The sequence below is a fragment of the Aeromicrobium sp. Leaf245 genome, assembly GCF_942548115.1.
Taxonomy (GTDB): domain Bacteria; phylum Actinomycetota; class Actinomycetes; order Propionibacteriales; family Nocardioidaceae; genus Aeromicrobium.
In genome coordinates this window covers 1,233,043-1,458,777 of sequence record NZ_OW824151.1, presented here as the reverse complement: position 1 = coordinate 1,458,777, position 225,735 = coordinate 1,233,043, and the positions used below count along the sequence as shown (strand labels likewise).

The following is a 225,735-nucleotide window of genomic DNA, read 5'->3' as shown; positions in this document are numbered from 1 at the left end:
TCGGAGGTCGACCAGCATGGCCTCGCCCAGCGGACCGGGAAGTCCGCTCCGCCGACGTCGCGCCTCCCACAGCTGGATGCCGGCCACGACGGTCATCATCACGAGCGAGCTCACCCGGTTGGTCGTCATGCCCGTCTCGAGCGACTCGACGGTGACCGTGACGGCCACGAACAGCGCGATCGTGCCCACCAGCACGAGCAACGGCTTGAAGCGCAGGGTGATGCTGCCGAGCAGCAGCGGGATCACGAAGGTGAAGGCCGGGAACACCGGGTACGACACGATGGAGAGGGCGAGGATCACCGCGCTGAGGACCGCCAGCACCCCGAGGACCGCGACCTGACCCTCCTGGGTGCCGGTCTGCCAGCGCACGACCCGGTCGTCGACGTAGCGCCCCACGGTGTGCCGGGCGCGGCGAAGACGTGATCTCACCGGCCGAGCGTACCCGCGGCCTGGCACGTGGGGCACCAGAACAGGTTCCTTGCCGCGAGGACCTGGGTGCGCACCTCGTCGCCGCAGACGTAGCACTCCCGCCCGTCGCGACGGTAGACGTAGACCTCGCCGCCGTGGTCGTCGCGTCGCGGGAGCCGACCCATGACGGCCGGGCCGTGCGCCACGTGGACGGTGTCGATCCGACCCTTGCGCACGCCCTCTCGCATCAGGGCGACGAGGTCGGCCCAGAGGGCGTCCCAGATCGGCTCGGGCAGGTCCCGGCCGGGCAGGAACGGGTCGATGCGGTGCCGGAACAGTGCCTCCGCCCGGTACACGTTGCCGATGCCGGCGACGACCGACTGGTCCATGAGCAAGGTCGCGATCGGCGCCCTCGAGCGGTGGATCCGCTGCCAGGCGCGGTCGGGCTCGGCGTCCGCCCGCAACGGGTCGGGACCGAGCCGCGCGACGAGCGCCTCCACCTCTCCGGGCAGCAGCAGCTCGCACGCCGTGGGACCCCGCAGGTCCGCCGTGCGCGTGGGCCACTCCGCCGGGCCCTCGAGACGCCAGCGCACCTGGCCCTTCACCTCGGGGACCTCGCCCTCGGCGTGCTTCGAGATCCGGAACGCCCCGTAGAGGCCGAGGTGGACGTGCACCTGCTCGTCGAGGCCCTCGAACCGCACCAGCAGGTGCTTGCCCCACGCGTCGGCACCGGCGAGCACCAGCCCGTCGAGCCGGCCGGCTCCGTCGACGAAACGGCCCTGCGGACTGCTCGAGCGCACCCGGTCGCCGGCGAAGGTCTTCGTGAGGCGCCCGGCCAGGCGGTGGAGGGTGTGCCCCTCAGGCACGACGGTTCCGAGGGTCGGGGACGCCGCGGGAGAGAGCCACCAGGCGAGCGTAGCCATGCGGGTCGGACGCGCCAGTCGACCGTCCTGGAAGGTGCGGGCCGATGGCGGGGTCGGGCCGTGACTCCTGTGCCGCCTCCTGTCATGATGAGGGATACGTGTCAGACGTGCGACCCTCCTGGGACGTGACGCGGCGGGTGAGGAGTCTCCGATGGAGCTCGGCAACAGTCGGCACGCACTGGTGCGGTTCGCCTCGCTCCTCGCGTCGTTCGACGAGTCCAGCTACGTCGCTCCGCGCCTGTGCGAGGCCGCCCGCATCGTCGTCGGCGCCGACGGGGCATCGATCTCCGCCGCACTCCTGAACACCAAGCACGAGCTCCTGTGCGCGACCGACGACGTGACCCAGCGATACGAGGAGCTCCAGGAGGTCGCCGGAGAAGGCCCCGCCTTCACGGCCAGCCGTACCGGCGAGCTGGTCACGGTCCGCCTCGGCGACGTCTCCGCCGACCACTGGCCCGCCCTCGCCGTGATGAGCAACGACCTCGAGGGCACCATCTGGTCCGTCCCGATGCGTCCCGGTCGCCTCGTCGTCGGCGTCCTGACGCTGCACCGCGCCCACGGGCCGCTCGAGGAGGAGCTCGAGACCGTGCAGGAGGTTGCCGACGCCGTCGGCACCGCACTGCTCCAGGACTCGAGCGTCCTCGCTCCGGTCACCAGCGACACGGAGGCGTGGTCGGTACGATCACAGCTGCACCAGGCGAGCGGCATGGTGATCGCCCAGCTCGGAGTCAGCCCGGAGGATGCCGTCGCCCTGATCCGGGCGCACGCGTACGCTCACGACAAGGACGTCAGCGTGGTGGCGGCCGACGTCATCGCGCGTCGAATCGACTACACGGACTTTCGCATCGGAGGCGACTGATGAGCGACATGGCACGCGCACTCTCCACGGTGTCGGCCTCACTCGTCATCCCCCACGACGTCGCAGGAACGTTGACCGCGCTGCTCGAGGAGGTCACGCAGGCCTTCGGCGCCGTGGCGTGCTCGGTGGCCGTCGCCGACCGGCACGACCGCCTCGAGGTCCTGACGTCGTCGTCCCACCGCGAGGACCTGCTCACGCTGCACGACGTCCAGGCCGCCGAGGGTCCGCTCTTCGAGGCGTGGACGCACGGCAGGCCCGTCACGATGCCCGACATCTCGAGCACGACCCATCCGTGGCCCGACCTCACGGCCGCGATGGAGACTGTGGGGGTCTGCTCCGCCCTGGCCGTGCCGCTGCGCTGGGGCGGCCAGCCGCTCGGTGCCGTGGGCCTCGTGCGCACCGTGCCGGGCGACTTCGACGCCGCCCAGGCCGTCCACCTGCAGGCGTTCGCCGACCTCGCCATGCTCGTCATCGTCCACGCGGACCCCGTCTCGGTGCGGACCGCCGTCCAGCGGATCGACGACGCACTGACCGGCCGGATCGCCGTCGAGCAGGCCAAGGGTGCGCTCGCGTACCTGCACGACTCCACGACCGCCGACGCGTACGACCTCCTGCGCAGGCGAGCCGAGGAGGCCGAGGTCACCTTGAGCGAGGCGGCCCACATCGTGCTGCGCGAGGCCGTGCAGGGCCGAGACGACGACTAGGGCCAGAGACGTCGGCAGCGCGGCCGGCATCGCGGTGCGACCAGCCGTCGACGCATGACGGCGCCCGTCGGTGGCACCTCGTCCGTCCGCCGGAGACCCATCCGCCGCAGCGCGCCCTCCGGAGACCCACCGTCGATCAACCCGACCTCGCCGCCCGACCGATCCTCGGCCGGCGGACCCGTCGGGCCCCCGGGGTCTCGGCGATCCGAGCGATCATCTCGTCCAAGGTGGTCGTGGGCGCGTACCCGACGAGGCGCCGGACCGCGGTGTTGTCCGGGACGTGCCGGTGCTGGTCCTCCCTGCCGGACCCCTGCCTGTCCGCCTGCGGGACGTGGACGATCCGGCTGTGGCTCCGCGTCACCCGCGCGACGCGGCGCGCGAGGTGGTTGACGCTGAACGCCTCGGTGCCCCCGATGTTGTAGGCCCGGCCGATCGAGCCCTTCGACTCTTGCACGGCGACCATCGCGGGCACCACGTCGCCGACGTAGGCGAAGCACCGGGTCTGCTCGCCGTCCCCGAACACGGTCATGGGCTCGCCGGCCATGGCCTCGGCGACCAGGTGCGGCACGACCATGCCGTACTGGCCCACCTGACGCGGACCGATGGTGTCGAACAGCCGGACGATGCGGACCGGCAGAACGCGCTCGGTCCAGTAGGCGTGGCCGTAGGCCTCGTTGATGCCCCTGGCCGCGGCATAGGTCCACCGCGAGCGAAGCGGCGTGCCCAGGACCCGGTCGCTGTCCTCGGACAGGGTGTCGATCGCGTTCTTGCCGAACACCTCCGCCGTGGACACCAGCAGGACCTCGGCACTGGAGTCCAACGCGGAGTCGAGGACGTTCTCGGTGCCGTGGATGTTGATCCGCATGCCCGCGAGAGGCGAGCCGAGGGCCGCGTGCGCCCCGACGGCAGCTGCGAGGTGGAAGATGCGATCCGCACCCCTGACCGCGGACCGCACCTCCGACTTCTCCATGACCGAGCCCGATCTCAGGTGGAACCGTGGGTGGTCGAGCACCGTCGCGAGGTTCCTGATGTCGCCCGTCGAGAGGTCGTCCAGGACCACCACCTCGTCGCCCCGCTCGAGGAGCAGCTCGACCAGGTGACTTCCGACGAACCCCGCGCCGCCGGTGACGACGGACCGGTTCGTCCCGCTGGTCACGCGGTGTCCCCGGCCGTCGTCGACGTCGATCCACGCACGGTGTCGACGCCGGGCGCGATGCGATCGAACTCGTCGTCGAGGGCCACGCCGACGGCACGGTAGGTGTCGTCCAGGAGCTTGGTCAGCTCGGCGGTACCCAGCGTGCGCACCACGTGGACCTCCTGCTCGCACCGACCGACGAGCTGGGCGGCACGCTGCGCTGAGGCCGACGTCCATCCGGCGACCACGCGGGGGCCTGCTTCCTTCGCCGTCGCGCCGCGTCCCCCGATCCGGCGTCGGGCGCTGAAGGCGACGTGCACGGACGATCCCGGCTCGAGCCCGCGGTCGCGCAGCGGCTTCACCAGGAGGTCCTCCGTGCACCCCACGTACGCCGTGGAGGTGAGGAGGATGAGCTGGCCGGGGACCGCCTGGTCCACCACCACGGCGCACAGGGCTCGCAGGAGCTCGACGTCGGGGGCGTCGTCGTCGTCGGGTGTCGGCCCGCACACCACCACGGCTCGCGCGTCGCCGGCGCGGGCTAGGTCGGGCGAGACCGTGAACGTGTCCAGACCGAGGGTCGTGGCGAGACGCAGGAGGTCCTGGCCGGCAGGTCCGACGTCGTCCGGCGCCCGGCTCGGCGCCGGGACGTCCAGCGCGAGGACCCGCGATCCTGCCCTGTGGTGGGCGAGCGCCGTCAGCAGTCCGACCCGGCCGAGCCCGACGACGGCGACGTCGAAGGGGAACAGGTGCTTCAGCACGCTGCGCCGGGACGCCCGGGACGTGACGACCGAGGTCGGAGGACGGCGGCGTGCCGTGGCCAGCTGGGTCTGGGGGGAGTCGGCGAGCGTCATGGGGTGCTCCTTCTCGTCGGCGCCCCGTGCGCCGTCCTGGACGCCACTCTGGCCCCGACGCCCACAGGCTGAGAAGCCGAATCGCTCAGGCGTGCGGGGCGCAGCCGGACACCCGCACGTGGCCCGCCGCGGCCCGCATCCAGGTGTGCGGGACACCGCCGACGGCGGAGCGGAGCGCGACCGACGGCTCGGGTCTAGCCGCCCTCGCGCAGCATCTCCGCGACGAGCTCCGAGCGCGACGCCACCCCGATCCTCCGGTAGATCGCCGTGAGCCTCAGCTCCACCGTGCGGACCGACATGAACATCGCCGCGGCGATGTCGCGGGTGCGCAGGCCGTCCTTCACGTGAGTGGCGACGACCCACTCCTCGTCGCTGAGCTGGTCCCTGACGGGAGTGGCTTCGATGCCGTGCTCGGACGCTCCGCGGACCGCCCACCCCGTGGCCCCCGCGATGTCGAACGCGGCGACGGCCAGGGTCCGGGCCCGGGCACCCTCGTGCGCGTGGCCGAGCGCGGTGAGCCGGGTGGCCATCACCGCGAGCGTGCGGCCCTGCTCGTACGGGGACTCGCCCGGCTCGAACAGGCCGGCCGCGGCGGTGAAGAGCGGCAGGGACGCCTCACCCTCGGCGGTGAGCGCCCGCATGCGCGCGATCGCGAGGGCCGCCCACCGACTCGGATGGGCCGCCTGCCGGGCCTCGAGGGAGGAGAGGAGCCGGGTCGCCTCCCGGTGCCGACCCGTCGCGACGCACGCCTCCGCGTAGTCGGCCCACTGACGCAGGAGGGTGGGGTTGCGGAACCGGGCGGCGTAGCCGGTGACCTGGCGCAGCAGGGTGACCGAGGTGTCCGCGTCACCCCGGAGGAGGGCGATCGTCCCCCTCAGGGCGAGCGCCCGGGCCATGGTGGCGGGTGCACCCTCCAGCGAGGCCAGCTCACTGGACCGCTGCAGGACCTCGTCGGCGTCGTCGGTGCGTCCGACCGAGTACTGGATCCAGGCGCGCACGTACAGCTGCCCGGAGGACCGCAGCCCTGCCCACGGGGAGTCGGGGTCCCACGCGGTCGCGCACTCGCGGGCCCGTCGGAACTGACCGGCCGCCACCTCGTTCCCGACGGCGCCGAGCCGGGCCAGGTCGGTCCACACCGGGTCCAGGGCGGTCGGGTAGTGCAGCACGATGTTGAAGAGGTCGCGCGCCTCCCCGTGTCGCTCGGCCAGGGAGTGCGCCCGCGCCTGCATCAGCAGGGGCGCCGGCTCGCTGCCGTCCAGCGACCCGAGGCCGGTCACGGTGGCCCCCTCGGTCGACTCCACGCCGTCGATGGCGTCGAGGGCCGCGATGGTGATCCCGAGCTGGTCGACGGTCTCGTCCGAGAGCCGTCCCTCCGTGGCGGCGGTGGACGGGAGCAGCGCCCGCGCCTCCGCCGTCTCCCAGCGCTCGGCGCGGAACCATGCGGCTGCGAGCTGGAGGCCGGCCGCCGTGTCGGGGGCGGTCCCGGCGTGCAGCTCGGCCAGGGCCCGCACCTGGTCGTCGACGAGCTGCTGCGACGTGACCATCTCGTGCACCAGCTCGAAGAAGGCCAGGCGCAGCGCCTGGGTGGCCGTGATGTCGACGACCTGCGGGTGGTGGCTGTAGCGCGCGGCCAGCACCACCTCGCCGTGGCGCAGGAGCTGGGAGCAGAGGCCGATGATGGTGTCGAGGTGCCGGTCGACGTGCTCCACCCGCTGCAGCGCCCGCTCGGCCAGCTCGACCGCGGCCGCGACGTCGCCCGACGCGACGAGCCCGACCGCGCTGCGCAGGAGCGCCTCCACCCCGACGGGCTCGCCGTCGAAGCTCCCGTGCCACGCCTCGAGGTGCTCGCTGCGTCCCCGGGCCGCAGCGGCGAGACGCGCGTGCCCCTCACGGCGCGATGCCGATGACTGGGACCAGTAGATCCGGGAGCGCAGGCGGGCGTCCCGGAACGCGACGTGTTGGCCCCTACGGCTCAGGACACCCTCGTCCACCAGCTCGTCGACCGCGCCGGGCAGTCCGGAGTCGACGAGCCCGAGGACCAGGGGGTGCGCGAGGGACGAGAGGGCCACGACGTCGAGGGCGGTCCGCTGCCTCGCGTCCAGGCCGTCGAGGATCGGAGCGGTCAGCACGGCGGACCACGAGCCACCGCGCGGCGGGAGCTGGAGCCAGGCGTCACCTCGCGCCTGGTCCGGGTCGAGACGTTCCAGGTGCTCGCGCAGCAGGCTCGGGTTGCCGCGGCAGTAGGTCGAGAGCACGCGCACGGTCGACTCCGACGGTTCGTGTCCCGGGTCGCGGACCTCGTCGGCGAGGACGTCGGGCGGCAGCGGGCGCAGCTCTCGGCGGGGGATCCCACCCAGCGGCGCGCTCGCCGACATCGTCCGAGCCGTCACCACGAGCCGGAGCCCCGTGTGCAACAGGCGACCGGCCACGAGGCCTAGCACGGCCTGGCTGTGCGCGTCCATCCGGTCGACGTCGTCGACCAGCAGCAGCGTCGCGGGCAGTCGCATCGCCTGGATCACGTCGAGCACGTGGTGGGCCGCGTCGAGCTCCTGGCCGGGTCCCTCCGCCATCGACGCGGCCCGACGCTCGAGGTCGGGCGCCAGGTGCATCGAAAGCGCCACCAGCACCGACTCCAGGCCGGACATGGCGTACGCGGCCTCGTGCGGGTTGGTGCGCACCATGGTGGAGGGGACGGGCGTGCCGTCGACCGCCTCGCTCAGCAACCGGGTCTTGCCGATCCCCGGCTCTCCCACGACCAGCAGTGCACCCTCACGAGGTCCTTCGGCGAGGTCGATGATCGACCTCAGCGTGTGGTGGTGCGGGGTGGCGGTCACACGGCCTCCTGGTCCCCGACGCGAGGCACCGAGAGGTGTCTACATCGTCATGGTCGCCCAGGCGGGCCTGCAGCACCAGGGCCGGAGGTCCACGCCCGACCCGCCGACCTCAGTCGAAGCGACCGGTGGACTCGTACGTGGCGAGCAGGTCGATCCGGCGCTGGTGACGCTCGGCTCCGCTGAACGGCGTGGTCAGGAAGGTCTCGACGATCTCGACGGCCTGCTCGAACGTGTGCATGCGCCCGCCGATGGCCATCACCTGGGCGTCGTTGTGCTCACGGGCGAGTGCGGCCGTCTCCGTGCTCCAGGCGAGCGCCGCTCGAGCGCCGCGCACCTTGTTGGCGGCGATCTGCTCACCGTTGCCCGACCCGCCGATCACGATCGCCAGCGACCCCGGCTCGTCGACCGCGGCCTGGGCCGCCGCGACGCAGAACGGCGGGTAGTCGTCGTCGGCGTCGTACTCGTGCGCGCCGTGGTCGACGGGCTCGTACCCGTGGTCGGTGAGCCACGCCGCGAGGGCGTCCTTGAGCTCGAGGCCGGCATGGTCGGTTCCGAGGTGCACGCGCATGCGCACAGTGTCCCAGAGCGGGCGGTTGCCGGTTCAGCGGCCTTCGCGCACCACGCGCCGCACGAACCCCGCGAAGGCGTCGGCGGACTCCTCGCCCCGGAACTCCCCCAGCACGTAGCGCTTGCGAGCCGACCGGGCCTCGGCCAGCGGGTCGTCCACGAGCAGGTCGTCGAGGACCTCGTCGAGGTTCTCGAGATCACCGCGCAGCACGTACGCGGTCTGGGCGATGGGGTACTCGTCGCGGAACTCCTCGACGCTCGACCGCATCGCCGTCATGCTGTACGGCTTCTCGGACTGCAGCCAGTCGGACACGACGCTGGACACGTCGGAGATGAGGGCGTCGGAGGCGTTCGTGCAGTCGGCCACGCTCCACTCGACGTCGGCGCGCCGTCCCCACACGTGCGCGGGACCGCCGGCGGCCCGGTCGGCCTCGAGCAGCCCGTGGATCTCGTGCACCACCGCCCGTCGGATGCGCCAGCGGTAGCTGAGCGGGTGCGGTCGGAAGACCACGCGCACCCCGCGTCGCAGGAGGGCGGCGACGATCTTCGGTCCCTGCTCGAGAGAGGAGAAGTTGACCGCGGGATCGAGGCCGTGCCACGTCGGCGCGTAGAGCACGGTCGGCTGCTCGAGGGACCCGATGGCACCGCGAGCGGGCTCGATGTCCCACGCCTGGGGGCGGCCGAGCACCTCGAACTTGTCGGCATCCACGTGGATGCCGTGGTTGGCGTACCGGTCGATGCCCGCCTGGCCGCACACGACGAGGACGTCGTAGTCCGCGTGCCGGGGGTTGTAGTTGGCCGGCTTGTCGGAGTCGCCGTGGTTGAGCCACACGTGCGTGATGTCCCGGCGCGCCATGAACCGGGCGTTGGTCTGGGCGTTCTGCACGTAGAAGAAGGCGCGGAGGCTGGGGACCAGCGCGTCGTCGAGGTCCTTCATCCCCCGTGACCCCAGCTGCACGAAGGGCGATCGCAGCGGGGCGTCGCCCTCGGTCAGGATCCGCTCGACGTACTTGGCGTGCAGGTTGATGATGACGTTCGGCTCACCGGAGCGCAGCAGGTAGGGCTCCCACATGCGCAGCTGCCACGGACCGCCCGACCTGCCGGCGTAGGCCATCGCCGTGGTCGGGGCGTGGCGGACCAGGGCGCGACGCAGACGTCTGCGGTGCCGCCAGTGCCGCAGCGTCCCCTCCGACGCGCCGACCGCGAGCGCGACGGCCACCACGACCCCGGGCACCGCCACGAGGGGCGTCGGGCGGGTGAGGGCGAGCACCACCAGGACGGCGAAGGCCGCACCCAGCAGCGCGGTGCGCAGCAGCGGCACCAGGCGGTGCGGGGCCGGAGGTCCGTCCGCGACGCCTCGCAGGCCGTAGGCGTGGGTGGGGACGACCACCAGGGGCTCACGGCTGAGCTGCCGGTCGAGAAAGCGGCGCCAGGCTGGGCGCTCGGTCTGCCCCGGCTCGGCCTGCTCCACCACGCGCGACAGTATGCCAGCCGCGATCACGCCTCCCGTGCCGCGGACCGCGCCGTGTCGAGCCACCCGCCGACCGCGACCACGAGGGCCCGTGACGCGTCGAAGACGGCCGGCTGCCGCCAGAAGGAGTGGATCATCCCGAGGGCCCGGTGCGCGGTGACCTGCACGCCGGCGTCGGCGAGCGCTGCCGCATACGCCTCGCCCTGGTCACGGAGCACGTCGTGCTCGCACGTGACGACGACGGCAGGCGGGTGCTCGGCCAGGTCGGCTGCGCGGAGCACGCTCACCTCGGGCTCGTCGGCTCGGTCCCCCGGCGCGTACGCCTCCCACATCCACGTCATGTCGTCGATGCCGAGGGCGGCGTTCTCGAGCGACGGGTCGAGGTCGGCCCGGCGGTCGGTGACGGGGTACAGCAGGACCTGGTGGTCGAGGAGTGCCGGGTCGCGCACGCACAGGCCCGCGACGAGGTTGGCGCCGGCGGAGTCGCCGATCGCGGGGACCCAGTCGGTGTCGACCCGGTGGCCGCGGCCGTTCGCGCGGAGCCACCGGGCGGCCCGCTCCACGTCGTCGAGGCCCGCCGGGAACGGGTGCTCCGGAGCCAGTCGGTAGTCGACCGACAGCAGGGCCCAGCCGGTGACGTGCGCGAGGTACCGGCAGAAGACGTCGTGCGTCTCGACGTCGTGCATGACCCAGCCGCCCCCGTGGACGTAGAGGGCCACGGGTGCGCCGAGCCTCGGACGGTAGAGCCGGCACGGCACGCCGTCGGCGTCCACGTCGGCCACGTGGTCGAGGCCGATGCGGTCCTGCTCCATGGCGACCGCCCGCGACTGGGCGCGGATGTCCCTGACGGCCTCGAGGTCCAGCGGCGGCCCGCCGTCGTCGGATCCAAGGGCCTCCAGGTAGGCCCGGGCCTGGGGGTGCAGCGTCATGGGGTCAGCCTAGGACTCGGGGGTCCCGTCGTCGGGCTCCGCGAGCGACACCGGGAAGCGTCGCCCACGGAGTCCACCCGCGCTCAGTCGAAGATCGGGTCGCGGTCGCGGGTGCGCTTCAGCTCGTAGAAACCGTCGTACCCGGCGAGCAGCCGCGCGCCGTCGAACACCCTGCCGGCGTCCTCGCCCTTGGGAGCGGGCGACAGCACGGGGCCGAAGAAGGCGGTGCCGGCGACGGAGATGACGGGGGTGCCGACCTCTTGGCCGACCCGGTCGATGCCGTCCGCGTGCGAGGCGCGGACGGCGTCGTCGAGCGACGTGTCCTCCGCGGCGTCGGCGAGCTCGGTGGGCAGGCCGACCTCGGCCAGGACCTCCTCGTAGAGCTCACGGGTGAAGTCGCGTCCGCCGGGGTGACGGGCGGTACCGATGGCGGTGTAGAAGGCGCGCAGCTTCTCCTGCCCGTGCTGCTGCTCGATCGCGATGGCGAGCCGGACCGGACCCCATCCGGCCTGGATCATCTCCTTGTACTCGTCGGGGACGTCCTTGTCCTCGTTGAGCACCGACAGGCTCATCACGTGGAACACGGTGTGCACGTCGCGCACCTGCTCCACCTCGAGCATCCAGCGCGAGGTCATCCACGCCCACGGGCAGAGCGGGTCGAACCAGAAGTCGACGGTCTCGGTGGTGGCGGTGGCGTCGGTCGAAGTCATGTCCCGATCCTTCCACGCGAGCCCCAGCGCGCTCGGCGACCCGGCGATCTCACAGTGCCACCCACGACCGTGTGCGGACAGTGTTACCGAGCCCTGACGTCGGGCGGTGCGCCGCGAAACACGTCGTCCCTAGCGTTCGAGACGTCCTGGGGCCCCTCGGCCCCTCCCGGATCGAACGAGGAAGCCCATGACGATCGAGCTCGACACGCCCCGCTCCGCTCCGTCAGCACCGACCCGGGCCGCGACCCCGCCACCGCAGCGTCGCACCGGCCGGTGGATCGACCACTGGGACCCGGAGGACCCCGCCTTCTGGGAGTCGCAGGGACGTCGGGTCGCGCGGCGCAACCTCGCCTGGTCGATCTTCGCCGAGCACCTCGGCTTCTCCGTCTGGCTGCTGTGGAGCGTCACGGCCACCTTCCTCGCCTCGGCCGGCTTCGCGTTCACCCCCCAGCAGCTGTTCTGGCTGGTCGCGGCCCCCAACCTCGTCGGCGCCCTCATCCGGCTGCCCTACACGTTCGCCGTGCCCCGGTTCGGCGCCCGCAACTGGACGGTCGTGAGCGCCCTGCTCCTGCTCGTGCCGACCGGGCTCTTCGCCTGGTTCGTGCAACGGCCGGACACGCCGTACTGGGTCTTCATCGTCATCGCGGCGACGGCCGGCGTCGGAGGCGGGAACTTCGCCTCCTCGATGGCCAGCATCAACTTCTTCTACCCGGCGAGCCGCAAGGGCGCGGCACTCGGTCTCAACGCCGCCGGCGGCAACCTCGGTGTCTCCCTGGTCCAGCTGTTCCTGCCCGTCGTGGTCGGCGGCGCCGGTCTCTTCGGACTCGTGCAGGCCAGCGGCTCCGGGATCGCGCTGGAGCGGGCGGCCTACGTGTGGGGAGGTCTGGCCGTCCTGGCCGCGGCCGGCGCGTTCTTCTTCATGAACAACCTGTCGGTGGCGGCGTCACGACCCCGCGAGCAGCTGCGCGTGGTGACCTACCGGCACACCTGGATCATGGCGCTGCTCTACATCGGCACCTTCGGCTCCTTCATCGGCTTCTCCGCGGCGATGCCCCTGCTCATCAAGATCAACTTCTGGAACCAGCCCGTGCCCGACGTCGTCGGCATCGGCGTCAACGTGGCCTCCTTCGCCTTCCTCGGCGCCCTCGTCGGCTCGATCACCCGACCGTTCGGCGGCTGGCTGGCCGACCGGTTCGGCGGAGCACGGATCACCGTCGTGTCCTTCGCCCTCATGACCGTGGGCACGCTCGCGGTGCTGCTCACCCTCACCCGGCTGACCCCCGTGCCCAAGATCGACCCGACCACCGTCGACCCGGAGACCTTCACCTACCCGACCGCCGTGACGAGCGCGGTGGAGGCCAACGAGCAGGTGTTCTGGTTCTTCCTGGCCGCCTTCCTCTTCGTCTTCGCGGCCTCCGGCGTCGGCAACGGGTCGACCTACCGGATGATCCCCATCATCTGGAAGGTGCAGGCCGAGCAGGCGGGGCCGGAGGGCTCGCCCGAGCGTCGCGCCGCCCTCCTGCGCTCCACGCGCGAGGCATCGGCCGTGCTGGGCATCGTCGGAGCCATCGGTGCGATCGGTGGCTTCCTCATCCCGATGACGTTCGGTGCACCGTGGATCACGGACCCGGTCTCCGCGGTGAAGACGGCCTTCGCCCTGTTCGCGGCGTTCTACGTGGTCTGCCTGGTGGTCACCTGGGCCGTCTACCTGCGGCCGCGGTCCGCTATGGCCCGCGCGAAGGTCTGACGTGCACGACACCTCCAGCCCCATCACCGACACCGACACGCACTGCCCCTACTGCGCCCTGCAGTGCGCGCAGCGGCTCGGCGGCCACCCTCTTGCCGCCGAGCCCCGCGACTTCCCGACGAACCGCGGCGGCATGTGCCAGAAGGGGTGGACGTCGGCGGAGCTGCTGCGCACCCCCGACCGGCTGGTGGAGCCGCTGCGGCGCACGCCCCGGGGGCTTCGACCGGTGAGCTGGGAGGAGGCCCTCGACGACATCGCCGACCGTTCACTCAGCCTCGCCGAGCAGCACGGACCCGATGCGCTGGCGGTGTTCGGCGGGGGCGGTCTCACCAACGAGAAGGCCTACCAGCTCGGCAAGTTCGCACGGCTGGCGCTCCGCACGCGGATGGTCGACTACAACGGGCGGTTCTGCATGTCGTCCGCCGCGGCGGCGGCCAACCGGTCGCTGGGCGTCGACCGCGGTCTGCCGTTCCCGCTCACCGACCTCCGGGACGCCGACGCCGTGCTCCTGCTCGGCAGCAACCTCGCCGACACCATGCCACCGGCCGTCCAGCACCTCACCGGCGCTCGGGAGCAGGGCGGGCTGGTGGTCGTCGACCCGCGGAGGTCCGCCACGGCTCGCCTGTGCGACGACGGCGCGGGGACCCACCTGCAGCTCGTTCCCGGCACCGACCTGGTGCTCCTGCTCGGTCTGCTGCACGTCGTCCTCGGTGAGGGCCTGGCCGACACCGCCTACCTGCACGAACGCGTGGACGGGGTGGAGGAGGTCCGCCGTTCCGTGGCCTTCTGGTGGCCCGAGCGCGTGGCCTCCGTGACCGGCGTCCCGGAGCCGCAGCTCCGCGCCGTCGCCCGGCGGCTGGCCGACGCCTCCCCGCACCGCGGCGGGCGGGGCGCCTTCGTGCTCACCGGCCGCGGCGCGGAGCAGCACACCGACGGCACCGCGACGGTGTCGGCCGCGATCTCCCTGGCACTGGCCCTCGGGCTGCCCGGCGCCGAGCGTGGTGGCTACGGCGCCCTCACCGGCCAGGGCAACGGGCAGGGTGGCCGCGAGCACGGGCAGAAGGCGGACCAGCTCCCCGGCTACCGGTCGATCGAGGACCCCGCCGCCCGGGCCCACGTCGCGGGGGTGTGGGGTGTCGACCCCCACGTCATCCCCCGGTCCGGGGTCCCCGCCATCGAGCTGTTGGCCCGGCTGGGCACCGCGGACGGTCCGCGCGGACTCTTCGTGCACGGGAGCAACCTGGTGGTGAGCGCTCCCCGCGCCGGTGCCGTGCGCGAGCGGCTCGCCTCGCTCGACCTGCTCGTCGTGTGCGACGTGGTGCCCTCCGAGACGGCACTGATGGCCGACTACGTCCTGCCGGTCACGCAGTGGGCCGAGGAGGAGGGGACGATGACCAGCCTCGAGGGTCGCGTGCTGCGGCGCCGACGCGCGGTCACGGCACCGCCCCAGGTCCGCGACGAGCTCTGGATCTGGGCCGAGCTGGCCCAGCGGCTCGACGCGCCGGGCACGTGGTCCACCGAGTCCCGGGAGGTCTTCGACGAGCTCGCCCGTGCCAGTGCCGGTGGACGGGCCGACTACGCGGGCATCACCCACGACCGGCTGGACACGGGCGAGTCCCTGTACTGGCCGTGCCCGGACCCGTCGCACCCCGGGACCCCCCGCCTGTTCACCGAGCGCTTCGCCACGGCGTCGGGACGGGCCACGATGGTGCCGGTCTCCTCCGACGGCCCCGACGATGCCGTCCGCGAGGACGCACCCATCCACCTGGTCACCGGTCGCCTGCTGCAGCACTATCAGTCCGGGGCCCAGACCCGGCGGGTCCCGGCGCTGCGGGAGGCCGCCGGCGAGGCCCACGTCGAGATGCATCCGGCGCTCGCGGCGCGGCTCGGCGTGGACGCCGCGGAGCTGGTCCGGGTGACCTCGACCCGCGGCTCGATGGTCGCCCCGGCACGCCTGACCCGCGACATCCGCCCCGACACCGTCTTCGCACCCTTCCACTTCGCCGGCGACGGACTCGTGAACGCCGTCACCAACGACGCCACCGACCCGGTCTCGGGGATGCCGGAGTTCAAGGTCTGCGCCGTGACCGTCGAACGGGTCGAGCCGGGGGCGGGCCTCCGCCGACCGACCGACGCACCCGCCACGCTGCTGGAGGTCGAGTCATGAGGATCGTCGTGGTGGGTGCCGGGATGGTGGGCCACCGGTTCGCCTCCGAGGCGGTACGCCTGCGCCCGGACGCCGACGTGGTCCTCGTCGGCGAGGAGCCCTACGAGCCGTACAACCGTGTGCTGCTGTCGGAGCTGGTGGCGGGTCGGACCGACCTGGCCGGCCTCACCCTCCCGGCCACCCCCGGCGTCGAGGCGCTGCGGGGCGTGCGTGCGGTCGGTCTCGACCGCGCCGCTCGACGCCTCGCCCTCGACGACGGCACCAGGCTGGCGTGGGACCACCTCGTGCTGGCCACCGGCGCACGGGCGCGCACGCTCCCCCTGCCGGGCCTGGACACCACCGACGGGCAGCCGGTCCCCGGCGTGCACGTGCTGCGGAGCATCGACGACGCCCGCGCCGTCGTCGCGGGTGCCCTGAACGCCGACCGCGCCTGCGTCGTGGGAGCCGGCGCCATCGGGACCGAGGTGGCCTGCGGCCTGCGTCGTCGCGGGCTCGAGGTGACGGTGCTCGCCTCGCGCGACGGCATCCTCGACCGCGACCTCGACGAGCACGTCGCGCAGGTGGCCGGGCGCACGCTCGCCGACCTCGGGGTGCGGCTCGTGCCGCGCGCCGGGATCCGCGGCATCGAGGTGCAGGACGGGCACGTGGCCGCGGCGGTCCTCGGCGACGGCACCCACGTCGGCACCGACCTGCTGGTGCTGGCCACCGGGTCCGTCCCCCGCACCGAGCTCGCGGCACAGGCCGGCCTCACCGTCCGTCACGGCATCGTCGTGGACGAGGACCTGCGCACGAGCGACCCGAACGTGAGCGCGATCGGTGACTGTGCCGAGACTGCGGACGGGGTCAGCGGCCTGGTTGCTCCCGGCTGGGCCCAGGCCGACGCCCTGGCGGCCCACCTCGTGAGGTCGACGCCAGTGCCCATGCTCGCGGTGACCGGGGCGGCGATGCGGCTCAAGGCCGTCGGCCTGGACGTGGTGACGGCCGGCGTTCGGGCCTCGACCGCCCGGCCCACCGACCGCGTGGTGACGCTTGACGACGGCGGTGCTCGACGGTTCGTGGAGGTGGTCGTGCGCCAGGGGACGCTCGTCGGCATGACGTGCGTGGGCGCGCCCGACCTCGCCGCTCGACTCTCCGTGCAGCTCGACCGACCGGGCATCGCCCCGCCCGACCCGCTGCAGCTGCTCGTGGGCGCACCGGAGGAGCAGGCGGGCTCCCCCACGGCGATGCCGTCGAGCACGACGGTGTGCCGGTGCAACGGCGTGACCAAGGCCGACGTCGTGTCGTCGTGGGACGACGGCTGCTGCACCCTCGACGAGGTCGTCGCGGCCACACGTGCCACGACCGGGTGCGGAGGATGCCGCAGCCTCGTGTGCGGCCTGGTCGACTGGCTGCGGGACGTCGACCCTCCCGCGCGACCCGCACCGGCACCCACCCCGACGGCGATCTCACGCCCCGCACCTCACGAGCGTGAGACAGGTGTTGCAGCCCGGTAACCGTGGACGTCGGACCTCGACACACGGGCTTCGTAGCGTCGACGACATGGAACGCAGCACCGTGGTCGTGGCCGGAGCAGGCATGGTGGCCCGCCGCCTCGTGGAAGCCCTCGTGGAACGAGGTGCCACCGAGACGTGGGACGTGGCGGTGTTCGGCGACGAGCCGCACGCACCTTACGACCGGGTCGCGCTCACCAGCTACTTCGACCTCGAGCGACCCGAGGACCTGCTGCTCGGGGACCAGGCCCTCTGGAGCACTCCGGGCGTCACCCTGCACACCGGCGCCCCGGTGCAGTCCGTCGACACCGCGACCCGGACCGTCGTGGCCGGTGGCGAACGGCGTCGCTACGACGCCCTGGTGCTGGCGACCGGGTCGTACGCCGCGGTCCCCCCGGTCGAGGGAGCCGACCTGGCCGGCTGCTTCGTCTACCGCACGATCGAGGACCTCGACTCCCTGCGGACGTGGATCGACGAGCGGTCGTCCGCGCTCGGGCGACCGGTGCGAGGCGCCGTGGTCGGTGGTGGCCTGCTGGGGCTCGAGGCCGCGGGCGCCCTCACGTCGCTCGGCGCCGAGACCACGGTCGTGGAGTTCGCGGACCGCCTCATGCCGGTGCAGGTCGACCCCGGTGGCGGCGAGGCGCTGCGCCGGCTGATCGAGGGTCTCGGCGTCCACGTGCGCACCTCGACCGCGACCTCCCGCGTGGAGGCCGACGACGAGGGTCGTGTCCGCGGCATGGAGTTCGCGTCGGGCGACCGGCTCGACGTCGACGTCGTGGTGTTCGCCACCGGCGTGCGGCCCCGTGACGAGCTCGCCCGGGGGGCCGGCCTCGACGTGCACCCACGCGGTGGTGTGCTCGCCGACGCCGGCTGCCGCACCAGCGATCCCGCCGTGTTCGCGATCGGCGAGGTCGCCTGCGTCGCCGACCGCGTGTGGGGCCTCGTCGGGCCCGGCTACACCATGGCCGAGGTGGTCGCCGACCGGCTGCTCGGCGGCGAGGCCGCCTTCACCGACGCCGACCTCTCCACCAAGCTCAAGCTGCTCGGGGTCGACGTGGCCAGCTTCGGCGACGCGTTCGGCACGACCCCCGGCAGCCTGGAGGTCGTCTACGCCGACCCCGTCCAGGGCCTCTACAAGAAGCTCGTGCTGAGTGACGACGCGTCCACGCTGCTCGGCGGGGTCCTGGTGGGCGACGCCTCGGCCTACGGCAGCCTGCGGCCACTCGTGGGGCACGCCCTCGGCACCGACCCCACGGGCTGGCTGCTGCCCGAGTCCGCCGAGCGACCCACGGGCGGCGCGCTGCCCGACGAGGCGACCGTGTGCTCGTGCAACAACGTGACGGCCGGTGCCGTGCGCTGCGCCGTCACCGAGCAGGGGTGCACCGACCTGGCCGGGGTGAAGGCCTGCACCAAGGCCGGCACCAGCTGCGGCTCGTGCGTGCCGATGGTCAAGCAGCTGTTCCAGGCCCAGCTGGCCGAGGCCGGGATGGAGGTCAGCGACGACCTCTGCGAGCACTTCTCCCTCAGCCGTGCGCAGCTGTTCGACGTCGTGCGCGTCAGCGGGATCCGTACCTTCAGCGAGCTGGTGGCCCGCCACGGCCGTGGTCGCGGCTGCGACGTGTGCCGGCCGGTCGCGGCCTCGATCCTGGCCTCGCTCTACCAGGAGCACGTCCTCGACGGCGAGGGTGCGGCGCTGCAGGACACGAACGACCACGTGATGGCCAACATGCAGAAGGACGGCACCTACTCGGTGGTCCCGCGCATCCCCGGCGGCGAGGTGACCCCCGAGGGACTGATCGTCATCGGCGAGGTCGCGAAGGACTTCGGCCTGTACACCAAGATCACCGGCGGCCAGCGGATCGACCTGTTCGGGGCGCGGATCGAGCAGCTGCCCGCCATCTGGTCGCGTCTGGTCGACGCCGGGTTCGAGTCCGGGCACGCCTACGGCAAGTCGCTGCGCACCGTGAAGTCCTGCGTCGGGTCCACGTGGTGCCGCTTCGGCGTGCAGGACTCCGTCGGCCTCGCGATCGCCCTCGAGCTGCGGTACCGCGGGCTCCGCTCACCCCACAAGATCAAGCTCGGCGTGTCCGGCTGCGCGCGCGAGTGCGCCGAGGCGCGCGGCAAGGACGTCGGCGTGATCGCCACCGACCAGGGCTGGAACATGTACGTCGGCGGCAACGGCGGGTTCACGCCCCGGCACGCCCGGCTCTTCGCCGAGGACCTCACGACCGAGCAGCTGGTCCGTGCCATCGACCGGTTCCTCATGTACTACGTGCGCACGGCCGACCGGCTCCAGCGCACCGCACCCTGGGTCGAGTCGGTCGAGGGCGGCCTCGACGCCGTGCGTGCCGTCGTGATGGACGACGCCCTCGGCATCGCCGCCGACCTCGACGCGGCCATGGACGCCCACGTCGGGGGCTACCGCGACGAGTGGGCGGCCACGCTCGAGGACCCGGAGAAGCTCCGCAAGTTCGCCTCGTTCGTCAACGCCCCCGACGTCGCCGACCCCGACCTGGCCTACGTGCCCGAGCGCGGCCAGAAGCGACCGGCGTCGCCGGCCGAGCGCGGCGTCGTCATCGCCGGCGACACCTTGCCCGTCCGCACCGCAGGAGGCCCTCTGTGACCACGTCCCTCGTCCCGACGCAGACCACGACGGCCCACGCCGTGTGCCGCGTCGACGACCTGCACCCCGACCGCGGGGCCGCCGCGCTGGTCGACGGCCACCAGGTCGCGCTCTTCCTGCTCGCCGACACCGGTGAGGTGCTGGCGGTCTCCCACCGCGACCCGTTCACCGGCGCGAACGTGATGGCCCGTGGGCTCGTCGGGTCGCGGGGTGAGGCCGCCACCGTCGCCTCGCCCCTGCACAAGCAGACCTTCGACCTGCGCACCGGCCGGTGCCTCGACGACCCCGACGTGTCCATCGCCACCTGGCCCGTCTCGGTCGTGGAGGGCGTCGTGCACGTGCTGATCGACCAGACTGGGTGACCGTGAACGTCCTTCGACCCGTCCTCGCCGGCACCGCGGTGCTCGTCACCGCCCAGCGCCGGGCCGAGGAGCTCGCCGGCGCCCTGCAACGACGGGGGGCCGAGGTCACGACGGCGTCGTCGCTCGGCGTGGAGTCACACATCGACGAGGCCGGTCTGCTCGCCGAGACCCGCCGACTGCTCGCGGACCCGCCGGACGTCCTGGTCGTCACGACCGGCATCGGCTTCCGTGGCTGGCTGGACACCGCAGAAGCCTCGGGCGTGGGGCACGACCTGGTCGAGGCGCTGGGCCAGACCCGCATCGTGGCCCGGGGGCCGAAGGCCCGGGGTGCCCTCCAGGCCGCGGGACTCACCCCGGACTGGGTCGCGGAGTCCGAGACGTCCGCCGAGATCGTCACCCTGCTCCTCACCGAGGGCGTGTCGGGTCTCCACGTGGCGGTGCAGCACCACGGGGCCGGTGACGACGGCATCGAGTCGGCGTTGCAGGACGCGGGCGCGACCACCACCACGCTCGTCGTCTACCGGTGGGGCCCACCCCCCGACCCCGAGGCCGTCGAGCGCTCCGTCCGCATCGCCACCTGCGGCGGGTTCGACGCCGTCGTCTTCACCTCGGCGCCGGGCGCCTCGGCGTGGTTCGAGGTGGTCGAGCGGCAGGACGGTCTCGACGCGTTGCAGCACCTGGTCGCGGCGCGGCGGCTGACGCTCGCCGCGGTCGGACCCGTGACGGCCGACCCCCTGGTGACGCGCGGCTTCCGCCCGCTCGTGCCGGAGCGCTCGCGCCTCGGCGCCCTCGTCCGTGAGCTGATCGTGCACCTAGGTGAGGACGCCGCCGCGATCGAGGTGCCGGACGGACAGCTCCGCCTGCACGCCACGACCGCCACCCTGGACCACACGATCCTGCCCGTCTCGCCGAGCGGGCTCGCCGTGCTGCGGCTCCTGGCCGAGAAGCCCGGCAGCGTCTGCACGCGCGAGCAGCTGCTCGACGTGCTGCCCGGGGACTCGCGCGACCCCCACACCGCCGAGATGGCCGTGGCCCGGCTTCGCGACGCGGTCGGCCGGTCGACCATCCGCACCGTCGTCAAGCGCGGCTACCGCCTCGCGGTCGAGGAGGAGACATGAGACCTGCGCTCGTCGCCACGTCCCACGGGACGTCGAGCCCCGAGGGCCGCAGGGCGGTGGCCGCCCTCGTCGAGGCGGTCCGGCAGCGGCTGCCGCACGTGGAGGTCCTCGACGCCTTCGTCGACGTGCAGGAACCGTCCCCGGACGCGGTGATGGCGCGGCTTCGAGGTCCGGCCGTGGTCGTGCCGCTGCTCCTCGCGCCGGGGTTCCACGTTCGGGTGGACATCGCCCGTGCGGCGAGCGTTCCCGGCGCGTCGGCGGCCCCCACCTTGGCCCCGGACAGCCGTGTCGTCACCGTGCTCGTCCGACGACTCCTCGAGGCCGGGACGTGCGACGACGACGTCGTCGTCATGGCGTCGGCCGGCTCGAGCGACGACCACGCCAGGGCCTGCTTCGAGGAGGTGGCCCGCGACCTCAGCGCCGCCATCGGCCAGATCGTGCCGGTCGGCTACGTCGGCGGCACCGGACGACCGCTCGACGACGTGGTCGCCGACGCACGCGCCGGCGGGGTCGACCGACGCGTCGTCGTCTCCTCGTTGCTCATGGCACCGGGCTTCTTCCACGACCGCATCGCCCACGCCGACGTCGACGTGGTGACCCGGCCGCTGCTCGACGACGGTCCGGTCGACACCCGCCTCGTGGACCTGGTGCTGGAGCGGTACTCCGATGCCGCGGCTCAGGGGGCGTGGAGCGGCACGGGCTGACCGGCGCGCATCTCCTCCACGAGCGACGCGACGACCGCGTCGAGGCGACCCTCGTGCGCGGCGGCGACCCTGCGCTGGCGCTCGTACGACGGCCCGCGTCGGACGATCTCGTCGATGCCGGCCAGCTCGTCGGTGCAGCCGAGCCGCTCGGCGACGGGCTCGAGCGTGACGAGCAGCCGGGCGAGGTCGGCCGTGACGAGGTCCTCGTGGGCGTGCTGGTCGAGGATGAGCCAGGAGTCCATGCCGTACCGCGCGGACCGCCACTTGTTCTCCTGGGCGAACCACGGCGGCAGGTCGGGCAGGTCGTGACCGGCGTCGAGCTCGCTCGAGAAGTGCTCGACCAGGCAGTGGGTGAGCGCGGAGATGCTCATCAGCTCGCTCATCGTGGGGATGCCGTCGCACACGCGGACCTCGAGCGTCCCGAACTTCGGGGACGGACGCAGGTCCCAGCGGATCTCGTCGAAGACGTCGATCACGCCGGTCGTGGTCAGGTCCTGCGCGTAGTGCTCCAGCTCGGACCACTCCTGGAAGTGGAACGGCAGCCCCGCCGTCGGGAGCTGCTGGAACATGAGGGCCCGGTTGGAGGCGTATCCCGTGGCCTTGCCGCCCCAGAACGGCGAGGACGCGCTGAGTGCCTGCAGGTGTCCGTAGTACGCGAGCATCGCGTTGCTGATCGGCAGCACCTTGTCGCGGTCCTCGATGCCCACGTGCACGTGCACGCCGTAGATCAGCATCTGGCGGCCCCACCACTGCGTGCGGTCGATGAGCGTCGCGTAGCGCTCCTGGTCGGTGACCTTCTGGTTGTCCCAGCGGGCGAACGGGTGGGTGCCGGCGCACATCAGCTCGACCCGGAGGGGGTCGGTCACGGTGCGGATCTCGTCGATCGCCTCCTGCAGGTCGGCACCGGCCTCGGCCACGGTCCGTCGCGGCCTGGACACCACCTCGACCGTGTTGAGGAGCAGCTCCTGACGGATGAGCGGGTGCTGACCCCCTCCCGCTGGGGCGACGGCGTCGAGCACCGTCTGCGCGACCTGGCGCAGGTCGCCGGAGTCGGCGTCGACGAGGGCGAGCTCCCACTCGATCCCGACGGACGAGCGCTCGGAGCGCGCGAAGGGAAGATCCACCCCCTCATCCTGCCCCAGGACGACGGCCGAGGCCTTATCGTCCCAGCATGCGCGACGTGAGCGGGGCCTGGCGGTCCGACCACCCGTGGGCGGTCGTGTACGACAAGGTCAGCGGTGACCCGCGGCTCGGTGCGCTCCTGTGGCGCGTGGGCGTCGGCTCGAGCGTCGACGAGCTGCACCGGCGGGCCCGCCGCGAGCTGACCGCTCTCCCGCCCGGGTCGACGGTCCTCGACGTGCCTTGCGGCGGGGGCGTGGCCCTGCGCGACGTCCCACCGGACGCGGCGCTGCAGTACGTCGCCGCCGACATCTCCCCCGCCATGCTCGCCCGCACGCGACGCGAGGCCGAGCGACTCGGCCTGCCCGACGCGGGCCCGCTCGCCGTGCGGACCCGCGAGGCCGACGTGCAGGACCTCGACGACGCCGACGACACCTACGACCTCGTGCTCGCCTTCACGAGCCTGCACTGCTTCCCCGACCCGGAGGCCGCCGTGCACGAGCTGGCCCGGGTGCTCAAGCCCGGCGGACGCATCGTCGTGAGCGTGTTCTGCTCCGACGCCGGCCTGCGGTTCGTCCCGGTCCACCTCGCCGGTCGCGCGGTCGGGGTGCTCGGCCCCGGGGTCCGGCGCGGCGACGTCCGACGGTGGCTCGTGGAGGCCGGCTTCGTGGACCTGCGGCTGGACCAGGCCGGTGGACTCACGTACGCCGACGCCACCCTCGCCTGATCCCGGACGGCCGGCCGCCGACCGCGCACCACGGTGTCCTCCGCGGTGCATAGAGTGGGCGGCATGCCCGGAACCAACCTGACCCGTGAAGAAGCGACCGAGCGCGCAGGCCTCGTCTCCACCGACCACTACGTCGTCGAGCTCGACCTCACCACGGGCGAGGAGCGCTTCGGCTCCACCACGACCCTGCGGTTCGGCGCGGTCCCGGGCTCGTCGACCTTCGTCGACCTGGTCGGCGCCGAGATCGGCGCCATCACGCTCAACGGCACCTCGCTCGATCCGGCCACCTACGCGGACAGCCGCATCCCGCTGCCCGACCTGAAGGCCGAGAACGAGCTGGTCGTCGAGGCGACGTGCGCCTACTCCCACTCCGGCGAGGGCCTGCACCGCTTCGTCGACCCCGTCGACGACCGCGTGTACCTGTACACCCAGTTCGAGGTCCCGGACGCGCGCCGGGTCTTCGCGACCTTCGAGCAGCCCGACCTCAAGGCCACCTTCGACTTCCGCGTCACGGCCCCGTCGCACTGGGCGGTCGTGTCCAACTCCCCCGTCGCCGAGACCATCGAGGTCTCCGAGGGCGCCAGCACCCGGGTGTTCGAGACCACCAAGACCATGTCGACCTACATCACCGCCCTCGTGGCCGGCGAGTACCACGGCGTCGAGGACGTCTACGTCGGCGAGTACGGCGAGATCCCGCTGGGCGTCTGGTGCCGCCAGTCCCTCGTCGAGCACCTCGACGCCGACGACATCCTGCTCGTCACCAAGCAGGGCTTCGCGTTCTTCGAGGACGCGTTCCAGATGGCGTACCCCTTCGGCAAGTACGACCAGCTCTTCGTGCCGGAGTACAACATGGGCGCGATGGAGAACGCGGGATGCGTGACCTTCCGCGACGAGATGATCTTCCGCAGCCGGCAGACCGTCGCCGCCTACGAGCAGCGGGCCAACACGATCCTGCACGAGATGGCGCACATGTGGTTCGGCGACCTCGTGACCATGAAGTGGTGGGACGACCTCTGGCTGAACGAGTCGTTCGCCGAGTTCGCCGCGCACCACTCGTCGGTCGAGGCCACCCGCTTCACCGACGCGTGGACCGGCTTCACCAACAACCGCAAGAACTGGGCCTACCGCCAGGACCAGCTGCCGTCGACGCACCCCATCGCCGCCGACAACTACGACCTGCACGCGGTCGAGGCCAACTTCGACGGCATCACCTACGCGAAGGGCGCCTCGAGCCTCAAGCAGCTCGTGGCCTGGGTGGGGGTCGACGACTTCTTCGCCGGCCTGCGCTCGTACTTCACCAAGCACGCCTACGGCAACACCACGCTGCAGGACCTCCTCGTCGAGCTGCAGGAGGCCTCGGGCCGCGAGCTCGACTCGTGGGCGGCGGAGTGGCTGCAGACGTCGGGCGTCAACACGCTGCGCGCACGCTTCGAGACCGGCGACGACGGCACGTTCACCTCCTTCGCCGTCGAGCAGACCGCGATCGAGGAGTACCCCACGCTGCGTCGCCACCGCATCGCCATCGGCCTCTACGACGTCGTCGACGGCCGGTTCGTGCGCACCGAGCGCATCGAGACCGACGTGCGGGGCGAGCTCACCGAGGTCCCCGAGCTCGTCGGCCTGCGTCGGCCCGCCCTGGTGCTCCTCAACGACGACGACCTCACCTACGCCAAGATCCGCCTCGACGAGCAGTCGTTCGCCCAGCTGGTCGAGCACGACATGGCCTTCACCGAATCGCTGCCACGGGCCCTCTGCTGGGGCTCGGCGTGGGACATGACGCGCGACGCAGAGCTGCCCTCGGCCGACTTCGTGTCGCTCGTGCTGGCCGGCGTCGGCTCCGAGACCGACCTCACGGCCGTCGCCTCGCTGCTGCGCCAGGGCCAGTCCGCGGTCAACCTGTACACCTCCGACGAGGACCGACCGCCGCTCGCCGAGCGCTGGGAGGCCGGCGTGCGTGCCCTCCTCGAGGCGGCGGAGCCGGGCAGCGACCACCAGCTGGCGTTCGTGCGCGGCTACGCCGCCGCGACCACGTCGGCCGAGCAGGTGCGTGCCCTGCTGGACGAGGGACTGCCGGGGCTCGACGTCGACACCGACCTGCGCTGGACGTTCGTGACCGCCCTCGCCCGTCTGGGCGCTGCCGACGAGGCCGACATCGCTGCCGAGCTGGAGCGCGACAACACCATCTCCGGCCGTGAGCGCGCCGCCGCCGCGCGCGCCATCCGTCCCACGGCCGAGGCCAAGGAGGCGGCCTGGCAGGCCGCGGTGGTCGACGAGTCGACCCCCAACGAGACCCGTCGCCAGACGGCGTCGGCGTTCCAGGTCTCGGGGCAGGGCGACGTGCTGGAGCCCTACGTGCAGCGCTACCTCGAGATGGCCGAGTCGGTCATCGAGGACAAGGGCGTCTGGATCGGGCAGGTGGCGCTGGTCTACCTGTTCCCGCTCGCCAACCCCGCGCCGTCCACCCTCGACGCGGTCGACGCGTGGCTCGGCTCCACCGAGGCCTCGGCCGCGGCCAAGCGCTACGTGAGCGAGGGTCGCGACGACCTCGCCCGCGCCCTGCGCGCCCGCGCCCCCCGCTGACCGCGGCCGGGAGATTCCCAGGTCGACCTGGGAATCTCCCACCACGCACGGAGAGCTCAGCCGCGCACGGGAAGCAAGCCGTGCGTCCCTGCGATTCCCAGGACGACCTGGGAATCTCCCATCACGCACGGAGAGCTCAGCCGCGCACGGGAAGCAAGCCGTGCGTCCCTACGATTCCCAGGTCGACCTGGGAATCTGCGCGACGGGTCGGAGCGGGTGCCCCCGCTCCGCGATTCCCATCAGGTGATGGGAACGCCGCACTTCCCATGGCGGGTACGCCATGGGGAGTGGGTGAGAACGCAGGTGGGTTCGTGATTCCCATCGGCTGATGGGAATCACCGAGCCGGCTGGGCTCAGTGGTGGGCGGCCTCGTTGCCCGGAGCCACCTCGAGGTCGGTGGACGGCGCCGGGGGCACGTAGTTGTTGCGCGCCGTGAGCAGACCGAAGAGCGACACGACCACGAAGAGGCCGACGGTGCCGCCACCGAAGAGCAGCAGCCACTCGAGCGTGCTGCGCTCGGGAGCCGCAGGCCAGGCCTCGGAGGCCGGCGAGTCGGCCCAGGCGGTGGCAGAGGTCGTGCCGAGCACCACGAGCGTGGAGACGACGACGGCGAGGATGCGCGCGGGAGCCTTCATGGCCACCATCGTATCGCCCGTAGGCTGGAGGCATGCTCGGCCTCGACGTGAACCTTCCCCAGTCCTGGACGTGGGAGTCCCTCACCACCAGCGGGACCCGCATCGTCGCGATCATCGCCCTGGCGCTGCTGCTGCGCTGGGTCGCCCGCCGGGCCATCGGTCGCATCGTCAAGAAGACCGGCGAGGGCCAGGTCCCCGGCGCCATCGCGAACACCCGCGCCGGCGCCATCCTGTCGGACATGCGCCCCGGCGCGGGCGAGCGACGCAAGCAGCGGGCCCAGGCGATGGGAGACCTGCTCGGCTCCATCGTCGGCCTGGTCATCGCCGGTGTCGCGTTCGTCATGATCCTCGACGTCGTGGGCGTCCCCATCGCGCCGCTGCTCACCAGCGCCGGCATCGTGGGCATCGCGCTCGGCTTCGGCGCCCAGACGTTGGTGAAGGACTACCTCGCCGGCGTCTCGATGATCCTGGAGGACCAGTACGGCGTGGGCGACTCCGTCGACCTCGGCGAGGCCAGCGGGATCGTCGAGGCGGTGGGCCTGCGCATCACGCGGCTGCGCGACGTCAACGGCACCGTCTGGTACGTCCGCAACGGCGAGATCCTGCGGGTCGGCAACCAGAGCCAGAACTGGGCCCGCACGGTCCTCGACGTGACCGTCGCCTACGACTCCGACCTCGACGTCGTGCAGGCGATCCTGGCCGAGGAGGCGGAGGCGATGTACCACGAGGAGCGCTTCGCCGGGGTGATCATCGAGGAGCCCGAGGTGTGGGGCGTCGAGCGCTTCGACAAGGACGGCGTGGTCGTCCGCGTCGTGCTCAAGACCGCGCCGCTGCAGCAGTGGCTGGTGGCCCGCACCCTGCGCCAGCGCGTGAAGCGGCGCTTCGACCAGTCCGGCATCCGCATCCCGTCCACGGCGGCGGTCCCGTTCGAGAGGACCACCGAGTGAGCTCGTTCTACGACGAGATCGGCGGCCACGCCACGATCGAACGCATCGTCGACGTGTTCTACGCGGGCGTGGCCACCGACGAGCTGCTGCGCCCGATGTACCCCGAGGAGGACCTCGGTCCCGCGGCGGAGCGGTTCACGCTGTTCCTCGAGCAGTACTGGGGCGGGCCCACCACCTACAGCAACACCCGCGGACACCCACGACTGCGGATGCGGCACGCCCCGTTCGCCGTCACCGTGGCCGCGCGCGACCGGTGGCTGCACCACTTCCGGGCCGGGCTCGACGCCGTGCAGCTCACGCCCGAGCAGGACGCCCAGTTCTGGGCCTACGTGCAGCACGCGGCGACGTTCATGGTCAACACCGCCGACGAGCCCTCCCCCGACCAGGCCTCACCCGGACTCACGCCCACCGTTCGACGCGGCGCAGGACCGGTCAGCGAGGGCTGAGCTGCTCGGTCAGCACGGCGCGCTCGTCGTCGTCGAGGACGCGTGAGCGCTGCGCCTGGAGGTCGAAGCCGACCAGCACGGCCTCGGCCCGTCCGCGCCGCCCCTCGTCGAAGAGCGTCGTGACCGTGAAGGACGAGCGGCCCACCCGCGTGACGACTGTCCGGGCCGGGTACGGCTCGCGCTGCCACGCGAAGGGCTCACCGAGCGTGAGGTCGACCTGGGCGACCACGAAGCGTGCGGCGCCACCGGCGCCACCGGCGCCCCGCACCCGTGCCACCGAGGCGATGCGCGCCTCCTGGGCGTACTCGAACACCGCGATCGGCGTGGCGACGTCACCCGTCCCGACGTCACTGCGCCGGACCGCCACGTCGTAGCCCTCTCCCCCACCCGGCACGTCGCCGTCGGGCGCCGGGGCGTCCGACCACGTGACCCGCGCGAAGGGCGCTGCGCTGGTGGCAGGAGCGATCTCCTGCACCAGCCGACTGCCGTCGTCGGTGGACGTCACCCGCAGCGGCGTCCGGCTGAGCAGCAGGGGGCGCAGGAACTCCACGGAGATCGAGCGGGCCGTACGGTCGGCCAGCTCACCGGCGGCCACGTGCACGGCGCGCGCCTCGGGGGCGTAGTCGAGGTACACGACGTTGTTGACGTGGCTCAGCTCGTCGAGATCGGCCCAGCGCATGGGCAGCTCGTGCTCGAGCCGGGTCGGGTCATGAAGCGGGTTCGACACCCGTCGATGCTCTCAGACCGGGGTGGGGACACCCTGGTCGGTCGTCTCGATGACGACGAGGGTGTCGCCCTCCTGGACGATCTGGCCCTCGGTCACGAGCACCTCGGAGACCGTGCCGGTGGCCGGCGCGTGCACCGGCAGCTCCATCTTCATGGACTCCAGGACCGCCAGCACGTCGCCCTCGACCACCTGCGCTCCCACCTCGGTGACGAGCTTCCAGACGTTGGAGACGATGTCGGCCTTCGCGGCCGACGTGCCGGGGGCGCTCACGCCTGAGCCCCCTGGGCGCGCGGTGCCAGGACGCCGAGCGCCTGGACCATGCGGTCGCGGGTCTCCTCGGCGACGATCACGTCGTCGAGGATGCCGGCCTCGGCCGCGAGGTAGGGCCGGGCGACGTTCTCGCGGTACTCGGCGGCGAGCTCGTCGCGGAGGGCGTCGGGGTCCTCGGCGTCCTTGAGGGCGCGACGGTGCAGCAGCGCCACGGCGCCACCAGGGCCCATGACGGCGATCTCCGAGCCCGACCACGCCCAGGTGAAGTCGGCGCCGAGCGACCGCGAGCCCATGGCGATGTAGGCGCCGCCGTAGGCCTTGCGCACCACCACGGTGAGCACGGGCGACTGCGCCTCGACGTAGGCGCGCAGCATCGTGGCGCCCTGGGTGATCACGCCGCGACCCTCCTCGACCGTGCCGGGCAGGAAGCCGGGGACGTCGACGAAGGTCAGGACGGGCAGGCCGTAGCGGGCGCAGAAGTCGACGAAGCGCGACGCCTTGACCGACGCCTTCGCGTCGAGGATGCCGCCGCGGGCCTTCGGCTGGTTGGCGATGATGCCGACCGGGCGTCCGTCGAGGTGGGCCAGCACGGTGAGCACGCTCGGGGCGTGCTCCGGGCTGAGCTCGAGCCGGGGACGGTCGTCGAGGACGCCGTCGAGCACCTCGTGCATGTCGAAGACGATGCTCGACTTGTCCGGCACCACGTGCGGCAGACGCGCGACGGCCTCGGGCCGAGCGGGCGCCGGCTCGACGAGGGCCTGGGGACCGCCGACGTGCGACGGCAGGAACGAGAGGATGCCGCGGGCCGCGTCGAGCGCAGCCTGCTCGTCGTCGACCTCGAGGTGGGCGACACCGCTGGTCCGGGTGTGCATGCCGGAGCCACCGATCTCGTCGGCGGTGGCGTCCTCACCCGTCGCGGCCCGGACGATCTCCGGCCCGGTGAGGAACATCTGGCCCTGCTCCTTGACCATGATGGTCCAGTCGGTGAGCGCCGGGGAGTAGGCCGCGGCGCCCGCGCAGGGGCCGAGGATGAGCGAGATCTGCGGGATCTTGCGGCTGGCCTCGACGTTGTTGGCGAAGATGCCGCCGCAGCCGTGGAGGGCGTGGATGCCGTCGTGGATCCGCGCTCCGCCGGAGTCGTTGATGTAGACGATCGGGTGGCCACGGTCGATCGCGATGCGCTGGGCGCGCTGGACCGTCTCGGCGAACACCGCTCCGATGGCCCCGGAGGCGACCGCCGCGTCGTGGCTCGCGACGACGACGGGTCGACCGCCGACGAGCCCCCACCCGATGACGACACCGCTGCCGCTGGAAGGTCCCGCCGTGCGCAACGGCGAGATCTCCACGAACGTGCCCTCGTCGACCAGGAGGTGCGCGCGTTCGCGCGCGGTGTTCACACGTCGGCCACGGGGCTCGACGCGGGCGGTCCGCTCCTGACGTCGCTGCGCGAGGACGTCACGGTGGTGCGGTCGGCCGGCGTCCAGCCCGCTGTCGACTGCTGCGTCGGCTCCCGCGTCGAGGGCGGTGGGCACGTCGAGCTGCGTCATGCGATCTCCTGAAAACGTGAGGGTTTCCTCAACTGTACCGCAAAGCCGAGGAATCCCTCATCTTTGTGACCCACCTCGCCCCGCCGGTCGCGAGCGCGCCGAGGGGTCTGGCCGCGACTGCACCCGTGCGCTACCGTGAGCCCAGACCTAAGCAAGCGCTTACCTCAGGAGAATCTGCATGAGCGAGAACCGCCGCACCGCCCTCGTCACCGGAGCCGCCCAGGGCATCGGTGCCGCCGTGGCCCAGCGCCTGGCCGCCGACGGCCTCGCCGTCGCCGTCGTCGACCTCGACGAGGGAGCCTGCGCCGGCACCGTCGACGCCATCACCGCCGCGGGCGGGTCCGCCATCGCCGTCGGCGCCGACGTCTCCGACGCCGGTGCCGTGGACGCCGCGGTCGAGCGCATCGCCGCCGAGCTCGGCGGACCGACGGTGGTCGTCAACAACGCCGGCATCATCCGCGACAACCTGCTGTTCAAGATGACCGTCGACGACTGGGACGCCGTCATGGCGGTGCACCTGCGCGGCTCCTTCAACACGGTCAAGGCCGCCCAGAAGCACATGGTCGAGGCGAAGTTCGGCCGCATCGTGAACCTCTCGAGCACCTCGGCGCTCGGCAACCGCGGCCAGGCCAACTACTCCGCCGCCAAGGCCGGCCTCCAGGGCTACACCAAGACCCTCGCCATCGAGCTGGGCAAGTTCGGCGTCACCGCCAACGCGATCGCCCCCGGCTTCATCCAGACCGACATGACCGCGGCCACCGCCGAGCGCATCGGCGTCCCGTTCGACGACTTCATCAAGTTCAGCGCCGAGCAGATCCCCGTCCAGCGCGTGGGCCAGCCCGACGACATCGCCCACACCGCGTCGTTCCTCGTGAGCGAGGGTGCCGGGTTCGTCTCGGGCCAGGTCATCTACGTCGCCGGCGGACCGAAGGACTGATCGCACGTGACCGGACCCGAGGGGCTCGACCTCGACGCGCTCCGACGCTGGCTCGACGACCAGGCCCCCGGCCTGCTCGCCGGGCCGCTCGAGGCGACGCTCATCACCGGCGGCAAGTCGAACCTGACCTACGCCGTCTCCGACGGTGAGCGCGACGTCGTCGTGCGTCGCCCGCCCCTCGGGCACGTGCTCGCCACGGCGCACGACATGACGCGGGAGCACCGGGTCATCGACGCGCTGGCGGGCACCGCCGTGCCGGTCCCCGCGACCTACGGCCTCTGCCAGGACGACACGGTCATCGGAGCGCCCTTCTACGTGATGGAGCGGGTCGTCGGCACGCCCTTCGCCCGCGCCGCCCAGCTGGTCGAGATCGGCGAGGAGCGCACCCGCACCATCACCGGGCGGATGGTCGACGTCCTCGCCGACCTGCACGCCGTCTCCCCCGACGACGTCGGACTCGGCGACTTCGGTCGCCCCGACGGCTACCTGGAGCGGCAGGTCCGTCGCTGGAAGAAGCAGCTCGACGCCTCCCGCAGTCGCGACCTGCCCGGCATGGACGACCTCATCGCCCGGCTCGACTCGTCGATCCCGCAGACCAGCGAGGGCACGATCGTGCACGGCGACTACCGCCTCGACAACGTGCTCGTCGACACCGGCCCCGAGGGTGGCGACCGCCTGACGGCCGTCCTCGACTGGGAGATGAGCACGCTGGGCGACCCGCTCACCGACGTCGCGATCCTGCTGGCCTACCAGCAGCTCGCCGAGAGCGCGGCCGACGGCCCGGGTGCCGCCATGGTCACCGATGCCGCGAAGGCGCCGGGCTACCTCCCACGCGAGGAGGTGCTGCGCCGGTACGCCGAACGGTCCGGACGCGACGTCTCCGACATCGACTTCCACCTGGCTCTCGCGTTCTTCAAGCTGGCCGTGATCCTCGAGGGGATCCACTACCGACACGCGCACGGACAGACGCTCGGCGCGGGCTTCGACGGCATCGGCGACCTGATCGAGCCGCTCATCCAGGCTGGCCTGCGCGCCTGACCCCCTCGCGGAGCGGCGACCGGTCGGTCGTCCCCGTGAGGTGACCCACCAGTAGGTCGAGGCCCGAAGTGGCGTGCCGGACGGCGCCCGTCCCCTAGGGTGGGCCGCGTGACCGCGGAGATCCTCGAACCCCGACGTCGCCCGACGCAGGACCGCAGCCGGGCGAAGTTCGAGCTGCTGCTGCGCACGTCGCGCGACCTCCTGCTCGACGTCGGCTTCGAGTCGTTCACCTGCGAGGAGGTCTCGCAGCGGGCCGGGCTCCCCACCGGGACCCTCTACCAGTACTTCGCGAACAAGTACGTGATCGTGTGCGAGCTCGACCGGCAGGACGCCGTGGCCGTGCACGAGGAGCTGACCAGCTTCTCGGAGATGATCCCGTCGCTGGACTGGTTGCGCTTCCTCGACCGGATGATCGACCACGTGGCCCGGCTGTGGGCCGACGACCCGTCGCGGCGGGCCGTGTGGCTCGCCGTGCAGTCGACCCCGGCCACCCGGGCGACCGCCGCCGTCACCGAGCGCGAGCTCGCTGCCGCCGTGGCCCGCTTCCTCGCCCCCCTGACGCCCGGAACCCCGCGCGAACGTCGCCGGATCATGGCCGAGGTGCTCCTCCACGTCAGCTACTCGATGCTCAACTTCTCGGTGCGCGACGGCCAGAGCCACGCCGAGGCGGTCATCGAGCTCAAGCGTCTGCTCGCCGCGTACCTGCTGTCGTCGGAGCCCGACGCCCGCTGAGCGCGGCTCAGGACCAGGCCAGCAGCACCACGACCGCCGCGACCGCGAACGCCAGCGCGGCCACGCTCGCCGGCACCCGGCCGTCGCCGACGAGATCGATCGACACCTCGCCGCCGCTCGACGACGTTCCTCGACCCCGGAGCACCAGAGCGCCGACCCACCCGACCATCGCGAGCACGAGCACGGCCGAGACCACGGTCACGGCCGTCCCCTCGATCCAGGCGACCCGTGCCACCAGCAGGCCCAGGACCACGCACGACGCGGCCGTGCGGCGCCAGGCGAGCCAGGTCCGCTCCTGCGGAACCGCCCGCGGAGGACTCACCCGGGCACCGCCAGCACGACCAGGACGACGCAGGCCACGACCACCGCGCCGACGAGCAGGAGTCCGACCCCGTTGGAGGGCAGCGGCCGACCTTGGCGCACCGCGCGCTCGGTACGCGCCCAGCTCCGCCAGGCATGCGCGGCGCACAGCGCACCGGCGATCGCGAGCCCGGTCGACGTCAGGGCCACCACGAGGTCGGGCAGCTCGAGATCGAGCACGTGCACGGCCACCGCCCCGGCGAGCAGGGCCAACGAGGTACGGATCCAGGCGAGGAACGTGCGCTCGTTCGCGAGCGAGAAACGCGGATCGGGCTCCTCGCCGACGCCGTACACGCTGCGTGGCCAACGACGGTCGCCACGGTCCTCGGTGGTCATGGGACGACCCTAGCGACGCGCACCCTCCGCCAGCACGACGTAGGCGAGGGCGTGGTCACCGTCGTGGCTGAGGCTCACGTGCGCCTCCACACCGGGCAGGTGCTCCGCGACCTCCCCGTGCAGACGCAGACGGGGGCGGCCCCACGCGTCGCACACCACCTCGACGAGCCCCAGCACCTCGTCGCCCATGACCGGCGGCTCGCCGAAGATCGAGGCCGACCAGGCCTTCACGAAGGCCTCCTTGGCCGCCCAGCGCGCCGCGAGGTGGCGACCCTCGCCACCACCGTGCTGCCCACGACCGACCTGCGCCGCGCGCTCGGCCGCGTCGCGCCGCTCCCCCGGGGTGAACACCCCGGCGAAGCGTGTGCCGGGGAGGGCGAGCTGGTCGACGAACGACGGCACGTGGACCAGGTCGACGCCGACTCCCAGCACGGTCCCCTCGACCGTCCCGGGAGACGGCGCGCCGGCACCCCCGCCGGCGCCGTCTGCCGCCCGCGGCCCGGCACCCCCGCCGGCGCCGTCCGCCGCCCGCGGCCCGGCACCCCCGCCGGGGGTCACGAGCAGGCCGTGGCGACGTACACGTCGTCGTCGCCCAGACGCGCCTGCGGGTCGAGCAGCATCGACGCCTCCCGGCCCCGCACACCCTCCTTGCCGAGCCGACGTCCCGCGGGACGCTCGTACGCGGTGGCCGCACCGACCATCACCCGCGCCAGGCGCATCCGGCCGGCCACGACCCGCTCGCGCGACCGTGCGACGTAGTTCTCGCGCTCGGCCTCGGGCAGCGCCTGCACGAACGCCTCCGGGTGCGCCAGGGCGATGAGCCCCGCCACGTGGCCGAAGCCGAGGCTCGTGACCAGGCCGGCCTTGAGCGTCGCACCGGCGAGCGGCTCGCGCAGCCAGACCAGGTGCTCGTGCTCGGCGAGCACGTCGTCGACGCAGTCGAGGCTGCGGTTCGGCGGCAGCATCCCGCCGGCCAGCACCTGGGTGAGACCGATCAGCTGGAACGCCGCGGCACCACCCTTCGCGTGGCCGGTGAGCGTCTTCTGCGACACCACGAACAGCGGGTTGCCGGCGCTGCGACCGATCGCCGCCGCGAGCCGCTCGTGCAGCTCGGACTCGTTCGGGTCGTTCGCGTCGGTCGACGTGTCGTGCTTGCTCACGACACCGATGTCGTCGGCGTCGAGGCCGAGCACCGTCAGCGAGCGGGCCAGCTGCGACTCGCGCCCCCCGATGGCCGCGGCCAGGGCACCGATCCCGGGCGCCGGGATCGACGTGTGCACGCCGTCCGCGAACGACCCGGCGTAGGCGACCACGCCGTGGACCGGCAGGCCCATGCGGGCCGCGACGTCACCGCGGGCCAGCAGCAGCGTGCCGCCGCCCTGGGACTCCACGAACCCGCCGCGACGACGGTCGTTGGCCCGGCTCACCCGACGCGGATCGATGCCCTTGGCGAGCATCGCGCCCGAGTCGGCCGTCGCGGACATGTCCGCGAAGCCGATGATGCCCTCGGTGCTCAGGTCGTCGAAGCCACCGGCCACCACGAACTCGGCCTTGCCGACCTTGATCTTGTCGACGCCCTCCTCGACGGAGACCGCCGTGGTGGCGCACGCTGCGACCGGGTGGATCATCGCGCCGTAGCTGCCGACGTACGACTGCACGACGTGCGCGGCGATGACGTTGGGCAGCGCCTCCTGCAGGATGTCGTTGGGGTTGTTCTCCCCCAGCAGGGTGTTGATGTACAGCGCGTGCATGGAGGCCATGCCGCCCATGCCGGTGCCCTGCGTGTTGGCGACGAACGCCGGGTGCACCCAGCGCATCAGCTCGGCCGGCGTGAAGCCGCTCGAGAGGAACGCGTCGACGGTGCACACGAGGTTCCAGATCGCGACGCGGTCGATGGACTCCAGCATCTCCGCCGGGACGCCCCAGGCGGAGGGGTCGAAGCCGGTCGGGATCTGGCCGCCGATGGTGCGGCTCAGCTCCATGCGGCGCGGCACGCGGATCTCGGTGCCGGCCTTGCGGGTGACGGTCCACTCGCCGTCGGGCGACGACGTGATGCTGGTGCGCTCGGGATCGGCGGCCACCATGGCCCGGGCCTCGGACTCGCTGCCGACCGAGAACGTCAGGTCGTCGTCGAGGTACACCGACGTGAGCAGCGGCGCCGTGTTGTCGACCATCGAGCCGTCGTCGCCGTAGGTGCGGATGCCGCACCGTGCGACCACGGCGTCGTGGTACCGCTCGTGCACGTCGGCCTCGTCGACCGGCTCGTTCGACTCGACGTCGTACCAGCCCTGGTTGACGTCGTCCCACGTGATCAGGCCGGTGTTCCAGGCCAGCTCGAGCACGCCGGCCGCGGACAGCTCGTCGTGCACCTCCATCTCGAAGCGCGTGCGGGCCGAGCCGTACGGGCCCAGCTCGCCGGTGCCGACGATGACGACCATGTCCTCGGGGCGCGCGGTGACCTCGCCCCACGCCGGGGTGGCGGCGTCGGGCAGCTGCGCCGGCGACGGTGCGAGGGCCGCCACGGTGGGCGTCTCGTCGTCCTCCTCGACCGTCGGGCGCTCCACGCCCTCGGCCAGCGCGCGCAGGTCGAGATCGGCCTCGCCCAGTCCGCCGGTCAGGTCCAGCTCGACCGGGGCGACGGACGCCTGCTCGCGCAGCGCGGTCGTGCAGCCCTGGGTGAGCAGCGCGTCGGCCATCTCGTCGGGGCTCCAGGTGCGGACACCGGCGGACTCGACGGCCTGCACGAGCGGGTCGTTGCCGCCCATGAGGCCGGTGCCGCGGACCCAGCCGATGATGGCGTGGGTCAGCGTCACGCGGTCGGACCAGCTCTTCTCGGCGCCCCACTTGGTGACGACGGCGTCGAGCGCGGCCTTGGCTTCGCCGTACGCGCCGTCGCCGCCGAACATGCCGCGGTTGGGCGAGCCCGGAAGCAGCACGTGCAGACGGGACGCCAGGTCGTGGTCGCGGCCCGTGGTGGCGAGGGCGCCGACGAGGCGCTCCACCGACCACAGCAGGATGCGGGCCTCGACCTCGGTGCGGCTGCCTGCGTCGGACAGGTCGCCCATCACGCGGCCGGCCGCGAACGGCACGAGCAGCGTGGGGACGAGGGCCGGCTTGGTCACGGTCTTGGTGCTGCCGACCGTGCGGGCCTGCTCGGTGACGATCCACGACGAGAGCGCGTCGACGTCGGCGAACGAGGCCATGTTGGCCGGGACCACCCACAGGCGGGCACCGGCACGGGCGTGCGTCCGGTAGAGCTCGCGGTAGAACCCGACCTTGCGGCTGTCGAGGCTCGACGTGGTGGCCACGACCGTGGCGCCACCGGCGAGGAGCTCACCGACGACCGAGGCGGCGATCGAGCCTCGGCTGGCGCCGGTGACGACGGCGACGTCGTCGCTCCAGGTGCCGGGCGTGGTGTCGAGGGCGGCCTCGGCGATCTGCTCGAGGCGGGCCCTCAGCGCGGCGTCGTCGGTGCGTCCGGCCCACCAACGGGCCTGCGACGCCACGACCTCGCCGCTGCCGGTCAGGTCGATCTCCTTCTCCGCCCACGGCCCGGAACCCCCGCCGGGCGCGGTCTGGCCCAGCGCGATGCGCGCGAGATCCTCGCGGGCGCTGGCCCAACGGTCGTCGACCAGCACCGCGCGGCGCTCGTCGAACGCGGGGGCGACGGCGTCGACCCAGTCGGAGCCGAGCTCGGCCTCGACGCGGTCGAGCACGCGCTGCGCGTCCTCGTCGGTCTCGGTGCCGGGCGCCGCGTCGGCGAGGCCCAGCTGAGCGAGCAGGTGGCGGGCGGTGCTGGCGAGCACGCCGTCGGGTCCGGTGATCTCGCCCGTGATCTCGGCGAGGGCGGCGGCGTCGACCGTGGCGTCGGAGCCACCGGCGGACGGCAGGTCCACGCTCACGCCGTGGCGCGCTGCCACGGCCTGCACGGCGGCGTCGACGGCCGCGTCGACCTCGGCGCCGTTGGACGGCACGGCGATCGTGGCGAGGTCTCCCCCGCGCACGCTGGCACCGTCGCGCGTCGACATGGCCAGCTCGGCCACCACGTGGCTCGCCCAGCCGGGGCCGAGCTGCCACACGTCGGTCACGCGGTCGGCGACAGCGGACTGCTTGCGACCCGTGGGGCCGAGCACCTTCTTCAGGTGGTCGGCGAAGGTCGCGGTGAGCACGGGGCCGAACGGCTTGTAGCTGCGGGCCAGCCCCTTCACCTGGGCCGACAGCGTCGGCACGTCGGCGTCGGCGGCACCGTCGATGGCGCCGAGCGACAGCTCGCCGCCGAGGTCGACCAGCAGCTGGTTGCGGCGCGACGACGCACCGTCGCAGAGCGACTCGATGGAGTCGGCAGCGCCGATCTGCTCGGGGCGCAGCTTGGTCCACCAGGCGATCAGCGTGCGGGTGCCGTCGGCGGCGTCGAAGCCGAGGTCGGCCGGACGCGGACCGCCGGAGGACACCGGGGCCGCGGCGGGCGCCGGGGCGGCCGTCGTCGCGGCGGACTCGGCGGCGGGCGCCTCGTCCACGACGTCGTCCTCGACGGGCGCGGGGTCCTCGTCGGTCGCGAACACCGCGGCGGCGTCCCGCTCGACGTTCACGACCTCCACGCCACGCTCGCCGAGCGTCGACTGGACGGCCGGGAGCTTGATCGTGGACGACGCGAGGTTGGCGACGGTGGGCGACTGGCCCACGCCGATCTCGACGAAGCGCTCGACCCCGAGGCCACCGTTCTCGACCGACGCGAACATCAGGTCCTGCGTCTCGATCCAGCGCACCGGGCTGGCGAACTGCCAGGCCAGGAGCTCGACGAGCAGCGTGCGGCACAGCGCCTGCGGGCGGGCGGCCCAGGTGTCGAAGTCGGACAGCACGGCGTCCAACGGGGACTCACCGACGAGATCGGCGATCTCCTGCACGAAGCCCTGGCCGAGCGAGAACGGCCGCGGCACGAGGTTCGGCACGTACCGACCCTCGAGGATCGTCGGATCGATCTCGGCCGGCAGCAGCTCCTCCAGGCGGGCCCGGAAGTCCGGGACGCCGCCGTGCAGCACGCGGGAGTGGAACGGCACGTCGATGCCGGGCACCAGGATGAAGGCGGCCTTGCCACCGAAGCGTGCGCGACGCTCGGCGATGTCCTCCTCGAGGACCTCGAGACCGCGCACGGTGCCGGCGATGGCGTACTGCGAGCCGCGCAGGTTGTAGTTGACGATCTGCAGGAACTGCCCGCTGCGCTCGGCGACGCCGTCGACGTAGGCGGTGACCTCGTCGTCGGCCAGGCCGATCTGCGACGGACGGATGGCTGCGAGGCGGTAGTCGCTGCGACCGTGCTCGTCACGGGGGACGAGCGTGTGCATGACGGAGCCGCGCTGGAACACGACCTCCACGACGGCCTCGAGCGGGATGACACCCGACACGGCCGCGAGTGCGTTGTACTCACCGACCGAGTGGCCGGCCAGCACTGAGCCCTCGACGAACGCGCCGGACTCGCGCAGCTCGGCCATCTGGGCGGCGCCGAGCACCGCCATGGCCACCTGCGTGAACTGGGTCAGGAACAGCACGCCGTCGGGGTGCTTGTGGGTGGTGCCGTGGGCGACGAGCACGGTCGGGTTGTCGCGCACGACCGTGAGGATCGAGAAGCCGAGCGCGCTGCGGGTGTGCGCGTCGGCACGGTCCCACACGGCGCGGGCGGCCTTGGACCGCTGGTAGCCGGCCATGCCCATGCCCGGGTGCTGGATGCCCTGACCGGGGAAGGCGTAGGCCGTGCGCGGTGCGGCCACCCGGGCCGTGGCGGCCATGACGAGCTCACCACCGGCGCGGCAGGTGACCTCGACGACCTCGTCGCCGTCGACCAGGGCGGTGCGCTCGGCCTTCACCGAGACGGTCGCACCGGGGGCCAGGGGGCTGAGCCAGCGGGTGGTCCAGCCGAGGAGCGTGCGACCCGTGGCGTCGGCCACCACGCGCTGCGCGGCGGCGGACAGCCACATGCCGTGGGCGATCGGCTCGCCGAGACCCGCCAGACGGGCTGCGGCCACGCTCGTGTGGATGGGGTTGTGGTCGCCCGAGACGGAGGCGAACGCGCGCAGGTCGGTGGGGGTGACCACCGTGCCCTCGGCGCGGGTGCGGCGCGGCGTCGGGTGCACCTCGGCGTCGCCCAGACGGCCACCCGCACGGACGGGCTCGCCGGCGTCGGCCGAGCCGGGACGGCCCCGCACGCAGAAGCGCTCGACCAGCGTGGCCACGGTGCCGTCGGCGTCCGTGGCGGTGACGTCGACGGTCACGACGCGACCGAGGTCGGTGGCGCGCACGGAGCGGACGGCGGCGCGGAGGGTGAGCTCGGTGCCGTCGACCGGCGTGCGGGCGACGTCGACCGCGTGGTCGAGGTGCACCAGGTCGAGCATGCCCTCGACGACGGGGTCGCCCGCCTCGGTACGGCTGGCGCCGATGACCGCGAACACGGCCGGCCAGGCGAGGCCGACGAGGGCGTCGGGCACGAAGGCCGCGGTCTCGCCGGCGGTGACGCCGGCGTGGTCGGCAGCGAGGTCGTCGCTCCAGGGAGCGCTGAGCGTCGCGGCTCCCTCGGACACCGACGGGAGCGAGCCGCCCGCGGCGGCGGTGAGGAGGTCGAGCATCGCGGCGGCGGCGGTGCTCGTGGAGATCACGGGCGCGCCACCGGTGGCCACGCCGTCGGTGACGTCGAAGGTGAGCGTGAGCGTCCGGCCGCCACGGTCCAGCGGCACCACGAGCTCGGCGGTGTGGCCCGAACCGGTCAGGACGGCACCCGTCTCGGGGTGCTCGGCGCGCTCGGGGGCGACGCTGACCCAGCCCGTCGACGACGAGGCCGGGGTCCCGAGGCGGTGCACGGGGTTGCGCACGGCGCGCCCGGCCCAGACGGCGTCGGGCGAGGCGAGCACGAGGGACACGGCGCCGGTGGCGCCGTCGGCGCGGCGCAGGCCGACGACCTCGAGCGGTGCGGCACCCGAGGCGAGCACCGCGTCGACCGCGGCGTCCTCGAAGCGGCGCAGCAGGTCGGCCACCGGCTCGTCCACGCGGGTGATGCCCGCGACCGAGACGGTGCCGGGGATGACGCAGACCTCGTCGGCAGCGAAGCGCGGGTCGTGGGCCTGCCACAGGGAGTCCGAGCGCCACCAGCGGCGCACGTCGGCGTCGACCACGGGCACGAACGGCACGGGCTTGCCCGGACGACGGCACACCTGCACGAAGAACGGCACGTCGGCGGGGTGGAGCACGACGTCGTCGGCGGCCGGGTGGGCCTCGCGGAGCACGGTGAGTGCGGCGGTGGCGTCCTCCACGTCGGCGGGCGTCGCGAACAGGGTGGCGACGGGGCCGTGGTCGACGTCGACCAGGCGCGCCTCGGCGCGCTGCAGCATCGCGTGGAAGCGGTCGCGGAGCGTCACGTCGAGCCAGGCGGAGCCGCCCTCGTCGTCGTGTCCGTTGGGTGCCGCATGATCGGTGGTGAGCGCGGCGAAGCGGTCGAGCCACGCACCGTAGGTCATGGTCGCGACGTCGCCGAAGTACGGCTTGGCGGTGCGGTCGAGGGCCTCGACGATCTCGTCGCGGCGGGCTGCGACGGCGTCGGCGTCGCCGGCGACCTCGTCGAGCAGCCGTCCGGTGCGCGACGCGGTGTTGTCGATCTCGTGGATGTCGGCGCCGAGCTGGCTGCGGCCCGAGGACATGCCCCCGTCAGCCGCACCCGCCCCGACCCACGCGGGCGTCCCGGGGGTGTCGACGAGGAGCTGCTTGACCGCGGGGGAGGTGGTGGCCTCGAGGGTCGCCATCGCCGCGGTGCCGACGAGGACGCCGTCGAGCGGCATGACGGGGTGACCGTGGGCACGGGCCCACTCACCGGTCAGGTAGGCCGCAGCCACCTCGGGGGTGCCGATGCCGCCGCCGACGCAGACGACCACGTTGTCGTGGGCGCGGAGCTGGGCGTAGGTGGCGACGAGCAGGTCGTCGAGGTCCTCCCACGAGTGGTGACCGCCGGCCTTGCCGCCCTCGATCTGCACGATGATCGAGCGAGGCGCGACCTTGTCGGCGATGGCGAGGACCTGGCGGATCTGCGCCACGGTGCCCGGCTTGAACACCACGTACTCGATGCCGACCTCGGCCAGCTCCTCGACGAGCGCGACGGCCTCGTCGAGCTCGGGGATGCCAGCGGTGACGATCACGGAGTCGATGGGCGACCCGGCGGCCCGGGCCTTCTGCACCAGACGCTGACCACCGAGCTGCAGCTTCCACAGGTAGGGGTCGAGGAAGAGGGAGTTGAACTGGAACGTGCGGCCCTCGTCGAGGAGGTCGTCGAGCTCGGCCATCCGCTCGGTGAAGATCTGCTCGCTCACCTGGCCGCCGCCGGCGAGCTCGGCCCAGTAGCCGGCGTTCGCGGCCGCGGCCACGATGGCGGCGTCGACGGTCGTGGGCGTCATGCCGGCCAGCAGCACGGGCGAGCGACCGGTCAGACGCGTGAACGCGGTCTCGACGCGCAGGCTGCCGTCGGGCAGCGTGGCGGCGGTGGGGGCGTAGGACGACCAAGGACGGCTGCGACGGGGAGCCGCGCCGGGCACCGTCAGCTCGCGGTGGCCCCGGCGCGTGGCGACGGAGACCACGCCGGCGCCCCGGACCTTCGCCTCGGCGGCGCTCAGGCGCGCGGCCAGGTCGCCGGGACCGACGTCGAGCAGCCACTCGGCACCGGCGTCGAGCACGCGCTCGACCTCGGCGACCCAGTCGACCGGCTCGACGACGGCACGCCGCGTGAGCGTGCGAGCCTGCTCGGGGTCGAGTCCGCAGGTGGCCGCCCAGGTGGCGGCGAGGTCGGCGGCCTCGGAGAGCGCAGGGTGGTGGAAGGCGAGCTGCGCGGCCACGGGCTCGACGACGGGCTTGAACGCCGCGCCTCCGGTGACCTTGCGTGCACGCTCGTCCTTCTGGGCGGCGGCCACCTCGTCCATGAGCGTCACGGCACGGCGCAGACCCTCCTCAGGACCCGACAGCACCACGGAACGACGTCCGTTGCGCAGGTGCGTGACCACGTCGGCCGAGGCGGGGAGCGTCGAGAGCGCCTCCGCCACGCGCGCGGGGCTCTCCCCCGTGACGCTGAGCATCGTGGCTCCGAGCAGGCCGCGGCGGCGACCCACGACGTGGGCTGCCGCACCGGCCAGACGGGCGTACGCGTAGAGCTCGGCCGGGTCGGCGCCTGCCAACGCCTCCAGCGCGAGGGAACCCTGCGAGTGCCCGGCGGACGCGACCGGCGGGGTCGCGGTGACGTCGAGTCCCTGGCGGCGCAGGGCCGCCAGCCCGGCGAGCTGGGTGAGCAGGATGCCGGGGACGGACACGGCCGGGACCTGCTGGTCGACGGCCGAGGGAAGGCTGGGCGCCTCGTCGTCCTCGGCGGACTCACCGACGGCCAGGGCGTCGACCCACGCGAGCGGCGTGACCGTGGCCCCGGTGCGCAGGAGCTCACCGGCCACCGGCTCGAGGGTGCGCTCGGCGCGGTCGACGACGGACGTCAGGTCCGCCTCGAGGGCGAAGTCGCGGACCAGGGTGGCGAGCGCGTCGAGCCAGGCCTCGCCCTGTCCCCCGGCGACGACGGCGTAGCGCTGCCCACCCCGCAGACGGTCGACCAGCGCCTCGCGGCGGCCTCCGGTGGTGGCGGTGCTCGTGGTCGTCGGCGTCGTGGGGGTGGTGGTCACGTCGAATTACCTCGCTGCGGCAGATGGGTGGAAGCACCATCGTCGCAAAACGTGAGAGGAACCTCAAGTTTATTCCGAGGGTTTCCTCATGTTCTGTTGGTCACACGTCCGTCTGCCTGCGGCTGCGCTACCTCCAATCCGACCCCTGCCTGGCCTCCGAAAGAGCCTCGACCGGACAGCCCCCAGCGCGGTCGCCCCCTGCTTGCGGGCCCACCATCGGTGGATCCTCAACCGCAGATCCCGGTTTGCGGTTGAGGATCCACCGAAGGGCGCGTCGAGACCGCGTCATCGGTGGATTCTCAACCACAGCGGCACTCCTGCGGTTGAGGATCCACCGATGCCCCAGGAGTGCCCGCAGTCCCGGCCGCGGCGCACCCCACCGCCCGGTCGAGGCCTTTCGGAGACCGAGCCGAGACCCGGCCGGAGCAGCGCACCCGCAGGTCGACGCCGGCCGAGAGCGACGCAGCCGCAGGGTGAAAGACGAACGACCCCGCAGCCGCCGAAGCAGCCACGGGGTCGATCGAGGAAGCAGAGGTCAGACCCCGCCACCCAGGAGCAGTCCACCGTCGGCGGTGATGGTCTGGCCGGTGAGCCAGGCGGCGTCCTCGGAGAGCAGGAAGCCCACGACGCCGGCGATGTCCTCGGGCAGCCCGAGGCGCTTGAGCGGGTACGGCGCGGAGACCTCGTCCTCGCGGCCCTCGTAGAGCGCCTTGGCGAACTTCGTCTTGACCACCGCCGGGGCGACCGCGTTGACGCGGATGTCGGGGCCCAGCTCGACCGCCAGCTCCTCGGTCACGTGGATGAGCGCGGCCTTCGAGGCGCCGTACATGCCGATCATGGGCGCCGGCTTGAGGCCCGCCACGGACGCGACGTTGACGATCGCGCCGCCGTGCTCGCCCATCCACTGGCCATGAGCCTGCTGCGCCCACGCGACGGCGGAGAGGACGTTGACGGCGAAGATCTTCGCCGCGGCCTCGAGGTCGATGTCGATCATCCGGCCGTACACGGGGTTGATGCCGGTGTTGTTGACCAGGAAGTCGAGGCGCCCGAAGGTCTCGATCGCGGTCCGCACCGCCTCCTCCTGGTGGCCGGCGTCGTCACCGGAGCCCGCCACGAAGACGGCGCGCGGACCATCCGCCGCCCGCGGCCCGGCACCCCCGCCGATGTCACCGAGCGTCGCGGCAGCCTCGGCGAGCGCGTCGGGCTTGCGCGCCGTGATGAGCACCTGGGCGCCGTCGTCGACGAGCCGCTGCGCGATGCCGAGACCGATGCCCCGGCTGGCGCCGGTGACGATCGCGACCTTGCCGTCGAAGCGCCCCATCAGGAGAGCCGCTCGATGACCATGGCCATGCCCATGCCGCCGCCGACGCACATCGACTCGACGCCGAACTGCTTGTCGTGCCACTGCAGCGAGTTGATCAGGGTGCTCGTGATGCGTGCGCCGGTCATGCCGAACGGGTGGCCCACGGCGATCGCGCCGCCGTTGACGTTCAGCTTGTCCATCGGGATGCCGAGGACCTTGGCCGAGCCCCACGACTGCACCGCGAAGGCCTCGTTGATCTCGTACAGGTCGATGTCGTCGATGCCCATGCCGGCGTTGCGCAGGGCGGCCGGGATGGCCTCCACCGGACCGAGGCCCATGATCTCCGGCGAGAGGCCGGTGACCGCGGTCGAGACGATGCGTGCGAGCGGCGTGAGGCCGAGGGCCTTGGCCTTCTCGTCGCTCATGATCACCACGGCGGCGGCACCGTCGTTGAGCGGGCACGCGTTGCCTGCGGTCACGGTCCCGTCAGGACGGAAGACCGGCTTGAGCTGGCTGACCGCCTCCATCGTCACGCCCGCGCGGGGTCCGTCGTCCTTGGAGACGACGGTGCCGTCGGGCAGCGTGACCGGGGTGATGTCCTTGGCCCAGAAGCCGGACTCGATCGCGGCCTCGGCGAGGTTCTGGCTGCGCACGCCGAACTCGTCCTGCTCCTCGCGGCTCATGCCCAGGTGCTGGGCGACGTTCTCGGCCGTCTGGCCCATCGCGATGTAGAGGTCGGGCAGCTCGCCGCTCTCCCGCGGGTCGGTCCAGGTGTCGGCACCACCTTCGGCACGCTTGGCGGTGCGGGCGATCGCGTCGGCGAACAGCGGGTTCTCCGAGCCGGGCAGGTCGGAGAAGCCGTTCTGGAAGCGGCTCACCGTCTCCACGCCGGCGGAGATGTAGGCGTCACCCTCGCCGGCCTTGATGGCGTGGAACGCCATGCGGGTGGTCTGCAGCGACGACGAGCAGTAGCGGTTCACGGTCACGCCGGGCAGGTGGTCCATGCCCGAGAGCACGGCCACGGCGCGGGCCAGGTTGTGGCCCGCCTCGCCGGCCGGCTGGCCCACGCCCAGGTGCAGGTCGGTGATGTCCCTCGGGTCGAGCCCGGGGACCTTCCCCAGCGCGGCCTGCACCATCTGCACGGTGAGGTCGTCCGGACGCATGTCCTTGAGCGAGCCCTTGACGGCGCGCCCGATGGGCGAGCGGGCGGTCGAGACGATGACGGCTTCGGTCATGGTGCTGCCTTCCGGTGGTGGGAGTCGTGCGGCGGGGTGGTGCGGCCCTCTACGGGCTCGAGGACGGTCGGCTCAGAACCCGAGGTCGCGGCCGATGAGCTCCTTCATGATCTCGTTCGAGCCGGCCCAGATGCGGGTGACGCGAGCGTCGCGCCAGGCACGGGCGACGCGGTACTCGTTCATGAACCCGTACCCGCCGTGGATCTGGACGCAGTGGTCGAGGACGGAGTTCTGCAGGTCCGACGTGTACCACTTGGCCTTGGCGGCGTCGACGGCCGTGAACCGACCCTCGGCGTGCGCGGCGACGGCCTGGTCGAGGTAGGCCTCGGCCACCTCGACCTTCGTGACCAGCTCGGCGATGAGGAACTTGTTCCACTGGAACGCGCCGATGGACTGGCCGAAGGCCTTGCGGTCCTTCGCGTACTGGATGGTCTCGAGCAGGATCTGCTTGGCGTGCGCGACGTTGGAGATGGCGCAGCTGAGTCGCTCCTGCGGGAGCTTCTGCATCATGTGGATGAACCCGCGGTCGATCTCGCCGATGATGCGGTCGTCGCCCACGCGGACGTTCTCGAAGAACAGCTCGGCGGTGTCGGACTCGGTCTGGCCGACCTTGTCGAGCTTGCGGCCGCGGCTGAAGCCCTCGTCGCCGGCCTCGATGGCGAACAGGGTGATGCCCTTGGCTCCCTTCTCGGGCGAGGTGCGCACGGCGGTGACCACCAGGTCGGCGCTGTAGCCGTTCGTGATGAAGGTCTTGGAGCCGTTGATGACCCACTCGTCGCCGTCGCGGACGGCGGTCGTCTTGAGCGCGGCGAGGTCGGAGCCGCCGCCCGGCTCGGTCATGCCGATGGCCAGGAGGCACTCGCCCGTGGCGATCTTGGGGAGCCAGCGCTCCTTCTGCTCCTGGGTGCCCAGCTCCACGATGTAGGGGGCGGTGATGTCGGAGTGGATGCCCACGCACGACGCCAGGGCGGCACTGACCTTGCTCAGCTCCTCGGCCCAGACGGCGTTGAAGCGGAAGTCCTCCGCGCCGGCGCCGCCGAACTCGTCGGGGATCTCCAGGCCCAGGAGACCGAGCTCGCCCGCGGCGAGCCAGAAGTCGCGCGGGATGGCCTTGTCCTCGATGTACTGCTCGATGTTCGGCGCGACCTTCTTCGCCAGGAACGTCGCGCAGGTGTCGCGGAAGTCGTCGTGGTCAGCGGTGTAGACGGTGCGGTCCATCGGGTCCCTCGTGCTCGGGTGCGGGCCTGGTTCACTACGCGCGGGTAGGTAAGCGCTTGCTTAGCGTGCCCGGCATGGGCCATGCTGTCAACCGACGAAAGGGACCTGTGATGACAGCCACGGCACGCGAGCGTCTGCTCGAGGCCGCCGTCGAGGCCTTCGCCGAGAAGGGCTTCACGGCGACCACGACCCGCGACATCGCAGCACGCGCCGGCATGAGCCCTGCAGCGGTGTACGTGCACCACGACACCAAGGAGAGCCTGCTCTTCACGGTCAGCATCGACGGGCACCGCTCGGCCCTCCACGTGGTGGAGTCCGGCGACGATCCCGCCGCCACCCCACCGGAACGCCTGCGACGGCTCGTGCACGACTTCAGTGCCTGGCACGCCTCGCACAGCCGGGTCGGCCGGATCGTCCAGTACGAGTTCGACGCACTGACCCCCGAGCACCGCGCCGAGGTCGCCGCGCTGCGCCGCGCGATCGAGCGCAGCCTGCAGCAGGTGCTCGAGGCCGGCGTGGCTTCCGGCGACTTCGCCGTGGACGACCTGGTGGGCACGGCACGCGCCATCCTGAGCCTCAGCATCGACCTGGTGCGCTGGTTCTCCCCCACCGGGCCGCAGACGCCCGCCGACGTCGCCGAGCTGCACGCGCGGCTCGCCCTCCGCATGGTCCTGTCCCACGACGACTGACGGCGCCCACCCCGAGGGGTGAGCGCCGTCGGGCGCGGGCAGGTGCGAGGCTCACGCCTGGAGCACGGCCTCCGCGTTGATCGTCAGCGTGATCTTGTCGCCGATCATGACCTTGTCACCCTCGAGCGGGATGTTGAAGTCGATGCCGAACTCCTTGCGGCTGATCTCGCCGGTGGCCTCGACGCCGACGCGGGTGCCGCCCCACGGGTCGCCGCCCTCGCCGAGGAAGTCGACGTTCAGCTCGAGCGGCTTGGTGACGCCCTTGATCGTCAGGTCGCCCTGCACGACGAAGGTCTCGTCGGACTTCTGCACGACGCCGTTCGTCGTGAACGTCATCTTCGGGTGCGCCTCGGTGTCGAAGAAGTCGCTGGAGCGCAGGTGAGCGTCGCGGTCCGCGGTGCCCGTGTTGATCGAGGAGAGGTCGACCTCGACGGTGACGGTGGAGTCCGTGACCGGGTCGGCGGTCACGAGGGTGCCCTCGAAGGTCTCGAACTTGCCGCGCACCTTGCTCATGATGTGGCGGACGGCGAAGCCGATCTCGGTGTGCGTGGGGTCGAGGTTCCACGTGCCGGTGGTGATGGTGCTCATGGTGTCTCCTGAAGATGGGGAGTGAGGTTCGTGGTTGAACCTTCAACGTTCGAAACGGTAGCATATAGTTGAAGACTCAATCAACCCTCTCGACCGGGATCCCTCCCGCACTAGGATGTGCCCATGACCACAGCGCCCACCGACACCCCGTGGCTCGACGCGGACCAGCAGCAGTGGTGGCGCTCCTACATGGGTGGCACGACCGTCCTGATCGACCAGCTCGACCGCGACCTCCGCGCCGCCCATGACCTCTCCATGGCCGAGTACGAGATCCTCGTGCGCCTCTCCGAGGCCGACGACCGCTCGATCCGCATGGCCGAGCTCGCCGCGGCCGTGTCGCACTCGCGCAGCCGCATCACCCACACCATCGCCCGGCTCGAGCGGGACGGCATCGTGCGACGCACGGCCAGCTGCACCGACGGGCGCGGCGTGAGCGCCGTGCTCACCGACCACGGCTACGAGGTCCTCGGCCAGGCTGCCCACACCCACGTGCGCGGCGTCCACGAGTATCTGGTCTCGCGCTGCAGCCGCGAGGACCTCGAGGCCGTGGGCCGCGTGTTCGAGGCCGTCCGTGACGGCCTGGAGGGTCGTCGCTTCTAGTCGAGACATTGCACGCGTGCTATGGACACCCATAGCACGCGTGCAATAGTCTCGGTGTCGTGAAGGACATCCGGGACGAGGCGCTCTACGCGGGCGTCGTGGCACAGGTCGTGGCGCGGCGGACGGAGCTCGGGCTGTCGCAGCGTGAGCTCGCCGACCTCTGCGGCACCACCCAGTCGGCCATCGCCCGGTTCGAGTCGGCCACCCGGCCACCGAAGCTCGACACGCTCGCTGCGGTCGCCGAGGCCCTCGACTGCACGCTCGAGGTCACCTTCCGCGCCCGCACCCGACCAGCACGCGCCCGATCGACCGAGGAGACACCATGAGCACACGCGTCGACACCGAGGACATCGCCTCGACCAGGAGCGAGCGGGTGCTCGCCGTCGTCCTGGTCGTCTTCCTGCTGATCGGCTCCGGCTGGTTCTACGTCAAGATCGACGACTGGGTCGGCGGGTCCCGCGCCTGGGAGTACACCGCCGCCGAGCAGCGCTCGATCGACGCCGCCGAGACCGCCGAGGACCGGGCCTGGCGGGCCGAGGAGGAGCGGGACACGGCCCTGACCGACCTCGAGCTCGCGCGGGAGAACCTCAGCCTCGCGATCGAGCAGGACCAGCCCACCGAGTCGCTGTCCGAGACGTTCGAGGAGGCGCAGACCGAGTACGCGGAGGCTCGTGCCGAGGCCACGACGGCACGCAGTCGAGCCGACGCCGCGCAGCGGGCCGCCGACGACGCACGTGAGACCTACGACGACCGCGCCCGCGGCAAGGACGGCCGCTACTGGATCGTCGCCCTGCTGCGCCTGCTGTTCGTCGGGGCGCTCGTCGGCGGGTCCCTGCGCCTCATCACCGTGCAGCGCGCCCGCGAGTCCCGCTACCTCACGCTCGGGCTCTCGGCGGTCGCTGCCTCCACCCTCACCGCCGTCTGGTTCGCCGGCGACTACATCACCGACTACATCGACGTCCTCGAGCTCGGACCGCTGGTGCTGTCGGTGCTCGGTGCCGGCGCGACCGTCGTCGCGTTCGTCGCCCTGCAGCGGTACCTCGCCCGCCGCGTGCCCCGCAGCCGGGTCCGCAAGGGCGAGTGCCCGTTCTGCGGGTTCCCGGTCAGGGGCGACGGCCCGCACTGCGAGGGGTGCGGCCGCGAGGTCGTCGGCGAGTGCGGCGCCTGCTCCAGCCCTCGTCGGGTCGGCTCGCCGCACTGCGCCGTCTGCGGCCACGACTGACGCGACCCGGTCAGGCGTCGAGGTCCTGTGCGCGCCGCAGCACCGTGGCTCGACGCACGAGCGGCCCCGTCACCGCGAGGTGACGGGGCCGCTGCGTGAGGGTGCGGTCAGTCGCGCGTGAGGCGACGGTGCGTGACGCGGTGCGGGCGTGCCGCCTCCTCGCCGAGGCGCTCGATCTTGTTCTCCTCGTAGGAGGCGAAGTTGCCCTCGAACCAGAACCAGCGTCCGGGCTCGTCCTCCGTGCCCTCCCAGGCCAGGATGTGGGTGGCGATGCGGTCGAGGAACCACCGGTCGTGCGACGTGACCACGGCGCAGCCGGGGAAGTCGAGCAGCGCGTCCTCCAGCGACGACAGCGTCTCGACGTCCAGGTCGTTGGTCGGCTCGTCGAGCAGCAGGAGGTTGCCGCCCTGCTTGAGGGTGAGCGCGAGGTTCAGCCGGTTGCGCTCACCACCGGAGAGCACCCCGGCCTTCTTCTGCTGGTCGGCACCCTTGAAGCCGAACGAGGCCACGTAGGCGCGGCTGTTCATCTCGAAGTTCGCGACCTTGATGAAGTCGAGTCCCTCGGAGACGACCTCCCACACGTTCTTGTCGGCCGCGATGCTGCCGCGGGTCTGGTCGGCGTAGGAGATCTTGACCGTCTGGCCGACGTCGAGCGAGCCGGAGTCGGGCTGCTCGTGGCCGGTGATCATGCGGAACAAGGTGGTCTTGCCGACGCCGTTGGGCCCGACGACGCCGACGATGCCGGCGCGCGGCAGCGAGAAGCTGATGTCGTCCCAGAGCGTCCGGCCCTCGAAGCCCTTGGTCAGGTTCTTGGCGTCCAGCACCACGTCACCCAGTCGGGGGCCGGCGGGGATGTTGATCTCGCTGGTGTCGATCTTGCGGTCGCGCTCGGCGGCGGCGGCCAGCTCCTCGTAGCGGGCCAGACGGGCCTTGCTCTTGGCCTGGCGTCCCTTCGCGTTGGAGCGGACCCACTCCAGCTCCTTCTCGAGCATCTTGGCGCGCTTGGCGTCCTTGGCCCCCTCGACCTTGAGCCGGTCCTTCTTGGTCTCGAGGTAGGTGGAGTAGTTGCCCTCGTAGCCGTGGATGCGACCGCGGTCGACCTCCGCGATCCACTCGGCCACGTTGTCGAGGAAGTAGCGGTCGTGGGTCACGGCCAGGACGGCGCCCGGGTAGGACTTCAGGTGACCCTCGAGCCACTGCACGGACTCGGCGTCCAGGTGGTTGGTGGGCTCGTCGAGCAGCAGCAGGTCGGGCTGCTGGAGCAGCAGCTTGCACAGCGCCACCCGGCGGCGCTCACCACCGGACAGGTGGTCGACCAGCTCGTCCGGCGGCGGGCAGCGCAGCGCGTCCATGGCCTGGTCGAGCCGGGAGTCGAGGTCCCAGGCGTTGACGCTGTCCAGGAAGGTCTGCAGGTCACCGGTCTCGGCCATGAGGGCGTCGTAGTCGGCATCGGGCTCGCCCATCTCGGCATACGCCTCCTCGAGGCGCTTCATCTTGCCCTTGACCTCGGAGACGGCCTCCTCGACGTTCTCGAGCACGGTCTTGCCGTCGGTGAGCGGCGGCTCCTGCTGCAGCATGCCGACGGTGGCGTCGGGGTCGCGCACGAGGTCGCCGTTGTTGGGCTGGTCGAGCCCGGCCATCAGCTTGAGCAGCGACGACTTGCCCATGCCGTTCGGGCCGACGACGCCGATCTTGGCGCCGTGGAGGAAGGAGAGGGTGACGTCGTCGAGGACGACCTTGTCGCCGTGGGCCTTGCGGACGTTGCGGAGGGAGAGCACGTAGTCAGCCATAGGCGTCCCAGCCTAGCGAGACGTGCCTGCCGCGCGACCGCCGCGGGTCTCAGCCCAGGGCGCGGACGATCCCGCTGCGATACCGCTCGTACCGGTCCAGCTCCGCCTGGAGCGGCGCGAGGACCTTGTCCTGCGCCACCTCGTCGACGGTGCGACGGAGCACCGCCTCGGCCCGCTGGGCGCGCCGCCGAGCACTCGCGCGGACGGTCACGCGGGCCAGCACCGCCAGGACGACGCCCCCGGCCAGACCACCCACGAGGAGCAGCAGCGGCAGGGAGAAGCCCAGAACGACGGGGGCCTCGGGGACCTCCCACCCGGCGACCCGGCTCGCGAGCTCGACGGCGCCCCAGCCCACGCCGGCGACGAACGCCGCGAACGCGAGCCACTGGAGGACGTCGACGAGCCTCCACCACACCGGGGTGCGGGACAGCCCGAGGTCGATGCGGTCGATCGTGTCGTCGAGCTCGCGGACCACGTCGTCGCCGGTGCGGACCGACGCGTTCCGCACCGCGTCGCGCCAGGGGCGCTCGAGGCCGACCGCGGCCTTCTCGGCGATCTCGCGGACCGCCGACTCGGCCTGGGCCCGTTGCACGTGACCGATCGACGGCCGTACCGCCCGCGTGAGCGACGCGACCGACCCCGTCGGGTCGATGCCGAGCTCGCGGAGCGGGTCCTTGCGGAGCCGTCCCACCCAGCGCAGGGGTGGCCAGCCCGTGTGGCGTCGGGCCGTGCGCAGCATCGAGGCCTCGACGGCCTCGACCAGCTGCGGGGCGCCCACGCTGTCGAGCAGGGCGAGGTCGAGGGCCTGCCGGTCGATGTCGGTGAGGCCGGGGATGTCGGCACGGCCGCCGGTCGCGACGACCCGCTGGGCGGCCTCGGCCACGTCCTGGGCCAGCCGGTCCTTGGCCGACGCCTTCGCGCGGATGCGCCGCGCCAGCTCGCGCTTGAGGTCGTCGACGCCGTCACCGCGGTGCGCCGAGACGCCGATGACCGGGACGTCGGGCAGCCCCTCGCGCTCGAGGATCGCGCGCACGTCGCCGAGGGCGCGTTCGCGGTCGGAGTAGTGGATGCGGTCGATCTGGTTGAGCACCACCAGGGTCACGTCGCTGTAGCCGGCCATCGGTCGGATGTAGCGGTCGTGGATGGCGGCGTCGGCGTACTTCTGCGGGTCGAGCACCCAGACCAGCAGGTCGGCGTACTGCACCAGGCGGTCCATCTCGAGGTGGTGCGACACCTCGGTGGAGTCGTGGTCGGGCAGGTCGAGCAGGACGAGGCCGTCGAGCTTCGTGTCGGCCGAGGAGCGGTCGAGCATGCTCATCCGCGACACCTGGTGCCGCGCGGGGATCCCCATCCACTCGAGCAGCTCCTGCGCTCCGTCGGGGCCCCAGGAGCAGGCGAGCGCCCACGACGTGGTGGGCCGACGCACGCCGACGCCGGCGAGCTCGAGGTCGGTGAGGCAGTTGAACAGCGACGACTTGCCCGACCCGGTGGCACCGGCGAGCGCGACGATGGTGTGCTCGCCGGACAGCCGCAGCCGGTCGGACGCGCGCTCGGCCAGCGCCGCGGCAGGGTCGAGGACGTCGTCGGCGAGCCGGTCGCGCGCGGCCTCGACCGCCTCGCTCAGGCCGTCGAGCCGGGTGGCGACGTCGGATCGCTCGCCGCCGAAGACCTTCTCCGCGGCACGCGCGACGGGGCCGGGGCGCTCGGTCATGAGGCGGTCTCTCCGTCCAGGAAGTCGATGTGTCGTGCGTAGTCTGCCCGACGCGCGGCCTCGCGGAGCCTGGTCTGCGCCGCCTCGATCGTGGTGGGGTCGGTCAGGAGGTCGAGGTAGCGCTTCTGCTCGCTCTGCACCAGCGCCTGCATCGATGCGACGAGCGACGTGTGGGCCCGCTCGGCGAGGTCACGGACGGCCTGGTCCCCGAAGATCGCCTCCAGCAGCTTCTGCGCCACGACCGCCGTGCCACCGGCCACGCCGACCTCGGCGCCGGTGAGGCCGGCCGAGCCGCCGACGAAGACGACCACCATGAGCGCCACGCCGATGCCGTTGACGCCGAACGCCAGGAACTTGGCGGTCATGCGCTTGTCGGCACCCTCGGCGCGCACCATGTCGAGCACCTCGGCCTGCCAGTCCCGCACCAGGCGCTCGGCCTTGACCCGCACGTCGCGGGACGCGCGGTCGAGGCCGCGCTCGGTGGCGATGAGGGCACGACCGGACTCCAGGGACGACCAGGAGCGGTACACGGCCTCGGCCGCGGACTCCAGCTGCTCGACGACGATCGTCTGCAGACCGCTCTCGACGGCCTCGCTGACCTCGGCCGAGCGGGTGCGCTTGCCGGTGACCTGATCGACCAACCGGTCCCGGATGCGGCTGACCCGCTCCTCGACCGACCGGAGCAGCTCGCCGTTGCCCACGTAGTCCTGCCAGCGCGACAGCACCTCGCCCCGCATCACGGTGCCGTCGCCCGCCTTGCGGGCCAGCAGGTCGGCGGCCTCGCGGTACACGCCGGTGGCGTCGTCGTGCAGGCGCTGGGCGGTGGCGCGCTGCTCGTCGAGCGCGTCGGCCACGCCGTGCGACCGCATGACGTTGTGGCGGACGGCGCCGTCGAGGGTGCCGAAGACCACCGCAGCGCGTCCCTCGGGATCGGCCGCGAGGTCACGCAGCCACCCGATGATCGGTGCGACCGCCGCGCGGGGCAGCAGCCCGTCCTCGCCCACGGCGGACTCGGGCACCGTGAACAGCGGGGAGTCGGAGAGCCCGCGTGAGGTCATCATCCGGGCCAGGTGGCCCCGGACCTCGACCACGGCGTCGTCGTGGGTGCGGTCGAGCACGACGGCCACGGAGGTGCTCCGCTCGGCGGCCTTGCCCAGGTAGTCCCACGGCACCTGGTCGGCGTAGCGCGCCGCGGAGGTGACGAACAGCCAGAGGTCGGCGGCGGCGAGCAGCTGGGACGCCAGCTCGCGGTTGCCCTGGTCGATGGAGTCGATGTCGGGCGCGTCGAGGATCGCCAGGCCCCGCGGCACCCCGGTGGACTCGGCGAGGCGCAGCGCGTGGACGTCGTTCGTCACGGCCTGCGTGCGCGGCAGCTCGGGCAGGATGCGGTCGGGCTGGAACCACTCGGCGTCGGCGGGGTGGTGCACCAGCACCGGCGAGCGGGTGGTCGGACGCAGCACGCCGGACTCCGTGACGGGCTCGCCGACGAGCGAGTTGACGAGCGTCGACTTGCCGGCACCGGTGGAGCCGCCCACGACCGCGAGCAGCGGAGCCTCCAGCTGCACGAGCCGCGGGATCACGTAGTCGGACAGCTGGTCGACGATCTCGGCGCGGGTCGAGCGCACGTCGGAGACGCCGGGCACCTCGAGTCCGAGGGGGGCGGCGGTCACGTCGGTGAGCAACCTGCTCAGCGCTCCCAGCAGCTCAGCCGAAGCATGTTCGCTGGGCACCGGCGGTCCTCCCGTCCTGACGTCGACGACCTGGGTTCTCTCCCGCCCCAGGGCTGGGGACCAGGTTAGTGGACCGGACACCACTCGCGCGCCGCTCCCACGCCCTCACGCGTGCGGGACGGCGCGGTGGGCCACCGGCAGCGGCGGTGGGAGCCTGAGCGCGGGCCGCAACGCGTACATGGCGTCGAGCAGCGCGTACGTCCGTTCGACACCGTGCGGCTTGGCGTGGCCGCTCATGATCGCGTCGTGCAGGAAGGCCATCTCGGTGGCCAGGCGCTGGTAGCGCCGCACGACCTTGGCGGCCACCCGGCCGTGGTTGGAACGGGCGTGCTTCCGGGCCTTCTTGCGGTACGAGAACCGCGAGAGGTAGGGGATCTCCGCCGGGTGGATCCAGCCACGCTCGGCCACGTAGGACAGCGAGCGCTCGAGCGTGCGCACCTGCCGGACTCGCGTGACGACGGCGACCACGCCGACGACCAGCAGCACGAGGCCGAGGGCCAGGTACACCAGGACGAACCCGGCGCCGCCGCCGTAGGACAGCGAGGCGTTCCAGAGGCCGTGCAGGGCGACGCTGACGGCCATGCCGAGCACCCCGATCACCACCTTGAGGACCTTCGAGCGGACCAGGACCGCCAGGCCGAGGGCGATGCCGAAGGCGGAGGTGAACAACGGGTGCGCGAACGGGCTCACGACGCCGCGCACGAAGAACGTGCCCGCAGCACCTTCGGCGCCGGCGACGGGGATCTCGGGCGATCCGAGGTAGCTGGCGGCGTAGTAGCCGATGTTCTCCACGAAGGCGAAGCCGAGGCCGACGAGCCCGGCGACGACGAGCCCGTCGAGGAAGCCGTCGATGATGCGGCGCCAGCGCAGGAAGGTGAACAGCAGGAAGAGGCCCTTGGCCGGCTCCTCGGACAGGGGGGCGACGAACGAGGCCAGCTGCTGGTCGGTGAGGTCGGCCACCTCGGCCACGACGAGCTGGACGACGAGCGCGATCGCGACGGCCCCGACACCACCCCACACGAAGGCCGCCACCTTGTAGCGACGGGGCTCCGGCTCGTAGCGGTCCAGCCACCAGTACACGAGCCACAGCACGGGCAGCGGGATGAAGGCGTACAGGACGGCCAGCCGCGCGCCCTCGGCGTCGCCCGCGCTGGCGGCGAAGATGCCGACCGCGACGAGCCCGATCACGACGCCGATGCCGACGAGCACCATGAGGAGGGTCCGGCCGCGCTGGCGCGGTGTCTCGCGGTAGCGGGGCAGACGGCGCGGGATCTCCCCGCGGCCCGCCTCCTGCGGCACGGCGACGTCGTCGGCGTAGGGCTGGCTCACCCGCAGGAGCCTAGGCGAACCGGTCCTCCCCCGCCCTCTGCCACGCAGGCCCTCCCCCGATTAGGCTGGGGTCAAGCCCCCGTAGCTCAGTTGGATAGAGCAAGAGCCTTCTAATCTCTGGGTCGCAGGTTCGATTCCTGCCGGGGGCGCTCAGCCTTCTCGGCACTGGGCCCCGGCCACTAGCGTGGTCTCGTGACCGCCAGTGACGACCGACACCTGCTTCTGCTGCGAGTGTCCTGGTGGCTCGCGCTCGGGCTGCTCGTGGCCCACTTCGTGATCTGGCCCGGTCTCCTCGACCGACCGACGACGTCCTTCACCGTCCCTGACGTGGCGGCGGGAAGGATCCGGTGGATCCCGCTCGTCCTGGTCACCTGGCTGATCTACTGCCGCGGACGCATCGTCGGGCTGCGGACCCTGGCGACGCGGCGGTAGCGGCGCCACGCCCCAGGTCGAGGTCAGGACGGCGCGTCGAGGGCGGCGAGCTCGTCGGACGTCAGGTCGACGTCGGCGACGCGGAGGGCGGAGTCGAGCTGCTCGACCCCGCTCACCCCGACGATGGGGCGGATCTGCGGCCGTGAGGCCAGCAGCCAGGCGAGCACGACCACCGAGCGGGGCACGCCGTGGTCGGCTGCGACCTCGTCCAGCACCGCCAGCCGCCGGGTGGAGCCCGGGTGCTCGTACGGCTCCGGGAACGGACGGTCGGCGCGGTCGTACGCACCCTGGACGAGCGGCGAGTACGCCCACAGCTCCACGTCGGGGTGCTCGGCGACGTAGTCGATCGTCTCGTCGGTCACGAAGCCGAAGCGGTGGTCCTTGCCCTCCACCGCGGCACCGGGCCGGGGATGCAGGTACGACGTGGTCAGCTGGAGCGCCGTCCAGGGCTCGAGCCCGCGGTCCAGCGCGATCGAACGCCCGCGCTCCACCCGCCACGTCGGGTGGTTGGAGACCCCGAGCCGTCGGACCGACCCGGCCTGCACGAGGGCGCCGAACGCCTCGACCGACTCCTCCAGCGGCGTTCCCCGGTCCTCGCCGTGCGCCCAGTACAGGTCGATCACGTCGACCCCGAGCCGACGCAGGCTCGCCTCGCAGCCGGCCCGCACGACGTCGGCCGACAGCCCCTCGACCGTGGCGCCGTCGGGGCGCGGGTGGTCGAGCGGCTCCACCCCCACCTTCGTGGCCAGCTGAACCCGGTCACGCCGGGAGCCGTCGGCGGCGAGCCACCGACCGAGCGTCTCCTCGCTCTGCCCGCCGTGACCCGACGCGTCGGACCAGAACGAGTAGCAGTTCGCGGTGTCGAGGGTGGTCCCCCCGGCGTCGACGAAGCGGTCGAGGAGCGCCCGAGAGGTCCGCTGGTCGGTCCGGGTGCCGAAGTACATGGTGCCGAGCACCAGCCGACTGACGTCCATGCTCCCGTTCTACCGCAGGAGCGCCGCCGTTCGCGCCGGCCCTCGGCTGCCCGCGGTGGCTAGACTTCGGTGCGGCGATGGATCCCGCCGGGGGCCACGTGCTCCGAACCGCCGACCGTGGCTGATGGCTTCCTGTCCGACGACAGGAGAGGTATGTCCGCATTCCCCGAGATCCCCGACGATCCCGATCTCGACGTCGCCGATCCGCGCACCGCGGGTGCCGCGCCACGACCGGCGCACCTGCGACCGTCGCTCGTCGCGCTGGTGGCGCTGGGCGGCGCGGCCGGGTCGGCCGCACGCCACGGCGTCCAGGTCGTGCTCGGCTCCGTCGACCGCCTCCCGGTCGGCACCCTCGCGGCGAACGTGGTCGGCGCCTTCGCCCTCGGCCTCCTGCTCGAGCTGCTCACCCGCCCCGGGGCCGACCACGGCCGCCGTCGGGACCTGCGCCTGCTCCTCGGGACCGGCTTCCTCGGTGGCTTCACCACCTACAGCGCCTTCGCCCTCGAGACGGAACGACTGGTCGCGACCGGGGAGCCGGCACTCGCGCTCTCCTACGCCCTCGCGACGGTGGCAGGCGGCTTCGCGGCTTCCGTCCTGGGCGTGGCGGCGGGGCGGACGTGGCGCAGGAGAAGGGCCGCTCGGGGGCAGGCCGGTCGAGGACGGGCCGGTCGAGGACGGGCCGGTCGAGGACGGGGGTGGCGACCGTGACCACGCTGCTCATCGCACTCGCCGGCGGGCTCGGCTCCGCCGCGAGGTTCGTCGTCGACGCCGTCGTGACCGGGCGACTCGGGTCGCGACTCCCCTGGGGCGTCGTGGTGGTCAACCTGACCGGCTCGTTCGCCATCGGCGTCGTGGTCGGCTCGGCGTCGGGCCTCACCCAGACGGTGGTCGCCACCGGTTTCCTGGGCGGCTACACCACCTTCAGCACCGCGAGCCTGGACTCCGCGCGGCTCGCCCTGCGCGGGCGCGGAGGTGCTGCCGTCGCCCACGCCGCGGGCACGGCGTGCGCGTGCGTCCTGGCCGCAGCGGCCGGGATCGCCGTCGCGTGACGCACGAAGGGCCCCGCACGAGGTGCGGGGCCCTTCGGGACGAGCGGAGTCAGGCAGCGGAGGTGATGGCCTGCTGCAGGCCGACCGGGCTGACGTCCTCGACCTTCTTGCCGCCGACGTAGACGGTCGGGGTGCCGCTGACCTCACGGTCGCCGTCCTGTGCCGTCTCCTTGGCCTTCTCGATCCACGGGACGAACTTCTCCGTCTTGACGCACTGCTCGACACCCGTGATGCCGAGGCCGTCGAGCGCCTCGACCAGGGCCGAGTTCTCGGGGCCGGCGGTGCCCTCGTCGGGCTGGTTGGCGTAGAGGTAGTCGTGCACGGCCACGTAGTCCTCGACGCCTCCGGAGTCGAGGGCACAGATCGCCGCGTTGGTCGAGCGCGAGGAGTACTCGTTCAGGCTCTGGCCGTCGAGGAACGAGAAGGGGCGGTAGACGATCGTGATGGCACCGGACTCGACCTGCTGCTTGAGGAAGGCGCCGGACGCCTGCTCGAAGGAACGGCAGGCGGGGCACTGGAAGTCCTCGTACAGCTCCACCTCGACCGGCTCGGCGTCGGCGGTCGCCTCGCCACCTGCCGCGGCGGTGTCGTAGACGATGCCGTAGTCCTCGGTGGCGTTCTTGGGCGCGACCAGGTCGGTGTTCTTGGCGTTCTGGTCCGACGTCGTCTTGATGGCGTAGCCACCGACGGCCACCAGCGCGATCACGACGACCACGATGGCCACCGTGATGACGTTGCGCTGGCGCTTCTCGGCCTTCTCGCGCTCCTTGCGCATCTGCTCGGCTCGCTGCTTGCGGTCGTTGCTCACGTGGTCTGGCTCCTGTGCGGCGTCGTGGGGCACGGCGGAAGCAGGGGCGGTCCGCCTGTCGTGGGGCACAACGATCGTCGCGTCCCCTCGGTTCCCCGGAAGGCTACCCGCCGTGGTCCCGTGCCCGGCGGCCTCGTCGGCCCCGCGCCATGGCCTAAGGTGCCAGGCGTGAACGACAAGCTGGTGTGGATCGACTGCGAGATGACCGGACTCTCCCTGGAGGACGACGCCCTCGTCGAGGTCGCGGCCCTGGTCACCGACTACGAGCTCAACGTGCTCGGCGACGGCGTGGACCTGGTGATCAAGCCGCCGGCGAAGGCGCTCGAGCAGATGAACGAGGTCGTCACCCGCATGCACACCGCGTCGGGACTCATCACCGAGCTCGACGCCGGGACGACCCTGCGCGACGCCGAGGAGCAGGTGCTCGACTACGTGCGCCAGTTCGTGAAGGAGCCCCGCAAGGCACCCCTCGCCGGCAACACCATCGGCACCGACCGCGCCTTCCTCGCCCGCGACATGACCGAGCTCGAGGGCTTCCTGCACTACCGGGTCGTCGACGTCTCCTCCATCAAGGAGCTGGCGCGCCAGTGGTTCCCCCGGGCCTACTTCGCCGCTCCCCCGAAGGCCGGCCACCACCGCGCCCTCGAGGACATCGCCGACAGCATCGACGAGCTGCGCTACTACCGACGCACCGTCTTCGTGCCCGACCCCGGGCCCGACTCCGACACCGCTCGCACCGTCGCCACGCAGATCACCGAGAAGCCGACGTTGGGCCCGTCCGACTCCTGACGGGCCACCGTCCAGGACCCCCACGACCGTGGGCTATGATCGTCCACGCCGTGGCGGGGTTCCGCCGCGCATGGTGGGCGTAGCTCAGTTGGTAGAGCACCGGCTTGTGGTGCCGGTGGCCGCGGGTTCAAGTCCCGTCGTCCACCCCGTCGAACGAAGCCCCCGGACCCGCCCGGTCCGGGGGCTTCGTCATCGGCTCGGGCACCGTGTAGGCTGGTCAGCAGTTGTAGACGTTGGTTGTGCCAGAAAGATCGAGCACCCGGGTTCCCCCGGATGCTCCGCTTCTCCCGGTTGATGCGCGTCGCGACACCCCCGTCGCATACGACACGCGTATGCGCACCACCGCAAGGAGAAACATCATGGCTACTGGAACCGTCAAGTGGTTCAACGCTGACAAGGGCTTCGGCTTCATCGCTCCCGACGAGGGCGGCGAGGACGTCTTCGCTCACTTCAGCGCCATCCAGGCGAACGGCTACCGTTCGCTCGAGGAGAACCAGAAGGTCGAGTTCGACGTCGAGCAGGGCCAGAAGGGCCTGCAGGCGGCCAACATCCGCCCCGTCTGATTCCTTCTCGTCACCACGACGAGACGCACGACGCCCCCACCGCTCGCGGTGGGGGCGTCGTCATGTTCGGGGCCCTGTCAGGGCCCGCGGTCGATCTCCACGTCGCCGGAGTCGCTGCGCACGAGCACGAGGCGCGCCCCCTCCTGCACGTCGCCGTCCCCGGCCGGGGCTCCGTCGGCTCCGGCTCCGGCGCCGACCCCCTCGACGTCGCCACTGCTCGACGTCGCCTCCACCTCGTAGGGCCGGTCCCCGTCGGGCAGGCCGAGGTCGACGTCGCCGCTGCCCGTGGTCACCTTCACCGCGAACGGCTGCTCGGCGAAGGTGGCCTCGACGTCACCCGACCCGGTGGTCACGGTCAGGTCCTGGACACCCAGGCCGTCGAGGTCGACGTCGCCCTCGCTCGCGCGGATCGTGACGACGCCGGCGGTGAGACCGGCCACCTCGACGTCGCCGCTCCCGCCGACGACGTCGACCTGCAGACCCTCCGGCACCGTGATCGTCAGGTCGACACCGCAGCCCGGGCTCAGCCACGCCCGGCAGTCGGCCACGACCTGGACCACGCTCCCGCGGCGTCCCAGGGCGAAGTCGGTGTCGAGCAGGCCGCTCGTGACCCGGGCCGAGTAGGTCGGCGACGCCACGTCGCCCTGCACGACGCGCACGTCGGCCGAGGGCACCTGGAGAGCGAGCTGGCGTGCGTCGCCGAGGTCGATGCTGCCGGTCTCGGTGCGCACGTCCTTCGTGAGGTGCGAGATCAGCGCGAACCCACCGACCGCGAGCGCGACCAGGACCAGCGTCGCCACCACGGGGACGAGCGTGCGCAGGAGGGGAGACGGACCCGCGTCGGGGTCGTCGGCGAGATCCAGGCCGTCGAGAGCCCCCGGCGGCGGATCGTGCATCACGACGCCGTGTCCGCTCCTGGGCCCGCTCCCCGGCCCTCGGCCGTGGCGACCGGCACGACGTCGGCCGCACCCATGCGTGCGGCGTCCGCGGTCTCGTCGTCGGGCATCGTCTGGGACTCCCGCTCGGCGGCGACCCGCTTGAGGTAGTGCTCGACCTCGAGCTCGCGCTGGTCGTCGGTCCAGCCGAGCGCGTCGCCCATGAGCGACGCCACCTCGCGGGCGACCTCGGTGCCACGGTCGAAGGTCTCGATGGAGATGCGGGTACGTCGGGCGATGATGTCGTCGAGGTGGCGCGAGCCCTCGTGGGTGGTGCCGTAGACGACCTCGGCGCGCAGGTAGTCGTCGGCGCCGGTCAGCGGCTCGCCGAGCGACGGATCGGTGGCCACGAGGTCGAGGACCTCGACCACCAGCGATCCGTACCGGTGCAGCAGGTGCTCGATGCGGCCGACGTTCAGGCCGCTGTCCTCGGCGAGGCGGTGCCGCTGGTTCCACAGCGCCTCGTAGCCGTCGGCGCCGAGGAGGGGCACGTCCTCCGTGCAGGAGCCCGGAACGTTGCGGTCGAGCTGGTGGGTCATGCCGTGCACGGCGGCGTCGACGGCGTCCTTGGCCATGATGCGGTAGGTCGTGTACTTGCCGCCGGCGATGACCACGAGGCCCTTGGTGCTGGTGGAGACCGCGTGCTCGCGCGACAGCTTGCTGGTGGCGTCGGACTCCCCGGCCAGCAGCGGCCGCAGCCCGGCGTAGACGCCCTCGACGTCGGCGTGCGTGAGCGGCTCCACGAGCACCGTGTTGACGTGCTCGAGCAGGTAGTCGATGTCGCTGCGGCTCGCCGCAGGGTGGTCCTTCGAGAGGTCCCAGTCGGTGTCGGTGGTGCCGATCACCCAGTGCCGTCCCCACGGGATGACGAAGAGCACCGACTTCTCGGTGCGCAGGATCAGGCCGCCCTCGCCGCGGATGCGGTCGCGCGGGACCACGAGGTGGATGCCCTTGGACGCGCGCACGTGGAACTGCCCGCGCTCGGCCGCCATGCCCTGCGTCTCGTCGGTCCAGACACCGGTGGCGTTGATCACGACGGCGGCACGGACGTCGAGCTCACGGCCGGACTCCAGGTCCTTGAGCCGGGCTCCGGTGACCCGCCCGCCCTCGCGGATCAGGTCGACGACGCGGGTGCGGCTGGCCACGTGCGCGCCGTAGGCCGCGGCGGTGCGGGCCAGGAACATGGTGTGCCGGGCGTCGTCGACCTGGGCGTCGTAGTACCGCAGGGCGCCCACGAGCGCATCCTTGCGCAGGCCGGGGAAGATCTTGCGCGCGCCGCGGCGGGTGTGGTGGCGGTGCAGCGGCACACCCTTGCCGTAGCCGGACGCCTTGCTCATGGCGTCGTACAACGCCACGCCCGAGCCGGCGTAGAAGCGCTCCCACCCGCGGTGCTGCAGCGGGTAGAGGAACGCCACCTCGCGGACCAGGTGCGGTGCCAGCTTCTGCAGGTTGAGCCCACGCTCCTTCAGGGCCTCGGCGACGAGCCGGAAGTCGAGCATCTCGAGGTAGCGGAGCCCGCCGTGCATGAGCTTGCTGGAGCGGCTCGACGTGCCCGACGCGAAGTCGCGCGCCTCCACGAGACCGACCGAGAGGCCCCGGGTCGCCGCGTCGAGTGCCGACCCGGCACCCACCACGCCACCGCCGATCACCAGGACGTCGAGCGGTTGCTGCTCCATCGCGTCGAGCGCGGTCTGACGGGTGTGGGGCGACAGGGGTACGGGGCGCATGACTCCAGTCAATCAGGGACACCTGACGCGCGCGTCCCGAGCGGCGGCCGGCCTCGCCTAACCCCGGCGCCGCGTCGTCGTTGTCCTGACCATGGACCTCGTTCGACGCCACCCCGTCGCCGCCGCGGCCGTCGCCGCCGCGCTGCTCGTGCTGGTGGCCCTCGTCGTCCCGCTGCCGGGCGGCTCCGGCGACGGACCTGCCGGTGGTCCGGGGGCCGCAGGACCGGACGGGAGCACCCCGTCGGTGCCCAGGCCCACCTCGTCGCCGTCCATGACCACCGCGGCGGAGGCCGCCGACGCCACCTCCGGCCTCGTGCGACCGTCGGTCGTGCGGGGCCAGGAACCGGCCGGCCTGTCCGGGTCGGGCGGCGTCCTGAACGTCCGCGCCCATCGCATCACCCTGAGCGTCCGGTCCTCCGACCCGATCGGCGTGGTCGGCTACAACATCCCCACCAGCCGGGACCGCCCGAGCGGTACCGTGCGGGGGGTCGGCCGGTCGTGGTCGCTCAGCACCCGCGTCTACGGCCGCCCGGACTACGCCCAGATGTTCCTGCAGGCGGGGCCGGCCAGCGTGAGCATGACCTGCACCATCACCGTCGACGGCAAGGTCACCGAGCAGCGGACGACGAACGGGCCGTACGGCCAGCTGTTCTGCCAGGGCTGACCTGCTGCCAGGGTCGGTGCCGACCGCTCAGAACACCCCGGTGACGGCCTTGTAGAGCTCGTTCGCGCCCACGGCCAGGAACAGCAGGGCGCAGGCGCCCAGCGCCACGTTGCCGGTGACGCCGTTGCGCCACTCCCGGGGCGTGCGGTCGGAGTTCAGCAGCCCGAGGAGCGTGATGGCGAGGAACGGCATGAAGATCGCGCCCAGCACGCCGTACGCCAAGATGATCCCGACCGGCTCGTTGAGGAACAGCAGCGCCATGGGCGGGAACGTGAGCCACAGGACGTAGGCCCTGTAGTACGAGCCGCCCGAGAGCATCCGCGGGTCGTCCTTGGCCAGCCCGCGCGACGTGCCGAGGTAGTCGGCGAACATGAGGCTCACGCCGTTCCACACCCCGATGAGCGACGAGAACGACGACGCCCAGAAGCCGAGCAGGAAGACCTTGCCGAACACCTCGCCGTACCGCTCGTCGAGCACGTCGGAGAGGTCCACCAGGGCCTTGTCGCCCGTGGCGAGGGCGATGTTGGCGCTGTAGAGCAGCTCGGCACCCACGATGAGCATGGCCACGACGAACACCCCGGTCACGGCGTAGGCCACGCCGTTGTCGAGCCGCATGACCCTCATCCAGCCCGAGGACGCCCAGCCCTTCTCCCGCAACCAGTACCCGTAGGCGGCCAACGTGATGGTGCCGCCCACGCCGCCGGCGACGGCGAGCGTGTTGACGAGCGCGCCGTCGGGGATCGTGGGCACCAGGCCGGGGAGCATGTCGGGCAGGTTCGGCGTGGCCAGCACCGCCGCCCCGACCACCGTGACGAACATGATGCCGACGAAGATCGCCATGAGCTTCTCGACGAACCCGTAGCGACCCAGCCACACGACCGCGAACCCGACGAGACCCATGCCGATCGCCCAGACCTTGAGGTCCGGCCCGTCCGGGAACAGCGCCACGAGCGGCAGCGCCGACGACGACATGGCAGTCGCGCCGTACACGAGGCCCCAGATGACGATGTACGGCCCGAAGTACCAGCTCGTCCAGCGGCCGAGCGAGCGCCAGCCCTGGAAGATCGTGCGGCCCGAGGCCAGCACGTAGCGACCGGCCCCCTCCACGAGCGCGATCTTGAAGACGGTCCCGAGCACGACGGCCCAGAGCAGCGCGTAGCCGAACTTCGCGCCGGCCGACAGCGTGGCGACGAGGTCGCCGGCTCCCACGCCGGTGCCTGCGACGACGATGCCGGGCCCGATCAGCTTCCAGCGCGCCGCCGGCTCGAGCCCGGTCCTGCCGGACCCGTCCGAGGCGGGCTGGTCAGGAGTCGGCTGTTCGGTGTTCTCCCCCGAGGTCATCCGGACACCCTAGGAACCCGGTGCGTTGCCCGCCAGTCCGGTCGGACCGCGCAACGGTTCCGCTCCGGGCGGCACTCCCGTACGGTCGCAGCATGTGGTGGTGGATCCTGACCGGCGTGGTCGTGGCGGCGCTCGTGGTCGTCTGGCTCGTGCTGCAGCACCAGACCGACCTGCTCGGACGGTCGCGGCGGCACGAGGAGACCGACCCCGAGGTCGCACGGGCCCTGCGCGAGGTGCGACGCGACATCGACCGTGGCAACCAGTACCCCCACCGCGGGTTCTGAGTCGCTAGAGCAAGCGGGATCCCGGGCCGCGAAGCATCTCGACACTTCTCGAGCCCCGGGGTCCCGTACCGTCCTGCCATGGTCTGGATCGTGCTGGGCGCCGTCGTCCTGGGAGCCGTCGTGGCGGGGCGGAGGGAACGCCGCAGACGCGTCCCCGCGCCCGACCATGGCCGCGTCACGGACACCGGTGAGCGTGTGATCTTCCAGCAGGGCGACGTGACCGTCGTGGCCGGCGGCGAGAGGGAGCCGAGCCGCTCGATCTCCTGCGAGGTCGTGATCGTCGGCGGCGGGCACAATGCCCTCGTCGCGGCGACGTACCTGGCCCGCGCCGGGCTCGATGTGGTGCTGCTCGAGCGTCTCGACGACGTGGGCGGCGCGGCGGTCAGCGCGCAGACGTTTCCCGAGCACGACGCCCGCCTGTCGCGGTACTCCTACCTCGTCAGCCTCATGCCGCAGGCGCTCGTCGACGACCTGGGCCTGCGGCTGGAGCTGCGCTCGCGCGACACCGCGTCGTACACGCCGTACGAGCGCGACGGCGAGGCCCGGGGACTGCTGGTCGAGACCGGCGAGGGCGACGCCACGCGTGCCTCGTTCCGCAGGCTGACCGGCTCCGACGACGCCTTCGAGGCGTGGCAGGCGTTCTACGGCGAGGTGGCGGTGCTGGCCGAAGCCGTGGCCCCGACCTTCCTGCGGCCCCTCCCCCGGCGCGCCGACCTCGGTCCGGTCGTCGACCAGCAGATCTGGACCGACGTGGTCGAGCAGCCGCTCGGGGTCGCGCTCGAGCGTCGCTTCGACGACGACCTCGTGCGCGGCGTCGTGGGCACCGACGGGCTCATCGGCACGTTCGCGTCGCTGCACGACCCGTCGCTCGCGCAGAACCGCTGCTTCCTATACCACCTGGTGGGCAACGGAACGGGCGAGTGGCGCGTCCCAGTCGGCGGCATGGGTGCCGTGACGGGAGAGCTCGAGCGGGTGGCCCGGGAGGCGGGGGTGCGGATCCTCACGGGCGTCGAGGTGACCGGGGTCGAGCAGATCGAGGAGCGCGAAGCGTGCGACTGCGGGGATCCCGGCGAGGAGGCCGGTGTCGTCGTCGACGCCCTCGAGGGCGAAGGTCACCTGCAGGTCGATGCGGCCTACGCGGTCAGCGGCATCGCCCCCTACGCGTTGGACGCAGCGATGTGGCCCGGCGACCAGGCCGGCGTGACCCGACCGAGCGGGTCCCAGCTCAAGATCAACCTGCTCGTCTCGCGCCTCCCCCGCCTGCGCTCCGGCGACGACCCGCGCGTCGCGTTCGCCGGGACGTTCCACGTCGACGAGGCCATGAGCCAGGTGGAGGCGCTGCACGTCGCGGCGTCGCACGGCGAGCAGCCGTTCGCGTCCGGCGAGCTCTACTGCCACACGCTCACCGACCGTTCGATCCTCGGCCCCGAGCTCGCCGCGTCCGAGGCCCAGACGCTCACCTACTTCGGGCTGCACACGCCCTACGAGAACCTGCTCGACGACGGCGCGGCCGAGCGCGAGTACCGCCGGTTCCTGACCGCGATCGACGCCCACCTGGCCGAGCCGCTGGAGCCGCTGGTCCTGGGCGTCGAGGTGAAGACCCCGGCCGACGTCGAGGCCGCGCTCGCGATGCCGGGCGGGCACATCTTCCACGGCGACCTCGCCTGGCCGTGGCTCGAGGACGACGAGCCGGCGGACTCCCCGGCGCAGCGGTGGGGCGTGGCGACGGCGCACGACCGGGTGCTGCTGTGCGGCAGCGGCGCACGACGAGGCGGCGCGGTCAGCGGCATCGGAGGCCACAACGCCGCCCACGCGCTGCTCGAGATGCTGGGCCGTCGCCCCTGATTTCGTCACGCCGAGGACGGCTGGTAATGTTCTTCCTCGCGCGCACCTCTAGCTCAATTGGCAGAGCAATTGACTCTTAATCAATGGGTTCTCGGTTCGAGTCCGAGGGGGTGTACCACCCAAGAATCCCGGTGATTCCAGGCATTGACTGGCATCACCGGGTTTCTTCATTTCGGCCGATATGGAGCCGGGTTCCCACAAACGTTCACACATGGACAGTCGCGTCCGCTCCAAGGGAGCTGCGGAGCGTGCACCCGCATCGGCGTACCGTCTGCGCATGAGAATCAGCCTGCGCGAGATGAGGGATCTGTCTGACCGCCTGGGAACCGAGGTCGCTTTCGAGCACAGCATCGGCATCCTCCGACTGACCGACGATGGCTACGCGATAGTCGTCTGCGACACACATGGCGTGGTGCTGGCGTGGGATGGCGCCTATTATTCGGGCCAAGTGAGCGACGAGACGCCCATCCTTGACCAACCGTTCGACACCTGGGATGACGCTCGCGCAGTGCTGTTCTCTCGATCCAACGCGGCGCTCTTGCGTGAAGATGGCCCGCTGATGTTCGTGTTGTCGCCGACCTACTCGCCTGCCCTAGAGGGCGCTCAGGTCGTTAACCTGCACCGGGACTCCGGCGCGGACGAGGCACGTGCCGGGCACCTACGCTCTGGCCGCGTCGTGGGGTTCGTTCCGATCGTGGACACGGAGGCATTCCGGGGACACCTCGAGGGCGACATCGCCGAGTGGGTGAAGTGACAAGTTCTGGTACCGCGTGCGGTACCTGGACTTGGCGAGGCTGGCGGCAACGCTAGCAACATCAATTGGGGCGTCCGGTTGCGGTGGCGGTGCGGATGCACCACGTGCGGGCCGCGTGCGGGTCGCGACCCGTGGAGCCTGACATGATGCTCCGATGGCTGCTGGGAAGGTGACGCGCGCCAGCTATTGGCTCGCGTCCCGGGTCGCACAGATCAGAGGGCTGGTCTACTGGCCGCTCGTCCTGGCGCTCGTCGCGGGTGGCGTTGTCTCGAGCATGTTCGCCGCGCGCGAATTCGAAGCCGGCAACTGGTCAGGTTGGGACTACGCACTATTCGCCGGGGCAACGTTCAACGCAATCGTGCTAGTAGGCATTCAGGTGCTTCGGGACCGCGGACAAGCAGGTACCCTCCGCGAGTTCCGCGCCAAGATGCGCACGGATTTCGGGGCGGCGCTGGATGCCTGCGTCGATGAGCTCGGGAACATGGCGAAGTCGCGGAAGGGTCGGCAGCGCAACGCCGACTACCAGGGAGTGGTCGCGATGCTTCTTGGCGCCGCGATCGAGCTGACTGGCCCGGGCGAAGGGCGGATGCGTGCGACCTTCTACGAGTACCGCGAGGAAGGGCATGACGGTGAGGGGCTGTATGCCGTGAAGACGGTGGGGCGAGAGAAGAGCACGTACAACTTCCTCGCGGGCTCCGCTATCGGTGACGACGCTCTTCACATGGTCAGAGAGCGCGAGTACCTGTTCAATCCCGACGTGGGAGCGACGCCGCCGACTGGCTGGTCGACCGGCAAGGCCGCCAAGTACGTGGCGTTCTTGTCGGTGTCATGTGCGATACATGGACAACCGGCAGGGATGTTGTCGGTCGACTCCACAGACTCAGCTGACATCGACGAAGACGACGTGGCGATGCTGACGCTGGTAGGTCGCCTGTTGGGCGTGGCTTACACGCTGCGGGGGTGAGAGAATGGACGATGAAAGTAAGTGCCGAGGAGGGCGAACGATGGCGATCCGAGGGAAGCTGCGGGAGCACCGAGTTGACGAGATGCTCGCCGATCCTGAGAAGTACTTCGCCGCGGTGCGTGACGAGAACCGCAAGGCGATCAAGCGCGAGGATGTCGCGCGCCGTAAGCGTCGCCGCGTCCGTCTGGCGTAACGTTCCGCCTCGAACTTCCGTTGCCTTGAGTCGCGCTCGAAGATGTTCACATGGTGTCAAGCGGGGGCAAGGTGTGCGACCCTGCCGCATGGCTACTAGAAACTACATCGTGCTCAGCGACGGAACCGAGTTCACCGCCATCACGGCGACGGTGAGACCTAGCGGCGTCTTGGAGGTGGAGCGCCATACGTCCGGCAGCAAGAACGCTCGAGACACCTACCACTACGCACCGGCGGCATGGTTCTCCTTGCACGTCGAGAACTAGACGCTGCGCTCCTCCTAGGCAGTACCCGGGCACTGCCCGGCGTTCACTCCGGGAGCCCTGGTAGCCGATCTAGCGGCATGAACCCCGGTCGCGTGCCGCTCAGGGCTGCCAGAGGGCCCCGCCGGCAGCCCTGAGGGCTGCCAGACCCCCTTCCTCGCGCGCTGTAGCGTCGGGAGCGCTGCGGGACCGGCGATGATCCAACCGCCAGTTGGACGCGTCGGCCCGTTCAGCTCGTCGTTTCGCTCAACAGCGTCTTATGCGCCGCCTTCGCGTCTGGTGCTGAAACGACCGCGGGGTAATCCCTCGTTCAAGAGTTGGAGACCACCCGTACTGCTTCTCCTGACGGAGGATCTCAAGTGCGTCGTCTCCATGCTCGGCCTGGAGTGCGAGGTAGCGACGCACTGACGCGGTCGTCACTCGAAAGTGGTGGCCGCCCTCGGTGTAGTACCGGCAATCGAGCGCACCTGAGATCAGGTAAGCGCGGGTGACGTTGACATCCAAGACATCAGCGAGCCCCTGCAAGGAGATGAGCAGACGGTCGCGATCGGGTCCATGCCAGTGGGACTCGTACTTCATAGCCACATCCCGTTGTTCCAGTAGGCGAAGTGGCTCGGCTTCGGCTCGCGGGGCATCGAGTTAACCCACGCGAGCAGGCTGGCCAGGGAGCGCAAGGAAGCCACCGAGGATCTGGGCGCACAGTTGCGCCAAGTGGTCGGACCTCCCCTGCGCCAGAAGACGGGGCTCAGCGAGTGCGTCGGCCTTTGGGGTGCCGGTGCGGGCATGCTTCTGCGCGCATGTCGTCAGCGCGATTTCGCGGTGCTGGGTTGGCAGTGAGGCGGCGGCTCGCCATGCACGGGGTGAGCATAGGGCTGACGACCGACGGTTTCGCTAGGACGACTGAGTTCGCGTCCGCGGGAGGGACTTCTTGCCCGCAACAGCCACTCGGGGGCGCACAGGCGACCCGTGTATCTCAACTGACGTGAACCCTCGTGAGTGCATCCTGCCGTCATGACGAACGATCCCGAGTCGCAAGCGCTTCACTTGCGGTGGAGCTACCTGTGGAAACGCGCCGAGGAGTTCCAGCTGCGAGGAGACACCAGCGGAGCGTGGGACGTCCAGGCGGGGAGTCAGTTGGCTAGGGACGACAGGCGGTCCAACCCGTTCCAGACTTCGCACGCTTGTCAGACGCTGATTCACGCAGCGGTCGACCACTTTCACGCGTTGGTTCAGAAGCGGATCGAGACGGGCAAGATTCACACCTACGCGGAGGCAAGTCTTGCCCGTGCAGTTGTGGAAGCAGGAAGCACTGCGATCTGGATTCTTGGTCCGGCCGACTCTCGTGAGCGAGTAGCCCGCTCGGTCCGCTGGAACTTCCAAGACATGCTCGACGAGCGATCCATGATTCTTGAAGTAGATCCTGGGCGGGCGAAGTCCATCGCTGTGATCAAGTCGCGCTTTGACGAGATCGTCGCGGAGAATCACCTCATAGCCAAGGACCTTCTTCGTCCGATCAAGATCACGGGTCTGCTCAAGGATCCCGGCGTTGTCGCCTCGATGGGTACTGATCTGCCCGGACCGCTCCAGATGTGGAAGGTGATGTCAGGCCTAGCTCACGCGCGACGGTGGGCCATGCTCGGCTTCTCTAATGTCGAACTGACACCGACGGAAGACGAAGAGGCGTTCGCAGCTCACATCAGCTCAACCGATGACCGGATCCAGCAACTGGCGATGGTCGCGTACTTCTGCGCCGAGCGCGCTATCGAGTTGTACGACCACCGCCGAGCGAAAGTTCGACCTCCAGGGAAAGAGGGAGCGTGACCGCTCAAGCCGCCGACAGCGACCCGCCGAGTGCCAAAGCTTGGGTTCTCGGTTCGAGTCCGAGGGGGTGTACCACCGACGTGGCTCCGAGCATCGCTCGGAGCCACGTCGCTTTTCCCCGGTCTCGTCGGACGCAGGGGCACGGGAACCGACACCACCTCCCGGACGTTGTGCCCGGCAGGAGGTTCCACCATGAAGTGCCCCACTGACGGTGCCACGTTGACCATGAGCGAGCGGTCCGGCGTCGAGATCGACTACTGCCCCGAGTGCCGAGGCGTGTGGCTCGACCGCGGCGAGCTCGACAAGATCCTCGATCGCGTCGCTACCGACATCGCCCCCGCTCCCGCTCCCACGACGGCGCCCCGTGTCGCGCACCGCGACGACGACCGCACGTTCGGCTACGAGCGCCCCGACGACCGGTACCGGGACGACAAGTACAGGGACGACAAGTATCGGGGCGACCGGTACCGCAAGCCGAAGAAGAAGGAGCACTGGCTCATGGAGATCCTCGGCTGACCGACGCCGCGGAACAGTCGCGTCGGGCTCGGCGTTGACACCTCCATGAAGATCCTGCTGACCGGGGGAACCGGGTTCATCGGCGGCGCCGTGCTGCGCCGCCTCGTCGACGACGGCCACGACGTCACGGCCGTCGTGCGCAGCGCCGGGTCGGCCGAGACCGTGGCGGCCGCGGGTGCCACCGCACTCGAGGGCGACCTCACCGACGTCGCATGGCTCTCCGCGACCCTGCGCGAGCACGACGGTGCGGTGCACACCGCCTCGCCGGGGGACGCGACGTCGCCGGCCCTGGACGACGCGGTCGTCGACGCAGTGGTCTCGGCGTTCGGCGGGACGTCCAAGCCCTTCGTGCACACCGGCGGGGTCTGGACCTACGGCGATGGGGACGCGATCACCGAGCAGACCCCTCCGGCCCCACCCGCCCTGACGGCCTGGCGACGCGAGCGCGAGCAGCGGCTGCTGGATGCCGACGTGCGCGCCACGGTGGTCGAGCCGGGCGTCGTCCACGCACCGGACCAGGGCATCCCCCAGCTCCTCGTCCACGCCCAGCGCACCGGCGAGGGCGCTCTCGAGCTCGTCGGCAGCGGCGAGCAGCACTGGGCCACGGTGCACGTCGACGACCTCGCCGAGCTCTACGCACTCGTCCTCACCTCCGGCGAGGGCCACGGACACCTGCTCGGCGTCAGCGGCCACTCCCCCAGCGTGCGCGACCTCGGACTGGCCCTCGCGGACGCGGTGGCGGGCACCACCACCGAGACGGTCCACGAGCGGCTCGGCGAGGCCTTCGGCGACGCCCTCCTGCTCGACCAGCAGGCCGACGGCGCCAAGGCGCGAAGCCTCGGCTGGACACCGTCACGCCCGACCCTCGTCGACGAGCTGCGGGCCTCGCGCGCCTGACCGGGCGATGACGCACATGTGGGTGGGCTGGCTGGAGGCCGAGCTGCTGCTCGGCGACGTGCACTCGCTCAAGGCCAAGCGTGGCGTGGTGCGGCCCGTGGTCCACGAGCTGCGACGTGCGCTCGAGGTCTCCGTGGCCGAGGTCGGCCACCTCGACCTCTACCGGCGCGCACTCGTCGGGGTCGCACTCACCTCGGGCGACCGGTCGCACGCCGAGTCCGTGCTCGACCGGGCCGAGCGGATGCTCGCCTCCCGACCCGAGCTCGAGCTGCTCTCGGTGCGCCGACGGCTCGTCCGTTCCGACGACCTCGACTGACGCCTCAGGGCGCCGCCGAGGTGGCGGCCCGACCCGCCCGGTGCTCGAAGATCAGGTGGGTCTCGGTGCCCGCGACCTGCGGCAGGCCGCTCACCTCGTTGACGATGTCGCGCAGGTCCTCGGTGTCCGCGCACCCCACGTGGAGCAGGTAGTCGTAGGAGCCGGACACGTAGAAGGTGTTCAGCACGTAGGCCCGCGACGCCATGACGGGCGCGAAGTCCGGCAGCGACGTGCGCGAGTCGCGCGTCAGGGACACCGCGATCATGGCCTGGATCTCGAGCCCGAGCACCGCCGGGTCGACGTCGGCGTGGACGCCGCGCACCACCCCGCGCTCCACGAGCGACCGCACCCGTCCCAGGCACGTCGACGGCGCGACGCCCACCCGACGGGCCAGCTCGTTGTTGGGGAGGCGGCCGTCCTGCTGGAGCAGGGCGACCAGCCGCCGGTCGACGTCGTCGAGTGGTCGAACATCCTTCGGCACGGCGCCACCTCGCGGGACTGGGAGTCGGTCAGCACACGGAACGAGATGCACTCTACAGAATAATCTTCAGGTTTCTTGCGGTCTTTCGAGTCGAAAGTTCACGATAGGTCCATGCGTATCGGCGTTCCTACGGAGATCAAGAACCACGAGTACCGCGTCGCGATGACGCCCGAGGGCGTCCGCGAGCTGGTCGCCCACGGCCACGACGTCGTGGTGCAGGCCGGTGCCGGCCTCGGCTCCTCGATGCCCGACGAGGAGTACCGGGCCGCCGGCGCCTCCGTGCTGGACGACCCCGACGAGGTGTGGGGCACCACCGACATGGTCATGAAGGTCAAGGAGCCGATCGAGCCGGAGTGGCACCGCATGCGGGAGGGCCAGGTGCTGTTCACCTACCTGCACCTCGCCGCCGACCCGGCGTGCACCCGCGCGGTGCTCGACAGCGGCACCACCGCGATCGCCTACGAGACCGTGCAGCGCGCCGACCGCTCCCTCCCGCTCCTCGCGCCCATGTCGGAGGTGGCCGGCCGCCTCGCCACCCAGGTCGGCGCGTACCACCTGATGCGCCAGGACGGCGGGCGCGGCGTGCTCATGGGCGGCGTCCCCGGCACCCTGCCCGCGGCCGTCACCGTCATCGGTGGTGGCGTCTCCGGCGAGCACGCCGCCACCATGGCCGTCGGCCTGGGGGCCGACGTGACGATCCTGGACCTCAGCGTGCCGCGGCTGCGCGAGCTGGACGCACGGTTCGCCGGCCGGGTGCGCACGGTGCACTCCAACGCCGCCGAGATCGAGCGGACGGTCACCTCGTCCGACCTCGTCATCGGCGCCGTGCTGCTGCCGGGAGCGAAGGCTCCCACGTTGGTGAGCAACGACCTGGTCGCGGCCATGCGGCCCGGCTCCGTGCTGGTCGACATCGCGATCGACCAGGGCGGCTGCTTCGAGGACTCGCGCCCCACCACCCACGACGCGCCGACGTTCCGGGTCCACGACTCGGTCTTCTACTGCGTGGCGAACATGCCGGGCTCCGTGCCGCGGACCTCCACGTACGCGCTGACCAACGTCACGATGCCCTACGCCCTGGCGCTCGCCGACCACGGCTGGCAGGCGGCGCTGGCCGCCGACCCCGCCCTGGCCCTCGGGCTGAACGCGCACGCCGGCCGGCTCTACAACCGCCCGGTGGCCGACGCGCTCGACCTCGAGGCGCTGGACGTCGCGAGGGTGCTGGCCGCCTGAGGCCTCAGGCCGCGAAACGTGCGAGCAGCGCCACCCCGCCGACGGCGGTGGTGACCGCTGCGGCCAGCCACGCGCCACCGAACAGCTCGAGGCTCTCGTGGAACGACCGGGGCGGGCGCGGCTCGCTCGGCGAGGTGTGGACGGAGTGCTGGTGCGCTGTCGAGATCATGACTCGATCCTGCTCCCGAGCGGCGTCAAGGCTCCAGCGGGCGGGGCGTCAAGATCGCGTCAGGACAGGTCCGAGAGCAGACGGTAGCCGAGCCCCGGGTCCGTGATCAGCATCCGGGGATGGGCCGGGTCGTCCTCCAGCTTGCGGCGAAGCTGCGCGAGGTACACCCGCAGGTAGTGGGTCTCCCGTTCGTACGACGGGCCCCACACCTCGGTCAGCAGCGTGCTCTGGCGCACGAGCCGCCCCTCCGCGCGAGCCAGCACCTCGACGATCTTCCACTCGGTCGGGGTCAGGTGGACGGTCTCACCCGCACGCGCAGCCCTGCGGTCCTCGACGTCGAGCTCCAGGTCACCGACCCTCACCACCGGGGCCGGTGTCGGCTGGGCCCGGCGCACCGCGGCACGGACGCGCGCCAGGAGCTCCTCCATCCCGAACGGCTTCGTGACGTAGTCGTCGGCACCGAGGTCGAGCGCCTCGACCTTGTCGTCGGACTCGTGGCGGGCCGAGAGCACGACGACCGGCACCTGCGACGTCTGGCGGATGCGGCGCAGCACCTCCGTCCCGTCCAGGTCGGGCAGGCCGAGGTCGAGCAGCACGACGTCGGGCACCCGTTCGGCGAGAGACTGCAGCGCGGACCTGCCGTCCGCGACGGTCTCGACCTCGTAGCCGCGGGCCCGCATCGCGATGCCGAGGGTGCGCAGGATCGCGGCGTCGTCGTCGACCGCGAGCACGACGGTCACCGGTGCACCTCCGTCTCCACCGTGGCGACGGGCCGGCTCAGCGCGCACCCCGACGCCGGTGCACGTCGAGCGCCACCAGGGAGGCGGAGGCCAGCGCAGCGGCCAGGGCGGTCGGGCGTGGCACCGCCCGGGTGGACCAGGCGTGCCAGAAGACCGCCTGGTCGAGGGCCTGCAACGGCCCGAACGCGGCGAGCCCGTCGGGGTGACCGGTGAGCGCCCTCGCGCAGAGGTACACGTTGCGCGCCCCGAACAGGCGCCACCCGACCGAGCCCGCTCCCGTCAGCTGGTCGGACGGGATGCCGAAGACCCGCTGCAGCACCGTGGGCGCGAGCAGCGCCGACAGCCCGACCGAGCCACCGATCGCCAGCATCGCCTTCTCGGTGCGGTCGAGGTCCACGTCGGTCGGCATGCGCCCAGTATGGACGGGTCACGCGACTCACGAGGCCGCCCTCGGAAGCTCGACGACGAGCGTGAGACCACCACCGGGGGTGTCCTCGGCCGTGAGGGTGCCGGCCATGGCCTCGGTGAGGCCCCGCGCGACGGCGAGGCCGAGCCCGACGCCGGAGCCGCGGGGCACGTCGCCGAGACGCTGGAACGGCGCGAACATCTCGTCGCGACGTTGCTCGGGCACGCCGGGACCACGGTCCACGACGCGCACCACCACCCGACCGCCGACCGCGGTGGCGTCGACCCGCACCGTCGCCCCGTCCGCGTGCTTGAGCGCGTTCTCGACGATGTTGGCCAGCACACGCTCCAGCAGGGCGGCGTCGGCCCGCGCCTCCGGGAGGTCGTCGGGGACTTCCACCTCGACCCCGGCACCGGTCACGACCCGCTGCACGACCGCGCCGACGTCGACCGGGTCGGTGCGGGCCACCACGGCACCGGTCTGGAGCCGACTCATGTCGAGCAGGTCGACGACGAGGGCGTCGAGGCGGTCCGCGCCGTCCTCGATCGTCTCCAGGAGGTCCGCCCGGTCCTGGTCGGACCAGGGGACGCCGGGGTCGCGCAGGCTGCTCACCGCCGCCTTGACGGCGGCCAGCGGCGTGCGCAGGTCGTGCGAGACCGCCGCCAGCAGCGCCGTCCTGGTCCGCTCCCCCTCGGCCAGCACCCGTTGCTCGGCCTTCACGGCCGAGGCCGCGCGACGCTCCAGCAGCACGGTGACGTGGGCGACGACGGCGGCCAGCAGGGCGTCGTCACCGCCCGGCGCGCCGTCCCCGACGAGGACCAGCTCGTGGTCGGTCCCCACCGGGACCACCGTCTCCGTGCCGACGAGCTCGCCGTGGCGCCCCAGGACCGTGCCGTCGACCGAGCGCAGGACCACGCCGTCGACGTCGACCAGCTCGACCGTCGTGCGCAGCAGCCGGTCCAGGTCCTGGCCCGCATGGACGAGCTGGTGGGCCAGGACGCTCAACGTGGCGGCCTCCTCGCGGGCTCGCCTCGCCAGCAGCGCGAGCCGCGCCGCCCGGTCGACGACGAGGGCCACCGAGATGCCGACGAGGACGAAGAGCACCACGGCGACCGCGTTCTCGCCCGTGGCGATCCGCAGCGTCCGGACGGGAGGCGTGAAGAAGTAGTTCAGCACCCCGCCGCTGACGAGCGACGCGGCCACGGCCGGACGCAGCCCGCCGAGCAGCGCCGTGCCGACGACGAGCACCATGAAGAGCATGGCCTCCGTGGGCAGGCCGTGCAGCTCGGGCGTGGCGAGGAGCAGCGCCGCCAGGGCGAACGGCCCGAGCACACCGACGACGAACCCGGCGAGCGTGCGCCGGTGCCCCAGGGCCGACTGCTCGCGCACCCGCGCCTCACGGCGGCGCGCCTCGTCGTGCGTGACGATGTGCACGTCGATGTCGCCGGACTCGGTCACGATCGTCTCCCCGATGCCCGGCCGCAGCAGGGTGGAGAGGCGACCGCGACGGCTCGCGCCGATCAGCACCTGGGTGGCGTTGCGACCGCGGGCGAAGTCGAGGATCGCGGTCGCGGCGTCGTCGCCGACCGCGGTGTGGAAGGACCCACCGAGGTCCTGCACCGTCCGTCGCAGCTCCTCCAGCCGGGCCGGTCCGGTCTGGCGCAGCCCGTCGCCACGCGAGACGTACAGCGCCGACCACGGCGCACCGCCCTCGGCCGCGGTCCCTCGCGACGCGATGCGCGCGGCGCGGCGCAGGAGCGACTCCGACTCCGGCCCGCCCGTGACGCCGACGACGATCCGCTCGCGCGTGGCCCAGGTCGCGTCGATCTCGTGCCGCTCCCTGTAGCGCTCCAGCCCCTCGTCGACCCGCTCCGCGAGCCACAGCAGCGCCAGCTCGCGCAGCGCCGCCAGGTTCCCCTCGCGGAAGAACTGCGACAGGGCCGCGTCGACGCGGTCGGCGGGGTACACGTTGCCGTGCGCGAGCCGGCGTCGCAGGGCCGACGGGCTCATGTCGACCAGCTCGATGGCCTCCGCCGCACGGACGAACGAGTCGGGCACGGTCTCGCGCTGCCGGACACCGGTGATCGCCTCGGTCACGTCGTTGAGCGACTCCAGGTGCTGCACGTTCACCGTGGTGACGACGTCGATGCCGGCCTCGAGCAGCTCCTCCACGTCCTGCCAGCGCTTGGTGTTCCGGGAGCCGGGCGCGTTGGTGTGGGCGAGCTCGTCGACCAGGCACACCTGCGGCGCGCGGGCGAGCACGGCGTCGACGTCGAGCTCGGTGAGGGTGGTCCGACCGTGCTCGACGCTGCGTCGCGGCACGACCTCGAGGTCGCCCAGCTGCTCCGCGGTGCGCAGTCGGCCGTGCGTCTCGACGACGCCGACGACGACGTCGGTGCCCCGCGCCGCACGCCTCGCGCCCTCGTCGAGCATCGCGTAGGTCTTCCCGACTCCGGGCGCAGCGCCCAGGTAGACGCGCAGGCAGCCGCGTCCCGGCTCGCTCGACCCGCTGCTGCGCACGGACTCAGTCTGCACCCGGCAGGCTCGCGTTCAGCTCGAGGACGTTCACGGTGGGCTCCCCGAGGTAGCCGAGGACCCTCCCCGACGTCGCCTCCTCGACCAGCCGGCGCACCTGGTCGACGGGCAGGCCCCGCTCGCGCGCCACCCGCGGCACCTGCAGGTCCGCGTACGCGGGACTGACGTGCGGGTCCAGGCCCGAGCCGGAGGCCGTGACCGCGTCGGGCGGCACGGCAGCGGGCTCGACGCCCTCCTCGGCCGCCACGGCGGCACGACGCTCCTCGATGGCGGCGACGAGGTCGGGGTTCGAGGGGCCGAGGTTGGACGGGGCCGACGCGAGGCCGTCGTAGGAGCCGGCCGACGGTCGTGAGTGGAACCACGAAGGTCCCTCGAAGGTCTGACCCAGCAGCCGGGAGCCGACGACCTGGCCGTCGACGCGCAGCAGGCTGCCGTCGGCGCGGTCGGGGACGGCGCGACCGACCGCCCACACCGCGGCCGGGTAGAGCACGCCGAGAAGGACCGTGAGCACGAGGAGCACCCGTGCGGCGGCGAAGGACTGACGAAGGAGGTCGCGAAGCACGACGATCACCCGATTCCTGGGATCTGAGAGACGAGCAGGTCGATGAGCTTGATGCCGACGAAGGGGACGACGACGCCGCCGAGGCCGAACACCAGCAGGTTGCGGCGCAGCACGCTCGCGGCGTCGACCGCGCGGCTGCGCACCCCCTTCAAGGCGATGGGGATGAGGGCGACGATCACCAGTGCGTTGAACACGACGGCCGAGAGGATCGCCGACTCCGGCGTGGCCAGCCGCATCACGTTGAGCGTGTCGAGCGACGGGTAGGCCGCCACGAACATGGCCGGCACGATCGCGAAGTACTTCGCGAGGTCGTTGGCGATCGAGAACGTCGTGAGCGCACCGCGGGTGATGAGCAGCTGCTTGCCGATGCGCACGACGTCGATGAGCTTCGTGGGATCGGAGTCGAGGTCGACCATGTTGCCGGCCTCCTTGGCCGCCGACGTCCCCGACGCCATCGCCACGCCGACGTCGGCCGCGGCCAGGGCCGGCGCGTCGTTGGTGCCGTCACCGGTCATGGCCACCAGACGCCCGCCGGCCTGCTCCTCGCGGATGAGGCGCATCTTGTCCTCGGGCGTCGCCTCGGCCAGCACGTCGTCGACGCCTGCCTCCGCGGCGATCGCCCGGGCGGTGAGGGCGTTGTCGCCCGTCACCATGACCGTCCGGATCCCCATGCGTCGCAGCTCCGCGAACCGCTCGACCATGCCCTCCTTGACCACGTCCTTGAGGTGCACGACGCCGAGGGCCCGGGCCGGGCCGGCGTCGCCCTGCCGCTCGGCCACGACGAGAGGCGTGCCGCCGGAGCGGGAGATCTCGTCGATCGCCTCGGTCACGGTCGGCGACAGCGGCGTCTCGACCCACGCGGTCACCGCGCTGCCCGCTCCCTTGCGCAACGAGCGGCCGTCGGGCAGGTCGACACCGGACATGCGCGTCTGCGCCGTGAACTCGACGGCCTCGGCGCCGCTCGGCAGGGATGCACCCGTGCCGCTGCCGCCGGTCTCGGCGACCGCCAGGTCGACGATGGAGCGGCCCTCGGGCGTCAGGTCGGCCAGCGAGGCCACCCGCGCCGCCTCGGTCAGCTCGGCGAGGGTCACGCCCTCGGCCGGCACGAACCGCGACGCTCGGCGGTTGCCGTAGGTGATGGTGCCGGTCTTGTCGAGCAGCAGGGTGCTGACGTCTCCTGCGGCCTCCACCGCGCGGCCGGACATCGCCAGCACGTTCACCCGCACCAGCCGGTCCATGCCGGCGATCCCGATCGCGGACAGCAGCGCCCCGATGGTGGTCGGGATGAGGCAGACCAGCAGCGCGACGAGGACGACGGTCGGCTGGGGCGCTCCGGCGTAGTCGGCCATCGGCGCGATGGTCACGACGGCGAGCAGGAAGATGATGGTCAGGCTGACGAGCAGGATCGACAAGGCGATCTCGTTGGGGGTCCTGCGCCGCTCGGCTCCCTCCACGAGCGAGATCATGCGGTCGAGGAAGGTCTCCCCCGGCGCAGCCGTGACGCGCACGACGATCTCGTCGGAGAGCACGCGCGTGCCGCCGGTGACGGCCGAGCGGTCGCCGCCTGCCTCGCGGACGACGGGGGCGGACTCCCCGGTGATGGCGGACTCGTCGACGGTGGCGACTCCCTCGACGACGTCGCCGTCGCCCGGGATCACCTCGCCGGCGGCCACGCGGACCCGGTCGCCGACCCGCAGCTCGGTCCCGGCCACCACCTGCTCGACGCCGTCGGCGTCGATCCGCCGGGCGGTCACGTCGGTGCGGGCAGCACGCAGCGAATCCGCCTGCGCCTTGCCGCGGCCCTCCGCGACGGCCTCGGCGAGGTTGCCGAAGACGACCGTCAACCACAGCCAGACGGCGATGGCGAGGGTGAACACGCTCGGGTCGACCACCGCCGCGACCGTCGTGACGAGCGAGCCGATCCAGACGACGAACATGACCGGGCTGCGCCACAGGTGGCGCGGGTCGAGCTTGCGCAGCGCGGCCGGCAGCTGCGCGAGAAGCTGCCGCGACAGGGGGGTGGTGGCCGAGGTGCGGGTCATCGGGAGGCTCCTGTCAGGGCCTCGGCCACCGGGCCGAGGGCGAGGGTCGGGAAGAAGGTGAGCGCGGAGACGAGGAGCACGACGCCCACGACCAGCCCCCCGAACAGCGGGGTGTCGGTGGGCAGCGTGCCCGCCGTGGTCGGCACGCGTCGCTGGCGTGCCAGCGATCCCGCGAGCAGCACCACGAGCACGATCGGCACGAACCGGCCGAGCAGCATGGCCGCCGCGAGCGTCAGCTGGAAGAACGTCGACGTCACCGTGAGGCCGCCGAACGCGCTGCCGTTGTTGTTGGCCGCCGAGGTGAACGCGTAGACCACCTCGGAGAAGCCGTGACCGCCTGGGTTGCCCATCGCCGCCACGCTGGACGGCAGGGCGATGGCCGTGCCGACGCCCACGAGCACCAGGGCGGGCGAGGCGAGCGTGTAGAGCGCCACGAAGGTCATCTCCTTCGTGCCGATCTTCTTGCCGAGCAGCTCGGGGGTCCGGCCCACCATCAGTCCGGCGACGAAGACCGCCAGGATCGCGGCCACGAGGATGCCGTAGAGCCCGGCGCCCACGCCGCCGGGTGACACCTCGCCCAGCATCATGTTCGTCAGCACCGCGCCGCCACCGAGGGGCGAGAACGAGTCATGGGCCGCGTTGACGGCACCGGTCGACGTGCCCGTGGTCGAGACGGCGAACAGGGCCGAGGCCCACTCCCCGAACCGGGTCTCCTTGCCCTCCATCGCCGCCCCGGCGGCCGTGGCGGCCTGGCCCTGCCCACCGACCTCGGCCCACGTCGTCACGGCCAGGGAACCGGCCCACAGGACGCTCATGACCCCGAGGAGGACGAGGCCCTGGCGCCGGCGACCGGTCAGCGTCCCGAAGGTGCGGGTGAGGCAGACGGGCACGACCAGCAGCAGGAAGATCTCGAGCAGGTTCGTGAGCGCGGTCGGGTTCTCGAACGGGTGGGCCGAGTTGGCGTTGAAGAAGCCGCCACCGTTGGTGCCGAGCTCCTTGATCGCCTCCTGGCTCGCCACGAGGCCGCCGGGGACCACCTGGGTGCCGCCGGCGAGGGTGCGGACCGTGACGTCGCCGAGGTTCTGCACGACACCCGCCAGCAGCAGGAGGACCGCGGCCACCGCGGAGAGCGGCAGCAGGATCCGCACGACCCCACGGAGGAGGTCGACCCAGAAGCTGCCGAGCGTGGTCGTCTCGGTCCGCACGAGACCCCTCACGAGCGCCACGGCCACCGCGAGGCCGACCGCGGCGGACACGAAGTTCTGCACCGTCAGCCCGAGCGCCTGCGCGCTGAACCCGAGGGTGGACTCCCCCGCGTAGGACTGCCAGTTGGTGTTCGTCACGAACGAGACCGCCGTGTTGACGGCCATGTCCCACGGCATGCCGGGCAGACCGCGGCTCCACGGGAGGGCCGACTGGCCGACCAGGATGGCGAGGAGCAGCGCGAGGCTCACGGCGGAGAACGCGAGCACGCTCAGCGCGTAGCCGCGTGCGCTCTGCTCGGCGTCAGGGTCGATGCCGCCGATGCGGTAGACGGCTCGCTCGACGCGCAGGTGACGGCTGGAGGTGAAGACACGGGCCATGTGGTCGCCCAGCGGGACGTAGACCACGGCGAGGAGCGCGAGCAGCGTCGCGATCGTCAGGAGGCCGGAGACGGTGTCGGACATGGGCGGCTCAGAACCGGTCGGGCCGCACGAGGGCCACGACGAGGTAGACCAGCAGCGCGACGACGCCGAGCAGCTGGAGGGCGGTGACGAGGGACATGCCCCCAGCCCACACCCGTCACGACCGCTCGACGCCCGTCCTGACGGGCTCCTGACGCGTCTTGACGACTTCTTGACGCGCCTTCTCGACGCAGCGCCCCGAGGCGCAGGGTTCAGGCGGTCAGACGGGCCACGGCGGCGGCGATGCGCTCGTCGGTGGCGGTGAACGCGACCCGCACGTGGTTCGCACCGCGCTCGCCGTAGAAGTCACCGGGTGCCACCAGGATGCCGCGCTCGGCGAGCCAGGCCACGGTGTCGCGGCAGCCCTCCCCGCGGGTGGCCCAGAGGTAGAGCGCCCCCTCGGAGTGGGTGATCGTGAAGCCGGCCGACTCCAGGGCGCGGCGCAGGGCGTCTCGCCGCTCGGCGTAGCGCCGACGCTGCAGCTCCACGTGCTCGTCGTCGGCGATCGCTGCGGCGAAGGCGTGCTGCACCGGGGTCGGCACCATGAAGCCGAGGTGCTTGCGCACCGCCAGCAGCTCGGCCACCACTGCGCGGTCGCCTGCCACGAACCCGGCGCGATAGCCCGCCAGGTTGGACCGCTTGGACGTCGAGTGGACCGCCAGCAGTCCTTCGTGGCTGCCCTCGCACACGTCGGGGTGCAGCACCGAGACCGGCTCCGCGTCCCAGCCGAAGTCGGCGTAGCACTCGTCGGACACGAGCAGCGCGCCGCGTTCGCGACACCAGCGCACCACGGCCCGCAGGTGCTCGGCGCCGAGCACCTCGCCGTGCGGGTTGGCCGGGGAGTTCACGTACACCAGGGACGGCACGTCGGTGAGCCCGTCGGCGACCGGGTCACCGAGGACCACGCGGGCGCCGGCGAAGCGGGCACCCACCTCGTAGGTGGGGTACGCCAGCGACGGCAGCACGACGGTGTCAGCCGGGCCCAGCGCGAGCTGGGTCGGCAGGTTGGCGATGAGCTCCTTGGAGCCGACGGTGAGCAGCACCTGGTCGGCGGCGAGCCCCGTGACACCGAGCCGACGGCGGAGCCAGTCGACCGCGGCCTGGCGGACCGCGTCGGGTCCGAGCACCGTCGGGTAGCCGGGAGCGTCCGACGCCGCGGCGAGCGCCTCACGGGCGACCGCGGGCGTGGGGTCCACGGGGGTGCCGATCGACAGGTCGACGATGCCGTCGGGGTGGGCGTTCGCGCGCTGCTTCGCGTCGGCGAGCGTGTCCCACGGGAAGTCCGGGAACCGCGCGGACAGCCGGGGCCGGTCCATCACTGCCTGCTCATCGGCCGCGGATCACTCCTGGTTCTGCGGCGGGAGCGCAGCGATGAACGGGTGGTCCTTGTCGATGACACCCGTGCGCGCCGCACCACCGGGAGACCCGAGGTCGTCGAAGAAGTTCACGTTGGCGTCGTAGTACTCCTTCCACTCGGACGGGGTGTCGTCCTCGTAGAAGATCGCCTCGACCGGGCACACCGGCTCGCAGGCACCGCAGTCGACGCACTCGTCGGGGTGGATGTAGAGCATCCGCTTGCCCTCGTAGATGCAGTCGACGGGACACTCGTCCACGCACGCGCGGTCCTTGAGGTCCACACACGGCTGGGCGATCACGTACGTCACGGGAGACTCCTTCGACACGAGCACGGCTGCACGACCCGAGGGCTCACGGGCAGGCCGAGGACCAGTATCGCGCCTCGGCCAAGGGCGTCCGCACCCAGGTCTGCCTCATGAGACGGTACTGCCGTGAGCGACGTGGAGATCCTGGTCGGGCAGCGCGCGACGGTGCGCCACCGGCTCGACGACGGCAGTGCCACCGACGTGGTCGGGCGCGTCGTCGAGGCCGGTCCGAACGGCGTGACGGTCGAGCGTCGTGACGGGTCCGAGGTCGTGGTGGCTGCCGACCGCGTCGTGGCGCTGAAGGTCGTCCCGCCGCGTCCGACGCGCAGCCGTCGCGCGCTCGACGTGGGCGTCGACGAGCTCGTCCGCGTCACGTCGCGAGGGTGGCCGGCGCCGGACGTGGAGCAGCTCGGCGACTGGGAGCTGAGGGCCGCGGGCTCGTTCACCGGGCGCGCGAACTCGGTGGCCGTCGTGGGCGAGCCGGGGCTGCCCCCGGCGGAGGCCGTGGCACAGGTCCTGGCGTTCTACGCCGCGCGCGGACTGCCGCCGCAGGCCCAGGTGGTGGTCGGCTCGGACTGGGAGCGCCGGTTCCTGGATGCGGGATGGGTGCCGAGGGCGGGCTACCGCGGCGGTGCGGTGGTGCAGGTCGCCGACCTCGTCGACGCGCCAGAGGCCGACCCCCATGTGGACGTGGTGGGGGCCGCGTCCGACCGCTGGCTCTCGCGCTACGGACGGGTGGACGACGCCGCTGCCGCCCGAGCCGTCCTCGAAGGACCGCGCACGGTCGGGTTCGCCGAGCTGGAGGACGGCGGGGTGCCTGCTGCGGCCGTCGGACGCGTGGTGGTGACCGGGGAGTGGGCCGGTGTCGCCGCCGTGGAGACCCTCCCCGACCACCGGCGTCGCGGCCTCGCGGACGCCGTCGTGCGCACGTGCCTGGCCTGGGCGCACGAGCGCGGCGCGACCCGCGTGTACCTGCAGACCATGCCGGACAACACGGGCGCTCTGGCGCTGTACGCCCCCCACGGCTTCGTCACCCACCACGAGTACCGCTACCTCGAGCCCTCACAGGAGGCTCACAGCCGATCCAGCGGGGGCCACAGCGCCGGCGCCTAGCGTGACCGCATGAGCACCCACCACGACGAGGTCGAGGACCACGACCTCGGACTCTCCCACGACCTCCCGACCCTGTGGCACCGCCGCCGCCTGCTGGGCCTCTTCGGCGGCGCCGGTGCGGCGGTCGCCCTGGCCGCCTGCTCCACCGACTCCAAGGGAACCGCGACCGCCACGTCGAGTGGTCCTCCCGAGGGCGGCGGACCCGGCACCTCGGCCGAGGTCGGGGACGGCGAGATCCCCGAGGAGACGAACGGCCCCTACCCCGCGGACGGCACCAACGGCGTGAACGTCCTCACCGAGTCGGGCATCGTGCGCAGCGACATCCGCTCGAGCTTCGGTGGTGCGAGCGGGGTCGCCGAGGGCATCGCCCTGACGCTGACGCTCACCGTCGTCGACGTGAGCAGCGCCGACGACGCCGGCACCGCTGCAGCCGGGGCGGCGGTGTACGTGTGGCACTGCGACCGCGACGGGAGCTACTCGATGTACTCCGACGACGTGGCGGACGAGAACTACCTGCGTGGCGTGCAGGAGGCCGACGCCGACGGCACGGTGACGTTCACGTCGATCTTCCCGGCCTGCTACGCCGGGCGGTGGCCGCACGTGCACTTCGAGGTGTACCCGAGCCTCGACGACGCGACGTCGGCGAGCAACCGGCTGAGGACGTCCCAGCTGGCCTTCCCGGAGGACGTCTGCGCCGACGTGTACGCCACCGACGGCTACGGGAGCAGCGTCTCGAACCTCGCCCAGGTCTCGCTCGACTCCGACAACGTGTTCAGCGACGGCTACTCCCTGCAGCTCGCGAAGGTCAGCGGCTCCGTCGCCGACGGCTACACCGCGTCCCTGCGGGTCCCGATCTGACGGCCGCAGGTGGTTCGGGACCGGGGATGGCCGACCCTCAGTCGTCCTTCGGCTCCTCGCCGCAGACGATCCGGGCCGCTGCCTGGTAGTTGGCCGTGTCCGTCTCGCGCTTGACGACCTTCCCGCCCTTGCTGAGGGTGCGGTAGATGTCGATGTCGAACCCCTGCAGCGGAGCCTGGGGCACGCAGTCGTCGGAGTCGTCGTAGCGCGTGGCGGGGGCGCGGAAGTTGCGGCGCTCGGACTTGCCGGCCTTCACCTCGAACTCCTTGGTGCCCCACATCTGGACCGTGGTGCGGCCGACGCCGCCCGGGCTGCTCTTCTGCACGAACGCGCGGATGAGCACACCGCTCTGGAGGTTGTTGCGGAAGCGCAGGTCGAGCGAGCCGAAGTAGACGGTCGCCTCGCGGCCCACCGGGTAGCGGTCGATGTAGAAGGCGTGCGGGTGGTGCTCCACGTCCTCGAGGCCGGCGAAGAACGCCGCGTTGTAGGTGGTGGTGACCACCTGCGACACACCTCCGCCCAGCTCGTCCTGGAAGCGGCCGTTGTTGATGACCGAGCCGGTCGTGAACCCGTTGGCCGCGGTGCGCTCGCCGACGGTGTCGTTGAAGGAGAACGTGTCGCCCGGCTTGAGGATCGTGCCGTTGAGGATCTCGGCCGCGCGGCCCTGGTTGACGTTGCGGTACTCGGCGTGCGGGTACTCGGTGGTGAACTCGCCGATCTTCTCGACGATCTTCAGCGCCTTGGCGTCCTCGGTGGTGAACGCCGGCTCGACGACCTTGGCCTCGACCTGGACGGTGCGCTCGTCGCCGGTCTCGGTGAGCACCGGCACGAGCTTCTCGGCCATCTCCTGCGGCTGCAGGCCGACGCCCTCCTTGCCGGGCACCACGACGGGCTTGTCGTCGCGGATCTCGACCGTGGCATCGACGGCCTTCTTGCCGATGCCGGTCGTGGCGTCGGTGAGCGGCTCGGCCAGCTTCTCGGGGTCGATGACCGGTGCCATCGCGCCGTCCACGGGCTCGACGGTGAGCGCGGGCGCGTAGGCGGTCACCGGCAGGTCCACGTCCTTGTCGCCGACCTCGATGGTCACGGGCGCGGCGACCGCGGGCTCCGCGACCTCGGTCATCGCCCGCCGCAGACCGTCCTCGTCGACCGCGGGCTCGACGGCGGCGGTGGGGACCTTCGCCGGGTCGGTCTGCACGAGGTACTGGTCCTGCACGAGCTGGGCGGTGTCGTCCTTGCGGACCACCAGCCCGGGCTTGGGTGCGCGGGGCTTCGGCTTCGCCTCGGGGAAGGTGATGAGGGCCTCGGTGACCGGCACGTCGACCGCCTCGGCGACACCGTCGACAGCCGCCTTCAGGGCTGCGTCGTCGACGTCGAGGGCGGGCGCGTGCTCGTGGCTGCCGAAGAACAGGGCGACCATGTCGCGCGGGTCCCAGCTGCGGACGCCGCCCGCCTGGTCGACCGACGCGTCGACGTCGAGAGCCAGCCCGGCCTCCGCCGGGTCGATCTCGAAGGACTCGTCGGCGTGGGTGAGGGTGACGGGGTCGCCCTCACGCGGGGTGAGCTCCTCGTCGACGGCGGCGCGGGCGGCGGCCGGTGGCAGCCCGCCCACGTCGACGCCGCCGATGCTCGCGTCGGCGGGCATGCGGGTGCCCGTCAGGACGTAGCCGCCCACGTACAGGCCGCCCAGGACGACGACGGCGGCGAGCAGGGCCCAGCGGCCCCGGCGGCGCGGGCGCTCGTCCGACGGCTCCTCTCCCCCGGTGGGCGGGATGCCGGCGGCCCCGTCGTGGCGGTCCGTCGAGGACTCCTCGTGCAGGCCGTCGTGGAGCGGGAGCGCGTCGTCCTCGGGCTCGTGCCGGAGCTCGTCGTCCGGCGGCGGGGTGCTCAGCGCCGAGCCGGCGAGGGCCGCGGCGACGGCCGACCGCGTGCGCGTCTCGTCGCGACGGTCGTCGTCCGGGTCCTCGTGCGGGTCGTCGTGCTCGTCCTCGACGGGGTCGGCGTCGATCGCGTGCAGCGGTGGGACCGAGTCGTCGTCGACGTCGTCCTCGTCGAGGTCGTCCTCCTCGGGGTCGTTCACGTCCTCGAACGGCTCGTCCTCAGCGACGGCCTCGGCCGGGGTCGCGGTCTCGTCGACGTCGACGTCCGGCTCGACGGCGTCCTCGGAGAGGGCGATGTCCTCGTCCGCGGGGTCCTCGTCCGCTGCTGCGTCGAGGGCGGGGTCCTCCTGCGCCTCGACGTCGGTGTCGTCCGCGGGTGTCGTGTCACCGAGGTCGAGCTCGGCGTCGTCGTGCTCGGCGAGGGGCTCGGCGTCGGTGAAGGTGTCGTCGAGGTGCCGGTCGTCGGCTCCCTCGGCTCCCGTCTCCCCCTCGCCGGGGCGCGGGTGCTCGGAGTCGGGTCCCTCGACGTCCGGCCGCTCAGGTCGCTCGTCGCTCATGCCTTCTCCTGGATGGTCTTCTCGCTGAGGGGCGACCGCACGATCGTCCCGTAGTGCGACCGGTAGTACAGCAACGGGTCGTCCACCCCGTCGCGCACGGCCGCGCCCGTCACTGCACCCATGATGACGGAGTGGTCGCCACCGTCGTGCACGGCGTGCGTGGTGCACTCCAGCCAGGCCAGGGCGTCGTCGAGCAGCGGCGCGCCGTTGGCGCCGCGGTGGAACGGCACGCCGGCGAGCTGGTCCTCCAGTGGTCGGCCGCGGTCGGCGAACCATGCCGAGGCGTCGCGCCCCTCCTCGGTGAGGATCGAGACGCCCCACGTACCTGTCGTGAGCACCGCGTCGTGGAACCGGCTCGCCCTGTGCGAGCACACCAGCACCATCGGGGGCTCCAGCGACACCGAGCAGAAGGCGCTGGCCGTCATGGCGTGGTCGACGCCGTCGAGGACGGTGGTGACCACCGTGACACCGCTCGCGAACCTGCCGAGGGCGTCGCGGAAGGCACGCTGGTCGACGGACGCGGTCATCGTTCCAGCCTAGGAGCGAGCAGGACCGCGGCGGCGCACACCCCCAGGCCCCCGATCATCCAGGTCCAGCCGATCGCGTCGGCGGCCACGAGGTAGGAGCCCGTCGGCTGCAGCTGCTGGAGCAGCAGCACCAGGGTCCAGCCGAGCCCGAACCAGGCGGCCCCCACCCGCACCGCGAAGCCGCAGGCCACGGCCACGAGGGCCACGGTGACCAGGCTGAGCACCAGGCCGCCGGGCCGGTCGGCCCCCATCACCTCGAACGTCGTGCGGTGCACGAGGGACCCCAGGACCCCCACCCAGACGCCGAGCAGCACCACGACCAGGCGGGCGAGGGCCGCCGCCGCGCTCACACCCCGGTGCCGGCGAAGAGGTCGTCCTCGAACGTGGTGCCCGGCGCCGGCGACGCGACACCCTTGACGAGGCGGTAGTGCTCGGTGCCCCACGCGCGCTGGGCGACGTCGTTGGACAGCGCGAAGAACGGCCCGTCGACGGCGATCTGCGTGGCGTGGGCCCGCATGGCGTCGAGCTTGGCGTCGACCCAGGTGCTGCCGTCGACCACGGCGTCGAGGTCCTCGTCGCGGATCGCGAACGGCGGCAGGTTGTCGGGGTCCATGCCCTCCATGAACTGCAGGTCCCCGGCCTCGCGGATCTCCTTGATGCCCTGACGCATGGCCGACTCCGACATCGCCGTCCAGTAGACCTTCGCCACGTCCCAGGCCTCGCCGAGGTCGTGGCGGTAGGACCGTGCCGCCGCGAGGGCGACGGCGTAGTGCGCCACCCGGTTGGCCTGCACGTGGTCGGGGTGGCCGTAGTTGCCGAACTCGTCGTAGGTCACGAGGACCTGCGGCCGGATCTCGCGGATGACGGCGACGAGCTCGTTCGTGGCCTCCAGCAGGTCGGCGTGCCAGAACGCGTTCGCGTGGATCTCGTCGGCGGCGGTGGCGTTGCCGTTCTCGTCCCACTTCATGCCGGAGTCGCGGAAGCGGCCGTCGCCACCGAGGCGGCGGAAGTCGGTGACGCCCAGGATCCCCATCGCGTCGGTGAGCTCGGTGAGCCGGTGCGCGCCGAGCCCGTCGTCCTGGTCGGCCGCCAGGTGCTCGAGCTCGGGAACGAGGATCTCGCCCATCTCGCCGAGGGTGCAGGTGACGAGGGTGACGTGGGCCCCCTCGCTCACGTACTTCGCCATGGTGGCGCCGTTGTTGATGGTCTCGTCGTCGGGGTGGGCGTGGACGAGCAGGAGACGACGTGCGGGCAGGGCCATGGCGCCAGCGTATCGACGCGGCACGAGCGTGGGCACGGGAGCGCAGGAGGGGCGCGGGGGCACGGATGGTGAGATGGGTGCCATGACGGTCTCCTACCCTCGCCTCGCCGCCAGCACCGCACGCTTCACGCTCGGCATCCCGCGCAACGTGACGGTCTCGCCGGACGGCGGCACCGTGTGGTTCGTGCGCACCGCCGACGGCGTCAGCCGCACCGGTGCCCTGTGGGCCCACGACGTGGCCACCGGGCAGGAGCGGGTGCTGGTGGACCCCGACGCCCTCCTCGCCGACGGCGAGCAGCTGTCGGCGGCCGAGCGCGCGCGACGGGAGCGCTCGCGCGAGACCGGCGCCGGTGTCGTCGACTACGCCGTTGACACGGCGGGGCGGTGGGCCTCCTTCGCCCTCTCGGGCAAGGCGTGGGCGGTGGACCTGGCTGCCGGGGCCGTGCACGAGCTGCCCACCGTCGACGGCGTGATCGACCCGCGGGTCGACCCCACCGGACGACGGGTGGCCTACGCCGCTGCCGACGGCGCCCTCAGGGTCGTCGACCTGCAGGGCGAGGAGAGGGCCGGCGACGAGCAGGTGCTGGCGGCGCCGGACACGGCGACGCAGGTCTGGGGCCAGGCCGAGTTCATCGCCGCGGAGGAGATGAGTCGGTACCGCGGGTTCTGGTGGGCCCCCGACGGCTCCTCGCTGCTCGTGGAGCGCTACGACGACGCCCCGGTGCAGGTCTGGCACGTGGCCGACCCCGAGAACCCCGACCGCGAGCCGGTCGCCCAGCGCTACCCGGCCGCCGGCACCCCCAACAGCGAGGTGACGCTCTGGCACGTCGCGCTCGACGGCACCCGCACCGAGGTGCAGTGGGACCGCGAGCGGTTCGAGTACCTCTCGAGCGTCACGTGGACCGAGCACGGCGCCCCCGTGCTGCAGGTGCTGAGCCGCGACCAGCGCAGCGCCCGCGTGCTGTCGGTCGACGTCGCGGACGGCTCCACCGAGACGCTGCGCGAGCTCTCCGACGCGGCATGGGTGGAGGTCACGAGCGCGCCGCGCCGTGCGCCCGGTGGCCGTCTGGTCACCGTGGAGGACGTGGACGGCTCGCGTCGGCTCGTCGTCGACGGCACGCCCGTCGGGTCGTCGGAGTGGCAGGTGCGCGGCATCGTCAGCACCCACCCCGACGCGGTGGTCGTGACCGCGTCGGCGGAGCCCACCGAGGTGCAGGTGCTGCGCGTCGGCCTGGGCGGGACGTCCGACGTCGAGCCGCTCACGTCGGGCCAGGCCGTGCACGGTGCGGCCGTCGGCGGCGGGACCACGGTGGTGAGCCGCTCCGCGCTCGACGCGGTCGGCACCACCTTGACGGTGCACCGCGAGGGCACGGCCGAGACCACGCAGCTGTCGGTCGTCGCAGAGCCGGCGCCGTTCGAGCCCGACGTGACCGTCGTGTCGGTCGGCGAGCGCGAGCTCCGCGCCGCCGTCCTCTTCCCGCGTGACCACGTGCGGGGCTCACGCCGCCTGCCGGTGCTCATGGACCCGTACGGCGGTCCGCACGCCCAGCGCGTGCTCGCGTCGGCCCGCATGTTCCTGGAGGCGCAGTGGCTGGCCGACCAGGGCTTCTGCGTGATCGTGGCCGACGGTCGCGGGACGCCTGGTCGCGGGGCGGTGTGGGAGCGGGAGATCCTCGACGCGTTCGCCGAGGTCACCCTGGCCGACCAGGTCGACGCACTCGCCGGCGTGGCCGAGCGGTTCCCCGACGACGTCGACACCTCGCGCGTCGGCATCACGGGCTGGTCCTACGGCGGCTACCTGTCCGCCCTGGCCGTGCTGGCGCGACCGGACGTCTTCCACGCCGCGGTGGCCGGCGCTCCCGTGACCGAGTGGCGCCTGTACGACACCTGCTACACCGAGCGCTACCTGGGGCACCCCGACGAGCGGCCCGACGTGTACGACCGCAACTCGCTGCTGCCGCTCGCCCCGCGCCTGGAGCGTCCGCTCATGCTGATCCACGGCCTGGCCGACGACAACGTGGTGGCCGCGCACACCCTGCGCCTGTCGTCGGCCCTGCTCGCGGCCGGCAAGGCGCACACCGTGCTCCCCCTGTCGGGCGTCACCCACATGACGCCCCAGGAGGTCGTGGCCGAGAACCTCAAGGTGCTGCAGGTGGACTTCCTGCGCACCCACCTCGGGGCCTGAGCTCTCCGCGCTGCTCGGACCATCCTCGACCTGCGGCCGCGCTGCCGGTCCTTCGTCAACCTGCGGCTGCGCTGCCGGTCCTTCGTCGACCCGCGGCTGCGCTGCCGGTCCCTCCTCGACCTGCGGCTGCGCTGCTTCCGCTCCGAGTCGGTCTGGTCTCCGAAAGGGCCTCGACCTGACGGTGGGCCAGGGGTCGGTCGAGCTCCCGGGCCGCGGCTGGGCGGTCAGCGGTAGATGACACGCCGAATGCGGAAGTCAGAGGTAGGTGGCGCGCGGATAGCGGGTCTCCATCCGCGGGCCACCTACCTCCACCCTCGCCCGTAGCGCGGGCCACCTACCTCCCGGGAGCGACGGGACGCAGGCCCGAGAACCCGGGCCACCACGCACCCAGCTCCCCGGTCGAGGCCCTTTTCGGGGCCCACCTCCGCGCAGAGCCGAGGCAGCGCACCCGCAGGACCAGCACCCGCCGAGCCAGCGCAGCCGCAGGACAGGACGAGGACGACGCCTACCCCTCCCGCTTCAGCCGCTTCGGGCCGTCGGGCAGGTCGGGGGCCGGAGCATCCTCGGACAGCCGCTCGTCGCCCGGCAGCCAGCCGCCGTACACGTCGACCATCTCGACGACCCGCTCGTCGAAGGGCTCGACGACGACCGCCCACGCATGGTCCTCGGCGTCGTCCTCGCCCGCGAAGCCCTCGCGTCGGGCGGTCACCGTATAGCCCTCGGCCTCCAGCGCCTTGACGAGCTCGTCGGCGTCGTCGCGCTCGTCGAACCAGATCTCGCTCATGGCGACGATGGTAGGACGGGGTTCGGAGGGGCGGGACTCAGCCGTGGTGCAGCGTGAAGTCGTCGAAGTCGAAGCCCGGCGACACCATGCAGCTGACGAGCGCCTCCTCGTCGGTCGGGACGGTGCGCTGCCACCGCCCTGCAGGGACGAGCACCTGGCTCGACTCCCCCGCCCCGACGCCGACGTGGTGCCGCTGCCCGGCAGCGGGCGCCCGACCGTCGCCCCCGAGCTCCAGCACGACGGTCCCGGTGTGCGCGAGCCACAGCTCGTCGGACGCCACGCGATGCCACGCCGACGACTCGCCCGCGGGCAGCAGGAACCAGATGAGGGTCGCGGTGGGTCGGACCCGTCCGTCGGGCAGCGTGACGTCGACCGGGGAGCGCCAGGTCTGCCGGTACCACCCGCCCTCGGGGTGGGGCTCGAGACCGAGCCGACGTGCGGTGGCAGGTGCCTCGGAGGGGGTGGAGCTCATGGCCGCACGGTAGTAGCCTGGGGGTCCCCGTTCCGTGAGGTGATCTGCCACCGTGAAGCTCTGAGGTCCGAGCCCTGCGCGCGTCCGCTCGACGCTGCGCGCCTCGTCGACCTCGTTCACGGTTGCTCCTGCGACCCCGGGCGCCTGCCCGGACTCTCGGGACGTCCTGACGTCGTGTCCTCCTGACGGCGCGCTCGCGCGGCTCACACCGCTCCAGCCCGCCACGACCCTCAGGAGGCCCCCATGGCTGCATCCCTGTCCTTCCACCACGTCACCCACACCTGGCCCGACGGCGCACCCGCCCTGTCCGACGTCGACCTCGACCTCGGGCCCGGGCTGCACGGGCTCGTCGGCAGCAACGGCAGCGGCAAGTCCACGCTGCTGCGCCTCGCTCACGGCGACCTCGTCCCCACGGGCGGCTCCGTCCTGACCACGGGGTCGCTGGAGCTGCTGCCGCAGGACCCGGTGCGGACCGTCGAGGGGCTCACCGTGGCCGACGTCCTCGACGTCGCCGACACCCTCGTCGCGCTGCGCGCCATCGAGGCGGGCAGCACCGACCAGGCCGACTTCGACCGGGTCGGGGACGACTGGGACGTCGAGGAACGAGCCGCGGCCTGGCTCGCTCGGCTCGGGCTCGGCTCGCTCGGCCTGTCGCGCGAGGCGTCGAGCCTCTCCGGCGGCGAGCTCGTGCTGCTGGCCCTGGCCGCCCGCCTGCTGCGCAGGCCCGACGTGGTGCTGCTCGACGAGCCCACGAACAACCTCGACCGACGCGCCCGCGCGCACCTGACGTCGGCGCTCGGCGCGTTCGGCGGGGTCGCCCTCGTCGCGAGCCACGACCGCGAGCTCCTCGAGCGCATGGACACGATCGTGGAGGTGCACGCCGGACGGGTGCGCACCGTCACGGGCGGGTTCTCCGTCTACGAGCGGGTCGTGGCGGCCGAGCAGGAGGCGGCGGGGCGCGCCGTCCGCGACGCCAAGGCGGACGTGCGGCGCCAGGAACGTGAGCTGGTCGAGGCCCGCGCCAAGCTCGCCCAGCGGAAGCGGACGGCGCACAAGGCCGAGGCCGAGAAGCGGGTGCCGAAGATCGTCGCCCACGGCCGGCGCATGGCGGCCGAGGTGTCGGCCGGGAAGCTCCGCGGCGCGCACGAGGAGCACGTGGCCCGCGCACGAGCCGACCTCGACGCGGCCGAGGAGCTGGTCCGCGACGACCGCGAGATCCGCCTGGAGCTGCCCGACACGGCCGTTCCGCGCACCCGTGACGTGCTGGTCACCGAGGGGCTCGTGCTCCCGCACGTCGGCACCGAGGTGGCCCTGCACCTGAGGGGGCCGGAGCGTGTGGCGCTGACCGGGCCCAACGGCAGCGGCAAGACCACCTTCCTGGAGGTGGCTCTCGGCCGGCTCGCCCCGGCCGCCGGGTCCGCGACCGTGAGCGTGCCCGTCGGCAGGCTCGCCCAGCGGCCGACGCTCCCGGACGAGGACGCCTCCGTCCTCGAGAACGTGCGTCGGGTGGCTCCGGAGGCCGACCCCCAGCACGTGCGGGCCCAGCTGGCACGGCTGCTGTTCCGTGGCCGTGCGGCGGAGCGGATCGTGGCGACGCTGTCCGGGGGCGAGCGGCTGCGGGCGGCACTCGCGTGCGTGCTGCTGGCCGACCCCGCGCCCCAGCTGCTGCTGCTGGACGAGCCGACGAACGACCTGGACCTCGTGAGCGTCGGGCACCTCGTGGAGGCGCTGCGCGGCTACCGGGGGGCACTCCTGGTGGTCAGCCACGACGAGCGGTTCCTCGACGAGCTCGAGCTCGACCGCCGGGTGGCGCTCCCGTCGCCCAGCGGACCGGTGCGACCCGCACGAGACTAGGAGCGTGAACCCCGACGGACCCCCGCTGGACGGGCCGAGCATCATGCGCCAGACGTGGGCCGACATCGCCTTCGTGCACTGGGCGGTCGACCCGTCGACCGTCGAGCGATTCATGCCGCCCGGGGTGCGCCCCGACGTGCTCGACGGCAGCACCTACGTGGGCCTCATCCCCTTCCGGATGCAACGTGCCGGGTTCGGGACAGGGCCCGCGGTGCCGTGGCTGGGCACGTTCCACGAGACCAACGTGCGCCTCTACTCGGTCGACGACGCAGGCCGCCACGGCGTGGTGTTCCTGTCGCTGGAGTCCTCACGGCTGCTCGTGTCGGCCCTGGCCCGGATCGTCTTCGGCACGCCGTACACCTGGGCCCGGATGCGGGTCGACCAGCACGACGACCGGCACCGCTACACGTCGCGTCGTCGCTGGCCGGGGCCGCGCGGGGCGGGCGGGCGGATCGAGGTGCGCCCCGTCGAGCCGCTCCACGAGCCGAGCGAGCTGGAGCACTTCGTGACCGCCCGGTTCGGGCTGCACACCCGGGTCCTCGGCCGGACCTGGTGGGTCCCCAACACGCACCGGGCGTGGCCGCTGCACCGCGCCGAGCTGGTGTCGATCGACGACACCCTGGTCGAGGCGGCCGGCCTTCCCGGGCTGGCGGCCACGGAGCCGACGTCGGTGCTGTGGTCCGAGGGCACCTTCACGACGTTCGGGACGCCGCGCGGCGCCGTCCCTCGCCGGGCAGCAGCACTCGGGTGAGCACCACGCCCCACACCGCTGCGAGCGGGAACATCAGCAGCCCGTAGACCGCCGCCGGCACCGAGATGGCGGTGTCGTCGAGCACCTCGACGGCCACGTAGATGGCGAGGGTGGCGTTGTGCACGCCGATCTCGAACGAGCTGGCCACCGCCTGGGCCGGCGTGAGGCCGACGAGCCGCGGCACGAAGAACCCGACCACGAGGCTCACGACGCAGAACAGCGTGGCGGCCGCGCCCACCTGCGCCAGGTAGTCACCTGCGTCCGAGCCGGTGCTGGCCAGGATCCCGAGCACGAGGACCAGCAGGATCACGGCCGACGCGATGCGCACCGGCTTGTCGGCGCGCTGGGCGAAGCCAGGGCTCTTCGCGCGCACGAGCATGCCCACGAGCACGGGGGCGAGCACGACGACGAAGACCTCGACGACCTTGCGGAACTGCAGCGACACCTCGTCGTCGAGCCCGTAGTGGGCGATCGCGAGGTTGGTGATGAGCGGCAACGACCCGATCGCGATGATCGAGTTGATCGCCGTCAGGGACACGTTCAGGGCGACGTCGCCCCGGAACAGGTGGCTGTAGAGGTTGGCCGACGTGCCACCCGGCGACGCGGCGAGCAGCAGCATGCCGACGGCGAGCAGCGGGTCGAGGTCGAACGCGGTGACCAGGCCGAAGCAGACGACCGGCAGCACGACGAGCTGGCAGGCCAGGGCCACCGTGACCGCCTTCGGGTGGCGGGCCACGCGCCGGAAGTCGTCGGGCGTGAGCGAGAGGCCCAGCCCGAACATGATGATCCCGAGCGCGATGGGCAGCCCGACGGTCGAGAGCGCGGAGTCCATGGGCGAATCCTAGGAGTGATGCGGGTCACATCCTGGTCGGCGCTCCGGTCGATGGAGTGGTCCTGTCGGTCAGGGAAGGGCGTCGAGGATCGCGGGGATCCGCTCCCGGAAGGCCGCCACGCGGTCGCGCGTGCGCTGCGGCTCGCCGACCTTCTGCAGGTTCGCGATGCCGGCATCTCCCCGGGCGATGCCCGCGGCGATCCGCTCGCTGGCCGTCGTCATCCGCGCCACCACGGCGTCGAGGAGCGTCACCGGGCCCCACTCCCCGTAGGCCTCCACGACGAGGTCCAGACGTCGGGCGGTCTCCTGCGCGCCGATGTCGCGGTAGAGCGGGATGCCGGTCCAGACCAAGAAGGCGAGGTCGTCGATCGCACGCCCAGGGCCCGCCATGTCCCAGTCGATCATCGCGACGAAGTGGCCGCTCTGGATGATCCAGTTGTACGCGCCGGGGTCGTGGTGGCAGATGATCTGGTCGGCCTCCAGGAGCACCGGCTCGTCGCCGGTGCCGCGCCACCGCAGCGGCTCGTCGGGGCGGAAGTCCTCCACCAGGTCGTGGTACTCACGCAGCCACGTGACCGCCTCGACCAGCACCGTGTCGAGCACGACCTCCTGGTCGACCGGCACGCCGCGACCCTCGACGTAGCTGAGCACCTCGCGACCCTCCTCGTCGAGGCCCTCGACCCGTGGCACACCGCCGAGGCCCTCCGCGGCGAGGTGGTCGAGCAGGGCGTGGACGGCCGGCGTCCAGGGCCCCGTGGGGCGGCGGACGGTGCGTCCGATGCGGATCGCTCCCCCGACGGCACCCGGCAGGTGCTCGACGTCGGCGCTTCCTCCGTCGTCCGGTCCCGTGTCCTGTGCGTCGTTCACGTGGCCCATCGTGGCACGCTGTCTCCCGTGGCTCACGGACACGCGCACTCCCTCGACGACCTCGACGTCGGCCCGCCCCGCCGGGGCCTGGCCGCGACCCTCGCCGTCGTGGTGGGGGCCATCTCGCTCGTGGCGGTCGTCGCCATGGTCATGCTGTGGCCGTCGGCGTCGGAGGTCCCGCGCGACGCCAACCCGCTGAGCGGCGAGGGTGTCAGCCTGGTCGACGCCACCGTCACCGCCGTCAAGCCGTTCGACTGCGGCTCGGGTGGCGTCGGTCCCGACAACCTGCCCACCGTGGCGGGCGACTGCGCCAACGTGACGGCCGAGACCGACGCCGGCGACGCCTCGTTCGTGCTCGACTCGGCGCGCTTCCAGGCCGGCATCGACGTCGGCGACGACATCGAGGTCATCCGCATCGCGCCCGCGGGCCAGGAGGCGACGTTCGAGTTCTACGACTTCCAGCGCAGCTTCCCGCTGCTGGCCCTCGCCATCGCGTTCGCCGTGCTGGTCGTGGCGGTCGCCCGCTGGCGTGGCCTGTTCGCGCTCGTCGGCATCGGCGTCACGCTGCTCGCGCTCATGCAGTTCATCCTCCCGGCCCTGCTGGCCGGCAGGTCCGCGCTCCCGGTGGCGATCGTGGGCTCGACGGTGATCATGACGCTCGTGCTGTACCTCGCGCACGGGGTGAGCATCCGCACCACCAGCGCCCTGTTCGGCACGTACTTCGGCATCGTCGCCACGGCGCTCATGGGCGCGCTGGCGACCGACTGGTCGAGCCTGACCGGCATCGGCTCCGAGGACGACCGGACGCTGGTGGCCACCGTGCCCGACCTGTCGATGTCGGGGGTCGTGGCCGCGACGATGGTGATCGCGGGGCTCGGCGTGCTGAACGACGTGACCGTGACCCAGGCGAGCGCGGTGTGGGAGATGCGCGCGCTCCAGCCGACCGCCAACGCGGCCAAGCTGTTCACGTCGGCCATGCGGATCGGCCGCGACCACATCGCCTCGAGCGTGTACACGCTCGTGTTCGCGTACGCGGGCTCGGCGATGACGGTGCTGCTGCTCATCACGGCGTACTCCCGGCCCCTGGGCGAGATGGCGTCGACCGAGGAGCTGGGCCAGGAGATCGTCCGCACGCTCGTGGGTGCCATCGGACTCGTCCTCGCGGTTCCCGTGACGACCGCGATCGCCGTCGCCCTGGCCCCCGCGGCCGAGGACGAGCCCGAGCACGCGGGCGGCCACCGCCGCGCCCCCGCCTGACTCCCCCCACCTCCACCGCACGCCCCGTCTCGACGCGTTCGGGTCGATCTGCGTCGGACGAACCGACGCGAGCGCGTCAGGACGCGGGCCGTGGCGCGGTGGCGTGCGTACCCTCAGGACATGGAGTGGGTCGGGATCGTGCTGTTCGCCGTGGGCGTGCTGGCCGTGCTGGTGCTGGCGCTGTACCTGTTCCAGCGCTCGCTCGACAAGCCCGGCGGCCGCGAGGGCCTGGGCACGATGGGCAACGGCATGGGCGTCATGGACAACTTCTTCAGCCCCTCGCGTGCCGACGCCAAGGAGGAGCTCGAGCGGCAGAAGCGTGCCGCCCACGTCATGCCGTCGCCGGACGAGGACGACGACGAGCGCCACGGCCGGGTCCGGCGCAACCCCGACGGATCGCCGCGTTCCATCCGGATCTCCCGCCCTCCGACGCACGACTGACGACGCCCGGACGACCCGGCTCCTCGGCGACCTCGTCCTGGGACGGTCGCCCCAGTCGCGGTTCTCAGGAGGCGGCCCGGGACGAAGGGCCCTACCGTCGGAGGATGCAGACCGCCCGCACGATCCTCGCGAGCACGATCGGCTTCTACGCGTTCATGGGCGCACAGGCCCTCGACGCGCTGCGGACCGGCTCCTCCCGCCGCCGCTGAGCCTCAGGCTCGTCGCACGCCCATCGCCTCGCGCATCCCCCGCGTCGCCAGCTGGTCGGCCAGCTCGTTGTCGCTGACCCCGGAGTGACCCTTCACCCAGAACCACTCCACCTCGTGCCGGTCGCAGGCGGCCTTGAGCCGCTGCCAGAGGTCGACGTTCTTGACCGGCTGCTTCGCCGCCGTGCGCCAGCCGTTGCGCTCCCACCCGGCGAGCCACGACGTGATGCCGCTGCGCACGTAGGTGCTGTCGGTGTGCAGGTGCACCGTGCTCGGCCGGTTCAGCATCTCCAGCGCCATGATCGGCGCCGTCAGCTCCATCCGGTTGTTGGTCGTCGAGCCCGGCTCGCCGCCGCACAGCTCGCGCACGTGCTCGCCGTAGCGCAGCACCGCACCCCAGCCGCCCGGCCCCGGGTTCGGCGTGCAGCCCCCGTCGGTGTGGATGGTCACGACAGCGGTCTGCGGGGCTTCGGTCGACATGGCGGGCCCATCCTCGCACCCGGCGGCCGCATGCGGGGGTGCGCACCGCCGGGGCGCGTAGCGTGGCGGTCATGAGCCTGCACACCGCCGACGAGCGGACCGTCCTGGAAGGTCTGCTCGACGCGCAGCGGACCGAGATCGCCCTGCTGCTCGACGAGCTCGACGACGCCGAGGCGCGCACCCGGCTCGTGTCGTCGATGACCACCGTCCTGGGCCTCGTGAAGCACGCGACGTTCGTGGAGAAGGTCTGGTTCCACTCGCGCGTGGCCGGCGTCCCGCGCGAGGACCTGCGCCTGCCCCGCACGCCGGCCGAGAGCTTCGAGCTGGCCGAGGACGACACCATCGAGTCGGTGCGAGCCGACTACGACGACGCCTGCGACCGCTCGCGCGTCGTGGCCGCCCAGCACGACCTCGACGAGACCTGGCCGTGGCACGACGGGCCGGTCTCCCTGCGGTACCTCTACGGCCACATGATCGCCGAGCTGGCCCGGCACTCCGGGCACGGCGACATCCTCGTGGAGCAGCTCATCGCGCGGCGCCCCGTCGGCACGGACTGAGCGTGATCGACCCGGTCGTGGCGCTGGCCGTGGTCGGCGCCGCGCACGCGGCGTTCCAGACCACGGTGTCGGTGGTCGTCTACCCAGCACTCGCCGCGGTCGGGCGCGAGGGCTTCGCCGCCGCGCACGAGGCGCACTCGAGGCGCATCGTCGCGCTCGTGGCCCCGCTCTACGCCGCACTCCTCGCCGTGGGCGGGTGGGCCGCGCTGGCCGATCCGCGCCCGCTCGTCCTGGCCGCGGTGGCGGCCCACGGCGTCGCCCTCCTGCTCACCGCTCTGGTCGCCGCCCCGACCCACGGACGGCTCGGGTCGGACGGCCCCACCCCGGCGCTGCTGCGCCGCCTGGCCCGCTCCGACCTCGCCCGCACGGCCGCGGCGTGGACCGGCCTCGTCCTGTCGCTCCTCGCCCTCGGCTGACCCGGGCCACGCACGATTCTCCCTCTGCGCGATCAGGGCTTCTCCCTTCGCGTGGACCGTGCCGCGTGAAGGAAGCATCCTTGCCCGCGGCTGTGTCGCTCAGGCGAGGTGCAGGGGGTCTCCGACCGCGAGGACGCCGGGCGTCTCGACGTCGGCGTACACCGCCAGGCAGAGGTCACGCTCCGCGCCGAGGTGCTTCAGCAACGACCCCTCCGCGGAGGTCCCGTCCTGCGCGACGTCGACCATCCGGCACCGCGGGACCCGCTCGACGACACGAAGACCCGCGCCCCCGACGGTGAGCGGACGACCCACCCAGGTCTCCTCGACGAACGGCTCGTCCGTCTCGACGACGACGTTGACGCGCAGCCGACGCGGGTCCGCGTCGACGCTCCACCGCTCGGCGCACCACGCGAGGGTGGCCGTGCCGACCAGCGACACCGCCCCTTGGTCCTGGTGCCCGACACCTGCCTCCGGCAGCACCCGCACCGCGGCCTCCATGACGGTGCTCAGCTCGGCGTCGAGGACTGCGTCTCCCACCGTCCACGTACCCGTGCCGCTCGACACGACCACCTCGCCGGAGCCCGTGGTGCACGCCGCGTGCTCGAACACCGCGTCGCGCCGACGGAAGCGGCGGCTGTCCTTGCCCGACGCGAACCGTCCGTCCTCGTCCTCCACGGCGTACCAGCGGTCGCCCACCAGACCGCGCGCGTCGAGCTCGACGCTGCGCAGCGCCTCGCCACCCATCGACTTCACCGGGTAGCGACGCAGGGCGACCACCGTCGGGCGAACGACACCGGGCGTCGTCACGGAGCCGTCGCCACCCGCACCCGGTTGCCGTCGGGGTCGACGACCTCGCAGTCGCGCGCCCACGGGTTGTCCTCCACCTCGACGCCGAGGTCGGCCGCGATCGCGTCGACGTCGGGCACCCACAGGTAGACGAGCGACGGCCCGGGCGCGTCACCGGTGTGCTCGGACAGGTACACCCGGCACCCGTCGCGCACGACCCCGACGAACCGTGGGAGGCCCGGCTCGAACACGTGCCGGAACTCCTCAGCGAACCCGAGCCGCGCCCACCACGGCAGCGACGCGTCGACGTCGGCGACACGCAGGATCGGGACGGCGGAGACCCTCTGACGACTCATGGCGTCACCCTCACACGACGGAGATCAGTCGGTCCACAGGACGACGACCCGACGCCGCCCCGGCGACGACCTCGACGTTCCGCGTCACGGGCTCGATGGCTTGCCTACCTGGGGATCGCTGCGACCGGATCCGAGGCGTCCTCCAGGACCTTCCCGCGAACGACGGGCCGCGCGACCACGTCCGACTCGGCCGGATGGGCTGCGACCTACACGTTGAAGCGGAACTCCACCACGTCGCCGTCGGCCATGACGTACTCCTTGCCCTCCATGCGGACCTTGCCGGCCGACTTCGCTGCGGCCATGGACCCGGCCTCGACGAGGTCGTCGAAGGAGACGATCTCGGCCTTGATGAAGCCCTTCTGGAAGTCGGTGTGGATCACGCCGGCGGCCTCGGGGGCGGTGGCGCCCTTCGGGATCGTCCAGGCGCGCGTCTCCTTGGGCCCGGCGGTCAGGTAGGTCTGCAGGCCGAGGGTGTCGAAGCCGACGCGGGCCAGCGCGTCGAGGCCCGGCTCCTCGACGCCCATCTCGGCGAGCATCTCCGCCCGCATGACCTCGGCCTCCTCGTCGTCACCCAGCTCGACCAGCTCGGCCTCGCTCTTGGCGTCGAGGAACACGGCCTCGGCGGGGGCCACGATGTCGCGCATCTTCTGCTTGAGGGCCTCGTCGGCCAGCTCGTCGGCGTCGCAGTTGAAGACGAAGAGGAACCGCTTGGCGGTCATCAGGTGCAGGTCGCGCAGGAGCGCGAGGTCGAGCCCGGCGTTGAGCACTCCGGTGCCGGCCTCGAGCGCGGTCTGGGCCTTCTGCACCTCGGCCAGCTGGGCCGCGAGCGACTTGTCCTTGCGCGACTCCTTCTCGAGCCGCGGGACCGCCTTCTCGACGGTCTGCAGGTCCGCGAGGATCAGCTCGGTCGAGATGGTCTCGATGTCGCTGCTCGGGTCGACCTTGCCGTCGACGTGCGTGACGTCCTCGTCGCGGAACACGCGGGTGACCTGGCAGATCGCGTCGGACTCGCGGATGTGCGAGAGGAACGCGTTGCCCATGCCCTCGCCCTCGGACGCGCCGCGGACGATGCCGGCGATGTCGACGAACTGGACCGTCGCCGGGAGGATCTTGGCCGAGCCGTGGATCTCCGCGAGCTTCTCGAGCCGCGAGTCCGGCACGCCGACCACGCCGACGTTCGGCTCGATCGTCGCGAACGGGTAGTTCGCCGCGAGGACGTCGTTCTTGGTCAGGGCGTTGAAGAGGGTCGACTTGCCCGCGTTGGGGAGTCCGACGATGCCGATGCTGAGTGCCACGAGGAACCAGCCTACTGGTCCGGCTCACGCAGCCCGACGGCGCGCATCAGCCCCAGACCCGCACCCACAGGCGACGCCAGAAGCCCTCGGTCGCGGCCAGCTTGGCCCGACGTCGGCGCAGGGCCGCGGTCTCCCCGTCCGCAGCGCCGGCCCAGCCGCCGGTGGCCAGCCCGGTGCCCACGGCCTGCTCGGGCGACGCGCCGCCGACCATGGCCGAGCCCGCGCCCGAGAACTCGGCGAGCCGGCGGTAGCAGTCGCCGCACAGCAGCCGCCCCGACACGGTCTCGTGGGCGCCGGGACGCCTGCCGCACTGCATGCAGGTGCTCATGCGGCGAACCTACTCCCGCTTCTCGGTGGCGTCGAGGTGCTCGGGACGCAGCGTGAAGTGCCGGCTGACCCCGCCGTACCAGGGGTCGTCGGGCACCTCGCCGAGGTCCTCCGCGCCGAGCCGCCGAGCCACCGCCGCCGACGGCGCGTTGTCGGGGTACATGCCGATGACGAGCGAGGCGTGTCCGGCGGCGAAGGCGCTGCGGGCGTGGGCCGCCGCGCCCTCGGTGGCGTACCCGTGCCCGGCGCTGTCGGGGTGCAGGTGCCAGCCCAGCTCGTACTCCCCCACGAACCCGCCGTCGATGCGCTCCATCCGCGACACCAGCACCGTCCCCGCCATCACCCCGGTCTCGCGCACCTCGAGCGCGCGCCACGCCTGCAGCGGGTCCTCGGCCTCGCGAGCGTTGACCCGCACGACCCACGCGCGGGCGGCGTCGAGGTCGGCCATGGGCACGAACGGCGGGTTGCCGAGCCAGCGGATCACGTCGAGTCTGGAGAGGATCGAGAGCACCCTGGGGGCGTCCGCGTCGCCGAAGCGGCGCACCGCGAGCCGCGGCGTCTCCACGCGCTCGGGGAAGTCCGACCCGGTGAGCATGAGCCCGAGCGTACGGACCCAGGTGCCACGATGGCCGCATGACCGTCATCAAGATCAACGCCATCACCGTGCCCGACGACGCCGGCGACGAGCTGGCCCACCGCTTCGCCGCCCGCGCCGGTGCCGTGGACGACGCCGACGGGTTCGAGGGCTTCGAGCTGCTGCAGCCCACCGACGAGCGCACCCAGTGGCTCGTCATCACCCGCTGGCGCGACGAGGACGCGTTCCAGGCCTGGCTGGCCTCGCCGTCGTTCGCGCACGGCCACCGGTCGGAGTCCGAGCGCGGTGGCGGCGACGCGCCCAAGCCGGTGTCGACCCACAGCGAGGTCTGGTCGTACCAGGTCGCCGGCGGATCACCCGGCAACCCGGCAGCCGACCCCACGGCCGGACCCGCCTGAGACCCGCCGTTCCAGCGCGCCGCCACGACTCTGTCGGTCCGATGCCCTAGCGTCACAGGCATGGCAGCCTCCGTGGCACCCTCGCCTGCCGGACTGGCCCGTCACGATCTCGGGGCCCGGCAGTCGATCCTGTTCGCCACGATGGCTCTCGCCGCCATCACCACGCTCGACGTCGTCACCGACGGTCGCCTCGGCCTGATCTTCTCCGTGGGCTTCGTGCTCGTCGTGGTCACGGTGCCGCTCGCGGTCGACGTCCGCTCGCTGCTGCCGGCCGGCGTCCTGCCGCCCGTTCTGCTCCTCGTGTTCGTGGGCGTCGTGGCGGCCGCATCGCCCGACGCGGTCGAGGTCTCCGGCCTGCCCGACGGCACCGGCTGGTTCGGACGCACCCTCACCGGCGTCATCGACCGCGGCGTCACGCTCATGGCCGGCCACGGACTGGCCCTCGCCGCGGTCGTGGCCCGGATCGTGACCGACCCCCACCACCCGCGTCGCACGCGGGTCGCCCGTCCGGCCCGTCGCACGGTCTGACCCGTGGAGGAGTACCTGCGGCTCAACCGCGCCATGTGGGACAGCCGCGCCGCACGGCACGCCGCCGCGGCGTCCTACGACCTCGACCGCTACCGCCGTGACTCGGCCGCGATCAGCGACGTCGTCCGCTTCGACCTGCCACGGCTCGGCGACGTCAGCGGCCTCGACACGGTGCACCTGCAGTGCCACATCGGCACCGACACCCTCAGCCTGCACCGCCTCGGGGCCACCGTCACCGGGCTCGACCTCTCCCCCGCGTCGCTCGTGGAGGCCCGCGCGCTCGCGGCCGAGGTCGGCGCCGACATCGGTTACGTCGAGTCCGACGTGTTCGACGCACCGGAGGCGCTGGGCCGCGAACGCTTCGACCTCGTCTACACCGGCATCGGTGCGATCTGCTGGCTGCCCAGCATCGACCGGTGGGCCGCCACCGTCGCTGCGCTCCTGCGCCCCGGCGGCAGGCTGGTGTTCCGCGACTGTCACCCCATGCTCGGCACCCTCGACGTCGTGGACGACCGCATCGAGCTGGTCTACCCGTACGCCGAGCACGTCGAGCCCCTCGTCTTCGAGGACACCGCGTCCTACGTCGACCCGGCCGACCACACGCTGCCCGGGCTGCCGTCCCGGGAGTGGGCGCACGGTCTCGCGGAGATCCTCACCGCGCTCATGGCGCACGGCATGGTCCTCGAGACGGTGCTCGAGCACGACAGCGTGCCGTGGGTCGCGCTGCCGGGCCACATGACGCCGCACCCCGAGGCGCCCGGCGAGTTCCGGCTGACCGACCGGCCCGAGCGGCTCGCCGCCAGCTTCACGATCATCGCGTCGCGCAGGCGCTGATCGCGACCTGCACCCTCGTCGCCGTGGGGATCGGGTTGCCAGGGCCTTCCGTGCTGCCTAGCGTGGACACGACCGGGCCCAGCCAGGGCCGACTTCGGGGGAAGCAGGTCGCACCATGACCGCACGCACGTCCGTCCGCCTCACCACCGGCCTGCTCGCCGTCGGGCTGGCCACCACCGCGCTCGTCGTCACGACGTCGGCCGCCGAGGCCGGCACGCCGGCCCCGCGACCACCCTCAGGCTCGTCGACCGCCGTCGGCTCGGGTGGAGCCGTGTCGTCCGTCGACGCCGAGGCGTCCCGCGTGGGACTCGAGGTGCTGAAGCGTGGCGGCAACGCGGCCGACGCCGCCGTGGCCACCGCATCGGCGCTGGGCGTCACCGAGCCCTACAGCGCCGGGATCGGCGGTGGCGGCTACTTCGTCTACTACGACGCGAAGCGCAAGAAGGTGTCGACGATCGACGGCCGTGAGACCGCGCCCGCCGGCATCACCCGTGACGCGTTCATCGACCCCGCGACCGGCGAGCCCTACCCGTTCACGCCCGACCTCGTCTCGTCCGGCGTGGCCGTCGGCGTCCCCGGCACCCCGGCCACCTGGGAGGCGGCGCTGCGCGACCACGGCAGGTGGTCGCTGCGCAAGGCCCTGGCGCCGTCCATCGCCCTGGCCTCGAGGGGCTTCCGTGTCGACGAGACGTTCCGCAGCCAGACGCTCGACAACGCCGAGCGCTTCGCGGCCTTCCCCGCCACGGCGAAGCTGTTCCTGCCGGGCGGCGACGCACCGAAGGTCGGCAGCACGTTCCGCAACCCCGATCTCGCCCGCACGCTCTCGCTCCTCGCGGCGAAGGGACCACGCGCCTTCTACACCGGCGCGGTCGCCCGCGACGTCGCCCGCACCGTGCAGGCACCGCCCAAGGACCCTGCCGCCGACCTGCCCGCACCCGCCGGCTCCATGACCGAGCGCGACCTCGCCGGGTACCGCGTGGACCGCCAGGCGCCGACACGGGCCCGCTACCGCGGCCTCGACGTGTTCGGCATGGCGCCGTCGTCCTCCGGTGGCATCGCGGTGGGCGAGGCGCTCAACATCCTCGAGGGGTTCCGGCTCGGTGGGGGGCAGCGCCTCGCCACGTCGTTGCACCTGTTCCTCGAGACCTCCGCCCGGGTCTTCGCCGACCGCGCCGCCTACGTCGGCGACGTGCCGGGCGTGCCGACGTCGACGCTGCTCAGCCAGCGCTTCGCCGACTCGCGGTCCTGCACCATCGACCCCACCAAGGCGTCGAGCCGCCCCGTCGCCGCCGGCGCACTGGACGGCTCCGGCTGTGCCACGGTGGCCAACGAGGAGAAGCCCGACACCGAGAACATCTCCACCACCCACCTGTCCGTCGTCGACCGGTGGGGCAACGCCGCCTCGTACACGCTCACGATCGAGCAGACCGGTGGGTCGGGCATCACCGTTCCCGGCCGCGGTTTCCTGCTCAACAACGAGCTGACCGACTTCACGGCCGTCTACGACCCGAAGGACCCGAACCGCATCGAGCCCGGCAAGCGTCCGCGTTCGTCGATGTCGCCCACCATCGTGCTCGACCGTGGCCGGGTGAAGTACGTCGTCGGCTCGCCGGGCGGCGCCACCATCATCACGACGGTGCTGCAGGTGCTGGTGAACCGCATCGACCTCGGCATGACCCTGCCGCAGGCCGTGGCCGCACCGCGCGCGTCGCAGCGCAACGTCGCGGTGACGCCCGCCGAGCCCGCGTTCATCGAGCAGTACGGCTCGCTGCTCGCCCCGTTCGGCCAGCAGCTCACGCCGTCGGGCGACGCCTTCACCTCGCAGGCCGAGATCGGCGCGGCCGCCGCGATCGAGCAGGACCGGCGCGGTCGGCTCATCGCGGTCGCCGAGCCCGAACGCCGCGGTGGCGGCACCGCTCTGGTCGTCAAGCCCGACCGGCGGCGCTGAGCGCCGCGACCCGGGTCGGCGATTCCCATCACCTGATGGGAATCACGAGCTCCCCCTGGTTCTTCCTCACTGACCCTGGAGGGAACACCGAGGTGAGTGGGGGATTCCCATCACCTGATGGGAATCGTGGGACTGCTCAGACGAGGCCGGCGGCCTTCATGTCCTTGCGCAGCTCGGGCGGGAGGGCGAAGGTGAGGGTCTCGTCGGCGGTGCGGACGGCGGCGGCGTCGGGGTGGCCGTGCTCCGAGAGGTACGTCAGCACGTCCTGCACGAGGTCGTCGGGCACCGAGGCGCCGGACGTGACGCCCACGGTCTCGACGCCGTCGAGCCAGGCCTCGTCGAACTCGCTGATGTCGTCGATCCGGTACGACGCCTTGGCGCCGGCCTCGAGCGCGACCTCGACGAGGCGTACCGAGTTGGAGGAGTTCGACGAGCCGACGACGATGACCAGGTCGGCGTCCTTCGCGATCTCCTTGACCGCGACCTGACGGTTCTGGGTGGCGTAGCAGATGTCGTCGGACGGCGGGTCCTCCAGCTGCGGGAACTTCTCGCGCAGCCGGCGCACCGTCTCCATGGTCTCGTCGACGCTCAGGGTGGTCTGCGACAGCCACGACAGCTTGGTGCCCTCGGGGAACTCGAGGTCGTCGACGTCGGCCGGGCTCTGCACGAGCGTGATGTGCTCGGGAGCCTCGCCCGCGGTGCCCTCGACCTCCTCGTGGCCCTCGTGACCGATGAGCAGGATGCGGTAGTCGTCGGCGGCGAACCGACGCGCCTCGTGGTGCACCTTGGTGACCAGCGGACAGGTGGCGTCGATCGTCTTGAGGCTCCGCTCGGCCGCCTCGGCGTGCACCATCGGCGACACGCCGTGGGCGGAGAACACGACCGTGGCGCCCTCGGGCACCTCGTCGAGCTCCTCCACGAAGATCGCGCCACGGTCGGCCAGCGTGTTGACGACGTGCTTGTTGTGCACGATCTGCTTGCGCACGTACACGGGGGCGCCGTAGAGGTCGAGCGCCTTCTCGACCGTGATGACGGCGCGGTCGACGCCTGCGCAGTAGCCGCGCGGGTCGGCGAGGAGGACGCTCCCGCCGACGGGGGGCATGCCGAGGTGCACGTTGGTCGTCATGACCTCATCGTAACGACCGGGGGCAGACGTCGAGGACGTCCGCCGCCGCCTCCGGCCTCGGAGGTAGGTCTCGCACCTCATCGGCCGTCGACGAGGTGCGAGACCTACCTCCGGGCGAGCCGTTCGGTGCGTCACCTACCTCTGACGGCTCGTTCGGTGCGTCACCTGCCTCCGACGGGCCGGGACGAGGAGGGCCGTGGGTGGCGCGGAGCGTCGGGGCGACCTCCTAGGGTGTGGGCCATGGCCCTGGACACGAGCGCGGACTCCCCCGCGCCGCTGCGCCAGGTCTCCACGCTCATCGGGCAGTGGGTCGGCCGGCTCGGGCCGGTGTGGGTCGAGGCCGAGGTCGCCCAGCTGACCCGTCGTCCCGGCATCTGCTTCCTCGTCCTGCGCGACCTGCGCGCCACCCTCTCGGTGCGCGCCACGTGCCACGCCTCGGTGCTCGACGCGTCCCCCGCCCCGGTCACCGAGGGCGCGCGGGTGGTCGTGCACGCCAAGCCGGAGTTCTACGAGCCCAACGGGTCGCTGACCCTGCAGATCCGCGAGATCCGGCCCGCCGGCGAGGGCGAGCTGCTCGCCCAGCTCGAGCGCCGCAAGCAGCTGCTGGCCGCCGAGGGCCTGTTCGACGCCCGGCTCAAGAAGCCGCTGCCGTTCCTGCCCGGCACCGTCGGCCTGGTCACCGGCCGCGCCTCGGCGGCCGAGCGCGACGTGCTCGAGAACGCCCGGCTGCGCTGGCCCGGGGTGCGGTTCGAGGTCCGGCACGCCCTCATGCAGGGCAGCGGCTCGGCCCGCGCCGTGGCCGCCGCCGTCGAGGAGCTCGCGTCGCAGGTCGACGTCATCGTGGTCGCGCGCGGCGGCGGGTCGCTCGAGGACCTCCTGCCGTTCTCCGACGAGGCCCTGGTGCGCACCGTCCACGCCTGCCGCGTGCCGGTGGTCAGCGCCATCGGCCACGAGCAGGACACACCGCTGCTCGACCTCGTGGCCGACGTCCGCGCGTCCACACCCACCGACGCCGCCAAGCGGGTGGTCCCCGACGCCGCCGAGGAGAACGACCGGCTCGCCGGTGCCCGCGCCCGCCTGCGCCGGGCCGTCTCGGGCTTCGTCGCGCACGAGGCGCACGCGCTGGCCCAGCTGCGCTCCCGGCCGGTGCTCGCCGCGCCACTCACGCTCGTCGACGCCCAGGAGGACGCCCTGGCGCACCTGCGCGAACGCACCCACCGGGCGCTCGGGCACCGGCTCGACCGCGAGCACGACGCCGTCGGCCACCACCTCGCGCGAGTGCGGGCCCTGTCGCCACTGGCCACGCTCGAGCGCGGCTACGCCGTGGCCCAGACCGCCGACGGGCACGTGCTCACGTCGGTCCACGACGTCCCCGACGCCTTCGTCGTGCGCCTGGCCGACGGCAGCGCCCACGTCACCACCGACCGCACCGAGGAGACCCGCCATGACGACTGACCCCGCCCCCGAGACGGAGCCCGACGGGCAGGAGCTCTCCTACGAGCAGGCCCGCGACGAGCTGGTCAGCGTCGTCCAGCGGCTCGAGAACGGTGGCGTCGGCCTGGAGGAGTCGCTCGCCCTGTGGGAGCGCGGCGAGCACCTGGCCGCCGTCTGCCAGCGGTGGCTCGACGGCGCCCGAGCGCGGCTCGACCGTGCCGCCGGCCACGACGGCGACGAGGACGACGAGGCCTGACCGGGATCGACCGCCCGGCTCAGGCGAGGGACGCGAGGTACTGCTCGAGCGTCGCGCGGTCCACGTCGCTCGTCACGACGGCGGTGGTGCGCTGCTCGGGACCCTCCACCTCGCGCGAGTAGGTGCTCTCGCCGTCCGGCGAGGTCCAGCGGGTCCAGGTCTCGCCACCGACCTGCACGTCGTCCACCCGCTCGCTGCCCTCGGCGTACTCGTCGACGGCGGCGTCCTCGCCCTCGGGTGCCTGCGTGAGCCCGATGAAGTCGGTGTCGGACGTCAACGTCCCCAGGCTCCACACGCCGTCGCGCACCCGCGACGACGTGACCTTCCAGCCCTCCGGCAGCGACGTGGGCGCCAGCAGGTCGGCCCCGGTCTCGCGCTCGGCGCCCGGCAGCACGGCGGAGTAGTCGACCGCGGGCACGTCAGGCGTCTCGGGCGTGCTGCCGAACAGGAACTGCGTCGCGGCCCAGACCAGCAGCAGGGCTGCGCCGAGGACCCCGACGGAGCGGAGGATGTCCCCCAGCTTGGGATTGCCTCGACTGGAACCGGCCATGCGTCCTCCGCTGCTCTGTCGTGCCGCACCTGCGGCTGGTTCGTCGGTGTTCCGCCGCGAGTGCGGCTAGGCTCCGGTCATGGTCGTGCACAGGCTCTCCGACGCCGCCGCGCTCGTCGGCGTCAGCGATGACACCCTACGACGCTGGCAGCAGCAGGGCCGGTTCAACCCGGTCGACGCCGACGGCCGGGCCGGCATCGAGGGGGTCGACCTCGCGAGGCTCGCCGCCGACCACGCGGCGACCCCCGACCACGGACCCGAGCACACGAGCGCGCGCAACCGGCTGCGCGGCATCGTCACGCGGGTCACGGCCGACACCGTGATGGCCCAGGTCGAGCTCGTCTGCGGGCCCTACCGCGTGGTCTCCCTCGTCAGTCGCGAGTCCGTCGACGCCCTCGGCCTCGAGCCCGGCGCCATCGCCTGGGCCACCGTCAAGTCCACCAACGTCTCGCTGGAGGTCACCCCGTGAAGCGTCTCGCCCTGCTCGTCCTGACCCTCCCCCTGGTCCTGTCCGGCTGCGGCAACAGCGACGCCGTGGACCCCCGGGCCGACGTCGACAGCACGCTCACCGTGTTCGCGGCGGCCTCGTTGAAGGGTTCGTTCACCGAGCTCGCCGACCGCTTCGAGGAGCAGAACGAGGGCGTGACCGTGGAGCTGAGCTTCGCCGGGTCGTCCGACCTCGCCGCGCAGATCGCCGAGGGCGCCCCGGCCGACGTGTTCGCCTCGGCCGACGAGAAGAACATGACGACGCTCGTCGACGAGGACCTCGTGGAGGGCGAGCCGCAGGACTTCGCCACCAACACGCTCGTCATCGTCACCCCACCGGACGACCCGGGCGACGTCACGTCGCTGGCCGACCTGGGCAACCCCGACCTCGACGTCGTGGTCTGCGCGCCCCAGGTGCCGTGCGGTGCCGCCTCCGAGAAGCTCGCGAAGAAGGACGGCGTCACGCTGGCTCCCGACAGCGAGGAGCAGTCGGTGACCGACGTGCTGGCCAAGGTCGCGGCCGGCGAGGCCGACGCAGGCCTCGTGTACGTGACGGACGCCGAGGCCGCGGGCGACGACGTCGAGACGGTCGAGGTCCCCGGCGCCGAGGACGTGGTCAACACCTACCCGATCGCAGCGCTCGCGGACGCCCGCCAGCCCGGGCTCGCACAGGACTGGGTCGAGTGGGTCACGAGCGACGAGGGTCAGAAGGTGCTGGACGACGCCGGCTTCGGCCCGCCGTGACCACGCCGACTCCCGCGCAGGCCCCCGCTGGGCGGCGCGGGGCAGGGGGGCGGGGGGCGGGCTGGCCCCGCGGGGACCGCTCCCCCACCTCCGGCGACCTGCCCGGCTGGATCTGGGTGCCCGCTGCGGCCGGCGCCGCCCTGGTGGTGCTGCCGCTCGTGGCCCTGCTGGCTCGCGTCGAGTGGACCGACCTGCCGTCGCTGCTGACGTCGGAGTCGGCGCGGTCGGCCCTCTGGCTGAGCCTGCGGACGGCGGCGGTGTCCACGGTGCTGTGCATCGTGCTGGGCGTGCCCATGGCCTTCGTGCTGGCGCGCGCCCGGTTCCCCGGCCAGGCGCTCCTGCGCGCGCTCGTCCTGCTCCCGCTGGTGCTGCCACCGGTCGTGGGAGGCATCGCGCTGCTGGCCACGTTCGGTCGGCGGGGGCTGCTGGGCGAGTCGCTGGACGTGCTGGGCGTCCAGGTGGCGTTCTCCACGACCGCGGTGGTGCTGGCGCAGACGTTCGTCGCTCTGCCGTTCCTGGTGATCAGCCTCGAGGGCAGCCTTCGCACGGCGGGCCGGCGCTACGAGGTGGTGGCCGCGACGCTCGGGGCACGCCCCACCACGGTCCTGCGCCGGGTCAGCATCCCCCTCGTGCTCCCGGGTCTGCTCTCCGGCGCCGTGCTGGCGTTCGCCCGCGCGCTGGGCGAGTTCGGCGCCACGATCACCTTCGCCGGCAGCCTGCAGGGGGTCACGCGCACGCTGCCGCTCGAGATCTACCTGCAGCGCGAGACCGATCCCGACGCCGCCGTCGCGCTGTCGCTGCTGCTCGTCGTCGCGGCGGTCGCCGTGATCGCGCTGGTCCGCGGACGGGGGTCCTCCCTGTGAGCGTGCAGCTGGTCGTCGACGCCCCCGACCGCGGCGTCATGCTCGAGCTCGACGTCGCGCCGGGCACCACCCTGGGCCTCGTGGGGCCCAACGGTGCCGGGAAGTCGACCGTGCTCGCCACGCTCGCCGGCACGCTGCGTCCGCAGCACGGTCGCGTGGTCGTCGACGGCGAGGTCCTGCTCGACACCGCCTCCGGCACGTGGCGCGCCCCGCACGAGCGCGGCGTCGGCCTGCTCGCGCAGGAACCGCTGCTGTTCCCGCACCTCGGCGTCCTCGACAACGTGGCCTTCGGCCCACGCAGCGCGGGCGCCTCGAGGGCCGCGGCTCGGGAGACCGCCCGCGACCATCTCGACGAGCTGGGCTGCGCGGACCTGGCGAACCGTCGGCCCGGCACCCTGTCGGGCGGTCAGGCGGCTCGGGTCGCCCTGGCCAGGGCACTGGCCCCCGACCCACGTCTGCTGCTGCTCGACGAGCCGATGGCCGCCCTCGACGCGGGCACCGTCCCCCTGCTGCGCTCGGCGCTCGCGCAGGTGCTGCGCCGACGTCGGCAGGACGGCGGGACGGCCGTCCTGGTCACCCACGACGTGCTCGACGCCCTGCTGCTGACGGACCGGCTCGCGGTCGTCGAGGACGGCCGTCTGGTCGACGTCGGCCCCACCGCGCGCGTCCTGGAGCAGCCACGGAGCAGGTTCGCCGCCGACCTCGCCGGACTCAACCTGGTACGCGGCACCGCGACCGGCCCGGGCCTGCACGGTGACGACGGACTGGTGGTGCACGCCGCCACGGCCGCGCTCCCCGACGGCAGCCCGGCCGTGGCCGTCCTGGACCCGGCGGCGGTCGCGGTGCACCTCGACGCCCCCGTCGGGAGCCCACGCAACGTGTGGCCCGCCACCGTCACGTCGGTCGAGCCGCGCGGCCGGCGCGCGCTCGTGCGGACCGACGTCGTGAGCGCCGACGTGACCGTCGACGCCGTCGCCGAGCTGCGGCTGGAGCCCGGCCGACGCGTCCACCTGGTGGTCAAGGCGAGCGAGGTCCAGGTGCACGGGCTCTGAGCGACGCCCGTCGCCGGTAGGGTGCACTCGTGGACAGCCTGCAGCCCGCCGCCCAAGCCCCGGACCGCAACCTCGCCCTGGACCTCGTCCGAGTCACGGAGGCCGGCGCCATGGCCGCCGGCCGCTGGGTCGGACGCGGGGACAAGAACGGCGCCGACGGCGTGGCCGTCAACGCGATGCGGAGCCTCATCAACACCGTCGCGATGGACGGCGTCGTCGTCATCGGCGAGGGCGAGAAGGACGAGGCCCCGATGCTGTTCAACGGCGAGCACGTCGGCGACGGCACGGGCCCGGAGTGCGACGTGGCGGTCGACCCGATCGACGGCACGACGCTCTGCGCCAAGGGCATGCCCAACGCCATCGCGGTCATGGCCGTCGCGCCCCGCGGCTCCATGTACGACCCGTCGGCCGTCTTCTACATGGAGAAGCTCGTGGCCGGCCCCGAGGCCGCCGATGCCGTCGACATCCGGCTCCCCGTGGCCGAGAACATCGCCCGCGTGGCCAGGGCCAAGGGCATCAGCAACAGCGACGTCACGGTCTGCGTGCTCGACCGACCCCGCCACGCCGACCTCACGCAGCAGATCCGTGACGCGGGCGCGCGCATCAAGTTCATCAGCGACGGCGACGTCGCCGGGGCCATCGTGGCGGTGCAGCCCGACTCCGGGGTGGACCTGCTCGTCGGCACCGGCGGCACGCCCGAGGGCATCATCACCGCCTGCGCCATCAAGGCGATCGGCGGCGTGATCCAGGGCCGCCTCGCCCCCACCGACGACGACGAGCGTCAGCGTGCGATCGACGCCGGCCACGACCTCGACCGCGTGCTGCTCACCGACGACCTCGTGGTCGCCGACGACTGCTTCTTCGTGGCCACCGGCATCACCGACGGCGAGCTGCTGTCCGGGGTGCGCTACTCGGCCGGCAAGGCGTTCACCGAGTCGATCGTCATGCGCTCGCGCAGCGGCACGATCCGCAAGATCACCAGCGAGCACCAGCTCACGAAGCTCAAGGCGTACTCGTCGATCGACTACGAGCACTGAGCCTGCTCTGAACCGCCGCGTGGCCGACGATCGGGGGATCCATGGAGACGTCTGACGAGGGACGCGCCCGTCACGTGCGCAGCGTCGACGACGTGCTGGCCCTCATGGACACCCTCTTCGACTCGACCGCCGACCGGTGGTCCGACGGGGCGGGCCGGTCCTGGTGGGACGACTTCTACACCGACCGGTCGCGCCCGGTGCCGTTCTTCGTCGACAAGCCCGACGAGAACCTCGTCGCGTGGCTCGACGCCGGGCTGGTGCCTCCGGGACGCGCGCTCGACCTGGGCTGCGGCGCAGGGCGCAACGCCCGTCACCTGGCGTCGCGCGGGTTCCAGGTCGACGGCATCGACCTGTCGCAGACCGCCGTCGCGTGGGCCCGCGAGCACTCACCCGCTCAGGAGCCAGCCCAGGAGCCGGCACCGCGCTTCCACGTCGGCGACGCAATCGGCGAGGCCGGCGCGACCCTGACGGGACCGTTCGACCTGGTGTACGACTCGGGCTGCCTGCACCACCTGCCGCCGCACCGACGCATCGCCTACCTGCGCCTGATCGACCGCGTCCTCGCCCCGGGCGGCGTCCTCGGCATCGTCTGCTTCGCCGACGGGCAGATGGGCACGAGCGTCCCGGACGCCGAGCTGTACCTGCGCGGCGGGCTGGAGGGCGGGCTGGCGTTCACGCCGGAGTCGCTGCGCTGGATCTTCCAGGACCTCGAGCCCGTCGAGTCCCGGCCGATGCTGGCCCAGGACCCGGAGGCGACGCTCTTCGGCGAGGAGTTCCTCCTCACCGCGCTCTTCCGCCGCCCGTGAGGTGCCGTCAGCGCGGTCGGGGCAGGCCCGCGGCGGCGAAGATCCGCGCGTAGATCTCCCGCACCACCGTCTGCTTGCGTGCGTTGTACTGCATCACGTGCTCTCCCGCCTCGGCCGCGGCTGCCGCCGCCGCTCGCTTGGCCTCCGCGTACAGCTCTCGATCGTCGGGGTGGTTGCGCAGCCAGTCGCGGAACATCAGCATCCGCTCCGCCTCGGCCGAGTCGCGCTCGAGGACGTGCAGGTTGGTGCGCGGCCGGCCGTGGCGCAGCAGCCGGTGCCCGTGCCACCACGGCTCGCGCACCGTCAGGACGAAGCCCTGCTGCTCCAGCGCCGGGACGTAGGCGTCCTCGTCAGCGGGATCGGGCACCACCAGGAGGAGGTCGATGATCGGCTTGGCCGGGAGCCCTGGCACCGACGTGGACCCCACGTGCTCGAGGCTCACGACGTTCGGCCCGAGCGCGGCGCGCACGGTCGCGACCAGGCCGGCCGCCTGCTCCGGCCAGGTCGGGTCCGGGTCGACGACCGCCACCTCGCGGCCCGGTCCCGCACCACCGACCCAGGGGCTCGATCCCGGCGGCGGCTCGGCGTCGTCGAACCGGACGATCTCCTCGGAGGTGGCCATCGTCCGACCCTAGACCGCCGGACGGACGACCGGGCGACCGTCCGTTCCACGGGCCCGGCTGGTCCCGAAACCGTACGATCGGGTCCATGGCCGGTTCTGGAGAACAGTTCGCGCACCTGCCCTCGGGCATCGACCTCTGCTTCGAGACGTTCGGTGACCCGAGTGATCCACCCGTCCTGCTCGTCATGGGGCTGGGCGGGCCGATGGGCTGGTGGGACAGCGAGTTCTGCGAGCGTCTGGTGGCCCGTGGCTACTACGTCGTCCGCTACGACAACCGCGACACCGGCCGCTCCACCAAGCTGCGCCAGCACCGGGTCAGCCGGATCGACATCCTCAAGGCGGTGGCGGGCCTGGCGAAGGCGCCGTACTCCATCGGCGACCTGGCCGCCGACGCCTTCGGCCTGCTCGACCACCTCGGCATCGACGCCGCGCACGTCGTGGGCGTGTCGATGGGCGGGATGATCGTGCAGACCATGGCCGTGGCCGAGCCCGACCGCGTGCTGTCGCTGACGTCGATCATGTCGACCACCGGCAAGCGCACCGTCGGGTACCAGAACCCCAAGATCCTGCCGGCCCTGCTGAGCAAGGCCGGGCACACCCGCGACGAGTACGTGGCCCGCTCGCTGCGCGGCACGTCGATGATCTCGTCCCCGGACTTCCCGACCGACGAGGAGTTCGCCCGCAACCGCGCCTACGAGACGTACGACCGCGGCTGGTCGGCCGGCGGCGTCACGCGCCAGCTCATGGCGATCCTCACGCAGCCGGACCGCACCACGGACCTCGAGGCGCTCGACGTGCCCTCCACCGTGATCCACGGCCTGAAGGACCCTCTCGTGCACCGCTCGGGCGGCCGCGCGACGGCCGCCGCGCTCAGGGGCTCGGAGCACCTCGAGATCGCCGGCATGGCCCACGACCTGCCCAGCCAGCTCTACGACACGATCATCGACGCGGTCGTGCGCACCACCGAGCGCGCCTCCGCGCGGCACTAGTCGTCCCAGGGCCGGGGCTCAGGACTCGGCCCACACCCCGAGCCGATTGCCCGCGGGATCGGTGAAGTGGAACCGCCGCCCACCGGGGAAGGCGAAGATGTCGTCGACCACCGAGCCGCCGGCGTCGAGGACCGCCTGGCGCGTGGCCTCGAGGTCGGCCGACCACAGCTGCACGAGCGGGCCGCTCGTCCCCGGGGTCCCGGCCGGGTCGAGGCCGCCGACCTCACCCTCGCCGTCGAGCGCCTGGATGCCGACGTAGGCGGGGTCGTCTGCCGGGCCGTAGTCGGTGAAGGACCAGCCGAAGGCCGCGCCGTAGAAGGCCTTCGCGGCCTGCAGGTCCGGTGCCGGGAGCTCGACGTAGTCGATGCCGTGGTGGGTGTGCGTCATGGCGCGACGCTAGCCCCGACCACCGACACCCCCGCCCACGACGACCGTCCTAGGCTGGCCGACGTGGACGACGAGGTGGTGGTGCGGACGCGTGCCGACGGCGCCACCGAGCTGCGCGTCAACGGCGTCTTCGTGATGGACGACGTCGAGACCTCCTCCGAGCGGCTGCTCGCGGATCACGCGCTCGATCTCGGGGCCCGCGACGTGCTCGTCGGGGGCCTGGGGCTCGGGTTCACCGCCCGTGCGCTGCTCGAGGCCGAGGATGGTCGACGGGTCGAGCGGCTGGTGGTGGCGGAGCTGCACGACGGCGTCATCCGTGCGGTGCGCGACGGAGCCGGCGCCGGTCCCGAGGTGCTCGACGACCCGCGCTGCACCGTGGTGGTCGGCGACGTGCTCGACGTCGTCGCGGCCCAGCCCGCGGCGTCGCTCGACGCCGTGCTCCTCGACGTCGACAACGGACCGGACTTCCTCGTGCACGACGCCAACGCGGCCGTCTACGACTCCACCGGGGTGCGTGCGTGCGCCCGTGCGCTGAGGCCGGGCGGGACGCTCGCCGTGTGGTCGATGGCCGACTCCGAGCCCTTGCGCGAGCGGCTCGCCGAGGTGCTCGACGACGTCCGCGCCGTCGCCGTGCCCGTCGACCTGCAGGGCCGCGCCGAGCACTACTGGGTCCTCACCGGCCACGCCCGCTGACCTGGAACGCTATGGTCGCCCCGTGGCAGCCGCAGACTTCCTCTACTCCGACCTGCTCCCGACCGGGCCCGACGAGACGCCCTACCGTCTCGTCACCACCGAGGGCGTCTCGACGTCCGAGGTCACCCTGCCGGACGGCAGCACCCGCACCTTCCTGCACGTGGAGCCCGAGGCGATCCGCCGGCTCACCGCGGAGGCGATGCACGACATCAGCCACTACCTGCGGCCCGCGCACCTCGCCCAGCTGCGGCGCATCATCGACGACCCGGAGGCCTCCGGCAACGACCGGTTCGTGGCGCTCGACCTGCTGAAGAACGTCAACATCTCGGCCGGCGGCGTGCTGCCCATGTGCCAGGACACCGGCACCGCGATCGTCATGGGCAAGAAGTCCGAGGGCGTCCTCACCGGTGCCGACGACGCCGAGGCCATCAGCCGGGGCGTGCACGACGCCTACACGACGCTCAACCTGCGGTACAGCCAGCTCGCTCCCCTCACCACGTACGAGGAGAAGAACACCGGCACCAACCTGCCGGCGCAGATCGAGCTGTACTCCACGCCCGGCACCAAGCCCACTCCCGAGTACTCGTTCCTGTTCATGGCCAAGGGCGGCGGGTCGGCCAACAAGTCGTTCCTGTACCAGGAGACGAAGGCGATCCTGAACCCCACGCGGCTGCTGGAGTTCCTCGACGAGAAGATCAAGAGCCTCGGCACCGCCGCCTGTCCGCCGTACCACCTGGCGGTCGTCATCGGCGGCACGTCGGCGGAGTTCGCGCTCAAGACCGCCAAGTACGCCTCGGCGCACTACCTCGACGAGCTGCCCACCGAGGGCTCGATGAGCGCGCACGGCTTCCGCGACGTCGAGCTGGAGCAGCAGGTCTTCGAGCTGACGCAGTCGTTCGGCATCGGCGCCCAGTTCGGCGGCAAGTACTTCTGCCACGACGTCCGCGTCGTGCGCCTGCCCCGCCACGGCGCCTCCTGCCCCGTGGCCATCGCCGTGTCCTGCTCGGCCGACCGCCAGGCCCGCGCCAAGATCACCCCCGAGGGCGTGTTCCTCGAGCAGCTCGAGACCGACCCGGCGCAGTACATGCCCGACGCCGGCGTGGCCGAGGACATCAGCGGCGGCGAGGTCGTGCAAGTCGACCTCACGCGACCGATGGACGAGATCCGCGCGCAGCTGTCGCAGTACCCCGTCAAGACGCGGCTGTCGCTCACCGGTCCGCTCGTCGTGGCTCGCGACATCGCGCACGCCAAGATCGCCGAGCTGCTCGACGCCGGGAAGCCGATGCCGCAGTACATGAAGGACCACCCCGTCTACTACGCCGGACCGGCCAAGACGCCCGAGGGCATGGCGTCCGGGTCGTTCGGTCCCACGACGGCCGGCCGCATGGACTCCTACGTGCGCCGCTTCCAGGAGGCCGGTGGCTCCCTGGTCATGCTCGCCAAGGGCAACCGCAGCAAGCAGGTCACCGAGGCGTGCGACGCGTTCGGCGGCTTCTACCTGGGCTCCATCGGTGGCCCGGCCGCCCGTCTGGCCCAGGACTGCATCCGCAGCCAGGAGGTGCTGGAGTACCCCGAGCTGGGCATGGAGGCGGTCTGGAAGATCGAGGTCGAGGACTTCCCGGCGTTCATCGTGGTCGACGACAAGGGCAACGACTTCTTCACCGACCCGTCCGGTGCCGTCACCGTGCCGGTCACCGGGCTGCGCGTCCGCTCCGCCGAGTAGCCGTCCGACGGGCCCGCGCTAGCGTGGTCGCATGACCGAGACCGACACGACCTGGCGCATCGAGCACGACACCATGGGCGAGGTGAAGGTGCCCGCCGACGCCCTCTGGCGTGCGCAGACCCAGCGCGCCGTCGAGAACTTCCCGATCTCCGGCACCCCGATCGAGCCGGCCCAGATCAAGGCCCTGGCCCAGATCAAGGGCGCCTGCGCGAAGGCCAACGCCGAGCTGGGCATCCTCGACGCCGACGTCGCCGAGGCGATCGTCGCCGCCGCGGCCGAGGTCGCCACGGGCGCCCACGACACCCAGTTCCCGATCGACGTGTTCCAGACCGGGTCGGGCACGTCGAGCAACATGAACACCAACGAGGTCATCGCCACCCTCGCCACGCGCTTGCTCGGCAAGGACGTGCACCCGAACGACCACGTCAACGCGTCGCAGTCGAGCAACGACGTGTTCCCGACGTCGATCCACGTGGCGGCCACGGCCTCCACGGTCAGCGAGCTGCTGCCCGACCTCGACCACCTCGCACAGGCCCTGGAGCGCAAGGCCGACGAGTTCGCCGAGGTCGTGAAGTCCGGCCGCACGCACCTGATGGACGCCACCCCCGTGACCCTCGGCCAGGAGTTCGCCGGGTACGCGGCCCAGGTGCGCAAGGGCATCGCCCGCATCGAGCGCGCCCTGCCGTCGGCCGCCGAGGTCCCTCTGGGCGGCACCGCCGTCGGCACGGGCATCAACACCCCGGTCGGGTTCCCGCAGCGGGTCATCGAGCTGCTCGCGGCCGACACGGGCCTGCCGATCACCGAGGCCACCGACCACTTCGAGGCCCAGGGCGCCCGCGACGGGATCGTCGAGCTGTCCGGGGCGCTGCGCACCGTCGCCGTCAGCCTCACCAAGATCTGCAACGACCTGCGCTGGATGGGCTCCGGACCCCGCACGGGTCTCGGCGAGATCAACCTGCCGGACCTGCAGCCCGGGTCGAGCATCATGCCCGGCAAGGTCAACCCGGTGCTGCCCGAGGCCACGCTCATGGTGTGCGCGCAGGTCATCGGCAACGACGCGACGATCACGTACGCGGGCGCGTCGGGGTCGTTCGAGCTGAACGTGCAGCTGCCGGTCATCGGCCGCAACGTCCTGGAGTCGATCCGGCTGCTGGGCAACACCTCGCACGTCCTTGCCGACCGCTGCGTCGACGGCATCACGGCCAACGTCGAGCGGTGCCTCGAGCTCGCCGAGTCGAGCCCCTCGGTGGTCACGCCCCTCAACCGCCACATCGGCTACGAGAACGCTGCGGCCGTGGCCAAGAAGGCGGTCAAGGAGCGCAAGACGATCCGCGAGGTCGTGCTGGAGGAGGGCTACGTCGAGCGTGGCGACCTCTCCGAGGCCGACCTCGACGCCGCCCTCGACGTCATGAGCATGACCCACCCCTGACGGCGGTCATCTCGGGTCGTCCAGTGAGCCCACGTCTTCTCGGCGTCGAGCGACTGCAGGTCAGTCGCGTCGGGCCAGCTGGTAGCCGTCGGCGTCCCAGACGGTGACCCAGGAGCCGCCGAAGGTCTCCTCGGCGTAGGTGCGGGCGTCCGGCGGCGAGCCGACGCCGGCCAGCTGGTCGAGCAGCACGTACTGCGGGTCGCCGGCGGGCATCGGGCCGTTCCCGACCGTGCCCAGCCAGTACACGTCGCGGTCGGTCGCGAGGTGGGTGATGAGACCGATGTCGGTCACCACCGAGGCGCCGTCGGGCACCAGGTCGACGACCCGCTGGGCCACCTCGGCCCGAGGCGGGACCTCGTAGGTCTGCGGCTCGGTGAGCGCCCACAGGGCCGTCGACGGCAGCATCACCGCCGTGAACGCGAGGGCCGGCAGGGCGAGCCAACGCGTGACGGGGATCCGACGCATGGTGTCGATCGCCGCGACGACGACGATGGTCATGAGCAGCAGCGAGTAGTGCCAGTCGGTGCCCCAGTAGAACGGGTTGTCGCCGACGAAGCGCCACGCGAACGTGGGCAGCACCAGCAGCACCCACGGCGACCCGAGCGCCGCGAAGCCGGTGACCGCGAGCGTGAGCACCACGGTCCAGGCCTTCCTGCCCGGCTCGTCGAGCAGCGTGGCGAGCACGCCACGGTCGCCGCCGACGCTGGACGCGTAGTCGTACACGCCGCCGGGGTTCACCGACGGCAGCACCACGAGCACCACGAGGGCCGCACCCACCACGCCGACGGCCGCGAGGAGCGTGCCTCGGCGGCGCTCCCCCGCCAGCATCAGCACGAGGCCGATCATGAGGACGGTGGCCCCCATGTCCTCCTTGACGAGCAGGAGCGGCAGCGACCACCCGACCACGGCCCGCCACCGACGGTCCACGTAGGCGGCTCCCGCGAGCGCCAGGAGCGGAGCCCCGAACGCGACCTCGTGGAAGTCCGACCTGACCGCCGCGGACACGCCGAAGGACAGCCCGTAGGCCACGGTGAGGGCCCCTGCCGCCCACGGCCCGACGTGGCGCGACGCCAGCCTGCCGACCACCAGCACCGAGACGCCGAGCAGCAGCGCCTGCCCCACGAGCAGCGTCTGCGCCGACGGGAACACGGCGTAGAAGGGCGCCAGCAGCGCGGTGATCGGCGAGAAGTGGTCGCCCAGGACGTTGAAGCCCGGCCCCTTGATGTCGACGATCGGCCAGCCCAGGCCGGCGTAGCCCCGCACCGCCTGCTCGAAGATCGCGTTGTCCCACGACGTCGGCTCGAACCGGCGGAACCGCAGCAGGGAGAGGGCAGCGTAGGCCGCGGTGCACCCGAGGGCCCACAGGACGGGCAGCACCCAGCCGCCCGGCGACAGGCCACGCACCGAGGCACCCCCACCCCCCGGCGCCGCCGAGGCCTCCGGTCCGTCGAGCGCCGGCTCCCGACGGTTGACGTCGTGGTCGGTCACGACGTACGGAGCCGGGCGCCGGTCTCGACGTCGAACAGCAGCACGCGCTCGCGCGGCACCACGAACCGCACGTCCTGGCCGGCGGAACGGCGGTCGGTCGAGGGCAGCTCGGCCACGAAGAAGTTCTGGAACAGGTCGAAGTCGAGCCGGTCCTCGATCTCCTCGAGCATCACCTCGACCTCCTCGTCGAGGTCGTAGCCCACGTACACGAGCTGGGTGCCGCCGCGCCACTCCGCGTCGTCGACGCGACCGGCCACCGTCACCTGTCGACCCGCCTCGGCCTGCGCGGCGATGGCGCCGGCCGTGAGGGGCTCGCCCGCCGACGCCGCAGCGGGGGCAGGATCGGTCGAGGGCTCCTGGCAGTGCTCGGGTCGGATGCCGACGATGACGGTGGCGCGCTCGCCGATCGCGGCCCGCAGGGCGTCGTCGAGCGGCACGGAGGCCACGGGCGTCTCCACGTGCGTGTCGCCGACCGTGGCCGGCAGCAGGTTCATGGGCGGCTGGCCGAGGAACGCGGCCACGAAGAGGTCGTCGGGATCGGCGTAGACCTCGTCGGGCGTGCCGGTCTGGTGGACGGTGCCGCGGTGCATGACGGCCACGCGGTCGGCCATGGTGAGGGCCTCGTCGGCGCGCGAGGTGGTGAACAGCGACGTGCGCTGCTCGTCGCGCTGCCACTGGGTGGTCACCGACCGCACGTGCGTGCGCACGCGGTCGGCCTGGGCGCTGAACGGGTCGTCGAACAGGTAGCCGAGGGCGTCGCGCACGAGCGCCCGGCCGATCGCCACCCGCTGGCGCTGGGCCGGCTCCAGGTCGGCCGGCTTCGCGTCGAGCATGGAGTCCAGCGCCAGGAAGGCCGCCACCTCGTCGATCCGCTCGGCCAGCTCGACCTTGTCGTGACCGCGGCGCAGACGGGTCGCGAAGGCCAGGTTGTCGTGCACGTCGAGGTGGGGGTGCAGCACGTAGTCCTGCAGCACCAGGGCGAGGTCGCGGGCCCGGGGGCCGACCGCGTTGACGACGATGTCGTCGAGGAGCACGTCGCCCTCCGTGTGCTCCTCCAGGCCCACCAGGACCCGCAGGACGGCCGACTTGCCGGCACCGGCCGGTCCGCACAGCACCGTCGTGCTGCCCTCGGGGACGACGAGGTCGAGCCCGTCGAGCACGGTCGTCCCGTCGGGGGCGTCCAGGTGGACGCCTCGCAGCTCCATGGAGGTCATCGGTGGTCCCTTCCGATTAGGCGACGGACGCGACGGGGTGCGATCGCGACGAGGGCGAGCACGGGCAGCAGCCACAGCAGCCCGATGGCGGCAGCCTGGGACGGCTCGACCGAGCCGAGCAGCAGTGTCGCCGGCAACGTGCGGGAGTCGTCGGTGGGCCCGAGCGCCGCGCCCAGGACGGCGTCCTGCGCAGCGACCACCCACACGAGGGCCGCGACGACGAGCAGGTCGGGCGCCAGCACGGGCACCACGAAGGCACGCAGCTCCTGGCGCCGGGTGGCGCCGTCGCTGCGGATCGAGTCGCGCAGCGACCACGGCGCGTCGCGCAGCACGGGGATGCTCAGCCAGACCGCCAGCGGCAGCGCCACGAGCAGCAGGACGGGCGCCACGCTCCAGCGCGAGCCGAGCACACCCAGGTCGGCCGCCGTCACGGACCACGGTCCGGCGAGGGCGACCAGCGGCGCAAGCAGCACGGCCACGAAGGAGACCACCACGACCCGACCTCCCCGCACCCGACGTCGGGTGAGGGCGTAGGCGGCCGGGACGGCGAGCAGCATGGCCACCGCGGTGGCGACGGTGGCGGCGGCGACGCTGGTGAGCGCGGCGTCACGCAGGACCCCGGCCCCCAGCACGTCGCCGAACACCGACCACCGGGGGTCGGCCGGCAGGAGCGAGTCGGCCGTCGTGTCGGCGGGGGTGAGCGCGACGGCGAACGTCCACCACAGCGGCGCAAGGGTGGCCACGACGAACAGCTCGAAGCCGAGGACCGCCCAGAGCGAGAGTCGCCGTCCGGTGTCGGCCACGAGCACGCCGACGGCGCCGGTGATCATCAGCACCACGGCGGTGGCGAGCCACAGCCAGCGGTCCGCCCCGGTGATGAGCAGGATCCCGACGTTGGCGATGACGAAGCCGGCCACGAAGGCGGTGCCGGCGGCCCAGAGGCGTGAGCGGACGGTGGGTCTCATGCGTTCCTCCCGGGCCGGAGGACGGCGACGAGGGCGCCGGCCACGAGAGCGGCGAGCAGCAGGAGCAGGACGGCGACGGCCGATGCGAGCCCGACCTCGAACGCCCCGAACGTGGTGTCCCACAACAGCACGGGCACGGTACGCAGCCCGTCCCTCGGGTCGGCCAGCAGCGGGCCCTCGAGGGCGCGCAGGGCGTCGAGCGAGCGGTAGAGCACGGCGACGGCCACGGCAGGACCGGCCGCGGGCCAGGTGACCCGACGCAGCCGCTGCCACCACGTCGCTCCGTCGGCGATCGCGGAGTCGAGCAGCACGCGGTCGACGCGCGAGAGGCCGACCAGCAGGATGAGCGCCGTGATGCCGGTCCCCCGCCACACCTCCGAGCCCACGACGGCCAGCGCCGACGCCGCGGTGGCGCCGCCGTCGTAGCCGAACCAGGCCGGTCCGACACCGGTGGTCAGCGCGTCACGCCAGATCGTCGCCGAGAGCACCGGCAGCACCGCGAACGGGACGAGCAGGAGGACGGCCACGACCGCAGCCGGGACGGCGAGCCGTCGGACGGCGGCGGCGACGATCGAGCCGAGCAGCAGCTGCAGCAGGACGGCGGACGCCACGAGCAGCAGGGTGACCGAGACGGCGACCCACCACTGGCGGTCGCCGAGGAGTCCGGTCAGGTTGTCGAGCCCCACGAACGTGTCGTCCCGGACCGTCAGGGAGGAGCGCCGCAACGACGACCAGACCGCGAGTCCCAGCGGCCACAGCGTCAGGCCCAGCAGCACCACGAGCGACGGCGCGAGCATCGGCCAGCCCGAGCGTCGACGGCCGGGCGGCACGGCGCCCTGACGTCGACGACGGCGACGGCGACTGGGCGGTGCTCCGATCGGCTCGAGGTCGTGGCCCTCGGGCTCGTCCGCGTCGTCCTGCACCACGTCACCGACCGCATCGTCGGCGGCGGTGCGGGGGTCGGTGTCGACGGGCTGCTCGGCGTCGGGGCCGGGACGGTCGGTGCTCACGGCAGACCTCCCGCGACGGCGGACCGCACGGCCTTCTGCGAGAGGTCCGGGGTGGAGGACCCGACCGCCGACAACGGGGTCCAGGTCTTCTCGAGCGCCGCCCTGACCCGCATCCAGTACGGCGTCCGGGGCAGCGCCAGCGCCGTCTCGAGGGCGGGTCGGGTGACGTCGGCCAGCGGGTAGCCGGCCACCACGTCCTGCGCGTCGTAGGTCGTGGCGCGCGCCGCGCTGTGCCCGGAGCCGGTCATGAGGGCCGCGAGCGAGTCGGCCGACGTCAGGCAGGAGACCGCCTCGTACGAGAGCGACGTGCTCGGCGCGTAGAGCGGCACGGCGAGCGCCGCCCCCGTGGCGGGGGCCGCGGGGGTGTCGGCCACCTGCGGGTACGGCGCCCACTGCAGGTCGCCCGCCACGGTGGCGACGTCGGGGTCGGAGACGAACGAGCTGGGCGCCACGACGAACCCGCCGCGTCGGGCCAGGCCCGCACCGGCCTCGGCGGTCGGGTCTCCGCCGAGGCGGGCCTCCGCGAGGTACTCGACGATGCCAGCGGCCTCCTCGCCCGCGGCGGAGTCGAGTCCGACGTCGGGCGAGCGGCCCTCACCCTCCAGCAGCGTGCCGCCGGCGCCGACGACGAGGGCGTTGAGCCACGCGGCGAGACCTTCGCCGTCGGGGTCGTCCACGAGCACCTGACGGCCGCTCAGCTCCGCGCCCGCCAGCAGGTCGTCCCACGTGATCGGCTTGGTCGTGTCGAGCCCGGCCCGCTCGGCGGCGTTGCCCCGCCACCACAGCAGCCACGGGTCGAACGTCCACGGTGCGGCCACCAGCAGGCCGTCGACCGTGGTGGCCTCGAGCGCGGCGGGCACCACGTCCTGGGCGAAGGGCTGCTTGAGGTCCTCGGGCACCGGGGCGAGCACCTGCGCGGCGGCCAGCTCGGCACTCCAGGCCATGTCCATGCTGAACAGGTCGATCGAGTCGTCACGGGCCAGCAGCCGCCGCACCAGCTCGGCGTGCCGGTCCTCGACGTCGTCGGGAAGTCGCTCGACCTCGATGCGGTACCGCCCGCCCGAGGCGTCGGAGCACGACTCCGCGAGGGACTCGACGTCGGCGCGTTCGGGCCCGACGTACCAGCTCAGCGTCGTCGGCCCGGGCTCCTCCGCGGGGCCGGTGCAGGCGGCGACGAGCAGCATCACGGCAGCGACGAACGCCGCGGACACTCCCCTCCTCGTCACGGGGTCACTCTGCCACAGCAGGGGGCGTGCCGGACGGTGTTCGCCGCGCGGCACGCCCCTCGCGACCGGGCCGTCGGACGACCCGGCCGGCGTCGCTCAGACGCCCACGTCCTCCAGCATCTCGGTGACGAGCGCCGCGACCGGCGACCGCTCCGAACGGGTGAGCGTGATGTGCGCGAACAGGGGGTGCCCCTTGAGCTTCTCGACGACGGCCACCACGCCGTCGTGCCGGCCGACCCGCAGGTTGTCGCGCTGGGCGACGTCGTGGGTGAGCACCACCTTGGAGTTGGCGCCGATGCGCGAGAGCACCGTGAGCAGCACGTTGCGCTCGAGCGACTGCGCCTCGTCGACGATCACGAACGCGTCGTGCAGCGAGCGTCCGCGGATGTGGGTCAGGGGCAGCACCTCGAGCATGCCGCGATCGACGATCTCGTCGACGACGTGCGGCGACGCCACCGCGCCGAGGGTGTCGAAGACCGCCTGCGCCCAGGGGCCCATCTTCTCGTCGGAGCTGCCGGGCAGGTAGCCGAGCTCCTGGCCGCCGACGGCGTAGAGCGGACGGAAGACGACGACCTTCTTGTGCTGGCGACGCTCCATCGTGGCTTCGAGGCCGGCGCAGATCGCGAGGGCGGACTTGCCGGTGCCGGCGCGGCCACCGAGCGAGACGATGCCGATGTCGGGGTCGAGGAGCAGGTCGAGCGCGATCCGCTGCTCGGCCGAGCGGCCGTGCAGGCCGAAGGCGTCGCGGTCGCCCCGGATCAGCTGCACGCGCTTGTCCGCCGTCACCCGGCCGAGTCCGCTGCCCTTGTCCGAGAGCAGGACCAGGCCGGTGTGGCAGGGCAGGTCGCGGACGGTCTCGTCGTCGAGGAGCGCCACGTCGAGGCTGCCGTCCTCGTAGAGCGTGTCGAGGTCGACGGCGTCGACCTCGACCTCGCGCATGCCGGTCCACCCGGACTCCAGGGCCAGCTCGGCGCGGTACTCCTCGGCCGCCAGCCCGACGGCCGACGCCTTGACGCGCATCGGCAGGTCCTTGGACACGAGGGTGACGTCACGCCCCTCGTCGGCCAGGTTCTTCGCCACGGCGAGGATGCGGGTGTCGTTGTCGCCGAGCCGGAACCCGGCGGGCAGCGCCTCGGGGTTGGTGTGGTTGAGCTCCACCCGGATGCTGCCGCCCTCGTCGCCGATGGGCAGGGGGACGTCGAGCATGCCGTGCTTGACGCGCAGGTCGTCGAGGAAGCGCAGGGCCGTCCGGGCGAAGTAGCCGAGCTCGGGGTGGTGCCGCTTGCCCTCGAGCTCGGTGATCACCACGACGGGGATGACGACCTCGTGCTCGTGGAAGCGGGTGACCGCACCGGGGTCGGCCAGCAGGACGCTGGTGTCGAGGACGTAGGTGCGGACGTCGGCGTCGACCTCGGCCGACTCGTTCGCGGCGGACACGCTCTTCTTGACAGTCATGTCTGACTCCCTGCGAAGAACCCGCGCGCCCCTGCGCCGGCCCTTCCCTACTCGGTGGGGGTGGGGCGGCTGGGCTCCGGGGCGAGCATCAACACCCTCGCAACGTACGTCCGCCCCCGCCCCCGGGCGTGGCGACACGCGGGTGTGCGTGTAACGCCCAGATGAACTCTGCGAGGCCCTCGCGCTGCAGCGCTGCGCTGCGTCGGCCGGGGGCTCGTGTGGTGCTGTGCTGCTCCGGCTGGGCCTCGACCTGCTGCTGCGCTGCTCCGGGTGGGTCGTGCCTTGCGGCTGCGTCGCTGTGGCTGCGAGTCGACGTGCGCTCCGAAAGGGCCTCGACCGGCGGCGGGGTCTGGGCTCGGGTGGGTTCTCGGAGCGCGGGTCGGGGGACGCAAGGTTCTGCGTTCGTGCGTGAGGGGGCGAAGGATGCTGCCTTCGTGTTCGGATCCCGTCATCAACGCAGCATCGTTCGGGCTTCCGCGCGCGAAGGCAGAATCCTGCGTCCGCGAGCCTCGGTGCGCGGCGGGTGGGCAGGGATTCTTCCTTTGCGTGTGACGGTCCACGAGAAGGGAGAATCCCTGCCCTCCCGGGCGCCATCTCGTCGCCACGATGCTTGCTTCGCGAGGCACGGTCCACGCGAAGGAAGCATCGTGCGTGGATCCCACTCAAATGGAGAATCGTGGCCACGCCCCGCAGACCCACCCGAGCCAAGACCCCCTGCTCCGGTCGAGGCCTTTCGGAGACCACCCCGACGCGCAGCCACAGCGACGCAGCCGCAGGCGAGATCCCAGCCGCACCCCGCAGACCCAACCGGGCCGAGACCCACCGTCCGGTCGAGGCCCTTTCGAAGACCACCCCGCTCGGGAACCGCAGCGACGCAGCAGCGAGCGAACGCCCGTCCGGGAAGGAGCAGTCGTAGCGGAAGGCGACGCCTCAGGCCCCGAAGCGACGCTCACGCGCGGCGTAGGAGCGCATGGCACGCAGCAGGTCGACGCGGCGGAACGCGGGCCACAGCACGTCGGAGAAGTAGAACTCGCTGTGCACGCTCTGCCACAGCAGGAAGCCCGAGAGGCGCTGCTCCCCCGAGGTGCGGATGACGAGGTCGGGGTCGGGCTGGCCCTTCGTGTACAGGTGGTCGGCGATGTGGTCGACCTCGAGCGTCGAGGCGACCTCCTCGAGGGAGCGACCCTTGGCGGCCTCGGCCAGCAGCAGGGCGCGCATCGCGTCGGTCAGCTCCTGGCGTCCGCCGTACCCCACGCACACGTTGACCTGCATGATCCCGTCCGTGTCGGGCGATGCGGCGGCCGCGCGCTGCAGGCGCGCCGACGAGTCGTCCGGCAGCAGCTGCAGGTTGCCGATGAGCCGCACGTGCCAGCGGCCGTCGTCGGCCAGACGCCCCACGAGCGCCTCGACGGCGTCGAGGATGCTGGTCAGCTCGGCATCGGGTCGCTGCAGGTTGTCGGTGGAGAGCACCCAGAAGGTGACGGTCCCGACGCCGAGCTCGTGGCACCAGTCGAGGAACTCGTCGACCTTCGCCGCACCCGCGCGGTATCCCTGCTCGAGGTCCATCCGGGCGTCCTTGGCCCAGCGCCGGTTCCCGTCGACGATGGCGCCGACGTGCCGCGGCATCCGGGACGGATCCAGGTGCTTGAGCAGTCGGCGCTCGTAGACGCCGTAGGCGACGTGGCTGAGCCCCATGATCCTCATCCCACCACACCCGGTCGGTCAGGTCGGGAGGGCTACTCTGTCCCCCATGTCCCGGACCGATCACGACTCGTCGACCGACGAGGTCACCGACCGCATCCGCGACAACCTCGTCGAGCTCAAGCCGAAGCTGCGCGGGTGGCTGCACGCTGCCACGGCGCCCCTGAGCTTCTTCTCGTTCCTCGTCATGCTGGTCATCGCCGACGACGTCGTCGTGCGCGCCGGCGTGGCCGTCTTCATGGTCTCGGCGCTGCTCCTGTTCGGCACGAGCGCGCTGTACCACACCCGCACGTGGTCCGACGAGGCTCGCGTGGTCTGGAAGCGGCTCGACCACGCCAACATCTTCTTGCTGATCGCCGGGTCCTACACGCCGTTCAGCCTGCTGCTGCTCGACACGAAGGAAGCGACGATCATGCTGTCGCTCGTGTGGGGTGGCGCCTTGGCCGGCGTGGCGTTCCGCGTCTTCTGGGTCGGCGCCCCGCGGTGGATCTACGTGCCGCTGTACATCCTGCTCGGCTGGGCGGCGGTCCTGTACTGGAGCGAGTTCGAGGAGAACGCCTCCACCGCGGTGCTCGCGCTCATGGTCATCGGTGGCGGGCTCTACACGATCGGCGCGCTCGTCTACGGCTTCAAGTGGCCCGACCCGTTCCCGCGCTGGTACGGCTTCCACGAGGTGTTCCACACGCTGACGATCGCGGCGTTCATCGTCCACTACATCGGCGTCAGCCTGCTCGCCTACCAGCAGCGGTGAGCCCGGGGCTGTCGGTTCCCGACGGGGCCTCGCCGGACGACGTCTTCGACGCGTTCGGCGCTTGGGTCGAGGGACGCGGCATCACGCTGTACCCAGCGCAGGAGGAGGCGGTGCTCGAGCTGCTCTCGGGCTCGAACGTGGTGCTCGCGACGCCCACCGGCTCGGGCAAGAGCCTGGTGGCCACCGCCGCCATCGCCGGCGCCCTGGCCCGCGACGAGTGCGCCGTGTACACCGCACCCATCAAGGCGCTGGTGAGCGAGAAGTTCTTCGACCTGTGCGACGTCTTCGGCGCCGAGAACGTGGGCATGCTCACCGGCGACGCGTCGGTGAACCCCGACGCGCCGGTGGTCGTGGCCACGGCCGAGGTGCTGGCCAACCTCGCCCTGCGCGAGGGCAGCGCCGCCGACGTCGGCCTGGTGGTGATGGACGAGTTCCACTTCTACGCCGACCCCGACCGCGGCTGGGCGTGGCAGGTGCCGCTCGTGGAGCTGCCACGGGCGCAGGTGCTGCTCATGTCGGCCACGCTGGGCGACACCACGACGCTGCGCGAGGACCTGGTCCGGCGCACGGGTCGCGAGACCGCGCTCGTGGCGTCGACCGAACGGCCGGTGCCGCTGGTCACGGAGTACGTCACGTCGCCGGTGCAGGAGGTCGTGACCGAGCTGGTGGAGACCGGCCAGTCCCCCGTCTACATCGTGCACTTCACGCAGGCGTCGGCGCTGGAACGGGCGCAGGCGCTCAGCAGCGTCGCGCTGGCGTCGCGGGCCGAGCGCGACCTGATCGCGGAGGCCATCGGTGGCTTCCGGTTCACGTCGGCGTTCGGCAAGACGCTGTCGCGCCTGGTCCGCATGGGCATCGGCGTGCACCACGCGGGCATGCTTCCGCGCTACCGCCGTCTGGTGGAACGGCTGGCGCAGCAGGGTCTGCTCAAGGTCGTGTGCGGCACCGACACGCTGGGCGTCGGCATCAACGTGCCCATCCGGACCGTGCTGTTCAGCGGGCTCACCAAGTACGACGGGCGTCGCCAGCGCCAGCTGCAGGTGCGCGAGTTCGCGCAGATCGCCGGGCGGGCGGGTCGGGCCGGCTACGACACCGTCGGGCACGTGGTGGTCCTGGCGCCGGAGCACGACATCGAGAACGCGAAGGCGATCGCCAAGGCAGGCGACGACCCGAAGAAGCTCCGCAAGGTGCAGCGCAAGAAGGCGCCCGAGGGCCACGTCTCGTGGAACGAGGCCGTGTTCGACAAGCTCGTGAACGGCACGCCGGAGCCGCTCGTGCCGCGCATGCAGGTCACCCACGCGATGGTCCTCGACGTCGCGCAGCGTCCCGGCGACGCGATCGCCGCGCTCGACCGGCTGATCGAGGAGAGCGTGGTCCGTCCCGAGGACGTCGAGCGGCTGCAGACCCGGGTGCGCGACATCGTCGAGGCCCTCGTGGCAGGCGGGGTGGTCGAGAGGCTCGACCCACCCGACGCGGAGGGTCGCACCCTGGTCCTGACCATCGACCTGCAGCGCGACTTCGCCCTCAACCAGCCGCTGTCGCCGTTCGCGATCGCCACGCTCGAGCTGCTCGACGTGGAGTCCCCGGAGTACCACCTCGACGTCGTGTCGGTCGTCGAGGCGACGTTGGAGGACCCGCGGCCGATCATCTCCGCCCAGGTGTTCCGCGCGCGGGGCGAGGCGGTGGCGCAGATGAAGGCCGACGGCATCGAGTACGACGAGCGGATGGAGCTGCTCGACGAGGTAGAGCACCCGAAGCCGCTGCGCGACCTGCTGGAGGCGGCCTACGAGACGTACACCCAGGGACACCCGTGGGTGCGCGACCACGAGCTCCGCCCGAAGTCGGTGGTGCGCGAGATGGCCGAGCGGGCCATGACGTTCTCCGAGCTGGTCTCGGACTACGGGCTCGCGCGCTCGGAGGGCATGGTGCTGCGGTACCTGTCCGACGCGTACAAGGCGCTGGAGCGGACGGTGCCGGCGTCGGCGCGCACGGAGGAGCTGACCGACCTGACGGCCTGGCTGGGCGAGCTGGTGCGCCAGACCGACTCGAGCCTGCTCGACGAGTGGGAGAAGCTGGTGAACCCGGCCGACCCGGCGAGCCTGGACCGGGCGCAGGCCGTGGCCGACGGCGAGGAGACGATCCGCCCGGTCACCACCAACGAGCGCGCGTTCAGGGTGCTGGTGCGCAACGCGATGTTCCGTCGGGTGGAGCTGGCTGCGCTGGGCCGGTGGGACGCGCTGGGCGAGATGGACGGCGAGGACGGCTGGGACGCCGAGGCGTGGCGCGAGGCCATGGCGGCCTACCGCGAGGAGTACGACCACCTCGGCACCGGCCCGTCGGCCCGTGGCCCGGCCTTCATCGACCTGCAGGTCCAGGGGAGGACGTGGCACGTGCGCCAGACCTTCGAGGACCCGGAGGGCCACCGCGACTGGGGCATCTCCGCCACCGTCGACCTCGACGCCAGCGACGCCGCCGGCGAGGCCGTCCTCACCGTCACCTCCGTCGGCCCCGCCTGACCCCACCCTCCCCCCATCGGTGGATCCTCAACATCTGACCCACCATCGGTGGATCGTCAACGTCAGCGACGCTGCTGCGGTTGAGGATCCACCGATGCGGGGCCGGTTCAGAGCAGGGCGTGGTCGGTGACCGGCAACGCGCAGACGTGGTCTCGGCAGACGTAGGCGGTGGCGCGACCGTCGACGGCCACCCGGTCGGCGAGCAGCGGCACGGCAGGATCGGCCGACGCGGCCGCGACGACGACGGCCGGCGACGTGCGCAGCAGGGCGGCTCGATGCATCCCCGCGCGTGAGTCCGCGTCGGGTCCGACCACGGCGATCTCGTCGGGCCCGGCCACCAGGGCCTCGGCGGCGGCGAGGGTCCACCCGGCGAAGCGCGGCAGCTTCTCCCCCAGCTGCGCGGCCGAGCGCACCGCGCGCTCGGCGGCCTCGCGGTAGCGCGGGTCGGCGGTCACGGCCGCGGCGGCGACGAACGCGTGCGCGGCGGCCGACGTGCCCGACGGGTACGCGTTGTCCGACGCGTCCTGCGGACGGACCACCAGGTCGGACGCGTCGTCCGCGGTGTCGAAGAAGTCGTCGCCGTCGGATGCCGCGAAGTGGTCGAGCACGCGCTCGAGCACGGCCCGGGCACGCTCGAGCCACACCGCGTCGCCGGTCACGCCGAGCACCGCGACGAACGCCTCGGCCACCGTGGCGTGATCCTCCAGGACACCGTCGTGGACCCCTGCCACGCCGTCGCGCGACGCCCGCAGCACGCGGCCGCCGTCGCGCAGGTGCACCTCGGCGAGCAGCGTGGCAGCGCGCACGGCGGCGTCGGTGAACCGCGGCTCCTCCAGCAGCACCCCCGCCTCGGCGAGGGCGATGACCGCCAGGGCGTTCCAGGCGGCCACGACCTTGTCGTCACGTGCGGGTCGGGTGCGCTCGGAACGAGCCGCCAGGAGCGTCGCGCGCACCGACGCCCACCGCTCGGGGTCGTCGGGGTCCTCGCGCAGCTGCAACGTCGAGAACCCACGCTCGAACGTGCCCGGGCCGGTGACGCCCAGCAGCTGCGCCGCCCACGCCCCGTCGGAGACGCCGAGCAGCCGCATCAGCTGGTTGGGGTTCCACGCGTAGAACGCGCCCTCGTGGACCTCGCCGCGCGGGTCGGCGCTGTCGGCGTCGAGGGCCGACGCGAACCCGCCCTCCGGCGTGGCCAGCTCGGCCAGCAGGAACTCCGCCGTCTCGGTGGCGACGCGCCGTGCGAAGGCCTGCCGCGCGACGTCTCCGGTCGCCAGCTCGGCCCGCCACCAGTGCAGGTAGACCCGCAGCAGCTGGGCGTTGTCGTAGAGCATCTTCTCGAAGTGCGGCACCTGCCAGTAGCGGTCGACGCCGTAGCGGGCGAAGCCACCGGACAGCTGGTCGTACATCCCGCCGCGCGCCATCGCGTCGCAGGTGGTGCGGACCATCTCGAGGGAGCGTTCCGTGTCCGTGCGCGCCCAGTGCCGCAGGCACGCCTCGAGGACCATCGACGGCGGGAACTTGGGGCTTCCGGCGTAGCCGCCGGCCTCGTCGTCGTGCTGGCCCGACAGCACCGTCTGCGCCACGTCCAGCGCCTCGGCGTCGAGCGCGGAGCCGCCCGCGTCCACCACGTCGCGCAGGTGCTCGAGGACGTCGGCACCGACCTTCGTCACCTCGTCACGGCGGTTCTGCCAGGCGTCGGCGAGCGCCTGCAGGATCTGCGTGAACGCCGGCTGCCCCTGCCGCGGCTCGGGCGGGAAGTACGTACCGGCGAAGAACGGCTCGCCCGTCGGCGCGAGCACGACGGTCATGGGCCATCCGCCCTGGCCGGTCATCGCCTGCGTGGCGCGCATGTAGACCGCGTCGACGTCGGGCCGCTCCTCGCGGTCGACCTTGACGTTGACGAAGTGGTCGTTCATGAACTGCGCGGTGGTGGGGTCCTCGAACGACTCGTGCGCCATCACGTGGCACCAGTGGCACGCGGCGTACCCGACGCTCAGCAGGATCGGCCGGTCGAGCGACTGCGCGAGCGCGAGCGCCTCGTCGCCCCACTCCCACCAGTCGACGGGGTTGTCGGCGTGCTGGAGCAGGTACGGGCTGGTCGCTGCGCTGAGTCGGTTCGGCACCCCTCCACCATGCCAGCCCGGTCCCGGGCCGCTCGTCGGTCCGCCGGGAACGCCCCTCATCGGCCACACTGGCGCCATGAACCTGGTGGCCATCGCGTTCTCGACGGGCTGGGCGAGCGGGGTGAACGCCTACCTCGTCGTCCTGACGCTCGGGCTGGCCGACCGGCTCGGCGGGTTCGAGCAGATCCCCGACCAGCTGGCCCGGCGCGACGTGCTCGTGGCGGCAGGCCTGCTCTTCGCGATCGAGCTCGTCGTCGACAAGATCCCGTACCTCGACTCCACCTGGGACGTCGTCTCCACCGTGCTGCGCCCCACCGTGGGCGCGGCCCTCGGCGTCCTCGTGGCGGGCGACGCGGGCGCCAGCGAGGCCGTCTACGGCACGATCAGCGGCGGCAGCGCGCTGGCCAGCCACCTGGTGAAGGCCGGCACGCGCCTCGCGGTCAACGCCTCCCCGGAGCCGTTCACCAACATCGGGGTCAGTGTCGGCGAGGACGTCACCGTCCTGGGCGTCGTGGCACTGCTGCTCGCCAACCCGTGGCTGGCGTTCACGCTCACCGCGGTGCTGCTGGTCGCCGGGATCGCGATGCTCGTGCTCCTGGCGCGCCTCGTCCGACGAGGTCGGGCCCGGTGGCGACGTTCACGACCAGGTCCCGGCGCACTGCCGTCTTGACCAGCTGCTCGGCTCAGTCGCGGTCGTCGTGCGCGCCGCTGGGGTTGGTCGACGTCGTGACGTCGTCGGCCTGGTCGCCCTCCCAGGGCTGGGCGGCCTTCTTGGTGTGCTTCGCGAAGGACTTGGCCAGGAAGAACACGGCCACCGCGAGGGCGGCGACGATGCCGAGCGCGAGCCAGCCGGGACGCACGATGTTCGGGTCGAGGCCACGCGGCCTCTCGGCCGTGACCAGGATCGTCAGGAGCTCACCCATGGCCCCAGCCTACGCCTGCGGTTCCGGGGTCCGCCGGTCGGCCGGGTCAGCGCAGACCGGCGAAGAGGTCGTCCTCGGGCAGCGACGTCTCGACCTTGGAGTCGACCAGCTGGTAGTCCTCGGTGGGCCACGCCTCGGCCTGGACCTCGTTGGGGATGGAGAAGAACCAGCCGTCGGGGTCGATCTGGGTGGCGTGGGCGAGCAGCGCGGCGTCGCGGACGTCGAAGTACTCGGCGCACTCCACCCGGGTGGTGAGCCGGGCCTCGTCCTCGGGCTTGCGCTCCCACTTCTCCATGCGCTCGGCGTAGGGGTTCTCCAGGCCGTGCCGCTCGACGGCCGCGGAGATCGCCTCGAGCTTCTTGAAGTTCCAGCCGAGGTGGTAGTAGAGCTTGCTGACCTGCCAGGCCTCGCCCAGCTCGGGGTGCCAGTCGGGGTCGGCCGCCTTCTCGTAGGCGAGGACGCTGACCTGGTGGCACATGATGTGGTCGGGGTGCGGGTAGCCGCCGTTCTCGTCGTACGTGGTGAGGACCTGCGGCTTGAACGAGCGGATGAGGCGCACGAGCGGGATCGCGCCCTCCTCCACCGGGACCAGGCCGAAGCACCCCTCGGGCAGCGGCGGCTTGGGGTCGCCCTCGGGCCAGCCGGAGTCGACGAAGCCGAGCCAGTCCTGGGTGACGCCGAGGATCTCGCGGGCGCGGTCCATCTCCTCGCGACGGATCTCGGTGATCAGCTCGGGGTTGTCCTCGATGCCCGGGTGCTGGAACTGCGGGTTGAGGATGCTCCCGCGCTCACCCCCGGTGCACGTGACGACGTGCACGTCGACCCCTTCGGCGACGTACTTGGCGGTGGAGGCGGCACCCTTGCTCGACTCGTCGTCGGGGTGCGCGTGCACGTGCATGAGGCGCAGCTTCTCGGTCACCGCCCCAGTGTTCCACCGGCACGCACACCCGCACGGACGGGGTTCACCAGGCAGGACGCCACCCTCAGGACCGACCTGGGAGAATCGTGGCGTGAGCACCCTCGACGAGCGCTACGGCCGCCGCACCACGCGACGCTGGGTGTGGCCGACGGTCACCGCCGTCGGGGTGGCCCTGGGCATCGTGTGGGCCGCCTGGGTGGCGCTCGACACCGAGCCGGTCACGGCGGAGGTCCACGGCTACGCGGTGGAGTCGCCCGCGCGGACCGTCGCGACCATCGAGGTCCGACGTCCGGAACCGGTCCCCGTCCGCTGCACCGTTTACGCCCAGGCCCTCGACCACTCCGTCGTGGGCGAGCGCACCGTCGACGTGCCCGCCGGCACCCGCGAGCGGACGCGCGTCGAGGTGCCGATCAGCACCGAGCGCGAGGCCGTCACTGCCGTGCTGAGGACGTGCCAACTCACCGACTGACTGCTAGGCTGCACGTTCGACCCCAGGCTCGATGCCTGGGGTTCCGCTTGTTTTCCAGGAGGTTCGAACATGTCTCAGTCCAGCACCGAGACCATCTGGGTCACCCAGGAGGCGTACGACCGTCTGAAGGTGGAGCTGGCGAATCTCAAGGACGTCGTCATGCCCGACATCACCGAGAAGATCGCCGCCGCCCGCGACGAGGGTGACCTCAAGGAGAACGGTGGCTACCACGCCGCCCGCGAGGAGCAGGGCAAGGCCAACGCCCGCATCCAGCAGCTCGAGGACATGCTGCGTCGCGCCGAGGTCGGCGAGAAGCCTGCCGACGACGGCATCGTCGAGGCCGGCATGGTCGTCGGCGTCACGTTCGCCGGCGACGACGACGTGGAGCGCTTCCTGCTCGGCTCGCGCGAGCTGCTGAGCCTCGACTCGGCCGTCGACCTCGACGTCTACTCCCCCACGTCGCCGCTCGGCGCAGCGATCTTGGGCAAGAAGGTCGGCGACGACGCCTCCTACGAGGCGCCCAACGGCAAGACGCTCACGGTCTCGATCGTGGAGGCCAAGCCCTTCTGAGCGACCGTTCCTGACGCGGCCCTCGAGTCCGCGGCACGAGGCATGACGAGGCCCCGGGACCCGATGGTCCCGGGGCCTCGTCGCGTCCGACGCTCAGACGAGCAGGTGGCCGAGCTCGCCCAGGCGCCGACGTGAGGCCTCGGCGTGGTCGGGTCCGCGGGTGGCCGCCTGGACCGCGACCTCGACCTCGCGCACCCCGAGCGACTCCGCGGAGCGGTCGTGGGCCACGTCGAGCACGTTGACCTGCAGGTCGGCGAGGTCGGTGAGCAGCCGCATCAGCTCGCCCGGGCGGTCGGAGAACCGGACCCGCAGCTGCATGAAGCGACCCGCGGCGGACAGGCCGTGGCGGATGACGTCGAGCAGGAGCAGCGCGTCGATGTTGCCGCCGGACAGCACGGGGACCACCGGGCCCTGGAACCGTCCGGGGTCGTCGAGCAGGGCCGCCACGCCGGCGGCACCCGACGGCTCGACGAGCATCTTGGCGCGCTCGAGGAGGCCGATGAGGGCCGCGCTCATCGCGTCCTCGCTGACGGTCACCACGTCGTCGAGCTGCTCGGCGATCACCTCGAAGGGGATGAGTCCCGGCTGGGCCACGGCGATGCCGTCGGCCATGGTCGGGCCCATCACGCCGGTGACCGGGTGGCCCTCGGCGAGCGAGGTCGGGTAGGCGGCGGCGTCGGCGGCCTGCACGCCGACCACGGAGACGTCGGGTCGGCGTTCGCGCAGCAGGGCGATGCCCGCGGCGAGCCCGCCGCCACCGAGAGGCACGAGCACGGTGCGCACGTCGGGCAGCTGCTCGATGATCTCGAGGCCGACGGTGCCCTGCCCGGCGAGGACGTCCTCGTGGTCGAAGGGGTGGATGAGCACGGCGCCGGTGCGCTCGGCGAACTCCTGGGCGTGCACGAGCGCCTCGGTGACGCCGGTGCCGGCGAACTCGATGTCGGCGCCGTAGCCGCGGGTGGCGGCGATCTTGGGCAGGGCCGCGCCGTCGGGCATGAAGATGGTCGCCTTCGCGCCGAGCAGCTGCGCGGCGAGGGCGACGCCCTGGGCGTGGTTGCCGGCGCTGGCGGCCACCACGCCACGCGCTCGCTCGGCGTCGCTCAGCCGCGCGATGCGCACGTAGGCGCCGCGGATCTTGAACGACCCGGTGCGCTGGAGGTTCTCGCACTTGAGGTGCACGTCGGTGCCGACCCGTTGGCTCAGCCACCGCGAGTGCGCCATGGGAGTGCGCTCGACCACCGGCGCGATCAGCTCACGCGCCGCCTCGACGTCTCGCAGGTCCACCACCCTGCTCACCCTAGACGGGATCCCCCACGCTCCGCGTCCGCCGGTCGTGGCCGTGAGAGGTAGGTGGCGCGCGGAATGCCGTCGAGCGGTAGGACGCCCGCGGATTCGACCCGCCAATCCGCGGCACACCTACCGACGACCCGTGACGAAGCGCGGTGCACCTACCGCCGATGCAGCGCGCCGACGGTCTCAGGCCGGCTCGGGCTCGGCGTCGGAGTCGGCGTCGGGAGGTATGTCCTCGGGTAGTCCGTCCTCCTGCAGCGGCGCACCGGCCTCGGCGGCGAGGTGACGCACGATGCCGTTGAGGCAGGCCACGAGCGGGACGGCCACGAGGGCGCCGACGATGCCCGAGACCGTGATGCCGGCGGCGATGGCGATGATGATCGCGAGCGGGTGCACGGCCACGAACCGGCCCATGAGGAACGGCTGCAGCACGTGCGACTCCAGCTGCTGGACGGCCACGACGGCCGCGAGCATGAACAGGGCCACGATCGGACCCTGGGCCACGAGGGCCACGAGCACCGCCACGAGACCCGACAGCAGTGCGCCGATGATCGGGACGAACGCACCGAGGAACACCAGCACGCCGATCGCGAGGGCGAGGGGCACGCCCAGCAGCCAGGCGGCGACGGCGATGCCGATCGCGTCGGTGAGCGCAACGAGCACGGTGGCCCGGACGAAGCTGGTGAGGCTGTGCCAGGCGGTCTCGCCCGACGTGTGCACCTTCTCGCGCGCGGCCTGCGGGAACAGCGCCACGAAGAACGCCCAGATCCGGTTGCCCTCGTAGAGGAAGAAGAACGACGCGAAGAGCGCGATGAAGAAGCCGGTGACGAAGTGCGTCAGGGTGGTGCCGACAGCGGCCAGCTGGTCGACGGCGGCGGTCTCGCCGAACGTGCGGATCGCGTCCTGCACCTGGTCGACGTAGCGCGTCAGCTGGCTGTCGCTGAGTCCCAGCGGACCGTTCTGCGACCAGTCCTGCACCTGGGAGATGCCCTCGATGACCTGGGCCTTGAGGTCGTAGAACTGGGTGGAGAGCTGTTGGCCCACGAGCGCGATGAGCCCGAAGAACAACGAGAGCATGGTGAGCACGACGATGGCCGTGGCCAGCAGACGCGGCAGGCCCCTGCGCTCCAGGAAGTCGACGGAACCGATGGTCAGGGCGGTGCCGAGCAGCGCGATGGCGATCGGGACGGAGACCTCGGAGAAGAAGCTGAGCAGCCAGTACAGGCCGTAGCCGGCGGCCCCGATGACGAGGAGTCGCCAAGCCCACGCCGTCGCGATCTCGACGCCGACCGGAATCTCTGGACGCGTGCTCACCTGCGTGGTTCCCTCACTCGGACGACACTATCGGGAACAGCGCACCGCGCACGGTCGTTGACACGCGTGGACCCAAGGAGTGTGACCCGATGATCTTCGGAACCCGCAAGACCGAGCTCCCCGACGCGCAGAGCGCCCTGCCCGGCCGCGCCGATCGACCCTTCGCCGTGGGCACCACGCACCGCGTGCTCGGCACCCCCATCGAGACCCCGCTCGACGCGGGCGTCGTCCCCGACGGCTTCGAGGTGACCGTGGTCGGCCTCGGCTGCTTCTGGGGCGAGGAGAAGACCTTCTGGGAGGTGCCCGGCGTCTGGTCGACGTCGGTGGGCTACGCCGGTGGCATCACCCCGAACCCCAGCTACGAGGAGGTGTGCACCGGCCGCACCGGCCACGCCGAGGTCGTGCGGATCGTCTTCGACCCGTCGAAGGTCACGTACGCCGACCTGCTCAAGGTGTTCTGGGAGAACCACGACCCGACGCAGGGCATGCGCCAGGGCAACGACCGCGGCACCCAGTACCGCTCGGTCCTGCTCACCACCACCGACGAGCAGCAGCGCCAGGCCGAGGAGTCGCGCGACCGCTACCAGGAGCAGATGACCAAGGCCGGCTACGGCCGGATCACCACGGCCATCTCCCCCCTGGGCGAGTACTACTACGCCGAGGAGCCGCACCAGCAGTACCTCGCGAAGAACCCCTTCGGCTACTGCCCGCTGCACGCGACGGGCGTCAGCTACGCCTGACCCGGCGCACGCCGGGAGCCCGTCGGACCACCGGTCCGGCGGGCTTCGTGTGTCACTCCTCGGTCCGGGCCGCCCTGTCGTCCGCCGAAATTGCCTCGGCATCCCGCATCCTGCGCCGCTCGATCTGCTTCAGCGTCGGGTTCTGTCGAAGCCAGATGAACGCGTTGGCGGCCAGGAAGATCGCGCAGGCAACGAGCAGCGCCACCGGCCTCGACAGGCCGGTGATGGCCGCAACGGAGCCTCCGGCGCCCATCAGCGCGAACACGGCCCAGACGCGATGACTCCTAGGCGCGTCCTTCATGTATTGCTCATAGGTCTTCATCGGTGCCGCCACATCAGTTCGTCCGTCCCGACAGCGTAAAGGTGCGCAGGCTCTTCCTCCCCGAGTGGACGAGGGACTCCTCACCCTCACGAGACATCCGGCTCGATCGTCGGTATCCCTTCCACACGCCGTCTTTTCCGCTGCGCATCGACCCTGACGCGGTGTAGAACGGCACCGTGTCAAGAGAGGACGTCGAGCGCCCGGGAGGCGGCGCGTCCTACTCGTCCTCCAACGAGCCCGTGCCGTTCGACCTCGAGGCGGAGGCTCGCGACGCGACGGGTGCGACGTGCCACGTCTGCGAAGCACCGGCGACCGTGATGGTCGAGGTGCTCCGGCGCACGGACAGGAACGGGAGCGCCGTGGTCCTGTGCGACGAGGATCATCGCCTGGCCTCGGGCGGAGAGCTCGAGGTGCTGGCCCAGCGCATGGCGCAGGACGGGATAGGTGACGTCGACGACCACCGCAGAGTCGCCCGGATCCTCGTCACCGACCTGGGCAGATCCACCCCGATCCCCCCGTAGCGGTTGGCGCTGACCAGCGGCCCGACCCAGCATGGTGTTCTGACGCATTCGCGTCGATCCATGCGCGAATAATCGTCGCCAACGCGTCAGAACGCGAATGGGGCCGGCGCGGTTCGCAAGGATGGGGAATGCAGACGCCACCGAAGGCGTTCGAAGCAGTGGTGCCGATGGACCCGTCCGCGCGCCGCGACCAGCCGCCCGAGAGCCGCGGAGGACACCGTGACCACCACCAAGCCGACCCAGCGCTGGGGTTTCGGCATGCTGCTCGCCCTCGTGGCCGTCGCGCTCGGCGTCTCGGGTGCACCCGCACCGCTCTACGCGCTGTACGCGCAGGAGTGGGGCTTCGAGCCCATCACCACCACCGTCGTCTTCGCCGTCTACGCCGTCGCCGCGCTGGGCTCGGTGCTGGTCACGGGGTCGATCTCCGACCGCTACGGACGCCGGCCCGTGCTCATCGCCGCCGTCCTGCTCATCCTGGTGGGCCTCGGACTCTTCATCGCGGCCGACTCCGTGGCCTGGCTGCTCGCGGCGCGGGTGGCGCACGGGCTCGGCGTCGGCGCCGTCGTGGTGGTCGCGTCGGCCGCGCTGCTCGACCTGCGACCCGACGACGGTGAGCGCACCGGTCGCCTCACGGGCGTGGTGTTCAACGGCGGCATCGCGGTCACGCTCGTCGGTGTGGCCCTGATCGTCGACATGGGCCCCGCACCGACCGTGCTGCCCTACGCCGTGCTCGTCGCCATCATGGCCGCGCTGCTGGTGGCCGTGCTGTGCATGCGCGAGCCGCACACCGACGACCGCTCCGTCACCCTCAACATCGCGCGACCGCGCGTGCCGGCCTCGATCGCCGGGCACTTCCGGTTCTCCGCCCTCGGCGTCATGGCCGCGTGGTCGGTGCTCGGCGTGCTGCTGTCGCTGTACCCACGGATCGCGTCGGAGGCCATCGGGGCGACGTCGGTGCTGTTCGGCGGAGCGGTGGTCGGTGCGTCGGCGGCTGCGTCGGCGCTCAGCCAGGCGGTCGGTGGCCGCTGGCCCGCCCGACCGACCGCCATCGTCGGCGACCTGGGCACCGCGGTGTCGCTCGTGCTGTGCGTGCCCGCGGTGGCCTGGGGTCACGCCTGGGCGATCGCTGCGGCCTCGACGTTGGTGGGCCTGTTCTTCGGCCTCGCGTTCGGCGGGTCCCTGCGCCACCTGAGCCAGCACGTGCCTGCCGCCCACCGCGGCGAGGTGATGTCGGCGTTCTACGTGCTCGCCTACGGCGCCATGGCGGTGCCGACCGTGCTGGCCGGCTGGGCCGCCACCGTGTGGAGCCCCCAGACCATCTTCGCCCCGTTCATGGTGGCGGTGGCCGTGGCCTGCACCCTCGCGGCGCTCCTGGGGATGCGCACCCAGGAGGAGACCGTCGACGAGCCCGTCGCCGCCGCGTCGTGACCGAGCCGCTCGACGACCTGCCGGAGGTGCCCGACCTCGCAGGTCCCGGGATGCGGCTGCTCCTCGTCGGGATCAACCCCAGCCCCCTGACGGCGCGCACCGGGTTGCACTTCGCGCACCCCGGCAACCGCTTCTACCCGGCGCTGCGCCTCGCCGGGATCTTGCCCGCCGACGCGACCACGCCCGAGCTCGCCGCGCCGGTGCTCGTGCAGCGAGGGGTGGGCATCACCAACCTGGCGCCTCGCCCCACCGCCCGCGCCGACGAGCTGACCGACGACGAGGTGCGCGCCGGGCGCGACCGTGTGGCGGCCGTGGTGCGTGCCCACCGTCCGCGCGTGGTGGCGGTCGCAGGGATCACCAGCTTCCGCACGGCCTTCGGCGACCGCCGTGCACGGGTCGGTCGGCAGCCGACCGACCTGGAGGGCGCGCAGCTCTGGGTCGTGCCCAACCCCAGCGGACTCAACGCGCACGCCACCGTCGAGACCCTCGCCCGCGACTACCTCGAAGTGGCCCTGACGGCCGGAGTGACCGTCGAGGACAGGGCGTGATCCCTTGTTCGCCGACGGCGAACTGACATACACTCACTCATGGGAATTGAGTCGACTAGACTCAGGTTTAACTGGATGTCCCGGTCGCGGTGGCCGGGCCGAACGATCCCCCCAGGAGGACACCATGAGCAACGTTTCCGTCTTCACCCGTCGCGATCCCTTCGCCGAGTTCGACTCGCTCGTCCGGAACGCGTTCTCGCCCAGCGGCAGCACCTCGCGCCTCGACTTCACCCCCGCCGTCGAGACCGTCCGCGACGGTGACGACGTGGTCGTGCGTCTCGAGCTGCCCGGCATCGACGTCTCGAACGACGTCACGGTCGAGGTGACCAACGGCCGCCTCGTCGTCAAGGGCGAGCGGCGCGACGAGCGCGCGGAGAGCAAGGCCGGCGAGTCCGGCGAGCAGCCCGCGCGTCGCATCAGCGAGATCCGCTACGGGTCCTTCGAGCGCAGCTTCGGGCTGCCGGGCCACGTGACCGCCGAGGCCGTCAGCGCCTCCTACGACGCCGGCATCCTCGCGGTCCGCGTCGCGGGCGTGTACGCGGGCACCGAGCCCACGCGCATCGAGATCAGCCAGGGCTGACCCGCACGACCACAGGGCCCCGTCACCCAGCGGTGACGGGGCCCTGTCGCGTCTCGGTCAGAGGCCGAACCGACGGCCGGCGGCGGCGAACACGCCCTGGTAGCGCGAGCCCAGGACCCGCACGGCCGCGTCGAGCACACGGGCGTCGTTGCCGATGAGGACGCGAGGGCGGCCCTTCTCGACACCGCGAAGGATCACCTGCGCAGCCTTCTCCGGCGACGTGCGGGCGAGCTTGTCGAACGAGCGAGCCAGCTCGTCGTGGTCGCGCCCCTCGGCCTGGTCGGCGTTGCGAGCGATGTTCGTGGCGATGCCGCCGGGGTGCACGCACGTGACCTTGACCGGGTGCTTGGCCAGGACCATCTCCTGACGCAGCGACTCGGTGAAGCCACGGACCGCGAACTTGGCCGCGTTGTACGCGCTCTGCGACGGCATCGAGAAGATGCCGAAGATGCTCGAGACGTTGACGACGTGGCCGTCGCCCGACGCGATGAGGTGCGGCAGGAACGCCTTGGTGCCGTGCACGACGCCCCAGAAGTCGACGTCCATGACCTTCTCGACGTCCTTGTACGACATCTCCTCGACGTTGCCGGTGAAGGCGATGCCGGCGTTGTTGAACACCAGGTTCACGCGGCCCAGGTCGGTGGCCACCAGCTGCGCGTACTCCTCGACCCGCTCGCGCTCCGCGACGTCGATGACGTCCCCGCGCACCCGGGCGCCCGTGGCCTCCACGAGGCGCTGGGTCTCGGCCAGACCCGCGGTGTCGACGTCGCTGATGGCCAGGACGGCGCCCCGGCGGGCGAGCTCGACGGCGAGTGCGCGACCGATGCCCGAGCCGGCGCCGGTGACGACGGCGACCTTGTCGGTGAAGTGGGTCATGGGGGATCCTCTCGACGACTCAGATACCGACGGTATCCGAGTTGAGCGTAGAGCACGACACTCGCTGGGACAAGACAATGCCTGCATTCCCCGCCGTCCCGGGACTTTCGCCCGTAGGCTCAGGGGCATGAAGACCCTCGTGCTGCCCTCCGGCGTGCGTGACGCGCGCCCCGAGGACGTGGGCACGATCGTCACGATGGTGCGAGAGCTGGCCGAGTACGAGCAGGCCGCCGAGCAGGCCACGATGACCGACGTGCAGCTGTACGAGGCACTGTTCGGCACCGACCCGCCGGCCTCCGCACTCGTGGTGGAGAACGGCCACGGGTCCGTGGTCGGCTTCGCACTCTGGTTCCGCACGTTCTCGACGTGGGACGGCGTGCCCGGCATCCACCTCGAGGACCTCTACGTGCGCGCGTCGCGCCGCGGCGCGGGCTTCGGCCGCCGCCTGCTCATCGGGCTGGCGCGCATCGCGACCGAGCGCGGGTACAGCCGCATCGAGTGGGACGTGCTGCGCTGGAACTCCCCCGCGATCCGGTTCTACGAGTCGCTCGACGCGACCCCGCAGGACGAGTGGCTGGCCTACCGGCTCACCGACAAGGCGATCGAGCTGCTCGCCGAACCCTGATCGACACCGCTCGGAGCGTGCCCTGCCCTCAGGTGCCCCGCTCTTGGTTGCCCGCCCTCAGGACAGCATGGCGGTGCGCAGGCGGTCGAGGGTGCCTGCGTCGCCGCCGACCGAGGAGTACCAGCCCTCGACGCCGCCGGGGTGAGCGTCCCACCGGTCGATGACGTGCTCGATCGCGTCGCGCGGGACCATGAGGAACGCGGCCGGCACCGGCGGGTGGTCGGAGCCGGGATGGCGAAGCCGGGCATCGATCTCGGCGGCGGCCCGCTCGGTGAGCATGTAGTCGGCGACGACGTCGGGGCGCTGCACCCCGAGCAGGCTGAGCACGAGCGCCACGGAGATGCCGGTGCGGTCCTTGCCCGCCGCGCAGTGGACGAGGGTGGACCCTCCCGTGGCGGCGGCCTGGGCGACCTCGTCGACCAGCTGCGCCAGCATCTCGCCGGCGGTGTCGAGCACCTCGCCGTACAGGTGCTTGAGGGTCGGGGTGTCCTCGTGCCAGCCGGGCCGCAGCGCCTGCAGCAGCGAGAGCGTGACGACCCTCGGACCCAGCGGGGTGAGCGGGTGCGGGCCACCATGCTCGACGGCGGACCGCAGGTCGAGCACCAGGGAGGGCGGCCACGGGGTGCCGTCGGGCACGACGTCGGTGGGCTCGGGCACGCCGCTGCGCAGCAGCAGACCAGGCCGGACGGAGGCACCGTCGAGGCCGGTGACACCACCGACGTCACGGAAGTTGGGGATGACGACGCTCACGCCGCTCATCGTAGGTGTGAGGACCCACACTCCCTCCGGGCCGGTTCTGGGGCGGCCCTCTCAGGCGGGTGGATCTAGCATGGCGTCGTGAGAATCCCCCGCAAGATCGCGTCCCAGGCCGCGATCGGAGGGGCAGCCGCCGTCACCGGCTACTACGGCGTCATCTTCAGCGAGCTGATGGTCGCGAAGCGGGCGATCGGCATCACCGACGCGCGTCCACCGCGCGCCGACGGCTTGTATGGCGAAGAGCTGCCCCGTGAACCCGTGCGCTGCCTGGTCCTCGGCGACTCCGCAGCCGTCGGCTACGGCATGGCCCGTGCCGACGCGACTCCTCCTGCCATGCTCGGCATCGGCCTGGCGCACGTGCTCGACGCCCAGGTCGAGATCCGCTCCGAGGCCGTCGTGGGCGCGCAGACCCACGACCTGCGCGACCAGATCGAGGCAGCCGGCGACTTCGACCCCGACCTGGTCGTCATCGTTGTCGGCACCAACGACGTGACCCACCGCGTGCCCGCCTACCAGTCCACCCGGCTGCTCGGCTCGGCCGTGAAGAAGCTCGTCGACGGCGGCGCCCAGGTGGTGGTGGGCACGTGCCCCGACCTCGGGACCGTGCGACCCCTCCCCCAGCCGCTGCGCTGGATCGCCCGGCGCAAGAGCCGCTCGCTCGCCCGCAAGCAGACCGTCGCCACGGTCCGTGCCGGCGGCCGCGCCGTCTCGCTGGGCAGCCTGCTCGGCGTGCTGTTCACCGAGAAGTACGACGTGATGTTCGGCGAGGACCGCTTCCACCCGTCCGAGACCGGCTACGCCAACATGGTCTCGGTGCTCGTCCCGTCGCTGGCGGCCGCGTGGCGCGAGCGCGACCGCGACTTCGCCGTGGCGCACTTCGGCGGCTCCCCCGGCACGATGTCCCTCACCGACGCCGCAGAGAAGGCCGCGCTGCGCGAGGGCACCGAGGTCACCCGCGACGGCCGCTGGGCCCGCATCCTGCGCCGCCGCTGACCCACGATTCTCCCTTCGCGCGTCCGCGGACGAACGCTTCTTCCTTCTCGTGGACCGTTCCACGAGAAGGAAGAATCTCTGCCCCCATGGCCGGGGTCGCGGTCCAGCAACGACGACGGCCGGCCACCCCGTGAAGGGTGGCCGGCCGTCGTGTGGAGCTGGTGTCAGTCCGAGCCGCGCAGGATCGCGAGGATGCGCAGGATCTCGATGTAGAGCCAGATCAGCGTGACCGTGAGGCCGAAGGCGGCGCGCCACGACTCACGCTCGGGCAGGCCGGCCTCGACGCCGCGCTCGACGAAGTCGAAGTCCATGATCAGCATGAACACGGCGAGCACCACGGCGATCGCGGAGACCACGAGGCCGAGGCCGTCCATGCCGCGCAGGCCGCCACCCTCGAGGACGCCGGTGATGCTGAGCACGAAGTTGACCAGCATGACGCCGACGAAGGCGAACATCGAGATCGTGACGATCTTGCGGAACTTGTCCGTGACCTGGATGTTGAAGAACTTGTAGGCCGCCAGCGTGGCGCCGAACGCGACCATGGTGGCCAGGACGGCCTGGAAGACGATCGTCGGGTCGCCGACCCAACCGGCCACGACCTTGGAGAAGGCGCCGACGAAGACGCCCTCGGCCACCGCGTAGGCGAGGACCAGCGCGGGGCTGATGACCTTCTTGAACGAGTTGACCAGCGAGAGGCCGAAGCCGACGATCGCACCCGCGAAAGCGAAGCCGAAGGCCTTCTGCACCGCCGCCTGGTCGGTGGCGATGTCACCGATGAGGAACCATGCTGCCGCGGCCGTCGCGATGACGACGCCCAGGGTGAGGGCGGTCTTCTCGACCGTGGACTCGATGGTCATGACGCCCGTGCCACGTCCGGTGGACGTGTGCGTGGGGCCAGGCTGCGAGGTCGAGCCGTCGAGGTCGATCTTCCACTGCGAAGGATCGGTGGCGCGGGCCGTGCTGGTGCCACGGCCGTTGAACCCCTCGGATCGGTTGAAGACGGGGTTGTTGCTCTGCATGGTTCCCTCCGGGAATCAGTACTCAGCACTACTGAGGAAGTCGATGTGACCTCACCCTACATAACGTCCGAGAGGCGCGATTGTTTCCCGACACGGACTGGTTTCGCAGGGAAACCAGTCCGTGTCGGGTGGATCAGTCCGGCGCGTCGGTCGGGGCGGTCGATGTCGCTTCGGACGGGCTCGTCGACGCCTCAGGAGCAGGGGCCAGTGCCGGCACCTTGAGGAACGGGGCCTCGGGAACCTTCGCCTCCCCGATGACGGCCGACGAGGCCGAGCCGATCTCGTCGACCACGTGCTGCACGACGGACAGCGGGTAGACGTTCATGACGTCCTGGCCGGTCTCCAGCGTCGCCGGCGCCCACGCCGTGCCGTCGGCCGCGATGCCGTCGACACAGTCGTTCGCGCACTCGTCGCGCTCGGCGTTGAGCGCGGGCGCAAGTGCACGACCGTCCTGGTCGAACAGCTGCACGCCGCTGAGGGGGCGGCCCTGCGCGTCATAGGGGTAGATGTTCGTGATGCTGGAGCCGTCGAGGGACATCCCCGCCGGGTCCTCGGAGCCGACATAGGCCATCTCGTAGGTGCTGGTCTCCCAGGACTGGGCGGTGGCCACCACCGGCAGGAGCGCGACGGCGGCGACGACGTTGCCGAGCACCAGGAGGGGGCCGATCCGTGGGGCGCCCCAGAGGCCACGACCCCACTGGACGCTCACCGTCACGAAGGCAGCGAGGAGCATCCACGTGCCCACCGTCGTGGGCGCGAAGCCGGACTCCCAGCCGAAGAACGCCGCGACCAACCAAGTCGCCAGCCAGGCCCGGGTGACCCACCAGACCGGCTGCAGCACGGACAGGAAGTCGAGGACGCCCCGGCCGACCGGGCTCCGGCGCAGGGCCAGAGTGACGTCGCGCCACGTCTCGCTCGCCCCCTGGCGCAGCGAGTCGAGGCCGCCGGCCAGGCCGGAGCGCTGGTCCTCCTTGAGCGGCAGGCCGGCCGCGGCGCGCAGCTCTGCGGCGTAGGCCACGGGGTCGGGGAGCTCGCGGGCGAGGTCCTCGGCGTAGGCCTCGGCCAGGTCGGCCTCCAGGCCCTCGGTGAGCTCCTCGAGCTCGTCGGCGGGCAGGTCGGCCAGCTGGGCGCGCACGCGGGCGGCGAAGGCGCTGATCTCGGTCGGGATGGTGGTGCTCATGCGGCGTCCCCCGTCAGGAGTCGGTTCATGGTGTCGGCGAAGTCGGCCCAGACCTTGCGCTGGGCCGCGAGCATCGAGCGCCCCTCGGGCGTGACGCCGTAGTACTTGCGGTGCGGCCCCTCCTCGGAGGGCACCACGTACGACGTGAGCGCGCCGGCCGCGTAGAGGCGCCGCAGCGTCCCGTACACGGAGGCGTCGCCGACGTCCTCGAGCCCTCCGGCGCGCAGGCGGCGCACGACGTCGTAGCCGTACCCGTCCTCGGACTCGACGACGGCCAGCACGGCCACGTCGAGCACGCCCTTCAGCAGCTGCGTTGCATCCATGCGGTGGACAGTACCACGCAGTGCGCAGTACCTCGCAGAGCACGACACCGGGACCGCGTGTCGCGCTCCGACTAGCCGTCGACGTCGACCAGGTGGTGCGCCACGTCGTGCCAGAAGTACTGGGCGAAGGTCTCGACGGTGAAGACCGAGCCGTCGCTGCGCAGGCCGACGCGGCCCCACGCGTCGGACGGGACGGCGTCGAAGGCTTCGGCCAGGTGCTCCCCAGCCGCGGTCAGCTCGCGGGCCACGACGGCCGGGTCCTGCTCGGCGTAGCGCTGCTCGACGGCGGTCGCGTCCTGGTCCCAGTTGGCGAAGCGGGCCTCGCCCTCGTCGGCGGTGAGCATGAGCCGGAGCCGCTCGGCGAAGAGCACGAGGACGTCGCGCACGTGGCACGCGTACTCGAGGTCGGACCAGACGTCGGCGCGGCGCCGGGCCGCCGCATCGGGACGGGCGAGCACCTGCTGCCAACGGGGCAGGCAGGCGCGCACCAGGTCGGCCACCCCGCGCGGGTCGACGTCCTCGGCGCGGAACCCGCACTCGGCGCACGGCTCCTGCAGGACCCACGTCCAGTCCTTGTCGTCGGGGACGATGCTCTCGTCGACGGTGCTCATGCATCCGATCGTGGCCGACGATCTAGGGTTCGAGCCATGCCCGACGCTGCCGACCAGCCGCGAGATCCCGCCACCGCCGAGGACCCGCCCCGCTTCCGCCGTGAGCCGGTCTCGTTCACCCGTCGCGGAGGACGCCTGACCGAGAAGCAGCAGGACGCGTGGGACGCGATGGCCGAGACGTACGTGCTCGACGTCCCGCGGGCCGGGACCGACACGTCGGTGACCCCCGACTGGCGGGTGGAGCCGGAGCGCGTGTTCGGGCGCACCGCGCCGCTGGTGGTCGAGATCGGCAGCGGACGCGGCGAGAACGTGGTGGCCGCGGCCCAGCAGCACCCGGGGTGGGACTTCCTCGCGATCGAGGTGTGGGTGCCGGGCGTGGCGACGACGCTCCTGCAGGCGCGCGCGGCAGGCGTCACGAACATCCGGCTCGCGGTGGCCAACGCCACCGAGATGCTGGGAACGGCGCTCGAGCCGACGTCGGTGCACGAGCTGTGGACGTGGTTCCCCGACCCGTGGCACAAGAAGCGTCACACCAAGCGACGCCTGGTCACGGTGCCGTTCACCGAGCTCGTCGCGCGGGTTCTCGAGCCCGACGGGACGTGGCGCGTGGCCACCGACTGGGCCGACTACGGCGAGCAGATGGCCGAGGTCATCGCGGCCAGCCCCCACGTGAGCGGCGGCCCCGTGGACCGGTTCGAGGGTCGCGTGCTGACCAAGTTCGAGCGCAAGGGCCTGGACAAGGGGCGCGTGATCCACGACTTCGCTGCGCAAGTTCTGCAGCACTGACGTCCTACACTGGCCGGATGGACGGCACCGCCACGGCAGACCTGCTCGGCATCACGGACGGCTTCCGCGTGTGGGTCGTCGGCGAGACCGTGGAGGAGCGCTCGCTGCTCGACCCGCTGCCCGAGGGCGTGGAGACGTTCGACGAGTACGTGCACTCCCTCGACGCCACCGTGGTGATCACCGACGACGTGACCGCGTTCGCCGAGCAGGTCGACGAGGTCTTCCCGCAGCTCGGTTCCGTGCCGCTCGTGTGGGTGTGCTTCCCGCCGCACGACCTGTCGGCCGACGAGGTCGCCGAGGTGGTCCACGAGTTCGGCTGGGGCGCCACGCCGCCGGTGCTGCTCGACGACGCGTGGATGGCCATGCGGCTCGCGCAGGACTGAGCCCCCAGGCCTGATCGACACTCAGGCCGAGCCGGCCGCCTCACGTCGCTCGAGACGTCGACGGTCGGCGTCGTGGGCATACTGCGCCAGCTCGATCGCTCGGTCGACCGTCTTCTCCCCCGGGTTCACGACGGACACCCAGCCGTACGCGCCGTAGATCGGGTGCGGGACGAACGTGTCCGTGGCGGCGTGGTCGACGTCGGCCACGCTGAGCTGGCCCGGCGGGTGGCCGAAGAGGTCGGCGTAGGCGTCGGCGCCGACGTTGAGGTTCAGGCGCCAGCGGCCGGGCTCGTCGAGGTTCGAGACGGTGTCGTCGGGGTAGTTCTTCGTGACGATCGTCGTGTGCGGCTGCCGGTTGGTGGGCACCTCACCGTCGGGGGCGTAGTAGAAGAAGTGGTCGCCCCACGAGATCTCGGGGTGGTTGCTGCCCTCCTCGGGCGCGAGCTCGAGCGCGCCGGGCAGGCTCCGCAGCGCGGTCAGGACGTCGTCGATGGCCATGCGGTCAGTCTCGCCCTGCGAGGTGCGTCTGGCCAGGGTCGTCGGGCGAGTCGGGCGACGGTCAGTCGGGACGCTGGGACGCGATGACGGCCCGGTAGGCCTCGAAGGAGTCCTTCGGCGTGCGCACGAGGGTGTCGTAGTCGACGTGCACGAGACCGAAGCGCTGGGAGTAGCCGGCGGCCCACTCGAAGTTGTCGAGCAGTGACCAGTGGAAGTAGCCGCGCACGTCGACCCCGGCGTCGCGGGCGTCGAGCACGGCGGCCAGGTGGTCGAACAGGTAGCGGGTGCGGCGCTCGTCGTGCGCACGGCCGCTGCTGCTGGGCGCGTCGGCGTACGAGGCGCCGTTCTCGGTGACGTAGACGGGCGGGAGCGCGTCGCCGTAGCGCTCCTTCAGGCCCACGAGCACCTCGGTGAGGCCCTCGGGCACCACGGGCCAGCCGAAGTCGGTGCGCTTGCGGCCGTCGATCTCGTGAAGCGAGAACGGCAGGTCGGCCGGCAGCGGGAGCCGGTCGCTGGCGGCTTCGCTGCTGGCACCAGGAGGACCGACGAGCTGCGGGTTGTAGTAGTTGACGCCGTAGAAGTCGAGCGGGGTGGTGATGACGGCGAGGTCGTCGTCGCGGTAGCCGGCGAACCCGGCCTCCATGCCCTCCCAGGGCCAGCGGCCGAGGAGCACGGGGTCGGCGAAGAGCCGGTTGTAGAGGTCGTCGAAGAAGGTGGCGGCCTGCTCGGTCTCGTCGGTGTCGTCGAGGCGCCACACGGGCACGTGGTTGTTGACGATTCCGACGGGTCCGGTGCCGGCGGCGCGCAGGGCCTGCACGGCGCGGCCGTGGGCGAGCAGCTGGTGGTAGGCCACCGGCAGGGCGTCGAAGCCGAGCGTCTTGCCGGGGGCGTGCACGCCGGCGCCGTGGCCGAGCAGGGTGACCACGACGGGCTCGTTGATCGTCATCCAGCGGGTCACGCGGTCGCCGAGGCGGGCCGCGACGACGGACGTGTAGTCGGCGAAGCGCTCCGCGACGTCGCGGTTCTCCCAGCCGCCGAGGTCCTCGAGCCACTGCGGGGTGTCCCAGTGGAAGAGGGTCGCCGACGGCTCGACGCCCGCGGTGAGCAGCGCGTCGAGGAGCCGGTCGTAGAAGTCGAGGCCCTCGGGGTTCACGGCGCCGCTGGGGTCTGGCTGGATGCGCGACCACGAGAGCGAGAAGCGGTAGGCGTCGACACCGAGGGAGCGCAGCAAGCCGACGTCCTCGAGGTAGCGGTGGTAGTGGTCGCAGGCCACCTCGCCGGTGTCGCCGTTCTCGACGCGACCGGGCTGAGCGGTGAACACGTCCCACGTGGACGGGGTGCGTCCGCCGACGTCGACGGCGCCCTCCACCTGGTACGACGCGGTGGCGGTGCCCCACGTGAAGTCGGGGCCGAAGGCGCCGGCAAGACGCCCGAGGGACAGGTCGCTGGGGTCGGTGTCGCTCACCCCTCCAGTCTGCCCCTGGATCGGGTCGGTCGTCAGGTGCGGCGACGTCGGCTGAACGCCTCGGCGAGGTCGATCGCACCGACGATGGCCAGCACCACGCCGAACGGTCGGCCCTGGAACCAGAAGAGCTCGGTGTCGGGGAAGGCCAGCGCCAGCACCGCGCCGGCGACGACGAGCACGACGCCGAGGGCCAGCTGGAAGGTCGCGTTCATGCCCTCACGCTAGGCAGGCCCGCTCCCCCGCAGCATCGGCCGAAGGGATGAGCCGCGGGGTCCTTTCGACGCCGGCTCAGGCCGTCTGGCGCTGCTTCTCGATGAAGGTCATGACGTGGAAGACCACGAGCGCGGCGATGGTGCCGAGCGCGATGCCGTTGAACACCATGTCGCCGACCTTCAGCTCGGGGTTGCCGATGCCGATCACCAGGGCGATGCCGGCGGTGAGCTGGTTGACCGGGAGAGCGAAGTCGACGTTGTTGTCGATCCAGATCTTGATGCCGACGATGCCGATGAGGCCGTAGAGGGCGACGGTGACGCCGCCGAGCACGCCGGTGGGGATGGTGTTGATGAGGGCGCCGATCTTCGGCGAGAACGACAGCAGGATGGCGATGGCGCCGGCCACCCAGTAGGCGGCGGTGGAGTAGACGCGGGTGGCAGCCATGACGCCGATGTTCTCGCCGTAGGTGGTGGTGCCGGAGCCTCCGCCTGCGCCGGCGATCGTCGTCGCGAGACCGTCGGCGAACAGCGCCCGGCCGGTGCGCTCGTTGATGGACTCGTCGTCGGTCAGCTGCGCGACGCTGCGCAAGTGGCCGACGTTCTCGGCGATGAGCACGAGAACGACGGGCAGGAAGGCGGGGATGAACACCCAGCTGATCTCGGGGGTGCTGAACGCGGGCAGGCCGAGCAGGTCGGCCTTGCCGACGGGGTCGAAGTCGAGCGCACCGGTGACGGCGGCGTAGATGTAGCCGGCGACGACGCCGACGATGATCGACAGCCGACCGATGAGGCCCTTGAACACGACGATGGTGAGCACGAGGACGACGAGCGTGATGACCGCCATCCACGGCCCGGCCTTCGCGTTGTTGACCGCCGTGGGCGCGAGGTTGAAGCCGATGAGCGCGACGATCGAGCCCGCCACCACCGGCGGCATGAGGGCGTTGATCCACCCGATGCCGGTCTTCATGACGATCGCGCCGACCGCCGCGAGGATCACGCCCGTGACGACGATGCCGAACATCGCCACCTCGATCGACGCCCCCGACGCCGCCACCGCGCCGATGGGCGCGAGGAACGCGAACGATGACCCGAGGTAGCTGGGCAGCCGGTTCTGCGTGAGGACGAGGAACAGGATCGTGCCCACGCCGGAGAAGAAGAGCGTGGCGGTGACGGGAAACCCGGTGATGGTCGGTACGAGGAACGTCGCCCCGAACATCGCCACCACGTGCTGCGCGCCCAGCCCGATGGTCCGCGGCCACGTCAGCCGCTCCCCCGGTCGGACGATCTCCCCGTCCCGGATCGTCTTGCCGTCGTGGTGCAGGTTCCAGTTCAGGGGCATGGGGGGATTGTGTCGGACCCGCTGGGCCGTCCCCCATCTGCCTCACCCGTGAATCAGCACACAGGCATCGACACCGCTTCACTCCAGGCTGCGTCGGTCCCGCTTCGCAAGGATGCTGGCCAGCTCCGCGAGCGTGTGCTCGGTCAACATGCTGGGGTCGGCGACCATCTTCTCCAGCAGGATCTTCATCTGAGCAGGCGGGATCTGTGCCAGTGAACGTTCGACGCCGAGCAGCCCCTCGCCCTCGACGTCGAGGATGTTGGCGTTCACCACGAGTCTCATCTGCTCATCGCTGTACGCGCGGGACGCGAGAGCAGCCAGGTACCGCGCCTGAGCCTCAGCACGTGACATGTCCGGACGAGGAGCGGCAAGCTCCTGCGACGGCTCCTCCCCGGCTGCACCGAGCTCCGCGCCGTCCCTCGACGACTTGCGGCGCGTCCGACGCTCGGCGATCTTCGCCCGACGGGCATCGAACGCCGGACGGCCGGTCTCCTGGTACCACTGCGAGATCTCGCGCCGGACCTTGGAGACGCCCTGGTCGATCAGGTGACCGATGACAGCCGCGAGCGCTTCCTCGAGCTCTTCCTGCTCGCGAGACTTCCTGCGCTGCTCCGTCGGGACGTAGACCGATTCACTGACCACGAAGGAATCGGTGTCATCCCCGTCGTCGGGAACGAAGCGCGCGCTCCCCCTCAGGCTGCCGTCCTTGTCGAAGAGGTTCTGGTGAAGTCCGCCCTCCTTCTTGAGCCCGGGCGTGAGGTCGTCGTCGTCCCACTCGTAATGTCCCTTGATCCGACCCATGCTGCGGACTGTAGGGCAGACGTCTCCAGGTGCGGGGTCATCGCGGCGGCGGACCTCATCGCCCGGCCTTCCTGAGTTTCCCGTTCCTGACCTGTGGCGGCAGACTGCGGGGGTGTCCGACCCGCTGCGCAGTCTGCTCGACTCGCCGCCCGACCTGCCGGTCGTCGCGGGGCTGCCTGCGCTCGGTGAGGCGCTCCGCAGCCGTGGGGTCGCGGTGGTCCAAGCGCCGCCGGGGACGGGCAAGACGACGTTGGTCCAGCCGGCCGTCGCTGTGGCCGTCGAGGGGCGGGTCGTCGTCACGCAGCCCAGCCGGATCGCCGCCCGCGCCGCTGCCCGTCGGTTGGCACACCTGCTGGGCGAGCCCGTCGGGGAAACGGTCGGGTACTCCGTGCGCGGAGACCGGAAGACCAGCCGACGGACGCGCGTCGAGGTGGTTACCACCGGTCTGCTGCTCCGGCGGATCCAGCACGACCCCGAGCTCGCCGGCGTGGGCGCCGTGGTGCTGGACGAGGTGCACGAGCGCCACCTCGACGCCGACCTCACCCTGGCGCTGCTCATCGACATCCGCGCCAACCTGCGCGACGACCTGACGCTCGTTGCCATGTCCGCCACGATCGAGGCCGGACGGACCGCAGCGCTGATCGGTGACGACGACGCACCCGCCCCAGTCATCGACGTCCCCGGCGCTCTGCACCCGGTCGAGTCGGTCTGGTGCCCGCTGCCTCCTGGCGCGCGCCGCACCGACGACCGCGGCATCACCCCCGCCTTCCACGACCACGTCGCCGCGACCGTCCGCCGTGCGCTCGCCGAGCACGAGGGCGACGTGCTGGTCTTCGTGCCGGGCGTGGGCGAGGTCGACGCGACCATCCGACGTCTCCGCGACGTGCCCGCCGACGTGCACCCGCTCCATGGACGCCTCTCCGGTGCTGAGCAGGACCGCGCGCTCAGCGAGGGGCCGCGCCGCCGCGTGATCGTCTCGACCGCGGTCGCCGAGTCGTCGCTGACCGTGCCCGGCGTGCGTGTGGTGGTGGACGCCGGGTTCTCGCGCGAGCCGCGCACCGACCACCGACGCGGGCTGTCGTCGCTGGTCACCGTCGCGGTGAGCAAGGCGGCCGCCGAGCAGCGAGCGGGGCGAGCCGGACGACTCGGACCGGGCGCCGTCCTGCGCTGCTGGTCGAAGGAGGAGCACGCGCACCTGGTCGACCACCCCGAACCCGAGATCGCCACCGCCGACCTGACGGCCTTCACCCTGGAGCTGGCGTGCTGGGGCAGCGACGACGTGCGCGACCTGGCGCTCCTCGACCAGCCACCGGCCCACGCCCTGGAGACAGCCCGTCAGGTGCTCCTGGACTTGGGGGCGGTCGACGACGACGGACGGGCCACCCCACGCGGACGGGTGATGGCCGGCGTGCCGGTGGACCCGCGGCTGGCACGGGCCTTCATCGACGGGGCTGGTCTCGTCGGGGCGAGGCGCGCGGCCGAGGTGGTCGCGATGCTCAGCGAGGACGTCCGCGCTCCCGGCGGCGACCTCGTCGCAGCCCTCCGCTCGCTGCGCAACGGAGACCGCTCCGGCTCGTGGCGCACCCAGGTGAAGCGCCTCGAGGCCATCGCGAAGGAGCACGGCGACCACGAGCGCAGCCCGGACGGCGCCCGATCGCTGACCGACGACGTGGCGGTCGGCCTGGTCGTCGCCCTGGCACATCCCGACCGCATCGCGCGCAAGCGCTCCGCCGGCTCGAGCTACCTGATGACGGGTGGCACGGGCGCCGCCTTCGACCGTCGCGACTCAAGCCCACTCGCCGGGCTCGAGTGGCTCGCCGTCGGCGACGCGGACCGACGGTCCGGGGAGCGCGAGGCGCGGATCCGGGCAGCGGCACCGCTCACCGAGGACCTGGCGCTCGAGGCGGCCGGATCGCTGTGGACCGAGGTGGACGACGTCACCTGGTCCGACGGGCGAGTGCTGGCCCGCCGACGCACGATGCTCGGCGCGATCGAGCTTGCGTCCGTCCCCATCAAGAACCCGCCGACCGAAGCGGTGACCGCGGCCATCGGCGAGGCGCTGGAGCGCGAGGGGATCGACCTCCTCACCTGGTCGGAGGCGGCCACGGCTCTTCGCGCCCGCCTCGACTTCCTGCACCGTGCCCTCGGCGACCCCTGGCCCGACGTGAGCGACGAAGCCCTGACAACGAACCTCGACGCGTGGCTCGGTCCGCAGCTCGCGCGGGTCCGCTCGGCGCAGGACCTCCGACGCATCGACGTCGGCGCGGCCCTCCGCGCTCTGCTGCCGTGGCCCCAGGCGGGCAGGCTCGACGAGCTTGCCCCCGAGCGGGTCGAGGTTCCCAGCGGCTCGAACGTGCGGATCGACTACTCCCAGGAGCAGCCCGTGCTCGCGGTCAGGCTGCAGGAGGTCTTCGGCTGGACCGCGGCGCCCACCCTCGCGGACGGCAGGGTCCCGCTCCTGCTGCACCTGCTCTCCCCCGCCCGACGGCCGGCCGCCGTCACGGCCGACCTGGACTCCTTCTGGGACAACGGCTACCCGGGGGTCAGGGCCGACCTGCGCGGTCGCTACCCGAAGCACGCGTGGCCCGACGACCCGCGCACGGCGCCGGCCACCCGACGGACCAACGCGTCCCGCGACCGACGACGATGAGACGTGAAGACATTCGTCCCAGTTTCACCCCCGGCGACCGCCGGGCTCGACTAGCCTGACCACGTCGACGCGCTCCATCGGGGACCGTGATTCGTCACGTCCCCTGCACGACACGTCGACCTCCGCACGCACGATCGTGGGCCGAGGGCCGGCACCAGCGATCGGAACCATGCATGAAGCAGCGCCGGGCAGTCTCCAGGACGGCCGCGCTCGCGGTCGCCGTCGTCGCCTCGACCATGACGTGGATGGCGCCCGCCCAGGCCGCCCCAGCGCCACGACCTGTCGCAGCCGCCGTGGCCCCGGTGGCGGCCGTCCCGACCGCCAACCTCTGCGGCGCCACGGGCACCGACATGAACGGCACCGGCTGTCGCTACGCCACGGTCGGGACCGACACCTTCAGGGCGCCGTACTACCAGCCGAACGTCACGTTCACGACGTACGGCGCAAGGTCGTCCGGCACCTTCCGCGAGTCCCGCGACTGGGGAGGCATGGCGCGGGGGACGCTGAGGCTGACGCCCGGCGCCGACTACCAGGTCAACGTCGGCGGGCCCGCACGAGGTGACACGAAGCAGCTCGGCGGATTCAACGGCGGTGGCAACAGCGGTCGCACCTCCATCGAGTCCGGCTCACTCCTCACCGGCGCGCAAGGCGGAGGAGGCGCGTCCGACGTTCGCGAGGGCACCTACGGCCTGCTCGACCGCCTCATCGTCGCCGGCGGCGGAGGCGGCTTCAGCGGCTGCACGACCGAGGGATGCATCCAGGGCGGTGCCGGCGGCGGCGACAGAGGCTTCGACGGCGACAGCGGGGTCGGCTCGTCGGGCGGCGGGGGCGGCAGCCAGACACAGGCCGGCCGGTCCCCCGGCGCAGCAGGCAGCGCCGGTCGGGGCTTCGGTGGGTCGGGCGCCTCGGGACCGCTCGCGATCTCCGACCCTGGCGCCGGGGGAGGCGGCGGCTACTTCGGCGGCGGTGGAAGCGACGTGGTCTTCGCCGTCAACCCCTCGGGCGGCGGCGGAGGCAGCGGCTACATCACGCCGCGCGCCACCGACACGTCGTCCAAGACCGGTGGCCAGGTGGACGCCTATCCCCTCCCGACCGACCGTCTCGACATCCAGGGCGAGAAGGACGGCCGTGGCCTCGTGACCGCCACGTGGCCGGGCGGTCCGGTCTCGGCGAACGTCACGGTGACCGCGAGCCCCAGCGGTCCGGTCGACCCCGACACGATCGTGACGTTGACCACCAAGGTGACGACCTCCACGGGCGTCACGCCGGTGGGCAACATCCGCTTCGTCGACTACACCAGGGCCAACGGATCGACGAGCCCCAACGCGCCCGGAGCCTGCCCGTGCTCCAACATCACCGGCGACTTCATCGACAGCACCCAGAACGGCACGTACGTCAAGCGCGTCCGGGCCGGTTCGCTGCCCTACGGCACCGACCACGCGATCGTCGCGATCTTCGACGACCGGTACGGCGAGATCCCGCAGACCAGGTCCGCCCCGGCCACCTACTCGGTCAACGTCCCCCCTCCCCCGGGCGTCGATCTCGGCCTGACGCTCACCGGAGCTCCCAACCCGGTGAAGTCCGGCTCCGACCTCACCTACACGCTCGACGTCAGCAACTACTCGAGCACCGCGGCGACGTCGGTCAAGCCCGACGTGTTCGTGCGCAACGTCTTCGGCAACGACGTCGTCCTCGACCTCGCCAAGACCTCGTCGTTCTGCCGGACGACGATCGACGGCGCCACGGCCGTCACCTGCGACTTCGGCGACCTCGCCGCCGGCGCGACCGAGAGCGCGACCATCGTGGCGAGACCCCTGAAGGTCGGGGACCAGGTCGCCTCCGCGAGCCTTTTCCGGCCCGCTCAGACCGACCCGAACCCGGACAACGACTCCATCGAGATCTCGACCGTGGTCGAGGCGGCCGACCCGCCGCCGCCGACCGACCCCTCGGCCGACCTGTCGGTCTCCGTGCAGGCCCCCACCCGGGTGGACGACGGCGACGGCTTCCTCTACAAGATCGGCAGCTACAACGCCGGCCCCGACACCGCGAGCGACGTCACGATCACCGACGTGCTGCCCGACGGGGTCACCTTCGACCCCGACACGACCTCGCCGGAGTGCACGAACGATGCGGGCACCGTCACCTGCGACGCCGGTGACTACGAGCCCGGGCGGATCAAGAACGTGACCATCGGCGTCACGGCCGACCAGGTCGGCACGGTGTCCAACACCGCGACGATCCAGGGCGACCTGGACGACCCGAGCTCGGCCAACAACTCCTCCACCGCGACCACGGTGGTCCGGACCCCGCCGCCGCCGACGGACCTGTCCATCGTGAAGACCGCGCCGTCGCGGGTGGTGTATCGCGCCGACCTCGTCTACGAGATCGCCGTCACCAACAACGGGACGGATGCTGCGGCCGAGGTCGAGGCGACCGACGTGCTGCCGGAGGGGACGCGCTTCAAGTCCGCCGGGACGTCGTCGGCCTGCCAGCCTGACTTCCTGCAGCGGGTGGTGACGTGCGACTTCGGCACCGTCGCCGCCGGCGCGACCGAGACGGCTGAGATCGTCGTCGTCTCCGACGTGGTGCGTCGGGTCTCCAACACCGCGACGGTCGCTGGCGATACCGCCGACCCGGACCCGACGAACAACTCCTCCACGGCGTCGACGCTCGTGCAGGACCCGAACTCCCCGGCCGACCTGTCCATCAGCAAGTCCGCGGGTGTGCTGCAGGCAGAGGTCGGCGACGACATCACGTACGAGCTCGAGGTCGGATACGCGGGGCCGGCCAACACGGCGGCCTTCAGGGTGACGGCGATCGACGAGCTGCCCGACGGGGTGACCTTCAAGCGCGAGGGCACGTCGGACGCCTGCACGAATGCCTCGGGCACCGTGACCTGCGACCTGGGCCAGATCTTCGGCGGGACGTCGAAGACCGTCGAGATCGTCGTCACCGCCACCCGGGCGGGCACGGTGTCGAACACCGCCACCGTCGAGGGCCTCGGCGTAGACCCCGATCCGACGAACGACGCGGCGACGGCGGTCGTCCAGGTGACCGCACCGCCGGCGCCGGGCGCTCTCGGCTTCGCGACCTCGGACGTCGAGGTCGACGAGGGCGGCACCGCGACCGTCACCGTCGAGCGGACCGGCGGGACCGACGGCTCCGTGAGCGTCGACTACGCCACCAGCAACGGGACCGCCGGATCGAGCGACTACACCCCCGCCACCGGCACGCTCGCGTTCGCGGACGGTGAGACGACCAAGACCTTCACGGTCGCGACCACGCAGGACACGGCGGTCGAGTCCGACGAGACCGTCACCCTGACGCTGTCGAAGCCCACCGGGGGCGCCACCCTCGGCGGCGACGACGCGACCGTCACGATCATCGACGACGACGAGGAGCCCGAGCCCCCCCTGGAGCCGGGAACCGTCGGCTTCGCAGTCACCAACACTGACGTCGACGAGGGCGGCACCGCGACCGTCACCGTCGAGCGCACCGGCGGATCCGACGGCGAGGTGACCGTCGGCTACGCCACCAGCAACGGGACCGCAGGGTCCGGCGACTACACGTCGGCCTCGGGCACCCTGACCTTCGCCGACGGTGACACGACCAAGACCTTCACGGTCGCGACCACCCAGGACACCTCCGTCGAGTCCGACGAGACCGTGGACCTGGAGCTGTCGAACCCCGGCGGTGGCGCCACGCTCGACGACGCCGATGCGACCGTCACCATCATCGACGACGACGAGGAGGAGCCCGAGCCCCCCGTGGAGCCGGGGACCGTCGGCTTCGCGGTCACCAACACCGATGTCGACGAGGGCGGCACCGCCACCGTCACCGTCGAGCGCATCGGTGGCACGGACGGCGACGTGACCGTCGACTACGCCACCAGCAACGGGACCGCCGACTCCGACGACTACACGTCGGCGTCCGACACGCTCGCCTTCGCGGACGGTGAGACCTCGAAGACCTTCGAGGTCGACACCACGCAGGACACCCGGGTGGAGGCCGACGAGACCGTCGACCTGACCCTGTCGAACCCCACCGGCGGCGCCACCATCGGCGACGGCGACGCGACCCTCACGATCACCGACGACGACGAGGAGGAGACCGAGCCGCCGGCCGAGCCGGGAACCCTCGGCTTCTCAGCCCGGGACTACCCCGTCCAGGAGGGTGAGGCAGCCACGATCACCGTGACCCGCACCGGTGGGAGCGACGGCAGCGTCTCGCTCACCTACGCGACCGACGACCCGACCGCCAGGGCGGCTCGAGCCGCCGCAGCAGACGGGTACACCCCCACCACCGGCACCCTCACCTTCGCCGACGGCGTCACCTCGCGGACCTTCACGGTCCAGACGACCGACGACGACGTCGACGAGCCGGACGAGACCATCGCGCTCAGCCTGACGAACGCCACTGGTGGCGCCACCCTCGGTGACGCCGGCGCGACGGTGACGATCGTCGACGACGACCCCGCCGTCACCGATCCCGGCGACGGCACCGACCCCGGCGACGGCACGGATCCGGTTGACGGTGGCGACGGCACCGATCCGATCGACGGTGGCGACGGGACCGATGGTGGGGCCGGCGGTGCGGGCAGCGGCAACGGCACTCCCGGCAACCCCGCCGCCTCGGCCCTCCCCGAGACCGGTGGCCCGAATCTCGCCCTCCCGGTTCTCGGTGCCCTGCTCCTCCTCGCCGGAGCCGCCTTGACCGTCGGTCGACGTCGGCGGGACGCGTAGCCGACGGGTCCCACGCCGACTGCGGGCCCGGCGAGGACCAGAGCTCGCTGAGCAGGAGCCGGGTCCCGGCCGTTCATCCCACCGCCGGCAGATCGTTGCCGTAAAGCACTTGCGCTGCGATGAAACATGTCCGTACCATCGAATGGAACGGTACCGTTCCGTTTCATCCATGTTTCGCTGTGCACCAGGAGCCCCATGACCCCGGCAGAAGCCGCAGCCGCAGCTCGTCCTCGCGTGGAGGGCGAGCGTGAGCACGAGATCCTCGAGGCTGCGCTCGACGTCCTCGCCGACGTCGGCTACGACCGCCTGACGATGGACGCCGTGGCCGCGGCCGCTCGGGCATCCAAGGCCACGCTGTACCGCCGGTGGGAGACCAAGGCGAGCCTCGTCCTCGAGGCGGTCCTCGCCCAGAAGGGCCCTCTTCCCGCCCTTCCCGACACCGGCACCCTGCGCGGCGACCTCATCGCCTCGCACTGCGGCCGCGGAGGCCTGACCGACGAACGTCAGATCGCCATCTTCAGCGGCGTGCTCACGGCTCTCGGCCGCGACGCCGAGTTCGCCGACGGCTTCCGCACCCGGTTCCTCGGCCCCAAGGTCGAGGCGACCCAGGAGCTGTTCACCCGGGCGCGCGAGCGCGGCGAGATCCGCGACGACGTCGACCTCGACATCGTCGGGTCGGCCCTCGCCGGCATCGTGCTGCACCGCGAGTTCGTCATGGGCGAAGTGCCCACCCCCGAGAGGATCACCGCCGTCATCGACCAGGTGATCCTCCCCGCCGTCCTGCGCCACTCCCCCATCCAGACCCCGAAGGACCCCTCATGACCGACACCACCCCCGACGCCGGGAATCACGTCACAGAACCGGAGGACCTCGCGCCTGAGACCAACCGCAGGCTGGGCTGGGCGCTGGTCATCATCTGCATCGCGCAGCTGATGGTCGTGCTCGACGCGACGATCGCCAACATCGCCCTGCCCTACATCGCAGCCGACCTGCGGATCGGCGAGGCGAACCTGCAGTGGATCGTGACGGGCTACGCCCTCGCATTCGGTGGCCTGCTGCTCCTCGGCGGCCGCCTGGCTGACCTCTACGGACGGCGCCGGATCTTCATCACCGGCCTCATCGTCTTCGCCGTCGCCTCGGCGCTCGGTGGCCTGGCCCAGAACGAGCCGATGCTGCTCGCGTCGCGTGGGCTGCAGGGCATCGGCGCGGCCATGGCCGCGCCCGCCGCCCTGGCCTTGATCACCACCACCTTCCCCGCCGGACCGCTGCGCAACCGGGCCTTCAGCGTCTACGCCGCCCTGTCGGGGGTGGGCGCGGCGATCGGCCTGATCCTCGGCGGCTGGCTGACCGGGCTGGAGCTGGGCAGCCTCGAGGGCTGGCGGCTGACGTTCCTCATCAACGTGCCGATCGGCCTCGTGGCGGCGTTCCTCGCGCCGCGGTTCCTGCCCGAGAGCAAGCCGCAGCGCCTCGCCCTCGACATCCCGGGCGCGCTCAGCGGCACCCTCGGCCTGGCCGCGCTGGTCTTCGGCCTCTCCCGGGCCGGCGACGAGCGCTACGGCTGGGGTGACACCTCGACCATCGTGTCGCTGGTCGTCGCGGCGGTGCTGCTCGTCGGATTCATCGTGATCGAACGCTCCGTCAAGAGCCCGCTGCTGCCCCTGAGCATCTTCGCCAGCCGGGCCCGCTCGGTGGCGTTCGCCTCCATGATGATCACCCCGGCAGCCATGTTCGCGATGTTCTTCTTCCTGTCGCTGTTCGTGCAAAACGTGCTCGGGTACAGCCCGCTGCACACCGGCTTCGCGTTCCTGCCGTTCACGGTCGGCATCGTCTTCGGCGCCACCCTGTCGTCGAAGCTGATCGCCCGTATCGACCCCCGGTTCATCGCCGGGGTCGGCACCATCCTGGCCGGCATCGCCCTGTTCGGCTTCTCGCGGATCAGCGTCGACGACAGCCCCGCCAACCTGCTGCGGATCGCTGGCGGCAGCGGGTCGTTGAGCGACGACGTGAACTACTGGACCGCCATCGCACCGTTCATCGTCCTGATGGCCTTCGGCATGGGCCTGGTCTTCGTGACCATGACCCTCGTGGCCGTGCACGGCATCCCCTCGGAGGAGTCCGGCATCGGCTCGGGCGTGCTCAACACCATGCAGCAGGTGGGTGGCGCCATCGGCCTGGCCGCACTGTCGACCGTGGCCCTGCACTTCTCCACCAACCGTGGCGAGGACATCGGCGGCGCCATCCAGGCGGCGTCAGGTTCAGGGGGCGCCCCCGCGCCCGACGTCGCGGAGCGCCTCAACGAACTCATCGGCCAGGCCGCCTTCACCGAGGGCGCAACGAACGCGTTCCTCGTCGGCGCCTTCATGATCTGGACCGCCTCGGCCATCATCTGGCTCCTGCTCAACGTCAAGCACGACGAGCTCGCCACCGACGGCCCGGAGGGGGTCGCCGCCTGATGCCCGGAGGTCGGGGGCGGCCGGGCAAGGGCACCCCGAAGTCCGGGCCGATCTCCGGGACTCAGTCCCAGACGTCGGAGTCCTGCCCGGACGACCGGAACTTCTCGAGGAAGACGTCGATTGTCTCGATCTGCGGCTTGGAAACAGCAAGTCAGCGTTCGGCCCGAACCGACCAGTAATGACGCCTTTGAAAGCTGCACCTCCGGAACTGTTCCACGGCCGCTTCCCAGCCGAGAGGTCATTCCACGTCCGTCCCACATGCACTCGACTAAATGCCTCCAACCTCGTCCGAGAGCTTTCGAAGGAAGCCATCTGCGCTGTCGATGATCAAGCGGTCCTGCAACGTCATCCCCAACGGAGACCAACGCGGTGAGCGCTGTTCATCAAAGAAGGAATCGAGCGAGGCGCCGGGAAGCGGATCGACCCACCACTCGTCGAGTGCATTCGCCCCTAAGCCGCCCAGCCATCGATTCATGTCACGATCCCGCATGCTACATCCCACCCAGACCCACCGAAGCGGCTTGTCAGTCTCGTCGAGCAACTGGTTCAACACTGCGAGGACGTCGTCGTGCAAGCCAGCGGACGTAGTATCGATAGTCGCGATTAGAGAGTCCGGGTCGACGATCGACCCGTGCAGTTTCAGAATCGGCATAGGCTTGCTGCTGTCGCCCTTGGCGTAGCTAATTAGATCAGCGACTTTGGTGGAATCTGTGTAGTCCTCAGGCCGAAAAAAGAGGGAGTGGTCGACTGGCAGGCCGTCCTCGATCAGCCGATCGAAGTTAACGGTCATCACGATGAGACGGCCAGGTAGATCCTTCGCCAACTGCCGAAGGGCCTTGCGACCGGGCCGCACGTACCCCAGTGCAGTGTCGCAATCATTGATGATCTCTTGAATGACTGGTGCGTCTGTCCGAGGCCGGAAGCCGAGTTGATTGAACGTCTCAAGTAGCACTCGCTCCAACGTCAGGGTTTCGACGAAGCCGTCAAGTGAGTCCTCGCCTGCGAGGAGGTGACCCCGGTCATGAAGAAGATCGAACAGTTTTTCGGCGGCAACGGTTTTGTCCGTGCTTTGGCCAACTAGATCTTCGAGAGCAACGTCTCGGTAATGGTTTCCGAGAGGGATATCTGATGATGCGGACGCGCCTGCCCCGAGGAAGAGCACGAGAGGACGGTCGTTAACGGCGGCGATTCTCGTGACCGCAATGTCCTGACTCTCCGTCGAGCGCCTCAGAACTCGATCCCACCGGATGACATAACGAATTGGTGGAGTTCGCATGTAGTCAGTCTGCGGGTCGAGGCTAGCACCAAGGATGGGGACAATTGTGGTCCCAGATCCGTTGATATTGAGATCGACTGGGTCGAAATTCAACAAGTTCCACAGCAGTGGACGCCGACTCGCATCTGTCGGCGCAACTTCGACCGCCATCAGTACGAGACTGTGCTCGTCATACGCGTTGCTTGCCACGACCGCTGCCGCACGGAGTATCGGTAGCAACGACGGTTCGATGGGAGTCGTATGCCCCGCTAGCCGGGCTTGGACGCGATTGTCCGCGTCGAGTTCAATAACGACACTCGCAGGCAGGATCTTTGCTGCCGTCGCAGAATCAAGCAGGCCCATGACCAGGTCGTGACGGTCGTTAGAGATTGGGCCGTTCGGCGCCTCCCAGTCCTTCTCAGACCGGTTGAGCACGAACATCGTCCCACCACACCGCTTCGCACCCGCATGGAGAAGGGGGATGTCCTCGTCAAGATGCTCGTGAAGGCAGGGGACAAGTAGAGATCCCCCTCGACGATCCTTCTGATGGTCGGCGATGAGCTGAGTCAGGAAGTCGATACCTGGAGGCCGCATCAGGACGTCGCCCCAGGACCGATCAGCCTTTCTGCGATCCGCCGGGTTGCCGTCGGATCCTCATGCATCTGACCCATTGAGGCGAGCACTCCCCTGTTGCGTCGATAGGCGTCGATGAAGCTGGTTACAGCGACGTGAAGTCGCGGTCCTGCCGGATCGAGCTTGTCCAGACGCTTGGCGATTTGATCGAGAAGGTGCTTGTCCCTCCCGGTGCGGACAAAGATCTTGGCGCCCCGTTCACCCTTCTCGCGTGCCACGTCACGGCCAAGCAGCCGGGACACTTGGCTGAACGCCCAGTGACCCCGAATACCGCCATAAGTATCCGGCTCTCGGCCACCAAGCAGCTCGCTGAATCCTGCGATCAAGGGCAACACTGTCTCACCCAGTTCCCGGTCGACCTGGGCATCACTCGACAGAAGAAGTGCGCGATCCGCTCCGATTGACCCATTGATCAACAGAAAGAGTGCTGCGCCGAGAACTGGCGCGCTAATCGTTGACTCAAACTGCTTCCGAAGCCAACGCGCGTGCCATTCGCTTCTGGCCGCGACCGCGGCATTCACCGCTCCAAGCTGGCGCTCAATGTCTAGACCTAAGAGCGCAACCTGCGCGTCAAGAAGTACATCAAGAAGGATCCGACCCTCCGGAGTGATCAGAGCCGACCCATCAACAATCATGAGGATGGTGCCCTCTAGCTCGAGGCTTTGTTCATCAGCATGCGGTAGTTCGTAGACCCGGGCTTTGATTGACTTGGGGCTAACCCCAGATCCGAAAACTCCAGCCATCGCCTCCAGATCCCCGGTGAGGTCGCCCGGGGGGCGTCCCATGAGAGCTGACCAGTTCTTAGTCAGGCTATTGATCAGCCGGTGCCGTGCAGCCAAATCGTTCGGGATGCGAACACCGAACAGATTCTGTTCGTCGATCACTGCAGTACCTCTGTGAAGTAGCCGTGCTCATCGATCGCCTCGACCCGTCTTGAGTATGTGACGCGAAGTTCGCCCGTGGTCTCGTCAATTGCGTCCGCGTAATCGACTTGAAGGGGGAGAACCACGACTATCTGATCGGTGAGTTCCTTCAATTCGTCACTAGATAGCAGATCCGCCAGCGGTCGACGTCGATCGGCCGAGATGAACGCACCAAACTCGTCGAGGAAGACTAGACGGTTGTCGGCCGGCTGATCAGCCACCTGCTGCAAGCGAGCGCGCATGAATCCCAATGCTTGCTCACCGGAAGAGAATGCAGACATTGGCCGCGTCCTGGTTTCGCCCGACTTCGTAGTCCAGGTAATTGTTGACGAGTCTTCGTCGAGGTGCACGCGCGTGACCGTACCTCCGTCGAACAGCGCCTCAGCAATGGGACGGGCGGACAACTCTGCCAACGCTCCCGCTTCGACTACGGCTCGAACTGCACCACCCATCCGCGACGCTGGCATCTTCGGCGCATTGCCAACTGCGATCGCCTGAAGGCCAACAACATCCGCGGCAAGACGATCGAATGCGTCTTTTGTGTCTGCAACGTGGTCAGACAGTTTCTGCCACGTCTCATCCGGCCACTCCTGGTCTCCGCTCAAACTCGACTGAGGCGCCAGTTCTGACGCCAATGCGTGGATAAAGGAACCGGAGAACGCCGCAGATCCGCTACGGAGGAGACTCTCCCTAGCCAGTCTGCGGCGGATTCCATTCGCTGTCAGGCGGTCGATTTCATTCACGACGAACGCCTCTCGGCGTTGAAGTTCAAGAAGCTTACCCAGAGCTTCGGAGAGCGCCTCAGGTAGTCGATTCAACTCAACGCCATGTTTGGAGAGTAGGTCGGCGATCATCAACTCGACGTCTGTCACGTCGTCGCCACCAAGTACCGACCGACTCAGCGCACCGATCTGTGAGTTGAGCGTCCGGACTTCGAGGGTTGCCGCATCGAGTGCGTCGCGAGCCTGACTGGCGTTCTCTCGAAGTTCGTCATGGCTCGTTGCATCGGGTTCGAACTTCTCCAGCTCTTTCAGCACCTTCTGCCGCTCCGCTGCCAGGGTAAGGCGGCGCTCGAACAAGCTCCTAACCTCGCCAAGTTCCACGACAGTTCTACTGGCTTCGGCTAGCTCAGCCTCCTCAGTCGGCTCGATGTCCGCGAGGTAGCCGAGGCCTTCACGCAGGTCGCCGACAGTGATGTCAAGATCCTCGACTCGGGCGAGGATCGTATCCGACAGTCCTTCTTCGACTGCGTCGTCAAGCACGACCCGAACGTCGTCAACGAGTCGATTCTCAGCGCCTGTTCGGTGACCGCGCGCGGCGGCCACGTGTAGCTCGTGTTGGCGTCCGGCGGCCTCCACACACGCGGCGTCAAGTGCCCTCCACTCGGCGTCATCCAATGTCTCTGCGTCGGCCGTAATGTCGATGCTCTCAATGCGGGCAGCAAGTTCCTCTTGGCGGGCGAGGAGCGCACCTTCCTCCTTCTGGACGATGCCGAGCCGGCGTTCGAGCTTCGCAGCTTCCTTCTGAGCTTTCGATCCCTTGTCGAGATCGCCAACCGCGGCGTTGTGGTTGCGCTCCGTCTCCACTAATCGACCGCGTGCCTCTTCTAGCTCGACTCGCAAGTCCGCCAGCCTCTGAGCGTGCTCGGCGGCATCTCCCGCCTCTACAAGAACCTGAAGCGAGTGAGCGCGCTGGAGATCGTCGGTGAGGGGCTTCGCCACCCCTAGTTCCTCAGCGACCTTCGCGCGTTCTGCTGCGAGATCGTGCAATGCAGCCCGTTCGGCCTCGATCTCATATGGAGAAGCAAACTGAAGGAGCTCCGCGACCTCTCCAAGCTCAGCACGCTGGTCATTCAGCTCATCAAGCATTTCAGCGACCTCTGCGAGCGCGGTTCCGAGACGGCCTTGCTGTTCGCTGAGCGTGTCGGCCAGTCGCTCGGTGCCAGACAAGTGGATAACGCTGAATATGTCGAAGAGTTTGGAGATGGGCGACGCCTGCCCATCTAGCTCAAGAGATCCGAGCCAGTCACCGATCACGTCGGCGGGCTTGGAGGGCCAGGAATCGGGAGTTAGCTGAACGCGAGCTGTCCGGTGGCTACCTACGAGGCCCTCGATATGGATCACTGTCGGTCCGATGAGGTCTCGAAGTGATTGCCAAGCCGCAGCATCGAATCGATACGGCTGCTGGCCGCCAAGAAGCACCAGAACGCGAATGAGCGCCGATTTGCCGATACCATTTTGGCCCTCTAGGCGGCAGGGGCGGTCCGCTGGGATGCGGTCGATGATCTTGAGACCGCCAGTAGCGGCGCTCACGACACTGACTTCAAGCGCCACGGGCGATACCCAGGATTGCGGCAGGGAGGTCGAACTCGGTCTCAATCAGTGCGGCCAGCAGGCTGGCCGATGCTACGCCGGAGTGCTCCGAATCATCGGACGCCTCGAGGTCGTGTCGCTGCAACTCAATGAGCAGCCGCAGTGCCTGCTCGCCGTTCTCCATGCCTTCAACCTACCGCGTCGCACTCGGCAGGAGACTTGTTCCTTCAGACACTGTGGGTTCACCCGTCAGCCCGGTTTCGTGAGGACGATCAGACGCTCCGTCAGAGGAACCTTGTGGCGGTCCGCATTCTGTCCCCAACGGTTTCCCCGCTCTCGAAGGCGGACATCGTCCATCATCGAGAAACCAACGATCTCCGCAAGCTCACCGATGATGCGCGGGGTGTCGATATAGACCCCGTAGGGGGCACTGTCGCCAATCAGCCAAAGGGCCGTGGCATCCTCTCGCAACTGTCGGTACAGATTTTCGAGGATGTCCCAGATCGAGAGAAAGTACGCAGGGGCGACCTGGTCGTACTCCTTCGACCGCTTCTCGCGCTTCAGTCTTGTTTCGACCATCCGATCGACGAGCGCGACTATTTCGCTGACCGGACCGACAGAGTCACTCGACCGCCCGCGCAGTTCCTTGAGCGCAGTCTCCTTTGCGCCCACTGAAGATTGTTGCGTGGTCGCCGTCAACATGTCCGCTCGAACTTCCCGGCACATGTCACCCCATGTCGAAACATCTCCCCAGAAGAAGAGCTCGAGCCGAGTGGCGTCCGCATAGTCAAAGTTATTGAGGTACGGCGGTGACGCGACGCACGCGACGCCTCGCTCAGTCATCTGGCTCCAGGCCGCAGGGTCGGAAGAATCTCCGACTATCACCTGGGCCGAAATCTTCTTCGATGGCGTAGGTGACCCAGCGGTGGCTTCGAGATCGTCGGCCATCAGGTTCGCGCGGGTCTCGAAACGGGCGACCGGATCCCTATGCCGAGGTTGCCGCGCAACGCCAGGGCGCTGATATGGCCATCCGACCTTGACGCTGGCAACGTCTCGCAAGGTCGCTAGAAGTGCCCACTTCGCGTAAAGCGCGGCCGGCTCGTCGATGCGCTGCTTGATCGGATCCCGCAGCGCAATTAGGGATGCCAACGTCTCCTGAGAGAAGCTTCGTCGAACGAGATCAGGCTCTGTGTCTCCGATGTTGGCGCCTGCCTTCGCCCTCGTGCCAGTCCCGCCGCGAACCTTGGTCGCCAACTCGCTAGCAAGGGCCCGGACCTGCTGACCCGTGGCCGTCGGCGCGAGCTTGAGGGTCGCAAGTTCCGCCACGGCGGGATGCGCTTCGATCCCCGCGAAGCTCAGGCCGCGGCTGCGCGCGGCCGTGCCTGTAACACCAGATCCAGCGAAGCAATCGATCACAGTGCCGTCAGTCAGATCCAACCGATCGAGGAGAAGTTCGACGTAATCGCTTGCGAACCCAGCAGGATAGCGGAACCAACGATCGAAGGCCTCACGACTGCTAGTTCCGTGACTTCGCCCTCGCCCAGATCCGGGTTCAGACGACCATGATGCGGTCCCAGCATGCAGCGATGACATGGCTTCATTCCACCACGGTGCGAGAAGATGCGCCACGGTGCATTCGCGAGACTCGATGCGTTCGCATCGGGAAGTCATCCAGATGTTCACCTGTTTGCGAATCCCGCTAGAGTGATGCTCGATCGATGGCCAGCGACCGTCTATCCAGCACGCTCGGCTTCGGCCTCAAGCCGCTCCACTCTCTCGGCAAGTTCGGCGATGAAGCCGTAGGCGCTCTCCAGTTCCCCGAGCAGCTCCCACCGCGACGCGCTATCGGAAACTCGAGGCCCGCCCCGCGGACACTGAACTCCTTCGCGTTCCTTGGCCGTCGCAGACACCTGCTCGCGAGCGCGTTCACTTAGAGAAGTCATGGCCCGATCGTCGCATCGATCATCGGCAGAGGTCGATCAGCGCGATGACCCTCGCGCGCCCATAGGTTCGCGTTCCTTCCGGCGCGGCGCGGACTCTGTGGGGCTTCACAGTCCACCACCGACGGCAATCCGTCCCTACCTCATTCCGCCGCAGATGATGTCGTGCTCCCGGTGGGGGTCGAACCCACACTGGGGCGGGTTTAAGCCGCCTGCCTCTGCCATTGGGCTACGGGAGCGCGGTGCCAGCCTAGGCGGGGGCCGCGTCAGTCGACGCCGACCCAGGCGAAGAACTCCTCGGCCGAGATCACCGGCTTGCCGTACTCGCGAGCCTTGCGGGCCTTGCCCGACTGGGTGCCGACCTCGGCGACGACGAGCAGGTCGCACTTCGTCTTCGTGACGTTGGTGGCGGGGACGAGGCCGGCGTCGCGGGCGAGGCGCTCCATCTCGTCGCGCTCGTACATCTGTCCCGACGGGGACGTGGCCGTGCCGGTGAAGCAGACGCGCGCTCCGGGCTGCAGCACGTCCGACACCGACGGGTTCGCCTCCGCGACCGACGCGACGAGGTCGTCGACGAACGACTCCCCCAGCAACGACTCGACGGTGCGGAGACGCTCGACCAGCGTGTCGGAGAGGCGTGACGCCTTCGTCGCGACGTTGGCCAGCCGCGCCACCACCGCGTCGGCCACCACGGCCGGAGGCGACGGGCCGTCGGCAGCGTCGGCGCCGTCGAGCAGGGCGGCGCTGATGCTCATGCTCGCCTCCACCAGCCCCGAGAGGGTGGGGAGCCGGTCGGTCGAGGGCGTCGCGAGGTCGGGGTCGCGGGTGAGCAGGTAGCTCGGGTCGGGCAGGCTCTCGGCCGGCTCGAAGGGCGTCGACGACGCGAGCGCGACGCCCGACTCCCGCAGCCGCAGGAACGCCTCGAGTGCCGCGTGGGCACGAGCAGCGGCACGGCCCGACGAGTCCGCGACGCGATCGGCGGACGACAGCGCGCCGTACGGCACCTCGACGCCGAACGGCATCGGAACCACGTGCTGCAGCCGCTTGAGCTCGAAGTCGACCTTGGCCAGCGCGTCGTCGACCCGCACCCCCACCGGCGTCACGCCCTCGAGCAGCGGGGCGAGCACCGCCCACGCCTCGGGCAGAGTGGGCGCGAGCAGCACGTCGTCGGCGGTGATGCCGAACCGGGCGCGCGCGTCGGCCAGGTCGCGCTCGGGGTTCACGAGCGTGCTCACCGCCGTACCGTCGTCGAACGCGACGGCCAGCTCGATGGGGCGCGGCCGGGAAAACGTCCCTTCGTCGCCGACGAAGCAGACCCCCAGGGCGGCGAACCGGTCGGGCGCGGTGCGGGCGACGGAGCCCGAGAGGAACCGCGTGACCCGACGGTCGGTGCGCAGGTGCCGCGGCTCGATCGGCTTGCTTAGCACCAGCCCGGCCATCGACGTCGCGCGACTGAGCGCCACGTACACCTGGCCCGTCGCGAACACGCCGCCCGTGAGGTCGACGACGAGCCGGTCGAGCGTCTGCCCCTGGCTCTTGTGGATCGTGATCGCCCACGCCAGTCGGCACGGCAGCTGCGTGTAGGTGCCCACCACCTCGCGGCTCAGCGAGCCGCCGTCGACCACCGGGCGCGTGACCTCCCACGTGTACGCGCCGACCGTGACGACGGACCCGTCGGCCAGCTCTACGTCCAGCTCGCGCTCACCGTCGACCATGGCCATGTCGACGATGCGTCCGAGCGACCCGTTGACCCACCGGTCGCTCGGGTCGTTGGTGAGCAGCATGATCTGCGCGTCGATTTTGAGGTGCAGGACCGCGTCGGTGGGCGGGTCGAAGCCGCCGACGTCGCCGCTCTCCCGGGCCACGTGCGCGACGACGTCACCGGGCAGGCGCTCCAGACGTTGCCGGTTGCGGGCCGTGACGATCGAGTTCGACGGCGCCAGCGTCAGCCACAGCTCGTCCTCGGGCGGCTCGAAGTCGGGGTCGACGCGGGTGTTCAGCTCCGCCCGCGCGGCCTCGAGGAGCACGCCCTCACGCACCGCGTTGAGCAGCGACGTCAGACGGTCGTCGCCGAGCTGCCGGAACACGGTGGTGAGCGCGACGGTCGGGAACGCGTCGCGCCTGAAGCAGTGTGCGGAGTAGAAGTACTCGGTCTCGTAGTGCGTGCGGAAGTACTCCGTCTCGCGATCGCCGACGATCGGTGGCAGCTGCAGCAGGTCGCCGACCAGCACGACCTGCACGCCACCGAACGGCTCGCCCTCGCGGGGACCGAAGCGTCGGAGCGCCGCCTCCACCATGTCGAGCACGTCGGCCCGCACCATCGACGCCTCGTCGACCACCAAGGTCTGCAGACCCCGGATGGCCTTCGTGAAGCGACCGGGCCGGTAGTCGCCGGAGCGCACGTCGTCCAGCGTCGTCGTCGGACGGAAGCCGAACAGCCGGTGGATCGTGTAGCCCTCGACGTTCAGCGCCGCGATGCCCGTGGGCGCCGCCACCACCACCCGACGCTCGGTGGTGGCGAGGAAGTGGCGCACCAGCGTCGACTTGCCCGTCCCCGCCTTGCCGGTGAGGAACAGGTGGCTGCCCGACTCGAGCAGCTCGAGCGCGCGCTCAATCTCCGGCGTGATGGTCAGGTCGGGCACGGGGTCAGGGTGTCATGGGCGCCGACAGGTCGACGGCGTCAGGCCTGGCCCCAGATCTTCGGACCCGCCTCGTGCGCGACCAGGTCGCCGAACACGACCTCCCGTGCATCTCCATCGCCCTCGAGGCGGTAGGGCAGGTGGACGACCAGGCACGCACCCTCGCTGTGCTCGAGCTCCACGCGGAGGGCGTCCGCACCGTCGAGCAGAACGTCGGCCACGAATGCGACGGCGCGCAGCTCGTCGGCGTTCGCCCCGGCGCCCGCGTAGAGCGCCCCGAGCACGGACGTCGAGTCCGGGTGGTCGCCCTCGTCCGGGTCGGCGCCCAGCAGACGCTGCTCCCCCGCCCGGTCCAGTGCCGCCCCGAACGGGTACAGCTCGCCGTAGCGCTGCAAGGTCTGCTCGGCGAATCCCACCGCCCCGTTGAGCAGCCCGTTCAGCTCGTCCTGCGCGTCGTCGCTCCCTGAGGTCATCCGGCCACCCTTGCACCCGGCCATGCATCCGACAACCGTCCAGACGCGAAGCGGCCCCCGACCTGCGTGAGGTCGAGGGCCGCGTCGGGCTGTGCTTCGGGTCAGGCGCTGAGGCCGGACTCGATCGTCTGGAGCTCGTCGTCGGTGAGCTCGAGGTCGGCGGCCTCGGCGGAGTTCTTCGCCGACTCCGGACGCGAGGCGCCGGGGATCGGGACGACGACGGGCGCCTGGGCGAGGTGCCAGGCGAGCGCGACCTGGTGGGGGCTCACGCCGCGGGCGTCGGCCACCTGCTGGAACGCGGAGTGGTCCGAGCCGAAGTCGCCGGCCTTCTTGATGCCGCCGAACGGGCTCCACGGCAGGAACGCGACGCCGATCTCGGCGCAGTGCTTCAGCTCGTCACGGCTCGACAGGAACGCCGGGCTGAACTGGTTCTGCACCGACGCGAGCTTGCCGCCGAGCACCTGGTTGGCCTCGTCGATCTGCGCGACCGTGGCGTTCGAGATGCCTGCGTGCTGGATGACGCCCTCGTCGAGAAGCTCCTTCAGCGCGCCCACGGACTCCGCGTACGGGACGTCCGGGTCGGGGCGGTGGAACTGGTAGAGGCCGATCGACTCGACGCCCAGCCGCTGCGCCGACGCCTTCGCCGCCTCCTTGAGGTACTCGGGGCGTCCGTTCTGCGTCCAGGAGCCGTCGCCGGGGCGCAGGTGGCCGCCCTTCGTCGCGACGAGCACGTCCTGGCCGCCCGAGTGGCTCTTGAGCGCCTCGGCGATGAGCGACTCGTTGTGGCCGACCTCGCCCGCGTCGCGGTGGTACGCGTCGGCGGTGTCGATGAAGTTCACGCCGGCGTCGAGCGAGGCGTGGATCGTGGCGATGGAGCGCTCGCGATCGGGCCGCCCTTCGATGGACATCGGCATGCCGCCGAGGCCGATCGCGCTGACGGTCACGGGTCCGATGGTGCGCTGCTGCACAGGTCCTCCTGAAGTGGGTGGGAAGTGGTCAAACCTTCAATTTCCACCGTACGTCGGGATCCCAGGGACGCCAGCCGAGTGACCGGCCGGTCGGTAGGGAGCCCGCGGAACCAGCGCCCCCGGCGGTAGACCATCCGCGGTATGACGGCCCTTATCCGCGACCCACCTACCGCTCGGCGTGATTCCGCGGCCTACCTACCTCTCACGGCCGAGGCGGGTCAGGAGACGTCCACCTGGTTCATGAGCGGCTCCCCCGCCACGAGCCGACGCACCTGCTCGCGCACGAGGGGCTCGATGCGCTCGAGGCGGGTGGCCACCGCACCGCCCACGTGGGGCGCGATGAAGACGCCGGGGGTGGTCCACAGCGGGTGGTCGTCGGGAAGAGGCTCGGGGTCCACGACGTCGAGCGCCAGCCGCACGTGGCCCGACGCGGCGTGCTGCACGAGGGCGTCGGTGTCGGCCACCTTGCCGCGCGCGACGTTCACCAGCAGCGCGCCGTCGCGCATGGCCGAGAGGAATGCGTCGTCGACGAGGTGGTGGGTGGAGTCGCCGTACGGCACGGCGACGATCACGACGTCCACGTCGGCCAGCAGGTCGTGCACCTCGTCGATGCCGTGCACGTGGCCACGCTCGTCGTCACGCGCACTCGACGCCACGCGCACCATCTCCACGCCGAAGCCGTCGAGCCGCGCCGCCACCTGCTCGCCGATGCCGCCGACGCCCAGCAGCATCACGCGCTTGCCGAGCAGACCGGGGCGCGCCTCGTCCTTGCTCCACCGTCCCTCGGAGCGGGTCGCGTTGCGCGCGAAGTCGTCGAGGCCGCGCAGCGACGCCAGCGTCATGGCCACCGCCAGCTCGGCCGTCGGCGCCTCGTGCACGTCGACCGCGTTGCACCAGGTGATGCCGTCGGGCACGTTTCCGATCGCGTCGTCGTAGCCGAGTGACTGCGCCTGCACCGCTTTCACCCGCTCGACGTCGAGCACCGACAGGTCGCCCGTGAGCTGGTACGGACGGACCGCGAGATCGAGCACGACGTCGGCGGGAGGCTTCCCCGCGAAGTCCCACACGTGCAGGGTGGCGGTGCCGTCGGACTCCAGGTCGGCGAAGAGGTCGCGGGTCGTCTCGTCGGGAAGGCTCAGCTGCAGCGTCATGCCTCCGATCATGCCCGCCGTCCGCCTCGCGCCCTACCGTGGGTTCATGAGCACCTGGGGCATCGTCGCGGCCGCCGTCGGAGGCCTCGTGCTGCTCTGGCTACTGCTCGTCGTCGCACTGTGGCTCGCCGCGCGCCGCGACTCCCGCGACGTCGACCTGCGCGACCTCGTCCGCCTCGTCCCCGACCTGGTGCGCCTGGTCCACCGCCTCGCCCGCGACCCCGCACTCCCCCGCGGCGTCCGCATCCGACTCGGCGCGCTGCTCGTCTACCTGGCCCTGCCCATCGACCTCGTGCCCGACGTCATCCCCGTGGTCGGGTACGCCGACGACGTCGTGGTCGTCGCGCTCGTCCTGCGGTCCGTCGTGCGGCACGCGGGGGCCGACGCCATCGAGCAGCACTGGCCCGGCAGCGACGCGGGGCTCGTCGCGGTGCTGCGCCTGGCCGGCGTCCGGCGCGAGGTGGCCTGACGTGGACCACCGCACCCGACTCGACGACGAGCGCCGGTCGCTCCTGCGCGCCATCGCCGTCCGCGACGCCGACGTGGCCGGCATCGTCGCCGCACGCGAGGGCTCCAACGTCGATGACGAGCACGACCCCGAGGGCTCCACCATCGCCTTCGAGCGAACCCAGGCCGACCACGCCGCCGCCAACGCCCGACGTCGGCTCGAAGCAGTGGAGGCGGCGCTGGGTCGGCTCGACGACGGCACCTACGGCGTGTGCGAGGTCTGCGGTGAGCCGATCGCGGAGGGGCGACTCGAAGCGCTTCCGGCCACGACGCGATGCGTGCGGTGCGCGTCGGGCCGGAAGTCCTAATCCAGATCAGACCTTGGTCACGTATTCGAACATGTGCTTGCTTCTTGTCGGATCTGCCCTCTAGAATGAGGGTAGATCAGCAGGAGGAACCATGAGCGTCGCCGCACTCGACACCCACCCGGTGCCGTCGTGCGTGCGTTCCGCGCGTGAGTCGTTCTCCGCGGTCCCCACGAGTGCGTGGGACGGACTGGAGACCGGCGAGGTCCGCCGTCTGGTCGGTGAGCTGTCCCGGTTGGAGTCCCAGGTCGCGGCCCACAAGATGGCCGCCGCACGCGTGCTCGAGAAGGCCCGCAAGGCCGCAGCCAACGGTGACGGACCGCGACCGGGGACAGGAACCTCGACGGGTGCGACCATCAGCTTCGACTTCGGCGGCGACCGCAGCGGTGCCGACGCGTTGGTGAACACCGCGCAGCGGATCGAGGAGCAGACCACCCTCACCGAGAACGCGCTCGCCTCCGGGGTGATCAGCAGCAAGCAGGCCGACCTCATCTCCCGCGCCCTGGCCAAGCTGCCCGACGACGTCACCGCCGAGCAGCGCGAACGCTGCGAAGAGACCCTCCTGACGGATGCGCAGAAGCTGACGCTCAAGGACCTGCGCCGTCGGGCCGCCCGGATCACCGAGACCTACCGCAAGACGACCGACGAGGTCGACGCCGACGAGGACGAGATCCTGCGCCGCCGCGAGGACGAAGCCCGCAAGAAGACCAGCTTCTCGATGTGGGACAACAACGACGGCACCGTCACCGGACGCTTCACCCTCCCCGAAGCACAGGGCGCCATGCTCAAGACCGCGCTCGACGCGCTCGCCGCGCCGCACCAGAAGGTCGGCACCGTCAACGCCGCCACCGGCGAGATGGACGAGATCGGCTTCGGGCAGACCTACCCCCAGCGCCTCGGACACGCCTTCGCCACCCTCGTCGAGCACCTCCCCGCCGACTCCCTGCCGTCCAACGGTGGTGTGAGTGCCGTCGTGACCGTGAACCTCGACCTCGACACCCTCGTCGGAGGTGTGAAGGCCGCCGGCCTCTCCGACGGAACCCGCATCAGTGCCGGTGAGGCGAGGCGACTGGCCTGCAGCGCCCAGATCGTCCCGATGGTCCTCAACGGCACCTCACTCCCGATCGACCTCGGCAGCGCGAACCGCTACTTCAACAGGTCGTCCCGACGAGCGATGGAGAAGAGAGACGGCGGCTGCACCGCACCCGGATGCGACCGCGACTCACGGTGGACCGAAGCCCACCACCTGAATCCCTACGCCATCTCCAAGACCACCGACATCAGAGACGGCGCCCTCCTCTGTTCGTTCCACCACCACCGAGTTCACGACCAACAGTGGTCAGGCCGGATCAATCCCGATGACGGCCACGTCGAGTGGAAGCTCCCCGGCTCAGACACCTGGCATCGCAACACCCGCTGGCGACCCTGAACCCCACCCACCACGGCCACCCCGACCACAGGTCGGGGCACTCGTGCTGCCCAGGTTCGGTCGCGGCCACCGAGGGGGCGGTGCGGGCGGGACTACAGCCCCGCGGCGCCCCAGGCGATGCCATCGAGGATGTCGTGCTCGCTCACGGTCACCGTGTCGGTGGCGAGGGGCACGGCGTCCAGCACCGCATCGAGGATCATGGCGCCGGCGCCGATCACGTCGGCACGGCCGGGATGCATGAACGGCAGGGCCCGGCGGTCAGCCACCGACATGCGCAGCAGCGAGAGGCAGGCGGTGCGCATGTCGTCGACCGAGATCCGTGCCCCGTGGATGGCCGACGAGTCGTACGACGGCAGCTCCAGCGCGTGCGCGGCCACGGTGGTGATGGTGCCCGCCACACCGACGAGGGTGCTCACGGGCTCCAGCGACGAGACCTGAGGGACGAGCAGCCCGTCGAGGTAGGCCTCGAGGGCCGTCACCTCGTCGATCGAGACCGGGTCGCTGGGCAGGAAGCGCTCGGTCAGCCGCACCGAGCCGACGTCGAAGGAGTGCGACCACTGCACGTCGCCGTCGGCGCCGACCACCAGCTCGGTGGAGCCGCCGCCGATGTCGAACACGAGCGCCGAGCCGGTCGTCGAGCGGGTGGCGCCCAGGAAGGAGGCGCGGGCCTCGTCCTCGCCGGTGAGGACCTCGGGGCGCACGCCGAGGATCGACTCCACGCCGTCGTTCAGCTCGTCGGCGTTCTCGGCGTCGCGTGCCGCCGACGTCGCGCAGAAGCGGATCCGCTGCGCACCCAGCACCGTGGCCAGCTCGCCGAACTCGCGGGTGACGGCGAGCGTGCGGTCGAGCGCGTCGGGGTGGAAGCGGCCGGTCTCGTCGACCCCCTGGCCGAGGCGGACGACCCGCATCTCGCGGACCACGTCGCGCTTCTCCTCGCCGCGCACGTCCGTGACGAGCAGGCGCAGGGAGTTCGTCCCACAGTCCATGGCGGCCACGCGGAGGGCATCCGGCATGCCCCGACCCTACCGATGCCGAAGGGCCCGGACGGTGCCCGGGCCCTTCGGCTCATCCCACCTGCTGCGAGGTCAGCGTGAGCTCTCGGCCAGCTCCTCGTCTCCGCGCGGGGTGTAGCCGTGGTCGTCGTCGACCATGCTCGTCTCGTCGAACGGGTCGTTGCCGGCCAGCACCTGGTCCAGCTTCTCGCGGTCGAGCGAGTTGGTCCACGTGCCCACCAGCACCGTCGCCACGGCGTTGCCGGCGAAGTTGGTGAGGGCGCGCGCCTCGGACATGAACCGGTCGATGCCGACGATGAGGCCGACGCCGTCGACCAGGTCGGGGCGGTGCGACTGCAGACCACCGGCGAGCGTGGCCAGGCCAGCTCCGGTCACGCCGGCCGCACCCTTGGAGGCGATCATCATGAACAGCAGCAGCGAGAGCTGCTCGCCGAAGCTCAGTGGGTCGCCCGTGGCCGACGCGACGAACAGCGTGGCCATGGTCAGGTAGATCGCGGTGCCGTCCAGGTTGAACGAGTACCCGGTGGGCACCACGACGCCGACCGTGGACTGGTGCACACCCGCGTGCTCCATCTTGGCGATGAGGCGCGGCAGGGCCGACTCCGACGACGACGTGGACACGATGAGCAGGAACTCACGGCCCAGGTACTTCAGCAGGCTGAAGATGTTGATGCCGGTGACGACCTTGAGCAGCAGGCCCAGGATGCCGAACACGAACAGGAAGCACGTGATGTAGAAGCCGATCATGAGGACGGCCAGGCTGCGCAGGGCGTCCATGCCGGTCTCGCCGACGACGGCGGCGATGGCACCGAAGGCGCCGATGGGCGCCAGCCACATGATCATGGCGAGCACGCGGAACACGAGCTTCTGCAGGTGACCCACACCCACCAGCACGGGCTCGCCGGCGCGACCCATGGCCTGCAGGGCGAAGCCGACGAGCAGCGCGACGAAGAGCGCCTGCAGCACGTCACCGGACGTGAGCGAGGAGACCATGGTGTCGGGGATCATGTGCAGGATGAACTCGGCCGTGGTCTGCTTCTCGCCGCCGGCGGACTCGGCGGCCTTCGCCGCGCCCTCCTCGGTCAGCTGCAGACCCTCGCCCGGGTGCAGGATGTTGCCGACGGCCAGGCCGATGGCCAGCGCGAACGTCGACATGGTGATGAAGTAGCCGAGCGCGAGCCCGCCGACCTTGCCCACCTGGGCGGCGCTGCGGACCGAGCCGACGCCGAGCACGATGGTGCAGAAGATGACCGGGCCGATCATCATCTTGATCAGCTTGACGAAGCCCTCGCCGAGCGGCTTGAGCTCCTTGGCGAAGTCGGGGGCGGCGAAGCCGACGGCGATGCCGGCGAGCACCGCGATGATGACGGCGATGTACAGGTAGTGGGTGCGGTCACGCTTGACGCGTGGCTGCGAGGTATCGGTGGCCATGGGGTTCCTCCTGGTGGGCTGACCTGCACACCGTGCCCTCCGACGTGACCCCGGTCACCGTTGCGTACATAGAGTTCGTGACCGCCATCACAGGAGGCTCCCGACTTCTGGGACGATGCCCCCTGTGTCCCGTCCCGCGTCCCGAGCCCCGTCCGTCGCTCGCCAGATCCTGCTGTGGCAGGTCGTGGTGGTGTGCGTGCTGGTGCTGGGCGGAGTGGCGCTGGCCTGGTTCGACGCCCGCGCGGACGCCACGTCGTCGGCCCGGCAGCGGGCGCTCGACCTCGCCGTCGCGGTGGCCGACACCCCCACCGTGCGCGACGCGGTGCGCACGTCGGACCCGACGACGGTGCTGCAGCCGTTCGCCGAGCAGGTGCGACGCGACAGCGGCACCGACTTCGTGGTGGTGATGTCGCGCGACGGGATCCGCTTCTCCCACCCCGACGTCGACGTGATCGGCGAGCGGTTCATCGGGTCCATCGAGGAGGCACAGGCCGGCCGGACCCACACCGAGGAGTACGTGGGCACGCTCGGTCCGTCGGTGCGGGCCGTGGTGCCGGTCTTCGCCGAGCCCGGCAGCCGCGACGTGGTGGCGCTCGTGTCGGTGGGCATCCGCACCGACAAGGTGCAGGACGAGGTCGTGGACGCCCTGCCGAGGATCCTGGGCGCGGCGGCACTGGCCGCGGTGGTGGGCATCGTCGGCGCCTGGCTGATCCACCGCCGGCTGCGACGTCAGACGCACGGGCTGGGCGAGCAGCAGATCACCCGGATGTACGAGTACTACGACGCGGTGCTGCGGGCGGTGCGCGAGGGCCTGGTGCTCGTGGACGCCGACGGTCGGGTGAGCCTGGTGAACCAGGAGGCCGAGCGCCTCCTCGACGTCGGGTCCGACCGCGTCCTGGGCGCCGACGTCGCGACCCTCGGGCTCGAGCCGTCGCTCACCGAGACCCTGCGGGCAGGACTGCCGCTCACCGACGAGGTGGTGGCGCTGGCCGACCGCGTGCTCATCGTGAACGCGGCGCCGGCGCAGTGGGAGGGCCGCGACGTGGGCACGGTGGTGACGATCCGCGACCGCACCGAGCTGCAGGGCGTGACGGCCGAGCTCGACACGGTGCGAAGCCTGGCCGACTCGCTGCGGGCGCAGAGCCACGAGATCGCGAACCGGCTGCACACGATGGTCTCGCTCGTGGAGATGGGCCGCAGCGAGGAGGCCGTGGAGTTCGCGACCCACGAGATGCAGCTGGCGCAGGGGCTGACCGACCACATGGTGGGGGCGGTGGAGGAGCCGGTGGTGGCGGCGCTGCTGCTGGGCAAGTCGGCGCAGGCGCACGAGCGAGGGGTCCGGCTCGACGTCGACCCGGCGTCGGTGGTCACGGGTCTGCCGGTGGGCGCGCACGACGCGGTGACGGTGCTGGGCAACCTGCTCGACAACGCCATCGACGCGGCGCAGGGCACGCCGGACGCGACCGTGGCGGTGCACCTGCACGCGAGCGAGCTGCACCTCGACGTGGTGGTGGAGGACTCCGGGCCGGGCATCCCTAGGGAGGCGCGGGAGCGCGTGTTCGAGCGAGGCTGGTCGACCAAGGTGGTGGAGCAGGCGCACGGGCGAGGGCTGGGGCTCGCGCTCGTGGGGCAGGTGGTGCGACGTCACGGCGGCACCGTGCGCGTGGGCACGGGTGCGCTGGGCGGAGCGCTCGTCGAGGTGGAGATCGGGGACGACGCGTGATCCGGACGCTGGTGGTCGAGGACGAGAAGGTGGCGGCGCAGGCGCACGCCCAGTACGTGCGGGAGGTGCCCGGCTTCGAGGTCGCAGCGGTCGCGATGTCGGCGCAGGAGGCCGCGCGGGTGCTGCGCGAGGAGGCGGTCGACCTGGTGCTGCTCGACATGCACCTGCCCGACGGGCACGGCCTCGAGCTGCTGCGTCGGCTCCGAGCGGCCGGGAGCCGGGTCGACGTCATCGCGGTCACGTCGGCGCGCGACGTGGAGATCGTGCGCGACGCGGTGGCCCAGGGCGTGGTCGGCTACCTGATCAAGCCGTTTGCATTCGGGGCGCTGCGCGAGCGGCTGACCGCGTACCGGACCTTCCACGAAGGGCTCCAGGGCGCCGACGACCTCGACCAGGGTGCGGTCGACCGGATGCTGGAGTCGCTCCGCCCGGTCACCCGCTCGGGGCTGCCGAAGGGGCTGGGCGTCGAGACGCTGCAGCAGGTGAAGGCGGTGCTCGCCGAGCACGGCGCCGCCTCGGCGGGCGAGCTGGCCGAGCACCTGGGGTCGTCGCGGGTCACGGCCCGGCGGTACCTGGAGCACCTCGCCGAGACCGGTGAGGTGGAGCGGGTCACCCGGCTGGGGCGGGCGGGGCGCCCTGAGGTGGAGTACCGACCGCGCGTCTAGCGCTCATCCGTGCACGGTCACCGCGTAGCCGTCGGGGTCGGCGAAGGTGAAGGTGCGGCCGAACGGTCCGTCGACGGGCTGCTGGAGGATCTCGACACCGTGGGCGACCAGGTCGTCGTGGACCGCCTGCGCGTCGTCGCTCGCGAGCCACAGCGCGACCCCGGCGCCGGGGCGGGGCGAGACGGCCGCGACGTCGAGGCCGGGCAGCGGCTCGCGGACGGCGAAGGCGACCGGGCTGGTCGCGAAGACGACGGCGCCGGGCGGCGCGACCGGGGCACGCGTGAGGCCGAGCCGCTCCTCGTAGAAGGCGGCGGACGCCTCCAGGTCGGTGACCTGCAGGGCGACGAAGTCGGGTCCGGCGACGGTGGCCATGGGCGTATCGATTCTCTCGGGTGGATGTCAGGTTCCTGACACTCGACTGTATGTCAGAATACTGACATGACGCAACCCGGCATCGACGTCACGCGGTCCGTCGGCCTCGCGCTGAAGCGCACCGTCGCGACCCTGCGCTCCGTCATGGACGACGTCCTGCGCCCCCTCGACCTCTCGGTGTCGCAGTACGCGTGCCTGGAGCAGCTGTCTCAGCGACCGGGCCTGTCGGCAGCGGCCCTGGCGCGCCACACGTTCGTCACCCGGCAGTCCGCGCACACGCTGCTCCAGGGCCTGGAGGAGCGAGGCCTGCTCGAGCGGTCGCCGGCGCCGCCGTCAGGCCGGGCACTCCCCCTGCAGCTCACGCCGGCGGGGGCTGACCTGCTGCGGTCGGCCAGCAGTGCCGTCGCGGCGGTGGAGGCGCAGATGGTCGCGGCCGTCGACGCCGGCAGGATCGACCAGCTGCTCGCCGACCTGGACGCCTTCGCGTCGGCCCTCGATCAGTCGGTGGCGTCGGGCGCGGGCGCGCAGGAGGAGCTGCCCCAGTAGTCGCCGAGCAGGTCGACGGCCTCGTCGCCCAGGGGGTTGACCCCGCGGCCCTTGGCCAGGGAGTGCCCGACGAGCACGTGCAGGCACTTGACGCGGGTGGGCATGCCACCGGCGGTGATGCCGTCGACCTCGGGCACGTGCGCGATGGCCTCGCGCTCGGCCAGGTACTGCTCGTGCGCCCTCGCGTAGTGGGCGGCGAGGTCGGCGTCGTGGACCAGGCGCTCGCTCATCTCGGCCATGAGGCCGGACGCCTCGAGCGTGCCGATGGCGCCGGCCAGGCGCGGGCACGTGACGTAGTAGAGCGTGGGGAACGGCGTGCCGTCGGGCAGCCGCGGCTCGGTGCGCACCACGTTGGGGTGGCCCGACGGGCAGCGCGAGACGATCTCGAGCACGCCGCGGGCCGGACGCCCCAGCTGCTCGGCCACCGCCGCCAGGTCGGTCGGGTCCGGCTCAGTCATCGTTCTTCAGCACCTCGTCGGGGTCGGGCAGGGGCGTCCTGGCCGACGGGGTGCGTCCCGACGCCTCGACGCTGCCCCACAACGTGTCGTACCACTGCTTCTGGGTGGGGTCGGGCGGGTCGTCGAGCGTGGGGACGTCGCCCTGCACCGTGCCGTCGGACCCGATGACGCGGTAGCCGACCTCGCCGGGCATGACCCAGCCGAAGCGCTCACGCGCCTGCTGGCGCACGTAGGCGGAGTCGTTCCAGCGGTCCTCGGTGTCGCCGAGGTCCTCGATGGACGCCTCACGCGTGGCGATCTCGGCCTTGAGCTGCTGGATCTCGCCGCGCTGCTGCCACCAGGCGTGCAGCGCCGACGTGTACGAGGCGAGCAGGAGCAGCAGCACCGCGAGCAGCAGCACGGCCCGGGTGGTGAAGCGCTGACCCATGCCGCGGGCCACCGACGCACCGCTGCGCGGACGGGCCGCGCCGGGCCGGGTGGCCGGGCGGCCGGCCCCTCGACCCGAGCTCGGGCGCGCCGACCCCGCGGCACCGGACGAGCGACCCGAGGGTCGCCGCGCCGGGCCGCCCTTCGGTTTCGGTCGTCCAGGACCGCGGGAGCCGGCCACGGGTCAGAGCGCGAGCCGCGGGAAGGCCGAGGCGCCGGCGTACACGGCCGCCGAGCCGAGGGTCTCCTCGATGCGCAGCAGCTGGTTGTACTTGGCCACGCGGTCGGAGCGGGCCGGGGCACCGGTCTTGATCTGGCCGCAGTTCGTGGCGACGGCGAGGTCGGCGATGGTGACGTCCTCGGTCTCGCCCGAGCGGTGGCTCATCATGTTGCTGAAGCCGTGGCGGTGGGCCAGCTCGACGGCGTCGAGGGTCTCGGTGAGCGAGCCGATCTGGTTGACCTTGACCAGCATCGCGTTGGCGGCGCCCTGCTCGAGGCCGCGGGTGAGCCGCTCGACGTTGGTGACGAACAGGTCGTCGCCGACGATCTGCACCTGGTGGCCGATGCTCTCGGTGAGCGCGATCCAGCCGTCCCAGTCCTCCTCGTCGAGCGGGTCCTCGATCGAGACGATCGGGTACGCGCCCACGAGCTCGGCGTAGTAGTCGGCCATCTCGGCCGAGCTCTTCTTCGCGCCCTCGAACGTGTAGGAGCCCTTCTCGAAGAACTCCGAGCTGGCGACGTCGAGCGCGAGGGCGATGTCGGTGCCGAGCTTCAGGCCGGTCGTGTCGACGGCCGTGGCGATGAGGTCGAGCGCGGCACGGTTGGACGACAGGCTGGGCGCGAAGCCACCCTCGTCGCCGAGGCCGGTGGACAGGCCGTCCTTCTTGAGGACGGACTTGAGCGCGTGGTAGACCTCGGTGCCCTGGCGCAGCGCCTCGGCGAAGGTGGGCGCGCCGATGGGCGCGATCATGAACTCCTGCACGTCGACGTTGGAGTCGGCGTGGGCGCCGCCGTTGAGGATGTTCATCATCGGCACGGGCAGCACGTGGGCGTTGGGTCCGCCGACGTAGCGGAACAGCGGCAGGCCGGCCGAGTCGGCGGCGGCCTTCGCGAGGGCGAGCGAGACGCCGAGGATGGCGTTGGCGCCCAGCTCGGCCTTGTTGGGGGTGCCGTCGAGCGCGATCATCGCGGCGTCGACCGCCCGCTGGTCGTCGGCGTCGAAGCCCACGATCTCGGCGGCGATCGTGGTGTTCACGGCCTCGACGGCCTTGCGGACGCCCTTGCCGAGGTAGCGGTCGCCACCGTCGCGCAGCTCCACGGCCTCGAACTGGCCGGTGGACGCACCGGACGGCACGGCCGCCCGACCGATCGTCCCGTCGTCGAGGGCGACCTCGACCTCGACGGTGGGGTTGCCGCGCGAGTCGAGGATCTCGCGCGCTCCGACGGCTTCGATGCTGGCCATGCTGCTCCTGCTGGTGAGGGGTTCAGGTGGTGCTGCGGTCTGCCCCCAGCCTAGTGCGGCCCGAACACGTCTCGCGCCAGGCGCGGGGCCACGCAGGATTCTGCCTTCGCGAGCGGAACGTCGAACGATGCTGCGTTCGTGACGGGATCCGGTGGCGAACGCAGCATCGATCGGCCGACCACGCACGAACGCAGGATCCTGCGTCCTCAGCCGAGGCGGGAGCGGACGGCCCGACGGAGGGCCTCCTCGGCGTCGACGCCCTGGGCGCGGGCCTCGGCGACCAGCTGCAGCAGGCGCGAGCCGACGTCGTCGCCGGAGGTGTCGAGGTCGGGCACGCGGTCGAGCGCCTTGCGGGCCGTGGCCAGGGCGGGCAGGTCGCGGGCGATGCCCTCCAGCGGCGACTCACGCGGCTTCTCCTGCGCCTTGACCGCCTGCCAGGCGGCGTCGATCTGCTCGGGGGTGCGGGCGTCACCGTCGGCGAAGACGTGCGGGTTGCGGCGCACGAGCTTGTCGGTGATGCCCGCGGCCACGTCGTCGACGTCCCACCCCTCCCCCGTGTCGGCGGCGACGGCGGCGTGGAACACCACCTGCATCAGCAGGTCGCCGAGCTCCTCGCGCAGCAGGTCGGAGTCACCCGCGTCGAGGGCCTCGAGGGTCTCGTACGTCTCCTCCAGCAGGTAGCGGCCGAGGGAGTCGTGCGTCTGGCCCTGCGTCCAGGCGCACTCGGCGCGCAGACGGGCCATCACGTCGACCAGGTCGAGCAGGCGCTCGCCCGGCCGCTCACCCTCGTGCCGACTCACGAGCGCACCCTCACGACCAGGCCGCTCACAAACAGCGCTGCGTGGCCGGCGCGACGAGCGGGGCGTCCTCGTTGAGGACGTCGGAGGAGACCGAGAGCGAGCCGGTGGCCGCGACCTGCTGGCCGTCGTCGCCGAGGCCGAAGCGCGGGTCGATGCTCACGTCGGCGGCCTTCACGGCGTCGGCGAGCACGGCCCGGCCGGCCTGCTGGACGTCGTCGGCGTTCTGCTCGGTCACCTGCTCGCCGGTCTCGGCGACGCCCAGCTGCTCGGCGATCGCGTAGGTGCGCTGGCCGGCCTCGAGCACGCGGACGGCCTCGTCGAGGTCGACGTCGGGCAGGGCCTGCGCCACCTGGTCGCGCTGGGCGCGGGTGAACTCGTAGTCACTGGGCGAGATCGAGATGTCCTCGCGCTCGGCGAGCTCGTCGGCCACCACGCCGCTGACCAGCTCGGCCACCGCCTGGCGCCGGACGTCGGCGTTGTCGACCGTGCTCCCGCCGGCCTGGGCGCTGGAGAACAGCGAGACCTGGCAGAAGACCACGGCCGCGCGGTCGGCCTGGTCCATCGAGATGGTGGTGCCGTCGACGACCGCCGCCGCACCGGGACTGATGGAGCCGCCGCACCCGGCGAGCAGGAACCCGGCCAGGACGGCGGGCACGACCTTGGACGTGACGGGGATCACCGGACGCAACCTCATGGCGGCCACCTTAGCGATCGCCGACGATCACAGGTCAGCGGTCGTACGCCTCGAGGATGAGGTCGGCGGCGCTGGCCGCGGCGAGCTCGCCCGACAGCACGGCCTCGCGCACCTCGTCGCGCACCCGGGCGACGTCCTCGTCGGTGCGCAGGCGCTGGTCCAGCTCGTCGCGCACGAGCGCCCAGGTGAACTCCAGCTGCTGCTGGGCGCGCTTCTCGCGCAGCCCCTTCTGGCCCAGGAACTCGCGGTGCCGCACGAGCCGGTTCCACACCGTGTCGATGCCGCGGTGCTCCAGCGCCGAGCACGTGACGACGGGCGGCACCCAGCCATGCGTGCCGGCATAGACGAGACGCAGCGCCCCGGCGAGGTCCTTGGCGGTCACCTCGGCCTCCTGGGCGCGCTCGCCGTCGGCCTTGTTGACGGCGATCACGTCGGCGATCTCCAGGATCCCCTTCTTGATGCCCTGCAGCTGGTCACCGGTGCGCGCGATGGTGAGGAACAGGAAGGTGTCGACCATGCCGGCCACCGTGATCTCGGACTGGCCGACGCCCACGGTCTCGACGAGCACGACGTCGTAGCCGGCGGCCTCGAGGACGGTCATGGCCTGCGACGTGGCCCGCGCGACGCCGCCGAGGGTGCCGGCGCTCGGCGAGGGCCGGATGTAGGCCTGGGGGCTGACCGCCAGCTGGGCCATGCGCGTCTTGTCGCCCAGCACCGAGCCGCCGGTGCGCACGCTCGACGGGTCGACCGCCAGCACGCCCACGCGCTTGCCCTGCTCGACGAGGTAGGTGCCGAGGGCCTCGATGAACGTGCTCTTGCCGACGCCGGGCACGCCGGAGATGCCGACCCGCACCGCTCCCCCGGCGTTCGGGGTGAGGGCGGCGAGCAGCTCCCGCGACGCCGCCCGGTGGTCCGCGCGGCTGGACTCGACGAGCGTGATGGCCCGCGAGACCCCCGCGCGACGTCCGTCGAGGACGTCCGCGGCGAGCTTTTCGACGTCGGTCATGCGCGCCGCCGCCCGCTGTCAAGCCGTCCACAGGTTTCGTGCGGACGGGATCGACCGTGTCGCGGACCCCTGGAAAGATCGGCTCGGACGCACGACACTGAAGGGGTGATCGAGGTGAACGAGCCGCAGGTGTGGACGCTGATCGGCGTCTTCGGAACGGCCCTCTTCGGCATGCTCACGCTCATGTCGACCATGTTCGTCCGGATCCTGCGCACCGAGATCGGGTCCCTGCGCACCGAGATGCGCACCGAGATCGGGTCGCTGCGCAGCGAGATGGGCACCGAGCTCCGATCCGTGCGGGGCGAGATCGGGTCCCTGCGGACCGAGATGCAGGCCGAGTTCGCCTCGGTCCGCACCGAGATCAAGTACCTCGACCGCGACGTCCAGGCGTTGTCGCGTCGCGTGCTCGGCGACGACGCCGCCTGACCCGCCACGCGGCACCTCGACGAGCTCGGCGCACGCACCGGCATCAGGACCCGTCGCCGGTGCGCAGCCGGTCGAGCAGGCTGAGCGCGGAGTCGGCGATGACGGTGCCGGGCAGGAACACCTCGGCCGCCCCCATCTCCTTGAGCGTCGGGACGTCGTCGGGCGGGATGACGCCGCCCATGACGATCATGATGTCCTCACCACCCAGGTCGGCCAGCGCCTTCTTGAGCTCGGGCAGCAGCGCGAGGTGGCCGGCCGCGAGGCTCGACACGCCGACGATGTGCACGTCGGCGTCGACCGCCTGCTGCGCGACCTCCTCGGGCGTGGAGAACAGCGGTCCCACGTCGACGTCGAAGCCCATGTCGGCGAACGCCGTGACGATGACCTTCTGGCCGCGGTCGTGGCCGTCCTGGCCCATCTTGGCCACGAGGATCCGGGGGCGTCGGCCCTCCGCCTTCTCGAAGGCGGCGGTGGCGTCGACGACCTTGCCGATGTTGCCGCCCTGGCCCGCCTCGGTCCTGTACACACCGGAGATCGTACGGATGACGGCCTGGTGCCGGCCGTAGACCTTCTCGAGCGCGTCGGAGATCTCGCCGACGGTGGCCTTGGCGCGGGCGGCGTCGACCGCGAGGGCCAGCAGGTTGCCGTCGAGCGAGCCGTCGCTGGACGACCCGCGCTCGGCGCTGGCGGTGAGTGCCGCGAGCGTGCGCTCGACCTCGGCGGGGTCGCGCTCGGCACGCAGCCGCTCCAGCTTGGCCACCTGCTGGGAGTAGACCGACGCGTTGTCGACCTTGAGCACGTCGAGCGGGTCCTCGTCGGCGAGCCGGTAGGTGTTCACGCCGATGACGGCCTGCTGGCCGGAGTCGATGCGGGCCTGCGTGCGCGCCGCGGCCTCCTCGATGCGCATCTTCGGGATGCCGGCCTCGATGGCCTTCGACATGCCGCCGGCCTTCTCGACCTCCTGGATGTGCGCCCAGGCACGGTTGGCCAGGTCGTGGGTCAGCTTCTCCACGTAGTAGGAGCCGCCCCACGGGTCGATGATCCCGGTGGTGCCGGACTCCTGCTGCAGCAGCAGCTGGGTGTTGCGGGCGATGCGCGCGCTGAAGTCGGTGGGCAGCGCGATGGCCTCGTCGAGCGCGTTGGTGTGCAGGCTCTGGGTGTGGCCCTGCGTGGCCGCCATGGCCTCGATGCAGGTGCGCTGCACGTTGTTGAACACGTCCTGGGCGGTGAGGCTCCAGCCCGACGTCTGGCTGTGGGTGCGCAGGCTCAGGCTCTTGGGGTTCTTCGGGTCGAAGTCGCTCACGAGCCGCGCCCACAGGGCACGGGCCGCGCGCATCTTCGCGATCTCCATGTAGAAGTTCATGCCGATGGCCCAGAAGAAGCTGAGCCGCGGCGCGAAGGCGTCGATGTCGAGGCCGACGTCGAGACCGGCGCGGATGTACTCCACGCCGTCGGCCAGCGTGTACGCCAGCTCGAGGTCGTTCGTGGCCCCGGCCTCCTGGATGTGGTACCCGGAGATCGAGATGGAGTTGAACCGCGGCATCCGCTGCGCCGTGTACGCGAAGATGTCGGAGATGATCCGCATCGACGGCGCCGGCGGGTAGATGTAGGTGTTGCGGACCATGAACTCCTTGAGGATGTCGTTCTGGATGGTCCCCGAGAGCTGCTCCGGCTTCACCCCCTGCTCCTCGGCCGCGACGATGTAGAGCGCGAGGACCGGCAGCACCGCGCCGTTCATGGTCATCGACACGCTCATCTCGTCGAGCGGGATGCCGTCGAACAGCTCACGCGCGTCGTAGATGGAGTCGATGGCCACACCGGCCATGCCGACGTCGCCCTTCACCCGCGGGTGGTCGGAGTCGTACCCGCGGTGGGTGGCGAGGTCGAACGCGACCGACAGGCCCTTCTGGCCGGCCGCGAGGTTGCGGCGGTAGAAGGCGTTGGACTCCTGCGCCGTCGAGAACCCGGCGTACTGGCGGATGGTCCAGGGCTGCGTCGAGTACATGGCCGGGTACGGCCCGCGCAGGAAGGGCGCCAGGCCCGGGTAGGTGTCGAGGGCGTCGACGTCGGCGAGGTCGTCGGCGGTGTAGAGGTTCTTGACCGCGATGCCCTCGGGTGCGTCCCACGGCTCGGCGCCCTCGACGGCAGAGGCGTACGCGCCTGCGTCGGGGGCGGGTGGCTGCTCGGGGTCCAGCGGCTGTCCGGCGAACGAGGCGGGGATCGTCACGAGGCCAGCTCCTCTCGGGTGCGGCGCAGGAAGGCCAGGGCGTCGAGCCCGGCCGCGCAGGAGTCGTCGACGTCGGCGGAGACGGCGTCGGGCTTGCCGGCCACGACCACGTGGCGGGCACCGGCCTCGCGCAGGGCGGCGACCAGCTCGCCACCCCACTCGCCGTAGAGCGGGTCGGGTCCGGTCAGGCACACGACGGCGGGTGCGTCGGCCTGGCGGTACGCCTCCACGACGGCGTCCACCCCGTCGGTGGCGCCGGCCGTGACGGTCTCGATGCCACCGGCGGCGAACAGGTTGGCCGCGAACGTGGCGCGCGCGGTGTGCTGGGCCACCCGCCCCATCGTCGCGAGGAACACCGGCGCGGTGGCGCGGTCGTCGCGCATGGCCTCGAACTCGTGCGCGTAGCGGTGCACCGGCAGGGTGCGGCCGTACGGGCGACGCTCGGGCTGCTCCTCGTGCAGGTTCGGGAACTCCGAGACGCCCGTGACGGGACGCTGCCGTCGCGCCACCTGCAGGGCGCGGTCGGAGACGGTCGTCTCCACCCGGGTCCGGAGTGCGTCGAGGGCGGCTGCGAAGCCCGCCTCCCGGTCGGCGGAGTCGGCGACCACGGCGTCGAGCTCGCCGAACAGGTCCCAGGCCGCGCGCGCGACGTCGTCGGTGAGCTTCTCGACGGCGTGCGCACCCCCGGCGGGGTCGACGACGCGGGCCACGTGCGACTCGCTGATGAGCAGGCTCGAGGTGTTGCGGGCGATGCGCCGGCTGAACACCTCGGGCAGGCCGAGCGGCTCGTCGAACGGGAGCACCGTGACGCTGGAGGCGCCACCGACGCCGGCTGCGAAGGTGGCCACGCAGGTGCGGAGCATGTTCACGTAGGGGTCGTACGCCGCCATCATGGGCCGCGAGGTCACGACGTGCTGGCGCTGGCCGCGGCCGCTCTCGGCCACGCCGCTCAGCTCGAGCAGACGGGCCCACACCCGCCGGGCGGCGCGCAGCTTGGCGATGGTCGGGAACTGCTCGTCGGTGGCGGCGAGGCGCACGTCGAGCTGGTCGGCGGCGGCGTCGACGTCGAGACCGGCCTCGGTGAGCAGCCGCAGGTAGGCGGCTCCGGCGAGCAGGGAGTAGGCGAGCTCCTGCACGTCGGACGCGCCCGCGTCGTGCACGGCGGTGGCGTCGACGACGATGCCGCGGGCGCCGCGCCGCTGCGCGAGCCGGGCGACGTCGACGGCGACGGACGGGTCGGTGACCGCACCCTCGACCCCGATGCCGAGCGTGGTGCGGGCCAGGGACCCGAGGGGGTCGGCGCCGTAGCTCGTGCCGGGTGCCGGGTCGACGGCCTTGTCGTCGACGACGGCGTCGAGGGCCTGCGCCGCACCCAGCGGGTCGGTCGGGTCCTCGACCACCACGGGAGCCAGGTCCACGAAGACGGGCTCGAGGACGCGGGCCAGCGCGTCGGTCGGCACGGCACCGTCGCCCACGGCGATCCAGAGCGAGTTGACGCCGTTCTCGACGTCGGTGAGCACGTGCTGCGCGGTCAGGTCGGCGTCGGGGTCGGCGAACCAGGCCCGCACGTCCCAGCCGTCGAGCTCACGCGTGGCGGCAGAGCCTCGCGTGAAGGGGGCCTGGCCCGGCAGCCCGGTCGGCGCCACGTCGGCCGACAGGGCCGGCGTGCCGAGCGGGGCGACGCCGATGCCGTCGAGCGTCGAGCGGGTGAGCAGCGCCCACACGTCGGCGTCCGGAGCGTCGTCGGCGAGCTTCTTGGTCTTGCGCAGGACGGCGGCGGTGGCCTTCTCCCAGGCGTGGACGTCGGGCTCGACGCCTTCGGCCAGCGGGACGGCGACCGTCGCCTCCGGGCCCACGCCGGAGCCGGGGTCAGATGCCATAGGGGGCATCGTAGGGCGGGCCTGTGAGCCCGGCCACCCGGTGTGACGAAGCCGACGGGGGCGGGAGCGACGTCGCGCCCGGTGCGATCACGACACGGAGAAGGTGAGCTTCGCCCACGCCCCTGCGCCCTTGGCGTTGCGGGCCCGCACCATGGCCACGCGCTTGCCCTTGCCCAGCGCGCTGCGCGACACGGCGTACGAGCGCTGCGTGGCCGACCGCGTGGCGCTGCGCACCACCTTCGAGCCCGCCATGATCCGGACGTCGTAGCCCGTGACCGCCGTGAAGCCGTCGGCCGCCGGGGTGGACCAGGAGACGGTGCGCGTCCTCGACCTCGAGGTGCCGGAGACCCTGAGCGACCGAGGCGCGGACGGTGCCGTCGTCATGACCGCCGGCAGCACGTCGGTGGTGCTGTTGGAGATGTTGATGAGCGTGACCCGGCGGCGGGGGTCGACCGCGACGCCGTTCGGACCGTTCGGCCGCGACGCCACCCGCACCACCCGAGCGGGGGTCGCGTTCCCGTCGCTGCTCGGGGCGAAGACGACGACGTGTCGTGCGGCGTCGTTGTTGGTCACGTAGAGGTTGCCTCCCCCGTCGAACGCGAGGGCGGAGGGGTTGTTGAGCCGGCTTCGGCTCCCACCGAGCACCGAGACGGGTCCGGCGTCACCGCTCGAGCCGTAGGCGAAGGCCACCGCCGCGTCCGCCTCGGACGACACCACCCAGAGCAGGCTCCCCCGGCGGACGACGCCGCTGACGCCCGAGAGCTGGGTCCGCGGTCCGACGATGCGGTGCAGCGGTCGTGCGTTGCCCGACGCCGACGGAGCGAAGGTCGACACGGCGGACGCTCCGGCGTCGGCGACGTGGATGTAGCCGGCGGCGTCGACGTCGATGCCGCTCAGGCTGACGATGCCCGTCGAGGCGCCGGTGATGACCCGCTCCGGCGCCACGTCGCCGTTCGCGCCGGGCGCGAAGATGCGGATGGCGTCGTTGGAGCCGTCGATGACGTGCACCGAGCCGTCGGCGTCCACCGCGACACCGTTGGGGTAGCCGAACCCCGTGGCGGCGCCGGCGATCGTCTTGGTCGCGGTCGTCGACCCCACCGGGAAGTACCGGACCGCGTTGTTCGAGACGATCCAGCGCCCTCCGGAGGCGTCGACGTCGACACCGACGGGGTCGGTGCCGGCGAAGAAGCCGGACTGCACCGGCGTCACGGTCACGTCGTCGGCGTGGGCCGGGGCGCCCAGGCACGCCAGGACGACTGCGGTGGCCGTGCTGGCCGTGGTGGCGACGACCGTCGCGCGGACGTTGTTCCTCATGGACCGACCTCGGGTGCTGGGGCCCGACGGCGCGGGCGAGCGGTCCCCCGAACGTCCTCATCCTGGGACGTCCGGCCCCTCGGGGACAGGGGTGGTTCGACGTAATGTCCGGCGCTCACGGGGACGCTGCCAGACTGGTGGGGTGAAGATCCCCGCGAAGCTCCTGCCCCGCGACGGTCGCTTCGGGTCCGGCCCGTCCAAGGTCCGCCCGGAGGCGCTGGCCGCGCTCGCCGCCACCGGCTCCTCGCTGCTCGGCACGTCGCACCGCGCCGCACCGGTCAAGAACCTCGTCGGATCGGTCCGCTCGGGCCTCTCCACCCTGCTCGAGCTGTCCGACGGCTACGAGGTCGTGCTCGGCCTCGGGGGCACGCACGCCTTCTTCGACGCCGCCGTCCACGGGCTGGTCGAGCGACGCAGCCAGCACCTGGTGCACGGCGAGTTCTCGCGCAAGTTCGCGACCGCGGCCGCACGCGCGCCGTTCCTGCAGGACCCCGAGGTGCTCGAGTCGGCGCCGTCCACGCACCCGCTCCCCCGCGCGACGGCCGGCGTCGACGTGTACGCGTGGGCCCACAACGAGACCTCCACGGGCGTGATGGTGCCCGTGGAGCGGGTCCCCGACGCCGACCCCGACGCGCTCGTGCTGGTCGACGCGACGTCGGCCGCCGGTGGCCTGTCCGTCGACGTGTCGCAGACCGACGTCTACTACTTCGCGCCGCAGAAGTCGTTCGCCTCCGACGGTGGTCTGTGGCTGGCCGTCATGTCCCCGGCGGCGGTCGAGCGGGCGCAGCGCATCGCGGCGTCGGGCCGGTACGTGCCGTCGTTCCTGGACCTGCCGACCGCCATCGAGAACTCCCGCAAGGACCAGACCTACAACACGCCCGCGGTGGCCACCCTGGTGCTGCTCGACGAGCAGGTGCGGTGGCTGAACGAGCACGGCGGCATGGACTTCGCTGCCGGCCGCACCCGCGACTCCAGCGCCCGCCTGTACTCCTGGGCCGAGGCCTCGCCCTTCGCGTCGCCGTTCGTCACCGCCTCGGCGGAGCGGTCGTTCGTGGTGGGCACGATCGACCTCGACGCGTCGGTCCCGCAGCAGACCCTGACCGAGATCCTGCGGGAGAACGGCATCGTCGACGTCGACAGCTACCGCGGCCTGGGCCGCAACCAGCTGCGCATCGGCATGTTCCCGAGCGTCGAGCCCGACGACGTCAGTGCCCTCACCGCCTGCATCGACTGGGTCGTCGAGCGGCTCTGAGGCAGCCCGCCGCGGTCGTCAGTCGACGACCGTGGCGGAGCGGTGCAGCTCGCGGTGCTCCTCGTAGATGCGGGCGTTGCGGTGCAGGCCCTCCACCTCGTCGTCGCTCAGCTCGCGCCGCACCTTGGCCGGCACCCCGGCCACGAGGGAGCGCGGCGGCACCTGCATGCCGGCCGTCACGAGCGCTCCGGCCGCGACGAGGGACTCGCTGCCGATCACGGCACCGTTCATCACCACGGCCCCCATGCCGATGAGGCAGTGGTCCTCGACGACGGCACCGTGCACGACGGCGTTGTGGCCGACCGAGACCCCTTCGCCCAGGACGACCGGCTGACCCTTGTCGACGTGGAAGGCGCACCCGTCCTGCACGTTGGAGCGCGGACCGATCGTGATCGGCTCGTTGTCGGCACGCAGCACCGCGCCGTACCAGACGCTGGCGCCGTCCTCGAGCACGACGGACCCGGCCAGGGTGGCGTTGGGGGCCACGAAGGCGGACTCGGCCACGCGCGGACGTCGGTCGTCACCCAGGTCGATCTGCATGCGTCCGACCCTAGGTCACCGGCTCAGGTCAGCCAGCGCGTGATGGGGTCGATGGCGAAGTAGACGACGAACAGCACCGACACGACCCACATGAGCGCGTGGACCTCGGCGATCTTGCCGCGGGTGACCTTGAGCAGCACGTAGGCGATGAACCCCGCACCGATGCCGGCCGTGATGGAGTAGGTGAACGGCATGAGCACGATCGTCAGGAACGCCGGGATCGCGATGTCCGGGTCGTCCCAGACGATGCCCGTCACCTGGGTCATCATCAGGAAGCCCACGAGCACCAGTGCCGGGACCGCCGCCTCGTTGGGGATGTGCTGCACGAGCGGGGCGAAGAACGTGGCCAGCAGGAACAGCAGGCCGGTCACGATGCTCGCGAGACCGGTGCGCGCGCCGTCGCCGACGCCGGACGCCGACTCGATGTAGGAGGTGTTCGACGAGACGCCCGCGGCGCCACCGGCTGCGGCGGCGATGGAGTCGACGACGAGGATGCGCTGCGCGCCCTCGGGCGAGCCGTTCTCGTCGTTGAGCCCGGCCTCGGCGCCGATGGCCGTCATCGTGCCCATCGTGTCGAAGAAGTCGGCCAGCAGGAGCGTGAAGACCAGCAGCGAGGCCGCCACGACGCCGACGCGCTCGAAGGAGCCGAACAGCGAGAACTGGCCGAGCAGGCCGAAGTCGGGCGTGGCGAAGAACGAGTCGGGCCACGACGGGACGTTGAGGTTCCAGCCCTTCGACGTCGGGTCGCCGTTGCTGCCGGGGGTGTCGGTGATGGCCTGCACGACGCCGGCGAGCACGGTCGTGGTGGCGATGCCGATGAGGATGGCGCCGGGGACGCCGCGCGCGTGCAGGGCGATCATGAGCAGCAGGCCGATGCAGAAGACGAGCACGGGCCAGCCGGACAGCTCACCACCGATGCCGAGGCCGATCGGCGGGGCCGCGTTGCCCGTCGTGCGGACGAAGCCCGCGTCGACCAGGCCGATGAGCGTGATGAACAGGCCGATGCCGACCGCGATCGCGGTCTTCAGCTGGGCCGGCACCGCGTCGAAGACGGCCTTCCGGAAGCCCGTGAGCACGAGCACCAGGATGATGAGGCCCTCCAGCACCACGAGCCCCATCGCGTCGGCCCACGTCATCTGCGAGGCCACCGAGTACGCCACGAAGGCGTTGAGGCCGAGGCCCGTCGCGATCGCGAGGGGGAAGTTCGCCACGGCGCCCATCAGGATGCTGAGCACGCCCGCCGCCAGCGCGGTGCAGGCGGCGATCGTCGTGAAGCCGGATCCCGGCTCGGAGCCGCCGCCGAGGAACGAGCCGTCGGCGTCGGGGACGCCGGCGAGGATGATCGGGTTCAGGACGATGATGTAGGCCATCGTCAGGAAGGTCACCACGCCGCCGCGGACCTCCCTCGCCACGGTGGAACCGCGGTCGGTGATCTTGAAGTGGCGCTCGAGAACGGTCGTCATGGCACCGCAGCATGCCAGACCGTCCGGCGACGTTGATGTCGTGCCTGGGTCGATCGGGTTTCAGGACGCGTCGGCGCCGCGCGGCGGCATCGACAACGGGTCAGTCGTCGTCCTTGCGGGTGATCCAGACGCCGACGAGCGCCAGGAGCAGCACCGCGAGCCCACCGGAGACCACGACGAACCACGGCCGGCCGATCTCACCGGGCTGGTCCGCGGCGGTGGCAGACGGGGAGGCCGACGGCGTGGGGGTGGCGCTGGGTGCGGCCTGGCCCGCCTCTCCGGCCGAGAACCCGACCCGCACGAGCTCCCAGGGCGACCCCTCGCTGCCGATCAGGTAGGAGCCGCCCGACGGCTCGAACGCCACCGTCTCGCCCTGCGGCTGGTCCGGCAGTGCCTCGCTGCGCACGAGGCTCAGGTCGGTCGCGTCGAGCACGGCTGCCGCGATGTAGTTCCGCACCACCACGAAGCGACCGTCGGGGCTGGTGGAGGCGTCGGTGGCCATGAGCAGGGTGGGCTCCCCCACGGGCTCGGGGACGTTGGTCTCGTCGGTCGACAGGTCGGCCGGCAGGCGCAGGATGCGACCGGCCAGGAGCTCCTTGGTGACCAGGAGGAAGCGACCGTCGGCGTCGACGGCGAGCGACTCCACGTCGGCCGGACCGTCGGAGTAGCCGACCGGGTACCGCGTGGAGCGGGCCGAGCCGTCACCCGGACCGGGCTCGTCGATCGCGTAGAGGGCGGTGTCCTTGCGCTGCGCGAGGTTGTCGCCGACGTCGGCCACCCACAGCCGGCCGTCGTGGAGCATGAGCGCCTCGGTGTCCTGCCACGCCGTGCCGGTGACCGTGGTGGTGCCCACGACCTCGCCGGTCGAGACACGCACCGCGAAGACGACGTCGGCGTTGCCGGAGTCGTTGATCGTGTAGGCGAGGTCGTCGTGCACCGTGCTGACCGCCAGGCCGCTCGACTCGGCGATGCGGGAGTCGGTGACGGTGCTGACCACCCGCGAGTCGACCGGGCTGTCCTCGTCGTCGGCCCCCACGGCCGCGTCGGCATCGCGGGTGAACGACACGACGGCGGCCACCAGGATCAGGACGACCAGGAGGGCCGGGAACAGGAGCCGACGGCGACGGGGGTTCATCGGCACCATCCTCCCAGCGTCACGCGCCCCGGGCCCGTCGAGGGTCGTCCCGGGCCGAGGGGCGCCACGGTCGACGAGCCCGCACGACGAGCCGGGTACCCTGGGCCCTGTGAGCGACGAGTCGGAGTGGGCGGTCCGCGACGGCGACGGACCCGAGACGATCGAGCGCAAGCTCGGACACCGCGAGCGCGCCCGGCTGGAGCGTTCGGCCCGCCGTCACGAGCTCGGCCGCCCCGAGGTCACCGAGCTCGAGATCGGCCGCACCACCCACAAGGTCGCCCAGGTCGAGCCCATGGACCTCGACGGCGTCCGCACCATGACCGTCGGCACCATCCTCTGGGGCGTCGTCGCGCTCGCGCTCGTCCCGTTCCTCGGCACCCTGCAGGACGACGGCCGCACCTGGTGGCTGTGGACCGCCCTCGCCGGGTTCGGCCTCGGGCTCATCGGCATCGAGTACTGCCGGCTGCGCCGCAACGCCCTGCGCCACCAGCCCGGCCGTCGACGCTCCGAGTAGCGCGCCGGGCCCGTGCACCCCTGCGGGACGGAGCCGGGTCAGCTGGTCTCGAGGCCGTCGACCGCGATGGTGTCCCACACCGGCGGCGGCAGCTTCTGCGGGCCGGCCGAACGGCTCAACCTGGCACCGGAGTGCGCCCCGCAGCCGTGCTCGAAGGACACGACGCGGCCGTCGTCGTTCGCCGACCCGTTGGCACACACGCCGAAGCGGTCCGCGAGCGGTCCGGCCAGGCTCACCAGGAAGCCGCACGAGTGGCAGGTGCCGGGGGCCTGCTGGGCGAGCGGCGTGTCGGGGCCCTGGTCGCCGTCGTGCCAGCGCTGCGCCGCGAGGTCGCGGCCCTCGAGCGACAGGACCCAGGGGCGTCCCAGGCCGACCTCGCGCGCGAACGCGCGGTCGACGGTCTCGAGGTGGTCGCCGGCGGACCACGACGGCACGAGCCGCGCGTCGTCCTCCTCGGGGGGCAGCAGGTCGCCGGGGCTCAGGTCGCCGGGCTGGATGCGATCGCGGTAGGGCGTCCAGGCCGGCGCCACGACGGCGTCGTCGCCGGGCAGCAGCACCACGTCGTTGACGCTGACCGCACCGTCGTCGATCGCGGCCGAGAGGCTCACGGCCCACGTCCAGCCGCGGTATCCCGGTCCGGTGCAGGCGAACAGGTGGGTCGCGAGCCGCTCGCCGTCGTCGACGACCCGCAGGTGGTCTCCCACCGTGGACTCGTCGGTGGCCTCGAGCAGCGCGGTGCGAGCCACGTCGTGGGCGGCGGCCAGAACGGCGTCGGTCGTCATGTCCCCGATTGTCCCTCATCGACCCCACCTGCGGGCACCCACCCGGGACGGGCCCGGCTCGACGGCGAGCCTCGGGCGGTCGAGCCCCGCCGCGTGGGGCAGGATGACTCCATGGCCCAGACGAGCGACGGTGGAGACCGCGCTCCCGGTCCCGACTGGCCGGGTGCGCACCCGCACGGACCCACGGGACCCGACACCCTCGACGACCTCGACGCCGGCCCCGACCCTGGTCCCGCCGGCGAGCCCGACCCGCCCGGTCGGCTGCCTCGCGCGGCCCGCATCTCCCAAGGGCTGCGCCGCACCGGGCGCACCGTGGCCCGTGGTGGCGTGGGCGCCTACTCCGGGGCGCGCCGCTTCACGCACGCCGGCGGCGCGGGCGAGTCGGGACTGTCACGCCTGCTCGAGCTGCACGCGTTCAACACCGCCGGCGACGCGGCCATCGCCGTCTCCCTCGCCGGGACCCTCTTCTTCACCGTCCCCACCGAGCAGGCGAGCGGCCAGGTGGCGCTGTTCCTGGTGCTCACGATGCTGCCGTTCGCTTTCGTGGCGCCCCTGATCGGCCCGTTCCTGGACCGCTTCCGCCGCGGCCGGCGGTGGGCCATCGGCAGCACCCTCGCCATCCGCGGGTTCTGCTGCTGGGTGCTCGCCGGTGCCGTCGCCGACGAGTCCGCGGCGTTCTACCTCGCGGCGCTCGGCTGCCTGGTGGCCTCGAAGGCCTACGGCGTCACCCGGGCGTCGGCCGTGCCGCGACTCCTGCCCGAGGAGTTCACCCTGGTGAAGGCGAACTCGAGGATCTCGCTGACGGGCACCGCCGCCGCGGCGCTGTCGGCCCCCATCGCGATCGGTGCCGCGACCATCGGGGCCGAGTGGTCGTTGCGCTACGCGTTCGTCCTCTTCGTGATCGGCACGGTCCTGGCCATCCTGCTGCCGGCCCGGGTCGACTCCAGCGAGGGCGAGGAGCAGGTCGACCTCGCCGACCTCAGCGGCCGCACGCCGCGGGGCGGGATCGCCGTCTCCCGGCACGTGGTCGACGCGCTGCGCAGCAACGCGGGGCTGCGACTCATCACCGGGTTCCTGACCATCTTCATGGCGTTCACCCTGCGCGAGCCGCCCGCGTCGCTCGGCTGGACCGGCAACGCCACCGTGCTGATGGGCCTCGTGATCGGGGCCGCCGGTGCGGGCAACACGCTCGGCGTGGTCATCGGGTCCTGGACCCGCTCGCGCAGCCCGCACCGCGTCGTGCTCGCGGTGCTGCTCGTCGACATCACGGTGCTCGTGGTCGCCGCGGCGTTCTTCCGCTGGCCGGTCGCGGCGCTGCTCGGCCTGACCGTCGGGCTGTGCCAGTCGCTGGGCAAGCTGAGCCTCGACGCCCTGATCCAGCGCGACATCCGCGAGGAGGTCCGCACGAGCATGTTCGCCCGGTCCGAGACCCTGCTCCAGCTGTCGTGGGTGATCGGCGGGCTCATCGGGATCGGGCTGTTCACCCTCGACACCGACGTGGCGCTGGCCATGTTCGTCACGGCCGGCATCGTCGTGGCCTGGGGCGTCTTCGTCCTGACCCGGGCGGTGCAGTCCCGCGAGCCGGTCGGCCCGGCCGTGCCACCTCACCCCTGAGGAGGTCGCACTGCCGGACCGCTCAGGCGGTCACGAAGCTGCGCATGCCGATCGAGCCCATGTCGACCGAGGTGTTGAAGAACCGGATCTCCTCGTCGTCCTCGAGCAGGCTGAGGGAGGCGACCATCGGGCGGTAGTGGTCGTCCGTGGGCACGGCCAGGCGAGCCTCGCGCCACGTCCCGTACGGGTCGAGCAGGGCGTCGACCCGACGTTCGACCAGCGCCTCGGCCGTGTCGGCGTCGAACTGCTCGGCCCAGTCCCAGGCCTCCGCCCCGGGCTCCCACCGGGCCCGGCCGAGGGCGTGGACGATGTTGCCGCTGCCGATGAACAGCACCCCCTGGTGCCGGAGCCGGCGCAGTCGGGCGTAGAGGTCGTGGAGCCGGGGCAGCGGCAGGGTGTCGTCGATGCTGATCTGCAGCACCGGCACCTGCGGCTCGGGCGCGAGGTACTTCAGGATCGACCAGGTCCCGTGGTCCAGCCCCCACTGCGCGTCGAGGGCGGCCTCGTACTCGACGAGCTGGTGGGCCAGCACCTGCGCGACCGCGTGGTCGCCCACGGAGTCGTAGCGCACCCGGTAGAGCTCGTCGGGGAAGCCACCGAAGTCGTAGATGACCCGGTTGCGCGGCGCGTCGGTGATGTGGGTGCGACCCGGCGTCAGCCAGTGTGCGCTGATCACGACGATCGCCTGGGCCTGCGGCAGCCGGCGACCCTCGTGCTCCCACGTGCGCGTGTAGTCGCTCTCGCGGATCGCGTGCATGGGGTTGCCGTGACCCACGAAGAGCACCGGCATCCGTTCGCTGGGGCGCAGGCGCGACTCGAGGTCGGCCACGGAGTAGGCGACGCCCGGGCCCGACGTCGAGGGGGTGCTGGTGGTCATGGTCGCTCCAGGTAGTAGATGCTTCAACTACCAGTGTACGCCCTGCTCCACCACTTCGAACGGATCGGCCCGACCGGTTCCGCCCGACCGCATCGGCCGGGACGACGACGGCCCACCCCGGACCCCTCGCGGGGCGGGATGGGCCGACGTGGACGGCGTCGGGCGCGAGACCTCCTCAGGCGTCGAGCTCGGTGGCCAGCGCACGCAGCAGCTGCGCCACCGGCTTCGCGGAACGCGAGTCGGGGTGGCGGCCGTGGCGGTAGCCCTCGCCGAGGTCGTCGAGCAGTCGGATGAGGTCCTCGACGATCGTCACCATCTCCTCGGGCTTCTTGCGCCGGGCCCGTGCCTGCGTGCGCGAGACCGGAGCCGCGCCCTCGAGCACCCGGACCTGCAGCGCCTGGTCACCGCGGCGCCCCTGCGCCACGCCGAACTCGACGCGTGTGCCGGACTTGAGCGCCGGGACGTCGGAGGGCAGCGCGTCGGAGTGGACGTAGACGTCGCCGCCCTCGTCGCTGCTGATGAAGCCGAAGCCCTTCTCGGTGTCGTACCACTTGACCTTGCCCGTGGGCATGCGCGTGTCCTTCTGTCAGGGGGGTGGAGCTCTCTGCGTCCAGCCTAGGCGGTGCCGGGGCGAGCCGACGCCGGCTCGGGCGGCGACGACGGTGGCACCGTCTCGTCACCTGCCCCGTCACCGGCCCCGTCGTCCTCGTCGTCGGGCTTCTCGAACCGGGCCTCGATGATCTCGAAGCCCTTGTGCCGCTGGGCCTTCGCGTAGGCGGTGTACGCCCGCTTGTCGGCATCGGTGAGGTCGACGTTGTCGGTGAACGGGGTCAGCAGCGCCCGCGGGTAGAGGTGTCGCCGCAGGACGACGTTGAGCTCCAGACCGAGCACGGTCATCACGGCGGCGACGAAGATGAAGGCCACCAGGCCGAGCACCAGCGCGAACGTCGGGTCGACGGTCCGGCTGGCCCGGTTGATCACGTTCGTGACGTACGTGTTGCCCGCCAGCTGCAGCAGCTGCCAGCCCACGGTGGCGAGCAGCGCCCCCGGCAGCACCGACCGGGTGGAGGCGCGTCCGGCGCTCACCAGCCGGAACAGGCCCACGAAGATGGCCGCCGTGAGGACGAAGCCGACGCCACGGACCAACGGGCCGGTCGCCGGCCCGACCGTGCCGCCGAACGCGTCGGGGTTCGCGAGCACCGACGTCGCGATCGCGAGCGCGAGGATGCCCAGGCCGGCGATGGCCAGGAAGATCAGGCTGCGCAGCCGCATCAGGAACGGGTTGGCGCGGCTGTTGCGCGGCACCGACCAGGCGATGTTCGCCGCGTTCTGCGCCGCCTGCCCCAGGCCCATCGCACCGTAGGTCGCGACGATCGAACCGACGACGATGGCCGACGTGCTGCCCTGCAGCCCCTGCTCGCTGGCGAGCTGGTCGCCCACGATCGGGAACTGGCTCAGCGCCGTGTCGAGCAGCCGGTCGCGCAGCTCGGGGTCCCCCTGCAGCACGAAGCCGAGGATGGAGGAGGAGATGAGCAGCAGCGGGAACACCGCGATGAAGGCGTAGTAGCTGATGATCGCGGCCAGGTACGGGCCCTGGTCGTCGAAGTACTTGTAGATGACCGCCAGCGGGAACGCCAGGACCGGGTGCCGACGCTGGAACCGGTCGATCGCGTCGATGATCTTCACGCGCGGCCCCGGCGGAGGTCGGGGAGGTGCTCGGAGGCGGCGGCCACCAGGACACGGAAGCGCGGCTCGTCGAGCACGGCACCTTCGCGCCGCACGCCGTCGGGGTCGAGGTCGAGCAGCCGGTTCAGCCGCACCTCGCTCGGCCGGCCCTTCGGGTCCCACGGACCGGCGCCCAGGTCGTGCCAGAACCGTCCGGCCCGCGCCTCCTGCTCGGCGTCGCGGTCGTGGTCCTTCGAGGTGAGCATGAGGCCCACCAGGCGCTCTCCGTCGCGTCCGACCACGAGCACCGGCCGGTCCTTGCCCTGGGTCGGGTCGTCCTCGTACGGCACCCACGTCCAGACGACCTCACCCGGGTCCGGACGACCGTCCGGCTGCGGTGCGTACGTCAGATCCACGGCGCAAGCGTGCCACACGGGCCCCGCTGCGCTCGGCGAGACGCACGGGGCGCCGTCGGGTCGCACGACGATCGTCGCCCGACCGACGTCCGCCTCCGCGAGCGGGAGACGCCCCAGCTTCGCTCGGTCGGGGTCAGTCGAACTCGGGGAGCTCGCGCTTCATCACCTTGCCGGTGGGATTGCGCGGCAGCTCGTCGAGGAACTGGAGGCGGCGCGGCACGGCGAACCGCGCCACCCGCTCCTTCGCGTACGCCACGACCTCGTCCTCGTCGAGCGACTCACCGTCCTTGACCACCACGTAGGCGGCCAGGCAGTGGCCCCAGTCGTCGTCGGGGATGCCGACGACGACCACGTCGGTGATCGCGGGGTGGCCGATGAGGGCGTCCTCGAGCTCGCGCGGGAACACGTTCTCGCCGCCGGAGATGACCATGTCGTCGTCGCGACCGGCCACGAACAGGCGCCCGTCCTCGTCGAAGTAGCCGAGGTCACCGGTGTGCATGAGCCCGTCGCGGAAGTCCTTGGTGTTGCCGTCGGTGTACCCGCCGAACTGCATCTCGTTGCCCACGTAGATCACGCCGGTCTCGCCCGGCGGCAGCTCGTTGCCGTCGGTGTCGAGCACCTTGACGACGGTGCGCCACGGGATGCGGCCCGCCGTGCCCGGCGCGGCACGCAGGTCCTCCGGCGAAGCGACGGAGACCCAGCCGGTCTCGGTGGCTCCGTAGAAGTTGTAGACCGAGTCGGTGAAGCGGTCCATGAAGTCGGTCGCGAGCTCGCCGGCGAGGGCCGAGCCGCTCGACGCGGTGATGCGCAGGCTCGACACGTCGTGGCGGTCGGCCTTCTCCCGGTCGAGGTTCACCAGGCGCTGGATCATGAGCGGCACCACGACGAGCACCTCCGCGCGGCGCTCGGCGATGTCCCGCAGCACCTGCTCGGGATCGAACTTGCGACGCAGCACGTACGTGGGGACCGTCGACAGGCCGAAGCCGAAGTTGAGCAGGCCCCACGAGTGGAACAGCGGCGCGGCCAGCACGACGGTGGTGTTGCCGCCGTACGGGATCGAGCCGAAGAAGGTGAGGAGCGGGTCGAGGTTCTCGGGCTCCTTGCGGTTGGCCCCCTTGGGCAGTCCGGTGGTGCCGGACGTGAAGATGACGATGCCGCCGGGCTTCTCGGGCTTCTTGTGGGCCTTGCCGGGGTGGCCCTGGGCGATCTGCGACAGCGTCGGCAGACCGTGGCTGTCGTCGTCGGACCACGCCACGACCACCATGTCGCGGTCGATCTCGGAGGTGACCTCGAGGAACTCCTGGTCGACGATCGCGAACTTGGTGTCCTCGCGGCGGGTCAGCTCGCCCAGCTGCGAGGCGCTGGCCATGGTGTTCAGCAGCAGGACCTTGGCGCCGATCTGCATGATCGAGACCATCGAGATGACCATCCAGCGGTGGTTGCGCCCCATCAGGGCGACCGCGTCGCCCACCTGGACGCCCCGCTCCTTGAGCGCGGCGGTGGTGCGGTTGATCTCGTCGCTGAGCTCGGACCAGGTGATCTCGCCGGCGTCGTCGATGATCGCGGTCTGGTTCGGGTACCTCGCCGCGGCGGCCGCGACGGCCGCCGGGAAGCCCGGACCCCACGTGGCGAGCTTGACGCCCGCCTTGAGGAGCCGGTGCGGCAGCTGGGGCTTCAGCAGACCGATCTGACGCAGGACCTTCAGCTTGTAGGCGATGTCACTCATGCGGTCCGGCTACTCCTCGTGGTGCGGGTGCGGGGATGCGTCACAGTAACAGCGAGTGACAGTCCGGCGCGCGTTCAGAGAGCGCCGTCACGTGCCACCACGGCACGGACCGTCCGGAGCAGGATCTTGGCGTCGAGCCGCAGGCTCCAGGTGTTCACGTACTGCAGGTCGAGCCGGATCGACTCCTCCCAGCTGAGCTGCGAACGGCCGCTGACCTGCCAGAGTCCGGTGAGCCCTGGGCGGACGTGCAGGCGTCGCCAGACCCACTGGCTGTACTGCGCCGTCTCGCGCGGCAGGGCCGGACGCGGTCCCACGAGGGACATGTGTCCCAGCAGCACGTTCACCAGCTGGGGAAGCTCGTCGAGCGACGTGCGACGCAGCAGCCGACCCACCCGGGTGACGCGGGGGTCGTCGTCGAGCTTGAACAGCGGTCCGGCCCCCTCGTTGCGCAGGACGAGGTCGGCCAGACGCTCCTCGGCGTCGACGACCATCGTGCGGAACTTGAGCATGGTGAAGGGCTTGCCGTCGCGGCCGGTGCGCTCCTGGCGGAAGATGACCGGTCCGGGCGAGGACGCCTTCACGGCGACGGCGATCGCGAGCAGCACGGGCGACAGGACGAGGAGCCCGCCGAGGGCCAGGACGCGGTCGAAGACCGTCTTCGCCGCGACGGAGACGAGGTGCTCGTTGGGCGGGCGCATCGTGAGGGCCAGCTGGTCGGCCACGATCTGCGGGCGCATGTACTCGACGTGGTCCTCCATGTCGGCCAGCACGAGGCACTCGACGTCGGCACGCTGCAGCGCCCACGCCAGGTGCCGCAGCGACGGGGTCGTGAGGGCGTGGTCGGAGGCGATGACCACCGACCGCGCACGGGACCGGGCCACCGCCGCCAGCACGTCGGGGACGATGCGCGAGAGCGAGCCGGGCGAGCCGAGTGGGACCGACTCGGCCTCGCCCCGCCACACGCAGGACGAGACCACGTCGACATCGCTGCGGTCGTGCCAGCGCTGGGTGAGGCGGCGGACCGTGCGCTCCTCGCCCACGAGCACGGTGGGGGTGCGTCGTCGGGCGACCCGGTGCACCGCGCCGTAGCCGACGAAGGTGGCCACGGCGAGCAGCGCGACGAGCAGGGCGCTGCGCAGTCCCACGGTGTTGTTCGCACCGAGCAGGAGCGCGACCACCAGCATGGTGCCGACGAACGACAGGAAGCGCACCGCGGGCTTGAGCGACGTGGCGCGCTCGTAGGCGGCCTGGGCGAGCCAGCTGTAGACGAGCCACACGAGCACGCTGACGACCACGACCCGGCCCGACACGGGCCCCACGGCGAGCCGGCTGCTCAGCATCAGCGTGACCGCGAAGGTGAGCAGGTAGCCCAGCAGGCCCTGCCGGACCGCGTCGGCGAGGATGCGGAACGGGCCGCGCCGGCCCCGCTGCTCACGTGCGGCGAGGAACTCCTCGCCGGCCGGCAGCCGGTTGCTGCGCGGCAGGCCCAGCCGGGTGCGACCCTCGTCGTCGCGTCGGGCCTCGGGCAGCTCTCCGAGCAGACGGACGGCCTCGACGACGCCGGGCGTCGGCTCGATCTGGCCGCTGCGGGTCGCGACGGTCCCGTCGGCCGCGCCGTCGAGCAGGGCGTGCAGCTGCTCACGCGTCTCGGCGACGTGGACCAGGCCCATCTCGGCCAGGCGGCGCGCCAGCACCACCTGGTGGTCGTCGACCACCTCGTGGCCCACGGGCACGCGGGGCACGACGATCGGGATGCGCCCTGCGCGACGGGCGTCCATCACGCCGCCGGCGCCACCCTGCAGCACCACGACGTCGGCGCGCCGGTAGTGCTCGAGCAGCTCGTCCGGCGCCATCATCGTCAGGTTGGTCGCGCCCTCGATGGGGCGCGTGGACCCGTGCTGGAACACGACCTGGGCGCCGCGCTCGTCCGTCCACGGCTCCAGCCAGTCGACGAACCGGTCGAACGGGTGGTGGTACGTCCCGACGCTCGCCACGAGGGTGAGGTCGTCGGTCACAGCACGAGCCCCACGGTCTGGGCCCGCGGGAGCTTCTCGCTCAGCTGGTCCCACTGGGTGAGGTACTCGTCGACGAAGGGATACACGAGCCGGCCCGTCAGCGACGGCTTCTCGATGCGGTCGATCGTCTCGAGGAAGATCGACCGCGCCCCGACGCGACGCGCCTGGCGCAGGAAGGGGACGGCGACGGCCGCCCCGGTGCTGAACACGACGTCGGGACGCCACTCGTCGATGACGCGGCGGGCCAGCATCATGTTGCGGGCCAGGTTGGGCAGGTTGCGCTGCGTGGGCCAGGCGCACTCGATGACGCGCTCGTCCCGCAGCTTGAGCCGGGCGTCCTCGGTCGGCCCGGTGACCCAGAGCCGCTCGTGCTGGCCCCACCAGGGCTCGAGCGCCAGGGCCTGGGCGAGGTGCCCTCCGGAGGAGCAGGCGATGAGGATGCGCATGTCAGATCCCCTTTCCGAAGCGTCGGGCGACGGTCACGACGGCGCCGGTGGTCGCCAGGCGCAGGCCGATGACGAGCGCGAGCCAGGCGCGAAGGTTGGTGCGGCGCAGGGCGATGGCGCGGCGGGCGTGTCGCCGACCTGCCGCCCGCTGGCCGGACGAGACCTCGCCGAACGCGATCTGCGAGAGCATGCGGGAGTGCGCGGCGTCGTCGCCGGCGAACTCCGGGTGCTTGGCCAGGAGGTAGGTGAGCGCCGCCGCGTAGTCGGCCCAGCGCCCGAAGAAGTAGGACTGACCCTGCCAGCGCACCCGCACGAGGGGCTCGTTGACCAGCCGGACCGGCGCGAGGCGCGAGGCGCCGAGCAGGACGTCGGTGTCCTCGGCGTAGCCACGGGGCAGGTCCTCGTCGATCATGCCGATCTCGTGGACGAGCGCCTCGCGGCGGAACACGAAGCTGCTCGAGTGCAGGCCGCCGAACCGCTCGCGCACGAGCTCGGCGTGGGAGACGACGTCGCTCGGGACGAGACGGTCGGTGAGCCGCTCACCGTCGTCGACCTGCATGGCGGTGGCCACGAGGCGGACGTCGGGGTGGTCGCGGAAGAGGGGCATCTGCGCGGCGAGCTTGCCGGCCAGCCAGGTGTCGTCGTCGTCGAGGAACGCGACGAAGTCGTGGGAGGCGGCGAGGATGCCGCTGTTGCGGGCGCCGGCCAGGCCTCGGGTGCGCTCGTTCACGACGGCGCGCAGCGTCTGCGTCGGACCGGTGACCACGTCGGGGAGCACGGGGTCGCAGGCGTCGAAGACGACGACGACCTCGAGCGGACCTGCGTACTCCTGGTTCAGCACGCTGCGGACGGCCTCGGCCATCAGCTGCGGCCGGTCGTGCGTGGGCACGACGACGGTGACGGCCGGGGCGTACCCGACCGCGTCGGCGTCGACGGCGCCGTCGGTGGTCCGACGGCCGACCTGCGAGGCCTGGACGGTCGGCACGCTCACAGCTGGCCCTCGAGCTCGGCGCCGGTGAGGTGCGCGCGCAGGATCGTGCTGGACGTCTGGCGGGTGTAGGGGTAGTAGACGACGTCGACGCCGATCTCACCCATCGACCGCTCGAGGCGGTAGCCCTTCGGCGTCCCCTGCCAGTCGTCACCCTTGAAGATGACGTCGAACGGCCGCTGGTCCCAGACCATCTTCTTGTCCTCGGAGCGGTCGATGACGACCTCGTCGACGATCCCGAGGGCCGAGATGATGTCGATGCGCTCGTCGCACGGGACGACCGGGGGCCGACCCTTCAGCAGCTCGACGTACTCGTCGCTGGCGACGCCCACCACGAGGTGGTGGCAACGGTGCCGCGCACGGCGCAGCAGGTTGAGGTGGCCCACGTGGAACATGTCGAACACGCCGCTGGCGTACCCCACGTCATAGGTCTTCCGGTCGATGGTCACCCTGTCTCCGATCCCCTGGATGTGACACTCATCCAGAAGGAGCAGCGAGGGTGTGTTCCGTGACGCCGGATGGAGGACCGGTTCTGGTGGCGCTCGTCACGGTCGCCGCAGCGGAGCCGCAGGACGCCTCAGGAGCGCGGCCGGTAGACCCGGACGTGGTCGACCTCGAGCGTGGCCGGGAGGCGGGTGGACCCGGGCTGCTCCGGGTCCAGGCGCCCCCAGTACCGTCCGCCGACCTGGAGGTTGAGCCGGATGTTCATCTCGTCGTCGAGGGCTGCGGCCAGGCGCGGCTCCTGGTCCAGGTCGACGTGACCGGTCGTGCGACCGTCGAGGGAGAAGCGCAGGCAACCGGGCACCCAGTCGACGGCGAAGACGTGGAAGTCGTCGGCCAGCGGCCCGGCGGCCGAGCCCCATCCACCCACTCGTCGGTATCCCTGCGGGGCATCGGTGTCCTCGTGCACCGTCCAGGCGTACTGCGACGCCATGTCGTCGCGCGGGCGCGCCGCAGGCGTCCCCCAGGCCTCCACCACGTCGATCTCGCCCGGCAGGTCGTCGGCCCTCAGCCAGAACGCCGGCCAGAGGCCGCGCGACTCCCCGGGTGCCACGGGCAGCCGGGCCCGCACCTCCCACCGGCCGTACCGCTGCGAGAAGTGGCCGATGGTGTCGACGTACCCGGTCGTGACCGGGCGGAGGCCGCTCGGGTCGCCGGCGGCGTCGTCGCGCGCGGTGATCCGCAGCGTGCCGTCGGCCACGGACACGTTGTCGGCGCGGATCCTGGCCTGGTCGAACGACAGGGTGGTCGCGTCGCGCACGGTCCAGCGCTGCGGGTCGAGACCCGCGCGGCCCTGTCCTGCTCCGTCGAACTCCTCGGACCAGGTCGGCTCGCCCTGGTCCGGGTCGGACAGGTCGAGCGCGTCGACGTCGCCGGCGGAGCAGCGCACCGAGGCGTCGACCGACCGGCCGCCTGACCCGTCGTCGCGCACCACGAGCACCCCCGCGGCGACGGCCGCGACCGCGACCGCCGCACCGAGGACCAGCGGACCGCGTCTCACCGGTGGGACGACGCGGTCAGGCGCGCGCTGCGGCGACGACCGCGGCGGCGGTGACGATCCCCGCCGTCGCCCCGGCCATCGTGCTCAGGCCGTCGGCGACCCCGGTCGTGCCGGTGGGGGCGACCACCCGCGCGTTGACGTCCTCGATCTCGAGGTAGCTGGCCATGCACGCCGGGCAGGTCTCGAGGTGGGCGTGGATGCGCTTCTGCTCGCGCATGCCGGCCGTGCGCCGCACGAGCGAGGCCAGGCGGGGTCGCACACGACGACACTCCTCGGTCTCGGACGCGGTGTCGACGGAGACGTGCTGGGCGAGGTAGGCCTCGCGCAGCCCGGCCCGGGCCCGGTAGACGAGCGCGGACACGCTGTTGGGCTTGAGGTCGAGCCGCTCGGCGATCTCGTGCGGCTTGAGGCCCTCGACGTCGAGGTACCACAGCACGGTCCGCCAGCGCTCCGGGAGCGACTCGAACGCCGTGCGGACGAGGTCGCGCTCGAAGCTGTCGAGCTGGCCGTTGCCGAACGGGACCGCCGTGTCGATCTTGGCGAGGTCGTCGGTGGGCTGGACGCGCTGACGCAGCCGACCCCGACGTCCGGCCTCGTGGCGCACCGAGGTGAGGACGTAGGCGCGGAAGGCGTGGTCGGGACCGTTGCCACGACGCAGCTGGCCGAGCACCTGGGCGAAGGCCTCGGACACGGTGTCCTCGGCGTCGCCGTGCGAGGACAGACGTCTGGCAAGACGGAGGGCCACCGGTCGGTAGCGGCGGAAGAGCTCGGCATAGGCGTCGTCGTGACCGTCTCTGGCGAGCCCGAGCAGATGCGCGTCGTCCAACGTCGAGGTGGACGCGCGCACGGATGTGCACGAGTTTTCAGACATGTATTTCCCCTGGATGAATCCCGGCCATCGCTCGAGGTGACGAGCTCCCGGCCGGACCACCTGCGCTTTTTGACACAGGCGGTTACAACGAGCCCCATACTAGCGGCAGACCCGTGAGGGTCAATGACACACGTCACAGGGGTACGCGTCGGTACCCCGGCGTCATGAACGCCGGCCTCGGCACTCCTCTTGCATGATGTCCCGGTCCCAAGGAGCAAGTCCCATGCAGCCCGCACCGCCCCAGCCCGTCCAGCTCAGCGAGCTCGCGGGGTCGTTGCGCCGTCGCTGGCGCGTCCTCGCCCTCGGCGCCGCCGTCGGCCTGCTGCTCGGCGTCCTCGCCTGGGCGGTCCTCCCCGTGACCTACACGGCCACCACGTCGGTCCGGGTCTCCTCGGTCGACGTGCCCTCGTCCTCGGGCTCGAGCGCCACCGCCGCCCTCGACGTCGCCACGGCCGCGCAGCTCGTGACCTCCGGCGACGTGCTCGCTGCCGCAGCCGACGACCTCGGCACCACCCGCGGCGAGCTGAAGGACGGCGTGGGCGTGGAGAACCCGCCCGACACCGCCGTGCTGAACATCACCTACACCGCCTCCTCCGCCGACGCCGCCGCCACTGGGTCGCGCGCCGTGGCCGAGGCCTTCCTCGGCGTGCGCGGCAAGACCGCGGCCGACGAGGTGCAGGCCCAGCAGGAGGCGACCTGGGACCGCGTCTCCATGCTCGAGCGCTCGGCGCAGCGCTACCCGGCCGGCTCCCCCGCCAAGGCCTCGATCCTGCGCCAGGCCGAGTCACTGGGCGACCGTGCCGCCGAGCTCGCCACCGCCGACACCACCCCCGGCCAGATCCTCGGGGCCACCGCCACGCCGTCGGGCCCGTCCTCGCTCGGCGTGCTGCCGCTCGGCGTCGCCGGGCTGGCCCTAGGCCTGCTCGTCGCGGTGCCGGTCGCCCTGACCCGTCGCACCGCCCCGAGCGCCGGCATCGGCGACGTGGGCGGGCTCGGCTCGATCAACGAGGCGGCCGTCCTCGACGGAACCCGTGACCCGCGGCCGCAGGACACGTGGGACATCGCGGCCCTCATGCTCAAGCTCCCGAGCGAGGTGCCGGCCGACACCGGCTACACGCTCGTCGTCGACGGGTCGGTGGGCACCCAGCCCGGGACGGCCCTCGCCGAGGCGCTGCGCCGTCGCGGTCGGGCCGTGCGTCACGTCGACGCCGCCGTCATCAACGAGGGCAAGCTGGCCCGCGGGTGGCCCACCCAGCGCAAGCAGTCGACCTGGGGCGGCGAGGTGGTCGTCATCGACTCCTCCGAGCTCACGTCCGACGCGCTCAAGGTCACCCTCGCCACCCGGTGCGACCAGGTCGTGCTGGCTCGCTCCGTCGACGACGACGCGCTCGCCGCGCGCCGCCTCCGCGGGCTGCTGCGCGCCCAGGCTGTCGACGTCGCGCTCACCGTGCTGCTCCCGCAGCGCGGCGAGCGGCCGTGACGGGGCCGACGGCGACGGGGCGGCTCAGGCTCCGCGGAGCCTGACCAGGTCCAGCAGGCCCAGCCGTCGGCGCAGCAGGGCTCCGACGGCCAGGTAGACGACGGCGAGGGTCGCGGTCGTGGCCGCAGCCACCGCCGCACCGGTTCCCCACGTGGCGGCCACCAGCACGCTCGGCACCAGCACCATGACCACGGGAAGGGCCGCAGCCCACAGGATCGGGCCCCACGGCGGCCGCACGCCCATGAGGACCTGCACCTGGTAGCCCACGACCGCGGTGTCGACGACGATCGTGACCGCCCAGGCGATCGCGGCGCCCTCGATGCCCCAGTGCGGGACCAGCACGAGCAGCAGCACGACGTCGAGGGCGAGCGCGCCGGTCTTGTCGGCGAGCTGCCAGCTGCTGCGCCCGGCCATGAGGAGCACGCTCTGCACCGCGCCCGCCGCGGTGGCGACCGCCATGGCCGCCGCCAGCACGCGCAGGGACGGGGCACCGGAGTCGAACCCGTCGCCGAAGATGCCCAGCACCGGCTCCGCGAACACCGCCAGGACGGCGTAGAAGGGCCAGGCGGCCCACACCATGGCTGCGGTGACGACGCCGTACAGACGACCCACCAGGGCGTGGTCGCCCCGGGCCGACGCCGCGCTGATGGCCGGGCCCACGGCGATGCGCGCCGCCTGCTGCACCACCTCGCCGGCTCGCGCACACCGCGTGACCACCGCGTACACGCCGGCCTCGGCCGGAGAGGCGAAGACTCCGACGATCACCACGTCCACCCACTCGAGCACGATCTCGACGCACGCCGTCGCACCACGAGCGGCACTGAACCGCCAGAAACCGGGGTAGGCCGTCCGTGACCGACCCTCGCGCCGGGCGCCACCCGTGACGTGACGCGCGGCGAGCGCCGTCGCGACGACCAGCACGAGGGGCACCGGCAGGAGCCAGGCCGCGACGACCTCGCTGACGCCCCAGCCGGCCAGCACCGCCACGCCGACCGCCACCATCCGCCCAGCCGGCAGCAGGATGTTCTGCACCAGCGGGAACGCGAGCGGATCGCCCGCGCCCCGGGTGATGCCCAGCGCCAGGGCCGTGAGGGAGGCCAGCACGGTGAGCGGGACGGCCGCCACGACCACGACCGGCGAGAGACCCGACGGCGCGACCGCGAGGGCCAGGGGGATGCCGAGAGCCACCACGAACGCCCCGCCCACCAGGACGGGGACGACGGCGGTCCTGACGATCTGCGGCGTGTCCTGCGGTCGGCCCAGCGCCCGGGTGGCCGCGACGAACCGCACCAGCCCCGTGTCGGCGCCGAGCTCGGCGCTGTTGGCGACGATCAGGAAGACGGCGACGACCAGGAAGTAGACACCCGACCCCTCGGTCCCCAGGTGCCGGCCGACCAGCGCGGCCAGCACGAGGTTGACCATCGCCCCGAGGGCGCCCCCCACGAGGTTCGCGACGGCTGCCGTGCCGAGGCCCGACCGAGCGGAGGTGCCATCAGTCGTCATCGTCGAGGCCGTAGCGACGTCTCAGCAGGATCGCCGCCACGAGCGCGATGGCGAGGAGCTGGATGATGTCGAGGCCGTACACGATGATCGCGAGGCTCGAGACGACGAGCGTCGCGTGCAGGGCCACGTCGACGTCGTCGCGGCAGTACCGGGTGCGCCAGGTGGAGCCCCAGAGGAACGCGAGGAACAGCGCCAGGCCGACGAAGCCGAAGCTGAACATGAGCGTCCAGATGTAGCCCTGCGTGCCGACCGAGAGCGCCTGCTCGGCGGAGGGCCGCGGCGCGCCGTACCCCAGGAGCGGAGAGGCCAGGGTGCGCTGGATCGTCTCGGCGTAGAGCGTGAAGCGGGCCCCGTTGGACTGGCCGTACTCCTGACGCACCTCGAACTGGGTGAACAGGCCCTGCCAGACCAGCACCACTCCGGCGACCAGCCCGAGCACGGTGAGCGTGATGACCGGTGCCGCCCGGTCGCGCAGCGCGTACCTCACGAGCACGTAGGCCCCGGCCAGGGCGAGCGCGGCGAACATGCCGCGGTTCGACGTGGCCATGGCCGGGAAGATCATGACGCCCGCACCGACGATGATGGCGCAGCGCAGGAGCCACGACCGGGTCATCATGAAGCAGGCGAGCGCGATCGGGGTGAGCACGAGGATGGCGACGCCCCAGCTGTTGGCGTACGGGAAGGGCGCCGACGGACGGACGAACGGCTCGGGTGCACCCCAGGGGTGCTGCACCTCGGCGAACGGCGGGAAGAACAGGTCGCGCACGTAGGAGTTGCCGCTGATCGAGGCCGGCAGGAGCAGGCCGACGGGCGTCGTGAGTCGGGTTCCCGGCAGGATCATGCCGAGCACTCCGCCGGCGATCACGAAGAACCACAGGAACGTGAGCCCGTGCACGAGCCGACGCCGGGTGAGGCGCGTGCGCGCCGCGACCGTGTACACGAAGGCGATCGCGACGAAGGACATGATGGCCAGGCGGAAGCCGAAGCCGAGCATGCGTGGTCCGGTGTCGATCATCACCGCCGACGCCGCCATCCACAGGCACAGTCCGACGAGCGCTCCCACGCCGGGGACCCAGAGGGCGTAGCGCCGCACCAGCATGAAGCCGAGCATGACGACGGCCATGGTGACGGCGCCGGGCACGACGGTGAGTCCGAGGACCCACATGAGCGGGAACCCCCACAGCATCGTGAGGAGCGGCCAGGCCGGCAGGGGGTCCGACGGCAGACGCCGGGTCGGCTCGGTGCCGACGAGGTCGGTCCACGACACCTCGCGCACCCTCATCGCTGCCACCGCCCCATGCTCGCACGCAGCCCGGCGGCAGGCCCGCGGTTCGACCCGAGCGGGCTCATCCGAGCGCGCGCAGCGCCCGGAGGCGGCGGCGCAGGGTCATGACGAGCAGGAGCAGGTTCGCGGCGGCGAGCAGGCCGTACCCCAGGAGGAAGGCACCCGTGAGGGGCCAGAGCAGGAAGACCAGGTTCTGCACCCCGACGTCGGCCGGCAGCTGGACGATCGAGGAGTACCGACCGGCCGACGCCGCCCGGTCGCTCCTGCGGGGCGCGAGCTGCTCGGCGAGGATCTGGGCGAAGAACCGCAGCGAGGCGACGAACGCGAAGCCCAGCGGCAGGAGCGCCCATGCCGCGTCGAGGTCGGTGTGGCGCAGCAGCGCCACGGCCACGGCCAGGTGGAGCGCCAGGGTCCGGGCGGCGTCGACCGTGTGGTCGAGCCACTCCCCCGCCACCGACCCGCTGCCACCCAGCCGCGCGAGCTGTCCGTCGGCCGCGTCGAACGCGAACGCACCCTGCAGCAGCAGGGTGACGGCCACGCCCGTGAGCACGCTCGGCGCCGGGAGCACCAGCACGGCGAGGGCGGCCACGACCAGCAGGGCGCTGACGGCCGTCATCTGGTCGGGCGTGGCCCCGAACCGGTGCGCCACCGCGGCGATGCCGCGCCCCAGTCGACGATTGACCGCACGCATGTACAGCGGCACGCCGGTGCCGTCCTTCTGGGCTGCGGCGAGCCGGTCCCAGGAGGTGCGGACGTCGAGTGCGGTCATGGGGATCCTCAGCGGGAGGCGACGACGTTCGCGTCGAAGCTGGTGGTCGGGGTGCTCCGGTAGTTGGAGTGCACCTCGGCGGTGATGACGTTCGACCCGTTGCGCAGCGCCGAGAGCGGGATGTCGATGCTCACCGGGTTGTTGGTCGCGCTGGTCGTGGTCGGCGCGGCCGTGGCGTAGGTGTTCGGACCGACCGTGCCGGTGGGCAGGTTGACCCGAGCCACCTCGGTGCCGTTGACGTAGACGACCACGCCGTCGTCGGCCCGTGTCGTGAGTCGGTAGCGGGTGAAGGCGCCGACGTCGGCGACGTCGAAGGTGCGCCGGTAGTAGGACGTGAGGGCGCGCGTGCTGCCCGCCGCGACGTCGATGTTGGTCGCGATCGGACCGCTGCCCCACCCCAGCGGGGCGGGCCCGCTGCGCCAGCCGGACGCGTCGAAGGAGTCGCCCTTCCAGTCCGTGGCCACCGGTGCGGTGTTGTCGAAGTAGTAGGACCAGGTGGCACCGTCGGCCAGGACGGTCGCCGACTGCGCCGGCTGCACGAGGCCGGTGGAGGCCGACCAGTTGCCCTGGCCGTCGGCGGCCCGCACGAAGAACCGGTCGGCCGAGGTGGAGTCCGGCACCGAGACCGTCGTGGAGCTGGTCGCGGCGACCACCCGGTCGTTGCGCAGCACCTCGTAGGTGACGCCGCTCGTCGAGCTGGCCTTCCACGAGACCGTGGCCGACGAGCCCTCGACGACGGCCTTGGCGTCGCTGGGCGCCGACGGGGCCGTCGCCTGACGCTGCGCGAACCGCGCGAAGCCGCCGGAGAACTGGTTGCCCCCGCCGTCCTTCACGCTCGTCTGGATCGATCCGCCGGCCCACAGCGTGCCGTCCTTGGCGACGGTGGCTGCCCAGACGCCGAACCCGCCGCGGGACTTCCACTGCGGCGCGAAGGTGGTGACGAAGGCGCCGGTGGTGTTGTCCCAGGCACCCAGCAGCGAGATCTTGCCCGCCTGGGTCCACTGCACGGACGTCGTGCCCGGGTTGAAGTTGTCGTAGTTCGTGGTGCCGGAGTAGTTCCAGTCACCGCAGTGGCAGCCGCCGTAGACGACCTTGTCGCCGAGACCGCCCGTGATGGCCTGCAGGTCACCGCCGGCCTTCGTGATGCCGGTGTCCTTCAGGGCGAAGTCGGTGGTGTCGTAGGAGAACATGCTGTGCTGCGAGCCGCCCAGCCACACCTTGCCCCCGACCTGCTTGACGGCCTGCTGGTAGCTGGCACCACCCGTGCTGTAGGTCGGGTTCCAGGCCGGGGTGGTGACCGCGGCGCCCGCCGCCGTGCTGATGGCCACGCCCTTCTTGACCGTGGTGGCACCCGAGGCGGTCATGTAGCCCGCGAAGTAGGCGCGCGCACCGTCGTCGGAGACGTCGAGGGCCGCGACGCTGCCGTTGAAGTTCGGGTTCCAGCCTGCGTCGCCGTTGCCGGTGGAGAGGTCGATGCGGCCCGCGTTGCGGGCGTAGGCGGCGTTGGTGCCGCGCACCAGGTGGGTGAAGACCCCGCCGACGTAGAGCCGTCCGCCGGACACGTCGAGCCCGCGGACGCTGACCTTGGCGCTGGTGCCGCGGTTCTCGACGACCGTGGTCCAGGAGGACGACAGGGCGCCGGTGGCGTCGAGGACCGCGAGGCCGGTGCGGCCCTGGCCGTTGACGGTCGTGAACTCGCCGCCGACCGCGAGCCGGCCGTCGGGCAGGGCCGCGAGCGACCGGACCTGGTTGTCGAACGTGGGGCGGAAGGACGAGATCCACTCGCCGGTCGTGGCGTCGAACGCGGCGAGGTAGGACTGACCTTCGCTCTGCGTGC

The 225,735-nt window shown here is 71.8% G+C and carries 213 protein-coding genes, 4 tRNA genes and 1 pseudogene (2 of these 218 cut by a window edge); 93 read left to right on the top strand and 125 right to left on the bottom strand.

Going from position 1 to position 225,735, the window contains the following annotated elements:
* Together NBW76_RS07235 and NBW76_RS07230 are read right to left on the bottom strand one after the other, a co-directional pair.
* Window positions 1-429 carry the 5' portion of a PP2C family protein-serine/threonine phosphatase gene (locus NBW76_RS07235; protein WP_156364701.1) on the bottom strand. Its footprint begins 684 nt before the window's first position, so 429 of the gene's 1,113 nt are visible here — the first part of the coding sequence; its start codon is at window positions 427-429; the stop codon falls past the left edge of the window.
* The gene (locus NBW76_RS07230; RefSeq protein ID WP_055966344.1) at window positions 426-1,274 is read right to left on the bottom strand and encodes an Fpg/Nei family DNA glycosylase; all 849 of its coding nucleotides are present in this window, start codon (window positions 1,272-1,274) and stop codon (window positions 426-428) included. Before NBW76_RS07230 ends, NBW76_RS07235 begins: the two co-directional genes overlap by 4 nt.
* 208 nt (window positions 1,275-1,482) lie before the next feature.
* Between NBW76_RS07230 and NBW76_RS07225 the strand changes: the two genes are divergently transcribed.
* Together NBW76_RS07225 and NBW76_RS07220 are read left to right on the top strand one after the other, a co-directional pair.
* Window positions 1,483-2,190, top strand: a complete 708-nt coding sequence (locus NBW76_RS07225) for a GAF and ANTAR domain-containing protein (RefSeq protein WP_056553025.1) — start codon at window positions 1,483-1,485, stop codon at window positions 2,188-2,190.
* A complete protein-coding gene (locus NBW76_RS07220; protein WP_056553028.1) occupies window positions 2,190-2,894 on the top strand; it encodes a GAF and ANTAR domain-containing protein in 705 nt (234 codons plus the stop codon). Before NBW76_RS07225 ends, NBW76_RS07220 begins: the two co-directional genes overlap by 1 nt.
* Before the next feature lie 136 nt (window positions 2,895-3,030).
* Here the strand turns inward: NBW76_RS07220 and NBW76_RS07215 are convergent, their stop codons facing one another.
* From NBW76_RS07215 to NBW76_RS07185, 7 genes are all read right to left on the bottom strand, one after another.
* On the bottom strand, window positions 3,031-4,050 hold the full coding sequence (locus tag NBW76_RS07215; protein WP_056553031.1) for an NAD(P)-dependent oxidoreductase: 1,020 nt from the start codon (window positions 4,048-4,050) through the stop codon (window positions 3,031-3,033).
* Window positions 4,047-4,880: a hypothetical protein gene (locus tag NBW76_RS07210; protein ID WP_055964976.1), complete on the bottom strand. Its 834-nt coding sequence runs from the start codon at window positions 4,878-4,880 to the stop codon at window positions 4,047-4,049. Before NBW76_RS07210 ends, NBW76_RS07215 begins: the two co-directional genes overlap by 4 nt.
* Before the next feature lie 194 nt (window positions 4,881-5,074).
* The gene (locus NBW76_RS07205) at window positions 5,075-7,714 is read right to left on the bottom strand and encodes an AAA family ATPase (RefSeq protein ID WP_056553033.1); all 2,640 of its coding nucleotides are present in this window, start codon (window positions 7,712-7,714) and stop codon (window positions 5,075-5,077) included.
* A gap of 109 nt (window positions 7,715-7,823) precedes the next feature.
* On the bottom strand, window positions 7,824-8,282 hold the full coding sequence (locus NBW76_RS07200) for a ribose-5-phosphate isomerase (RefSeq protein ID WP_056553036.1): 459 nt from the start codon (window positions 8,280-8,282) through the stop codon (window positions 7,824-7,826).
* Window positions 8,283-8,315: 33 nt separating this feature from the next.
* A complete protein-coding gene (locus NBW76_RS07195; protein ID WP_156364702.1) occupies window positions 8,316-9,755 on the bottom strand; it encodes a CDP-glycerol glycerophosphotransferase family protein in 1,440 nt (479 codons plus the stop codon).
* 23 nt (window positions 9,756-9,778) lie between these two features.
* Complete coding sequence (locus NBW76_RS07190; protein WP_056553040.1) at window positions 9,779-10,681, bottom strand: alpha/beta hydrolase; 903 nt, start codon at window positions 10,679-10,681, stop codon at window positions 9,779-9,781.
* Between the two features lie 83 nt (window positions 10,682-10,764).
* Entirely contained in the window at window positions 10,765-11,391 is a 627-nt protein-coding gene (locus tag NBW76_RS07185; protein ID WP_056553043.1) for a DsbA family protein, read from the bottom strand.
* A gap of 187 nt (window positions 11,392-11,578) precedes the next feature.
* On the opposite strand from NBW76_RS07185, the gene NBW76_RS07180 reads away from it, so the two are divergent.
* From NBW76_RS07180 to NBW76_RS07150, 7 genes are read left to right on the top strand one after another with little or no spacing between them, the layout of a single operon-like run.
* Window positions 11,579-13,138, top strand: a complete 1,560-nt coding sequence (locus tag NBW76_RS07180; RefSeq protein WP_055964958.1) for an MFS transporter — start codon at window positions 11,579-11,581, stop codon at window positions 13,136-13,138.
* A 1-nt stretch (window position 13,139) separates the two neighbouring features.
* Window positions 13,140-15,305: a molybdopterin oxidoreductase family protein gene (locus NBW76_RS07175; RefSeq protein WP_235492895.1), complete on the top strand. Its 2,166-nt coding sequence runs from the start codon at window positions 13,140-13,142 to the stop codon at window positions 15,303-15,305.
* On the top strand, window positions 15,302-16,798 hold the full coding sequence (locus tag NBW76_RS07170; RefSeq protein WP_056553046.1) for an FAD-dependent oxidoreductase: 1,497 nt from the start codon (window positions 15,302-15,304) through the stop codon (window positions 16,796-16,798). Before NBW76_RS07175 ends, NBW76_RS07170 begins: the two co-directional genes overlap by 4 nt.
* A gap of 46 nt (window positions 16,799-16,844) precedes the next feature.
* A complete protein-coding gene (nirB, locus tag NBW76_RS07165) occupies window positions 16,845-19,418 on the top strand; it encodes a nitrite reductase large subunit NirB (protein WP_056553049.1) in 2,574 nt (857 codons plus the stop codon).
* Window positions 19,415-19,780, top strand: coding sequence for a nitrite reductase small subunit NirD (gene nirD, locus NBW76_RS07160; protein ID WP_055964946.1), 366 nt, complete (start codon window positions 19,415-19,417; stop codon window positions 19,778-19,780). Before nirB ends, nirD begins: the two co-directional genes overlap by 4 nt.
* A gap of 2 nt (window positions 19,781-19,782) precedes the next feature.
* A complete protein-coding gene (locus NBW76_RS07155; RefSeq protein ID WP_164468776.1) occupies window positions 19,783-20,898 on the top strand; it encodes a uroporphyrinogen-III synthase in 1,116 nt (371 codons plus the stop codon).
* Window positions 20,895-21,602 carry a sirohydrochlorin chelatase gene (locus NBW76_RS07150; RefSeq protein WP_056553054.1) on the top strand — a complete coding sequence of 236 codons (708 nt, stop codon included), beginning with the start codon at window positions 20,895-20,897 and terminating at the stop codon, window positions 21,600-21,602. The genes NBW76_RS07155 and NBW76_RS07150 overlap by 4 nt, the downstream gene beginning before the upstream one ends.
* Here the strand turns inward: NBW76_RS07150 and NBW76_RS07145 are convergent.
* Window positions 21,575-22,726 (bottom strand): glutamate--cysteine ligase, encoded by a 1,152-nt coding sequence (locus tag NBW76_RS07145; protein WP_056553057.1) that lies wholly within the window; start codon window positions 22,724-22,726, stop codon window positions 21,575-21,577. The two genes, NBW76_RS07150 and NBW76_RS07145, sit on opposite strands and share 28 nt — an antisense overlap.
* Before the next feature lie 47 nt (window positions 22,727-22,773).
* On the opposite strand from NBW76_RS07145, the gene NBW76_RS07140 reads away from it, so the two are divergent.
* A complete protein-coding gene (locus tag NBW76_RS07140) occupies window positions 22,774-23,448 on the top strand; it encodes a class I SAM-dependent methyltransferase (RefSeq protein WP_056553059.1) in 675 nt (224 codons plus the stop codon).
* Between the two features lie 63 nt (window positions 23,449-23,511).
* Window positions 23,512-26,028, top strand: a complete 2,517-nt coding sequence (gene pepN, locus NBW76_RS07135; protein WP_056553502.1) for an aminopeptidase N — start codon at window positions 23,512-23,514, stop codon at window positions 26,026-26,028.
* A 353-nt stretch (window positions 26,029-26,381) separates the two neighbouring features.
* Here the strand turns inward: pepN and NBW76_RS07130 are convergent, their stop codons facing one another.
* A complete protein-coding gene (locus NBW76_RS07130) occupies window positions 26,382-26,663 on the bottom strand; it encodes a hypothetical protein (protein WP_156364703.1) in 282 nt (93 codons plus the stop codon).
* Window positions 26,664-26,695: 32 nt separating this feature from the next.
* On the opposite strand from NBW76_RS07130, the gene NBW76_RS07125 reads away from it, so the two are divergent.
* Together NBW76_RS07125 and NBW76_RS07120 are read left to right on the top strand one after the other, a co-directional pair.
* Entirely contained in the window at window positions 26,696-27,610 is a 915-nt protein-coding gene (locus NBW76_RS07125) for a mechanosensitive ion channel family protein (RefSeq protein ID WP_056553064.1), read from the top strand.
* Window positions 27,607-28,056: a globin gene (locus NBW76_RS07120; protein ID WP_056553067.1), complete on the top strand. Its 450-nt coding sequence runs from the start codon at window positions 27,607-27,609 to the stop codon at window positions 28,054-28,056. The genes NBW76_RS07125 and NBW76_RS07120 overlap by 4 nt, the downstream gene beginning before the upstream one ends.
* Here the strand turns inward: NBW76_RS07120 and NBW76_RS07115 are convergent.
* From NBW76_RS07115 to NBW76_RS07105, 3 genes are read right to left on the bottom strand one after another with little or no spacing between them, the layout of a single operon-like run.
* Window positions 28,043-28,783: an acyl-ACP thioesterase domain-containing protein gene (locus tag NBW76_RS07115; protein ID WP_056553070.1), complete on the bottom strand. Its 741-nt coding sequence runs from the start codon at window positions 28,781-28,783 to the stop codon at window positions 28,043-28,045. The genes NBW76_RS07120 and NBW76_RS07115 overlap by 14 nt on opposite strands.
* A 12-nt stretch (window positions 28,784-28,795) precedes the next feature.
* The gene (locus NBW76_RS07110) at window positions 28,796-29,053 is read right to left on the bottom strand and encodes a biotin/lipoyl-binding carrier protein (RefSeq protein ID WP_200914499.1); all 258 of its coding nucleotides are present in this window, start codon (window positions 29,051-29,053) and stop codon (window positions 28,796-28,798) included.
* On the bottom strand, window positions 29,050-30,600 hold the full coding sequence (locus NBW76_RS07105) for an acyl-CoA carboxylase subunit beta (protein WP_082481724.1): 1,551 nt from the start codon (window positions 30,598-30,600) through the stop codon (window positions 29,050-29,052). The genes NBW76_RS07110 and NBW76_RS07105 overlap by 4 nt, the downstream gene beginning before the upstream one ends.
* Before the next feature lie 178 nt (window positions 30,601-30,778).
* Here NBW76_RS07105 and NBW76_RS07100 point away from each other — a divergent pair, with 178 nt between their 5' ends.
* From NBW76_RS07100 to NBW76_RS07090, 3 genes are all read left to right on the top strand, one after another.
* Window positions 30,779-31,537 (top strand): SDR family oxidoreductase, encoded by a 759-nt coding sequence (locus NBW76_RS07100; RefSeq protein ID WP_056553071.1) that lies wholly within the window; start codon window positions 30,779-30,781, stop codon window positions 31,535-31,537.
* 6 nt (window positions 31,538-31,543) lie between these two features.
* A complete protein-coding gene (locus NBW76_RS07095) occupies window positions 31,544-32,575 on the top strand; it encodes a phosphotransferase family protein (RefSeq protein WP_055964921.1) in 1,032 nt (343 codons plus the stop codon).
* A 108-nt stretch (window positions 32,576-32,683) separates the two neighbouring features.
* Entirely contained in the window at window positions 32,684-33,307 is a 624-nt protein-coding gene (locus NBW76_RS07090; RefSeq protein WP_056553075.1) for a TetR/AcrR family transcriptional regulator, read from the top strand.
* 7 nt (window positions 33,308-33,314) lie between these two features.
* On the opposite strand, the gene NBW76_RS07085 is transcribed toward NBW76_RS07090, so the two are convergent.
* From NBW76_RS07085 to NBW76_RS07055, 7 genes are all read right to left on the bottom strand, one after another.
* A complete protein-coding gene (locus NBW76_RS07085) occupies window positions 33,315-33,629 on the bottom strand; it encodes a DUF202 domain-containing protein (RefSeq protein WP_156364704.1) in 315 nt (104 codons plus the stop codon).
* Window positions 33,626-34,003, bottom strand: a complete 378-nt coding sequence (locus NBW76_RS07080) for a YidH family protein (protein WP_055964916.1) — start codon at window positions 34,001-34,003, stop codon at window positions 33,626-33,628. Before NBW76_RS07080 ends, NBW76_RS07085 begins: the two co-directional genes overlap by 4 nt.
* A gap of 9 nt (window positions 34,004-34,012) precedes the next feature.
* A complete protein-coding gene (locus NBW76_RS07075) occupies window positions 34,013-34,561 on the bottom strand; it encodes a holo-ACP synthase (protein WP_235492897.1) in 549 nt (182 codons plus the stop codon).
* Entirely contained in the window at window positions 34,558-43,692 is a 9,135-nt protein-coding gene (locus tag NBW76_RS07070) for a type I polyketide synthase (protein ID WP_056553081.1), read from the bottom strand. The genes NBW76_RS07075 and NBW76_RS07070 overlap by 4 nt, the downstream gene beginning before the upstream one ends.
* Before the next feature lie 535 nt (window positions 43,693-44,227).
* Window positions 44,228-45,013, bottom strand: a complete 786-nt coding sequence (locus NBW76_RS07065; RefSeq protein WP_056553084.1) for an SDR family oxidoreductase — start codon at window positions 45,011-45,013, stop codon at window positions 44,228-44,230.
* Window positions 45,013-46,230, bottom strand: coding sequence for an acetyl-CoA C-acetyltransferase (locus tag NBW76_RS07060; protein WP_056553086.1), 1,218 nt, complete (start codon window positions 46,228-46,230; stop codon window positions 45,013-45,015). The genes NBW76_RS07065 and NBW76_RS07060 overlap by 1 nt, the downstream gene beginning before the upstream one ends.
* Before the next feature lie 72 nt (window positions 46,231-46,302).
* Window positions 46,303-47,448: an acyl-CoA dehydrogenase family protein gene (locus NBW76_RS07055; protein ID WP_056553089.1), complete on the bottom strand. Its 1,146-nt coding sequence runs from the start codon at window positions 47,446-47,448 to the stop codon at window positions 46,303-46,305.
* Between the two features lie 110 nt (window positions 47,449-47,558).
* Between NBW76_RS07055 and NBW76_RS07050 the strand changes: the two genes are divergently transcribed.
* A complete protein-coding gene (locus NBW76_RS07050) occupies window positions 47,559-48,137 on the top strand; it encodes a TetR/AcrR family transcriptional regulator (RefSeq protein WP_156364705.1) in 579 nt (192 codons plus the stop codon).
* A 51-nt stretch (window positions 48,138-48,188) separates the two neighbouring features.
* Here NBW76_RS07050 and NBW76_RS07045 read toward each other — a convergent pair whose 3' ends face one another.
* On the bottom strand, window positions 48,189-48,725 hold the full coding sequence (locus NBW76_RS07045) for a YceI family protein (protein WP_055964900.1): 537 nt from the start codon (window positions 48,723-48,725) through the stop codon (window positions 48,189-48,191).
* A gap of 123 nt (window positions 48,726-48,848) precedes the next feature.
* Here NBW76_RS07045 and NBW76_RS07040 point away from each other — a divergent pair, with 123 nt between their 5' ends.
* The 3 genes from NBW76_RS07040 to NBW76_RS07030 are packed head-to-tail and all read left to right on the top strand — an operon-like array spanning window position 48,849 to window position 50,547.
* Entirely contained in the window at window positions 48,849-49,325 is a 477-nt protein-coding gene (locus NBW76_RS07040; protein ID WP_055964897.1) for a MarR family winged helix-turn-helix transcriptional regulator, read from the top strand.
* 59 nt (window positions 49,326-49,384) lie between these two features.
* Window positions 49,385-49,651 carry a helix-turn-helix domain-containing protein gene (locus NBW76_RS07035; RefSeq protein ID WP_055964893.1) on the top strand — a complete coding sequence of 89 codons (267 nt, stop codon included), beginning with the start codon at window positions 49,385-49,387 and terminating at the stop codon, window positions 49,649-49,651.
* Complete coding sequence (locus NBW76_RS07030) at window positions 49,648-50,547, top strand: zinc ribbon domain-containing protein (RefSeq protein WP_056553092.1); 900 nt, start codon at window positions 49,648-49,650, stop codon at window positions 50,545-50,547. Before NBW76_RS07035 ends, NBW76_RS07030 begins: the two co-directional genes overlap by 4 nt.
* 107 nt (window positions 50,548-50,654) lie before the next feature.
* Here NBW76_RS07030 and ettA read toward each other — a convergent pair whose 3' ends face one another.
* The 4 genes from ettA to NBW76_RS07010 form a co-directional block, all read right to left on the bottom strand.
* Window positions 50,655-52,337, bottom strand: a complete 1,683-nt coding sequence (gene ettA / locus NBW76_RS07025; RefSeq protein ID WP_056553095.1) for an energy-dependent translational throttle protein EttA — start codon at window positions 52,335-52,337, stop codon at window positions 50,655-50,657.
* A 49-nt stretch (window positions 52,338-52,386) separates the two neighbouring features.
* Entirely contained in the window at window positions 52,387-54,048 is a 1,662-nt protein-coding gene (locus tag NBW76_RS07020) for a GTPase (RefSeq protein ID WP_056553098.1), read from the bottom strand.
* Window positions 54,045-55,718 carry a dynamin family protein gene (locus NBW76_RS07015; RefSeq protein ID WP_235492899.1) on the bottom strand — a complete coding sequence of 558 codons (1,674 nt, stop codon included), beginning with the start codon at window positions 55,716-55,718 and terminating at the stop codon, window positions 54,045-54,047. Before NBW76_RS07015 ends, NBW76_RS07020 begins: the two co-directional genes overlap by 4 nt.
* A 165-nt stretch (window positions 55,719-55,883) precedes the next feature.
* Entirely contained in the window at window positions 55,884-57,107 is a 1,224-nt protein-coding gene (locus NBW76_RS07010; protein WP_056553101.1) for a PrsW family intramembrane metalloprotease, read from the bottom strand.
* Window positions 57,108-57,182: 75 nt separating this feature from the next.
* Here NBW76_RS07010 and NBW76_RS07005 point away from each other — a divergent pair.
* Together NBW76_RS07005 and NBW76_RS07000 are read left to right on the top strand one after the other, a co-directional pair.
* Window positions 57,183-57,256: transfer RNA gene (locus tag NBW76_RS07005), tRNA-Arg, on the top strand.
* A 43-nt stretch (window positions 57,257-57,299) separates the two neighbouring features.
* Window positions 57,300-57,539: a hypothetical protein gene (locus NBW76_RS07000; protein WP_156364706.1), complete on the top strand. Its 240-nt coding sequence runs from the start codon at window positions 57,300-57,302 to the stop codon at window positions 57,537-57,539.
* A 23-nt stretch (window positions 57,540-57,562) separates the two neighbouring features.
* Here the strand turns inward: NBW76_RS07000 and NBW76_RS06995 are convergent, their stop codons facing one another.
* Window positions 57,563-58,513, bottom strand: a complete 951-nt coding sequence (locus NBW76_RS06995; protein WP_056553108.1) for an aldo/keto reductase — start codon at window positions 58,511-58,513, stop codon at window positions 57,563-57,565.
* A gap of 153 nt (window positions 58,514-58,666) precedes the next feature.
* Here NBW76_RS06995 and crcB point away from each other — a divergent pair, with 153 nt between their 5' ends.
* The gene (crcB, locus tag NBW76_RS06990; protein ID WP_056553111.1) at window positions 58,667-59,221 is read left to right on the top strand and encodes a fluoride efflux transporter CrcB; all 555 of its coding nucleotides are present in this window, start codon (window positions 58,667-58,669) and stop codon (window positions 59,219-59,221) included.
* Entirely contained in the window at window positions 59,218-59,562 is a 345-nt protein-coding gene (locus NBW76_RS06985) for a CrcB family protein (protein WP_056553508.1), read from the top strand. The genes crcB and NBW76_RS06985 overlap by 4 nt, the downstream gene beginning before the upstream one ends.
* A gap of 49 nt (window positions 59,563-59,611) precedes the next feature.
* Here the strand turns inward: NBW76_RS06985 and NBW76_RS06980 are convergent, their stop codons facing one another.
* The gene (locus NBW76_RS06980; RefSeq protein WP_056553114.1) at window positions 59,612-60,370 is read right to left on the bottom strand and encodes a thioredoxin domain-containing protein; all 759 of its coding nucleotides are present in this window, start codon (window positions 60,368-60,370) and stop codon (window positions 59,612-59,614) included.
* A gap of 168 nt (window positions 60,371-60,538) precedes the next feature.
* On the opposite strand from NBW76_RS06980, the gene orn reads away from it, so the two are divergent.
* The 3 genes from orn (at window position 60,539) to NBW76_RS06965 (ending at window position 61,722) form a co-directional block, all read left to right on the top strand.
* A complete protein-coding gene (orn, locus tag NBW76_RS06975; RefSeq protein ID WP_055964872.1) occupies window positions 60,539-61,159 on the top strand; it encodes an oligoribonuclease in 621 nt (206 codons plus the stop codon).
* Window positions 61,160-61,232: 73 nt separating this feature from the next.
* Window positions 61,233-61,305, top strand: a tRNA-His gene (locus NBW76_RS06970).
* Window positions 61,306-61,518: 213 nt separating this feature from the next.
* Window positions 61,519-61,722: a cold-shock protein gene (locus NBW76_RS06965; RefSeq protein WP_055964870.1), complete on the top strand. Its 204-nt coding sequence runs from the start codon at window positions 61,519-61,521 to the stop codon at window positions 61,720-61,722.
* Between the two features lie 77 nt (window positions 61,723-61,799).
* Here NBW76_RS06965 and NBW76_RS06960 read toward each other — a convergent pair whose 3' ends face one another.
* On the bottom strand, window positions 61,800-62,618 hold the full coding sequence (locus NBW76_RS06960; RefSeq protein WP_056553117.1) for a DUF4097 family beta strand repeat-containing protein: 819 nt from the start codon (window positions 62,616-62,618) through the stop codon (window positions 61,800-61,802).
* Window positions 62,618-64,384: a glycerol-3-phosphate dehydrogenase/oxidase gene (locus NBW76_RS06955; RefSeq protein WP_056553119.1), complete on the bottom strand. Its 1,767-nt coding sequence runs from the start codon at window positions 64,382-64,384 to the stop codon at window positions 62,618-62,620. The genes NBW76_RS06960 and NBW76_RS06955 overlap by 1 nt, the downstream gene beginning before the upstream one ends.
* Before the next feature lie 91 nt (window positions 64,385-64,475).
* Between NBW76_RS06955 and NBW76_RS06950 the strand changes: the two genes are divergently transcribed.
* The gene (locus tag NBW76_RS06950) at window positions 64,476-65,048 is read left to right on the top strand and encodes a hypothetical protein (RefSeq protein ID WP_056553121.1); all 573 of its coding nucleotides are present in this window, start codon (window positions 64,476-64,478) and stop codon (window positions 65,046-65,048) included.
* A 27-nt stretch (window positions 65,049-65,075) separates the two neighbouring features.
* Here the strand turns inward: NBW76_RS06950 and NBW76_RS06945 are convergent, their stop codons facing one another.
* Window positions 65,076-66,389: an Nramp family divalent metal transporter gene (locus NBW76_RS06945; protein ID WP_055964857.1), complete on the bottom strand. Its 1,314-nt coding sequence runs from the start codon at window positions 66,387-66,389 to the stop codon at window positions 65,076-65,078.
* A 92-nt stretch (window positions 66,390-66,481) separates the two neighbouring features.
* Here NBW76_RS06945 and NBW76_RS06940 point away from each other — a divergent pair, with 92 nt between their 5' ends.
* The 10 genes from NBW76_RS06940 to NBW76_RS06895 all read left to right on the top strand — a co-directional run bounded on the left by NBW76_RS06940 (window position 66,482) and on the right by NBW76_RS06895 (window position 74,241).
* The gene (locus tag NBW76_RS06940; RefSeq protein ID WP_056553124.1) at window positions 66,482-66,673 is read left to right on the top strand and encodes a hypothetical protein; all 192 of its coding nucleotides are present in this window, start codon (window positions 66,482-66,484) and stop codon (window positions 66,671-66,673) included.
* Between the two features lie 78 nt (window positions 66,674-66,751).
* Window positions 66,752-68,518 (top strand): NAD(P)/FAD-dependent oxidoreductase, encoded by a 1,767-nt coding sequence (locus tag NBW76_RS06935; protein WP_082481727.1) that lies wholly within the window; start codon window positions 66,752-66,754, stop codon window positions 68,516-68,518.
* 42 nt (window positions 68,519-68,560) lie between these two features.
* Window positions 68,561-68,636: transfer RNA gene (locus NBW76_RS06930), tRNA-Lys, on the top strand.
* A 159-nt stretch (window positions 68,637-68,795) separates the two neighbouring features.
* Window positions 68,796-69,272, top strand: a complete 477-nt coding sequence (locus NBW76_RS06925) for a hypothetical protein (RefSeq protein WP_056553127.1) — start codon at window positions 68,796-68,798, stop codon at window positions 69,270-69,272.
* A gap of 154 nt (window positions 69,273-69,426) precedes the next feature.
* Window positions 69,427-70,236: a GAF domain-containing protein gene (locus NBW76_RS06920; protein ID WP_056553130.1), complete on the top strand. Its 810-nt coding sequence runs from the start codon at window positions 69,427-69,429 to the stop codon at window positions 70,234-70,236.
* Between the two features lie 40 nt (window positions 70,237-70,276).
* On the top strand, window positions 70,277-70,429 hold the full coding sequence (locus NBW76_RS06915; RefSeq protein WP_156364707.1) for a hypothetical protein: 153 nt from the start codon (window positions 70,277-70,279) through the stop codon (window positions 70,427-70,429).
* Between the two features lie 1,273 nt (window positions 70,430-71,702).
* On the top strand, window positions 71,703-72,512 hold the full coding sequence (locus NBW76_RS06910) for a hypothetical protein (protein ID WP_056553133.1): 810 nt from the start codon (window positions 71,703-71,705) through the stop codon (window positions 72,510-72,512).
* Window positions 72,513-72,704: 192 nt separating this feature from the next.
* Entirely contained in the window at window positions 72,705-73,028 is a 324-nt protein-coding gene (locus tag NBW76_RS06905) for a zf-TFIIB domain-containing protein (protein ID WP_056553136.1), read from the top strand.
* Window positions 73,029-73,073: 45 nt separating this feature from the next.
* Complete coding sequence (locus NBW76_RS06900) at window positions 73,074-73,925, top strand: NAD-dependent epimerase/dehydratase family protein (RefSeq protein ID WP_056553138.1); 852 nt, start codon at window positions 73,074-73,076, stop codon at window positions 73,923-73,925.
* A gap of 7 nt (window positions 73,926-73,932) precedes the next feature.
* Window positions 73,933-74,241, top strand: a complete 309-nt coding sequence (locus tag NBW76_RS06895; protein WP_235492901.1) for a DUF503 domain-containing protein — start codon at window positions 73,933-73,935, stop codon at window positions 74,239-74,241.
* Window positions 74,242-74,245: 4 nt separating this feature from the next.
* On the opposite strand, the gene NBW76_RS06890 is transcribed toward NBW76_RS06895, so the two are convergent.
* Window positions 74,246-74,722 (bottom strand): Lrp/AsnC family transcriptional regulator, encoded by a 477-nt coding sequence (locus NBW76_RS06890; protein WP_056580318.1) that lies wholly within the window; start codon window positions 74,720-74,722, stop codon window positions 74,246-74,248.
* Window positions 74,723-74,833: 111 nt separating this feature from the next.
* Between NBW76_RS06890 and ald the strand changes: the two genes are divergently transcribed.
* Window positions 74,834-75,952, top strand: coding sequence for an alanine dehydrogenase (ald, locus tag NBW76_RS06885; RefSeq protein ID WP_056553145.1), 1,119 nt, complete (start codon window positions 74,834-74,836; stop codon window positions 75,950-75,952).
* Between the two features lie 4 nt (window positions 75,953-75,956).
* On the opposite strand, the gene NBW76_RS06880 is transcribed toward ald, so the two are convergent.
* From NBW76_RS06880 to fdxA, 10 genes are all read right to left on the bottom strand, one after another.
* Window positions 75,957-76,121, bottom strand: coding sequence for a hypothetical protein (locus NBW76_RS06880; RefSeq protein WP_156364708.1), 165 nt, complete (start codon window positions 76,119-76,121; stop codon window positions 75,957-75,959).
* Between the two features lie 59 nt (window positions 76,122-76,180).
* Window positions 76,181-76,861, bottom strand: coding sequence for a response regulator (locus NBW76_RS06875; protein ID WP_056553148.1), 681 nt, complete (start codon window positions 76,859-76,861; stop codon window positions 76,181-76,183).
* Window positions 76,862-76,898: 37 nt separating this feature from the next.
* The gene (locus NBW76_RS06870) at window positions 76,899-77,270 is read right to left on the bottom strand and encodes a hypothetical protein (protein WP_056553152.1); all 372 of its coding nucleotides are present in this window, start codon (window positions 77,268-77,270) and stop codon (window positions 76,899-76,901) included.
* 27 nt (window positions 77,271-77,297) lie between these two features.
* Window positions 77,298-79,787, bottom strand: coding sequence for an ATP-binding protein (locus NBW76_RS06865; protein WP_250246823.1), 2,490 nt, complete (start codon window positions 79,785-79,787; stop codon window positions 77,298-77,300).
* Window positions 79,788-79,791: 4 nt separating this feature from the next.
* Window positions 79,792-80,373 carry a potassium-transporting ATPase subunit KdpC gene (gene kdpC / locus NBW76_RS06860; RefSeq protein ID WP_082481730.1) on the bottom strand — a complete coding sequence of 194 codons (582 nt, stop codon included), beginning with the start codon at window positions 80,371-80,373 and terminating at the stop codon, window positions 79,792-79,794.
* Window positions 80,370-82,406 (bottom strand): potassium-transporting ATPase subunit KdpB, encoded by a 2,037-nt coding sequence (gene kdpB / locus NBW76_RS06855; RefSeq protein ID WP_056553158.1) that lies wholly within the window; start codon window positions 82,404-82,406, stop codon window positions 80,370-80,372. Before kdpB ends, kdpC begins: the two co-directional genes overlap by 4 nt.
* Window positions 82,403-84,073 (bottom strand): potassium-transporting ATPase subunit KdpA, encoded by a 1,671-nt coding sequence (gene kdpA / locus NBW76_RS06850; RefSeq protein WP_056553161.1) that lies wholly within the window; start codon window positions 84,071-84,073, stop codon window positions 82,403-82,405. Before kdpA ends, kdpB begins: the two co-directional genes overlap by 4 nt.
* Before the next feature lie 7 nt (window positions 84,074-84,080).
* On the bottom strand, window positions 84,081-84,170 hold the full coding sequence (gene kdpF / locus NBW76_RS06845) for a K(+)-transporting ATPase subunit F (RefSeq protein WP_082480680.1): 90 nt from the start codon (window positions 84,168-84,170) through the stop codon (window positions 84,081-84,083).
* Window positions 84,171-84,282: 112 nt separating this feature from the next.
* Window positions 84,283-85,386, bottom strand: coding sequence for a succinyldiaminopimelate transaminase (gene dapC / locus NBW76_RS06840; protein ID WP_056553164.1), 1,104 nt, complete (start codon window positions 85,384-85,386; stop codon window positions 84,283-84,285).
* 24 nt (window positions 85,387-85,410) lie between these two features.
* On the bottom strand, window positions 85,411-85,734 hold the full coding sequence (gene fdxA, locus NBW76_RS06835) for a ferredoxin (protein ID WP_055964831.1): 324 nt from the start codon (window positions 85,732-85,734) through the stop codon (window positions 85,411-85,413).
* Between the two features lie 123 nt (window positions 85,735-85,857).
* Here fdxA and NBW76_RS06830 point away from each other — a divergent pair, with 123 nt between their 5' ends.
* Together NBW76_RS06830 and NBW76_RS06825 are read left to right on the top strand one after the other, a co-directional pair.
* On the top strand, window positions 85,858-86,844 hold the full coding sequence (locus NBW76_RS06830) for a GNAT family N-acetyltransferase (protein WP_056553167.1): 987 nt from the start codon (window positions 85,858-85,860) through the stop codon (window positions 86,842-86,844).
* Between the two features lie 9 nt (window positions 86,845-86,853).
* Complete coding sequence (locus NBW76_RS06825) at window positions 86,854-87,702, top strand: intradiol ring-cleavage dioxygenase (protein WP_056553170.1); 849 nt, start codon at window positions 86,854-86,856, stop codon at window positions 87,700-87,702.
* Between the two features lie 37 nt (window positions 87,703-87,739).
* Here the strand turns inward: NBW76_RS06825 and NBW76_RS06820 are convergent, their stop codons facing one another.
* From NBW76_RS06820 to mshB, 4 genes are read right to left on the bottom strand one after another with little or no spacing between them, the layout of a single operon-like run.
* Window positions 87,740-90,139: a VanW family protein gene (locus tag NBW76_RS06820; RefSeq protein ID WP_056553172.1), complete on the bottom strand. Its 2,400-nt coding sequence runs from the start codon at window positions 90,137-90,139 to the stop codon at window positions 87,740-87,742.
* Entirely contained in the window at window positions 90,136-90,666 is a 531-nt protein-coding gene (locus tag NBW76_RS06815; RefSeq protein WP_055964818.1) for a flavin reductase family protein, read from the bottom strand. The genes NBW76_RS06820 and NBW76_RS06815 overlap by 4 nt, the downstream gene beginning before the upstream one ends.
* Window positions 90,663-91,016, bottom strand: coding sequence for a hypothetical protein (locus NBW76_RS06810; protein WP_056553175.1), 354 nt, complete (start codon window positions 91,014-91,016; stop codon window positions 90,663-90,665). Before NBW76_RS06810 ends, NBW76_RS06815 begins: the two co-directional genes overlap by 4 nt.
* Window positions 91,013-91,927: an N-acetyl-1-D-myo-inositol-2-amino-2-deoxy-alpha-D-glucopyranoside deacetylase gene (gene mshB / locus NBW76_RS06805; protein ID WP_056553178.1), complete on the bottom strand. Its 915-nt coding sequence runs from the start codon at window positions 91,925-91,927 to the stop codon at window positions 91,013-91,015. The genes NBW76_RS06810 and mshB overlap by 4 nt, the downstream gene beginning before the upstream one ends.
* Before the next feature lie 82 nt (window positions 91,928-92,009).
* Between mshB and NBW76_RS06800 the strand changes: the two genes are divergently transcribed.
* Entirely contained in the window at window positions 92,010-94,112 is a 2,103-nt protein-coding gene (locus tag NBW76_RS06800; RefSeq protein ID WP_056553524.1) for a prolyl oligopeptidase family serine peptidase, read from the top strand.
* 505 nt (window positions 94,113-94,617) lie between these two features.
* On the opposite strand, the gene NBW76_RS06795 is transcribed toward NBW76_RS06800, so the two are convergent.
* Together NBW76_RS06795 and NBW76_RS06790 are read right to left on the bottom strand one after the other, a co-directional pair.
* Window positions 94,618-94,896, bottom strand: coding sequence for a hypothetical protein (locus NBW76_RS06795; protein WP_055964808.1), 279 nt, complete (start codon window positions 94,894-94,896; stop codon window positions 94,618-94,620).
* 37 nt (window positions 94,897-94,933) lie between these two features.
* A complete protein-coding gene (locus tag NBW76_RS06790; protein WP_055966307.1) occupies window positions 94,934-95,368 on the bottom strand; it encodes a cupin domain-containing protein in 435 nt (144 codons plus the stop codon).
* Window positions 95,369-95,611: 243 nt separating this feature from the next.
* On the opposite strand from NBW76_RS06790, the gene NBW76_RS06785 reads away from it, so the two are divergent.
* Window positions 95,612-97,222, top strand: coding sequence for an ABC-F family ATP-binding cassette domain-containing protein (locus NBW76_RS06785; protein WP_056553181.1), 1,611 nt, complete (start codon window positions 95,612-95,614; stop codon window positions 97,220-97,222).
* Between the two features lie 4 nt (window positions 97,223-97,226).
* Complete coding sequence (locus tag NBW76_RS06780) at window positions 97,227-97,973, top strand: YqjF family protein (protein WP_235492902.1); 747 nt, start codon at window positions 97,227-97,229, stop codon at window positions 97,971-97,973.
* Here the strand turns inward: NBW76_RS06780 and NBW76_RS06775 are convergent.
* Window positions 97,915-98,805: a bile acid:sodium symporter family protein gene (locus NBW76_RS06775; RefSeq protein WP_056553184.1), complete on the bottom strand. Its 891-nt coding sequence runs from the start codon at window positions 98,803-98,805 to the stop codon at window positions 97,915-97,917. The two genes, NBW76_RS06780 and NBW76_RS06775, sit on opposite strands and share 59 nt — an antisense overlap.
* Window positions 98,806-98,874: 69 nt before the next feature.
* Window positions 98,875-99,672 (bottom strand): phosphotransferase, encoded by a 798-nt coding sequence (locus tag NBW76_RS06770; RefSeq protein WP_235492903.1) that lies wholly within the window; start codon window positions 99,670-99,672, stop codon window positions 98,875-98,877.
* 27 nt (window positions 99,673-99,699) lie between these two features.
* Here NBW76_RS06770 and NBW76_RS06765 point away from each other — a divergent pair, with 27 nt between their 5' ends.
* Window positions 99,700-100,929 (top strand): YibE/F family protein, encoded by a 1,230-nt coding sequence (locus NBW76_RS06765; protein WP_056553190.1) that lies wholly within the window; start codon window positions 99,700-99,702, stop codon window positions 100,927-100,929.
* A gap of 120 nt (window positions 100,930-101,049) precedes the next feature.
* Complete coding sequence (locus tag NBW76_RS06760; protein ID WP_055964792.1) at window positions 101,050-101,370, top strand: hypothetical protein; 321 nt, start codon at window positions 101,050-101,052, stop codon at window positions 101,368-101,370.
* A gap of 212 nt (window positions 101,371-101,582) precedes the next feature.
* Here NBW76_RS06760 and rnhA read toward each other — a convergent pair whose 3' ends face one another.
* Entirely contained in the window at window positions 101,583-102,056 is a 474-nt protein-coding gene (rnhA, locus tag NBW76_RS06755; protein ID WP_056553193.1) for a ribonuclease HI, read from the bottom strand.
* A 71-nt stretch (window positions 102,057-102,127) separates the two neighbouring features.
* Here rnhA and NBW76_RS06750 point away from each other — a divergent pair, with 71 nt between their 5' ends.
* Complete coding sequence (locus tag NBW76_RS06750; protein WP_056553196.1) at window positions 102,128-102,613, top strand: DinB family protein; 486 nt, start codon at window positions 102,128-102,130, stop codon at window positions 102,611-102,613.
* Between the two features lie 2 nt (window positions 102,614-102,615).
* Window positions 102,616-103,029 carry a hypothetical protein gene (locus tag NBW76_RS06745; RefSeq protein ID WP_156364709.1) on the top strand — a complete coding sequence of 138 codons (414 nt, stop codon included), beginning with the start codon at window positions 102,616-102,618 and terminating at the stop codon, window positions 103,027-103,029.
* A 99-nt stretch (window positions 103,030-103,128) separates the two neighbouring features.
* On the opposite strand, the gene NBW76_RS06740 is transcribed toward NBW76_RS06745, so the two are convergent.
* The 5 genes from NBW76_RS06740 to NBW76_RS06720 all read right to left on the bottom strand — a co-directional run bounded on the left by NBW76_RS06740 (window position 103,129) and on the right by NBW76_RS06720 (window position 106,388).
* Window positions 103,129-103,836 carry an MOSC domain-containing protein gene (locus tag NBW76_RS06740; RefSeq protein WP_156364710.1) on the bottom strand — a complete coding sequence of 236 codons (708 nt, stop codon included), beginning with the start codon at window positions 103,834-103,836 and terminating at the stop codon, window positions 103,129-103,131.
* A complete protein-coding gene (locus tag NBW76_RS06735; protein ID WP_056553202.1) occupies window positions 103,833-104,171 on the bottom strand; it encodes a glyoxalase superfamily protein in 339 nt (112 codons plus the stop codon). The genes NBW76_RS06740 and NBW76_RS06735 overlap by 4 nt, the downstream gene beginning before the upstream one ends.
* 206 nt (window positions 104,172-104,377) lie before the next feature.
* Complete coding sequence (gene ychF / locus NBW76_RS06730; RefSeq protein WP_055964773.1) at window positions 104,378-105,466, bottom strand: redox-regulated ATPase YchF; 1,089 nt, start codon at window positions 105,464-105,466, stop codon at window positions 104,378-104,380.
* A gap of 46 nt (window positions 105,467-105,512) precedes the next feature.
* Window positions 105,513-105,794, bottom strand: coding sequence for a hypothetical protein (locus NBW76_RS06725; protein ID WP_056553206.1), 282 nt, complete (start codon window positions 105,792-105,794; stop codon window positions 105,513-105,515).
* 9 nt (window positions 105,795-105,803) lie between these two features.
* Window positions 105,804-106,388 carry a GNAT family N-acetyltransferase gene (locus NBW76_RS06720; protein WP_056553211.1) on the bottom strand — a complete coding sequence of 195 codons (585 nt, stop codon included), beginning with the start codon at window positions 106,386-106,388 and terminating at the stop codon, window positions 105,804-105,806.
* Between the two features lie 38 nt (window positions 106,389-106,426).
* Here NBW76_RS06720 and NBW76_RS06715 point away from each other — a divergent pair, with 38 nt between their 5' ends.
* The 4 genes from NBW76_RS06715 to ggt all read left to right on the top strand — a co-directional run bounded on the left by NBW76_RS06715 (window position 106,427) and on the right by ggt (window position 110,096).
* Window positions 106,427-106,786: an antibiotic biosynthesis monooxygenase gene (locus NBW76_RS06715; RefSeq protein WP_056553214.1), complete on the top strand. Its 360-nt coding sequence runs from the start codon at window positions 106,427-106,429 to the stop codon at window positions 106,784-106,786.
* Between the two features lie 60 nt (window positions 106,787-106,846).
* Complete coding sequence (locus NBW76_RS06710) at window positions 106,847-107,314, top strand: DUF6542 domain-containing protein (protein WP_056553217.1); 468 nt, start codon at window positions 106,847-106,849, stop codon at window positions 107,312-107,314.
* Between the two features lie 3 nt (window positions 107,315-107,317).
* Window positions 107,318-108,148, top strand: coding sequence for a bifunctional 2-polyprenyl-6-hydroxyphenol methylase/3-demethylubiquinol 3-O-methyltransferase UbiG (locus tag NBW76_RS06705; protein ID WP_056553220.1), 831 nt, complete (start codon window positions 107,318-107,320; stop codon window positions 108,146-108,148).
* 115 nt (window positions 108,149-108,263) lie between these two features.
* Window positions 108,264-110,096 (top strand): gamma-glutamyltransferase, encoded by a 1,833-nt coding sequence (gene ggt / locus NBW76_RS06700; RefSeq protein WP_056553223.1) that lies wholly within the window; start codon window positions 108,264-108,266, stop codon window positions 110,094-110,096.
* 136 nt (window positions 110,097-110,232) lie between these two features.
* On the opposite strand, the gene NBW76_RS06695 is transcribed toward ggt, so the two are convergent.
* Window positions 110,233-111,222 carry a 4-hydroxy-3-methylbut-2-enyl diphosphate reductase gene (locus tag NBW76_RS06695; protein WP_055964747.1) on the bottom strand — a complete coding sequence of 330 codons (990 nt, stop codon included), beginning with the start codon at window positions 111,220-111,222 and terminating at the stop codon, window positions 110,233-110,235.
* Between the two features lie 240 nt (window positions 111,223-111,462).
* On the opposite strand from NBW76_RS06695, the gene xseA reads away from it, so the two are divergent.
* The gene (gene xseA / locus NBW76_RS06690; RefSeq protein WP_056553226.1) at window positions 111,463-112,677 is read left to right on the top strand and encodes an exodeoxyribonuclease VII large subunit; all 1,215 of its coding nucleotides are present in this window, start codon (window positions 111,463-111,465) and stop codon (window positions 112,675-112,677) included.
* Window positions 112,667-112,912 (top strand): exodeoxyribonuclease VII small subunit, encoded by a 246-nt coding sequence (locus NBW76_RS06685; RefSeq protein ID WP_056553229.1) that lies wholly within the window; start codon window positions 112,667-112,669, stop codon window positions 112,910-112,912. The genes xseA and NBW76_RS06685 overlap by 11 nt, the downstream gene beginning before the upstream one ends.
* Before the next feature lie 19 nt (window positions 112,913-112,931).
* Here the strand turns inward: NBW76_RS06685 and NBW76_RS06680 are convergent, their stop codons facing one another.
* Window positions 112,932-113,462, bottom strand: coding sequence for a DUF4245 domain-containing protein (locus NBW76_RS06680; RefSeq protein WP_056553232.1), 531 nt, complete (start codon window positions 113,460-113,462; stop codon window positions 112,932-112,934).
* 79 nt (window positions 113,463-113,541) lie between these two features.
* On the opposite strand from NBW76_RS06680, the gene NBW76_RS06675 reads away from it, so the two are divergent.
* From NBW76_RS06675 to NBW76_RS06650, 6 genes are all read left to right on the top strand, one after another.
* Complete coding sequence (locus NBW76_RS06675) at window positions 113,542-113,931, top strand: molybdopterin-binding protein (RefSeq protein WP_055964735.1); 390 nt, start codon at window positions 113,542-113,544, stop codon at window positions 113,929-113,931.
* Window positions 113,928-114,692 carry a molybdate ABC transporter substrate-binding protein gene (gene modA / locus NBW76_RS06670; protein ID WP_055964732.1) on the top strand — a complete coding sequence of 255 codons (765 nt, stop codon included), beginning with the start codon at window positions 113,928-113,930 and terminating at the stop codon, window positions 114,690-114,692. Before NBW76_RS06675 ends, modA begins: the two co-directional genes overlap by 4 nt.
* Before the next feature lie 116 nt (window positions 114,693-114,808).
* Window positions 114,809-115,555 carry an ABC transporter permease gene (locus NBW76_RS06665; RefSeq protein ID WP_369814968.1) on the top strand — a complete coding sequence of 249 codons (747 nt, stop codon included), beginning with the start codon at window positions 114,809-114,811 and terminating at the stop codon, window positions 115,553-115,555.
* Complete coding sequence (locus NBW76_RS06660) at window positions 115,552-116,607, top strand: sulfate/molybdate ABC transporter ATP-binding protein (RefSeq protein ID WP_235492904.1); 1,056 nt, start codon at window positions 115,552-115,554, stop codon at window positions 116,605-116,607. Before NBW76_RS06665 ends, NBW76_RS06660 begins: the two co-directional genes overlap by 4 nt.
* A 29-nt stretch (window positions 116,608-116,636) precedes the next feature.
* On the top strand, window positions 116,637-117,644 hold the full coding sequence (gene glpX, locus NBW76_RS06655; protein WP_055964729.1) for a class II fructose-bisphosphatase: 1,008 nt from the start codon (window positions 116,637-116,639) through the stop codon (window positions 117,642-117,644).
* A gap of 41 nt (window positions 117,645-117,685) precedes the next feature.
* A complete protein-coding gene (locus NBW76_RS06650; protein WP_056553234.1) occupies window positions 117,686-118,450 on the top strand; it encodes a class I SAM-dependent methyltransferase in 765 nt (254 codons plus the stop codon).
* A gap of 7 nt (window positions 118,451-118,457) precedes the next feature.
* Here the strand turns inward: NBW76_RS06650 and NBW76_RS06645 are convergent, their stop codons facing one another.
* Window positions 118,458-119,072: a GrpB family protein gene (locus tag NBW76_RS06645; RefSeq protein ID WP_056553237.1), complete on the bottom strand. Its 615-nt coding sequence runs from the start codon at window positions 119,070-119,072 to the stop codon at window positions 118,458-118,460.
* A gap of 86 nt (window positions 119,073-119,158) precedes the next feature.
* Here NBW76_RS06645 and NBW76_RS06640 point away from each other — a divergent pair, with 86 nt between their 5' ends.
* Complete coding sequence (locus NBW76_RS06640) at window positions 119,159-120,061, top strand: alpha/beta fold hydrolase (protein ID WP_056553240.1); 903 nt, start codon at window positions 119,159-119,161, stop codon at window positions 120,059-120,061.
* Between the two features lie 18 nt (window positions 120,062-120,079).
* Here NBW76_RS06640 and NBW76_RS06635 read toward each other — a convergent pair whose 3' ends face one another.
* On the bottom strand, window positions 120,080-120,448 hold the full coding sequence (locus NBW76_RS06635) for a VOC family protein (protein WP_056553243.1): 369 nt from the start codon (window positions 120,446-120,448) through the stop codon (window positions 120,080-120,082).
* Window positions 120,449-120,511: 63 nt separating this feature from the next.
* Here NBW76_RS06635 and NBW76_RS06630 point away from each other — a divergent pair, with 63 nt between their 5' ends.
* The 3 genes from NBW76_RS06630 to NBW76_RS06620 are packed head-to-tail and all read left to right on the top strand — an operon-like array spanning window position 120,512 to window position 124,293.
* A complete protein-coding gene (locus NBW76_RS06630; protein ID WP_082481732.1) occupies window positions 120,512-121,141 on the top strand; it encodes a hypothetical protein in 630 nt (209 codons plus the stop codon).
* Window positions 121,142-121,163: 22 nt separating this feature from the next.
* Window positions 121,164-122,864, top strand: coding sequence for a fumarate hydratase (locus NBW76_RS06625; protein ID WP_056580271.1), 1,701 nt, complete (start codon window positions 121,164-121,166; stop codon window positions 122,862-122,864).
* Window positions 122,865-122,895: 31 nt separating this feature from the next.
* Window positions 122,896-124,293, top strand: coding sequence for an aspartate ammonia-lyase (locus tag NBW76_RS06620; RefSeq protein ID WP_056553248.1), 1,398 nt, complete (start codon window positions 122,896-122,898; stop codon window positions 124,291-124,293).
* A gap of 60 nt (window positions 124,294-124,353) precedes the next feature.
* On the opposite strand, the gene NBW76_RS06615 is transcribed toward NBW76_RS06620, so the two are convergent.
* The 7 genes from NBW76_RS06615 to NBW76_RS06585 all read right to left on the bottom strand — a co-directional run bounded on the left by NBW76_RS06615 (window position 124,354) and on the right by NBW76_RS06585 (window position 133,346).
* The gene (locus tag NBW76_RS06615; RefSeq protein WP_056553251.1) at window positions 124,354-125,781 is read right to left on the bottom strand and encodes a DUF2079 domain-containing protein; all 1,428 of its coding nucleotides are present in this window, start codon (window positions 125,779-125,781) and stop codon (window positions 124,354-124,356) included.
* Window positions 125,778-126,995 carry an ABC transporter ATP-binding protein gene (locus NBW76_RS06610; protein ID WP_082481735.1) on the bottom strand — a complete coding sequence of 406 codons (1,218 nt, stop codon included), beginning with the start codon at window positions 126,993-126,995 and terminating at the stop codon, window positions 125,778-125,780. The genes NBW76_RS06615 and NBW76_RS06610 overlap by 4 nt, the downstream gene beginning before the upstream one ends.
* Window positions 126,992-127,960, bottom strand: coding sequence for a hypothetical protein (locus tag NBW76_RS06605; RefSeq protein ID WP_056553254.1), 969 nt, complete (start codon window positions 127,958-127,960; stop codon window positions 126,992-126,994). Before NBW76_RS06605 ends, NBW76_RS06610 begins: the two co-directional genes overlap by 4 nt.
* Window positions 127,957-128,970 carry a carbohydrate ABC transporter permease gene (locus tag NBW76_RS06600; protein ID WP_056553257.1) on the bottom strand — a complete coding sequence of 338 codons (1,014 nt, stop codon included), beginning with the start codon at window positions 128,968-128,970 and terminating at the stop codon, window positions 127,957-127,959. Before NBW76_RS06600 ends, NBW76_RS06605 begins: the two co-directional genes overlap by 4 nt.
* Window positions 128,967-130,196, bottom strand: coding sequence for an extracellular solute-binding protein (locus NBW76_RS06595; protein WP_156364711.1), 1,230 nt, complete (start codon window positions 130,194-130,196; stop codon window positions 128,967-128,969). Before NBW76_RS06595 ends, NBW76_RS06600 begins: the two co-directional genes overlap by 4 nt.
* Window positions 130,197-130,292: 96 nt before the next feature.
* A complete protein-coding gene (locus tag NBW76_RS06590; protein WP_056553264.1) occupies window positions 130,293-131,651 on the bottom strand; it encodes a PhoH family protein in 1,359 nt (452 codons plus the stop codon).
* 930 nt (window positions 131,652-132,581) lie between these two features.
* Window positions 132,582-133,346: an isoprenyl transferase gene (locus NBW76_RS06585; RefSeq protein WP_056553267.1), complete on the bottom strand. Its 765-nt coding sequence runs from the start codon at window positions 133,344-133,346 to the stop codon at window positions 132,582-132,584.
* Window positions 133,347-133,401: 55 nt separating this feature from the next.
* Here NBW76_RS06585 and NBW76_RS06580 point away from each other — a divergent pair, with 55 nt between their 5' ends.
* Window positions 133,402-134,103 (top strand): hemolysin III family protein, encoded by a 702-nt coding sequence (locus NBW76_RS06580; RefSeq protein ID WP_055964684.1) that lies wholly within the window; start codon window positions 133,402-133,404, stop codon window positions 134,101-134,103.
* Entirely contained in the window at window positions 134,100-136,619 is a 2,520-nt protein-coding gene (locus tag NBW76_RS06575) for an RNA helicase (protein WP_056553270.1), read from the top strand. The genes NBW76_RS06580 and NBW76_RS06575 overlap by 4 nt, the downstream gene beginning before the upstream one ends.
* Window positions 136,620-136,726: 107 nt before the next feature.
* Here the strand turns inward: NBW76_RS06575 and NBW76_RS06570 are convergent, their stop codons facing one another.
* Entirely contained in the window at window positions 136,727-138,742 is a 2,016-nt protein-coding gene (locus NBW76_RS06570; RefSeq protein WP_056553273.1) for a thioredoxin domain-containing protein, read from the bottom strand.
* Window positions 138,743-138,818: 76 nt separating this feature from the next.
* Between NBW76_RS06570 and NBW76_RS06565 the strand changes: the two genes are divergently transcribed.
* Window positions 138,819-139,412 carry a DUF4126 domain-containing protein gene (locus NBW76_RS06565; RefSeq protein ID WP_056553275.1) on the top strand — a complete coding sequence of 198 codons (594 nt, stop codon included), beginning with the start codon at window positions 138,819-138,821 and terminating at the stop codon, window positions 139,410-139,412.
* Window positions 139,413-139,425: 13 nt separating this feature from the next.
* On the opposite strand, the gene NBW76_RS06560 is transcribed toward NBW76_RS06565, so the two are convergent.
* Window positions 139,426-139,665 (bottom strand): hypothetical protein, encoded by a 240-nt coding sequence (locus NBW76_RS06560; protein WP_056553279.1) that lies wholly within the window; start codon window positions 139,663-139,665, stop codon window positions 139,426-139,428.
* Window positions 139,666-139,711: 46 nt separating this feature from the next.
* Entirely contained in the window at window positions 139,712-140,584 is an 873-nt protein-coding gene (gene mca / locus NBW76_RS06555) for a mycothiol conjugate amidase Mca (protein ID WP_055964668.1), read from the bottom strand.
* Window positions 140,585-140,675: 91 nt separating this feature from the next.
* On the opposite strand from mca, the gene NBW76_RS06550 reads away from it, so the two are divergent.
* On the top strand, window positions 140,676-141,053 hold the full coding sequence (locus NBW76_RS06550) for a DUF4307 domain-containing protein (RefSeq protein ID WP_056553282.1): 378 nt from the start codon (window positions 140,676-140,678) through the stop codon (window positions 141,051-141,053).
* Window positions 141,054-141,122: 69 nt separating this feature from the next.
* Window positions 141,123-141,623, top strand: a complete 501-nt coding sequence (greA, locus tag NBW76_RS06545; RefSeq protein ID WP_055964662.1) for a transcription elongation factor GreA — start codon at window positions 141,123-141,125, stop codon at window positions 141,621-141,623.
* A gap of 93 nt (window positions 141,624-141,716) precedes the next feature.
* On the opposite strand, the gene ilvA is transcribed toward greA, so the two are convergent.
* Together ilvA and NBW76_RS06535 are read right to left on the bottom strand one after the other, a co-directional pair.
* The gene (gene ilvA, locus NBW76_RS06540; protein WP_055966294.1) at window positions 141,717-142,910 is read right to left on the bottom strand and encodes a threonine ammonia-lyase; all 1,194 of its coding nucleotides are present in this window, start codon (window positions 142,908-142,910) and stop codon (window positions 141,717-141,719) included.
* 189 nt (window positions 142,911-143,099) lie between these two features.
* Window positions 143,100-144,227 (bottom strand): AI-2E family transporter, encoded by a 1,128-nt coding sequence (locus tag NBW76_RS06535; RefSeq protein WP_055964660.1) that lies wholly within the window; start codon window positions 144,225-144,227, stop codon window positions 143,100-143,102.
* 89 nt (window positions 144,228-144,316) lie between these two features.
* Here NBW76_RS06535 and msrA point away from each other — a divergent pair, with 89 nt between their 5' ends.
* A complete protein-coding gene (gene msrA / locus NBW76_RS06530; protein ID WP_056553286.1) occupies window positions 144,317-144,967 on the top strand; it encodes a peptide-methionine (S)-S-oxide reductase MsrA in 651 nt (216 codons plus the stop codon).
* Window positions 144,968-145,019: 52 nt separating this feature from the next.
* Here the strand turns inward: msrA and NBW76_RS06525 are convergent, their stop codons facing one another.
* Window positions 145,020-145,289, bottom strand: coding sequence for a hypothetical protein (locus tag NBW76_RS06525; RefSeq protein ID WP_055964649.1), 270 nt, complete (start codon window positions 145,287-145,289; stop codon window positions 145,020-145,022).
* 176 nt (window positions 145,290-145,465) lie between these two features.
* Here NBW76_RS06525 and NBW76_RS06520 point away from each other — a divergent pair, with 176 nt between their 5' ends.
* From NBW76_RS06520 to NBW76_RS06505, 4 genes are all read left to right on the top strand, one after another.
* The gene (locus NBW76_RS06520; protein WP_156364712.1) at window positions 145,466-145,810 is read left to right on the top strand and encodes a hypothetical protein; all 345 of its coding nucleotides are present in this window, start codon (window positions 145,466-145,468) and stop codon (window positions 145,808-145,810) included.
* A gap of 219 nt (window positions 145,811-146,029) precedes the next feature.
* Window positions 146,030-147,238 carry an MFS transporter gene (locus tag NBW76_RS06515; protein WP_235492905.1) on the top strand — a complete coding sequence of 403 codons (1,209 nt, stop codon included), beginning with the start codon at window positions 146,030-146,032 and terminating at the stop codon, window positions 147,236-147,238.
* Complete coding sequence (locus NBW76_RS06510) at window positions 147,235-147,786, top strand: mismatch-specific DNA-glycosylase (RefSeq protein ID WP_056553289.1); 552 nt, start codon at window positions 147,235-147,237, stop codon at window positions 147,784-147,786. The genes NBW76_RS06515 and NBW76_RS06510 overlap by 4 nt, the downstream gene beginning before the upstream one ends.
* A gap of 124 nt (window positions 147,787-147,910) precedes the next feature.
* A complete protein-coding gene (locus NBW76_RS06505) occupies window positions 147,911-148,366 on the top strand; it encodes an Hsp20/alpha crystallin family protein (protein WP_056553293.1) in 456 nt (151 codons plus the stop codon).
* A gap of 57 nt (window positions 148,367-148,423) precedes the next feature.
* On the opposite strand, the gene NBW76_RS06500 is transcribed toward NBW76_RS06505, so the two are convergent.
* Entirely contained in the window at window positions 148,424-149,242 is an 819-nt protein-coding gene (locus NBW76_RS06500) for an SDR family oxidoreductase (RefSeq protein WP_056553296.1), read from the bottom strand.
* 127 nt (window positions 149,243-149,369) lie between these two features.
* Between NBW76_RS06500 and NBW76_RS06495 the strand changes: the two genes are divergently transcribed.
* Window positions 149,370-149,867, top strand: a complete 498-nt coding sequence (locus tag NBW76_RS06495; RefSeq protein WP_055964634.1) for a GNAT family N-acetyltransferase — start codon at window positions 149,370-149,372, stop codon at window positions 149,865-149,867.
* A 57-nt stretch (window positions 149,868-149,924) separates the two neighbouring features.
* Here the strand turns inward: NBW76_RS06495 and NBW76_RS06490 are convergent, their stop codons facing one another.
* The gene (locus NBW76_RS06490; RefSeq protein WP_162239203.1) at window positions 149,925-150,617 is read right to left on the bottom strand and encodes a tyrosine-protein phosphatase; all 693 of its coding nucleotides are present in this window, start codon (window positions 150,615-150,617) and stop codon (window positions 149,925-149,927) included.
* Window positions 150,618-150,704: 87 nt separating this feature from the next.
* Here NBW76_RS06490 and NBW76_RS06485 point away from each other — a divergent pair, with 87 nt between their 5' ends.
* Complete coding sequence (locus NBW76_RS06485) at window positions 150,705-151,616, top strand: SGNH/GDSL hydrolase family protein (RefSeq protein WP_055964628.1); 912 nt, start codon at window positions 150,705-150,707, stop codon at window positions 151,614-151,616.
* Window positions 151,617-151,780: 164 nt separating this feature from the next.
* Here the strand turns inward: NBW76_RS06485 and NBW76_RS06480 are convergent, their stop codons facing one another.
* From NBW76_RS06480 to NBW76_RS06465, 4 genes are all read right to left on the bottom strand, one after another.
* Window positions 151,781-152,635 (bottom strand): Bax inhibitor-1/YccA family protein, encoded by an 855-nt coding sequence (locus NBW76_RS06480; RefSeq protein ID WP_055964625.1) that lies wholly within the window; start codon window positions 152,633-152,635, stop codon window positions 151,781-151,783.
* Window positions 152,636-152,768: 133 nt separating this feature from the next.
* Complete coding sequence (locus NBW76_RS06475; RefSeq protein ID WP_056553300.1) at window positions 152,769-153,815, bottom strand: hypothetical protein; 1,047 nt, start codon at window positions 153,813-153,815, stop codon at window positions 152,769-152,771.
* The gene (locus NBW76_RS06470; protein WP_055964618.1) at window positions 153,812-154,138 is read right to left on the bottom strand and encodes a PadR family transcriptional regulator; all 327 of its coding nucleotides are present in this window, start codon (window positions 154,136-154,138) and stop codon (window positions 153,812-153,814) included. The genes NBW76_RS06475 and NBW76_RS06470 overlap by 4 nt, the downstream gene beginning before the upstream one ends.
* A 71-nt stretch (window positions 154,139-154,209) precedes the next feature.
* Window positions 154,210-154,749 (bottom strand): DinB family protein, encoded by a 540-nt coding sequence (locus NBW76_RS06465; RefSeq protein ID WP_056553303.1) that lies wholly within the window; start codon window positions 154,747-154,749, stop codon window positions 154,210-154,212.
* A 36-nt stretch (window positions 154,750-154,785) separates the two neighbouring features.
* On the opposite strand from NBW76_RS06465, the gene trmB reads away from it, so the two are divergent.
* Window positions 154,786-155,535 carry a tRNA (guanosine(46)-N7)-methyltransferase TrmB gene (gene trmB / locus NBW76_RS06460; protein WP_056553306.1) on the top strand — a complete coding sequence of 250 codons (750 nt, stop codon included), beginning with the start codon at window positions 154,786-154,788 and terminating at the stop codon, window positions 155,533-155,535.
* 17 nt (window positions 155,536-155,552) lie between these two features.
* The gene (locus tag NBW76_RS06455; RefSeq protein WP_055964608.1) at window positions 155,553-155,918 is read left to right on the top strand and encodes a hypothetical protein; all 366 of its coding nucleotides are present in this window, start codon (window positions 155,553-155,555) and stop codon (window positions 155,916-155,918) included.
* Window positions 155,919-155,939: 21 nt separating this feature from the next.
* On the opposite strand, the gene NBW76_RS06450 is transcribed toward NBW76_RS06455, so the two are convergent.
* From NBW76_RS06450 to NBW76_RS06430, 5 genes are all read right to left on the bottom strand, one after another.
* Window positions 155,940-156,416: a DUF6194 family protein gene (locus NBW76_RS06450; protein WP_056553309.1), complete on the bottom strand. Its 477-nt coding sequence runs from the start codon at window positions 156,414-156,416 to the stop codon at window positions 155,940-155,942.
* Between the two features lie 61 nt (window positions 156,417-156,477).
* The gene (locus NBW76_RS06445; RefSeq protein ID WP_235492906.1) at window positions 156,478-157,881 is read right to left on the bottom strand and encodes a GH1 family beta-glucosidase; all 1,404 of its coding nucleotides are present in this window, start codon (window positions 157,879-157,881) and stop codon (window positions 156,478-156,480) included.
* 32 nt (window positions 157,882-157,913) lie between these two features.
* Window positions 157,914-158,093: a hypothetical protein gene (locus NBW76_RS06440; protein WP_056553313.1), complete on the bottom strand. Its 180-nt coding sequence runs from the start codon at window positions 158,091-158,093 to the stop codon at window positions 157,914-157,916.
* Window positions 158,094-158,169: 76 nt separating this feature from the next.
* The gene (locus NBW76_RS06435) at window positions 158,170-159,432 is read right to left on the bottom strand and encodes a uracil-xanthine permease family protein (protein WP_056553316.1); all 1,263 of its coding nucleotides are present in this window, start codon (window positions 159,430-159,432) and stop codon (window positions 158,170-158,172) included.
* A gap of 78 nt (window positions 159,433-159,510) precedes the next feature.
* Entirely contained in the window at window positions 159,511-160,233 is a 723-nt protein-coding gene (locus NBW76_RS06430; protein WP_056553319.1) for a hypothetical protein, read from the bottom strand.
* Window positions 160,234-160,345: 112 nt separating this feature from the next.
* On the opposite strand from NBW76_RS06430, the gene hrpB reads away from it, so the two are divergent.
* The 4 genes from hrpB to NBW76_RS06410 all read left to right on the top strand — a co-directional run bounded on the left by hrpB (window position 160,346) and on the right by NBW76_RS06410 (window position 170,078).
* Entirely contained in the window at window positions 160,346-162,883 is a 2,538-nt protein-coding gene (hrpB, locus tag NBW76_RS06425; RefSeq protein ID WP_235492907.1) for an ATP-dependent helicase HrpB, read from the top strand.
* Window positions 162,884-163,056: 173 nt separating this feature from the next.
* On the top strand, window positions 163,057-167,625 hold the full coding sequence (locus tag NBW76_RS06420) for a Calx-beta domain-containing protein (protein ID WP_156364713.1): 4,569 nt from the start codon (window positions 163,057-163,059) through the stop codon (window positions 167,623-167,625).
* A 195-nt stretch (window positions 167,626-167,820) separates the two neighbouring features.
* Entirely contained in the window at window positions 167,821-168,447 is a 627-nt protein-coding gene (locus tag NBW76_RS06415; RefSeq protein ID WP_056553324.1) for a TetR/AcrR family transcriptional regulator, read from the top strand.
* Entirely contained in the window at window positions 168,444-170,078 is a 1,635-nt protein-coding gene (locus tag NBW76_RS06410; protein WP_056553327.1) for an MFS transporter, read from the top strand. Before NBW76_RS06415 ends, NBW76_RS06410 begins: the two co-directional genes overlap by 4 nt.
* A 268-nt stretch (window positions 170,079-170,346) precedes the next feature.
* On the opposite strand, the gene NBW76_RS06405 is transcribed toward NBW76_RS06410, so the two are convergent.
* The 10 genes from NBW76_RS06405 to NBW76_RS06360 all read right to left on the bottom strand — a co-directional run bounded on the left by NBW76_RS06405 (window position 170,347) and on the right by NBW76_RS06360 (window position 182,372).
* The gene (locus NBW76_RS06405; RefSeq protein ID WP_162239204.1) at window positions 170,347-171,774 is read right to left on the bottom strand and encodes an SIR2 family protein; all 1,428 of its coding nucleotides are present in this window, start codon (window positions 171,772-171,774) and stop codon (window positions 170,347-170,349) included.
* Window positions 171,775-171,926: 152 nt separating this feature from the next.
* Window positions 171,927-172,850 (bottom strand): hypothetical protein, encoded by a 924-nt coding sequence (locus tag NBW76_RS06400; RefSeq protein ID WP_156364715.1) that lies wholly within the window; start codon window positions 172,848-172,850, stop codon window positions 171,927-171,929.
* Window positions 172,847-175,222, bottom strand: coding sequence for a hypothetical protein (locus NBW76_RS06395; protein ID WP_156364716.1), 2,376 nt, complete (start codon window positions 175,220-175,222; stop codon window positions 172,847-172,849). The genes NBW76_RS06400 and NBW76_RS06395 overlap by 4 nt, the downstream gene beginning before the upstream one ends.
* Window positions 175,212-175,385 (bottom strand): hypothetical protein, encoded by a 174-nt coding sequence (locus tag NBW76_RS06390; protein WP_156364717.1) that lies wholly within the window; start codon window positions 175,383-175,385, stop codon window positions 175,212-175,214. The genes NBW76_RS06395 and NBW76_RS06390 overlap by 11 nt, the downstream gene beginning before the upstream one ends.
* A 65-nt stretch (window positions 175,386-175,450) precedes the next feature.
* Window positions 175,451-176,794 carry a DNA methyltransferase gene (locus tag NBW76_RS06385; RefSeq protein ID WP_200932651.1) on the bottom strand — a complete coding sequence of 448 codons (1,344 nt, stop codon included), beginning with the start codon at window positions 176,792-176,794 and terminating at the stop codon, window positions 175,451-175,453.
* A gap of 513 nt (window positions 176,795-177,307) precedes the next feature.
* Window positions 177,308-177,380: transfer RNA gene (locus NBW76_RS06380), tRNA-Leu, on the bottom strand.
* A gap of 27 nt (window positions 177,381-177,407) precedes the next feature.
* Window positions 177,408-179,783 carry an AAA family ATPase gene (locus tag NBW76_RS06375; protein WP_156364718.1) on the bottom strand — a complete coding sequence of 792 codons (2,376 nt, stop codon included), beginning with the start codon at window positions 179,781-179,783 and terminating at the stop codon, window positions 177,408-177,410.
* Window positions 179,784-179,821: 38 nt separating this feature from the next.
* Window positions 179,822-180,253: a hypothetical protein gene (locus tag NBW76_RS06370; RefSeq protein WP_156364719.1), complete on the bottom strand. Its 432-nt coding sequence runs from the start codon at window positions 180,251-180,253 to the stop codon at window positions 179,822-179,824.
* Window positions 180,254-180,354: 101 nt separating this feature from the next.
* A complete protein-coding gene (locus NBW76_RS06365) occupies window positions 180,355-181,221 on the bottom strand; it encodes an aldo/keto reductase (RefSeq protein ID WP_056553345.1) in 867 nt (288 codons plus the stop codon).
* Between the two features lie 218 nt (window positions 181,222-181,439).
* Window positions 181,440-182,372, bottom strand: a complete 933-nt coding sequence (locus tag NBW76_RS06360) for an NAD(P)-dependent oxidoreductase (protein WP_250246822.1) — start codon at window positions 182,370-182,372, stop codon at window positions 181,440-181,442.
* A gap of 46 nt (window positions 182,373-182,418) precedes the next feature.
* Here NBW76_RS06360 and NBW76_RS06355 point away from each other — a divergent pair, with 46 nt between their 5' ends.
* From NBW76_RS06355 to NBW76_RS06345, 3 genes are all read left to right on the top strand, one after another.
* Window positions 182,419-182,841: a YkvA family protein gene (locus NBW76_RS06355; RefSeq protein ID WP_056553550.1), complete on the top strand. Its 423-nt coding sequence runs from the start codon at window positions 182,419-182,421 to the stop codon at window positions 182,839-182,841.
* 1 nt (window position 182,842) lies between these two features.
* Window positions 182,843-183,187, top strand: coding sequence for a TraR/DksA C4-type zinc finger protein (locus tag NBW76_RS06350; protein WP_056553351.1), 345 nt, complete (start codon window positions 182,843-182,845; stop codon window positions 183,185-183,187).
* 91 nt (window positions 183,188-183,278) lie between these two features.
* The gene (locus tag NBW76_RS06345) at window positions 183,279-184,613 is read left to right on the top strand and encodes an HNH endonuclease signature motif containing protein (RefSeq protein WP_250246821.1); all 1,335 of its coding nucleotides are present in this window, start codon (window positions 183,279-183,281) and stop codon (window positions 184,611-184,613) included.
* Window positions 184,614-184,705: 92 nt separating this feature from the next.
* On the opposite strand, the gene NBW76_RS06340 is transcribed toward NBW76_RS06345, so the two are convergent.
* Window positions 184,706-185,626: a Ppx/GppA phosphatase family protein gene (locus NBW76_RS06340; RefSeq protein ID WP_056553354.1), complete on the bottom strand. Its 921-nt coding sequence runs from the start codon at window positions 185,624-185,626 to the stop codon at window positions 184,706-184,708.
* A 72-nt stretch (window positions 185,627-185,698) separates the two neighbouring features.
* Window positions 185,699-187,057 (bottom strand): cation:dicarboxylate symporter family transporter, encoded by a 1,359-nt coding sequence (locus tag NBW76_RS06335; protein ID WP_056553357.1) that lies wholly within the window; start codon window positions 187,055-187,057, stop codon window positions 185,699-185,701.
* Between the two features lie 115 nt (window positions 187,058-187,172).
* Between NBW76_RS06335 and NBW76_RS06330 the strand changes: the two genes are divergently transcribed.
* Complete coding sequence (locus tag NBW76_RS06330; RefSeq protein ID WP_056553360.1) at window positions 187,173-188,780, top strand: sensor histidine kinase; 1,608 nt, start codon at window positions 187,173-187,175, stop codon at window positions 188,778-188,780.
* Window positions 188,777-189,445 carry a response regulator gene (locus NBW76_RS06325; protein WP_056553363.1) on the top strand — a complete coding sequence of 223 codons (669 nt, stop codon included), beginning with the start codon at window positions 188,777-188,779 and terminating at the stop codon, window positions 189,443-189,445. The genes NBW76_RS06330 and NBW76_RS06325 overlap by 4 nt, the downstream gene beginning before the upstream one ends.
* A 3-nt stretch (window positions 189,446-189,448) precedes the next feature.
* Here NBW76_RS06325 and NBW76_RS06320 read toward each other — a convergent pair whose 3' ends face one another.
* The gene (locus tag NBW76_RS06320) at window positions 189,449-189,817 is read right to left on the bottom strand and encodes a VOC family protein (protein WP_056553366.1); all 369 of its coding nucleotides are present in this window, start codon (window positions 189,815-189,817) and stop codon (window positions 189,449-189,451) included.
* Between the two features lie 66 nt (window positions 189,818-189,883).
* On the opposite strand from NBW76_RS06320, the gene NBW76_RS06315 reads away from it, so the two are divergent.
* Window positions 189,884-190,363, top strand: coding sequence for a MarR family winged helix-turn-helix transcriptional regulator (locus NBW76_RS06315; RefSeq protein WP_056553369.1), 480 nt, complete (start codon window positions 189,884-189,886; stop codon window positions 190,361-190,363).
* Here NBW76_RS06315 and NBW76_RS06310 read toward each other — a convergent pair.
* From NBW76_RS06310 to meaB, 6 genes are all read right to left on the bottom strand, one after another.
* Window positions 190,315-190,821: a DUF501 domain-containing protein gene (locus NBW76_RS06310; protein ID WP_056553372.1), complete on the bottom strand. Its 507-nt coding sequence runs from the start codon at window positions 190,819-190,821 to the stop codon at window positions 190,315-190,317. The two genes, NBW76_RS06315 and NBW76_RS06310, sit on opposite strands and share 49 nt — an antisense overlap.
* On the bottom strand, window positions 190,814-191,248 hold the full coding sequence (locus NBW76_RS06305) for a septum formation initiator family protein (RefSeq protein WP_156364720.1): 435 nt from the start codon (window positions 191,246-191,248) through the stop codon (window positions 190,814-190,816). Before NBW76_RS06305 ends, NBW76_RS06310 begins: the two co-directional genes overlap by 8 nt.
* A gap of 183 nt (window positions 191,249-191,431) precedes the next feature.
* On the bottom strand, window positions 191,432-192,709 hold the full coding sequence (gene eno / locus NBW76_RS06300; RefSeq protein WP_056553378.1) for a phosphopyruvate hydratase: 1,278 nt from the start codon (window positions 192,707-192,709) through the stop codon (window positions 191,432-191,434).
* Between the two features lie 206 nt (window positions 192,710-192,915).
* On the bottom strand, window positions 192,916-193,509 hold the full coding sequence (locus NBW76_RS06295) for a MazG family protein (protein ID WP_056553382.1): 594 nt from the start codon (window positions 193,507-193,509) through the stop codon (window positions 192,916-192,918).
* A gap of 25 nt (window positions 193,510-193,534) precedes the next feature.
* Entirely contained in the window at window positions 193,535-194,203 is a 669-nt protein-coding gene (locus tag NBW76_RS06290; RefSeq protein ID WP_156364721.1) for a hypothetical protein, read from the bottom strand.
* Window positions 194,204-194,237: 34 nt separating this feature from the next.
* Window positions 194,238-195,209, bottom strand: coding sequence for a methylmalonyl Co-A mutase-associated GTPase MeaB (gene meaB / locus NBW76_RS06285; RefSeq protein ID WP_056553388.1), 972 nt, complete (start codon window positions 195,207-195,209; stop codon window positions 194,238-194,240).
* Between the two features lie 105 nt (window positions 195,210-195,314).
* Here meaB and NBW76_RS06280 point away from each other — a divergent pair, with 105 nt between their 5' ends.
* Window positions 195,315-195,635: a hypothetical protein gene (locus NBW76_RS06280; protein WP_200931727.1), complete on the top strand. Its 321-nt coding sequence runs from the start codon at window positions 195,315-195,317 to the stop codon at window positions 195,633-195,635.
* Window positions 195,636-195,678: 43 nt separating this feature from the next.
* On the opposite strand, the pseudogene scpA reads toward NBW76_RS06280, so the two are convergent.
* From scpA to NBW76_RS06265, 3 genes and pseudogenes are all read right to left on the bottom strand, one after another.
* Window positions 195,679-197,772, bottom strand: a pseudogene (gene scpA, locus NBW76_RS06275) (methylmalonyl-CoA mutase); the annotation flags it as partial.
* An 86-nt stretch (window positions 197,773-197,858) separates the two neighbouring features.
* Window positions 197,859-199,742 carry a methylmalonyl-CoA mutase family protein gene (locus NBW76_RS06270; protein ID WP_056553394.1) on the bottom strand — a complete coding sequence of 628 codons (1,884 nt, stop codon included), beginning with the start codon at window positions 199,740-199,742 and terminating at the stop codon, window positions 197,859-197,861.
* An 87-nt stretch (window positions 199,743-199,829) separates the two neighbouring features.
* Window positions 199,830-201,056 (bottom strand): hypothetical protein, encoded by a 1,227-nt coding sequence (locus tag NBW76_RS06265; protein ID WP_056553397.1) that lies wholly within the window; start codon window positions 201,054-201,056, stop codon window positions 199,830-199,832.
* 142 nt (window positions 201,057-201,198) lie between these two features.
* Between NBW76_RS06265 and serC the strand changes: the two genes are divergently transcribed.
* Window positions 201,199-202,308, top strand: a complete 1,110-nt coding sequence (gene serC, locus NBW76_RS06260; protein WP_056553399.1) for a phosphoserine transaminase — start codon at window positions 201,199-201,201, stop codon at window positions 202,306-202,308.
* 18 nt (window positions 202,309-202,326) lie between these two features.
* Here the strand turns inward: serC and NBW76_RS06255 are convergent, their stop codons facing one another.
* From NBW76_RS06255 to NBW76_RS06245, 3 genes are all read right to left on the bottom strand, one after another.
* Window positions 202,327-202,848, bottom strand: a complete 522-nt coding sequence (locus NBW76_RS06255; RefSeq protein ID WP_055964509.1) for a gamma carbonic anhydrase family protein — start codon at window positions 202,846-202,848, stop codon at window positions 202,327-202,329.
* Between the two features lie 23 nt (window positions 202,849-202,871).
* Window positions 202,872-204,311: an NCS2 family permease gene (locus NBW76_RS06250; protein ID WP_056553402.1), complete on the bottom strand. Its 1,440-nt coding sequence runs from the start codon at window positions 204,309-204,311 to the stop codon at window positions 202,872-202,874.
* Window positions 204,312-204,411: 100 nt separating this feature from the next.
* The gene (locus NBW76_RS06245; protein ID WP_156364722.1) at window positions 204,412-205,446 is read right to left on the bottom strand and encodes a hypothetical protein; all 1,035 of its coding nucleotides are present in this window, start codon (window positions 205,444-205,446) and stop codon (window positions 204,412-204,414) included.
* A 109-nt stretch (window positions 205,447-205,555) separates the two neighbouring features.
* On the opposite strand from NBW76_RS06245, the gene NBW76_RS06240 reads away from it, so the two are divergent.
* The gene (locus NBW76_RS06240; RefSeq protein WP_235492910.1) at window positions 205,556-205,960 is read left to right on the top strand and encodes a DUF2530 domain-containing protein; all 405 of its coding nucleotides are present in this window, start codon (window positions 205,556-205,558) and stop codon (window positions 205,958-205,960) included.
* Between the two features lie 38 nt (window positions 205,961-205,998).
* Here NBW76_RS06240 and NBW76_RS06235 read toward each other — a convergent pair whose 3' ends face one another.
* On the bottom strand, window positions 205,999-206,742 hold the full coding sequence (locus NBW76_RS06235) for a DUF3027 domain-containing protein (protein WP_055964501.1): 744 nt from the start codon (window positions 206,740-206,742) through the stop codon (window positions 205,999-206,001).
* Window positions 206,743-206,853: 111 nt separating this feature from the next.
* Between NBW76_RS06235 and NBW76_RS06230 the strand changes: the two genes are divergently transcribed.
* Window positions 206,854-208,356 carry an MFS transporter gene (locus NBW76_RS06230; protein ID WP_082481760.1) on the top strand — a complete coding sequence of 501 codons (1,503 nt, stop codon included), beginning with the start codon at window positions 206,854-206,856 and terminating at the stop codon, window positions 208,354-208,356.
* A gap of 22 nt (window positions 208,357-208,378) precedes the next feature.
* Here the strand turns inward: NBW76_RS06230 and NBW76_RS06225 are convergent, their stop codons facing one another.
* From NBW76_RS06225 to NBW76_RS06175, 11 genes are all read right to left on the bottom strand, one after another.
* The gene (locus NBW76_RS06225; RefSeq protein WP_055964498.1) at window positions 208,379-209,233 is read right to left on the bottom strand and encodes a dioxygenase; all 855 of its coding nucleotides are present in this window, start codon (window positions 209,231-209,233) and stop codon (window positions 208,379-208,381) included.
* A gap of 175 nt (window positions 209,234-209,408) precedes the next feature.
* A complete protein-coding gene (locus NBW76_RS06220; RefSeq protein WP_056553408.1) occupies window positions 209,409-209,804 on the bottom strand; it encodes a cold-shock protein in 396 nt (131 codons plus the stop codon).
* A 44-nt stretch (window positions 209,805-209,848) separates the two neighbouring features.
* A complete protein-coding gene (locus tag NBW76_RS06215) occupies window positions 209,849-210,919 on the bottom strand; it encodes a YihY/virulence factor BrkB family protein (protein WP_200914496.1) in 1,071 nt (356 codons plus the stop codon).
* Entirely contained in the window at window positions 210,916-211,314 is a 399-nt protein-coding gene (locus tag NBW76_RS06210; RefSeq protein ID WP_235492912.1) for a type II toxin-antitoxin system PemK/MazF family toxin, read from the bottom strand. Before NBW76_RS06210 ends, NBW76_RS06215 begins: the two co-directional genes overlap by 4 nt.
* Before the next feature lie 133 nt (window positions 211,315-211,447).
* Window positions 211,448-213,040, bottom strand: coding sequence for an AMP-binding protein (locus tag NBW76_RS06205; RefSeq protein ID WP_055964492.1), 1,593 nt, complete (start codon window positions 213,038-213,040; stop codon window positions 211,448-211,450).
* A gap of 74 nt (window positions 213,041-213,114) precedes the next feature.
* Window positions 213,115-215,055 carry an exopolysaccharide biosynthesis polyprenyl glycosylphosphotransferase gene (locus NBW76_RS06200; protein WP_056553411.1) on the bottom strand — a complete coding sequence of 647 codons (1,941 nt, stop codon included), beginning with the start codon at window positions 215,053-215,055 and terminating at the stop codon, window positions 213,115-213,117.
* Entirely contained in the window at window positions 215,052-215,501 is a 450-nt protein-coding gene (locus tag NBW76_RS06195) for a hypothetical protein (protein WP_056553414.1), read from the bottom strand. Before NBW76_RS06195 ends, NBW76_RS06200 begins: the two co-directional genes overlap by 4 nt.
* A 1-nt stretch (window position 215,502) precedes the next feature.
* Window positions 215,503-216,492 (bottom strand): glycosyltransferase family 2 protein, encoded by a 990-nt coding sequence (locus NBW76_RS06190; protein ID WP_056553417.1) that lies wholly within the window; start codon window positions 216,490-216,492, stop codon window positions 215,503-215,505.
* Entirely contained in the window at window positions 216,489-216,938 is a 450-nt protein-coding gene (locus NBW76_RS06185; RefSeq protein WP_235492913.1) for an adenylyltransferase/cytidyltransferase family protein, read from the bottom strand. Before NBW76_RS06185 ends, NBW76_RS06190 begins: the two co-directional genes overlap by 4 nt.
* Window positions 216,939-217,066: 128 nt before the next feature.
* The gene (locus tag NBW76_RS06180; RefSeq protein ID WP_056553420.1) at window positions 217,067-217,990 is read right to left on the bottom strand and encodes a family 16 glycosylhydrolase; all 924 of its coding nucleotides are present in this window, start codon (window positions 217,988-217,990) and stop codon (window positions 217,067-217,069) included.
* A 16-nt stretch (window positions 217,991-218,006) separates the two neighbouring features.
* Window positions 218,007-218,816 carry a sigma-70 family RNA polymerase sigma factor gene (locus tag NBW76_RS06175; RefSeq protein ID WP_162237338.1) on the bottom strand — a complete coding sequence of 270 codons (810 nt, stop codon included), beginning with the start codon at window positions 218,814-218,816 and terminating at the stop codon, window positions 218,007-218,009.
* A gap of 268 nt (window positions 218,817-219,084) precedes the next feature.
* On the opposite strand from NBW76_RS06175, the gene NBW76_RS06170 reads away from it, so the two are divergent.
* Window positions 219,085-220,341: a Wzz/FepE/Etk N-terminal domain-containing protein gene (locus NBW76_RS06170; protein WP_056553426.1), complete on the top strand. Its 1,257-nt coding sequence runs from the start codon at window positions 219,085-219,087 to the stop codon at window positions 220,339-220,341.
* Between the two features lie 24 nt (window positions 220,342-220,365).
* Here NBW76_RS06170 and NBW76_RS06165 read toward each other — a convergent pair whose 3' ends face one another.
* From NBW76_RS06165 to NBW76_RS06150, 4 genes are all read right to left on the bottom strand, one after another.
* Window positions 220,366-221,844: a lipopolysaccharide biosynthesis protein gene (locus NBW76_RS06165; RefSeq protein ID WP_056553429.1), complete on the bottom strand. Its 1,479-nt coding sequence runs from the start codon at window positions 221,842-221,844 to the stop codon at window positions 220,366-220,368.
* A complete protein-coding gene (locus tag NBW76_RS06160) occupies window positions 221,834-223,126 on the bottom strand; it encodes an O-antigen ligase family protein (protein ID WP_369814972.1) in 1,293 nt (430 codons plus the stop codon). Before NBW76_RS06160 ends, NBW76_RS06165 begins: the two co-directional genes overlap by 11 nt.
* 64 nt (window positions 223,127-223,190) lie before the next feature.
* The gene (locus NBW76_RS06155) at window positions 223,191-223,898 is read right to left on the bottom strand and encodes a CDP-alcohol phosphatidyltransferase family protein (RefSeq protein ID WP_056553436.1); all 708 of its coding nucleotides are present in this window, start codon (window positions 223,896-223,898) and stop codon (window positions 223,191-223,193) included.
* Window positions 223,899-223,906: 8 nt separating this feature from the next.
* Window positions 223,907-225,735: the 3' portion of a fibrinogen-like YCDxxxxGGGW domain-containing protein gene (locus tag NBW76_RS06150; RefSeq protein ID WP_250246820.1), read on the bottom strand. 1,009 nt of this gene lie beyond the right edge of the window; the window shows 1,829 of its 2,838 coding nt (coding positions 1,010-2,838); its start codon lies off the right edge, out of view; the stop codon is at window positions 223,907-223,909.

What these genes read in the sequence shown, in the direction of transcription:
- NBW76_RS07225 (WP_056553025.1), top strand. Translation starts at nt 1,483, where the DNA reads ATGGAGCTCGGCAACAGTCGGCACGCACTGGTGCGGTTCGCCTCGCTC.
- NBW76_RS07220 (WP_056553028.1), top strand. Translation starts at nt 2,190, where the DNA reads ATGAGCGACATGGCACGCGCACTCTCCACGGTGTCGGCCTCACTCGTC.
- NBW76_RS07210 (WP_055964976.1), bottom strand. Translation starts at nt 4,880, where the DNA reads ATGACGCTCGCCGACTCCCCCCAGACCCAGCTGGCCACGGCACGCCGC.
- NBW76_RS07200 (WP_056553036.1), bottom strand. Translation starts at nt 8,282, where the DNA reads ATGCGCGTGCACCTCGGAACCGACCATGCCGGCCTCGAGCTCAAGGAC.
- NBW76_RS07190 (WP_056553040.1), bottom strand. Translation starts at nt 10,681, where the DNA reads ATGACGCTGCACCCCCAGGCCCGGGCCTACCTGGAGGCCCTTGGATCC.
- NBW76_RS07185 (WP_056553043.1), bottom strand. Translation starts at nt 11,391, where the DNA reads ATGACTTCGACCGACGCCACCGCCACCACCGAGACCGTCGACTTCTGG.
- NBW76_RS07180 (WP_055964958.1), top strand. Translation starts at nt 11,579, where the DNA reads ATGACGATCGAGCTCGACACGCCCCGCTCCGCTCCGTCAGCACCGACC.
- NBW76_RS07170 (WP_056553046.1), top strand. Translation starts at nt 15,302, where the DNA reads ATGAGGATCGTCGTGGTGGGTGCCGGGATGGTGGGCCACCGGTTCGCC.
- nirB (WP_056553049.1), top strand. Translation starts at nt 16,845, where the DNA reads ATGGAACGCAGCACCGTGGTCGTGGCCGGAGCAGGCATGGTGGCCCGC.
- NBW76_RS07150 (WP_056553054.1), top strand. Translation starts at nt 20,895, where the DNA reads ATGAGACCTGCGCTCGTCGCCACGTCCCACGGGACGTCGAGCCCCGAG.
- NBW76_RS07140 (WP_056553059.1), top strand. Translation starts at nt 22,774, where the DNA reads ATGCGCGACGTGAGCGGGGCCTGGCGGTCCGACCACCCGTGGGCGGTC.
- pepN (WP_056553502.1), top strand. Translation starts at nt 23,512, where the DNA reads ATGCCCGGAACCAACCTGACCCGTGAAGAAGCGACCGAGCGCGCAGGC.
- NBW76_RS07130 (WP_156364703.1), bottom strand. Translation starts at nt 26,663, where the DNA reads ATGAAGGCTCCCGCGCGCATCCTCGCCGTCGTCGTCTCCACGCTCGTG.
- NBW76_RS07125 (WP_056553064.1), top strand. Translation starts at nt 26,696, where the DNA reads ATGCTCGGCCTCGACGTGAACCTTCCCCAGTCCTGGACGTGGGAGTCC.
- NBW76_RS07105 (WP_082481724.1), bottom strand. Translation starts at nt 30,600, where the DNA reads ATGACGCAGCTCGACGTGCCCACCGCCCTCGACGCGGGAGCCGACGCA.
- NBW76_RS07100 (WP_056553071.1), top strand. Translation starts at nt 30,779, where the DNA reads ATGAGCGAGAACCGCCGCACCGCCCTCGTCACCGGAGCCGCCCAGGGC.
- NBW76_RS07080 (WP_055964916.1), bottom strand. Translation starts at nt 34,003, where the DNA reads ATGACCACCGAGGACCGTGGCGACCGTCGTTGGCCACGCAGCGTGTAC.
- NBW76_RS07065 (WP_056553084.1), bottom strand. Translation starts at nt 45,013, where the DNA reads ATGGGGCGCTTCGACGGCAAGGTCGCGATCGTCACCGGCGCCAGCCGG.
- NBW76_RS07060 (WP_056553086.1), bottom strand. Translation starts at nt 46,230, where the DNA reads ATGACCGAAGCCGTCATCGTCTCGACCGCCCGCTCGCCCATCGGGCGC.
- NBW76_RS07055 (WP_056553089.1), bottom strand. Translation starts at nt 47,448, where the DNA reads ATGGACCGCACCGTCTACACCGCTGACCACGACGACTTCCGCGACACC.
- NBW76_RS07050 (WP_156364705.1), top strand. Translation starts at nt 47,559, where the DNA reads ATGACAGCCACGGCACGCGAGCGTCTGCTCGAGGCCGCCGTCGAGGCC.
- NBW76_RS07045 (WP_055964900.1), bottom strand. Translation starts at nt 48,725, where the DNA reads ATGAGCACCATCACCACCGGCACGTGGAACCTCGACCCCACGCACACC.
- NBW76_RS07040 (WP_055964897.1), top strand. Translation starts at nt 48,849, where the DNA reads ATGACCACAGCGCCCACCGACACCCCGTGGCTCGACGCGGACCAGCAG.
- NBW76_RS07030 (WP_056553092.1), top strand. Translation starts at nt 49,648, where the DNA reads ATGAGCACACGCGTCGACACCGAGGACATCGCCTCGACCAGGAGCGAG.
- ettA (WP_056553095.1), bottom strand. Translation starts at nt 52,337, where the DNA reads ATGGCTGACTACGTGCTCTCCCTCCGCAACGTCCGCAAGGCCCACGGC.
- NBW76_RS07020 (WP_056553098.1), bottom strand. Translation starts at nt 54,048, where the DNA reads ATGACCGAGCGCCCCGGCCCCGTCGCGCGTGCCGCGGAGAAGGTCTTC.
- NBW76_RS06995 (WP_056553108.1), bottom strand. Translation starts at nt 58,513, where the DNA reads ATGGACGTCAGTCGGCTGGTGCTCGGCACCATGTACTTCGGCACCCGG.
- crcB (WP_056553111.1), top strand. Translation starts at nt 58,667, where the DNA reads ATGTCCGCATTCCCCGAGATCCCCGACGATCCCGATCTCGACGTCGCC.
- NBW76_RS06965 (WP_055964870.1), top strand. Translation starts at nt 61,519, where the DNA reads ATGGCTACTGGAACCGTCAAGTGGTTCAACGCTGACAAGGGCTTCGGC.
- NBW76_RS06960 (WP_056553117.1), bottom strand. Translation starts at nt 62,618, where the DNA reads ATGCACGATCCGCCGCCGGGGGCTCTCGACGGCCTGGATCTCGCCGAC.
- NBW76_RS06955 (WP_056553119.1), bottom strand. Translation starts at nt 64,384, where the DNA reads ATGCGCCCCGTACCCCTGTCGCCCCACACCCGTCAGACCGCGCTCGAC.
- NBW76_RS06950 (WP_056553121.1), top strand. Translation starts at nt 64,476, where the DNA reads ATGGACCTCGTTCGACGCCACCCCGTCGCCGCCGCGGCCGTCGCCGCC.
- NBW76_RS06945 (WP_055964857.1), bottom strand. Translation starts at nt 66,389, where the DNA reads ATGACCTCGGGGGAGAACACCGAACAGCCGACTCCTGACCAGCCCGCC.
- NBW76_RS06940 (WP_056553124.1), top strand. Translation starts at nt 66,482, where the DNA reads ATGTGGTGGTGGATCCTGACCGGCGTGGTCGTGGCGGCGCTCGTGGTC.
- NBW76_RS06935 (WP_082481727.1), top strand. Translation starts at nt 66,752, where the DNA reads ATGGTCTGGATCGTGCTGGGCGCCGTCGTCCTGGGAGCCGTCGTGGCG.
- NBW76_RS06925 (WP_056553127.1), top strand. Translation starts at nt 68,796, where the DNA reads ATGAGAATCAGCCTGCGCGAGATGAGGGATCTGTCTGACCGCCTGGGA.
- NBW76_RS06920 (WP_056553130.1), top strand. Translation starts at nt 69,427, where the DNA reads ATGGCTGCTGGGAAGGTGACGCGCGCCAGCTATTGGCTCGCGTCCCGG.
- NBW76_RS06915 (WP_156364707.1), top strand. Translation starts at nt 70,277, where the DNA reads ATGGCGATCCGAGGGAAGCTGCGGGAGCACCGAGTTGACGAGATGCTC.
- NBW76_RS06910 (WP_056553133.1), top strand. Translation starts at nt 71,703, where the DNA reads ATGACGAACGATCCCGAGTCGCAAGCGCTTCACTTGCGGTGGAGCTAC.
- NBW76_RS06905 (WP_056553136.1), top strand. Translation starts at nt 72,705, where the DNA reads ATGAAGTGCCCCACTGACGGTGCCACGTTGACCATGAGCGAGCGGTCC.
- NBW76_RS06900 (WP_056553138.1), top strand. Translation starts at nt 73,074, where the DNA reads ATGAAGATCCTGCTGACCGGGGGAACCGGGTTCATCGGCGGCGCCGTG.
- NBW76_RS06895 (WP_235492901.1), top strand. Translation starts at nt 73,933, where the DNA reads ATGACGCACATGTGGGTGGGCTGGCTGGAGGCCGAGCTGCTGCTCGGC.
- ald (WP_056553145.1), top strand. Translation starts at nt 74,834, where the DNA reads ATGCGTATCGGCGTTCCTACGGAGATCAAGAACCACGAGTACCGCGTC.
- NBW76_RS06880 (WP_156364708.1), bottom strand. Translation starts at nt 76,121, where the DNA reads ATGATCTCGACAGCGCACCAGCACTCCGTCCACACCTCGCCGAGCGAG.
- NBW76_RS06870 (WP_056553152.1), bottom strand. Translation starts at nt 77,270, where the DNA reads ATGCCGACCGACGTGGACCTCGACCGCACCGAGAAGGCGATGCTGGCG.
- kdpB (WP_056553158.1), bottom strand. Translation starts at nt 82,406, where the DNA reads ATGACCCGCACCTCGGCCACCACCCCCCTGTCGCGGCAGCTTCTCGCG.
- kdpA (WP_056553161.1), bottom strand. Translation starts at nt 84,073, where the DNA reads ATGTCCGACACCGTCTCCGGCCTCCTGACGATCGCGACGCTGCTCGCG.
- kdpF (WP_082480680.1), bottom strand. Translation starts at nt 84,170, where the DNA reads ATGTCCCTCGTCACCGCCCTCCAGCTGCTCGGCGTCGTCGCGCTGCTG.
- dapC (WP_056553164.1), bottom strand. Translation starts at nt 85,386, where the DNA reads ATGGACCGGCCCCGGCTGTCCGCGCGGTTCCCGGACTTCCCGTGGGAC.
- NBW76_RS06825 (WP_056553170.1), top strand. Translation starts at nt 86,854, where the DNA reads ATGAGCACCCACCACGACGAGGTCGAGGACCACGACCTCGGACTCTCC.
- NBW76_RS06820 (WP_056553172.1), bottom strand. Translation starts at nt 90,139, where the DNA reads ATGAGCGACGAGCGACCTGAGCGGCCGGACGTCGAGGGACCCGACTCC.
- NBW76_RS06815 (WP_055964818.1), bottom strand. Translation starts at nt 90,666, where the DNA reads ATGACCGCGTCCGTCGACCAGCGTGCCTTCCGCGACGCCCTCGGCAGG.
- mshB (WP_056553178.1), bottom strand. Translation starts at nt 91,927, where the DNA reads ATGGCCCTGCCCGCACGTCGTCTCCTGCTCGTCCACGCCCACCCCGAC.
- NBW76_RS06800 (WP_056553524.1), top strand. Translation starts at nt 92,010, where the DNA reads ATGACGGTCTCCTACCCTCGCCTCGCCGCCAGCACCGCACGCTTCACG.
- NBW76_RS06795 (WP_055964808.1), bottom strand. Translation starts at nt 94,896, where the DNA reads ATGAGCGAGATCTGGTTCGACGAGCGCGACGACGCCGACGAGCTCGTC.
- NBW76_RS06790 (WP_055966307.1), bottom strand. Translation starts at nt 95,368, where the DNA reads ATGAGCTCCACCCCCTCCGAGGCACCTGCCACCGCACGTCGGCTCGGT.
- NBW76_RS06785 (WP_056553181.1), top strand. Translation starts at nt 95,612, where the DNA reads ATGGCTGCATCCCTGTCCTTCCACCACGTCACCCACACCTGGCCCGAC.
- NBW76_RS06775 (WP_056553184.1), bottom strand. Translation starts at nt 98,805, where the DNA reads ATGGACTCCGCGCTCTCGACCGTCGGGCTGCCCATCGCGCTCGGGATC.
- NBW76_RS06760 (WP_055964792.1), top strand. Translation starts at nt 101,050, where the DNA reads ATGGAGTGGGTCGGGATCGTGCTGTTCGCCGTGGGCGTGCTGGCCGTG.
- rnhA (WP_056553193.1), bottom strand. Translation starts at nt 102,056, where the DNA reads ATGTCGACCGAAGCCCCGCAGACCGCTGTCGTGACCATCCACACCGAC.
- NBW76_RS06750 (WP_056553196.1), top strand. Translation starts at nt 102,128, where the DNA reads ATGAGCCTGCACACCGCCGACGAGCGGACCGTCCTGGAAGGTCTGCTC.
- NBW76_RS06735 (WP_056553202.1), bottom strand. Translation starts at nt 104,171, where the DNA reads ATGAGTCGTCAGAGGGTCTCCGCCGTCCCGATCCTGCGTGTCGCCGAC.
- NBW76_RS06725 (WP_056553206.1), bottom strand. Translation starts at nt 105,794, where the DNA reads ATGAGCACCTGCATGCAGTGCGGCAGGCGTCCCGGCGCCCACGAGACC.
- NBW76_RS06720 (WP_056553211.1), bottom strand. Translation starts at nt 106,388, where the DNA reads ATGCTCACCGGGTCGGACTTCCCCGAGCGCGTGGAGACGCCGCGGCTC.
- NBW76_RS06715 (WP_056553214.1), top strand. Translation starts at nt 106,427, where the DNA reads ATGACCGTCATCAAGATCAACGCCATCACCGTGCCCGACGACGCCGGC.
- NBW76_RS06710 (WP_056553217.1), top strand. Translation starts at nt 106,847, where the DNA reads ATGGCAGCCTCCGTGGCACCCTCGCCTGCCGGACTGGCCCGTCACGAT.
- ggt (WP_056553223.1), top strand. Translation starts at nt 108,264, where the DNA reads ATGACCGCACGCACGTCCGTCCGCCTCACCACCGGCCTGCTCGCCGTC.
- NBW76_RS06695 (WP_055964747.1), bottom strand. Translation starts at nt 111,222, where the DNA reads ATGACGACCAACGTGCACCTCGGCATGCCCCCCGTCGGCGGGAGCGTC.
- xseA (WP_056553226.1), top strand. Translation starts at nt 111,463, where the DNA reads ATGGCCCTGGACACGAGCGCGGACTCCCCCGCGCCGCTGCGCCAGGTC.
- NBW76_RS06685 (WP_056553229.1), top strand. Translation starts at nt 112,667, where the DNA reads ATGACGACTGACCCCGCCCCCGAGACGGAGCCCGACGGGCAGGAGCTC.
- NBW76_RS06680 (WP_056553232.1), bottom strand. Translation starts at nt 113,462, where the DNA reads ATGGCCGGTTCCAGTCGAGGCAATCCCAAGCTGGGGGACATCCTCCGC.
- NBW76_RS06675 (WP_055964735.1), top strand. Translation starts at nt 113,542, where the DNA reads ATGGTCGTGCACAGGCTCTCCGACGCCGCCGCGCTCGTCGGCGTCAGC.
- NBW76_RS06650 (WP_056553234.1), top strand. Translation starts at nt 117,686, where the DNA reads ATGGAGACGTCTGACGAGGGACGCGCCCGTCACGTGCGCAGCGTCGAC.
- NBW76_RS06645 (WP_056553237.1), bottom strand. Translation starts at nt 119,072, where the DNA reads ATGGCCACCTCCGAGGAGATCGTCCGGTTCGACGACGCCGAGCCGCCG.
- NBW76_RS06640 (WP_056553240.1), top strand. Translation starts at nt 119,159, where the DNA reads ATGGCCGGTTCTGGAGAACAGTTCGCGCACCTGCCCTCGGGCATCGAC.
- NBW76_RS06635 (WP_056553243.1), bottom strand. Translation starts at nt 120,448, where the DNA reads ATGACGCACACCCACCACGGCATCGACTACGTCGAGCTCCCGGCACCG.
- NBW76_RS06620 (WP_056553248.1), top strand. Translation starts at nt 122,896, where the DNA reads ATGACCGAGACCGACACGACCTGGCGCATCGAGCACGACACCATGGGC.
- NBW76_RS06610 (WP_082481735.1), bottom strand. Translation starts at nt 126,995, where the DNA reads ATGACCTCCATGGAGCTGCGAGGCGTCCACCTGGACGCCCCCGACGGG.
- NBW76_RS06605 (WP_056553254.1), bottom strand. Translation starts at nt 127,960, where the DNA reads ATGAGACCCACCGTCCGCTCACGCCTCTGGGCCGCCGGCACCGCCTTC.
- NBW76_RS06590 (WP_056553264.1), bottom strand. Translation starts at nt 131,651, where the DNA reads ATGACTGTCAAGAAGAGCGTGTCCGCCGCGAACGAGTCGGCCGAGGTC.
- NBW76_RS06585 (WP_056553267.1), bottom strand. Translation starts at nt 133,346, where the DNA reads ATGGGGCTCAGCCACGTCGCCTACGGCGTCTACGAGCGCCGACTGCTC.
- NBW76_RS06580 (WP_055964684.1), top strand. Translation starts at nt 133,402, where the DNA reads ATGTCCCGGACCGATCACGACTCGTCGACCGACGAGGTCACCGACCGC.
- NBW76_RS06565 (WP_056553275.1), top strand. Translation starts at nt 138,819, where the DNA reads ATGAACCTGGTGGCCATCGCGTTCTCGACGGGCTGGGCGAGCGGGGTG.
- NBW76_RS06560 (WP_056553279.1), bottom strand. Translation starts at nt 139,665, where the DNA reads ATGGGTGAGCTCCTGACGATCCTGGTCACGGCCGAGAGGCCGCGTGGC.
- greA (WP_055964662.1), top strand. Translation starts at nt 141,123, where the DNA reads ATGTCTCAGTCCAGCACCGAGACCATCTGGGTCACCCAGGAGGCGTAC.
- msrA (WP_056553286.1), top strand. Translation starts at nt 144,317, where the DNA reads ATGATCTTCGGAACCCGCAAGACCGAGCTCCCCGACGCGCAGAGCGCC.
- NBW76_RS06525 (WP_055964649.1), bottom strand. Translation starts at nt 145,289, where the DNA reads ATGAAGACCTATGAGCAATACATGAAGGACGCGCCTAGGAGTCATCGC.
- NBW76_RS06505 (WP_056553293.1), top strand. Translation starts at nt 147,911, where the DNA reads ATGAGCAACGTTTCCGTCTTCACCCGTCGCGATCCCTTCGCCGAGTTC.
- NBW76_RS06500 (WP_056553296.1), bottom strand. Translation starts at nt 149,242, where the DNA reads ATGACCCACTTCACCGACAAGGTCGCCGTCGTCACCGGCGCCGGCTCG.
- NBW76_RS06495 (WP_055964634.1), top strand. Translation starts at nt 149,370, where the DNA reads ATGAAGACCCTCGTGCTGCCCTCCGGCGTGCGTGACGCGCGCCCCGAG.
- NBW76_RS06480 (WP_055964625.1), bottom strand. Translation starts at nt 152,635, where the DNA reads ATGCAGAGCAACAACCCCGTCTTCAACCGATCCGAGGGGTTCAACGGC.
- NBW76_RS06475 (WP_056553300.1), bottom strand. Translation starts at nt 153,815, where the DNA reads ATGAGCACCACCATCCCGACCGAGATCAGCGCCTTCGCCGCCCGCGTG.
- NBW76_RS06470 (WP_055964618.1), bottom strand. Translation starts at nt 154,138, where the DNA reads ATGGATGCAACGCAGCTGCTGAAGGGCGTGCTCGACGTGGCCGTGCTG.
- NBW76_RS06465 (WP_056553303.1), bottom strand. Translation starts at nt 154,749, where the DNA reads ATGAGCACCGTCGACGAGAGCATCGTCCCCGACGACAAGGACTGGACG.
- trmB (WP_056553306.1), top strand. Translation starts at nt 154,786, where the DNA reads ATGCCCGACGCTGCCGACCAGCCGCGAGATCCCGCCACCGCCGAGGAC.
- NBW76_RS06455 (WP_055964608.1), top strand. Translation starts at nt 155,553, where the DNA reads ATGGACGGCACCGCCACGGCAGACCTGCTCGGCATCACGGACGGCTTC.
- NBW76_RS06450 (WP_056553309.1), bottom strand. Translation starts at nt 156,416, where the DNA reads ATGGCCATCGACGACGTCCTGACCGCGCTGCGGAGCCTGCCCGGCGCG.
- NBW76_RS06440 (WP_056553313.1), bottom strand. Translation starts at nt 158,093, where the DNA reads ATGAACGCGACCTTCCAGCTGGCCCTCGGCGTCGTGCTCGTCGTCGCC.
- NBW76_RS06435 (WP_056553316.1), bottom strand. Translation starts at nt 159,432, where the DNA reads ATGCCCCTGAACTGGAACCTGCACCACGACGGCAAGACGATCCGGGAC.
- NBW76_RS06430 (WP_056553319.1), bottom strand. Translation starts at nt 160,233, where the DNA reads ATGGGTCGGATCAAGGGACATTACGAGTGGGACGACGACGACCTCACG.
- NBW76_RS06420 (WP_156364713.1), top strand. Translation starts at nt 163,057, where the DNA reads ATGAAGCAGCGCCGGGCAGTCTCCAGGACGGCCGCGCTCGCGGTCGCC.
- NBW76_RS06415 (WP_056553324.1), top strand. Translation starts at nt 167,821, where the DNA reads ATGACCCCGGCAGAAGCCGCAGCCGCAGCTCGTCCTCGCGTGGAGGGC.
- NBW76_RS06410 (WP_056553327.1), top strand. Translation starts at nt 168,444, where the DNA reads ATGACCGACACCACCCCCGACGCCGGGAATCACGTCACAGAACCGGAG.
- NBW76_RS06405 (WP_162239204.1), bottom strand. Translation starts at nt 171,774, where the DNA reads ATGTTCGTGCTCAACCGGTCTGAGAAGGACTGGGAGGCGCCGAACGGC.
- NBW76_RS06390 (WP_156364717.1), bottom strand. Translation starts at nt 175,385, where the DNA reads ATGGAGAACGGCGAGCAGGCACTGCGGCTGCTCATTGAGTTGCAGCGA.
- NBW76_RS06385 (WP_200932651.1), bottom strand. Translation starts at nt 176,794, where the DNA reads ATGTCATCGCTGCATGCTGGGACCGCATCATGGTCGTCTGAACCCGGA.
- NBW76_RS06370 (WP_156364719.1), bottom strand. Translation starts at nt 180,253, where the DNA reads ATGACCTCAGGGAGCGACGACGCGCAGGACGAGCTGAACGGGCTGCTC.
- NBW76_RS06360 (WP_250246822.1), bottom strand. Translation starts at nt 182,372, where the DNA reads ATGACGCTGCAGCTGAGCCTTCCCGACGAGACGACCCGCGACCTCTTC.
- NBW76_RS06355 (WP_056553550.1), top strand. Translation starts at nt 182,419, where the DNA reads ATGAGCACCTGGGGCATCGTCGCGGCCGCCGTCGGAGGCCTCGTGCTG.
- NBW76_RS06345 (WP_250246821.1), top strand. Translation starts at nt 183,279, where the DNA reads ATGAGCGTCGCCGCACTCGACACCCACCCGGTGCCGTCGTGCGTGCGT.
- NBW76_RS06340 (WP_056553354.1), bottom strand. Translation starts at nt 185,626, where the DNA reads ATGCCGGATGCCCTCCGCGTGGCCGCCATGGACTGTGGGACGAACTCC.
- NBW76_RS06335 (WP_056553357.1), bottom strand. Translation starts at nt 187,057, where the DNA reads ATGGCCACCGATACCTCGCAGCCACGCGTCAAGCGTGACCGCACCCAC.
- NBW76_RS06330 (WP_056553360.1), top strand. Translation starts at nt 187,173, where the DNA reads ATGCCCCCTGTGTCCCGTCCCGCGTCCCGAGCCCCGTCCGTCGCTCGC.
- NBW76_RS06320 (WP_056553366.1), bottom strand. Translation starts at nt 189,817, where the DNA reads ATGGCCACCGTCGCCGGACCCGACTTCGTCGCCCTGCAGGTCACCGAC.
- NBW76_RS06315 (WP_056553369.1), top strand. Translation starts at nt 189,884, where the DNA reads ATGACGCAACCCGGCATCGACGTCACGCGGTCCGTCGGCCTCGCGCTG.
- NBW76_RS06310 (WP_056553372.1), bottom strand. Translation starts at nt 190,821, where the DNA reads ATGACTGAGCCGGACCCGACCGACCTGGCGGCGGTGGCCGAGCAGCTG.
- NBW76_RS06305 (WP_156364720.1), bottom strand. Translation starts at nt 191,248, where the DNA reads ATGGGTCAGCGCTTCACCACCCGGGCCGTGCTGCTGCTCGCGGTGCTG.
- eno (WP_056553378.1), bottom strand. Translation starts at nt 192,709, where the DNA reads ATGGCCAGCATCGAAGCCGTCGGAGCGCGCGAGATCCTCGACTCGCGC.
- NBW76_RS06290 (WP_156364721.1), bottom strand. Translation starts at nt 194,203, where the DNA reads ATGAGGTTGCGTCCGGTGATCCCCGTCACGTCCAAGGTCGTGCCCGCC.
- meaB (WP_056553388.1), bottom strand. Translation starts at nt 195,209, where the DNA reads ATGACCGACGTCGAAAAGCTCGCCGCGGACGTCCTCGACGGACGTCGC.
- NBW76_RS06270 (WP_056553394.1), bottom strand. Translation starts at nt 199,742, where the DNA reads ATGGCATCTGACCCCGGCTCCGGCGTGGGCCCGGAGGCGACGGTCGCC.
- NBW76_RS06265 (WP_056553397.1), bottom strand. Translation starts at nt 201,056, where the DNA reads ATGAGGAACAACGTCCGCGCGACGGTCGTCGCCACCACGGCCAGCACG.
- NBW76_RS06255 (WP_055964509.1), bottom strand. Translation starts at nt 202,848, where the DNA reads ATGCAGATCGACCTGGGTGACGACCGACGTCCGCGCGTGGCCGAGTCC.
- NBW76_RS06250 (WP_056553402.1), bottom strand. Translation starts at nt 204,311, where the DNA reads ATGACGACCGTTCTCGAGCGCCACTTCAAGATCACCGACCGCGGTTCC.
- NBW76_RS06245 (WP_156364722.1), bottom strand. Translation starts at nt 205,446, where the DNA reads ATGAACCCCCGTCGCCGTCGGCTCCTGTTCCCGGCCCTCCTGGTCGTC.
- NBW76_RS06235 (WP_055964501.1), bottom strand. Translation starts at nt 206,742, where the DNA reads ATGACGACCGACGCCGTTCTGGCCGCCGCCCACGACGTGGCTCGCACC.
- NBW76_RS06230 (WP_082481760.1), top strand. Translation starts at nt 206,854, where the DNA reads ATGGCCCAGACGAGCGACGGTGGAGACCGCGCTCCCGGTCCCGACTGG.
- NBW76_RS06225 (WP_055964498.1), bottom strand. Translation starts at nt 209,233, where the DNA reads ATGACCACCAGCACCCCCTCGACGTCGGGCCCGGGCGTCGCCTACTCC.
- NBW76_RS06220 (WP_056553408.1), bottom strand. Translation starts at nt 209,804, where the DNA reads ATGCCCACGGGCAAGGTCAAGTGGTACGACACCGAGAAGGGCTTCGGC.
- NBW76_RS06205 (WP_055964492.1), bottom strand. Translation starts at nt 213,040, where the DNA reads ATGAGTGACATCGCCTACAAGCTGAAGGTCCTGCGTCAGATCGGTCTG.
- NBW76_RS06195 (WP_056553414.1), bottom strand. Translation starts at nt 215,501, where the DNA reads ATGCGCATCCTCATCGCCTGCTCCTCCGGAGGGCACCTCGCCCAGGCC.
- NBW76_RS06170 (WP_056553426.1), top strand. Translation starts at nt 219,085, where the DNA reads ATGCAGCCCGCACCGCCCCAGCCCGTCCAGCTCAGCGAGCTCGCGGGG.
- NBW76_RS06165 (WP_056553429.1), bottom strand. Translation starts at nt 221,844, where the DNA reads ATGACGACTGATGGCACCTCCGCTCGGTCGGGCCTCGGCACGGCAGCC.
- NBW76_RS06160 (WP_369814972.1), bottom strand. Translation starts at nt 223,126, where the DNA reads ATGAGGGTGCGCGAGGTGTCGTGGACCGACCTCGTCGGCACCGAGCCG.
- NBW76_RS06155 (WP_056553436.1), bottom strand. Translation starts at nt 223,898, where the DNA reads ATGACCGCACTCGACGTCCGCACCTCCTGGGACCGGCTCGCCGCAGCC.